This window comes from Mucilaginibacter sp. OK098 (genome assembly GCF_900142915.1).
Lineage (GTDB): Bacteria > Bacteroidota > Bacteroidia > Sphingobacteriales > Sphingobacteriaceae > Mucilaginibacter.
Genome location: NZ_FRCM01000001.1, coordinates 1 through 230,686 on the forward strand (window position 1 = coordinate 1; position 230,686 = coordinate 230,686).

At 41.6% G+C, this 230,686-nt stretch carries 166 protein-coding genes, 2 tRNA genes, 1 other RNA gene and 1 pseudogene (1 of these 170 cut by a window edge); 93 read left to right on the forward strand and 77 right to left on the reverse strand.

The genetic code is table 11. The annotated features are described in order from the left end of the window. Nucleotides 1–60: 60 nt before the first annotated feature. From BUE31_RS00005 to BUE31_RS00040, 8 genes are all read left to right on the forward strand, one after another. Nucleotides 61–9,288: a non-ribosomal peptide synthetase/type I polyketide synthase gene (locus tag BUE31_RS00005; RefSeq protein WP_234997717.1), complete on the forward strand. Its 9,228-nt coding sequence runs from the start codon at nt 61–63 to the stop codon at nt 9,286–9,288. A gap of 24 nt (nt 9,289–9,312) precedes the next feature. Next, the gene (locus BUE31_RS00010) at nt 9,313–13,254 is read left to right on the forward strand and encodes a non-ribosomal peptide synthetase (protein WP_073399066.1); all 3,942 of its coding nucleotides are present in this window, start codon (nt 9,313–9,315) and stop codon (nt 13,252–13,254) included. 2 nt (nt 13,255–13,256) lie between these two features. Next, nucleotides 13,257–25,265 carry a non-ribosomal peptide synthetase gene (locus tag BUE31_RS00015; protein ID WP_073399068.1) on the forward strand — a complete coding sequence of 4,003 codons (12,009 nt, stop codon included), beginning with the start codon at nt 13,257–13,259 and terminating at the stop codon, nt 25,263–25,265. A 15-nt stretch (nt 25,266–25,280) separates the two neighbouring features. Beyond that, nucleotides 25,281–30,674: a non-ribosomal peptide synthetase gene (locus BUE31_RS00020; protein WP_073399070.1), complete on the forward strand. Its 5,394-nt coding sequence runs from the start codon at nt 25,281–25,283 to the stop codon at nt 30,672–30,674. Between the two features lie 135 nt (nt 30,675–30,809). Continuing rightward, nucleotides 30,810–32,084 (forward strand): serine hydrolase domain-containing protein, encoded by a 1,275-nt coding sequence (locus BUE31_RS00025; RefSeq protein WP_073399071.1) that lies wholly within the window; start codon nt 30,810–30,812, stop codon nt 32,082–32,084. Nucleotides 32,085–32,175: 91 nt separating this feature from the next. Further along, nucleotides 32,176–33,786 carry an MBL fold metallo-hydrolase gene (locus BUE31_RS00030; protein ID WP_073399073.1) on the forward strand — a complete coding sequence of 537 codons (1,611 nt, stop codon included), beginning with the start codon at nt 32,176–32,178 and terminating at the stop codon, nt 33,784–33,786. 16 nt (nt 33,787–33,802) lie between these two features. Next, nucleotides 33,803–34,588, forward strand: a complete 786-nt coding sequence (locus tag BUE31_RS00035; RefSeq protein WP_073399076.1) for a helix-turn-helix domain-containing protein — start codon at nt 33,803–33,805, stop codon at nt 34,586–34,588. Beyond that, on the forward strand, nt 34,589–35,344 hold the full coding sequence (locus BUE31_RS00040; protein ID WP_073399078.1) for a thioesterase II family protein: 756 nt from the start codon (nt 34,589–34,591) through the stop codon (nt 35,342–35,344). Nucleotides 35,345–35,456: 112 nt separating this feature from the next. Here the strand turns inward: BUE31_RS00040 and BUE31_RS00045 are convergent, their stop codons facing one another. After that, entirely contained in the window at nt 35,457–36,035 is a 579-nt protein-coding gene (locus BUE31_RS00045) for a YcjF family protein (protein ID WP_073399080.1), read from the reverse strand. Between the two features lie 153 nt (nt 36,036–36,188). Then, nucleotides 36,189–36,380, reverse strand: a complete 192-nt coding sequence (locus BUE31_RS00050; RefSeq protein ID WP_073399082.1) for a hypothetical protein — start codon at nt 36,378–36,380, stop codon at nt 36,189–36,191. Nucleotides 36,381–36,666: 286 nt separating this feature from the next. On the opposite strand from BUE31_RS00050, the gene BUE31_RS00055 reads away from it, so the two are divergent. Together BUE31_RS00055 and BUE31_RS00060 are read left to right on the forward strand one after the other, a co-directional pair. Next, nucleotides 36,667–38,241, forward strand: coding sequence for a cyclic peptide export ABC transporter (locus tag BUE31_RS00055; RefSeq protein WP_159440610.1), 1,575 nt, complete (start codon nt 36,667–36,669; stop codon nt 38,239–38,241). A 9-nt stretch (nt 38,242–38,250) separates the two neighbouring features. Next, on the forward strand, nt 38,251–39,066 hold the full coding sequence (locus BUE31_RS00060) for a prohibitin family protein (RefSeq protein WP_073399085.1): 816 nt from the start codon (nt 38,251–38,253) through the stop codon (nt 39,064–39,066). Between the two features lie 268 nt (nt 39,067–39,334). On the opposite strand, the gene BUE31_RS00065 is transcribed toward BUE31_RS00060, so the two are convergent. The 3 genes and pseudogenes from BUE31_RS00065 to BUE31_RS00075 form a co-directional block, all read right to left on the reverse strand. Continuing rightward, nucleotides 39,335–40,138, reverse strand: coding sequence for a transporter substrate-binding domain-containing protein (locus tag BUE31_RS00065; protein ID WP_200801841.1), 804 nt, complete (start codon nt 40,136–40,138; stop codon nt 39,335–39,337). A 426-nt stretch (nt 40,139–40,564) separates the two neighbouring features. Next, a pseudogene (locus BUE31_RS31375) lies at nt 40,565–40,999 on the reverse strand (PIN domain-containing protein). Then, nucleotides 40,996–41,199, reverse strand: coding sequence for a hypothetical protein (locus tag BUE31_RS00075; RefSeq protein WP_073399089.1), 204 nt, complete (start codon nt 41,197–41,199; stop codon nt 40,996–40,998). Before BUE31_RS00075 ends, BUE31_RS31375 begins: the two are co-directional and overlap by 4 nt. A 95-nt stretch (nt 41,200–41,294) precedes the next feature. Here BUE31_RS00075 and BUE31_RS00080 point away from each other — a divergent pair, with 95 nt between their 5' ends. Continuing rightward, a complete protein-coding gene (locus tag BUE31_RS00080) occupies nt 41,295–41,675 on the forward strand; it encodes a hypothetical protein (RefSeq protein WP_073399091.1) in 381 nt (126 codons plus the stop codon). Between the two features lie 102 nt (nt 41,676–41,777). On the opposite strand, the gene BUE31_RS00085 is transcribed toward BUE31_RS00080, so the two are convergent. After that, nucleotides 41,778–42,404: a MarR family winged helix-turn-helix transcriptional regulator gene (locus BUE31_RS00085; protein ID WP_143166996.1), complete on the reverse strand. Its 627-nt coding sequence runs from the start codon at nt 42,402–42,404 to the stop codon at nt 41,778–41,780. A gap of 218 nt (nt 42,405–42,622) precedes the next feature. Between BUE31_RS00085 and BUE31_RS00090 the strand changes: the two genes are divergently transcribed. From BUE31_RS00090 to BUE31_RS00150, 12 genes are all read left to right on the forward strand, one after another. Further along, nucleotides 42,623–43,159 (forward strand): RNA polymerase sigma-70 factor, encoded by a 537-nt coding sequence (locus tag BUE31_RS00090; RefSeq protein ID WP_073399095.1) that lies wholly within the window; start codon nt 42,623–42,625, stop codon nt 43,157–43,159. Nucleotides 43,160–43,277: 118 nt separating this feature from the next. Next, a complete protein-coding gene (locus BUE31_RS00095) occupies nt 43,278–44,378 on the forward strand; it encodes a FecR family protein (protein ID WP_073399097.1) in 1,101 nt (366 codons plus the stop codon). 173 nt (nt 44,379–44,551) lie between these two features. Further along, the gene (locus tag BUE31_RS00100; RefSeq protein ID WP_083619156.1) at nt 44,552–47,920 is read left to right on the forward strand and encodes a TonB-dependent receptor; all 3,369 of its coding nucleotides are present in this window, start codon (nt 44,552–44,554) and stop codon (nt 47,918–47,920) included. A gap of 4 nt (nt 47,921–47,924) precedes the next feature. After that, nucleotides 47,925–49,400 carry a RagB/SusD family nutrient uptake outer membrane protein gene (locus BUE31_RS00105; RefSeq protein ID WP_073399101.1) on the forward strand — a complete coding sequence of 492 codons (1,476 nt, stop codon included), beginning with the start codon at nt 47,925–47,927 and terminating at the stop codon, nt 49,398–49,400. Between the two features lie 238 nt (nt 49,401–49,638). Continuing rightward, the gene (locus tag BUE31_RS00110; RefSeq protein WP_073399103.1) at nt 49,639–51,834 is read left to right on the forward strand and encodes an alpha-N-acetylglucosaminidase; all 2,196 of its coding nucleotides are present in this window, start codon (nt 49,639–49,641) and stop codon (nt 51,832–51,834) included. 10 nt (nt 51,835–51,844) lie between these two features. Then, complete coding sequence (locus BUE31_RS00115; RefSeq protein WP_073399105.1) at nt 51,845–54,805, forward strand: beta-galactosidase; 2,961 nt, start codon at nt 51,845–51,847, stop codon at nt 54,803–54,805. A 19-nt stretch (nt 54,806–54,824) separates the two neighbouring features. Next, entirely contained in the window at nt 54,825–55,952 is a 1,128-nt protein-coding gene (locus BUE31_RS00120) for an acyltransferase family protein (RefSeq protein WP_073399107.1), read from the forward strand. A 63-nt stretch (nt 55,953–56,015) separates the two neighbouring features. Further along, nucleotides 56,016–59,270: a GH92 family glycosyl hydrolase gene (locus BUE31_RS00125; RefSeq protein WP_073399109.1), complete on the forward strand. Its 3,255-nt coding sequence runs from the start codon at nt 56,016–56,018 to the stop codon at nt 59,268–59,270. A gap of 136 nt (nt 59,271–59,406) precedes the next feature. Further along, entirely contained in the window at nt 59,407–61,575 is a 2,169-nt protein-coding gene (locus tag BUE31_RS00130) for a DUF5703 domain-containing protein (RefSeq protein WP_073399111.1), read from the forward strand. A 10-nt stretch (nt 61,576–61,585) separates the two neighbouring features. After that, nucleotides 61,586–62,965 (forward strand): GDSL-type esterase/lipase family protein, encoded by a 1,380-nt coding sequence (locus BUE31_RS00135; RefSeq protein ID WP_083619159.1) that lies wholly within the window; start codon nt 61,586–61,588, stop codon nt 62,963–62,965. Between the two features lie 204 nt (nt 62,966–63,169). Next, nucleotides 63,170–64,027 carry a helix-turn-helix domain-containing protein gene (locus BUE31_RS00140; protein WP_073399112.1) on the forward strand — a complete coding sequence of 286 codons (858 nt, stop codon included), beginning with the start codon at nt 63,170–63,172 and terminating at the stop codon, nt 64,025–64,027. A 256-nt stretch (nt 64,028–64,283) separates the two neighbouring features. Then, nucleotides 64,284–64,859: a hypothetical protein gene (locus BUE31_RS00150; protein WP_073399116.1), complete on the forward strand. Its 576-nt coding sequence runs from the start codon at nt 64,284–64,286 to the stop codon at nt 64,857–64,859. 115 nt (nt 64,860–64,974) lie between these two features. On the opposite strand, the gene BUE31_RS00155 is transcribed toward BUE31_RS00150, so the two are convergent. The 8 genes from BUE31_RS00155 to pyrE form a co-directional block, all read right to left on the reverse strand. Then, a complete protein-coding gene (locus BUE31_RS00155) occupies nt 64,975–65,661 on the reverse strand; it encodes a DNA alkylation repair protein (RefSeq protein WP_083619162.1) in 687 nt (228 codons plus the stop codon). A 48-nt stretch (nt 65,662–65,709) separates the two neighbouring features. Next, nucleotides 65,710–66,900 (reverse strand): winged helix-turn-helix domain-containing protein, encoded by a 1,191-nt coding sequence (locus tag BUE31_RS00160; protein WP_073399119.1) that lies wholly within the window; start codon nt 66,898–66,900, stop codon nt 65,710–65,712. Between the two features lie 334 nt (nt 66,901–67,234). Then, a complete protein-coding gene (locus BUE31_RS00165; protein ID WP_073399121.1) occupies nt 67,235–68,053 on the reverse strand; it encodes a helix-turn-helix domain-containing protein in 819 nt (272 codons plus the stop codon). After that, complete coding sequence (locus BUE31_RS00170) at nt 68,054–69,097, reverse strand: aldo/keto reductase (protein WP_234997719.1); 1,044 nt, start codon at nt 69,095–69,097, stop codon at nt 68,054–68,056. 297 nt (nt 69,098–69,394) lie between these two features. After that, nucleotides 69,395–69,467: transfer RNA gene (locus tag BUE31_RS00180), tRNA-Lys, on the reverse strand. A gap of 170 nt (nt 69,468–69,637) precedes the next feature. Further along, on the reverse strand, nt 69,638–71,266 hold the full coding sequence (locus BUE31_RS00185) for an ABC-F family ATP-binding cassette domain-containing protein (protein ID WP_073399123.1): 1,629 nt from the start codon (nt 71,264–71,266) through the stop codon (nt 69,638–69,640). Nucleotides 71,267–71,648: 382 nt separating this feature from the next. Continuing rightward, nucleotides 71,649–72,050, reverse strand: a complete 402-nt coding sequence (locus BUE31_RS00190) for an SRPBCC family protein (protein WP_073399124.1) — start codon at nt 72,048–72,050, stop codon at nt 71,649–71,651. A gap of 159 nt (nt 72,051–72,209) precedes the next feature. Further along, nucleotides 72,210–72,854, reverse strand: a complete 645-nt coding sequence (gene pyrE / locus BUE31_RS00195) for an orotate phosphoribosyltransferase (protein WP_073399126.1) — start codon at nt 72,852–72,854, stop codon at nt 72,210–72,212. On the opposite strand from pyrE, the gene BUE31_RS00200 reads away from it, so the two are divergent. Beyond that, nucleotides 72,853–73,479 carry an NUDIX hydrolase gene (locus BUE31_RS00200; RefSeq protein ID WP_073399128.1) on the forward strand — a complete coding sequence of 209 codons (627 nt, stop codon included), beginning with the start codon at nt 72,853–72,855 and terminating at the stop codon, nt 73,477–73,479. The two genes, pyrE and BUE31_RS00200, sit on opposite strands and share 2 nt — an antisense overlap. A 111-nt stretch (nt 73,480–73,590) precedes the next feature. Here BUE31_RS00200 and coaD read toward each other — a convergent pair whose 3' ends face one another. Beyond that, the gene (gene coaD / locus BUE31_RS00205; RefSeq protein ID WP_073399129.1) at nt 73,591–74,052 is read right to left on the reverse strand and encodes a pantetheine-phosphate adenylyltransferase; all 462 of its coding nucleotides are present in this window, start codon (nt 74,050–74,052) and stop codon (nt 73,591–73,593) included. Between the two features lie 188 nt (nt 74,053–74,240). Between coaD and BUE31_RS00210 the strand changes: the two genes are divergently transcribed. From BUE31_RS00210 to BUE31_RS00225, 4 genes are read left to right on the forward strand one after another with little or no spacing between them, the layout of a single operon-like run. Then, nucleotides 74,241–75,146: a decaprenyl-phosphate phosphoribosyltransferase gene (locus tag BUE31_RS00210; protein WP_073399130.1), complete on the forward strand. Its 906-nt coding sequence runs from the start codon at nt 74,241–74,243 to the stop codon at nt 75,144–75,146. Then, a complete protein-coding gene (locus tag BUE31_RS00215) occupies nt 75,143–76,477 on the forward strand; it encodes an FAD-binding oxidoreductase (RefSeq protein WP_073399131.1) in 1,335 nt (444 codons plus the stop codon). Before BUE31_RS00210 ends, BUE31_RS00215 begins: the two co-directional genes overlap by 4 nt. A 6-nt stretch (nt 76,478–76,483) precedes the next feature. Next, nucleotides 76,484–77,209, forward strand: a complete 726-nt coding sequence (locus BUE31_RS00220; protein WP_073399132.1) for an SDR family oxidoreductase — start codon at nt 76,484–76,486, stop codon at nt 77,207–77,209. Continuing rightward, the gene (locus BUE31_RS00225) at nt 77,206–77,799 is read left to right on the forward strand and encodes an HAD-IB family hydrolase (protein ID WP_073399133.1); all 594 of its coding nucleotides are present in this window, start codon (nt 77,206–77,208) and stop codon (nt 77,797–77,799) included. The genes BUE31_RS00220 and BUE31_RS00225 overlap by 4 nt, the downstream gene beginning before the upstream one ends. Before the next feature lie 66 nt (nt 77,800–77,865). On the opposite strand, the gene BUE31_RS00230 is transcribed toward BUE31_RS00225, so the two are convergent. From BUE31_RS00230 to BUE31_RS00245, 4 genes are all read right to left on the reverse strand, one after another. Next, the gene (locus tag BUE31_RS00230) at nt 77,866–79,542 is read right to left on the reverse strand and encodes a hypothetical protein (protein ID WP_073399134.1); all 1,677 of its coding nucleotides are present in this window, start codon (nt 79,540–79,542) and stop codon (nt 77,866–77,868) included. Nucleotides 79,543–79,610: 68 nt separating this feature from the next. After that, on the reverse strand, nt 79,611–80,144 hold the full coding sequence (gene rsmD / locus BUE31_RS00235) for a 16S rRNA (guanine(966)-N(2))-methyltransferase RsmD (protein ID WP_073399135.1): 534 nt from the start codon (nt 80,142–80,144) through the stop codon (nt 79,611–79,613). Further along, a complete protein-coding gene (locus BUE31_RS00240; RefSeq protein ID WP_073399136.1) occupies nt 80,120–80,929 on the reverse strand; it encodes a DUF3822 family protein in 810 nt (269 codons plus the stop codon). Before BUE31_RS00240 ends, rsmD begins: the two co-directional genes overlap by 25 nt. A gap of 92 nt (nt 80,930–81,021) precedes the next feature. After that, nucleotides 81,022–82,248, reverse strand: coding sequence for an acyltransferase family protein (locus tag BUE31_RS00245; RefSeq protein ID WP_073399137.1), 1,227 nt, complete (start codon nt 82,246–82,248; stop codon nt 81,022–81,024). A gap of 238 nt (nt 82,249–82,486) precedes the next feature. Here BUE31_RS00245 and BUE31_RS00250 point away from each other — a divergent pair, with 238 nt between their 5' ends. The 3 genes from BUE31_RS00250 to BUE31_RS00260 all read left to right on the forward strand — a co-directional run bounded on the left by BUE31_RS00250 (nt 82,487) and on the right by BUE31_RS00260 (nt 85,676). Beyond that, nucleotides 82,487–83,908 carry an ATP-dependent DNA helicase gene (locus tag BUE31_RS00250; RefSeq protein WP_073399147.1) on the forward strand — a complete coding sequence of 474 codons (1,422 nt, stop codon included), beginning with the start codon at nt 82,487–82,489 and terminating at the stop codon, nt 83,906–83,908. Nucleotides 83,909–84,056: 148 nt separating this feature from the next. After that, nucleotides 84,057–84,953, forward strand: coding sequence for a cation diffusion facilitator family transporter (locus tag BUE31_RS00255; RefSeq protein ID WP_073399149.1), 897 nt, complete (start codon nt 84,057–84,059; stop codon nt 84,951–84,953). Between the two features lie 153 nt (nt 84,954–85,106). Next, the gene (locus tag BUE31_RS00260) at nt 85,107–85,676 is read left to right on the forward strand and encodes an NADPH-dependent FMN reductase (RefSeq protein ID WP_073399151.1); all 570 of its coding nucleotides are present in this window, start codon (nt 85,107–85,109) and stop codon (nt 85,674–85,676) included. A 137-nt stretch (nt 85,677–85,813) separates the two neighbouring features. Here the strand turns inward: BUE31_RS00260 and BUE31_RS00265 are convergent, their stop codons facing one another. Beyond that, nucleotides 85,814–88,624 carry a S9 family peptidase gene (locus tag BUE31_RS00265; protein WP_073399153.1) on the reverse strand — a complete coding sequence of 937 codons (2,811 nt, stop codon included), beginning with the start codon at nt 88,622–88,624 and terminating at the stop codon, nt 85,814–85,816. Between the two features lie 298 nt (nt 88,625–88,922). Then, nucleotides 88,923–89,645, reverse strand: coding sequence for a DUF4397 domain-containing protein (locus BUE31_RS00270; protein ID WP_073399156.1), 723 nt, complete (start codon nt 89,643–89,645; stop codon nt 88,923–88,925). 233 nt (nt 89,646–89,878) lie between these two features. Between BUE31_RS00270 and BUE31_RS00275 the strand changes: the two genes are divergently transcribed. Further along, nucleotides 89,879–90,424: a YciE/YciF ferroxidase family protein gene (locus BUE31_RS00275; RefSeq protein ID WP_073399158.1), complete on the forward strand. Its 546-nt coding sequence runs from the start codon at nt 89,879–89,881 to the stop codon at nt 90,422–90,424. A 77-nt stretch (nt 90,425–90,501) separates the two neighbouring features. Here BUE31_RS00275 and BUE31_RS00280 read toward each other — a convergent pair whose 3' ends face one another. The 4 genes from BUE31_RS00280 to BUE31_RS00295 all read right to left on the reverse strand — a co-directional run bounded on the left by BUE31_RS00280 (nt 90,502) and on the right by BUE31_RS00295 (nt 93,628). Then, on the reverse strand, nt 90,502–92,061 hold the full coding sequence (locus BUE31_RS00280; protein WP_073399160.1) for a M20/M25/M40 family metallo-hydrolase: 1,560 nt from the start codon (nt 92,059–92,061) through the stop codon (nt 90,502–90,504). Nucleotides 92,062–92,194: 133 nt separating this feature from the next. Further along, nucleotides 92,195–92,800, reverse strand: coding sequence for a DUF2238 domain-containing protein (locus tag BUE31_RS00285; protein ID WP_073399162.1), 606 nt, complete (start codon nt 92,798–92,800; stop codon nt 92,195–92,197). 142 nt (nt 92,801–92,942) lie between these two features. After that, complete coding sequence (locus tag BUE31_RS00290) at nt 92,943–93,140, reverse strand: hypothetical protein (protein ID WP_073399164.1); 198 nt, start codon at nt 93,138–93,140, stop codon at nt 92,943–92,945. Nucleotides 93,141–93,229: 89 nt separating this feature from the next. Next, nucleotides 93,230–93,628: a hypothetical protein gene (locus BUE31_RS00295; RefSeq protein WP_073399166.1), complete on the reverse strand. Its 399-nt coding sequence runs from the start codon at nt 93,626–93,628 to the stop codon at nt 93,230–93,232. Nucleotides 93,629–93,752: 124 nt separating this feature from the next. Between BUE31_RS00295 and BUE31_RS00300 the strand changes: the two genes are divergently transcribed. Then, a complete protein-coding gene (locus BUE31_RS00300) occupies nt 93,753–95,468 on the forward strand; it encodes an IlvD/Edd family dehydratase (protein ID WP_073399168.1) in 1,716 nt (571 codons plus the stop codon). Between the two features lie 106 nt (nt 95,469–95,574). Then, complete coding sequence (locus BUE31_RS00305) at nt 95,575–96,342, forward strand: SDR family NAD(P)-dependent oxidoreductase (protein ID WP_073399170.1); 768 nt, start codon at nt 95,575–95,577, stop codon at nt 96,340–96,342. A gap of 233 nt (nt 96,343–96,575) precedes the next feature. Here the strand turns inward: BUE31_RS00305 and BUE31_RS00310 are convergent, their stop codons facing one another. From BUE31_RS00310 to BUE31_RS00325, 4 genes are all read right to left on the reverse strand, one after another. After that, nucleotides 96,576–97,433 carry a sigma-70 family RNA polymerase sigma factor gene (locus tag BUE31_RS00310; protein ID WP_073399172.1) on the reverse strand — a complete coding sequence of 286 codons (858 nt, stop codon included), beginning with the start codon at nt 97,431–97,433 and terminating at the stop codon, nt 96,576–96,578. 150 nt (nt 97,434–97,583) lie between these two features. After that, a complete protein-coding gene (locus BUE31_RS00315) occupies nt 97,584–97,775 on the reverse strand; it encodes a cold-shock protein (protein ID WP_073399174.1) in 192 nt (63 codons plus the stop codon). 132 nt (nt 97,776–97,907) lie between these two features. Next, complete coding sequence (locus tag BUE31_RS00320) at nt 97,908–98,612, reverse strand: DUF92 domain-containing protein (RefSeq protein ID WP_073399176.1); 705 nt, start codon at nt 98,610–98,612, stop codon at nt 97,908–97,910. A gap of 49 nt (nt 98,613–98,661) precedes the next feature. Further along, the gene (locus BUE31_RS00325) at nt 98,662–99,456 is read right to left on the reverse strand and encodes an SDR family oxidoreductase (protein WP_073399178.1); all 795 of its coding nucleotides are present in this window, start codon (nt 99,454–99,456) and stop codon (nt 98,662–98,664) included. 194 nt (nt 99,457–99,650) lie between these two features. On the opposite strand from BUE31_RS00325, the gene BUE31_RS00330 reads away from it, so the two are divergent. From BUE31_RS00330 to BUE31_RS00345, 4 genes are all read left to right on the forward strand, one after another. Next, on the forward strand, nt 99,651–100,058 hold the full coding sequence (locus tag BUE31_RS00330) for a Dabb family protein (RefSeq protein WP_073399180.1): 408 nt from the start codon (nt 99,651–99,653) through the stop codon (nt 100,056–100,058). A 191-nt stretch (nt 100,059–100,249) separates the two neighbouring features. Next, nucleotides 100,250–101,803: an MFS transporter gene (locus BUE31_RS00335; RefSeq protein ID WP_073399182.1), complete on the forward strand. Its 1,554-nt coding sequence runs from the start codon at nt 100,250–100,252 to the stop codon at nt 101,801–101,803. 272 nt (nt 101,804–102,075) lie between these two features. Further along, nucleotides 102,076–104,529, forward strand: a complete 2,454-nt coding sequence (locus BUE31_RS00340) for an outer membrane beta-barrel family protein (protein WP_143166997.1) — start codon at nt 102,076–102,078, stop codon at nt 104,527–104,529. Between the two features lie 251 nt (nt 104,530–104,780). Beyond that, the gene (locus BUE31_RS00345) at nt 104,781–105,233 is read left to right on the forward strand and encodes a hypothetical protein (protein ID WP_143166998.1); all 453 of its coding nucleotides are present in this window, start codon (nt 104,781–104,783) and stop codon (nt 105,231–105,233) included. A gap of 35 nt (nt 105,234–105,268) precedes the next feature. Here the strand turns inward: BUE31_RS00345 and BUE31_RS00350 are convergent, their stop codons facing one another. From BUE31_RS00350 to BUE31_RS00370, 5 genes are all read right to left on the reverse strand, one after another. Next, nucleotides 105,269–106,828, reverse strand: coding sequence for a DUF6965 family protein (locus BUE31_RS00350; RefSeq protein WP_073399187.1), 1,560 nt, complete (start codon nt 106,826–106,828; stop codon nt 105,269–105,271). A 215-nt stretch (nt 106,829–107,043) separates the two neighbouring features. Then, nucleotides 107,044–108,150, reverse strand: a complete 1,107-nt coding sequence (locus tag BUE31_RS00355) for an AAA family ATPase (protein ID WP_073399188.1) — start codon at nt 108,148–108,150, stop codon at nt 107,044–107,046. 489 nt (nt 108,151–108,639) lie between these two features. After that, a complete protein-coding gene (gene cls / locus BUE31_RS00360) occupies nt 108,640–110,085 on the reverse strand; it encodes a cardiolipin synthase (RefSeq protein ID WP_073399190.1) in 1,446 nt (481 codons plus the stop codon). 163 nt (nt 110,086–110,248) lie between these two features. Continuing rightward, nucleotides 110,249–111,049: a peptidoglycan recognition protein family protein gene (locus tag BUE31_RS00365; protein WP_073399192.1), complete on the reverse strand. Its 801-nt coding sequence runs from the start codon at nt 111,047–111,049 to the stop codon at nt 110,249–110,251. 1 nt (nt 111,050) lies between these two features. Continuing rightward, the gene (locus BUE31_RS00370; protein WP_073399194.1) at nt 111,051–112,238 is read right to left on the reverse strand and encodes a hypothetical protein; all 1,188 of its coding nucleotides are present in this window, start codon (nt 112,236–112,238) and stop codon (nt 111,051–111,053) included. A 426-nt stretch (nt 112,239–112,664) separates the two neighbouring features. On the opposite strand from BUE31_RS00370, the gene BUE31_RS00375 reads away from it, so the two are divergent. Then, a complete protein-coding gene (locus BUE31_RS00375; protein WP_073399196.1) occupies nt 112,665–113,009 on the forward strand; it encodes an RNA recognition motif domain-containing protein in 345 nt (114 codons plus the stop codon). Here the strand turns inward: BUE31_RS00375 and BUE31_RS00380 are convergent. Beyond that, nucleotides 113,006–113,272, reverse strand: coding sequence for a CHC2 zinc finger domain-containing protein (locus BUE31_RS00380; protein WP_073399198.1), 267 nt, complete (start codon nt 113,270–113,272; stop codon nt 113,006–113,008). The genes BUE31_RS00375 and BUE31_RS00380 overlap by 4 nt on opposite strands. A 318-nt stretch (nt 113,273–113,590) precedes the next feature. Between BUE31_RS00380 and BUE31_RS00390 the strand changes: the two genes are divergently transcribed. The 7 genes from BUE31_RS00390 (at nt 113,591) to BUE31_RS00420 (ending at nt 124,327) form a co-directional block, all read left to right on the forward strand. Next, a complete protein-coding gene (locus BUE31_RS00390) occupies nt 113,591–114,055 on the forward strand; it encodes a hypothetical protein (protein ID WP_143166999.1) in 465 nt (154 codons plus the stop codon). 328 nt (nt 114,056–114,383) lie between these two features. Beyond that, nucleotides 114,384–117,347 carry a ligand-binding sensor domain-containing protein gene (locus BUE31_RS00395; protein ID WP_073399204.1) on the forward strand — a complete coding sequence of 988 codons (2,964 nt, stop codon included), beginning with the start codon at nt 114,384–114,386 and terminating at the stop codon, nt 117,345–117,347. A 5-nt stretch (nt 117,348–117,352) separates the two neighbouring features. After that, a complete protein-coding gene (locus tag BUE31_RS00400) occupies nt 117,353–117,979 on the forward strand; it encodes a response regulator transcription factor (RefSeq protein ID WP_073399206.1) in 627 nt (208 codons plus the stop codon). 323 nt (nt 117,980–118,302) lie between these two features. Continuing rightward, the gene (locus BUE31_RS00405; RefSeq protein WP_073399208.1) at nt 118,303–118,665 is read left to right on the forward strand and encodes a VOC family protein; all 363 of its coding nucleotides are present in this window, start codon (nt 118,303–118,305) and stop codon (nt 118,663–118,665) included. Nucleotides 118,666–118,687: 22 nt separating this feature from the next. Then, nucleotides 118,688–119,551, forward strand: coding sequence for a helix-turn-helix domain-containing protein (locus tag BUE31_RS00410; protein WP_073399210.1), 864 nt, complete (start codon nt 118,688–118,690; stop codon nt 119,549–119,551). Between the two features lie 307 nt (nt 119,552–119,858). Further along, complete coding sequence (locus BUE31_RS00415; protein ID WP_073399212.1) at nt 119,859–122,885, forward strand: SusC/RagA family TonB-linked outer membrane protein; 3,027 nt, start codon at nt 119,859–119,861, stop codon at nt 122,883–122,885. A gap of 11 nt (nt 122,886–122,896) precedes the next feature. Next, a complete protein-coding gene (locus tag BUE31_RS00420; protein ID WP_073399213.1) occupies nt 122,897–124,327 on the forward strand; it encodes a RagB/SusD family nutrient uptake outer membrane protein in 1,431 nt (476 codons plus the stop codon). Between the two features lie 306 nt (nt 124,328–124,633). On the opposite strand, the gene BUE31_RS00425 is transcribed toward BUE31_RS00420, so the two are convergent. Continuing rightward, nucleotides 124,634–124,822: a hypothetical protein gene (locus BUE31_RS00425; protein ID WP_073399214.1), complete on the reverse strand. Its 189-nt coding sequence runs from the start codon at nt 124,820–124,822 to the stop codon at nt 124,634–124,636. Between the two features lie 82 nt (nt 124,823–124,904). Further along, the gene (locus BUE31_RS00430; RefSeq protein ID WP_073399216.1) at nt 124,905–127,286 is read right to left on the reverse strand and encodes an ABC transporter permease; all 2,382 of its coding nucleotides are present in this window, start codon (nt 127,284–127,286) and stop codon (nt 124,905–124,907) included. 658 nt (nt 127,287–127,944) lie between these two features. Here BUE31_RS00430 and BUE31_RS00440 point away from each other — a divergent pair. The 10 genes from BUE31_RS00440 to BUE31_RS00485 all read left to right on the forward strand — a co-directional run bounded on the left by BUE31_RS00440 (nt 127,945) and on the right by BUE31_RS00485 (nt 145,998). Next, complete coding sequence (locus BUE31_RS00440; protein ID WP_073399220.1) at nt 127,945–129,420, forward strand: alpha/beta hydrolase-fold protein; 1,476 nt, start codon at nt 127,945–127,947, stop codon at nt 129,418–129,420. 278 nt (nt 129,421–129,698) lie between these two features. Then, the gene (locus BUE31_RS00445) at nt 129,699–130,292 is read left to right on the forward strand and encodes a 2OG-Fe(II) oxygenase (RefSeq protein WP_073399222.1); all 594 of its coding nucleotides are present in this window, start codon (nt 129,699–129,701) and stop codon (nt 130,290–130,292) included. A 356-nt stretch (nt 130,293–130,648) separates the two neighbouring features. Next, nucleotides 130,649–133,774 carry a SusC/RagA family TonB-linked outer membrane protein gene (locus BUE31_RS00450; protein WP_073399224.1) on the forward strand — a complete coding sequence of 1,042 codons (3,126 nt, stop codon included), beginning with the start codon at nt 130,649–130,651 and terminating at the stop codon, nt 133,772–133,774. Between the two features lie 12 nt (nt 133,775–133,786). Beyond that, a complete protein-coding gene (locus tag BUE31_RS00455; RefSeq protein ID WP_073399226.1) occupies nt 133,787–135,436 on the forward strand; it encodes a RagB/SusD family nutrient uptake outer membrane protein in 1,650 nt (549 codons plus the stop codon). A gap of 70 nt (nt 135,437–135,506) precedes the next feature. Then, entirely contained in the window at nt 135,507–136,517 is a 1,011-nt protein-coding gene (locus BUE31_RS00460; protein WP_073399228.1) for a GntR family transcriptional regulator, read from the forward strand. 9 nt (nt 136,518–136,526) lie between these two features. Beyond that, a complete protein-coding gene (locus tag BUE31_RS00465) occupies nt 136,527–138,125 on the forward strand; it encodes a solute:sodium symporter family transporter (protein WP_073399230.1) in 1,599 nt (532 codons plus the stop codon). Nucleotides 138,126–138,249: 124 nt separating this feature from the next. Beyond that, nucleotides 138,250–139,716: a glucosidase family protein gene (locus tag BUE31_RS00470; protein WP_073399232.1), complete on the forward strand. Its 1,467-nt coding sequence runs from the start codon at nt 138,250–138,252 to the stop codon at nt 139,714–139,716. A gap of 29 nt (nt 139,717–139,745) precedes the next feature. Further along, the gene (locus tag BUE31_RS00475; protein WP_083619168.1) at nt 139,746–141,803 is read left to right on the forward strand and encodes a hypothetical protein; all 2,058 of its coding nucleotides are present in this window, start codon (nt 139,746–139,748) and stop codon (nt 141,801–141,803) included. Between the two features lie 26 nt (nt 141,804–141,829). Continuing rightward, complete coding sequence (locus tag BUE31_RS00480; RefSeq protein WP_159440612.1) at nt 141,830–143,674, forward strand: right-handed parallel beta-helix repeat-containing protein; 1,845 nt, start codon at nt 141,830–141,832, stop codon at nt 143,672–143,674. Nucleotides 143,675–143,721: 47 nt separating this feature from the next. Further along, on the forward strand, nt 143,722–145,998 hold the full coding sequence (locus tag BUE31_RS00485; RefSeq protein WP_073399238.1) for a GH92 family glycosyl hydrolase: 2,277 nt from the start codon (nt 143,722–143,724) through the stop codon (nt 145,996–145,998). A 133-nt stretch (nt 145,999–146,131) separates the two neighbouring features. Here BUE31_RS00485 and BUE31_RS00490 read toward each other — a convergent pair whose 3' ends face one another. Then, nucleotides 146,132–147,163, reverse strand: coding sequence for a LacI family DNA-binding transcriptional regulator (locus BUE31_RS00490; RefSeq protein ID WP_083619171.1), 1,032 nt, complete (start codon nt 147,161–147,163; stop codon nt 146,132–146,134). Nucleotides 147,164–147,418: 255 nt separating this feature from the next. On the opposite strand from BUE31_RS00490, the gene BUE31_RS00495 reads away from it, so the two are divergent. Beyond that, entirely contained in the window at nt 147,419–148,300 is an 882-nt protein-coding gene (locus BUE31_RS00495; protein ID WP_073399240.1) for an inositol oxygenase family protein, read from the forward strand. A 486-nt stretch (nt 148,301–148,786) separates the two neighbouring features. Here the strand turns inward: BUE31_RS00495 and BUE31_RS30885 are convergent, their stop codons facing one another. Beyond that, a complete protein-coding gene (locus BUE31_RS30885; protein ID WP_159440613.1) occupies nt 148,787–148,954 on the reverse strand; it encodes a hypothetical protein in 168 nt (55 codons plus the stop codon). A 14-nt stretch (nt 148,955–148,968) separates the two neighbouring features. On the opposite strand from BUE31_RS30885, the gene BUE31_RS00500 reads away from it, so the two are divergent. From BUE31_RS00500 to BUE31_RS00520, 5 genes are all read left to right on the forward strand, one after another. Beyond that, entirely contained in the window at nt 148,969–152,109 is a 3,141-nt protein-coding gene (locus BUE31_RS00500; protein WP_073399242.1) for a SusC/RagA family TonB-linked outer membrane protein, read from the forward strand. Nucleotides 152,110–152,123: 14 nt separating this feature from the next. After that, the gene (locus BUE31_RS00505) at nt 152,124–153,935 is read left to right on the forward strand and encodes a RagB/SusD family nutrient uptake outer membrane protein (RefSeq protein ID WP_073399244.1); all 1,812 of its coding nucleotides are present in this window, start codon (nt 152,124–152,126) and stop codon (nt 153,933–153,935) included. A 16-nt stretch (nt 153,936–153,951) separates the two neighbouring features. After that, complete coding sequence (locus BUE31_RS00510) at nt 153,952–154,656, forward strand: DUF3823 domain-containing protein (protein WP_073399246.1); 705 nt, start codon at nt 153,952–153,954, stop codon at nt 154,654–154,656. 369 nt (nt 154,657–155,025) lie between these two features. Continuing rightward, the gene (locus tag BUE31_RS00515) at nt 155,026–155,976 is read left to right on the forward strand and encodes a family 43 glycosylhydrolase (protein ID WP_143167000.1); all 951 of its coding nucleotides are present in this window, start codon (nt 155,026–155,028) and stop codon (nt 155,974–155,976) included. Nucleotides 155,977–156,009: 33 nt separating this feature from the next. Continuing rightward, nucleotides 156,010–157,281: a glycoside hydrolase family 99 protein gene (locus BUE31_RS00520; RefSeq protein WP_073399250.1), complete on the forward strand. Its 1,272-nt coding sequence runs from the start codon at nt 156,010–156,012 to the stop codon at nt 157,279–157,281. A 217-nt stretch (nt 157,282–157,498) separates the two neighbouring features. Here BUE31_RS00520 and BUE31_RS00525 read toward each other — a convergent pair whose 3' ends face one another. The 4 genes from BUE31_RS00525 to BUE31_RS00540 form a co-directional block, all read right to left on the reverse strand. After that, the gene (locus BUE31_RS00525) at nt 157,499–159,772 is read right to left on the reverse strand and encodes a glycoside hydrolase family 3 N-terminal domain-containing protein (protein ID WP_083619174.1); all 2,274 of its coding nucleotides are present in this window, start codon (nt 159,770–159,772) and stop codon (nt 157,499–157,501) included. A gap of 90 nt (nt 159,773–159,862) precedes the next feature. Then, complete coding sequence (locus tag BUE31_RS00530; protein ID WP_073399251.1) at nt 159,863–161,128, reverse strand: glycoside hydrolase family 99 protein; 1,266 nt, start codon at nt 161,126–161,128, stop codon at nt 159,863–159,865. 26 nt (nt 161,129–161,154) lie between these two features. Then, a complete protein-coding gene (locus BUE31_RS00535; protein WP_234997720.1) occupies nt 161,155–163,449 on the reverse strand; it encodes a GH92 family glycosyl hydrolase in 2,295 nt (764 codons plus the stop codon). A gap of 102 nt (nt 163,450–163,551) precedes the next feature. Next, complete coding sequence (locus tag BUE31_RS00540) at nt 163,552–166,101, reverse strand: hypothetical protein (RefSeq protein WP_073399253.1); 2,550 nt, start codon at nt 166,099–166,101, stop codon at nt 163,552–163,554. A 183-nt stretch (nt 166,102–166,284) separates the two neighbouring features. Here BUE31_RS00540 and BUE31_RS00545 point away from each other — a divergent pair, with 183 nt between their 5' ends. Then, on the forward strand, nt 166,285–166,683 hold the full coding sequence (locus BUE31_RS00545) for a YybH family protein (RefSeq protein WP_073399255.1): 399 nt from the start codon (nt 166,285–166,287) through the stop codon (nt 166,681–166,683). A gap of 190 nt (nt 166,684–166,873) precedes the next feature. Here the strand turns inward: BUE31_RS00545 and BUE31_RS00550 are convergent, their stop codons facing one another. Continuing rightward, nucleotides 166,874–167,692 (reverse strand): cyclase family protein, encoded by an 819-nt coding sequence (locus BUE31_RS00550; RefSeq protein ID WP_083619177.1) that lies wholly within the window; start codon nt 167,690–167,692, stop codon nt 166,874–166,876. Between the two features lie 183 nt (nt 167,693–167,875). After that, nucleotides 167,876–168,241: a winged helix-turn-helix transcriptional regulator gene (locus tag BUE31_RS00555; protein ID WP_073399257.1), complete on the reverse strand. Its 366-nt coding sequence runs from the start codon at nt 168,239–168,241 to the stop codon at nt 167,876–167,878. A gap of 332 nt (nt 168,242–168,573) precedes the next feature. Here BUE31_RS00555 and BUE31_RS00560 point away from each other — a divergent pair, with 332 nt between their 5' ends. Together BUE31_RS00560 and BUE31_RS00565 are read left to right on the forward strand one after the other, a co-directional pair. Further along, nucleotides 168,574–168,879: a putative quinol monooxygenase gene (locus tag BUE31_RS00560; RefSeq protein WP_073399259.1), complete on the forward strand. Its 306-nt coding sequence runs from the start codon at nt 168,574–168,576 to the stop codon at nt 168,877–168,879. A 32-nt stretch (nt 168,880–168,911) separates the two neighbouring features. Next, nucleotides 168,912–169,388, forward strand: a complete 477-nt coding sequence (locus tag BUE31_RS00565; protein ID WP_073401528.1) for a group II truncated hemoglobin — start codon at nt 168,912–168,914, stop codon at nt 169,386–169,388. 39 nt (nt 169,389–169,427) lie between these two features. Here the strand turns inward: BUE31_RS00565 and BUE31_RS00570 are convergent, their stop codons facing one another. Then, the gene (locus BUE31_RS00570) at nt 169,428–169,778 is read right to left on the reverse strand and encodes a DUF7009 family protein (protein ID WP_073399260.1); all 351 of its coding nucleotides are present in this window, start codon (nt 169,776–169,778) and stop codon (nt 169,428–169,430) included. Between the two features lie 12 nt (nt 169,779–169,790). Next, the gene (cobA, locus tag BUE31_RS00575; protein ID WP_073399262.1) at nt 169,791–170,519 is read right to left on the reverse strand and encodes a uroporphyrinogen-III C-methyltransferase; all 729 of its coding nucleotides are present in this window, start codon (nt 170,517–170,519) and stop codon (nt 169,791–169,793) included. 278 nt (nt 170,520–170,797) lie between these two features. On the opposite strand from cobA, the gene nirB reads away from it, so the two are divergent. Both nirB and nirD read left to right on the forward strand, forming a co-directional pair. Beyond that, complete coding sequence (gene nirB / locus BUE31_RS00580; protein ID WP_073399264.1) at nt 170,798–173,290, forward strand: nitrite reductase large subunit NirB; 2,493 nt, start codon at nt 170,798–170,800, stop codon at nt 173,288–173,290. Between the two features lie 16 nt (nt 173,291–173,306). Beyond that, entirely contained in the window at nt 173,307–173,663 is a 357-nt protein-coding gene (gene nirD, locus BUE31_RS00585) for a nitrite reductase small subunit NirD (RefSeq protein WP_073399266.1), read from the forward strand. Nucleotides 173,664–173,751: 88 nt separating this feature from the next. Here nirD and BUE31_RS00590 read toward each other — a convergent pair whose 3' ends face one another. Beyond that, entirely contained in the window at nt 173,752–174,444 is a 693-nt protein-coding gene (locus BUE31_RS00590; protein ID WP_073399268.1) for a Crp/Fnr family transcriptional regulator, read from the reverse strand. 460 nt (nt 174,445–174,904) lie between these two features. On the opposite strand from BUE31_RS00590, the gene BUE31_RS00595 reads away from it, so the two are divergent. The 5 genes from BUE31_RS00595 to BUE31_RS00615 are packed head-to-tail and all read left to right on the forward strand — an operon-like array spanning nt 174,905 to nt 183,383. Beyond that, a complete protein-coding gene (locus BUE31_RS00595; protein WP_083619180.1) occupies nt 174,905–176,446 on the forward strand; it encodes an alginate export family protein in 1,542 nt (513 codons plus the stop codon). Between the two features lie 29 nt (nt 176,447–176,475). Continuing rightward, nucleotides 176,476–177,768: an MFS transporter gene (locus BUE31_RS00600; protein ID WP_073399270.1), complete on the forward strand. Its 1,293-nt coding sequence runs from the start codon at nt 176,476–176,478 to the stop codon at nt 177,766–177,768. Between the two features lie 16 nt (nt 177,769–177,784). Further along, on the forward strand, nt 177,785–181,309 hold the full coding sequence (locus BUE31_RS00605) for a nitrate reductase (protein ID WP_073399272.1): 3,525 nt from the start codon (nt 177,785–177,787) through the stop codon (nt 181,307–181,309). 3 nt (nt 181,310–181,312) lie between these two features. Continuing rightward, nucleotides 181,313–182,770 carry a rubredoxin gene (locus BUE31_RS00610; RefSeq protein ID WP_073399274.1) on the forward strand — a complete coding sequence of 486 codons (1,458 nt, stop codon included), beginning with the start codon at nt 181,313–181,315 and terminating at the stop codon, nt 182,768–182,770. A 22-nt stretch (nt 182,771–182,792) separates the two neighbouring features. Next, complete coding sequence (locus BUE31_RS00615) at nt 182,793–183,383, forward strand: DUF4202 domain-containing protein (protein ID WP_073399277.1); 591 nt, start codon at nt 182,793–182,795, stop codon at nt 183,381–183,383. Between the two features lie 162 nt (nt 183,384–183,545). Here the strand turns inward: BUE31_RS00615 and BUE31_RS00620 are convergent, their stop codons facing one another. The 3 genes from BUE31_RS00620 to BUE31_RS30890 all read right to left on the reverse strand — a co-directional run bounded on the left by BUE31_RS00620 (nt 183,546) and on the right by BUE31_RS30890 (nt 188,524). Beyond that, entirely contained in the window at nt 183,546–184,985 is a 1,440-nt protein-coding gene (locus BUE31_RS00620) for a SusD/RagB family nutrient-binding outer membrane lipoprotein (protein WP_073399279.1), read from the reverse strand. A gap of 4 nt (nt 184,986–184,989) precedes the next feature. Then, nucleotides 184,990–188,169: a SusC/RagA family TonB-linked outer membrane protein gene (locus tag BUE31_RS00625; RefSeq protein ID WP_073399281.1), complete on the reverse strand. Its 3,180-nt coding sequence runs from the start codon at nt 188,167–188,169 to the stop codon at nt 184,990–184,992. A gap of 187 nt (nt 188,170–188,356) precedes the next feature. Next, nucleotides 188,357–188,524: a hypothetical protein gene (locus BUE31_RS30890; RefSeq protein WP_159440614.1), complete on the reverse strand. Its 168-nt coding sequence runs from the start codon at nt 188,522–188,524 to the stop codon at nt 188,357–188,359. 842 nt (nt 188,525–189,366) lie between these two features. On the opposite strand from BUE31_RS30890, the gene BUE31_RS00640 reads away from it, so the two are divergent. Next, nucleotides 189,367–190,041, forward strand: coding sequence for a CGNR zinc finger domain-containing protein (locus tag BUE31_RS00640; RefSeq protein ID WP_073399287.1), 675 nt, complete (start codon nt 189,367–189,369; stop codon nt 190,039–190,041). A gap of 194 nt (nt 190,042–190,235) precedes the next feature. Here BUE31_RS00640 and BUE31_RS00645 read toward each other — a convergent pair whose 3' ends face one another. The 10 genes from BUE31_RS00645 to BUE31_RS00685 all read right to left on the reverse strand — a co-directional run bounded on the left by BUE31_RS00645 (nt 190,236) and on the right by BUE31_RS00685 (nt 198,376). Continuing rightward, nucleotides 190,236–191,138, reverse strand: coding sequence for a PIG-L family deacetylase (locus tag BUE31_RS00645; protein WP_073399289.1), 903 nt, complete (start codon nt 191,136–191,138; stop codon nt 190,236–190,238). A gap of 26 nt (nt 191,139–191,164) precedes the next feature. Next, nucleotides 191,165–191,236, reverse strand: a tRNA-Cys gene (locus BUE31_RS00650). An 8-nt stretch (nt 191,237–191,244) separates the two neighbouring features. Then, the gene (locus BUE31_RS00655; RefSeq protein WP_073399291.1) at nt 191,245–191,805 is read right to left on the reverse strand and encodes a peroxiredoxin family protein; all 561 of its coding nucleotides are present in this window, start codon (nt 191,803–191,805) and stop codon (nt 191,245–191,247) included. 29 nt (nt 191,806–191,834) lie between these two features. Then, on the reverse strand, nt 191,835–192,935 hold the full coding sequence (locus BUE31_RS00660; RefSeq protein WP_073399293.1) for a cysteine desulfurase family protein: 1,101 nt from the start codon (nt 192,933–192,935) through the stop codon (nt 191,835–191,837). Nucleotides 192,936–193,105: 170 nt separating this feature from the next. Beyond that, nucleotides 193,106–194,065, reverse strand: coding sequence for a quinone oxidoreductase family protein (locus tag BUE31_RS00665; RefSeq protein ID WP_073399295.1), 960 nt, complete (start codon nt 194,063–194,065; stop codon nt 193,106–193,108). A gap of 83 nt (nt 194,066–194,148) precedes the next feature. Continuing rightward, nucleotides 194,149–194,301, reverse strand: a complete 153-nt coding sequence (locus BUE31_RS30895) for a hypothetical protein (protein WP_159440615.1) — start codon at nt 194,299–194,301, stop codon at nt 194,149–194,151. Continuing rightward, nucleotides 194,298–195,116, reverse strand: coding sequence for a serine O-acetyltransferase (locus BUE31_RS00670; RefSeq protein ID WP_073399297.1), 819 nt, complete (start codon nt 195,114–195,116; stop codon nt 194,298–194,300). Before BUE31_RS00670 ends, BUE31_RS30895 begins: the two co-directional genes overlap by 4 nt. Further along, nucleotides 195,117–196,922 (reverse strand): family 2A encapsulin nanocompartment cargo protein cysteine desulfurase, encoded by a 1,806-nt coding sequence (locus BUE31_RS00675; RefSeq protein ID WP_073399299.1) that lies wholly within the window; start codon nt 196,920–196,922, stop codon nt 195,117–195,119. Next, the gene (locus tag BUE31_RS00680) at nt 196,906–197,826 is read right to left on the reverse strand and encodes a family 2A encapsulin nanocompartment shell protein (protein WP_073399301.1); all 921 of its coding nucleotides are present in this window, start codon (nt 197,824–197,826) and stop codon (nt 196,906–196,908) included. Before BUE31_RS00680 ends, BUE31_RS00675 begins: the two co-directional genes overlap by 17 nt. A 121-nt stretch (nt 197,827–197,947) precedes the next feature. After that, the gene (locus BUE31_RS00685; protein WP_073399303.1) at nt 197,948–198,376 is read right to left on the reverse strand and encodes a hypothetical protein; all 429 of its coding nucleotides are present in this window, start codon (nt 198,374–198,376) and stop codon (nt 197,948–197,950) included. 337 nt (nt 198,377–198,713) lie between these two features. Between BUE31_RS00685 and BUE31_RS00690 the strand changes: the two genes are divergently transcribed. Then, nucleotides 198,714–199,100: a DUF1398 domain-containing protein gene (locus BUE31_RS00690; RefSeq protein ID WP_073401532.1), complete on the forward strand. Its 387-nt coding sequence runs from the start codon at nt 198,714–198,716 to the stop codon at nt 199,098–199,100. Between the two features lie 199 nt (nt 199,101–199,299). Here the strand turns inward: BUE31_RS00690 and BUE31_RS00695 are convergent, their stop codons facing one another. Further along, a complete protein-coding gene (locus BUE31_RS00695) occupies nt 199,300–200,733 on the reverse strand; it encodes a hypothetical protein (protein WP_073399305.1) in 1,434 nt (477 codons plus the stop codon). A gap of 119 nt (nt 200,734–200,852) precedes the next feature. On the opposite strand from BUE31_RS00695, the gene BUE31_RS00700 reads away from it, so the two are divergent. Beyond that, nucleotides 200,853–202,841 carry a phosphatidylinositol-specific phospholipase C domain-containing protein gene (locus tag BUE31_RS00700; protein WP_073399307.1) on the forward strand — a complete coding sequence of 663 codons (1,989 nt, stop codon included), beginning with the start codon at nt 200,853–200,855 and terminating at the stop codon, nt 202,839–202,841. A gap of 89 nt (nt 202,842–202,930) precedes the next feature. Further along, entirely contained in the window at nt 202,931–203,197 is a 267-nt protein-coding gene (locus BUE31_RS00705) for a hypothetical protein (protein ID WP_073399309.1), read from the forward strand. Between the two features lie 227 nt (nt 203,198–203,424). Here BUE31_RS00705 and BUE31_RS00710 read toward each other — a convergent pair whose 3' ends face one another. After that, nucleotides 203,425–204,195 (reverse strand): helix-turn-helix transcriptional regulator, encoded by a 771-nt coding sequence (locus tag BUE31_RS00710; RefSeq protein WP_073399311.1) that lies wholly within the window; start codon nt 204,193–204,195, stop codon nt 203,425–203,427. Nucleotides 204,196–204,365: 170 nt separating this feature from the next. Here BUE31_RS00710 and BUE31_RS00715 point away from each other — a divergent pair, with 170 nt between their 5' ends. From BUE31_RS00715 to BUE31_RS00725, 3 genes are all read left to right on the forward strand, one after another. After that, complete coding sequence (locus tag BUE31_RS00715; RefSeq protein ID WP_083619186.1) at nt 204,366–204,848, forward strand: YybH family protein; 483 nt, start codon at nt 204,366–204,368, stop codon at nt 204,846–204,848. A gap of 121 nt (nt 204,849–204,969) precedes the next feature. Further along, nucleotides 204,970–205,320, forward strand: coding sequence for a SnoaL-like domain-containing protein (locus tag BUE31_RS00720; RefSeq protein WP_073399313.1), 351 nt, complete (start codon nt 204,970–204,972; stop codon nt 205,318–205,320). A gap of 40 nt (nt 205,321–205,360) precedes the next feature. Further along, nucleotides 205,361–205,855: an acyl-CoA thioesterase gene (locus BUE31_RS00725; RefSeq protein ID WP_073399315.1), complete on the forward strand. Its 495-nt coding sequence runs from the start codon at nt 205,361–205,363 to the stop codon at nt 205,853–205,855. 16 nt (nt 205,856–205,871) lie between these two features. On the opposite strand, the gene BUE31_RS00730 is transcribed toward BUE31_RS00725, so the two are convergent. Further along, nucleotides 205,872–206,225: a winged helix-turn-helix transcriptional regulator gene (locus BUE31_RS00730; RefSeq protein ID WP_073399317.1), complete on the reverse strand. Its 354-nt coding sequence runs from the start codon at nt 206,223–206,225 to the stop codon at nt 205,872–205,874. A 107-nt stretch (nt 206,226–206,332) separates the two neighbouring features. Between BUE31_RS00730 and BUE31_RS00735 the strand changes: the two genes are divergently transcribed. The 3 genes from BUE31_RS00735 (at nt 206,333) to BUE31_RS00745 (ending at nt 208,723) form a co-directional block, all read left to right on the forward strand. Beyond that, entirely contained in the window at nt 206,333–207,217 is an 885-nt protein-coding gene (locus BUE31_RS00735; protein WP_073399319.1) for a PhzF family phenazine biosynthesis protein, read from the forward strand. A gap of 150 nt (nt 207,218–207,367) precedes the next feature. Beyond that, a complete protein-coding gene (locus tag BUE31_RS00740) occupies nt 207,368–208,258 on the forward strand; it encodes an amidohydrolase family protein (RefSeq protein WP_073399321.1) in 891 nt (296 codons plus the stop codon). A 45-nt stretch (nt 208,259–208,303) separates the two neighbouring features. Beyond that, nucleotides 208,304–208,723 (forward strand): DUF6196 family protein, encoded by a 420-nt coding sequence (locus BUE31_RS00745; protein ID WP_073399323.1) that lies wholly within the window; start codon nt 208,304–208,306, stop codon nt 208,721–208,723. 38 nt (nt 208,724–208,761) lie between these two features. Here BUE31_RS00745 and BUE31_RS00750 read toward each other — a convergent pair whose 3' ends face one another. The 4 genes from BUE31_RS00750 to BUE31_RS00765 are packed head-to-tail and all read right to left on the reverse strand — an operon-like array spanning nt 208,762 to nt 211,467. Continuing rightward, nucleotides 208,762–209,544 carry an alpha/beta hydrolase gene (locus BUE31_RS00750; RefSeq protein WP_083619189.1) on the reverse strand — a complete coding sequence of 261 codons (783 nt, stop codon included), beginning with the start codon at nt 209,542–209,544 and terminating at the stop codon, nt 208,762–208,764. An 18-nt stretch (nt 209,545–209,562) separates the two neighbouring features. Next, nucleotides 209,563–209,964, reverse strand: coding sequence for a DUF1634 domain-containing protein (locus BUE31_RS00755; RefSeq protein WP_073399325.1), 402 nt, complete (start codon nt 209,962–209,964; stop codon nt 209,563–209,565). A 13-nt stretch (nt 209,965–209,977) separates the two neighbouring features. Then, on the reverse strand, nt 209,978–210,811 hold the full coding sequence (locus tag BUE31_RS00760) for a sulfite exporter TauE/SafE family protein (protein WP_073399327.1): 834 nt from the start codon (nt 210,809–210,811) through the stop codon (nt 209,978–209,980). A 5-nt stretch (nt 210,812–210,816) separates the two neighbouring features. Continuing rightward, nucleotides 210,817–211,467, reverse strand: a complete 651-nt coding sequence (locus BUE31_RS00765) for a FadR/GntR family transcriptional regulator (RefSeq protein ID WP_073399329.1) — start codon at nt 211,465–211,467, stop codon at nt 210,817–210,819. 641 nt (nt 211,468–212,108) lie between these two features. On the opposite strand from BUE31_RS00765, the gene BUE31_RS00770 reads away from it, so the two are divergent. Continuing rightward, entirely contained in the window at nt 212,109–212,504 is a 396-nt protein-coding gene (locus BUE31_RS00770; protein WP_073399331.1) for a RidA family protein, read from the forward strand. A gap of 452 nt (nt 212,505–212,956) precedes the next feature. Here BUE31_RS00770 and BUE31_RS00775 read toward each other — a convergent pair whose 3' ends face one another. Next, entirely contained in the window at nt 212,957–213,841 is an 885-nt protein-coding gene (locus BUE31_RS00775) for an NADPH-dependent F420 reductase (protein ID WP_083619192.1), read from the reverse strand. Here BUE31_RS00775 and BUE31_RS00780 point away from each other — a divergent pair. The 5 genes from BUE31_RS00780 to BUE31_RS00805 all read left to right on the forward strand — a co-directional run bounded on the left by BUE31_RS00780 (nt 213,821) and on the right by BUE31_RS00805 (nt 217,620). After that, nucleotides 213,821–214,171, forward strand: coding sequence for a winged helix-turn-helix transcriptional regulator (locus tag BUE31_RS00780; RefSeq protein WP_073399334.1), 351 nt, complete (start codon nt 213,821–213,823; stop codon nt 214,169–214,171). The two genes, BUE31_RS00775 and BUE31_RS00780, sit on opposite strands and share 21 nt — an antisense overlap. Nucleotides 214,172–214,290: 119 nt before the next feature. Next, nucleotides 214,291–215,109, forward strand: coding sequence for an SDR family NAD(P)-dependent oxidoreductase (locus tag BUE31_RS00785; protein ID WP_073399336.1), 819 nt, complete (start codon nt 214,291–214,293; stop codon nt 215,107–215,109). A gap of 234 nt (nt 215,110–215,343) precedes the next feature. After that, a complete protein-coding gene (locus tag BUE31_RS00790; RefSeq protein ID WP_234997721.1) occupies nt 215,344–216,066 on the forward strand; it encodes a helix-turn-helix domain-containing protein in 723 nt (240 codons plus the stop codon). A 101-nt stretch (nt 216,067–216,167) separates the two neighbouring features. Further along, on the forward strand, nt 216,168–216,584 hold the full coding sequence (locus BUE31_RS00795) for an OsmC family peroxiredoxin (RefSeq protein ID WP_073399340.1): 417 nt from the start codon (nt 216,168–216,170) through the stop codon (nt 216,582–216,584). A gap of 463 nt (nt 216,585–217,047) precedes the next feature. Beyond that, nucleotides 217,048–217,620: a hypothetical protein gene (locus tag BUE31_RS00805; protein WP_073399344.1), complete on the forward strand. Its 573-nt coding sequence runs from the start codon at nt 217,048–217,050 to the stop codon at nt 217,618–217,620. A gap of 430 nt (nt 217,621–218,050) precedes the next feature. Here the strand turns inward: BUE31_RS00805 and BUE31_RS00810 are convergent, their stop codons facing one another. The 3 genes from BUE31_RS00810 to BUE31_RS00820 form a co-directional block, all read right to left on the reverse strand. Next, nucleotides 218,051–219,484, reverse strand: coding sequence for a carboxylesterase family protein (locus BUE31_RS00810; RefSeq protein WP_073399346.1), 1,434 nt, complete (start codon nt 219,482–219,484; stop codon nt 218,051–218,053). A 144-nt stretch (nt 219,485–219,628) separates the two neighbouring features. Continuing rightward, nucleotides 219,629–219,970, reverse strand: coding sequence for an MmcQ/YjbR family DNA-binding protein (locus BUE31_RS00815; RefSeq protein ID WP_073399348.1), 342 nt, complete (start codon nt 219,968–219,970; stop codon nt 219,629–219,631). Nucleotides 219,971–220,141: 171 nt separating this feature from the next. Next, nucleotides 220,142–220,612 (reverse strand): DUF4440 domain-containing protein, encoded by a 471-nt coding sequence (locus BUE31_RS00820; protein ID WP_073399350.1) that lies wholly within the window; start codon nt 220,610–220,612, stop codon nt 220,142–220,144. Between the two features lie 139 nt (nt 220,613–220,751). Between BUE31_RS00820 and BUE31_RS00825 the strand changes: the two genes are divergently transcribed. Beyond that, nucleotides 220,752–221,621, forward strand: a complete 870-nt coding sequence (locus BUE31_RS00825) for a helix-turn-helix domain-containing protein (protein WP_073399352.1) — start codon at nt 220,752–220,754, stop codon at nt 221,619–221,621. 157 nt (nt 221,622–221,778) lie between these two features. Continuing rightward, nucleotides 221,779–222,159, forward strand: a complete 381-nt coding sequence (locus BUE31_RS00830) for an MmcQ/YjbR family DNA-binding protein (RefSeq protein WP_073401538.1) — start codon at nt 221,779–221,781, stop codon at nt 222,157–222,159. A gap of 387 nt (nt 222,160–222,546) precedes the next feature. Here BUE31_RS00830 and BUE31_RS30900 read toward each other — a convergent pair whose 3' ends face one another. From BUE31_RS30900 to BUE31_RS00845, 4 genes are all read right to left on the reverse strand, one after another. Then, nucleotides 222,547–222,693 (reverse strand): hypothetical protein, encoded by a 147-nt coding sequence (locus BUE31_RS30900; protein ID WP_159440616.1) that lies wholly within the window; start codon nt 222,691–222,693, stop codon nt 222,547–222,549. Between the two features lie 40 nt (nt 222,694–222,733). Continuing rightward, nucleotides 222,734–223,102, reverse strand: a transfer-messenger RNA (tmRNA) gene (ssrA, locus tag BUE31_RS00835). Nucleotides 223,103–223,228: 126 nt separating this feature from the next. Continuing rightward, the gene (locus tag BUE31_RS00840) at nt 223,229–224,455 is read right to left on the reverse strand and encodes a pyridoxal phosphate-dependent aminotransferase (protein WP_073399354.1); all 1,227 of its coding nucleotides are present in this window, start codon (nt 224,453–224,455) and stop codon (nt 223,229–223,231) included. 376 nt (nt 224,456–224,831) lie between these two features. Then, nucleotides 224,832–225,230: a DUF1573 domain-containing protein gene (locus BUE31_RS00845; RefSeq protein ID WP_073399356.1), complete on the reverse strand. Its 399-nt coding sequence runs from the start codon at nt 225,228–225,230 to the stop codon at nt 224,832–224,834. A 136-nt stretch (nt 225,231–225,366) separates the two neighbouring features. On the opposite strand from BUE31_RS00845, the gene BUE31_RS00850 reads away from it, so the two are divergent. The 3 genes from BUE31_RS00850 (at nt 225,367) to BUE31_RS00860 (ending at nt 229,545) form a co-directional block, all read left to right on the forward strand. Further along, on the forward strand, nt 225,367–227,799 hold the full coding sequence (locus tag BUE31_RS00850; RefSeq protein WP_073399358.1) for an alpha-ketoacid dehydrogenase subunit alpha/beta: 2,433 nt from the start codon (nt 225,367–225,369) through the stop codon (nt 227,797–227,799). A gap of 156 nt (nt 227,800–227,955) precedes the next feature. Then, nucleotides 227,956–228,534, forward strand: a complete 579-nt coding sequence (locus BUE31_RS00855) for a nitroreductase family protein (protein ID WP_073399359.1) — start codon at nt 227,956–227,958, stop codon at nt 228,532–228,534. A 225-nt stretch (nt 228,535–228,759) separates the two neighbouring features. Then, on the forward strand, nt 228,760–229,545 hold the full coding sequence (locus BUE31_RS00860) for a murein L,D-transpeptidase catalytic domain family protein (protein ID WP_073399361.1): 786 nt from the start codon (nt 228,760–228,762) through the stop codon (nt 229,543–229,545). A 146-nt stretch (nt 229,546–229,691) separates the two neighbouring features. Here the strand turns inward: BUE31_RS00860 and BUE31_RS00865 are convergent, their stop codons facing one another. Beyond that, nucleotides 229,692–230,686: the 3' portion of a L,D-transpeptidase family protein gene (locus tag BUE31_RS00865; protein WP_073399363.1), read on the reverse strand. It continues 568 nt past the right edge of the window; only the last 995 of its 1,563 coding nucleotides appear in the window; its start codon lies off the right edge, out of view; it ends in the stop codon at nt 229,692–229,694.

Genomic DNA, 230,686 nt, shown 5'->3' on the forward strand with positions numbered 1-230,686 from the left:
AATGCGTTAAAAGACCACCTGCTGGAAGAACTGGGCTGGGTAAAAGAAGCGGAAGAAAAAGTGATACCGGCACAGGCAAACCATGACCATGAGCCGATAGCGGTGATCGGGATGGGCTGCAGGTTCCCGGGAGCGAAGGACCCGGAAGCGTTTTGGGAGCTGTTAAGGGATGGGGTGGATGCGATCAGGGAAGTACCGCGTGAACGCTGGGATGTGGAGCATTATTATGACCCCGACCCGGACAAGCCGGGCAAGATCTACACCCGCCACGGTGGCTTTATTGACAATGTAGACCAGTTTGACTCCAAATTCTTTGGCATTGCACCCAACGAGGCGGATTATATCGATCCTCAGCAGCGTTTATTGCTGGAGGTAAGCTGGGAAGCGCTTGAAAATGCAGGGATCCAGCCTGATCATTTAAATAATACGCCAACAGGGATCTTTGTAGGCATAGGACAAAATGATTATGGCCAGTTTCACCTGGAAAATTCACGAACAAATGATATTAATACTTACACGGGTACCGGTAATAGTTATAGTTTTGCGGCAGGGCGTATTTCCTATTTTCTTGGTACACAGGGGCCGTCCATCAGTATCGACACAGCCTGCTCTTCATCACTGGTAACAGTAAATATGGCTTGCCAAAGCCTTAGGAACGGCGAAAGCAATTTGGCGCTGGCTGGGGGGGTACAGCTTATGCTTACCCCGCAATCAAGCATTTTCTTAAGTAAAAGCAAAGCATTGTCGCCTGATGGTAAGTGCAAAACTTTTTCTGATGATGCTAATGGTTATGTGAGAGGGGAAGGCTGCGGTATGGTAGTTTTAAAAAGACTATCGGACGCCATCAGGGATAACGACCGGATACTAGCAGTAGTGCGTGGCGTTGCAATTAACCACGATGGGCGAAGCAGCGGGCTAACGGTGCCTAACGGTCAATCGCAGGAAACGTTGATAAAAAAGGCAATGGAGATTGCAGCGGTTAACCCGGGTGAGATTTCGTATGTGGAAGCACATGGCACAGGTACATCACTTGGCGACCCTATTGAAATGGGAGCTATTGCCCGCACACTGGCCGCAAACCGTGGAGATAACGAGCCGCTGTTAGTAGGCAGCGTTAAAACAAATATCGGGCACCTGGAGCAGGCTGCAGGCATAGCAAGCCTTATAAAGGTAATGCTTGCTATGAAGCACAAACAGATCCCCGCCCATCTGAATTTTTCAGCTCCCAGCAGTCACATCGAATGGTCTGAAATTCAGGTGAAGATCCCGGTTAACTTAACAAATTGGTCGCCAAAAAGCGGACGTCGCATAGCTTCAGTCAGCTCTTTTGGTTTAAGCGGCACTAACGCACATATTATACTTGAAGAACCCCCTCTTCAGATAACGGAACATCCGGTTGTCGAAAAACCTGTTCAACTTTTTGCGTTATCAGCAAAAAACAATGAGACATTAAATAACCTGGCAGCCAATTACATTCATTTCTTCAAAAATAATGATGACGCTGATTTTTCTGATATCTGCTACACGGTAAATACCGGACGGGCAAAAATGCCTCATCGTTTGGCATTTTCTGCCGAAAATAAAACAGAGGCAATAAATAAATTACAGCTATTTATTGAAGGGGATACTAAAAAAGGCATTGCTTCAGGTAAGCTTCTTAATCCTGCAAATACTACAACCGCTTTTCTTTTCTCCGGGCAGGGTTCTCAATACCCGGCTATGGGCAGGGAACTGTTTAACGCGCATCTGGTATTTAAAGAAAACCTGTTGAAATGTGAAACCGTTTTAAATGATTATTTAGACATTCCGCTGTTGGAGATCATTTTTCCTGCCAATGGAGATGAAGAGCTTATTCATCAAACCCGGTATGCTCAACCAGCCATTTTTGCGTTTGAATATGCCCTGGCAAAACTATGGATGTCTTTAGGGATAAAGCCGGCCTATATTATGGGGCACAGCCTCGGCGAGCTTACTGCCGCATGTATTGCCGGGGTATTTACTTTGGAAGACGGGCTTAAACTGGTTGCTAAAAGGGCACAGTTGATGCAGGGTATTTCCATAGCGGGTGGAATGATGTCGTTATTGACATCTGTTGAAAAGGCTAAACATGTTATAGACCGCTATAAGAATGATTTAACAATAGCCGCATTTAATGGGCCGGAGCATTTTGTGCTTTCGGGAAGTGTAAAAGCGCTAAAGGATGCAGATGCGGAGTTGGACAGCGAAGGCATCCCTCATGTTATGCTGAATGTATCACACGCCTTTCATTCTTCGCATATGGACGTGATACTGGATGAGTTCCGTAAAACAGTGGCCGACGTACAATTCAACGAGCCGAATATTCCTTTGGTGTCAAATATTACCGGGAAGATTGCAGGAAAAGAGATAGCCGGACCTGAATACTGGGTTTCGCAAATAATTTCACCGGTTTGTTTTTTACAGGGCATAAAGGAACTGGAGGTAAAAGATTGCGCACTCTTTTTAGAAATAGGCCCTGATGCCTCATTGCTTACGATGGCAAAAAGCTGCCTGGCATCACCTGAGAAAATAAAATTCATGTCATCAGCAAGGTATAAAGCCCATGCCTGGAGGCTCCTGACCGATAACCTTGCCGAATTATTTGTTGCAGGCTTCCCGTTAGACCTTAAAGAATTTGATGCACCTTATAAACCACATCTTGTTGGTGCGCCACTCTACCCATTCCAGCGTCGCAGGCATTGGAACGGGCCATTGCCAACGGAACCTGTTGCAGGGCCGCCAACCCATGTTTTAACATCACAATCAATCATCATCCGGGACGCCGCTCCTGGTATTAAAATGAGTGAAATGAAAGTTTCTGAAACAGACACACAACCCGATAGAAATGCCATAATAAGGATTCTATCAGATATGGTAAACAAATTTTCAGGCCTTGATGCCGGCGAGGATGATCTGACTATCAGTTTTATGGAACTGGGGCTGGATTCGCTGATCCTCGTAAAAATGATTGACGCCATTAAGGATAAATTCGGGATAAAGCTATCAATGAAACAGTTTTTTGACGAGCTATCCAGTATTGACGCCCTTGCCAATTACTTAAGTGCAGCCGGTATCAGTATTGAACAGCCTACAGATCTGGCTTTACCTGCCCCCGTTATTATCGAAACTTTAGGGAGCAACGCGTTAAGTTCAGATCTTTTAAAGAAACTGGAAGAGCTTTCAAAACGCATTGAAAGCCTTGAAGCATCACCCGCAAAGGTGTTAAATAAAAGTACGGTTGCTCCGGAACCCGGCAAGCCATCAGGTAAGCTGAATTTTAAGGCTGTAAAACTACATGAGGATGTACCCTTTACAACGGTGCAATCAAACTTTATAGTATCGTTTGTACAGCGTTATAACAAACGTACTGCGCTATCTAAAGCTTATGCTCAAAAGCACAGGCATGTACTGGCAGACTGGATAAACTCAATTGATTTCAGGTTATCTCTTAAAGAATTTTTATACCCTATAGTTTCAGAATGGTCTTCAGGTTCCAAATTCAGGGATATTGATGGAAATAATTATGTAGATATAGGCCTGGGGTATGGTGTTAATTTTTTTGGTAACAGCCCTGGGTTTATTAAAGAGGCCATACAGGCCCAATTGATTGAAGGCATGGAGCTGGCCACACAAAGTGATATTGCCGGGGAAGTAGCACAATTAATACATGAGCTAACCGGGGTTGAGCGCGTAGTGTTCAGCAATACCGGAACAGAGGCGGTTATGGCGGCCATGCGCATAGCCCGTACAAAAACAGGCAAAAAGAAAATAGCCATTTTCACAGGCTCTTATCATGGCACCTTTGACGGTGTATTGGCGCAGATGGAATCAAGGGGCGATGAATATTTTGCATCTCCTATAGGCCCGGGTATTCCGCAGGGCTATGCCGATGATGTTTTGGTGCTTACTTTGGGCGCCGAAGAATCTTTTAATATTATTGAAAAATATGCGCATGAGATAGCCGCGGTAATGGTTGAGCCTGTTCAGAGCAGAAGGCCAGGGTTTCAGCCTGTTGAATTTCTTAAAAAACTGAGGGATGTAACCCAAAAGAATGGGATTGCACTCATTTTTGACGAGATTATTACTGGTTTCAGAATTCACCCCGGAGGTGCACAGGCGCATTTTGGAATTTATGCTGATATAGTAACTTATGGTAAAATTCCAGGCGGTGGTATGCCGATAGGTATTGTTGCAGGTAAAAAAGAATATATAGATACAATTGATGGTGGCTGGTGGCAATATGGAGATGACTCATATCCACCTGTTGAGATGACGTTTTTTGGCGGTACTTTTTGCAAGCACCCGCTTACAATGGCTGCAGCAAAGGCTTCGTTGCTAAAAATGAAACACGAAGGCCCCGCATTGCAGGAAAGGGTTAACAAGCTAACAGTATATTTTGCGAAAGTATTAAATAGCTTTTTTGAAGAGATATCCGTACCAGTAAAAATTGTCCATTTCGGGTCGTTATTCCGCTTTGAATCATTTGGAAAATACAGCCTTGTTTTTCAGCCAATTGAAATGAGCCTTCTTTTTTACCTGATGATGGAAAAAGGGGTTTACACCTGGGAAAGAAGGGTTTGCTTTTTCTCCACAGAACATACTTATGAGGATGCAGACAAAATTATAGAAGTTGTAAAAGCGTGTGTTCAGGAATTGCTTAATAATGGTTTTTTTGCCGAAAGGGAAATAATTGCAGCCTTACCGGTTAAAACACCGGCGTCATTTGCAGCCCCGGTTACATTCAGCTTAACAGATGCACAAAAACAGTTATGGCTGCTTGCAGAGCTTGATGATGCCGGCTCGCAAGCTTATAATGTATCGACCACGCTGCAATTAAAAGGGAAATTGAATAAACAATTGCTTCAAAACGCATTGGATAAGGTAATAGCCCGGCATGAAGGATTAAGAACATATATTAGCCCTGACGGTGAACACCAGGTTGTTTTACAAAAACTGCCCTATACGATTGTTTACACCGAAGCGCATGGAACGGATAATAAAGGAAAACAGGAATATGCTGATAAATGGATAGAGGAAGGTAGCCTGGTTAAATTTGAACTCGGAAAAGGCCCCTTGTTCAGGATCCAGGTGTTGCAACTGTCTGATGATGAATATCTGCTGCAGTTTATTGCCCATCATATCATATTAGATGGCTGGTCGTTTGGTGTGGTTTTGTTTGATCTTGGTGCTTTCTATAATGAATCCGCTTCAGGCAGGCAGGCACAATTACCCGAAGCATTATCTTTCAGGGAATACGCTGGTATGCTCGACAAATCACTTGCTGACCCGGCAATGGATGCAATGAAGGTTTACTGGAATAAAAAGCTTTCGGGGAAGACAACACCCCTGCAGTTGCCTGCCGATTTCCAGCGGCCTGCAAATAAAAATTATAAAGCAGCAAGGTGTACACGAAAATTCCCCCAGTCATTCAATATAAAATTAAAAGATTTTTCAAGGCAAAATGACTGTACGCCATTTATGCTGATGATATCGGCCTATGCCGCATTTCTACATCGCTGCTGCGATACAGATGAGTTGATAATAGGCATGCCGGTAAGCGGCCGCAATTTTGAAAATGATAAAAATGTAGCAGGTTATTGCGCAAACCTATTACCATTTTTAAGCCGTTATGCCGATGACGGCTCTTTTATTGCTTTCCTTAAAAATTCAAAGAAAGAGCTTATTGAATGTTTTGAAAACCAGGCGTATCCTTTTGCGAAAATTTTGGACGATCTAAACCAGAAGGGAAACCGCCTTCAATCGCAACTGGTAAATGTTACGTTTAATTTAAACCCGGTTAATGAACTGCCATCATTTGCAGCATTACAGGTTAACTGGATACAAACACCGTTAAGCTTTGCACCATTCGACCTGTTTTTTGACATTACAGTACTGCCCGACGAAATGGTGCTTGATTGTGACTACAATACCGGCCTTTTCCTTCCTGAAACTATTTCGGGTCTGCTCGAAAATTTTGAAACATTTTTAACAGGGGTGCTGACTGATCCGGGTACACCGGTTGGTTTGCTTCCGTTAATGCCACTGCAAAGCCGCAAGGTTATTATTGAAGAATGGAACAATACAAGTAAATATTTTCCCGCCGGTGAAACTGTTAACGGGTTGATAGATAAGCAGGTTATTGCTAACGGATCAGCCATCGCTTTAATTGACGGATCAAAAAAAATATCATATACTGACCTTGATAAAGCAGCTGGGAATGTGGCTGCATCCCTTTTAGAAAACGGCTTAAAAGCAGGTGAAACGGTAGGGATTTACATGGATCGTTCTGCTAATTGGGTAGTAGCTATTTGGGGAATACTGAAAGCTGGAGGTGTGTATGTGCCATTGGAAATTAGTCTGCCCGAAATACGCCTCAAATTTATTGCTGAAGACGCTGATATAAAATGGACATTGACTGATACCCTGAGTTGGGACAAGGCAACAAAGCTCAAACTTAACGCATTGGCCATAGACAGGATAAAGACGCCCCCCAAAGCTGAACTAAATACTGATTTCCCAGAAAATGACCCGGACAGAAACTGTTACATTATTTATACATCCGGCTCAACCGGTACACCCAAGGGCTGTGCAATAACCCATCGTAACCTGGTAAATTATTTATTATGGGCAAAGGGATATTACTTTACACAAGATAAGCCCGTAAGCTCAGCGCTATTCACCTCGCTTTCCTTTGACTTTACTGCAACACCAATATTCTGCTGTCTTACTTCAGGTGGCCAGCTGGAAGTTTTCCCCGAAGAAAAAGAAGCTGCGGAGGTAATGGAAGCTTGTTTTAAGGGGGACAAAAAATATGACTTTCTGAAACTTACGCCATCCTATCTCGGTTTGATTGAGGGTATTGTTCATGGGCAGGAAAATATAGGCTGTATCATTCTTGGCGGCGAGGCTGTATTTCCGGTGCACTTCGAAATATTGAAAAGGCTGTTGCCAAAGGCAAAGGTTTATAACGAATATGGACCTACGGAAGCAACTATTGGTTGTATTGTAAAGGAATTGAATGAACATGATCCTTTTATACTGATAGGCAAGCCAATTCATAATATGCAGGTTTATATTATTGATAAAAATGAGCAGCTTTTACCTGTTGGAGTTCCCGGCGAAATTTGCCTGGCAGGCGCGGGCTTGTCAACAGGATATCTTAACAGGAAAGAACTAACAAGCCAGAAATTTGTGGCAGATCCTTTCAATCGCGGGCAGGTGATGTACAAAACGGGTGATACTGGCCGCTGGCTGCATACAGGTGAAATTGAGTACCTGGGCAGAATTGACGAACAGGTAAAAATAAGGGGCTTCCGCATCGAACCCGGGGAATGTACCGATGTGCTTATCACTCATAACCATATAAAAAAGGCTGTTGTAGTAGCAACTAAGGTTAATGATGCAGAATATGAGCTAACAGCTTATTTTGTTCCCAAAAATGAAGATACAATTCCTGCGGCAACAGAACTGCAAGGCTTTATGGCATTAAAACTGCCATATTATATGGTTCCTGCCAGGTTTGTTAAAATTGATGAAATTCCGCTTACCACCAATGGCAAGGTAGATAAAGTAAGCCTGCCGGTTTGGATGGACAATCATCAACCCCAAATTGACTTTATTGCTCCCCATACCTATTCCCAAAAAACTGTTGCTAAAATTTGGTCAGACATATTGGGTGTAAACAGCCCGGGGTTGCTTGACGATTTTTTTGCATCAGGAGGGCATAGCCTCAAGGCAGCCAAAATGGTAGCCGCTATTTTAGGAGAAACAGGCATTAAAATACCAATCAAAACAATTTTCAATGCAAAAACGCTTGGCGAACTTGCTAATATAGTTGAACATACCGAAGCAGAGGGCTATGAACCTATTCCGCAATTACCGGCTGCTAATGATTACCAGCTTTCTCATCCCCAAAAACGGATCTGGATAGCCAACCAGCTTTCTGAAGACCCGGGAATTTTTAATATGACAGGTTTTTATGAAATAACAGGCGATCTGGATGTTAAAGCTTTTTCTAATGCCCTTGAATTAATTGTGGAGCGCCACGATATTTTACGGACTGTTTTTACCTCGTTTTCTGCCGAACCTAAACAAAGAGTGCTAAGCACGAATGAATATGGTTTCAAAATGAAAACGGCTGATCTTTCCGGGGAGGCGAATGCTTCTGAAAAGGCTATGGAGCTGTTGCGGGAAGAAAATAAGCTCCCTTTCAACCTGGAAAAAGGCCCTTTGCTTCGTTCATTGCTTTGTAAGGCAGGTGATGAAAAATATTATTTTTCAATAAGCCTCCATCACATTTTATTGGATGGTTGGTCTACAGGTTTGTTCATTGGTGAGCTTTCAGAAAATTACGCCCTGCTAATCGCCGGAAAATCAATCTCTCGGGAGCCACTAAAGGTGCAATACCGGGATTTTGCTGCCTGGCACAGCAATCATATTGCCTCAAAGCAAACAGATGCATCCAAAACTTACTGGCAGCAGCAATTTTCAAAGATCCCGCCAAGGCTGAACCTGCCGGTTGACAGGCCGCGGCATGATTATTTAACCTACGATGGCAAGCAATTGTCCATGACGATTGAACCTGAACTGCACAGCAAATTAAACGCTGTGGCAAGGGAGCGCGGGGTAACGCTTTATGTAATTGTATTATCGGCTATTTATGTAACGCTGTTTCCCTATGCAAATGGGGAAGATATTTTATTAGGTGTTGAAACAGCTGAGAGACGCCATCCCGACCTGCAAAAAATGCTTGGCTTTTTCCTGAATACCGTTGTGCTGAGAGCCGGGTTTAATAAAGAAGATGATTTGCTTAAAGTAATAAGTGAAGTAAATAAGGTGGTAAATGATGGGTTGGCACACCAGGATTACCCTTTTGATTTATTGCTGCACGAGCTAAAGATACCAAGAGAGCAAAACCGGACACCATTGTTTGATGTGCAGGTGGATTATGTACCTAATATGTATGACAATAATTACGATGATGGCATTATGACTGGGCAAGGATTAGAAATGAAATACATAGTACCTGAAGTAAGGGTTACCCAGTATGATATTTCCTTCCTGATTACTGATAAAGTGGATTTTCTTAAAGTAGATGTTGTTTATAATAACCATTTGTTTAGTGAACACACAATAGCAACTATAGCAGCTAACTATAAAGAAATTTTGACAGCTATAGCAAAAGATCAAACACTAACCGTTGGCAGTGTTATGCCGGAAAATAAAAAAGAGAGTCGGTCAAAAAAAATAAGCCTTAAACTGAATTTTTAAAATTTAACAGCATACGTTAAACTAATGAGCAATTTAAATACACCCGGAACCAATTACAGTGAAGCAGCAATTTTCTGGAAAGGCCAGTTTGCCGCGTTGGGTACCAATGAAATAAATATGGGGGAAACCAATTTTCTTCCGGATGAGAGAAGTGGTTTTTTAACCTTGGAACTTACCTTAAGTGATGATTTCAGGAATAGGTTGGCCACTATAACAGATGACCCGCTAACCACTTTTGGTATTATTACTTCAATGTTCGCCTTATTATTTAGCCGCTATCAGTCATCGTCATCGGCAATTTTCATGGTGCCATGTTTGAAAAATGAAAGCACTGATGACCGATTGTTTCCATTACTATTGCAAAGGGAAGAGGGTGATACCTTAAAAAGCTATCTAAACAGGTCGTTACAATTGATAGAGGATTGTTTCAATTATGCTGATTATCCGTTTGAAGTATTGGCAAAAGAACAATTGGGATGGGAAAAAACCGATGTAAGTGATATATTGATCTTTACCGACCTTCATTCACTTTCCGGGGATAAGCACAGGTTTGGAATAAATATACATGTCGACCCTGTAACTTGCAGGATAAGGTTTGAATATAATCCTCAGATCTTTCCTGCCTACAGGGCCAGGCTGGTACAGGGCCACCTGGACCAAATTGAAAAAGCTTTCGGCGATTTTAATACCCCAATAGAGGGAATCGGGCTGTTAACAGCAGATGAAATAAAATATTTGGGCAGCCTAAATCCGCCGGTAAATGAAACAAGCAATCAAACTTTTATTGACCTTTTTAACGAAAGCGTAAAAAAATACCCCAACCAGATTGCCCTGCGCTTTGAAGGAAACACGCTTACTTATAAAGAACTGGATCTAAAAAGCTCAAAGCTTGCAGCATATTTTAAGCGGGAGCTGGGAACACAAGCAGGTTCAACTATAGCATTGCTTGCAGAAAGATCAGAGCTGACGATAATAGGAATATTAGGCATCCTTAAATCGGGCGCAGTTTATGTACCGGTGGATCCGGCTTATCCTAAAGAGAGGATTGAATACCTGTTAACAGCTTCTGGTGCAGAAACGCTGGTAACAACTTCATCCTATTTATTCGATATTCCGTTTTTTGCGGGGAATATCTTTGCAATAGACCTCCAATTGGACGAGCTCCCGGAAGTTGTTGCCGGTTTTAATGTTTCCATCGATGCACAGTCGCTTGCATATATCATTTTTACCTCGGGATCAACAGGCAGACCAAAAGGTGTTGAAATAAGCCATGCAAATGTTTTTAATTATTTAAACTGGGCAAAAGATTACTATTTCCGCCATAACCCTGACGGCGGAAGTTTTGCTTTATTTACACCTGTATCTTTCGATCTCACCATCACCTCTATTTTTGTTCCGTTAATACGGGGAAAACATATCGAGATTTTTGGCGACAGAGACACCGGAGAGATCTTAGCAGAAATATTTGATGAAAATGGCGGGGTCGATACTGTTAAACTAACGCCGTCGCATATTTCTTTATTGGCCCAACTACCTGCAGGTAATAACAATGTACGCACCTTAATTGCAGGCGGCGAAGCTTTGCGGGATGACCATATTGTAATAATTAAAAACAAATGGCCAGGCATTTTAATTTTTAACGAATACGGGCCAACAGAAGCCACGGTGGGCTGTACAGTAACAGAAGTAAGTACCGGTAATATTACTATTGGCCACCCAATTGCCAATGTATCAATTTATATACTTGATCACAACCGGAGGCTTTTACCTGCTGGTGCTGTTGGTGAAATTTATATTGGTGGGGTTTGCCTTGCCAGGGGCTATCGGGGGCAAGCGGAGCAAACCCGTTCAGTATTTGTGGATTCGCCGTTTACAAGTGGAGAACGGATATATCGTACCGGCGACCTTGGCCAATGGTTGGAAAACGGGAACCTGAAATATATGGGTCGTAAAGATAACCAGGTTAAAATAAGGGGTTATCGTATAGAAACCGGGGAGATAGAAAGCACCTTACTTGAAATTAAAGGAATTAAGGATGCAGCAGTAGTGCCTTGTTTTAATAACGCCACAAGCACAAGTCTTACCGCGTTTTATACGGTTACCGGCGAAGATGCGCCAAAATATGAAGAAATTGAGCACATACTTGCCCAAAAGCTGCCGCTTTACATGAGGCCTTCATTGATTATATGCCTCGAAAAGCTGCCGCTTACCCCAAATTTTAAAATTGACAGGAAAAAGCTGGCTGAAATGGAGACTGGTGCAATCAATGAAAACTATACAGCTCCGGTTTCAGGGACAGAACAAATCCTGGTCAATATTTTTGCGGAGGTTTTGGGCCGTGAAAAAGTTGGCATAGATGATAATTTTTTCGCCATAGGCGGTGATTCAATAATAGGCATACAGATTGTTTCGCGGGCAAACAGGGCAGGCATAATGATAACCCTGAAACAGTTATTCAAACAGCTTACGATTGCAGGGTTAGCAGCCGTAGCAGAAAAAGCCGCGCCTGTAGTTGCCGAACAGGGTCCTGTTTACGGGGATATTGAAATTATCCCAGTTCATAAATGGTTTTTTGACCAGTGGCAAAACAAAATCTCACATTATAACCAGTCTGTTATATTAAAAGTAGGTACAGGTTTCGATCCTGCCTGCATGGCTCCGGCTTTGATGAAAATTATGGAACATCATGATATGCTCAGGATGCGGGTAAGGCTGAAGGATGGTAGCTATGAAGAGTACATTCCGCAAACTGTCGCTATTGATCCGAATTTCAGCATTAAAGAATTTGCCGGCGCCTACGGGACTAATCTGCAAAATCAATTACTGGAAGATATGGCTTCATTGCAGGCAGGGATGGATATTTTTGACGGACCCATTTTAGCAGCAAGATATTATAAACTGGAGGATGAAAAGGAATCGCTGTTATTTTTAGCCGCGCACCATCTGATAATTGATGGGGTTTCATGGCGGATTTTGCTGGAAGACCTGTCTGCAGTTTACACGCAGTTAAAATTAGGGCAGGCTGTTCACCTTCCGGAAAAAACGGATTCATTTAAAAATTTTGCGACTAAGGCATTACAATACTCTTTCACCAACAAGCTGGTAAATGAATTGTCTTTTTGGGCAAATGAAAACAGGATGGAAGCAGCAACCGAGCTACCTGTAGATCTGAATGGCGACAAAGAAAAAAACACCGTGAAAAATGCACTCACGCACACGGTAAAACTTGATGAGGAAACTACAAAGGCCTTAATATCAGCTGCCCATACAGCTTACAATACCAACGTAAACGATCTGCTGCTTGCAGCGCTGGTTAGCGCTTTTGGTAACTATACCTCGCAGCGCAGTTTATTAATAGCAATGGAAGGACATGGAAGGGAAGATGTTTTTGAAAATATTGACGTCAGCAGAACAATAGGCTGGTTCACTTCAATTTATCCTATTTTACTTGAACTCGATGATACAAACGGCCCTTCATCGGTCATAACTTCATTGAAAGAGCAATTAAGGCAAATTCCTGATAATGGAATAGGTTACGGATTATTAAAATATGGCAATACAGAGGATTATATTAAAACAGCTTTATCATATTTGCCAAAACCGGAAGTTATCTTTAATTATTTAGGCCAGTCTGCACAGGCGCTGCCTGACGACTTAGGGTGGAAAATATCGCCCCTGCAAACAGGCAGCGATCAGGACGGCGATGCTGCCCGCAATTATTTAATAGAAATTAATGCTATAGTTATAGATGACAGCCTGGTTGTTGACTGGACATACTGCCCTCAGTTGCATAATGAGGATACCATTAAAAAACTTGCCCATGACTACCTGGAAGCATTAAAGGAATTGATAACACATTGCCTTGAAGCAGGTTCAGGTGGGTACACACCATCAGATTTCCCGGAAGCGAATCTTGAACAGGACCAGCTTGACCAACTTATTTCTCAATTTAAATTTTCAAACTAGCGATGAATAAAAATACCATAGAAGATATTTATGCGCTTTCGCCCATGCAGGAAGGGATGTTGTTTCACCTATTAGCCCATCCTGACTCTGAGGCTTATTTTGAGCAGGTAAGCTGCGATTTGGAAGGCAGCCTTAATTTACCGGCATTTAAACAGGCCTGGCAGGAAACTGTTAATCAGTACCCGGTATTTCGTACTTCTTTTCATTGGGACGGGCTTGATAAACCAGTACAAGTGGTGCATAAAACTGCCGAACTGCCGTGGGAAATATTGGATTGGGGTGGGTTTGAAGGAGAGCAGGTAAATACAAAGTTTGAGCAATTGCTTCGTGATGACCGCAGGAAGGGCTTTAATCATGAACAGGCGCCCCTGATGCGCTGCGTGTTGGTTAATACAGCAAACAATTTATGGAAATTTATTTGGAGCCATCATCACATGCTGATGGATGGATGGTGTACAGGGATCATACTTAGTGAATTATTTACAAGGTACCAGGCTATTGTAAATGGGAAACCTGTGCATTTCCCGACTAAGCCGCCATTTAAAAATTATATCTCGTGGCTTGGTAAGCAGGATATGAAAAAGGCAAAAGATTTTTGGGACAGCGGGTTGGCAGGTTTTGATACACCAACACTGTTGGGCATAGGTGATGCGGTTTTAACCGATAAAAATCATGGCGGCCACGGCTATGCCGAATATGCATACAATTTTTCACCTCAGCTTTCAAATAAACTTTTTGAGTGGACGAAGCAAATCGGTATCACAACAAATGTTCTGATCCAGGGAGTATGGTCAATATTACTTAGTAAATATAGCGGAGAAAATGAAGTTGTTTTTGGGGCAACAGTTTCCGGCAGGCCACCTGAATTGCAAAATGTTGAGTCGATAGTCGGGTTATTTATTAACTCGTTGCCTGTAAGGGTCAACATCAGCTCCGGTATTGACATAATTAGATGGCTCAAAGATTTACAGGTGGAAAGTAATGAGAGAAATGAATTTACATATACCCCACTTGTAGATATTAAAAAATCTTCGGGAATATCAGGGGATATGCCACTATTCAGAAGCTTGCTTGTTTTTGAAAATTATCCCTTCGATGCTACTAATCAACAGGGTTTGTATGGGCTGGAAATTAAAAATGTAAAATCATTTGAGGAAACCAATTATCCGCTCACATTGATGATAATTCCCCGCGATGGCCTTTTGAAATTTCAGTTGAATTATTTTAAAGACTGTTTCGGGCTAAAAGAAATAGAAAGGTTATTCTGTCAACTCGAAATAGCTGTAAACTTCATTCTCGATAACCCTTCGGAATCTCCGGCAAAGGTTTCTTTATTGAGCTCCGCCGAAAGGGAAAATGTACTTGTAAAATTCAATGATACATCCGCCCCTTTACCATCAGGACAAACAATACTAGATCTGATAAACGAAAATGTCATTAAATCGCCCCATAATGTAGCTGTTTATTCGGAAACCGGGTCAATTTCTTACGCCGAGTTAAACAACCGCGCCGACGCAATAAAAAATACTTTGCTTTTTTATGGTGTAAAAAGAGGGGATAAGGTTGCCATATTGCAGGAAAGAAACACGAACTTAATTGTTTCAATATTGGCTATTATGAAAGCTGGTGCAGCTTTTTTGCCAATTGATGTTTCGTTGCCTCACAACCGGATCCATTCATTAATAAGCGAAGCAGACGTTAAGGTATTGATTTCTGCCAACGCTGATCTGTTTCCGAAAAATAGCAATGAACAGCTGACAATTATTCATCCCGACTTTGCACACAATACTGTTGCAGGTAACAGGGTAAACGATGGCCCGCAACCGGATGACACTGCTTACGTGATTTATACGTCAGGCTCAACTGGGAAACCAAAAGGGGTTGAAATAAGCCATTTAAGCCTGCTTAATTATATTATATGGGCTAACGATTATTATTTTACTAATAATCCGCATGGTGGTGATTTTCCATTGTTCACTTCTCCGGCTTTTGACCTCACGCTTTCAAGTATTTTTATTCCGTTATCAAAGGGGAAAACAATTAGTGTATACGGGGATAAGGAAGTGGGTATAATTATGGAGGAAATTTTTGGCCCGCAGGGAACGCTGGACTCCGTTAAACTTACGCCTTCGCACATTACATTATTAAAAGACATTCCGGAAGGAAATGATAAGCTGCTTACATTGATAACTGGCGGTGAAGCATTGAAGGAAGAGCATGTAAAAATAATAAACGATAAATGGCCGGGAATAACTATTTACAATGAATACGGCCCAACCGAAGCAACAATAGGTTGTACGGCCACTGCTATTTCTGCAGGCAATATAAATGCGGGTAAACCTGTTGCTAATACGTCCATTTATATTCTTGATAAAGCATTGATGCCGGTACCCATAGGCATAAAAGGAGGTATATATATCGGAGGCGCCTGTTTGGCCAAAGGATATTTGGGGCAACCCGAACAAACCGTTCTGAAGTTTATAAATTCTCCGTTTGCAAACGGAGAAATAATTTACCAAACAGGAGACACCGGGTGCTGGCTGGAAGATGGTAATATTCAGTATTTCGGACGGGAAGACGACCAGGTAAAAATAAGGGGCTACCGTATTGAACCCGGGGAAATTGAAAATCAGTTAGTCAAATATCCTGGGGTAATTCATGCTGCTGTAATACCCGTAAAAAACCATTCAGGCGAATACAGTCTTGTTGCGTTCATTGAGGTGACGGCACCGGATGTTTTTGAGCTGGAAAGCTTAAAAGAAACGTTGGCAAAACAGCTCCCTGCTTATATGTTGCCGGTGCAGTACCGGGTAATTGACAGCTTTCCGCTTACCCCAAATGGAAAAACCAATAAAAAAGCCTTATTAAATAATTTTGATGCGGGGCCGCAATTAAAAACCACCTATCATGCACCCACTAACCCAATTGAAGAAATAATTACTGCCATATGGGAAGAAATACTTAAAATAGAAAAGCCTGGAATATTCGACAATTTTTTTGAGGCAGGCGGGCATTCGCTTAATGCAACTCAGATCACTTCCCGTATCCGTAGTATTTTTAAAGTTGACCTGGGGGTTAAGGATATAATGGAAAACCAGACCATTGAACATTTGGTAGTTTTGATAGCAAAACTAAAGCTCAAAGGTTCAGGTGAAGGTATGCAGCCGGTTATTCATGTCACCAGGGAAGAAGGGGCACAATTGTCTTTTGCACAGCAAAGACTTTGGTTTTTAGACAGGCTGGAAGGCGCATCGGCTACCTACAATATCCCGGAAGCTATAAAAATTGAAGGCAAACTTGATATAAATATTCTTCAAAATGTATTTACTGAAATTATCAGCAGGCATGATATTTTGAGGACTAACTTTCATGATGTTGATGGAAAAGCATACCAATTGGTAAAAGAGCTTCAACCGTTTAATATCTCCATAGTTGCATCTGAAACTAATGGGCCTGAGGTTTTAGAAAAACTGATAGCTGATGAAGCAATAAAGCCATTTGACCTTGAACGCGACGCATTAATACGGGCAATCTTATTTACCATAGCAGACGACAGCTATGTTTTATCTGTAACGATGCATCACATTGTTTCTGATGGATGGTCATCGGGCATATTTATCAGGGAACTTGTTTCACTGTATGAAGCATTTATTTTAGACAAGCCGTCTCCACTTGCTGCTCTTACTGTTCAGTACTCGGATTTTGCTTACTGGCAAAGATCGCTTAAAAATAAAGGTGTGTTTGGTGAGCAGTTAGCCTACTGGAAAAACAAGTTATCAGGCGCACCATTTATACTCGACCTTCCAACCGATAAGCCAAGGCCATCTGTACGTACTGAAAATGGGGATACCTACAGGTTTAGCCTTTCGCCGCAATTATCTGATAAACTAAAAAGCTTAAGTAAAAAATCAGGGGCAACCTTGTTTATGACGCTTCTTTCAGCTTATTCAATATTATTATCAAGGTATAGCAGGCAACGTAAAATATTAATAGGGTCATCAATTGCAAACCGTAACAGGCTGGAAACAGAAGCATTGATAGGTTTCTTTATTAATGTGGTAGTTTACCGGGTAGACCTTGAAAATACAGACACCTTTCTTTCTTTAATTGACCAGGTAAGACAGCTTGCATTTGAAGCTTACGCCCACCAGGACGTGCCCTTTGATCAACTTATAGACGAAATTCAGCCTGAAAGAGACCTGAGCCACAGCCCTGTTTTCCAGGTTGCATTTGATATGCAGAATATGCCTATGCCGGCCCTTGAGATCTCCGGACTAAAAATATCACCGATGGAGGTCAAAAGGTCAATTGCCAAATATGACCTGTCGCTTTCGATGGAAGAAACTGCCGATGGTTTAGTTGGCGGAATGGAATATAATACCGATTTGTTTCATCATTCAACTATAGCGCAGATGGTTCGGCATTTTCAGGTGCTTTTGGAAGGCATAGTTGAGAACCCTAAACAAAACTTAAGGCAGTTATCGTTAATCAGTAAAGATGAGTTCAGGAAAATAGTATTTGAGTGGAACAACACAGATATGTCATTACCTGAAGATAAAACCGTATTAGCTGTTGTTAAAGGAGTTGCTAATGAAAACCCGGATAAGATTGCTTTTGAGTACGATGGCTTATTACTTACCTATGGTGAGTTAGAAATAGAATCGGAGAATTTTGCCCGCAGGCTTTTAGCTATGAATTTAGTTAGCGGAGACAGGGTTGGGGTTATTGCAACCCGTTCAATCCGTACCTTATCGGCGATTCTTGGGGTAATGAAGGCCGGTGGAGTTTATATACCTGTAGATCCTGAATACCCGCGTGAAAGGATCAGTTATATGCTTAAGGATTCAGGTGCGGCTTTGCTCATAGGGGAAGGCAATATCATACAAGAATTTGATCTTCCATTTATAGACACTAAAGAGGCGGAAGTGTTTGCTCAACCAGTTGGTATAACAACAAATTTGCTTACACACATTAAACCCGGGGCCCTGGCTTACATAATATATACATCAGGTTCAACAGGCAACCCGAAAGGGGTTATGATAAGGCACAGGGGTTTGTTAAACCTCTCGTTAGAGCAAATCAAAGCTTTCAGGGTAAATAAACAAAGCAGAACCCTGCAATTTGCGTCGCTTAGTTTCGATGCGTCTATTTCAGAAATGTTTGTGTCGCTTTGCGCTGGTTCAACGCTGGTAATGGCGCCAAAAGCTAAAATGTTACCGGGCCCGGATCTTATTTCGCTGTTAGAAGCTGCGGCTATTACCCATGTTACTTTGCCCCCTTCCATTCTTGAAGTGCTTCCTTATACAGAATTACCTGTATTAAGCACGCTGGTAGTAGCCGGGGAAGCATGCCCCCGGAAGACGGCTGAAACATGGGGTAAGAACAGGTATTTTATTAACGCTTACGGCCCTACAGAATACACGGTTTGTTCAACATTAACACCTTACACTCCCGGTGAAGGCCCGCTGCATATAGGACGGCCAATTGGCAATACGGTAGCTTATATACTTGATGAAGATTTTGTCCCGCTACCGCCCGGGATCCCGGGTGAACTGTTTATAGGCGGTGTGGGCGTGGCTGCCGGATACGTAAACCTTCCTGAACTTACCGCCGCGCGCTTTATTACTGATCCGTTCTCCAAAAAGCAGGGTTCCCAAATGTACAGGACCGGCGACCTGGCAAAATTTTTACCGGATGGCAATATTTGTTTTCTCGGGCGTATAGACAGGCAGCTGAAGTTGAGAGGGTTCAGGATAGAGCCCGAAGAAATTGAAACAGTGCTCAAACAACATCCTTCGGTTTCGCAGTCGGTTATTCAGGTGCAAAATGACGAAAGCGGGCATCAAAGACTTAACGCTTTTGTAACGCTGAAAGATGTATTGCAACCTGATAATAGCCCGCAGCACGAATGGTCTGCCGGGCCGATGGAGCTTTGGCCGTCAGTAGCCGAATTTTATGTTTATGATGAATTCCTTTACTACGCCATGACACATGACGAACGACGGAACGATGCCTACAAAAAAGCAATTATTGCAGAAGTTCCCGGTAAAATAGTGGTTGAAATAGGTACAGGTAAAGACGCCATACTCTCCCGGTTTTGCGCAGAGGCCGGCGCCGCTAAGATTTATGCAATTGAACTGAACGAAAATACGGCAAAGCTTGCAAAAGAAGCTGTAGAACGTGCAGGTTATGCAGACAGGATAACCATTATACACGGCGATGCATCAAAGGTGATTTTACCTGAGCTTGCAGATGTTTGTGTTTCTGAAATTGTTGGCGCAATAGGAGGTTCTGAAGGCTCGGCAGTTATTATTAATAACAGCAGGAGGTTGTTAAAAGAAGGTGGAAAAATGATCCCCGAGCGCAGTAATACCATGATGGCCGCCGTATCGCTTCCTGACGTTATTAATGAGAACCCGGGTTTTAATAAAGTGCCTGGGCATTACACCAAAGAAATATTCGACCAGGTAGGATATCCTTTCGATCTTCGCTTGTGTATAAAGAAATTCCCTAATGATCACTTGTTGTCTTCAAAGGATATTTTTGAAGACCTGGATTACACAAAACCTATTGATCCCGAAACAAGCCATACTTTCCGTTTTGAAATACTCAAAAAAGGGAGAATGGACGGGATACTGGTTTGGCTTAACCTGCACACTACAACAGGTGTAATAATTGATATTCTTGAACATGAATATTGCTGGCTTCCTGTATTTCTTCCGATTTTTTGCCCCGGTGCAGAGGTTGAAGCAGGAGATTATATTACAGGAATTTGTACCCGTACGCTGTGCGAAAACGGGCTTAATCCTGATTTTTTACTCGAAGGGACACTGGTAAGAATGAATGGTATTGAAATAAATTTCTCCTACAATTCATGGCATTATAAACAGGTTTATAAAGAAAATCCATTTTACCAAAAGCTTTTCGCCAATAATAAATTTGGCTTACTGCCCCCTTCTGTAAATGAAGATTTGCCGGGGCTTGAAGCATTTTTGCAGGATAAGCTGCCTGCTTACCTGTTACCTAATTCAATTATTGTTTTAGATGAGATCCCGTTAACAATTAACGGAAAAATTGATCAGCAGGCATTAAAAGAATATACAAAAGCCAGCAAAAGGGTTTTAAACGAATACACAGCACCACATACCGAAAAGGAGAAAATACTTGCCCTTATATGGCAGAATGTATTGGGTATTGAAAATGTTGGCATCCATCATAACTTTTTTAAACTTGGAGGCGATTCCATCCTGAGTATCCAAATAGTTTCGAGGGCACGGTCTGCCGGTTTGGAATTTACCCCGCGCGACCTTTTTGAAAACCAAACCATAGCCCAGCTTGCGACAGTTGCACGTATAAAAACAAAAACCACAGCTGAACAGGGCCTTGTAGTTGGTAATATGCCTTTGTCGCCAATTCAGTCATGGTTTTTTGAGCAGGATTTTATTCATCCTCATCATTTTAACCAGGCTGTTTTATTGGAGACGAATGAGCAGCAGCAACCGGAAATTATCAGGCAGGCAATTACAAAATTGGTTTTGCACCATGATGCCTTACGGATGCGCTTTTGCAAACAGGAAATAAATGGCGAATGGACACAGGAAATGATGCCTGAAATTAAGGATGATATTTTTAACTTTTACAACCTGGATCTTGTCCCCATTGAAGAAAAAGAGACCAAATTTCTAGAGACAGCAAACAGCATTCAATCCGGATTAAACATTTATGATGGGGTAGTATTTAAGGCTGTATTTTTCAGAATGGGTGATGATATTCCTTCAAGACTACTGCTCGTAGCTCACCATTTAGTAATTGACGGGGTTTCGTGGCGCATTTTACTGGAAGATTTTCTCCATTTAACCCATGAACAGGCATCAGCAAAATTACCTGAGAAATCACATTCTTTCAAAAAATGGATAAATGCATTGTCTGCCTATTCCAAAACGGGGCTTTCGGCAAGTGAAATTGCTTACTGGAAAAAAATAAGCAAAATGCCGGTGTCATTGATTCCTTTAGATCACCAGCAGCCAATAAATGTTTCCTCCGTAATGTCTCCAGGTATAACTACGGTTTATTTGAACGGGGATAAAACAGATGCGCTGCTTAAAAAGGTACCTGCTGCCTACCGCACACAAGTACAGGAAGTTTTGCTTGCTGCATTTATTTTATCTCTTAATCAATGGAGCGGAAACAGGACGGCAATTATTGAACTTGAAGGCCATGGAAGGGAAGATTTGTTTGAAGAAATCGATATTTCGCGAACTGTAGGTTGGTTTACGGCTGCCTATCCTGCTGTTTTTAGTCTTCCTGAAAATTGCGAGCCGGGAGAAACCCTGCAGGTAATTAAGGAACAATACAGGGAAATTCCAGGTAAAGGAATTGGTTATGGGTTGTTAAAATATTTATCGGATGATAAGGGGGATTTCGGGATGCTGCATGCCCCCGAAATTGTTTTCAACTATCTTGGCCAGGGCGATTCCGTAATTACCGGGAACAATAATTGGAAGTTCTCTGACGCTGATTGTGGTTTTGAGCAAAGCCCCGGAAACCACCGCACCCATTTACTGGGAGTAAACTTAATTGTACTTAACGGGCAACTTAAAATAGGCATAGGTTACGATAAAAACAAACATCGGGAAAGTACCATAAGCAAACTGGCAGGTTATTTTATTTCAAATCTAAACATACTTATAGATCATTGCCTTCAACCCGGGACCGGTGGCTTTTCCCCGGCAGATTTCCCATTGTCAAACCTGGGCAAATCGGGCATGAACACGCTTGCTGCCCAAATAAAGGATGCCGGCTATCCGTTAGTACAGGTTGCCGATATTTATAAACTATCGCCCTTACAGCCAGGTTTGCTTTTCCAGTCCCTGCTAAACCCTTCGTCTGTTTCTTACAGGGAGCAGCTAAGTGTTATATTGAAGGGCAAGCTGAACCCGGCATTATTTAAAAAGGCCTGGCAACTTGTAATTGATAAGTATGATATTTTGCGTACGGCATTTTTTTGGGAAGGGATTGATACTCCCGTTCAGGTTGTTTTAAGCGAAACCAAACTTACATGGAATGAAGACACATGGAATTGTGAAAACGATGCTGAAGGCAAAGTAGCTATCGAGCAATTTCTTGAAGATGATCTCAATCAGTCATTTTCGTTTTCAAAGGCGCCGCTTATGCGGTTAACATTAGCTAATATACATGATGACCAATGGTTTTTTTGTTGGACACATCACCATATCCTGATGGACGGCTGGTGCCTGCCAATTATCATCAGGGAGGTATTTGACAATTATGAAGCCCTAATTGCTGATAGAGACCTGCAGGTTGTTCCGGTAACGCCTTATGCTAATTTTATAAAATGGCTTGGCAAACAGGATGAGGGAGCAGCAAAAGAATGGTGGGCTAATTATTTAACAGGATTTCATCATCCAACTCCATTAGGTATTGATCAGCATCAGTCTTCGGGTCGAGCCGGTAAAATGCAGGATTGTGCGACAGAACTGGGGGCTGAATTGGAAAATCGCCTGAAACAGTTTGCACAAAATACAGGCGTTACCTTAAATATTCTTATTCACGCTGCATGGTCATTGTTATTAAGCAAATATGCAGGTACTGATGATGTGGTATTTGGTGCTGTTGTTTCGGGCAGGCCACCTGAACTGGAAGGGGTTGAAAAAATGGTTGGCTTGTTCATCAACTCGGTACCGGTACGGATCAGTGTAAATAATGACAGCAAGTTAGACGAATGGTTACAGAATATTCAGTTAAAACAGCTGGAACGGGATAATTATTCTTATACCTCGCTTACCAAAATACGTGAATATTCAGGAATGGACGGTAACCAGCAGTTATTTGAATCGCTAATCATATTTGAAAATTATCCTGTTGATAAATCGGTTGATGATGGGATTAAAGGATTAACTATCAGTTCGGCAAAGTTTTCTGAACAAACACACTATCCGGTTACGTTAATGGTAGTTCCGGGAGAGGGCCTTAGTTTCCGGATCAGCTATGATTCTTCAAAGTTTGAAAAAGAAACTATTAACAGGGTACTGCGTCATCTGTTAAATATCTTAAATGGTTTTTCTGCAGATGCCGATCAAACTTTAGGAGAAATATCGCTTATAGGTGAAGAGGAAACAGCGTTTGTTTTAAATACTTTTAACGCACAAGCTCCGGTTGTAAGCCATGTAAAACTTGTTTTGGAAGAGTTTAACAAACAGGTTCTCGTCCACCCGGAAGCTACAGCGTTACTTTTTGAAGGGGAAAACTATAGTTATGGCGAAATAAACCTTCGCGCTAATCAACTGGCTAACTTGTTATTGAATTGCGGACTAAAGCCCGGTGGCCTTGCCGCCTTGTGTTTAGACCGTTCTCCGGAAATGATAATCAGCCTGCTTGCCATACTTAAAACAGGCGCGGCTTACTTGCCTTTAGATCCCAAATTCCCTGTGGACAGATTGCATTATATGCTTGACAATTCAGGAGCTGCCATGCTGCTTACTGAAGAGAAATACAAAAATATGTGGCAGGGAGAAAAAGTACAAATGCTGGTGATAGAAGAAATTAAGCCTGTCCTTACAAAAGAAAAAGCTGATGAACCGAACATCACCATCAAACCCAACGACCTAGCCTATATTATTTATACTTCGGGCTCAACTGGTAAACCAAAAGGGGTACAGATAAGCCATGGCGCATTGGGGAATTTCCTGGCATCAATGAAGATACAGCCCGGTATTAGTTCGCAAGATATACTGCTTGCGGTAACAACCATATCTTTTGATATTGCCGGGCTCGAAATATTTCTCCCTTTAACAAGTGGTGCAACGGTGGCATTACTTTCTGAAGAGGTTTCTGCCGATCCGGAAAAGCTAACGGGCTGTATGAACCAGGTTAAACCTACCATAATGCAGGCTACCCCCGCAACCTGGCAAATGCTCCTGAATAACGGCTGGAACGGTTCGGGCATTTTAAAAGTATTATGCGGGGGCGAGGCTTTGCCTAATGAACTGGCTGCTGAACTGGTGAGATGTAATAAGTCATTGTGGAATATGTACGGGCCAACCGAAACTACCATTTGGTCGGCCGTGTTGAATATTGATCCGCAGCAACATCTTTCATCCAATGGTTACGCTTTAATTGGCGGACCAATCGCCAATACGGCTTTCTATATACTTGACGAGGCCCGCAAGCCTGTACCGGCAGGTGTAGCAGGCGAATTGTATATAGGTGGTGATGGTGTAGCAAAAGGCTATTTAGGATTGCCCGAATTAACGGAAGAAAAATTTATTCCAGACCCATTTTCAAAACAGCAGGAAAGCCGTATTTACAGAACCGGCGACCTTGCTAAATGGGCAAGCGACGGAAAAATATCCTTTTTAGGCCGCATAGACCAGCAAGTTAAAATACGCGGTTTCAGGATCGAAACGGGGGAAGTGGAATCGGTAATTAAAGAAATAGCAGGGATTAACGATGCTGTAGTAACGGCGGGAAAGGATCATCTGGATAATGATTGCCTGTTAGCATTTATAATAGCGGAAAATGGCGAAAGTATTTCTGCGGCAGCAATAAGGGAAGTTTTGCTGACCCGGTTGCCTGTGTATATGATCCCGTCGGCATTTATCGCGCTTGATAAGTTTCCGCTTACCCCAAATGGAAAAACTGACCGCAAAGCGCTGAAAAACAATTATAAAGGACAGGTTTTAATAGCGGATGAAAATTATGTAGCCCCGGTTAATCAACTGCAGGAAAAAATTCATGAAATATGGGCCGAAGTGCTTGGCATACCGCAAATAAGTATTAAAGATAACTTTTTTATGCTCGGAGGGCACTCACTTTTGGCAACACAATGCATATCAAGGGTGAGGACCGGGTTTGAATTGGAGGTTCCGCTAAAAATGCTGTTTGATCATCCGGATATTGAAAGTTTTGCCATAGCCATGCAACAATTTATCAGCGAGGCTGAGCAAGCGCAAACAGTATCAGACGATGACAATGAAGTGTTTGAATTTTAAAAACATTAATAGATAATGAATAAGGCAGCAGATTTAATTGTTGATTTAGAAAAACGAGGCATAAAGCTTTGGGAGGAAGAAGGTTTGTTAAAACTATCAGCCCCGAAGGGAACGTTGCCTGTTGAAATTCGCACGGAAATAAGCAAAGCCAAAGACCAGATCCTTGAGATTATCAAGGCAGCTTCTAATAAGCCTGTGCATGTTTTGTCGGCTGGCCAACGATCAAATACCAATCTTCCGCTTTCATTTTCACAACGCCGTTTGTGGTATCTTAATCAACTGGAGGGCAAAGATGGTATTACGTATAACATGCCTGCCGCATTACTGCTTAAAGGCACGTTGAACGAAAAGTTATTTGTAGAAAGTCTTAACCTCATTATAAAACGGCACGAAGTGCTCCGCACCTCGTTTATCAAGGTAGGGGACGACGTTTTTCAGCACATCCTGCCTCAGCTTATCCTTGGGGAAGAGCTTACAGACATTCAACAGCTTGAAAACGAATCGCAGGAAGCAGCGTTGAAGAAAATAATGGATGATGAGGCTCGTAAGCCATTTGATATTGCATCCGATCCGCTGATCCGCTACAAACTGATCAGGCTTAGTAAAGAAAAATGGGCCTTCCTGCTTACGCTTCATCATATTATATCCGATGGTTGGTCGATTGATGTTTTTATCAAAGAGCTAGCAGCTATCTATTCGGCCTATGTTAATAACAGCAGGCCGGAAATGCCTGCGCTCCCAATTCAGTTTGCTGATTTTGCCTTATGGCAAAAAAAATGGCTCTCGGGGGCAACACTCAACAGGCTACTGACTTTTTGGAAAAACCAGCTTGATGGTATTCCTACACTAATCTCCTTGCAAACCGACAGGCCGCGTCCTGCTGTGCAATCTTTTAACGGAGCCCTGGAAAAATATTCATTCGGGGCCGAAACAGCTAATAGTGTAAAGGACTTGTGCCGGCAATATAATGTAACGCCTTTTATGGCGCTCATTAGTGTTTATGCTGTTTTATTATCCCGTTGGTCGGGCCAGGATGATATTGTTATTGGCAGTGTTATAGCCAACCGCAACCGGAAAGAAATTGAAAACCTGATTGGCTTTTTTGTAAACTCACTTGTATTCAGGATAAAGATAGCCCCCGGGCTTACGTTTGTTGAATTACTAAGCGAAGTACGACAGCTTTCCCTGGATGCATTTGATCACCAGGATCTTCCTTTTGAAAAATTGGTAGAAGAAATAAAACCGGAAAGAGCGCTAAGTCATAGCCCATTGTTCCAGGTAGCTTTTGCATTACAAAACACCGGAAATGAAAGCCTTGATTTACCGGGACTGGAAATCAGTGATCTGAATACCCATAGTGGCACATCCAAGTATGATATTACTTTTTTTGCAGGAGAATCGGCTAACGGAATTGCAGGAGCTGTAGAATATAATTCTGATATTTTCGACAAGGGCACTATCCTTCGTTTTATCAATCAGTATCACAGTTTATTAACCGGGGTTATACAATTTCCGCAAAGAAGGATAGCAGATATCAGCATTTTAGATGCTTACGAAAAGCAGCTGATTCTAAATGAATTCAGCGGTTTTGTTACTGATGATATTACCGGTGAAACCATATTAAATATTTTTGAAAGATGTGCAGCATTAACCCCTAATGCAACAGCTTTACGCTGTGAAGGTGAAAACATAAGCTATCGGCAACTGGATGAGCGCGCTAACAGGCTTGCTAATTTTTTAATACAAAAAGGGTTTGCCATAAATGAAAAAGTGGGGGTAATGGCTGGTAGGTCTGTAGTTCAGATCACCGGGCTACTGGCTGTTCTTAAAGTTGGCGGATGCTATGTGCCGCTTGATCCCGACTACCCTGAGGAACGTCTGAACTTTATTATTAAAGATTCGGGAATTAATATAGTCATCACACATTCCAGGTTTGCCGGGATCGGTTTAAGTAAGGAACTCCAGGTTATTACCTCAGATACAGAAGCTATAGGTATTGACGCTTGCAGCTCTATAAAACCGGACATTAAGATCAGCCCGGATGCCGCTGCTTATATGATCTATACATCAGGATCAACCGGTTTGCCTAAAGGGGTAATACTGCCTCATAGCGGGTTGTTGAACATGGTGGAGCAGCAGATCAGTGTTTTCAAGGTAACAGCCCGGAGCCGGGTTTTACAATTTGCCTCGCCTGGTTTCGATGCTTCTATAAGCGAGTATTTTATGGCGCTGGCATGTGGTGCATGCCTGGTAATGACGGGTAAAGACAACCTGGTGCCAATGCCACAGTTTAATATGCTGCTGACAGACGAAGGTATTACACATGTTACACTCATCCCCAGTTTTTTGGCTATGTTGCCTTATGAACCACTGCCGCAACTAACTGGTTTAATAGTGGCCGGTGAGGCCTGCAGCATTGAGCTGATGAAAAAATGGGCGGTTGGAAGAGATTTCTTTAATGCTTATGGCCCAACTGAATCTACAGTTTGTACTTCTATCGCAATTTGCAATCCAAATAATGAGCAGATTACTATAGGGCGGCCAATTGGTAATATTTTAGTTTACATCCTGGATGACAATGGCAATATTAGCCCTGTCGGGATCCCCGGGGAATTATATATAGGCGGCCGGGGATTAGCAATTGGTTATCATAACAGGCCTGAACTAAATAATGATAAATTTAAGCTGCTTAACATTAATAATGGATTGCCTGTGCGATTATATCGTTCGGGCGACAGGGCAAGATTTCTTCCAAATGGAGAGATTGAGTTTTTAGGCAGAATAGACGAGCAGGTAAAAATAAGAGGCTTCCGCATAGAACCCGGTGAAATAGAAGCAGTGCTCCGTTCACATCCATTGATAAAAGATGCAGCTGTGGTAATAAATGAAGATAGCAATGGAGAGAAAAGACTTTTTACCTATGTATGCGCTAAAGACAGCTGGGAAAGTGAAATAAATAAAAACAGCAATGGCGGATTACTGGAAGAGCAGGTAAACCATTGGCGCGAGATTTTCGACGACTCTTACAGCGATAATATACCCAAACCTGCCGATGCTACATTTAATATTTCAGGATGGAACAGCAGTTATACAGGATTGCCTATTCCAGAAGATGAAATGCGGCAATGGGTAGACGATACGGTTGAATGCATTAAAGCTTACAAACCCCAAAATGTACTCGAAATTGGCTGTGGTTCTGGTCTGCTATTATTTCAGATAGCTCCCAATTGTGAATATTATCTTGGCACCGACTTTTCTGCCAATGCAATTGATCAGCTTAAGCCTGTATTAAAGCAAAATGATTTTAATAATGTTGAATTGCAGCAATGTGATGCAATAGCTATAAAATCCGTTACCGAACGGAGGTTTGACATGATAATTCTGAATTCGGTTGTTCAGTATTTTCCGGATCAGGAGTATTTATTGCAGGTGTTAAAAAATGGGCTGGACCTGTTAAAGCCCGGTGGTCATTTCTTTATAGGTGATGTACGGAACGAACAACTTATTGAGGCATTCCGCACATCTGTTGAATTGTTTAAAAGTAGTAAAGACGCTGACGCTGTGCAGATGCTGCAAAAGATTACGCTGAACGTACAGCAGGAAGAAGAGCTGTTGGTGAATCCGCAGTTTTTTGATGTATTGCCCGCTCATGTCCCCGGTATAAGCGGCGTAAAAACTTTATGGAAAAAGGGACGCTATAACAATGAGCTGAATAAGTTCAGGTATGATGTGGTCCTTGAAAAAGAAGGAAACATTAAAGCAATAATTACAGAAAAAATTGATTGGAACATTGAGAAGCCGGCCCCTTACCAACTATTACCCATGCTTGCCGGAACGCCATTAATACTTGAAGGCGTTAAAAACAGCCGCGTTCACAGGGAGTTAAAAGCGCTTGAGATTTTACACTCGGTTGGAAAGAACAAACCTGAAACCTCGTTTTTCGACCTGTTGGATACCGCGGAAACGCATAGTTTATACCCGGAAGATTTTTATGAGCTGCGGTCGGATATTCCATACAAAATTGAAGTTTGCTGTTCCACCTCAAATAAAGAAACCTTTGACGTTTATTTTATTCCTGGTAATGATGGCATTCCTCCTTTTTATTCATCAGGGCAAAAGAATAAAAATAGTCAGCCATTAAGCGCTTATACCAATCACCCGTTGAGGGGGAAATTCCTGCAAAAATTAGTACCTGTTCTTAAGGACTTTTTGGCCAGGAGCCTGCCCGAGTATATGGTGCCTTCATTTTTCGAATTAAAGGAATCATTACCGCTTACGCCTAACGGGAAGACAGACAGGGCCTTGCTTACAAAAAATGCTGCCAATATAATGGTGAGGGGCGCTTCAAATTATGTTGCCCCGGGTAATAAGGATGAACAGGAGCTAATGCTGATCTGGCAATCATTACTAAATGTTAGCCCGGTGGGTATTTATGACAACTTTTTTGATATTGGGGGACATTCCTTATTAGCCGTTCAATTGATAAATCGCATTAATACAGCTTACAGTTGTGAAATGACCCTGGTTGACCTGTTTGGCAATCCTGACATTGCTTCCCAGGCTGCTTTTTTAAACGGAAAAGCAAGTAATGGTAACGGTACAATACTGGTTAAATTTAGTGAAGGCAATACACAGTCACCATTGTTTTTTGTGCCGGGTGCGGGTGGGAGTGCACTTCAGTTAAGTGAACTCGGCAGAGGCTTTGAAGGGCAAAGGCCGTTTTATGCACTATCGCTTAACGAACTGCCGGAGGATATAGGGTTAAATACGGTAGACGCCATTGCACGACAAAACCTCCGGGAAATAAAAAAATTACAAATGTCGGGGCCTTATTACCTGGGTGGGCATTCTTTTGGTGGATTGGTGGCTTATGAAATGGCTTTCCAGCTTGAATCAGCCGGCGAAGAGGTGAGCTTTCTCGGGATTTTGGATTGTTTGGCCCCGTTGACTGATCAACAGGTTATTGGGGAAGACTGGGACGATGCCCGGTGGCTGCTTGAATTTGCAGCTTTGAACGGGATATCACCAGCAATAAGCCGGGATTTTTTTGAACAACTTTCGGAAGATGAAAGACTGGATCATTTAAAGTCATTACTTGAAAAAGCAAATATCATCGAAGAAAGTAAAAGCCATGGTAAGATCAGAAACCTTGTAAAAATTCTTAAAGGCACCCTGGGAGCGATATATGAACCAAAAGGGCTAAAGCTTAAAACCGCTGTTCATCTTTTCAGAGCATCGGTTTCAGAAAACAGCACAGGGGGTGCGCGGCAGGCCTGTTACACAGGCGGATGGGAAAAGCTTTCAGACCGGGTTAATGTTATTACTACGGATGGTGATCATTTTTCGATGCTAAAGTCGCCGGATGTAAAAGGCCTGACAAACAGTATTAAACACCTTATAGGCAATTAACAAGTTAGTATTTACATAAAAATTAAAGCAATCATGAACATCAAACCACGAAAAGGCTATCCATAATAAGCTTAAACATCATATTTGATTATTTAAGTAAAATAAATTTTAACTAATCCTAAACCATAAAAAATCATGAAAATTAAACCAGACAAACCATTATCATTTAAAAGGCTGTTGCTGATAGCCTCAATGTGTATGATGCTGATGCCGGGATTTTTGCAGGCACAGACCCCCAAAAAAGCAAAAGTACCTGTACGCACAACTTATAAAATAATTGATTCAATAATTGAGCACTATGTTAAACAAGGTAACTTTAGCGGTGTAGTAACGCTTGCCGAAAAAAACAAAACAACTTATAACAAGGCCTACGGCCTGGCAAACATGGAGTTAAATGTAAAAAATGACACCTCCACCCGGTTTGAAATAGGCTCAATGAGCAAGCAGTTTTGCGCAGCCCTTGTTCTTATTGCCGAATCAGAAGGAAAAATAGCGCTGGATAGTCCTTTATATAAATACCTGCCTTATACAAAGTCAGCATCTTCTGGTTTTGGCTTTGTAACTATTCACCAGTTGCTTTCAATGAGGTCGGCGATCCCATCTTATGATAATTTCCCCAATTTTATCACCACTGTGGCCCGTAAAAACTTCAGGTCGCATGAGGAGTTTATCATGGATCAATGCGGATATCCGCTTCAGACTACTCCTGGTACTGCTTTTAGTTACTCTGATGGTAATTACTATATTCTTGGGGAAATTTTGGAGATTCTGTACGGATCTGCCTATGCAAAGATTTTGGATGACAAAATATTTAAGCCTTTGAAGATGGACGACAGCGGGTTTTTAAAATTGAGCGGGGATCCCAATGGCGGCGATATCGTTAAAAATCTGAATGAGGGTTACCAACCTATAACCAATACTTATGACCCTGTTACCGGGCTCCCGATCGCTTCACACTACCAGCACGGCTCGTGGACAAACATGAGCGATATCGCCTTTTCATCAGGCGCTATTTATATGACAGGAGCTGATTTTATTAAATGGACCGTGGCGCTGAATAATAACACGCTTTTTCCTGCAAAATATAGAGAGCAAATGTTCACCTCTTATTCTGATAAAGGGGTTCTTGAAGGATATTATCCAACAAAACCTGGCTGCCCGCCAACTGGTTATGGCTTTGCTATGGTAATTGTGCACAGGCCAGCACTGCCGGGCACAACAAAACCGTTGAAAATATTTACGCATGGCGGCCTTACCCCGGGCTATTCATCGGTTGGGGCAATGGTTGATGGGCATGAAATTTCAATTTTTATCACCTCAAATATAAACTCAGACGCACCGCTGTTTATGTGCTGGCAAATTATGAATACCCTGCTTGGCGTTCCGCCAAATTACGGAGGTATTCCATAAATAACGGCGTAAATTAATTAAATGCTCATTACACAGCATCAGCAGGAGAAAAGGATAGCTTTTCCTGCTGATCTGTTAAAAAATATATAAAATGAAATCCCAGGAATTATATCTCCGGTCGAACGTGATTGCACAACCCTTGTTCCAGGGCTGGTATGCGTGGGCTTATTTAATTGCCCCTGCTACTGCTGCAATGAATATTGAAGGGCGGCATGTTAAAATAATGCAATCATACATACAGGCGCCAATGATCCATGCTGCCGCATGTAAAGACCCTAAAATGACAGGCGGCCCGTTTATGGATTATGGCGGAAAACGCCTTGATGAAGTAAAAGCGCTGCTCGGATCAACCCTTGAAGAACAGGGGTATATGGTAGCACTTTCTAAGGCAATAAAGGAACTTACCCGGATGCTGAAACAGGAAGCAAAAGGCTATTCTATTGAATCATTGTATGAAAAGGTTCCGGATATTCTCCGTGGCTATGTGGAACTTTTTTATGATCTTTCAAATGCTCCTGGTTTCAGGTTTATCGAGCCGCTGCTTTATCATAGCAAATATTACAATGAAGCCTTTCAATCACTTTCATTGTCATTAATTGATAGTGACCATCGCCCGTTTGTGCTGAGTACGCCGGTGCTTAATGATGCTGATAAAATAAGCATCAACCTGCCTTTCAGGGATAAAGCGCTGGATGAGTTTTTTATGATGAACAGGATCCCAAGGTCTTTTGAAGATATCTGCGGTATGTTAGATATTGTGCCTGAGCAGCAAGAACTGTTTCGGTCGTTTTTTACTGAAGAAGAGCCTGAGCCATATGAAAAATATACAGGCGAAGGTGCAAGGTTAAGATATTTTGGCCATGCCTGCCTGTTGCTGGAAACGGCAGACTTATCCATCCTGGCCGACCCGGTGATAAGCTATGGCTATGATGCCGAGGTGTCGAGGTATACTTATAATGATTTGCCAGATGTGATTGATTATGTGCTGATCACCCATAACCACCAGGATCATGTACTGCTCGAATCGTTGTTGAAACTCAGGCACCGGATAAGGCATATTGTAATCCCCGGCGGGGGAGGAGGTTCATTGCAGGATCCAAGCCTTAGCCTTATCCTTGAAAATATAGGGTTTACAAATGTTATTGAATTAAAGGAAATGCAGACCCTTAAAATGAAGGGGCTTAACATTACCGGGATCCCATTCCTTGGCGAGCATTGCGACCTTGATGTGCGTACCAAATTGGCCCACCTGGTTGAAATAAATAATAAGAAAATACTTTTTGCAGCTGATTCATGTAACATCGAACCTAACATGTACAGGCTGATACATGAAATAACAGGTGACATTGACGTGCTGTTTTTAGGCATGGAATGCGATGGTGCTCCAATGACCTGGCTTTATGGGCCGCTGCTTTCAGAAGATCTTCCGCGCGATAAAGACCACTCCAGGCGTTTGGCGGGTTCCAATTACCAGCGGGGCGTTGATATTATGAACAGGTTTAATTTTAGCGAAGTATATGTTTATGCGATGGGCATGGAGCCCTGGCTAAAATATATTATGGCTTATGAATATACCGATGAATCAAATCCCATTATTGCCTCTAATGAATTATTGAATACCTGTAAAAGCAGGGGGATAAGAGCCGAAAGGCTTTTCGGGGAAAAAGAGATACTCTACAAAACGAAACCGGTTTTAGTTTGATTTTAAATATGAATATATGTTTGGAGAAGTATTCTTAAAAAACAATATTGAAAATATATTCAACGCATTTGGTATTTGCGATGATATTTTTAAACCCGCACTTACGGTTAATGACCTTTGTATTTCCTATCGTACAATTAATAATTGGGAGTCAAATGGCCTGATGCTAACAGGGAGAAAGAACAGCCGCGACTGGCATAAATTTTCGTTTGTCGACTTTATATGGCTAAATATAGTTTTTGAATTGAGGCAGCTTGGCTTCCCTCTTAAAAAAATTCAAAAGCTAAAAGCCTTTTTAAATGAAAATATTGACGATGAAAGCATATTTGCTATAAAACGGCTTGAAGCAAGGGTGTTTTTAACAAACACAAATCTTAACAGGCTGGTATTGCTGCTTGCCGAAATATTGTATAATAAAAATCACATTGCATTATTGTGCAATAAAGCAGGCGGTTTTTATATCTATAATGAGCAGCAGGTAAAAGCGGATAATTCAGATATTGATCTTAGCAAGTTCCTTTTCAGTAATTTCGTATCGGTATCATTAACTGATATTATTATTAAATATTTAATTAATGTGAAGCTTGAAATAATTGAGAGTTCAAGAATTATTGACGGATCATTTTTAATTATACTAACCAGGCTGCGGAACAAGGAATTAAACCGGCTGACTTTTCAGTTAAACGAAAGTGAAAATATACAGATCCATAAGCAATTGTTTAAAAACTACGATGAGTTTGTAAACGCTACAATCAGGCTGATTTTAACTTTAAGGTTTGAGGATTTTATTTTTGATGATTAAATGAATAACAAAAAGATCCTACTATTGGCGCTTCCCTTTGCCGGGGGTAATAGTTATAGTTTTAATTTTTTAAAGACGCTGCTGCCGGGGAACATCCATTTGGAAACTTTGGAATATCCCGGAAGGGGTAAAAGGTCAAAAACTACATTGATAAACCAAATGGATGTTTTAATTGATGACCTGCTGTCTCAATACAGGGCGATAATTAATGAGGTTGATCCGGGTAAAGTGGTTGTTTACGGCCATAGCATTGGCTCAGTTATTGGCCTTGCCCTTGTCCATGCTTTAAATAGGGACGAGGATCTATTAAAGCCTGAAATGGCAATATTTTCGGGACACGGCGGTCCGCAGCTAACCCCAAAAAGGATGCTTTCATCTTTGCCTTCCCGGGAATTGATCGCTTATTTTGAAAGCATAGGGAGCCTGCAAAAAGAAATTGTGAACGACGATGAATTAATGGATTATATATTGCCCATTTTGCGAAACGACCTTGTTTTATATGAAAATTACACATCGGTTTATGCAAATAAATTGACCATTCCGCTGGCTGTTATTAATGGCAAACAGGATAATATACTGCAAAAGGATATAGATGGCTGGCAGTTTGAAACCACGGCTCAAATTGAGTTTTACCAAATGGAAGGGCATCATTTTTTTATGAGTCAGTTCTCTGCAGCCTTTTCAGGATTAATTATTAACCTGCTTACAGGTTCAACCGCAAAAGTATTTTCCGGCATATATGAACGCCAGGCATGATCCTTTATGTGATAAGTGGTTCCTGCTTGTTGTTTTACCAAATAAAAAATGGCTGCCTTTTTTAAAAAAGCAACCATTCATTTATAATTGGTCAGTTAATAGCAACCGTGCCTTATTCTTTTGATTTTGTGGTGCCCAGATCTTTAGCTTCCTTTATTTCTTTGGCAACCTCTTTAACTTCTTTTGAATCAGAGTTTTTTGCTACTTCGGATACTACAGTATGGCCTTTTTTAACCAGCGCTATGTAATGATCTTTTACAGCAACCGGATCAAAATCAAGGATGGTACCGCCTGATTCAAAGTGAAGAATAAACACCTGGCCTAAAGCATAAGTAGTAGCTGCTGCAAAACCCGGAAGCACAATCAGGCTTGCAATGCCGCCAACAAATGGGATAGCGCGAACGATGTTCATTCCAATGCCAAGTCCAAGTGATGTTGAAGCATAGCCACCAACAAGGGCGCCGATAACTGATTTGCCCCAGTTTGCTGAAAATTCTTGTTTGTAGATATCGCCTATCTTATTCAACATTGCCAGCTGAATTGCGCTAATAGCGGCAGTATCAATAATAGGTAAGGGGATAATGCCGGCTGCGCCTGTCCACATCATGTAGTTTCTTACTACTGCTTCTGATGCTATTTGCTGCAGACTGTCGCCATGCTCCAATTCTGTTTTAAGGGTTGTTAAATTCATATTCGTGATTGTTTTTTTGGTTCAAACAAATATAAATCCGTAGCAAACCTTAACCAAGCGAAAACGAATGTAATTAATAGTATTATACCAATATGTATGGTTTAACAGGCAATGAAAAGAGTGGGATTGAAATATTGTGATACAGTGGTTTAGCTAGTCGAATTTAGCTTCAAAAGGGTTCTTCTTTGGCTTATCCTTAAGCAGGAACAGGAAAAGAAGTGTAAGTATTGGGGAAAAAAGAATACTGAGAAAAAAAACACCCCAAAAACCTATCCTGGTACGAATCCCAAAAAGCCCGGTAATGGCTGCAAGTATTAAATACGGAATTACAAATTCAAGTATCATAACTAAATTTTTTTATAAAAATAATCTTATTTTCAATATTATGCTAAAAATTTAAAAGTATAATTTACTTAATTATTAAGAAATCCCGAAAAAAATTTAGCCATAAAGTGTAAAATAGTAGGTGTGTTTATGATGTAGTTTTTATATCTTGCATCCTGTATTTCCTAAACATAGAAACTGATTTATCACAGAAATCCATACCTGTTAAAAACACATGAATGTAAGTCTTCTAATTGATTTTATTAAAAAGGAATCCCGGGATAATTCGTATAAAAACATTCTGGCAATGACCCTTATATCCGGGTTATCAAATGCTTTGTTGCTGGCTGTAATAAATTATTCAACGTCCAAAATTGTTCATGGAGACTTTAACTATAAATTTATTTTAATTTTCATTCTCATCTTTTTAATTTTTATAATAACAAAAAACAGGGCATTAAAACTAACCGCTGTTCTGGTTGAAACAATAGTGTTCAGAGTAAGGGAACGTATTGTAAAGTATTTGATGAATACCGAACTGCTTGAATTTGAAACCCTGGGCCGGGCTGAAATTTATACCCGCCTTACAAAAGATACCAATGAGATCAGTAATTCGGCTACTTCTATCGCCAATGGAGTTCAAGCGGGTGTATTGGTGTTTTTTGCTATTATTTACCTGGGCTTTATAAATATAACAGCATTTGTAATTACTATTATTATGCTGGGTTTAGCCATTTCTAATTATTTTTTTAGCAGTAACAAAATACAAAAGGAAATAGGCGAAGCGGTGACCTTAGAAACTGTTTATTTTGAGAAAATTAATGAGGTAACCGGTGGTTTTAAGGAAATTAAAATCCATCAGCAAAAGAAATTTGATCTTTTTTTGGGTCGGATCCAGGTTATAGCAAAGAAGCTGAAGGATAAGAAAATTATTACTTCGTCAAAAATGTCGTTCTATTTTGTTTTTGCACAGGCCTTTTTCTACATTTTGTTGGGTACTATGGTTTTTGTTATCCCCGTTTTAGACCAGGCGGTATTAACCGATGTTGCAAAAATAACGGCTACTATCCTGTTTATTATCATGCCCCTTGGTGATGCTGTAGGAACTTTTGAAGTACTCAATAAAGCAACGGTTGCTGTAAACAATCTTACAAATCTTGAAAAACGCTTAAAAGAAAATACTTTTGGCGTTCTTGAAGACCCCGAGCTGGGCGGCATATTTGAGAATTTTGAAAAACTTAAATTTAACGATCTGCACTTTGGTTATCGTGATAAAAGCGGGAAAGACCAGTTTAGCATCGGCCCAATCAATTTTGAGGTAAAAAGAGGTGAAATTATTTTCATTATTGGTGGTAATGGTAGCGGTAAGTCAACACTTGTTAAGCTGTTAACGGGCTTGTACATGCCAGATGCCGGTGAAATACTTGTTGATGAGGTAGATGTAATCCATGAAAATATTCAGGAGTACAGGGAATTGTTTAGTGTTATTTTTTCCGACTTTTTCCTTTTTTCAGAAATGTACGGAATAAAAAACCTCGAAAACTCAAAAGTGCTTAAATTGCTGAAGCAAATGCAGCTGTCTGAAAAAACAGGATTTAAAGATGGTGCTTTTACCAATACAAACCTTTCAACCGGTCAGCGGAAAAGATTGGCTATGATTTCAGTAATTTTAGAAAACAAGAATGTTCTTGTTTTTGATGAATGGGCTGCCGATCAGGACCCTGAGTTCAGAAAGTATTTTTATAACGAATTAATTTACGATTTTCAAAAATTAGGTAAAACTATAATAGCCATAACCCATGATGATCATTATTTCAATAAGGCGGATAAGATCTACAAAATGGATTATGGTACGTTCAGGGAATATAAGTCAGACCATTAATTTAAAACCGTGAGTCAAAGAAAAATAAATATTTTAATTACACTGCTTGCTTCGCTGTTATTGCTGGTGATTTTTTTAGATCGCTTTATAATGGTGAACGGGCCTGCAACATCTTCAATTGTGTTCAGGCCATTTTCCGGAGGTGTAGACATGCACAATGTGTATGGCGAGGGCATATTTTTTACTGCCCCATGGAACAATGTTTACAGGTTTAATACCAGGGAGCAGATGGTTGAAGATACCATGCACATAATGGTTCTGAACGGTGTTACCGTTACTATGCGGGTTAATTACAGGTACAGGCCTATTGTTGACAGCTTGCCTGTTATTTTCAGACAATACGGGATTAATTATGATAAAGTATTTATAGACCCCCAGATAGTTTCAAGTACTAGCGAGGTGATTTCGCACTTTACGCCCGAACAGGTGTATTCTTTAAGAATTGATTCTATCAGGCAGGTTGCTTTAGGAATTGCAAGGGGCAAGCTTCACCAGGGTAATATCTTCCTGGGCGACCTGGTAATATCAAATATTAAGCTGCCGCCAAAAGTTGTTGACGCCATTGAATACAAATTGCGGCAGGAGCAATTGGCAATTGCCTATAATTACAAAATTATTATTGCCCAAAAGGAGAAGCAAATTAAAATAATAGATGCTGAGGCTACAAAAAGTTCACAGGCGCTTGTTAACCCGGGGTTAACACCGGGCTACTTGCAATTGAGGCAGATTGAAGCACTGCAAAACCTCTCTTTGTCTCCTAATGCTAAAACCATTGTTGTTCCGCGGGGTAATTCCACTCCAATTATTTTAAACAACGGACAATAAAAGCGATAAGTTCAGGCTGATCTGATTTTATTCGCCGAATGGGATTTTTTTAATAAGCGGAAAGTGCTAATTGTCCCGGCAGAACAACCATTTTGAGGGCCTCTAGATCAATTTCAACATATTCTGAATAGCCAAATTGTGATACATTATTAAATTTAACCATGATAAATATTTTTGAGGTTAGGTAAAGTGTAAAAAATGCATGAGCCGGTATAAATCACAGTTATTGCTAAGTTTGATTTTATACTGGCTTTTCTTAATGGATCTATTATTTTGTGCCCTTGCCCGCTACTACGCTGTCAATCTCGGTTTGAGTGATTCCGTATTTCGCCATTCGTGTACGGTGATCGGCCGAGCCCAGGTACTCGTGAAGTTGTGCATTCACAGCCTGTAGAAGCCCATGATTGCTCTTGCTAAATGAGAAGGCGCCGACAGGTGCTTTTCCATCTTTGCTATTCGTGAAAGGGATTGCTTCCAGTTCCGGGTTAGCATTTGCAGTGACATGGTTTCCAACCGCTGTGGCTGCGAACGCATCAATCTTTCCGGTCAGCAATGCGGCAGCAGCCTCTGGTTGGCTATTAAACAGCACGATTTGGCTATCGCTCACGCCTGCCGACTTTGCAGCATTGAACTGCACTTGGCCGGGAATAAGCCCAAGCATCGCATCGCCATGCATCACCACCGATTCATAGTTCATCAGCGCCTTCGGATTGCCATGATGCACGACGAATCCATCGCCAAGCGACCATACCGGCACGCTGAAAGCTACATCCCTTGCACGTTCAGGTGTAACGAAAATGGGCACGTTCATATCCCAACGTCCAGCCTGGACACCTGGTAAAAGCTCCTCGAACGTAGTAAACTGATATTCGATGGACGTTACGCCAATTGCCCGCAGTACTACTTCGGCCAATTCGATGTCCGCACCCTTTACGAGATGGTTTTCGTCAGTCCAATAGAAAGGTGGTTCCTCGATATATGCGATTCGCACTTTCATGTCTTTATTCCAGAACGTTAAAGGTGAATGTTCTGAGATTGATGAAGAACCAGGTCCTGAAATTTCTGTTTCCATTTGGCTTGTCGTTATCTTGTATGCTTGTTGTATTTATAAGGTGTCTTTCACAATGACCGCGAATTACTTATCAGCATTCCATGTGAATTAACTTTGTAAAGTTACGAGTATAAATAAGGCTATAACAGATACAGATTTTGAAAATTTAAGCATAATAGATTGGAAAGAAATAGGTAGCAGCCTTTTAAGGTCGTCCATCAGGGTTACCCAACGAGGTTCGAACTCAAAAAGTGACTCTATCGTGCAGAAACGCAATGTCCAAAAAAGTATAAAAGCAAAACCGCCTTTAATTGCATTAGAAGCGGTTTTAAATTTTCAGTGACCGATAATGTATAGCCGTCGAACTCCTTTATTGAAGATTGTAAGGAAAATTGCAGCTTTGAAAGAGAAAAAATAAAAAGTAATAGTTCTATAGTGATAGAACCTTTATTTAATGAGTTTCTTCAAATCGGCAGTCGTAACGATTATATTTACTCCTTTTTTAGCTAACCCTTTGGAGAGTACTTTATCGCCTGTCCATAATTTGGCACTAAGTTCTATCCCAAGCGCTATAAATGGAGTATCGTCTTCATCAATATCTTTTGTCAAGGCAAATGCCTGAAACCATGATTGCTCACTGATCGACTCTTCTGAAACAAAATTTATAGTTGATAAAACCAATTTTTAGATATCGGATAATGTCTTCGAGTCAAGCTTAGAATAAGTTGATATTTTGGAAGCGTATCTTTTTAATTCTTCCTTAAGAAGCTCAGGTGCAAAGAATGTAAACTCATCCTGTATATCCATCAAAATTTCCCCAATTGTAGAATGGGGATTTAACAGCGTACTAAATACAATGTTAGTATCAACTATTAAATTCACTTGATAAATTTCGCTTTATTTTCGGCCCACCAACGCTTTTTCGATTCATCTGCCAATTTATTGGCTTGTTCCTCTGTGCCCTCACTTTTTCTGATAGCTTCCTTATATTTAAGGTAATTCACAATTCGTTGAAATCCGGTTGTGTCAATATCGGCAGGTAAGCGGAATATAATTTCGTTATTTGTTTTCTCAATCACCATATAACAAAAATACTAAAATTATTATTAACAAAAACTTTCGTTCTATCACACTGTTTAATTAATTCCCTTGGATTACTTATCCCTGGAAATGATCTATGGCGGCAAAATACATCATTAGTAAAAGAAGTAAATTTTCACTGATTAGTATTGAAATAGCAACAATTTCTATTTTTTCTTCTTATTGGTTGTGTAAAAGATTTAATTGGGATTGGATTATTGGTGTTGCTGTTTTTTTAGGCAGCAACCTGTTAATTGGATGGCTCTTTTTTCAACTGCGACTGTTTCGCTATATCTTATCAATTTTATTCTCTTTCTTTTGGGGTTTCTTAGCTTATACTTTTTCAACGGAAATAACTAAATCAACAGCCAGTCCATGGGTAGCACTAGGAGTGGTTTTTCTGATAAGCCTGGCACTACACAGAAGTTATTTTGATTTTGAAAAAAATGCCAGACGGATTGAGTATAAAGATTCATGAAATTGCTTTTTTAGAAAAATGAAGAATTTAAGAAAGTAAAGCCGGTAGGCGGAAACCAACGTTGAGGAAGTTTTTAGTTTTACTCTAAAAAAGAACCACTGCTTAAGTCACGTTCTCCCTGTATATTTCTTCGAAGGGTTTGTTTTTTTGCTTTTGGTACATTCCCGAAAAGCGTTTATCTATAGGTGTCAACAACTGGATGCATAGTTGTTTATCATTGTCAGTAAGATCGTGAACTATCATTTGCGCTACTTTTAACACCAGGTCTTTTGCTTTCTGAAGGATTTCTATTCCTTTTGGTGTTACCTCGAGCCTTTTAACCCTTTTATCTTCCTTGTCATCGTATTCGGTAACAAGACCTCTCTTTTTCATCCTGATCAGCATGTTTGTGCCACTTGATAGTTCGATGATGTTGTTGTAAATGGCTGTCGATTTAATAGGGTTTCCCATATTATATATAGTAACCAGGATCCCAAATTCTTCGATCTGATCCAGCCCAGAACCTTCAAGAGCCTTGTTTGAATAAGCGATATGAAATTTGCCAATTCTTCTGAGCAGTATAACAAGCCTGCCGTTAAGGTCCGGTATAAGTTTGTCTTCCGGCTCAGCCCGTTTTTTATGTTCAGCAGGTATAGCCAGGCGGTGGCGGAAAAAGTCTTCTAATGAGCAATCCGGATATTGTTCTTCGAAAGCTCCCCATTGTTTAACCAACTCTACAGTATTGTTCATTTGATTGCTGCCATTTGGGAGTAAATTTAAATAAAAAGTGGATAATCTGTTTTTTATTGCCAAACGATATAAGTTGATATTATAAATATTGCCTGCCCGGTTTGCATCACGCAAAGGCACATATTTTAATTTGTAATAATTTCTTTACACTAAGTGTGCTATATTGCAGCATATTTCACCGGAAGCTCCCTGATAATTATTAAGAAATACACTGAACTGTGATTACCCATGAACTTATTCATCGAATTCAGTTTAATGACGATGAATCTGCGTTCAATGAGCTATATAAACACTATGTAGTTAAATTGTACCAGTTTACATATTCGTTTTTAGACGACCGGGAAGCAGGAGAGGAAATTGTAAACGATGTTTTCCTGAAGATTTGGGTAGGGCGCAAAAAGCTTGATTCGGTAAGGAATTTACAGGTTTATTTATACGTCGCGGTAAAAAATGCATGCTTAAATCACCTGCGAAGCATTTCATCAAAAAAGATCAGGGAGTTAAAAGTAACAGAAGCATATTATTTCCATTTATCTGTTGATCCTGCCCAGCTTCTAATCAGTAAAGAGTTGCAAAGCGAGGTTTTAAAAGCTGTTAATGAATTACCGCCAAGGTGCAGGCTGATCTTTAAAATGGTAAAGGAAGATGATCTATCATGCAACGAAGTAGCAACCATCCTTGGCCTTTCAAATAAAACAGTATTTGCCCAGCTTACCATCGCCCTTAAAAAGCTTGACCAGGCGCTTCGTACGTAAGTGATTGGGCCAAATATTTGCAGCATCAGGGAACTGTTTTAAATATTTCATTTTTTTTTCAAATCCTTTTAAGAAAATCTTCACTTAGCTGTGTCCTTACGGCAGAATACCAATTATTATGGGAAAATCCAGGTTTATTGAGCTTATGGCTAAGAGTATTGGCAAAACGGCCACTGAAAAAGAGTTGGAAGAGCTTGAAGTATTTCTTGACCGTTTTCCTGAATATAGAAAAATGCAAAAGGTTACCGATGCGTTAAAGAGTGATTTAAAACAGCCGGATCCCACCACAAAACAAAAAGATCTTAGCGAAAGGATTGAAGAGCTTTGGTATAAGATCAAAAATTCGGACGAAAGCCCGGTTACCTTCACCGAAAAAAATAACGTACGATCAATAATTTATTGGCGATGGGCCGCTGCCGCTATATTGATATTTGCTGTAGGCGGTGTGTTGTTTTATACCAACAGGCAGCAGCCGGTTAATCAGCTGGCAAAAGTAATGGTTCATCATATTTATGTGCCCTATGGAAAAACTACCGGGATAGTATTGCCGGATGGTACTAAAGTAAAGTTGAATGCAGGCAGTACATTTTCTTATCCGGAAGTATTTTCAAAGACTACCCGGGAAGTAAACCTTGAAGGCGAAGGTTTTTTTGAAGTGACCAAAAATGCTAAAAAGCCGTTTTTAGTACATACAAGTACACTTACTGTAAAAGTACTCGGTACGGTATTTAATGTGAAAGCTTATCATAATGACAAAAATATTGAAACAACCCTGTTAACCGGCAGGGTACAGGTTGAATTAAAAGATAAACCAGAGAAAAGCATAATACTGCTGCCAAATGAAAAGCTTATTGTCGACAATAATTTATCAGGTACACCAAATGCAGCTACTGCAAATACCCGGGAAGCCAAGATAGAATACCAGGTTACAGCGTTACCGCAGGTTAAAGCAGGAGATATTAAAGAAACGGCCTGGCTTGATAACAGGATAATATTTACCAATGAGAGTTTTGAAGAGGTAGCTAAACAAATTGAACGGAGATATAATGTGCAAATGGTGTTTGAAGAACCATCACTTAAAAACGAACAAATAAGCGGCGTATTGGAAAATGAATCGTTAGAACAGGCGCTGCAAATTATACAAATGACAACGCCATTTAAATTCAGGATAGATGGACGGGCTATTTACTTAGCGCATACTGGAAAAGCAATCAATTAATTTATTCACTCAAACTTATATTATTATGAAAAAAACTTACTTACCAGATTCCTGAAGTGCTGCATAAACAAGGGAAGAGGTGGTACTCTTCCCCTTAAAAATCGGGACAAAATAACAGGAGTAAAAGTTTTCAGACAGCTTACTCCATTCCTTAATTTTCAAAAACAAATGTAATGAAAAAACTAATAAAGGCATTTGCGTTTATATATGCACAACCATGCTTTAAATTCATTTTGCTAATGAAAGCAGCATTTTTAATAACACTGGTTACCTGCCTGCAGGTTTCAGCAAGTGTTTACTCTCAGCAAAAATTCTCGCTCGATGTTAAGCAAAGCGACGTAAGTAACATACTTACCAAAATTCAGAAACAAAGCGATTATCGTTTCTTTTATAATTACGCCAGTATCAAAAAGCTGGGCAAGGTAAATTTGCAGATAAAAGACGCTACTATTAATCAAATTTTAGATGCTATTATAGAGAATAAGCTTCCCTATAAAATAGCAGACGATCATGTGGTTATTATATTTAACCAGGATGATATTAACGCGCAGATTACGGTAAAAGGAAAAGTTGTTGATAAAAACGGCGAACCGCTTATTGGTGTAAGTGTAAAGTTACAGGGCACTAATTTGGGTGTAACTACCAACGTTAACGGCGAGTTTTCAATTGCCGCACCTGAAAACGGTGTTTTAGAATTAACCTACATAGGTTACGAGAAGAAAATTGTTCAAATTGATGGCAAAGCAAGTTTAGCCATTACCATGACTTCTTTACCTTCTTCACTCACCGAGGTTGTAATTGTAGGTTACGGAACAAGTAAAAAAGTTGATGTAACGGGTTCTGTAGCCAGTATTAAAGGTGCTGATATTCAAAACCTGCCGGTAGCATCTGCCGCCCAGGCTTTGGATGGCCGTGCAAGTGGTGTTAGCATTGTGCGTAACGATGGTTCGCCGGGAGCCGCGCCAAGTATCAGGATCCGTGGTACAGGTACCATCAATGATGCCAACCCGCTTGTGGTGATTGATGGAGTACCTACCACCAATGCCGATGCTTTAAGCGATATCAACCCCAACGATATCGCATCAATCGACATTTTAAAGGATGCCTCTTCTGGTGCTATTTACGGTACCCGGGCTGCTAATGGGGTGGTTTTGGTAACTACTAAAAAAGGTACTTATAATCAAAAACTTTCAACATCGGTTAATTTTTACAGCGGTTTATCTAACTCAACAAAATATATCGATCTGCTTACCGCGCCTGATCTGTACAAACTGAAAAGAGAGCGCTATACCAACGATGGCGTAGCTATTGATACACCATGGACTAATACTTATTATGCAACCCAAAGAACAGACTGGCAGCGCGCCATTATGGGTACAGGTCATGTAACCAATGGCGACGTTACCATACAAGGGGGAAACGATGCATCCAACTATTATTTTTCACAGTCGATTTATAACGAGGATGGCATCATCGACAAAACCAATTTTAAGCGTTACAGCACCCGGGTTAATTCGGAGCATAAAATAACCTCGTGGTTAAAGCTGGGCGAAAATATTCAATTAACTTATGGCAATCAGAATGGGTTTAACAATAATGATTCTCAGACGGGGCTCATATTTTCGGCGCTCCGTTTTAACCCGGCTATACCGTTGGTAAACCCTGATGGTACTTTTGGCACATCAAAAGCTTTTGGTAATCAGTTAGGCGATATTAACAGCCCTTATGCTACTATACAGGAAACCGATAAGTACACTAAAAAGTATAGGGCGCTTGCCAACGCCTTTGCAGAGATTTCATTTTTAAAAGAACTGAAACTGCGCGTTAACTACGCGTTTGACGGCTCGTTAATACGTAATTATAACTTTAATGTTGCCGACGTTAACCAGGCCAGACAAAATACAACATCTACCTTAACACAAAGTGAAGAGGAAATATCGTCACAACTGCTGGAATCTTTTCTTACTTATGATAAGGTATTTGGCAAAAGCCACATGACCTTTACAGGCGGTTATTCTTACCAGAATTTTAAAGATTATGGCTTTACCGCGAAAAGGATTGGCTATGATGATACAGATCCTGATCAAAGGGTACTTAATCAGGGTACCATCCAGCTTAACTCAAATATAATACCGCAACCAACATCTCTTCAGTCGGGTTTCGCCAGGCTGTTCTATGATTATGATAGCAGATTTTTGGCTACTGTAACTTTCCGTGCAGATGGATCTTCAAAATTTGCCCCTGGTAAACAATGGGGTTATTTCCCGGCCTTTTCAATAGGCTGGAGGCTTTCGAACGAGCAATTTATTAAAAATATAACCTGGATAAATAACCTTAAATTAACAGGAGGCTACGGTGAACTCGGGAATCAAAACGTCGATCCATATCAATACCTAAGCTTAATTAAGATTAACAATACTTATGAAAACAATGGCTATGCTTTTGGTGGCACAGGTGTAAGCGGTGCCGCGGTAAGCAGCATTGCCAATCCTGATATAACCTGGGAGCGTACTGCGATGACCAATATAAGTCTTGATGCGGGTTTCCTAAATAACAAGTTAAATACAACTTTGACCTATTTTAATAAGGATACTAAAAAGATGCTTGTTCCTTCATCAGAAGTATCTACCGTGGGGAGTGTAACAATTCCTGATAAAAATATAGCCAACATGAATAATCACGGTATTGAAGTGGAGGTAAATTACCAGGGTGGCGACAAAGTGAAGTATACAATTGGTGCAAATGCCTCATTTATCAAAAATAAAGTGACCAAACTTTACGGCGCGGGTGCATATATTGGTTCGGTTGTTTACGGACGCTCAAGTCAGGATATTTCGAGAACTTATGAAGGGCAGCCGATAGCTTCATTTTATGGATTTAAAACCAATGGATTATACCAAACCCAGGCCGAAATTGACAACGATCCGGCCCTTAAGAACGATTCAAGGAAGGAAAGCATTAAGCCGGGCGATGTTCGTTTCCTTGATATAAATGGTGATGGTTTAATTGATGATAACGACCGTACCAACCTGGGTAACCCTAATCCAAACGTTACTGCAGGTATACAAGGTAGCTTGTCATATAAAGGCTTTGATTTGTCTGTAAACTTTACAGGTGTATTTGGCGTAAGCTTATATAATGCCGACAGGATGCAGGGTATCGACCCAACTTACCCATTTAACCTATATGCCGAAGATTTGGGCCGCTGGACAGGTGCGGGAACAAGCAACACCATTCCAAGAATGTCGCTTGACCGTGCGAATGACAACTACCGCACCTCCGATCTGTTTGTGGAAAGCGGTAATTATTTCAGCCTTAAAAATGCCACTTTAGGCTATACTTTGCCGTTAGCATGGTCTAAAAAAGCGGCATTAAAAAGTGTAAGGCTGTATGCTTCTGGTCAAAATGTCTTTATCATAACCAAATACAAAGGCTATACGCCGGAATTGGGTTATACAGATGGCAATAAGCAAAGAGGGGTTGATGTGGCCCAATACCCATCAGTAAGGACAATTACATTCGGTTTAACTGTTAAACTATAAAATCATGAAATCGAACAAAATATTATATATAGCATTAGTACTGGCTTTATTTAACAGCAGCTGTAAAAAAGCACTCAATTTAAAGCAGCAGGGGGTTTATACTTCTGATAATTATTTCAGGAACGAAGTTGACGCGGTTAATGCCGTTAACGGAATATACAGCCTTTTAGAAGAAGAAGATTACATAGGCCACGCCGAAGCAACCTTCGATACTCCTTCTGACGATTATTGGCGCTCTGGTGATCATGGTGAGGATGAAGGCATAGAAAACTTAACCTATGATGCATCAAACCCGGCTATCAGATACCCTTATAAATGGAGGTACGAAGAGATCAACCGCTCTACCAATTGTATCATCAACATCCCTAAGATCACTGCTATTTCTGCGGATGTTAAAAGCCGCAGCATGGGCGAGGCCTATTTTTTAAGGGCCTTTGGTTACTGGCGCATGATGATCATTCATGGCGATGCGCCAATCATTACCGATGAAGATTATGCTAAACAATTATTTAACGTACCTAAATCGCCGATTGAGGATGTTCGTAAACAAATAGAAAGCGATTTACTGAAAGCTGTTGATTTGCTGCCCGAAAGCTATGGACCTGCCGACCGCGGCCGTGTAAGCAAAGGAACAGCACTCGGTTTTTTAACCAAGCTTTATATGTATTGGGAAAAACTCCCCGAGGCAATTGCAACAGGCCAAAAGGTAATCTCAAATTCACATTATGCGCTGGCTGCCAATTACCAGGATAACTTTACCCGCGCCAATGAGACCAGTACAGAGTTATTATTCTCTATCCAGGCAGTACAGAATGTTGTTCAGAACGATTTTACGGTTTATTACATTCCAAGGCCATGGGGCGGGTATGGTTTTAGCCAGCCTTTACAGGGTTTGTCAAATGAATTTGAAGCTAATGATCCGCGTAAGGCCGCTACTTTATTAAGCGTTGGCGATAAGGTAGATCTTGGTGATGGCAACGGATTGACTACTTTTACAGCCGATCTGTCGGCAACTGGTTTTGCTTTTAAAAAGTATGCTGTATTTAACACAGCTGCAGCCGGTGGCGGTGTAGACCATACCTTCGCAGTTCCATTAATGCGGTCGGCTGATATTTACCTGCTGGTTGCAGAGGCCCTGATCCGCACCCAGGGTGCCGGTGCAGGTGATGCATTGATAAACCAGGTAAGGCGCCGTGCTTCAACTTTATTGCCGCCGGTTTCGGGTGCAGGGATGACACAATTGATCCATGAACGCCGCGTTGAGCTGGCCGGAGAGGGTGAGCGCCACCAGGACCTGATGCGCTGGGATAAAGCTAAAATTGTTGACATTGCAGCAATATACAACCTGTCGGTTTCAAAGGCGCCCATTGATCAGTCAAAAACGGTAACATTTATCAGGCCTAAAAATTATTATTTCCCTTTACCACAGGTAGAAATTGATAAGAGTAAGGGAGTTTTGGTGCAAAATCCAAACTTTTAAAAAACAATGATTTAAATTGCCGGTAGCCGCCATATCACTATTAATAAATAGATTTATGCTGGCTACCGGCTTTTATCATTAAGTTAAAATTATACTAAAGCCCCCTCTAAATCTCCCCCGGTAGGGGAGACTTTAGCTTCGCTCTTTTTTAAAGCCCTCCCTTCTGGGGAAGGTTGGGTGGGGCTACGAGGCTTGGTCCGTGGCGAATTAAAGTTCATAATTAAAGGATTAGATATAGATGAGAAATTGCTTGTTAATTTTTATTATTAGTGTATTTGGTTTAAACACGTATGCCCAGGTTGATCAAAAAGCTTCCCATGATTTTATTGAAAGGGTTATTCCGGGTCGGTCGGCCTCTTTCATTGTGGAAGCCATAAGCCAGGATAATGGTAAGGATGCATTTGAACTTAATAGTCGCGATGGTAAAATAATTTTACGCGGCAGCAATGGCTTATCTGTGGCGGCAGCCCTAAATTATTACCTTAAGCATTACTGCTTTTGCGATATCGGATGGAATGGCACCAATTTAAAACTGCCTGCAAGTTTGCCCTTGGTTTCAACCAAGGTACACAAATCTACCCCATACCAATATCGGTATTACCTCAACTATTGCACGTTTAATTATTCAATGGCCTGGTGGAACTGGGAGCGGTGGCAGAAGGAAATTGACTGGATGGCGTTGAACGGGATTAACACGCCGCTTGCCATTACTGGCGAAGAAGCTGTTTGGCAGGATGTATATAAAAGTATGGGCTTTACCGATAAGGAACTGGCTGCATTTTTTAGTGGTCCGGCCTATTTCTCGTGGTTTTGGATGGGGAATATTGATGCATGGGGCGGCCCGTTACCGCAGCACTGGATGGATAGCCATAAAGCATTGCAAAAAAAGATATTGGAGCGTGAGCGCTCATTCGGGATGAAACCCGTATTGTCATCATTTACCGGGCATGTGCCGCCGTCATTTAAAGACAGGTTTCCGAAGGCAAAAGTTAAAAAGACCAACTGGGACGCCGGATTTCCTGATGTATATATTCTTGATCCGGATGATGAAATGTTTGAAACCATTGGTAAGAAGTATATCGAAGCGCAAACTAAAGAATTTGGAACAGATCACCTTTATTCTGCCGATACATTTAATGAAAATGTGCCTCCAACCAATGATTCAACCTACCTGGATGGGATGAGTAAAAAAGTGTTCAGGTCGATGACTGTTGCTGACCCTAAGGCGGTTTGGGTTATGCAGGGCTGGATGTTTCACTACAACAATAAATTCTGGCAGCCCCAGCAGATCAAAGCTTTGCTGAATGCTATTCCAAATGATCAAATGATTATTCTTGATTTGTACAGCGATGCTCACCCGGTTTGGAACCGTACCGATGCTTATTACGGCAAGCCCTGGATCTGGAATATGCTGCAAAACTTTGGCGGTAACATCAGCCTGTTCGGGCGGATGCGCCATGTGGCTGCCGACCCTGCTATTGCCCTTCATGACCCGGAATCGAAAAATATGATGGGAATTGGCCTTGCACCGGAAGGGATAGAACAAAACCCCGCATTATTTGAATTGATGCTGGAAAATGTTTGGAGAAACACGCCCATTGACGCGGATGAATGGGTGAAAGATTATGCCCGCAGGCGCTATGGTCAAAAGGATGCCCGTGCAAATGAGGCCTGGCATATTTTATTAAATACCGTGTACAGCGGCGGCCTTACAGAGGGCGGTCCCGAATCAATTATTGTGGCAAGGCCAACAATGCTGCCAACTATTGACCGGGTATTAACCAAACTAAACTACAACCCTAAAGAACTGATAAAAGCCTGGAGTTTACTGATAGCAGCAGCCGACAGCCTGAAAGAAAGTGACGGTTTTCAGTATGATCTTGTTGATGTAACCCGGCAGGTGCTTGCCAATTATGCAACACCATTACAACAAAAAATGGTTGCAGCTTACAAAAGCGGCGATAAAGAAGGCTTTAAAAAATACAGCGCCGCATTTTTACAGCTGATGGATGATCTGGATGCCTTGCTGAGTACCCGTAAAGATTTTTTATTGGGCAAATGGATCAACGAAGCCAGGGCAAATGGCACCACTGATGAAGAGAAAAATCTTTACGAATTTAATGCGAGGGATTTGGTGACCTTATGGGGCGATAAAGAAAGCGGACTCCGGGAATACTCTAACCGCCAATGGGCAGGGCTGATAAAGGGCTATTATAAACCACGCTGGGAGTTGTATTTTTCACAGCTGGAAAAAGCAATGGCTTCCAATACACAGTTTGATGATAAGGCATTTGACAAACAGGTGAAAGACTGGGAATGGCAATGGGTAAATAAACATGACAATGCCTACCCGGATGTTATTAAAGGCAATGCCGTTGAACAGGCTAAACTGTTATTTGCAAAATATAACAGCATTATCCAACAAGGCTATTAATCCGCAATAGATGATGATCAAGAAAGGATACTTGTTTTTAACGGTGCTGGTTTTATTGGCTTGTAATGTGGCGCTATATGGGCAGTCGAGCAATGACCATATTTTCCCGGCATCGGCAACTGCCAATCCTTATATTGATTTTGACAGCAAAGGATTTTTGGTTAATGGTAAACGTACTTTCCTGGTATCTGCCGGTTTGGAATATGCGCGTGTACCGCATCAGCTTTGGTACGACAGACTTTTGCGTTTAAAACGTGCAGGTTTTAATTGCGTGGAGATTTATACGATGTGGAATTTCCATGAGCCGCAGGAAGGAAAATTTGATTTCAGCGGCGATCATGACCTGGGCGCATTTTTAGTACAGGTAAAAAAACTTGGCATGTACGCCATAGTAAGAGTCGGCCCTTATTATTGCGCTGAATGGGACAATGGCGGCTATCCCATATGGCTCAAATTTAAAAAAGGCCTGCGGGTTCGGGAAGACAATAAAGTATTTGAGCAATATGTAGACCGCTTTTTTGATAAGCTGCTGCCAATAGTATTCAATAACCAAATTAACAAGGGCGGCCCGGTTATAATGGTGCAGTTAGAAAACGAACATCCGAACGGTTGGGGCACTGTTATGCCCGACAACTACTTTAAGCGTTTGCAAAGCAAGGCATTGAGCTTAGGGCTGCAGGTTCCCTACTTTTTTAGCGGCCTGCACCATTCAAGTGACCCTGCCGGAGACGGTGAACTGGACGATCCTAACCGCCCCAATCCCTGGTTTTCAACCGAGTTTTGGAGCGTATGGTATTCTCAATATGGTTCAAAACCTTCTGATGCTGCGGCGTACGACCGGCGCACCTGGAAAATAATAGCTCATGGCGGCAATGGCTATAATTACTATATGGCGCATGGCGGATCGAACTTTGGATATACCAATAACGATGAAGATGCGGCATCGTATGATTATGGCGCTGCGGTTGGCCAGGCCGGTGATCTTCGGCCGCTTTATTATACTTTTAAGTGTGCAGCTTATTTTTCGCGCACTTTTGAGGAAATCCTTGAAAATAGTACAGATGCAACCGGTTCATTTAAAAATATTACGGCTGATTCTGGCATAAAAGTAACTGCACGTTCGGGTAAAGCCGGCGATCTTGTTTTTTTGGATAACCCAGGGGCTACTACTCTAAAAGCAAATCTTAAGATAAACGATCTCAATTCAAACATCAAGATCAGCATTGGGCCCGGTGAAATTTATCCGCTGGTGCATAACTTTTATCTCAATAAAGATGTAAACATTGATTGGGCATTTACACGCATCTATGGCATTGTTAAGCAAGGTAATACCACTACAATTTTGGTTGAAGCGGAACCGGGTGAACCCATTTCTTTACATTTTTTGGTAGCTGGTAAAGCCACTATCGCACAAAGTTCATCTGCCATTAAAATAACCGGGAACAAAGTTGATGTTAACGGCACAATGAATGGGAGTGGAGTACCTGCGGAATATTCCTTTACAACAGGCAAACAAAAGATCCGCGTATTAGCCATGAACAGATCAGCCTCGGATAAAACATGGGCGGTGGAAACACCTTCATCAGATCTGATCATCAGCGGGATATCTTATTTAGGAAACGTTGAACTTAAGAATGGAAAGGTACTTGCTGATGCTGAATATCCATTAACATCAAAAAAAGATGGCCCAGCCAGGGTCTATTTTGAGAAAAGTTCCGCATTGCTGCTGAATGAGAATCAAAGAGCCGTAAATGCAAAAGCAGTCGTGAAATTATCACCCCGGGAAATTAAAAATGCCGCCGTTGCAGCCGCAGTTGGTTATGACGATAAAAAATGGTTTAAAAGTACATCGCCATTACAAATGGGGGCAGATGGTGATTTATCGCCTTATGCCTGGTACCGCACAAAGCTTAGCGTACCAACAACCGGAAAATACACCATGCAGGTTGATGGCGGCGATAACGGAACTGCTTTTATAGACGGAAAACGCGCCGCTAAATGGAAGATTCGCGACGGTGAAGTCTCTTTTGATATTAAAAAAGGCGAACACACCCTTGCCATCTTTACTGCCCATGATGGCCGTGATAAGCTTGCAGCCTACCTGGGGCCTATTGATGAGGTAGACAAAAAGGGCTTATCAGGCAATGCGACGCTGAAAAATGGCGGACCTTTTATTAGCACTTTAACTAACTGGTATTTTATAAAAGCAACAAAGGTTGACGAGATAAAACAGGGGCCGCCGGTTTTTGACACCGCTCAATGGAAAAAATATACCATCGGCGCTGATGCCTTTGGTCAAAAAGAGGGTTTTGGCTGGTTCCAAACCACTATCCCCGCACAAAGGGAAGGCCTTACGAAACTAATATTGAATTTCAGGAGTGTTGACGAAAATGCCACTGTATTTATTAACGGGAAACAGCTTAGCCATCATGAAGGGTGGAATACACCCTTTACCGTTGAAGTTAATGATCCGGTTACCCTTAAAAAACCGATGACGCTTACGGTATTTATAGAAAATTACTCTAATGAAGGTGGGATTGATCTGCCGGTAAAAATAAACAGTATTGGTGACGGAGTTTTATTAACAGGCTGGAAAATGCGCGGTGGGCCGGGTAATCCGAATGAAGCTACGGGATGGGCTAAACTAGCCAAAAATGGTTCACCTGATGGACCGCAGTTTTATCGCTCGCAGTTTACTGTTCCGGCAATTAAGGGGCAGCACCTGATCTGGCGGGTACACACCAACGGGCTCAGTCATGGTTCTGTATGGGTTAACGGGTATAACCTGGGCCGCTATCCCGAAAAGATCGGTAACGACATCGGTATGTATATTCCCGAATGCTGGTTAAAACCGGGCATCAATAAGCTGGTAATTTATGACGAGGATGGTAAACGGCCGGATAATGTGCGTATCCTATCAGAACAGGCTGCCGGGAGGGTAACTTACAAACTTAAAGGTAACATTAATTAAAAATTAGAATTTTAGCTATATGGCATTAACCAATAACAGGTTTATAACCCTTGATATTTTTAGAGGGATGACCATTTGTTTTATGATCATTGTAAATGCGCCGGGTTCGGGCGCTGTTCAGTGGGCGCCGCTTGATCATGCTGCCTGGTTTGGTTTTACACCTACCGATTTGGTTTTTCCGTCTTTTCTTTTTGCTGTGGGCAATGCATTAAGTTTTTCAAAAAATAAGTTCCAAAGCAACAGTGAGTTTTTAGGTAAGATCTTCAAGCGCACAGCTATAATTTTTTTATTGGGATACCTGATGTATTGGTTCCCGTTTTTTCACCGGGAAAATGGAAGCTGGGTATTTAACCAGCTTGGTCATACTCGGATTATGGGCGTATTGCAGCGGATTGCGCTTTGTTATTTTTTCGGGGCGATAATTGTTCATTATTGCTCTAAAAAAGCAGCGGTTATTATTTCGGTGTGCCTTTTAATAGGTTACTGGGCATTTTTACTGCTGTTTGGCGAGACCGGTAAAGAATATACCATGCTGGGTAATGCCGGTACGCGCCTGGATATTTTAATTTTAGGGAATGACCACTTGTACCATGATAAGGGTGGCCCGATAGCTTTTGATCCGGAAGGATTGTTAAGTACCCTAACGGGGATAGTAAATGTTATTGGCGGTTACCTGGCGGGAGCATACATTCAGCGGAAGGGAAGAAACTACGAATCTGTAGCCAAATTATTGATGTTCGGTGTGTTGCTTATTTGCGGGGCTTTGTTTTGGGCGCAGTTTTTCCCGATTGCCAAAAAGTTGTGGACAAGCTCATTCGTATTGCTTACCATAGGGATTGATCTGTTATTATTAGGGATACTGGTGTATGCCATCGAACTAAAAAACATAAAATGGGGAACAAACTTCTTACTGGTATTTGGCCGTAATTCATTGGCTATTTATCTGCTGTCGGAATTGTTGTTAACCTGTCTGCAGCTGATCTGGGTAAAACCAGGCCTGAGCTTTTACGACTGGATCAACAATGTTTTTTACCAGCAAATATTCCCGGGAGCATTGGGCACACTTGTTTTTGCAATATGTTATATGCTGCTTTGCTGGTTTGTAGGCTACCTGATGGATAAAAGAAAGATCTACATCAAAATATAATTAAAGCCGCCAGCGGATTTTGTAAGGCTGAATGCTTTTTGTTAATTTATTAATGAATTTGATTTGAAAACTCCCTTTAAGTTTGCCTTTGTTGCTGTTTTAGCATTGCTATTTTGCGGTGGCGTTTCGGCACAACGCACAAACCACCTGCAATATGTAAACCCGTTTATTGGTACGGACAAAAGCAATGTAGCAACCAAATGGGGCAGCGAGGGCGGTACTTATCCCGGAGCGGTAGCGCCATCCGGATTTATACAGTTAAGCCCCGAAACAAGGTTTGCAAAAGGCTATAATTACGAAGACAGCGCTATTTATTATTTTAGTTGTTTCAGGCACATGAGTGGCTTTCCCGAAGGTTCATCGGGGCATTTTTATGTAATGCCGGTTAATACCGGCGCAGGGTTTGAGGCTCGGAAGTACAGTCGGAAATTTTCGCACGCGAACGAAACCGCAGTTCCCGGGTATTATAAAGTGGTTTTTGATGATGACCATACTATTGCCGAAGCAACAACAACAGCAAGGGCTGGGTTATTCCGTTTCACATTTGCCGCTGGCTCAAGGCCTGAGATCTTCATTGGCGATGCAATGGAAATCAAAGCAGTATCCCCCAAAGTATTGCAAGCCTCAAATGGTAATACCGTTATCAATTTTACCCAAGCTTATACAAATAAAAAGCAGGTTAATGACGGCTGGATCTTCACTTTTGCATCGGCCACAAAAGGTGAAAAAGTTATCGGGCTTAAGTTGAGCGCATCCCCAGTTGGATATGCAAGCGCTCAAAACAATATTGATAAGGAAATCGGTGCCTGGACCTTCGAACAGATCCGTAAACATACAAGTGAAGAATGGATTAAGAAACTGGCTGTTATTGATGTAACTGACGGCAACGAACAAAACAAGACTGTTTTTTACACAGCGCTTTATCATTCGTTGTTGATCCCCTGGATTATAGACGATGCCGATGGCAAATACAGGGGCGCCGACGGTGAAATTCACCAGAAAACAGGCGCGTATCAATACGGAGCTTTTTCTCCATGGGATACCTTCCGTTCCCTGCATCCTTTGCTTACCCTGCTTTACCCTGATAAGGAAAAAGATGTGATTTTATCCATGCTTGAGATCTATAAGCAAACCGGCCACCTGCCAACCGAATCAATGACAGGTAACCACGCCATCCCTATTATTGTAGATAGTTATCTGAAAGGTATTACGGGCTTTGATAAACATTTGGTTTATACAGCCATGAAGAAGAGTGTTTTGGAACCGCCATTTATCCAGCCGGATATGGAGGTTTATAATCAAAAAGATTATATTCCGTTTACCCGCTCAGAATCCGTTACCCGTACAGTAGAGTACGCTTATGATGATTGGGCATTATCGCAATTTGCCAAAGATATTATGGGTAATCATAAAGATTACCAGCTTTTAGTAAAACGGGGCAATAATTACCGCAACCTATTGAACAATGACGAACTGCTGTTCTTACCCCGAAATAACGAAGCGTTTAAACTCCGGCCAGGGATGTCAGGCTATAAGGAGGGCGATAAGTGGGTGTATTCTTACTTTGTGCCACAAAACACAAAGGATTTAATCAATCTTACAGGGGGTAACCGGCAATTTGCAAACAGGCTAGACTCGACACTGGAAAATGAGGTTATCCTTTTTGATAACGAAACCGTATTTCATTTACCTTACCTTTTTAACCAGGCTGGCAAACCGGCGTTAACGCAAAAATGGGTGAGGCAAATTATGCTGAACCGCTTTAGCGCCAGTCCCGGTGGCTTGCCCGGTAATGACGACCTGGGCTCAACCTCCAGTTGGTATGTTTTTAGCGCTATGGGTATTTATCCCGTTTGCCCGGGCCGCCCGGTTTATGCTATTGGCGCACCGTTATTTAGTAAGGTAGTACTGCATTTACCAAATGGTAAGGCGTTTAGTATAAGCAACAAGAATCCATCATTATCAAATAATTATGTACAGTCATTAACAGTCAATGGCCATTCATGGCAACAACTGATCATTCCTCATTCCGTATTAACAGGTGGCGGAGAAATGTCATTTAATATGGGAAGCCGGGAAAGTAATTGGCCGACTGACAAAGACCCAGTAATATTATCAGAAACAAAGAAAAGCCCCGGGTTTAAGATCCTGAATTACTTTGCGTCAAAAAGTGCGGTTGTTCCGGATGAATCTCTTACCATACATTTTCGTATTGCCAATATGGGCACTACGGGAGTTAAAATTGTGACGCTGCTGGTAAACGGAAAACCATACATTAGCAAAAACTGCCTGGTGCCTTCGGGAACCGTTAAAAATGATTCGTTGGTTTGCCGCCTTTATCCGGTAGGTAAAACGGAGATCAAGCTAGAGGGACAGGATCCAATTGCGATTAATGTACTAATGCCGGAAAAACTATCCGACCGTTTATTTAAAATTACCGGTCTGTCGGTCCGCTCCATGATAAAGATCAATGAGCAGCAACAGTTAGCTTATACTATCCAAAATATTGGCGGGATTAAACGGAGTTTTAATATCCCTGTAACAAAAAACGACACCTTTCTCTTTACCGATACAGTGGTACTTGAGCCAGGTGAAAAAAAGCCGGTTAAACATATGTTCGTGGCTACATCAAAAGGGTTTCAAAAGATCTCGGCAGCTGATCAAATGGTAAGCTACAAGGTATATAAGGATAATACGGAATCACTTTTGCTTGATCTTTCCCCGATAAATTATTCAACGGATAATTTGGTAAAAGATAAATCGGGGTATCAAAACGACGGTCATCTGCTGATCACCGAAAAGCATAAAACCGGCGGAAGACTGGAATTTGATGAATATACTTTTGTTGAAGTTAATAACGCCCCCAACCTGGATAATATGGACGAAACCATCACCATGATGGGCTGGATCTATCCCACAGGGAATGAACAGGGGCTGGTAGACCTGATAACTAAAGGCGATAGCCATGTTTTACAGGTAACCGATCATAAAACACTTACCTTTTTTGCAGGCGGATGGGGCAGAGGAGACTGTACTGTTAATTTGCCCGCAGGCTGGAACAATAACTGGCATCATATAGCAGGCGTGTGTACCGGAAAAACACTAAGTTTATATATTGATGGCGTATTAGCCGGCCGTACAGTAATGGAAATCACAGCAAACCTGTCTGTGAGCAATAAATGGACATTAGGCCGCAATGAAGAGTTTCCGTCAGAAAGGATTTATCATGGCTATATGGATAAGGTGAAAGTATTTAAGGCTCCTTTAACACCCGAAGAAATACAGGCAATTGTTGTTGCCGAGCATGGGGATTTTTGAGCCTAAAGAACTCTCATTTTTAAGTTAATGCTTTTTTAATCTTTTATTAAGGCGGGAGAATTTATTTGCAACATCAATTAACCAATAAACCAGTATGCAGGAATGCATGGCCGGATAGTCGCCGGCATAAATCAAAATGAGTAAAAAAGGAATACAGTTAGCGGCAGCTATTTTATTGTATATGATGCTGCCTTATGCAGGCTTTGCAAAGCCGGTAAATGGATTAAAAGGCCAGGCGCCAGTTGATACCCTGCTTGATGCTTATAATGTTAGTTGGAATTCTCCCGGCCCGGGGTCGGCACAATCCATGCCTTTGGGTAATGGCGATATTGGCCTGAACGTTTGGGTGGAGAAAAATGGCGATCTTGTGTTCTACATCAGTAAAACTGATGCATGGGGTGGCGAGCTTGATGCCCCGAAAGACCCGTGGATGAAACAGGGCGGGGTGCTAATGAAATTGGGGGCTGTAAGAATCTCGGTAAATCCTAATCCATTGGCTAATAGTTCTGTTTTCAAACAAATACTTAAACTTAAAACAGGTGAAATACTGGTCCAGGAAGGGGAGGGCAGTTCGGCAGTGAGCTTTCTTGTTTGGGTTGATGCAAATCAGCCGGTGATCCGGATCGAAACTAAAAGCGCCGGTCTTTCAACTGTGAGCGTAAAGCTTGAAAATTGGCGCGCAGGCTTAACCGATACTATTTTAAATGATCAAAATGGCCGCATTGCCTGGTATCATCATAACTCACCGGCAACTGATCCGCATTTGGCTAACCTAACTTTTGGCGCTGTTATAAAAGGCAATGGATTGATTAATAAAGATAAGGTGACATTGCAATCGGCAAAAGCAATTACATCACAGTTGATCTCTATCTACCCTTTAACATCGGTTTCGGGCAGTGGTGCTCATTGGCTTTCCAAACTGGAACTGCAGATAGGTAAAATTGAAAAGCTAAAGCTGGAACAAACACGCCTGAAGCACCGGCAATGGTGGCAGCAATTCTGGCAGCGCAGCTGGGTTTTTCTGCATGGCGATGAGCAGGCTCAACTGGTTACTCAAGGTTATGTTTTGCAACGCTTTGTTACGGCATGCGCGGGCAGGGGTGTTTATCCTATAAAATTCAACGGGTCTATTTTTGTGGTGGATAACCCTGCAAAAAACGAAAACGCAGATTTCAGGGCATGGGGCGGACAATATTGGTTCCAGAATACAAGGCCGATGTACTGGCCCAGGCTTATGGCCGGAGACTTCGATATAATGCTGCCATTATTCAAAATGTATGCAGCTATTTTACCCGCTAATAAGGCGCAGGTTAAACAATATTATCATCACGAGGGCGCCTATTTTGCAGAGACAGCGCCTTTTTGGGGAGGGCTCAATTTTATGGGGCCTGATGTTAAAGCCAATTATACCAACCACTACTTTACGCCCATATTGGAGTTAAGCATGATGATGCTTGATTATTATGAATATACCGGCGATAAAGCATTTGCCAGGGAAACTTTATTACCTGTTGCTACTGCCGGGCTGCAGTTTTTTGACCAGCATTTTGGCCGCGACGCTTCAGGTAAACTTTTGCTTGATCCGGATAATTCTATTGAAATGTTTTGGAAGGTGCATGACCCCGCACCCGATATTGCCGGTTTGCATGCCGTGCTTAGCCGGATGATGAAATTACCCGCAGGATTGGTAGATGAAAAAACACTTTTGAAATGGCGAATGCTTTATGATGACCTGCCTCCTTTGCCAACCACAAGCGAAAATGGTAAAACTTTGCTTTTGCCTTATACCGGGCCTCAAACTGCAAAGGCATTCAATAGTGAAAATCCTGAATTATATGCAATATACCCTTTCAGGCTTTATGGTTTAGGTAAGCCGGATCTGGATGTAGCTATAAATACGTTTAATGCCCGTAAACAGCGTGCGAAAGGCTGCTGGGTGCAGGACCCTATCCAGGCTGCTATGATAGGCGATGCCGACGTAGCTAAAGAATATGTAAGCTTTGCGCTTACCCGTAAAGATCCCCATTTTAAATTCCCGGCTTTTTGGGATAAGGGTAATGATTATAGCCCCGATGAAGATAACGGTGGTAACGGTGAAAATGGCCTGCAGCAAATGCTGATGCGGGTTGACGGGAAAAAGATAATGCTTTTGCCTGCCTGGCCTGCCGGTTGGGATGCTGATTTTAAGCTTAACGCCCCGTATAACACTACTGTAGAAGGTAAAGTTGAAAAAGGTAAGCTTATTAACCTGAAAGTGACGCCTGCCAGCCGGTTGGCTGATGTTGTGGATCTGACTAAAAAATAATTTAAGCCCGATGAAGCTCATTTTAAAAATATTCTTAGGCTTACTCATTTCTATCCCTGTGAAAGCCATAACCAGGATAACCTGTATTGGGGCAAGCATAACCTACGGGGCAACGCTTAAAGACCCTGCAACGCAATCATACCCGGCACAGTTGCAGAAGTTATTGGGTGCTGGTTACACGGTGAGTAATTTTGGTGTGGGCAGCGCTACCATGTTACGCAAGGGGGATTTGTCTTATTGGAACACGCAAGCGTGGCAGCAAGCATTAAAAAGCCGCCCTGATGTTGTATTTATTGACCTGGGCGGCAATGACAGTAAGCTTATAAACCGGGTTTATTTAAATGAATATGAGCACGATTATCATGATATGATCCGGTCTCTTGCACAGCTGCCCTCACATCCGCGGATTGTGCTGTTGTTGCCTATCCCTGCATTTGTAGCAGACACCAACCAGATAAATGACAAATTTATTGTTAACAACATTATCCCCCAAATAAGGCAGGTAGCTTATGACGAGCATCTGGAAGTGATTGATCTGCACTCTCTTTTCGTTAATCATGAACAGTTGATGCCGGATAAGATCCATCCTGATCTGCAGGGAACTGCAATAACCGCCAAAAGGCTGTTTGATCTTATTGTTCAGCCCCAGGATCTTAGTTTTGATATTTTCCATAAAATAAAAGAGACATATAAAACAAGCAACTTTTACGGATACCCGTGTGCTGAATTTACATTTGATAACAGGGATAGTAAAGTGGTAAAGCCTAAATGGTCTGCAAAAGGCCATCCGTGGGTATGGCGGGCACGTTTCTGGGGACACGAACCCCAAACGGACATCGCCCTGCTTGAGCGTGGTTTCCATATTGTTTATTGCGATGTTGCCGAATTGCTTGGTAACGATGAAGCGATAGGATACTGGAATGATTTTTATAAAATGCTAAATAAAGCCGGTTTGAATAAAAAAGCAGTGCTTGAAGGCATGAGTCGCGGAGGGATCTATATTTATAATTGGACAGCTATAAACCCGGGGAAGGTGGCCTGTGTTTATGCTGATAATGCTTTGCTTGACCTGCGTTACTGGCCTGATACGGCCATACTTAAAAAGGATTATCATTTAGTCTACGCCGGGCAAATAGCCGCATTAAAAGCAAGTCCGATAGATAAAGTATCCCAGATAGTAAAAGGTAATTATCCCATGCTGCACCTCTCGGCAGATGATGATGAGGCGGTTGATCCTTCAAAAAATACGCTTTTGTTCGAACAAAAGATAAAAGCGCTTAATGGATCTATAACTGTGCTGCACAAGCCTGGTTTTAAGCATCATCCTCATAGCTTGCCAAACCCGACACCTATAGTTGAGTTTATTTTACAGGCAACGGGGTTCCGATAACGGAAAGGCAGAGATTTATTTTTCCAGATGACTGACACAGAGTGAATTATTTCGGAATTTTTATTAAACTTGTATTATCGGCACCCCAAAATTGTCAATGCCTTGGAAATGGCAATTAGATGGACGTAACAGTATCATTGTTCGCAATTAGTAAACAGATGATGCCCTTGTTAAAGTGTTTATAAATAAAAGTAATTCCTTAAAATGGAGTACAAAGTATTTACGCCACCCTTGCAATTAAAGGACTTAGTGCAATGTTTTTGGACACTGGAAAGTACCCACGACGAAGTTACGCCCAAAGACTATTTTTTGATGGCGGACAGCTGTCCTGAGATCATTTTTCAATACAATGAAGGCTTTCGGACTTATTCCGCACAGAGTGCCCGCATCCGCTTTCAGCATTCCATTCATGACAGGTTCACGGTAGGGAAGAAGGTAGGTTTCTTTGGGGTACGATTATATCCACATGCGGTAAGTCAATTATTAAGGATGCCGGCAAGCGAGGTGGTAAACGATGTTTTTGATTTTTCGGATTTATTCAGGGAGCAAGGGACAGACCTGGCCGACCAGGTATATAGTTCGGTAAATACGCTTGAGCGGATTACCCGGGTTTCAGATTTTCTTTCAAAAAGAGCAGCAGTGAACCAGGTGGACACCATCAAATATTTTGTTGACCAGGTAATCAAAAGCACAGGTCAGGTTGATATTTCAAGCATGCAACGGGAATCCGGTCTTTCAGTAAAACAATTTGAAAGAAGATTTAAAGCCGTCGCCGGTTTCCCCCCAAAATACTTTGCGCGGATAGCACGTTTCCAGGGAATAAAAGATAGATACAGCTCAAGCCAGTTTCAATCAATGACCAGCCTTGCCTACTCCTGCAACTATTATGACCAGTCGCACTTTAACCGGGAATTCAAAGAATTTTCGGGGGTGCAACCGCTTCAATATTTTAAATTACCAGGCCAGGAAAATACTGAACTCCTTAAGCCGGGCAAAAATTCTTCCAACGCAATTGAGCAGCGCCAGTTTAATGGATATCTGCCTTGTGGTTGGTTTGTTTAGCCCAATGCTATTATTTAAAAGCCAACTCAGCCACAAACAATTCCTTTCTGCTACCTCCCGGGGTTCTCTTTATTGGGAAGCCGCAACCTGCCTTTTGTAAATTTATTGGCCAAAAAGCGGCCGGCAAGATAAAGGGCGTTATGATGACGATTTTGTACAATTTTCAAAATAATTTAAAAAATACCTTGCGTACTTAAATTCAAATAAAGCAAATCAAGATTAAGTACAACACAAGTGAAATTTAATTATTAAATCCATGAAAGAAAAATCAATCTTTTCGCTATGCATTACAATCGCTATGCTAATGGGCGCCATACTAATTTTTCAGCCTTATTTCGGGTTTGCCCAGCAATCCACGACACCACATAATGGCCAGCATGATTTCGACTTCAATTTTGGCAAGTGGAGAACGCATATCCAAAGCTTGCAACACCCGCTGAGCGGTTCAACTACCTGGGCGAAACTGGAAGGAACGGTTGTTGTGAGGAAAGTATGGGATGGACGCGCCAGCCTGGAAGAAATTGAAGCGGATGGTCCTGCAGGTCATTTTGAAGGCACCACACTGTTCTTATACAATCCAAAATCTCACCAGTGGAGCCAAACTTTTGCCAACAGCGATGCAGGAAGCCTGGAAATTCCCGCAATAGGCGAATTTAAAAATGGGCGCGGCGAATTTTACAGTCAGGAGGTTTATCATGGCAGGGCTGTTTTAGTTAGGGGGATATGGTCTGAGATAAAAACTGATACGCACAGATTTGAGCAAGCCTATTCGAACGACGGTGGTAAAACATGGGAAACAAACTTTATTGCAAACCTTGAGCGATATAAATAAAGGGGATTATATAAAAAGAGAAAGTAGTAAGTTTTTGTTTGATTTTAAAGTACCCCCAAAAGTACAGGTGTGGGACTCTTTTATTGCAGGCGTGAAGAAAATTATAGCGGTAATTCTAACTTACCCGTCTGAGAACTTTGAGTTCACTACGGGTTGTAGCATCCATTTTCTCCATGGCGATAGTAAAGGCAATGCTGCTTATTAATTTTATATGTGCTTTTAACCAGGGAAGTGTTTCGTCCGGGTACACGGTATGCAATTCGCGTAGCGACCATCCAACGCCTTTCTGCACATAATATTCTTTGTCACCTAACAATGGACTGATAAGTTGTTCAATTTTATTGAATGTTAAAAAAAGCTTCTTGGTACGGCTGTAATATAAAAGAGATACTACTGATTGCCTGCGCTTCCATAAATCCTGGTCTGTATTCCATGTTTTGAGCTGCTCGTAAACGGTGATTGCTTCCACTTCCAGGATCTTGGTGTAAATTTTAGCTAATGCATCACAAAGCCCCCAGTCATTCACCTGATCCTGCCAGCAGACTATGACTGGCCACATTTCCTGCAACTCACTATCTTTTTTTAGATGACGCTCTAAAAAGAAAAAAGCATGCAGTTTTATCCAGAAGTCATTCTTAGTACGCCACAACTCATCCCAAACCGCCATCTGCTCTGCAAACGGCCATGTCGAAAATGAATATACCCGTCTCGATTCCCGCCGGTGCAGTGGAACATTTCCCTGCACGCTATTGAGATGGGTTAGCACCTCCTTTAATTGAATAGGATAATTAGATGTTACCATTTGATTGCGAAGCTATTAATTTCGCTGTCTATATTGGAAAAACTGTCATTAGAAATATCGGCTAATAGCGTTCAGGTAGGCTTCCTGGTTTGATCTTTTAAAGACAATATTCCGGCATTGGTTGAATTTAGCAAATGCCTTTAGCGCCTCAGCAATTTCCCTTGTCATAGTTTCGCTAATCTCTACTGCCTCAAAATGAAAGTTATGGACTATGAGCTCCTTTTTCTTCCGGTCAGCCTTGGCATCCATCCGTGCAACGAAAGTATCACCTACCAGTACCGGCAGAGAAAAATAACCGTATTTCCGTTTTGCAGCCGGTACAAAACATTCAATCTGGTAATCAAAGTCGAAAAAGTCCCTTAACCGGTGCCGGAACACATTTAGAATATCGAAGGGCGAAAGGATAAAGGCCTCGCCCGACAATCCGATCTCCGTTTCCTGGTCATGCAGCATATAAAGTGGTGCGTTTTTCTGTCCTTCGATCATAACTGTTCGCACTTCGCCTTCCGTTACCATTTTCGCCAGTTCCTGCTTAACCAAATGCCCTTTCGCGAAACGGGCGCGCCAGGCCATTTCTTTCAGGTATGCGATTCCCAATGCACCCAAAGTTCGCCGGATCACAAAACGGGCAAATTCTTCGGCAGTCGGCACCGCCATATCCGCATCCACGGGGACCAGGTTCTCCGGCAAATCATATACTTTGTGAAAACCTTTGGTGCGAGTGATCATCAACTTACCTTCAAAATACAACCGTTCGAGTGCTACCTTGGCCGGCCGCCAGTCCCACCAGCCGGAGCTTGCCTCCAGCCGGTCATTCTCAAAGTCGCCTACCATTAATGGGCCTTCTCGTTCTACCCGGTCAAGCACCTGCTTCATGATCCGGATCTCGGCCGGTGTAAGGGGTTTTCTGTTTATGACAAAACTTTCTTTGATGGGCAACGAAAAGCGGAAGTCGTGCATTGGGAGATAGCCCGCATCGGAAGTGAAAAACTCAAAGATGCGGCCATCCGTTGTAAGTTCTGCCAGCCAGTCCGGCTTATAGTCTGGTACCCGCGCGGCCATAACATGGTGATGCGCCCGCTCCACCACGTAATTCGTATCCAACTGTACAAAGCCCAGGTGATCTATCAGCCGGTAAACCGCCTCGCAGCCTGTTCCGAACTGAGACCGTTTGGCCAGCCCGGCAGCGTGCAGAATGATCTTTCGGGCTTGTGGCTTTGAAAATATCAGTGGTTCCATCAATGCAAAATAGAAAAATATTTTGGGTAATGCAGGTGTGCCTTTCTTATCGTGTTAAAGCCGATTTTGGTCAAAAAGGAAAAGCGTCATTTTTGACGCTTTTCCTTTTTGAGTGACGGTCCGACCGCAATTCTCGAACTTTTTCCTTGAGGATTTGAAAAAAATAGCTTCGTTATAGAAGACACTGCTGGTTTTGGCACGTCAGCATTAATTCAATAGCGCGCCTCAACGTCGGAGGCCATCTCAGGTATCACTTACATTCAAAAGTCACTGGACGAAGCGCTTCTTTGAGCACCAGCGGTAAGCAACAAAATCCCATCAAGGGCATCACCGTTTAAGGCTGAGTAATTAATGTACCGGGCGTTTGGCCGAACTTTTTCTTGAAGGCGTGCGAGAAATGGGAGAGGCTTTCAAAACCGAGGTCAAGATAGATGGCCGAGGGCTTCTGGTGTTTGCTTTCGATGAGGTGCCGGGCTTCGGTCAGGCGTCTTTCCTGCAGCCAGTGCCGCGGGGCCATATCAAAGGTTTTCTGGAAATCACGTTTAAAGCCGGCCAGGCTTCGACCGGTCAGCTGCGCGAATTTTTCGACCGGGACGTTGAATTGATAGTTGCTGAGCATGAACTTTTCCAGGTCGATCTTATGCGGTTCCGAAAAGTCGAACAAAAAGCTCCGCAGCGCGGGCATAGCGTTCATCAATAGCTTGACGCCTTCCTTTATTTTTAAGATACCCATTTCCTCCGTTAATGCCGCGGATACGCTGCGGGCATAAGGCACAATGGATTGGAAATAACCCTGCAGGTAATCATTGGGGGGGATAAGGATGTTAGGCGGGCCGATATATTTCTGCCCGCCCTGTAGCTTTTCTTCCAGCGCGATTTTACGCAAAAGGTCTTCCTGCAGGGATATAATAATGGTTTCATAGTTACCCCCTGGCAGCGGTGTCTTGGTCAGTGTACCCAGCTGGTTTTTGCCGATCAGCAGCATTTCACCGGCGTTCATCGAAACTTGCTGGCTGCTGGTTTCTAACCTAAACTGACCGGAAACCTGTAAGACAAGGGTATGATGGTTCCAAAAGCAAACTTTCTCCTTCCGCTCGGCGGATAGGTAAGCGTAGAAGATCACGCCCGGAAGTATTTCGGCTGGATTGGTCATTTAGCGTTGTAAATAGGTGCCGCCTAATATGGTGCCCGATGCAAATGTAGTGTTTAACTTTTCCATTTCGCCCGCGCTGAACGTCATCTCCATCGCAGCCATATTTTCGGACAACCTTGACCTTTTACTCATGCTCACCAAAGGCATGATATGATCGCCCTGCGCATTGACCCAAGAAATAGCTAATTGCGTTGGCGTTACTCCTTTTTCAGCAGCAAGAGCTTTTAATACTTCAACTTTCTCTAAGTTTTTGATCAGGTTATCGCCTTGAAAGCGCGAGAAGTGGCTATGATAGTCGTTCGCTGCCAGCGGCGCCTTCATCTCACCTGTCAGTAAACCCTCCGCTGTATTGGCAAAAGCCACTACACCAATACCCAGCTCCTTAGCCGTTGGCAACAACTCACCTTCAATCTGTCGGTCAGCCAGCGAATAACCAATCTCCAGTGCGCTTACCGGATAAACACTGTTAGCGGTACGCAATTGCTTCGACGTTATTTCTGAAACACCAAGATACCTCACTTTGCCTTCTTTGATCAAATCCGCCACTGTACCAATAATATCTTCCACCGGCACACTGCCATCCATCCGGCTGGGCTGGTATAGATCGATCGTCTCAATACCCAAACGCGTCAGCGAATAATTAATAAAGTTCCTGATCGAGATCGGCCGCAGATCCATACCGAGCCATTGCCCGTTATGAAAGATCGCGCCAAACTTCACACTGATAAAGGCGTCGTTCCGGCGACCCTTAACTGCCTTGCCAACCAATAACTCATTATGACCAGCACCATAAAAGTCACCCGTATTCAAAAAGTTGATCCCGTTATCCAAAGCCGCGTGGATCGTAGCGATACTTTCTGTTTCATCCGGCGTCGGCCCGCCCCAAATTGAAGACATCCGCATACATCCCAGCCCCAGCTTGGAAACCAGCGGACCGTTTGTGCCTAAATTGATTTGCTCTATGTTTTTCATAACACAAAGATCGGCAGAAATGATCATGCCAAATATCGCAGGCAGCTCAATTTTCTTGCGCGTATGGCTCAAGCTGCGAGTTGTCAGAAAAATTCTAAATTTAAGCTTCTAAAATATCAAACCTCATATAATGTCGCAAATATCTATCAATATGATAGTAATTTAGGGGCTGTAAACCTTAACGAGAAATCGAACTATAAAAAAATAGCTTGATTGCATTCCTGACACACTTTTAAACCGTTACCAATTAACGGTTCAGGAATTTCTTTGCTAAAATCGAACTACAAAAAGTCTGATTGTAATTATCTGTTTAACAGATTTTTATTAGCATAAAAAAAGGAGGCAACACTAAGATGTTGTCTCCTTAAGTGACCTGGGAGAGGATCGAACTCTCGACCCACTGATTAAGAGTCAGTTGCTCTACCGGCTGAGCTACCAAGTCAATTTATTTTTTTCCGGGCTGCAAATAAACGGTTTTTTTTTGAAGTCCGGAAGTCTGAAAGACGGAAAGTCCGAAAGAAATGGAAAATAGTGATTAGAGAGCGGAGATTAGAGATCAGTTAATATTTTTTTCCTAACCTCTGCTCTCTAGCCTCTAATCTCTAACACCAACTACGCCAACGCGTAGAGCTCATCTCTTTGTTTCTGTACTACATCGCTGTTGATGTATTCATCGTAGGTCATCAGCTTATCAATAGTGCCGCCTGGGGTTAGTTCAATAATGCGGGTGGCAACGGTTTCTACCAGCTCATGGTCACGCGAGGTGAACAGGATAGTGCCGCGGAAGTCCTTCATGCCGTTATTTAGTGCAGTTATTGATTCCAGGTCGAGGTGGTTGGTTGGTTCATCAAACATCAGCAGGTTGGCAGATTGCAACATCATACGGCTAAACATGCAGCGCATTTTTTCACCGCCTGACAGTACATTGCTTTTCTTCAACACTTCCTCGCCAGAGAACAGCATGCGGCCTAAAAAGCCGCGGATAAACTGGTCATCCTTTTCACCGGGTGAATACTCGCGCAGCCAGTCGATCAAGTTATCATTTTTACCTTTAAAATATTCGGCATTGTCAATTGGGATATCGGCAGGGTTTATGGTTACACCCCATTTAAATTCGCCTTTATAATCCTTATCTCTGCCTGTTAGTATGTTATAGAAAGCAGTGGTAGCCAAGCTGTTTTGTGAGAGAATAGCTATTTTGTCGCCTTTGTTTACCATCAGGCGGATGTCGTTAAATAGCACTTCGCCGTTTAATGATTTACTTAGGTTCTCTATCTGCAGAATCTGGTCACCGGCTTCACGACCCTGATTATTGAATATAATTCCCGGGTATTTACGGTTTGATGGCTGGATCTCGTCAATGTTAATTTTATCCAGCGCTTTTTTCCTGCTGGTTGCCTGTTTTGATTTGGAGGCGTTTGCGCTAAACCTGCGGATAAATTCCTGCAGCTCTTTTACCCGGTCTTCGGTCTTTTTGTTTTGATCCGAACGCTGTTTTAAAGCCAGTTGACTTGATTCGTACCAAAAGGTATAGTTACCGGTATAGATGGTCATCTTGGCAAAATCAATATCAACAACGTGGGTACAAACGGTATCTAAAAAGTGCCTGTCGTGCGATACTACCAATACAATTGCCTCGTATCCTGCTAAGAAGTCTTCCAGCCAGCTTACGGTATGGATGTCCAGGTCATTGGTAGGCTCATCAAGCAATAATATATCGGGTTTACCAAAAAGCGCCTGTGCTAACAATACACGTACTTTTTGGGTATTATCCAAATCTTTAACCAATTGGTAATGAAATTCTTCTTTAATACCAAGGTTACTGAGTAGGGTAGCGGCATTGCTTTCGGCATTCCATCCATCCATTTCAGCAAAAAGATTTTCAAGCTCACCGGCACGTTCGCCATCCGCATCGGTAAAATCTTCTTTCAGGTAAATAGCGTCCTTTTCTTTCATTATGGCATACATTTCTTTATGCCCCATCATTACGGTTTCAATAACCGTAAATTCATCAAATGCATAATGGTTTTGGCTCAACACCGCCATCCGTTCGCCGGGTGTAAAACTTACTGCACCGCTTGAAGGATCAATCTCGCCCGACAGGATCTTTAAAAATGTAGATTTACCTGCACCGTTGGCCCCAATAATGCCGTAACAATTGCCTTGTGTAAACTTAAGATTTACATCTTCAAATAATGTACGCTTGCCATAGCGTAGTGATAAATTAGATACCGTGATCATTCCTGCTCCTTTAATTTGCTGCAAAAGTACGGTAATTACCCAAACTTATTAACATTGCTTTACTTTATCGTTATTTAAATTACGCCTCAATTGTAACAAATTGGTTGTATTAACCGTTAAATAGACGTTTTATGGAATATTTTGTTAAGTAGCACGTGTGGAAATTATGTTAATAAATTAATTAAATTATTTTCGCACAGTCTTTGAAATTAAATATTACGTAATTATATTGTACTGGTTTTTAATCCCTAATTAATTAACTAATATGGTAATTGTAGTAACATTATTGTTGGTTATCAATGTACTCACGGTAATACTTCATTTACGGGCCAAGAAAGAATATTAATTCTTGTAATCGTAAGTAGAATAAGTATAGTGTACATTAACTAAACAGAAAAACTAAACTATTGGTTTCGTGTTCGGCAAGTTTTTTTAACTGGCCGGACACGGCCATTTTCATCATCATATTCAGATCGGCCATTATTGTAAATGCTACCTCAGTTTGATCGGTAGCAAACTGTGTAAGTTCCCATTTTAACTCCAAATTAAAAGGAGGTTTTTCTGCCGGAACAATTTTTATTTCTTTATCTTCAATCCTGCTTTCAACCCTCAGGCTAAGATTTATCATGTTTTTTATGCTGAAGCTGGCTTCATCATAGGTTGATTTCCAATTCTGGATATCTTCAGCAGGCATTAATTTCTGGTGATTGTTCAAATCGGCCAAAAAATCAAATACTTTATTTATAGGTTGCTGTATAGTTGCTTTACTTTCAAAGGTTGTCATTTCAGTTGGCAGGTATTGATTTTAGTCCGAAAGTCGGAAAGTCCGAAAGAAAAGATTTATAATTTATTGTTTATTAAAATAGCCAGCTGTCAGTTGGCAGTTTTTAGTTAGCAGTAGAAATTTGCTACATCAAAGTGCTAACTGCTACTGCCAACTTCTTCATTTCCCCCAAACAGAAGGGTCTTCACGCCATTTTTTTAATACATCCACATCGCTGTCTGATATGTATTGATTTTCACCGGCATATTTTATCAAGGCCCCATAGTTTGATAATGTATAGAAAGGGCAGTTTGCCTGTTTAAAATTATCTGTGGCTACATCAAATCCGTAGCTGAATATGGCTGCAAGTCCTGCCACGTCATATCCTGCATCGCGTAAGGCTTCAACGGCTTGTAAACTGCTTTTTCCGGTTGATATCAGGTCTTCAATAACTACCACTCTTTTGCCTGTTAATGACAGATCGCCTTCAATAAGGCTGCCAGTGCCATGATCTTTAGGTTTTGAACGTACATATATAAAAGGGAGGCCAAGGTCCTGTGCTACAAGCGCGCCTTGTGGTATACCTGCTGTGGCCACACCGGCTATACAGCCAACCGAACCGAATTTTTCTTGTATTAATGAGGTTAATTGCTGCCTGATGTAGGTGCGGATAGTAGGATGGGACAACGTAATGCGGTTGTCGCAATAAATTGGCGATTTCCATCCGCTTGCCCATGTAAAAGGGTTGGCAGGTTGTAATTTAATTGCTTTAATTTGCAGCAGGAATTCAGCAACTTGCTGCTCTATTTCACTTTTATTAAACATGGCCCAAAAATACAGAATTTATATTAACGAAAAAGTGATTCTGCTAACAGAATCAGAACCTAAAAAGACGCAAAATTACAAGCAGATTGATGCAGATGCTTTTGAGCTGAAAATACTTTATACCTGGGTTTTAAATCACCGGAGTAAGTTTTTTTATGTGCTTTGTGATGATGCAAAGGCTTTTTTAAAAACTGTTGCTAAAAGTGTTTTGCTGATTAAAGCTGCCGGCGGCCTGGTTAAAAATGAATATGACGAGTATTTATTTATTTACCGGAACGATAAATGGGACCTGCCAAAAGGAAAAATAGAGAAGCAGGAAGGAACCAAAGAAGCTGCCGTGCGCGAAGTAGAAGAGGAGTGTGGCATAAAGGTAAGCAAGCTTGAAGAAAGGATCTGTAAAACCTATCATTCATACATATATAAAGGCGATGTTGTGTTGAAGAAAACGTATTGGTTTAATATGCGCTGCAAGGGGCAGAATAATTTGAAACCGCAAAAAGAAGAAGGAATAACAGACGTTCGCTGGTTTAAAAAAGGGGATATAAGCCCGATAGTTGAAAATACTTTTCCATCAATTATGGATGTGCTGGTGAAAGAGAAGCTTGTAGAGGGGATTAAAGGTTGAGAGAAGAGAATCAAGAATCAAGAGGTCAGGAATCAAGAAGAGAGACACGAAAGCAAGAATCAGGATAAGTATCTAAAAATATTGATTCTTGACCTCTTGATTCTTGACTCTCTATAAATACGCCAAAGCTTCCTTCGGTATAAACTGGCTTACATCTCCATTATAGCGCATAATTTCGCGTACTATGCTTGAGCTGATGGATGAATAGCCTGGTTTGCTCACAATAAAAATGCTTTCAATTTCCGGATCGAGGGAGTGGTTCATTTGGGCTATTGCTTTTTCGTACTCAAAATCTGATACAGTACGGATGCCGCGGATCATGTAGGCAGCGCCAATACTTTTACAGAAATTTACAGTCAGGCCCTCATAAGCTACAATGTGGATCCTGTCGTCGGTTTGGAATACCGACCGCAGCATTTGTTCCCTTTTTTCAACGCTTAATAATCCAGCCTTTGTGCTGTTAACGCCAATACCTATATAAACCTTATCAAAAAGGCTTACCGAGCGTTTTACAATATCAACGTGGGCCTTGGTAACCGGATCAAATGATCCGGGAAAAAGAGCGATCTTCATTATAGCGGGTGTTTATAAAACAAATTTATAAATCATTATTCAATATCATCAATTAATTGTCGGCAGGTTTGTTAATTGATAAAGTTAATTCAAATGCGGGTGTTTATTTCAGTAAATTAGACAGCCTAAATACGTCACATTTGCAACTCTTAGGTGCTTAGGTTCGTAATAAGCTTAATTAATTGCTGATGAAATATTATATAAAGCTCTTACGTCCTAAAGATTGGGCTAAAAATGTTTTTCTTTTTATCCCTTCCTTTTTTGCGAAGCATATTTTTACTTCTTCAAAAATTGAATTGCTTTTAGCCGGATTTGCTGCATTTTGCTGCATAGCGAGCAGTATTTATATAATTAATGATTACCGCGATATTGAAGACGACCGCAAACACCCGGTTAAATGTAAACGCCCGCTTGCATCAGGTAAGGTTAAGCCCTCGCATGCAATAATTATATGCGGGTTCCTCATTATAGCAGGATGTGCCTTTGCCTATGTGGCTAATCCCGGGTTACAGCTCCTATTGGTGCTGGGGGTATACTTTTTTATGAATCTTGCCTATTCATTCGGTTTAAAAAACATAGCCATTTTGGATATGCTGATCCTGGCAGCCGGCTTTGTGTTCAGGGTTAAGGGCGGGGCTATTATTACACATACAGATAGTTCCGACTGGCTAATTATCATGACCTTTCTTTTAGCCTTGTTTATGGCAATTGGTAAACGACGTGATGATATTCTTTTAAGGGAATCATCAGGTACCGAAATGCGTAAATCAGTAAGCGGTTATAACCTTGAATTTTTAAACACCATGCTGGGGCTTTTCAGCGCCATAATTATTGTAGCTTATATAAGCTATGCGGTTTCGCCAAAAACAATTACCAGGCTGGGCACATACAGATTATATTATTCAAGTATTTTTGTAATAGCTGGCATAATGCGATATATGCAAGTAGTTTTTGTAAAGCAAAAATCAGGCTCACCAACTGATATACTCTATAAAGACCGTTTTATACAGATAACTATTTTTTTATGGATAGTTAGTGTTTATATACTTTTATATTTACCGAACTCTCCAATTTTCAACGCTGTATTGAAATGAAAAAGTGGCTGTCGGGTTGGGGTAATTACCCGGTTATAGAAAGTAAGGAAGACAGCTTTGTTTTTACAGACCAGCTTGCGCCTTTAATTGAGGATGAGCTGCCATTTATTCCGCGTGGTAATGGTCGTAGCTATGGCGACTCCTCACTTGGCGAAAGAACTATTTCGACATTAAAATACGATAAGATCCTTTCTTTTGACACCGTTAATGGTGTTTTTGAATGCCAGCCAGGGATTACTTTAAGCCAGGTATTAGAAGTAATTGTGCCACAGGGATGGTTTTTGCCGGTTACCCCGGGTACTAAATTAATTACCATAGGTGGTGCTGTGGGCAGTAATGTGCATGGGAAAAATCATCGTAAGGAAGGCTCTTTCTCAAAGTATATTATTGATATGGATGTGAGGCTTGCATCAAACGCGGTTGTTACCTGCACTGCCAGTGAAAATGCCGATCTGTTTGAAGCTACCTGCGGAGGCATGGGCTTAACAGGGGTTGTAACCCGCGTAAAATTCAGGCTTAAAAAAATTAATACTTCTTACATAAAGCAAAAGCAAATTAAGGCCGAAAATCTTGATGAGCTGCTTTTACTTTTTGAAAAATACCAGGACTTTAGCTATACAGTTGCCTGGATTGACTGCCTTAAAAAAGGTGAACAGTTTGGCCGTAGTATTTTAACAGTTGGTGAGCATGCCACTTTAAACGAGCTTAATGACGAACAAAAGAAGAACCCGTTTCAGCTCCCTGCAAAAAAGATGCTGAATTTTCCATTCAACCTGCCATCATGGGTATTAAATACATTTACTGTAAGGGCTTTTAATTTTTTATACTATACTAAGAACTTTAAAAAAGAGATTGACTCAGTTGTTTTGTACGACTCTTTTTTTTATCCGCTTGATGCTATAAATAACTGGAACAGAATGTATGGAAAAAATGGTTTTGTGCAGTACCAGTTTGTGTTGCCGCTTGAAGCTAAGCAGGGCCTGGTAGAAATACTCAACCGGATAAGCGACAAGGGCATGGGATCATTTCTTACCGTGCTTAAAGCGCTTGGCAAACAGGAAAGCATGATCTCGTTTTGCAGGGAAGGCTATACGCTTGCGCTTGATTTCCCCCTGAGAAGTGGCGTGCTTGAGTTTTTGGACGAGTTGGACGAAATAGTGCTAAAATATGGCGGAAGGATTTATATAACCAAAGACGCCCGCATGAAACCGGGGATGCTGGCTAATTACCCTGAGCTGGAAAAATTTAAAAGCATTGTAAAAAAATATAACCCGGATGGAAAGATCAGGTCTGCCCAGTCTGACCGTTTATTACTAACAGATATAAAATAATTATACATGGAAACCGTACTTATACTTGGCGCAACATCTGATATCGGCATCGCGATAGCAAAAAAATTTGCAGCCGGTGGTTACAATATACAATTGGCTGCCCGTACCCCGGCACAGCTTGAACCGCTTAAATCTGATATAGAGATCCGCTACAAGGTTAATTGCGGCTTATATGCTTTTGATGCGCTTCAATATAATACCCATGCTGCTTTCTTCGCCGGTTTAAAACCCGATGTAACTATCACCATATTCGGTACTATGTATGAAGAGGAAGATGCCTTTAATGACTGGGCGCTTGCTGAGGGGATGATAAATACCAATTATACAGGCGCGGTATCAATCCTTAATATTGCAGCCAAACATTATATCGGGCAGCAAAAAGGCTCAATAATTGGGATCAGCTCGGTAGCTGGCGACAGGGGCAGGGCCAGCAAGCTAATTTATGGGAGCTCAAAAGCTGCATTTACCGCTTATCTGGCCGGATTAAGAAATAAATGTTTTAAAGATAATGTGCATGTGATGACAGTTAAGCCCGGCTTTGTTTATACCCGGATGACCGAAAACATACCATTGCCCAAACCGCTTACATCAACACCGGAAGAAGTTGCTGATATTGTTTATAGCGGCTTTACAAAAAAGAAAAATACCATTTATGTAAAATGGTTTTGGCGATACATAATGCTCATCATTAAAAACATTCCTGAGTTTCAATTTAAAAAAATGAAACTGTGAAGAAAATAGCTTTTTTTGATTTCGACGGCACTATCACCACAAAAGATACCTTGCTTGAAGTGATTAAGCACCAAAAAGGCAAGGCTGGTTTTTATGCCGGTTTTTTGCTGAATGCGCCTTTTCTTGTTGCGCTTAAAATGAAGCTGGTATCAAACCAGGCCGCAAAAGAGCGGATGCTTAGCCATTTTTTTAAGGGGATGGACCTTAAATCCTTTCAGCTTGGCTGCGATCAATTTATTGATAATGCATTACCTGCAATGATCCGTCCTGGCGCCTTAGAAGAGATAAAACGGCTAAAAGATGAAGGGTTTGAGGTTGTTGTGGTATCAGCCTCACCTGTAAACTGGATAAAAAAATGGAGCGATGCAAATGGCCTGGGCTTAATAGCCACCAAACTGCAAGCAGCTAATGGGGCGCTCACCGGTTATATTGATGGCATTAATAATAATGCGGAGGAAAAAGCCGTAAGGATAAGGGCTGAGTTCAATCTGCCGGAATATGATGAGATCTATTGCTACGGCGATTCAAGCGGTGATAAGGCAATGCTTGCGCTTGGTACAAAAGCATTCTTTAAACCTTTCAGAAAATAACAAAACATAAAATATTGTAGAGACGCGATGCTTCACGTCTTGCGCCAGACAGGTTACCAATATGCGTTATAGATTTTGTGCCATAATATCCGCCTTACGGATCTCAAATGACATCAGCGTATAGGAACCATTTTTAAAGATCACCTTATCCGTAGCAAAAGCAGGGGTTTTATACTTTGCATAGTCCTGGTTTGTTAATAAAATCAGGCTCACTTTATAATCATTAAATAACTTTGCAGCATCATCCGGTGCGCCTAAGCTCAGGTATGTTAGCATTTTATTCCTATCACTTTCGCGTTGTATGTAGCTGATATAAGGATTGGAGAAAAAGGTTTCAACGGATACCATTTTTATACCTGTGGGCATCACCGGGAAAAGCGATAATCCGTGCTCACATAAAAGAACATTATCAAGCGGGATGTTTTTTATGATAAAATTGTATACGTCTATCTTATCCTTTTCATTTCCTTTTTGGATGGCTTGTTCCCTTAAATCAACAAAATCTGCCCGTTTACTATAAATGGGGTAGTAAAAAAGAGCATATAGTAATACGCATATAATAACCAGACTATTTGAAAAGTTAACTGTGAGATTTTTTTTCTTTAAACTGTTTATCCATTGCACTAATTTGGATAACAGGAATACAAACCCAAATCCAAAGAAAACAGACTGCAAAGCTTTCAGGTAAAAGAAATAGTGAAATGCAGGTATGGTATCCGGAAGTTTAATATGTAAAATATGGTTTGCTGTAGGTACTGCCGATTCATAAACATACATAACAAGGCAGATGAAAAACCAGTTCCAAACTATTTTGCGAAGAGTTGGGTTCTCGAATTTTTTATAAAACCATACCAGGCCAATAACTGAAATTGGTAAGGAAAAGGTAATATTTAACTTAAGCAATGTTAACGTTTCCTTTCGTGCAAAGATGCCTGGGGCACATTCCAAAATTTCGCGGTTGATAAAGTGGAAATGATATTTACCGTAAACATAATAAAGAAAGGGAAATGCGAATATGATAAATGGGATTATGGTCACAAGCCCTTGCAGAAAGAATTTGCCAATGGCAGGATACTCCTTCGCTATTAAAGCTTTAATAACCCTTTGCCCCTGGATAGAGATCATTATTAAAATAATAATAAAAACTGGCGCCGAATGGCCAAGAAAGGTTAAGCCGATGGAGGCGCCTAACATTATAAACCAAAATAGCTTTTGTTCGGCAAATGCCTTGTAGCAAAAGAATATGCTTATGTAAAATAAAAACTGTGAAAAAGTATCAGAAATAAGCCATGGTGAATAAGTAGCCCCGCCCCAGCATGGTAAATTACCATTTACCAAAAATAAAAATGAGAGCAAAGCCGCCAGGCCAACTCTAAAATCAAAAAGTTTTACGGCCATAAAGAAAAATGCGATAGGGCTAAGCAGGTTTATAAATGCCCCGGCACGTGCAACAACAATGTTTATGGGAATACTTGTGAGTTTTACAATTAACGTTTCGAACAAAAAAAGCATTGGATTATACCACATGTACTGACCCGCTATATTGGGATCCTGGCCATAATTGCCGTTAAGCGTACTATGAATATACGCTATGTCACGGTCAAAATCGGGCTCGCTTGCCCAGTGAAGGTCATGTACTGTTCTGTAACACTGCACAAAGGCAGCCAGTATCATAACAATACAGGCTAGTAAATATTTAGTGTTATCCTTTAACTGCATGTTTCCAGGTCCGGGTTTAATCATCAGGGGGTATGATTTTAAAGTAAATTAGTAAAGCCTTTTATACTCCTAATTTTGCTTTTAAGTTACATTTAATTGTTGAAAAACGAAAATGATGAATGACCATATTTTCGTTGCTCGCTAAACGCTGGATGATTGCTCAAATTTTGCATGGACTGGTGCTCAACAATCAGTAAGCCACCAGGTAGCAGCAGGTTTTTATCAAATATGATCTTCGGGATCTCGGGGATCATGTTCATGTCGTAAGGCGGATCAGCAAATATCAGGTCGAACTGCTCCGTTTCCAGCTGCAGGTATTTAAAAACATCATCCTTAAATGCTTTAATACTGGTTAAGCCATGCTGGCGGGCAGCATCTTTAAGGTAATGTACACAATGAATACTGCGGTCGACAGATATTACCTGCTCAGCCCCCCTTGAGGCAAACTCCATAGAGATGTTGCCGGTACCGCTAAACAGATCGAGTACCTTAATACCTTCAAATTCAATTTTGTTTTGCAGGATATTGAACAGAGCTTCTTTGGCCATATCGGTAGTGGGGCGTACCGGTAAGTTTTTTGGCGGATTAAGCCGTAACCCTTTTAAACTGCCTCCGATGATCCGCATAGTGATAAAGCGGCAAGAGCCAGGAATTTATGTGAAGCCATTTGACCGGGTAATTCCAGCACCTTTAGCTCGTTCAATTCAATTTTTGGGAAAAAGTAGGCCAGCCTGCTCAGGTTTTTATCGCCTGCAGCAACGTCACCACTTACAAAAAGGGTGATAAATTGGGGTTTTAAACTAAGCTCGTCGGCTACAAAAGATGTAAAGTAAGCCAGCTCATCTTCATTTTTAAAGTCGAATGTATTATAAAAGCGCAGTGTATTTAACGCAAAGTATAGGAATTGTACCTTGTCCTTACTAATCTCGAGATATAAATTATTGTTTGGCGGGCTGCTTTTGGCTATAGCTTTTATCCATCCTTTGGCGGTATAAACCGTATTTTGCAAACCAAATTTCTCTACAGCGGAAACCAGGTTTTCATTCGTTTTATAAATGATGGCGTTTACGTCATCAAGTGTTTGAGCAAAAACCTTTTCATTATCTTTCACATCCAAAAAACGGGCAAAGCCTGAAACCTGCTCTTCCCTGAATAAGCTATTTGGGACAAGGGTTAGCCCGGAAGCAGGCATACCAATAATGATTTTTTTATAAGTGGCCGATAACAGATCGTTTAATGCCCTGGGCTGGGTAAGCTCCTGCAGATCGCAGTTTTGGGCCGAAACCAGTAAGTGGGTGTCATTAACAACCGCATAACTAAATGAAGTAGCCTCAAGCTGTAATAATAAAGTATAACTGTAAGCCTGGTACAGGTTAAAGTTATTATCGGTATAGTTGTTATTGTCGCTCATGCAGATAAGCAAAAGTAACTATTTTTTGTTATTTGCTATCTGTATTATTAATAAGGATGTTGTTTTCGCTAAATATACCAATAACTTGCTTTTTAAGTGTTGCTTACCGCATGAACGGACACTGTGGGCAGGCGTAAATCATGCCCCTTAGCCAGCGTGTCCGGTTGTTTAGGTTTCTTAAAGTACTTCATTACAACAGGCTGAAACCAGCTTTCGAGGCCGTAAGCAATTATTAAAATAATAGGTAAACTAACAAGCGCATAAATCAACACATTATGAATTAATTTCGAAAAAATAAAGAGGATAGTGTAATGGCTAATGTATAATGAATAGGAATATTTACCCATAATAGCACCTGATTTACTTATAAAATTTATCAGCCTGTCTTTTATTTTTAATACATCAATAAGGTAGCCAACCCCCATATAAACATAAGGGAAGGTACTGTACACTATAGCATTTTTTAAAGGCATATAACGTATTGTAAGTGCAGCGATAACAAAAATGGTATGCGGTATTATTAAGTAGATCATTTTTGTTTTTTTGCCTGCCGGAGGTAATTGTAAGCAATACCTGAAAAAAGGAATGGCAAATATGGAAAAGATGAAATACTTTAAAGGATCGTAGAAATTGGGAGAAAATTGCATCCTCGAAATTAAAGGCAGGATGCCAAGCCCGAAAAGGACTGTATATTTCTCGGCATAAAAATAATCGCGGTATTGGTAAATGTAATAACCTACTATCCATACTGATGAAAATGCGAATACGGCTATAATATGGGTTAAAACATCCCGCTCAAGCCTGAAAAAATAAAGCGGTATGGAGATAAGGGAAAGTATAAACCAATAAAGTATGGCCTTTTTTTGATAGCGGCCAATGGTAAATGCAAACAGAACATAAAAGGCCACTTCAAATGAGAGCGACCATACGGGAAGGTTACTCTGAATACTCGGTACAACATAGCCCATATAATCTTTCATGGTACTTACCATAAAAAAGTTACCTATAATGGTTTTTAAGGACGGGAAAGCTGTATTTGTAACATAAAGCGCTACAAACGCTAACAGCATACCTACAATAAATTGCGGATAGATCCGGATAAACCTGTTGCTTAGAAATGCTTTAGTTGACTTTGGCTTTTTACTTTCGGAAAGATTAATTACAAGGCCCGAAAGCATAAAAAACATTATTAATGCATCAGTACCCCAATAGGCCGTAAGCCTGGTTGGATGACCTGTAGGGGCCAGGAAAGCCATATGCCATCCCAGGATAAATACGGTTGAAATTCCTCTCAGGAATTCGAGATAAATTTTTTTCATACGGACAGGTTATCGGGTATTTGAAAATCATTCATTAGTGCTTTTACGAAAAGACAGCGGAATAGTTACGTTGATTTTAAGCCGGTTAGTTCCATAAGCACGCTTTATTTTTCAACTGTAAGCCTCATAATTGTGTTTTATTCTGCCCAATTCTTCATGGCACCACTCATTAATTAATTCATAAATTTGCCTTCTTAACTTATTCAACTCAATCCAACTTAGTTAACTCAATCAACCTGTGTCAGACCATATCCAAAAAGCATTTCCTCACGAAGCCACACCTCAACAGCTGGAACTGTTTGGCAAGCTGCATGAGTTTTTGCTGAGCGATAATGGCGACGAGTGTTTTATATTGAAAGGGTATGCAGGTACGGGTAAAACTACCATAGTAAGCGCATTGGTAAAGGCCTTGCGCAGCTATAATTTTAAGTATGTTTTGCTGGCTCCAACCGGGCGTGCGGCAAAGGTTATTACAGCATATTCCGGGCGAAAGGCTTTTACTATCCATAAAAAGATCTACCGTAAAAAATCAGCAGTCAATGTTGATGAAGGATTTTTGATAGGAGATAACCTGGCTGAAAATACCTTGTTTATTGTTGATGAAGCTTCCATGATCTCGGATGATATTGGTATTGGCAACAAATCATCATTACTTTACGATCTTATAAACTATACCTACAATACTAAAAACTGTAAGTTGATGCTGGTTGGCGATACGGCCCAGCTACCACCTGTGGGGTCGGATGATAGTCCGGCGTTAAACCCTAAGTTGGTGAAGGACAGATTTGGGCTTGATATTTTTACTTACGAGCTTACGGATGTGCTGCGCCAGCAAAAAGATTCGGGCATTTTGTTCAATGTTACCCGTGTGCGTGATATTATCCGCAGGGGGAAAGAGAAAATGCCCCAGATAATTACCAAAGGTTATAAGGATGTTTATCGCATGGGCGGCGATATGCTGGAGGAAGGCCTTAACTATGCATATAACAAGTATGGTAACGATAATACGCTGATAATTTGCCGCTCGAACAAAAATGCCAATGCCTATAATAAGCAAATCAGGAACCGCATTTTATATCGCGAGGAAGAGTTAACCGGGGGCGACCAGGTAATGGTGGTAAAGAATAACTATTTCTGGATGCAGGAAAAGGAGGAAAGCAGCACCGGTTTTATTGCCAATGGCGATATTGCCCGGATAAAAAAAGTACGAAGATTTGAAGATATGTACGGTTTCCGCTTCGCTGATGTGCAACTGGAGTTTATTGATTATGCCGAAGACCCGGTGATTGATTGTAAGATAATGCTGGATACGCTTTACTCCGAAGCCCCTGCGTTGCTGCCCGATGATCAGAAGCGCTTTTACCTGGAGGTGATGAAAGATTATGACCATATCCCAAACAAGCGTGCCAAATGGAACGAGTTGAAGCTTAATCCCTATTATAACGCCCTGCAAATAAAGTTTGCCTATGCCATTACCTGTCATAAAGCCCAGGGCGGTCAATGGGACGCCGTGTTTATTGACCAGGGTTACCTTACAGAAGAAATGGTAAATACCGATTTTCTCCGCTGGTTTTATACCGCCTGTACCCGGGCGGTAACCGAATTGTACCTGGTGAACTTTAATAAACAGTTTTTTGTAAAGGGAGAGGAGGGGGATTAGTCATTAGTCATTAGTCATTAGTCATTAGTCGTTAGTCATTTGGCATTGGTTTGGGGATTAATACAGGTGATTGATATAGACGGTTTGGGTTAAACTAATATTCAGGCTTCGCCAACTAATTGCCTAAAACCTTGTTGTAATCACAAGGATGAAATCAAACGTATTTATTTACATCTCTTTAGCTGTTGATCTGCTTATTGCGGCGTCAAAATTTACTGCGGCGGCGTTTACAGGCAGCTCATCCATGATCTCGGAGGGAATTCATTCGGTAATTGATGCCGTGAGCCAGGTTTTGTTGATTTGGGGGATAAAAAACAGTGCCCGCAAAGCTGATCTGAGCCGCCCGTTTGGATATGGGAAAGAGCTGTATTTCTGGTCGTTCATCGTTTCGCTCATGATCTTTGTTTTAGGCGGATGTGTTTCCGTTTACCAGGGCATAGTGAGGATTCAGCACCCAGTGCTTGACGGTAATGAGGCCTGGGATTATAGTGTTTTAGGCATAGCATTCATATTTACATCCATATCATTGTATTGGGCCTTTAAGGCTTTTAACAAGCAACGCGGCAATGTTTCCTTTTGGAAGGCGGTAAAACAAACCAAAGATCCTTCAGTAATAATTGTGCTTTTGGGAGATGTAGGTGATATATTAGGTTTGATAGTAGCTTTTTTAGGCGTGTTTTTAAGCCATTTGTACAATAATCCTTACTATGACAGCATAGCATCCGTGCTGATAGGTATTATATTGATCGCCATATCAGGTGTATTGGTACGTGAAAGTAAAAGCCTTTTACTGGGCGAGTCTACCAGTCGCAAAACGCTTAAAAAAGTAATCCAGCTTGCACAAGCCGATGAAGCTGTAATAAAAGTGAAAAAACATTTCAGCACCTATATGTCGCCCGAAGAAGTGTTATTGCAGCTAAACACTGTTTTTAAAGATAACCTGACCACCCTACAGATCACAGATGCTATTGAACGTATCACCAAAACCATCCAAAAAGATTTCCCACGGATAAAACAGATCTTTATTGAACCTGTGAAGGGGTAGAGCGTTGGTTGTTAGTCATTCCCGGTTTTGTTGGTGTTATCTCTATAGGATAGGTGTTCAGAATGGCAAAACGTGGGGTTGATACAAAATTTACTTTAGCAGGATAATAGATGTTTAAACATGTAATATATTTGCGCTTATAAAAGAAAAAGAATGTATAAGCTTAAAATAATATCCTCAACAGTAAGGCCGGGTCGTAAGGGGCCGATAGTTGCCGGCTGGGTAACTGAAGTGGCAAAAAGTCATGGCTTTGAAGTGGAGCTGCTTGACCTGGGTGAAATTAACCTGCCAGTAATGAACGAGGCCATTCATCCCATTATGCGCCAGTACGAACATGCGCATACCAAACAATGGAGCGCAAAAATTGAAGAAGCCGATGCCTTTATTTTTGTTACCGCCGAATATGATTACAGCTACCCTGCATCATTAAAAAATGCGCTGGAATACCTGGTACATGAATGGGCCTATAAACCTGCCGGAATTGTGAGCTATAGCGCAGGGCCATTTGCCGGTGTAAGAGCCGTTATGAGCCTTAAATCAGACTTGTTATCATTAAAAACAGTATCACTTGGCGAAATGGTAAACATCCCGATGCTGCACCAGTTCATTAATGAGGAAAACCAATTTGTGGCCGATGAAAAGTTAAATACAGCAGCAAGCCTAATGTTTAAACAATTAGCCCGCTGGACAAAAGGCCTAAAGACAATTAAAGAAGATAAATAATGGGTTTATGGATATTAAACTTACGAAGTTTAACTCGAAGTTTTATGTTTTTAAAGGCCTCGTTGAGGGCTTTGCCGTTTCAAAACTTCGTAAGTTTTTCTTTCTTTTCGGCTATGAACCATCAACTATGAGCTTTCTCACTTCTCCAGCTCAAACCCCCAGTCTTTCCCTTTATCTATAGCTGGTACACCTTTATCAAGCCAGACAGGCATAGGTGCGCCTTTTAAAAAGTGATCGAAAAATTGTTGCTCGCGGATAGAGATATCCTTGCGGTTTTGCCTTTGAACAAGGTTATGCGCTTCGCCATTATATTGTAGCAGCCAAACTGGTTTGCCAAGCCTGCGTAAGGCAGTAAACATCTCGATCCCCTGGTACCACGGCACGGCCCCGTCAGCATCGTTAGACATGATCATTACAGGGGTTTTTACTTTTGGCAACTGGAACAACGGTGAGTTTTCTATGTAAAGCTCCGGCTTTTCCCAAAGGGTAGCGCCAATGCGGCTTTGTGTTTTTTCGTACTGGAACTGCCGGTTAACACCGGTTTCCCAGCGGATGCCGCCGTAAGCCGAGGTCATATTGGCAACCGGCGCACCGGCCCATGCTGCAGCATACATATTGGTTTGGGTAATTAAATAGGCCACCTGGTAGCCACCCCAGCTTTGTCCCTGGATGCCTATGTGCGCAGCATCAACCCATGCATTCTTTTTCAAAGCTTCAACCCCCGAGTTAACAAACTCAACCGCTGATGCCCCGGGGTGCCCGGTCTGATAGCTGATATCCGGTGCAAATACTAAATAACCATTACTTACAAAGAACGAGATAGGCAATCTCGACGGTGTAGGAGCAGGAGGAATATAATTGTAAAGCCCATCCGACAGCTTTTCATAAAAATAAACAATCATCGGATATTTTTTTGTAGGGTCGAAATCTTCCGGTTTGTATAATATGCCTTTGGAATGATAGCCTTTGGGGGTGGTCCATTCAACCAACTCGGCAGTGCCCCAGTTGTATTGAGACTGCTGCGGATTGGTGGCGCTTAAGCGGGTTTCTTTCTTTAGGTCGGATGATACATACACATCTGGCGATTGCCGGTAACTGTATTTGGTGTAGATAAAATCGGCTGCATTTTTTGCTTTTTGCAGTCCGCTGTATCCATTAGCCGCCATGATGACCTTTTCGGGTGCTGCATCACTGCCCAGCTCTTTTTTATAATACCCCCATTGCTTGTTGCCTTCGTTTTGAACAATTAACCAAAGCATTGTTTTGGCAGGGATAAATTTTTGTTCGGGATCTGTATAATTGTAACGGAAGATGATCTTATTCTTTCTGCCAATACCTTTTGTTAAATTAAGCGCATTACCGGTAGCGGGGTCAATGCTCCAGATATCGTAACGGTCATAGATCAATACGTTTTTATCATGCTGCTCCCATGCCGAAATACCATAGGGCGACGGATCATCAGGAACATCATTCTCCTCTTCGCCCATTTTAACGCCGGTACTGGCTGTCAAATTTATTTTTTTACCGGTTGCAATTGAATAGCTGTGCCAGTTTTGGTCTTTTACATCAAACCAAACAACATACTTACCATCCGGCGAAATGCTGTATCGCGCCTTTAACCGGTCATTTATACGCACCCTGCCGCCAGTTCGGGTATTTATTAAATAAGCTTCCTGGCCTGATCCGCCTTCCCACTGGCTTTGTACCCGTGCACCCGTATCTGTTAAACCTAAAACAAAGCCAGCGTCGGTATTATCAGGCACTAAAATATCCCGCATATCTATATCGCCCAACTGGGTAAGCTTTTTATCGCCCGAAACCGGTCTTATAACAGCAAGGTAACCACGCCTTAATTCGCGCTGCAAATTTTTTAATTGCTGGGGTTGTAAATAATCGTCTTTATAATTCCAGATGTCCAGCTTTGCTACCTCAAAATCAACTATGGTGGTATCAATTGGTTTTGGAATAGGCGCGGTGCTAAAAAACAGGCTGCCGCCGCTTTTGCTAAAATATACCTTACCATCACCGCTTACCGCCCATTTATCTGGCATGCTCAATGAGTTAGGCGCCGCAATGGCTTCGGCGCTATCTTTCAGGCTATTGTAATAATAAAGCTTAAAAGGTTTTACGAGCGCCTTCTCCGCATTTTTTTCTGCTGTAAAGGCAAGTTGTTTACCTGCGTCATCAAAAACAAGGCTGCGGTAATTTCCCCTGCCTGTACTTACCATTTTTAAAGTATCCTTATCAATATCATAAACATAGAGTCCCGATTTTACACGTTTTGATTTTTTTGGAGCTGTAACCGCAAAGGCCAGCAGCTTACCATTTTTTGTAAGCTGGTACTCGGTAACATATTGAAATGAACGGGTTTTACCGGTAAGCAATTGTTTTACAGAAAGCTCGGCACCTTCGCGGGTAGGTGGGGCTATTGTGCTGGCAATTGCTTTTTTTGAAGTATCGGCAGCTGCCGGTTTCTTTAACGTATCGGCAGGAGACAGGTAGGCAACTACAGGCGCTTTTTCAGCTATTTTGAATGATCTGATAGCCGGTATTTTTTCTACATTGTTTTCACCAAGTGTAATTATACCTAATGTATCTTTAGGAAACTCGGCAGGCTTTTTCTTTTTGATCTTAGCCTGGCGAATGTCCTTAAAAAATGGCTTGATCAGCATTACCGCATATTTTGAATCGGCGGTAATGCGGGCGGTATCAGCTCTTTGTACCCGGAATTTACTGCTGTTTTTCGCATCGGTTATTACAAGCTGAGCATCGCCTTCCTGCGGCTTTATTACGTATATTATCCATTTGCCATTATTGCTGATATGCTCATTATCAATACTTTGCCAGCCATCATAAACAGTATGATCAAGCGGCTTTTTTTTGACACTTTGAGCCGATACATTATAAACAACGAATAAAATAAATGCGGACAGTAAAAGTTTCTTCATAGCTTGTTGGTAAAGGAAGATGCAAAAACAAAGATGCAAGAATCAAGAGGTCAAGAATCAAGAAAGACATAAGAATCGAGATCCATCAGATAAATTTTCTTTTTCTCTATCTTGATTCCTGACTCTTGACTTCTTGCTTCTCTTCTAGATTCTTGCATCTTAAACACTTAAATATGCTAAAATTATAGCTGTTAAGTTTATTTGACGCGAAAAAGTTACAGTAGAAAGAGTAAATCATGGTAAAAAAGAAACCCGCCACCAGGGCGGGTTTCGACCAAATAAATAATTAATCCCTAAATTAATTATAAGAAGGATGAGCATTGGTAATTAAATCGGCAGTCAGTTTTGTTGCATCTGTTGCAGCAGCAAGGCCGCGTAAATAAACAGTGTACACAAAACCGCTATTTAAGGTAACATTGCTTAATGATGCCAGCACGGTAGATGTTCCGGCTTTCCTGATCTCAAATGAATAGGACTTTCCTATAATTGGTTTAAAAGTTGAGAATCCCTTAAAGCTTTTGTTTGCCACAAACACATCACCATCTTTTACAGCAAAATCAACAGCGGTAGCATCAGGGCTTAAATTTACAAAGCGTAAAGCGGCATTACCTGAGGCAGGCTGCGCAATTGTATCTTTAAGCAATAAAAATTGCGGGGTGCTTGGCAGGTTAACCAGGCATAATGTATAAGCCACGTTTTGTTTTAGCGTTGCGGTATCGCTAAGAACGGTTGTTCCTACTCCATTTTTGCTAAACAGAAATGTTCTTTGGCCGGCATAAGCCTGGAAATAATCAAGAAAGCCTCCGTAATTTATTGCACTTGCATTAACCCTGTTGCCATTAATTGAAAAATCCAAAGCCGGCTGCCCGGGAGAATCCTGGACAACAGACAATAACGCTACCGGTGGAGTCGGCGTGTTAGAGCTGCTGCCTTTTAAGCATGACGACAGCACAAAAGATAGCATGCAAACGGCACTGATCCCTGCTACTAATTTTTTTGAAAGGGTTTTAAAGTTTTTCATAATCTATATTCCTCTATAATTTATAATGAACATTACGGATGAAAAATAGATAGCGCTACACAGTTACTTAAAAAAAGTTAAAATATTTTAAATGGCTTTCATTCAGAGTTAATATAGTTATTTGTTTTTGTGATATTATGTTTTTAATAGAAAAATTATATATTAAAAGTTAAAACAAGGGGAAATGTTTTTGGTTATTTTATTACACAAATAACCATTTAAAACTAAATAACATGGAAACTAACACACCGAACAGAGGGCGTGCCGGTTTAACCGGCAAAATGGAAGACTCAGAATTTCATAAATTCTTTGTTGATGAATTGAAAGACATTTACTGGGCCGAAAAACACCTGGTAAAAGCTTTACCAAAAATGCAGAAGGCAGCAACCAGTAGTGATCTTGCTGCAGCATTTAAAAAACATACCGGCGAAACCCAAACGCACATTGACAGGCTTGAACAGGTGTTTGCACTGCTGGATGAAAAAGCAGTAGCAAAAAAATGCGATGCGATGGAAGGTCTGCTGGCTGAAGCAGCCGGTATATTAGAGGATACTGAAAAGGGTACGCATACTCGGGACGCAGGTTTGATACTTGCCGCGCAAAAAGTTGAGCATTACGAAATAGCCACTTACGGCTCACTAAGGACTTTTGCAGAAACAATGGGACACACCGATGTTGCCGAACTGTTGCAGCAAACTCTTAATAATGAAAAGGCCACAGATGTAGCTTTAACCCAGGCTGCCGAAAGCATAGTGAATGAAGCCGCCGCAGCTGAATAGAAAATCCAATTAAATAAAGAAGCCGCCCCCTGTTAATCTATGAGGCGGCTTCTTTGTATTATGATGATATTTAAATCCTATAATCCGTCGAATACAAATGTTCCTTTTTCTAAAGGTTTGCGTGGTAACAGATCAGTGCGGTTGCTGGCCTGGTAAACAAACGACGCTACTATAATAGCAGCTTGTTTCAGGTCTTCAATTTTCAGGTGATCGTAATTATCCATATTGCTGTGGTGAGTACGGGTTTCATAATCAATAGGGTCCTGGATAAACTGGAAACCCGGGATACCTGCCCAGTCGAACGAAAGATGATCTGTTGAGCCTGTGTTTTTAAGTGTTACCGTGCTTGCGCCAAGGTCGGCAAATGGTTTAAACCATTCTTCAAATATTGGTTTTATGGCAGTGTTATCCTGTGCAAAAATACCGCGGATCTTGCCGGTCCCATTATCAAGGTTAAAATAGGCCGATACTTTAGCCTGCTCTGGTTTTAAAGCAAGGTCAACTCCCCTGAAATGGTTTTTAACATAACCGTATGATCCTAAAAGGCCCTGCTCTTCGCCGCCCCATAAAGCTATGCGGATGGTGCGTTTTGGTTTTAAGCCCAGCGAATCAAGCAGGCGTACAGCTTCAAGCATTACAATACAGCCGGCTCCGTTATCGGTTGCCCCGGTTGATGATGCCCATGCGTCCATATGGCCGCCAAGCATTACCAGCTGTGCTTTTAGTTTAGGATCGGTTCCCGGTATTTCGCCAACAACGTTGTAGCCTTTTATGTCCGAGTCGTTAAATTTAGCCTTTACATTTAAGTTTAGCTCAACCTTTTGGCCCGATGCGATCAGCCTTTTTATCCGCTGCGCATCTTCAGAAGCTATTGCTACTTTAACCACACTTTCGCTAGTGTTGGTTTTATATCCCATAAGCCCTTGTACAAACACGGTTCCGTTCCTGTTTTCACCGCCTGAGGTTATAATTGCCAACGCTCCTGATTTTTGGATTAATTGAGGTACCCTGTTAATGATGTTAAAATATTTAAGGTAACCCTCTAATACTTCCCTGCTCAGCATATAGGTATCTTTCATGTTAGCCAGTGCGGTATCTGCCAAACGCTCTGCCGATGGTTTAAAATCGGGCTCATAGGCGGGTGCACCTGCTACCACCAAAACAAATTTTCCTTTAAAATCGGCTGAGTGCTTAATTATGTAAGCCGTATCCATAGCGTTTGCCTGTGGTAATATAACAACCTCGCCGCGGATCTCGCCTTTGGTATTGCCGCTCCATGGTTCAGGGTATGCGGTAATTGACTGCGAGTATGGCGCCTTTAACGAGATGCTGAAATCTTCAATTTCCCATCCTTTACCAAAATCGCCCCATGGCTCCATTGCTGTATTTGCCATTCCCCATTTTTTCATGGTTTCAACGGCCCACATGCCTGCTCTTTTATAGCCGGGAGAATTGGTTAAACGCGGTCCTGAAACGTCGGTAATATAATGAGCGATGGTAGGAATGTGTGAATTTGTCATTTCAGCTTTCCTGATCTTACTGAATGCTGCGGTATCAACAACTTCCTGTTGCGCATAAAGACTTACGCTGGCCAGCATCAGCGCAGCAAAGATTGGTTTAAAGTAAAAGTGCTTCATTTTTTTGTTTTATGATAATTGGGTCAGTTAATTACAGTTAAAACTAGGAGTTTGTCCTTATAACTACAACTTTATTTGGGCAGTTAACTTTAGAACAGACTTAATACTAAATGTTACAACAGGATTATGAATTTTAGTTAGCCTGGAGTTTTTTGATATTTCCATCCTGTAGTTTATAGAAAAAGGAAACCATGCAAATTGCACCGATTGTTGCAAAAAGCATATCTGATTGTGTATCCCAAACATCGCCCTGGGTGCCTAAAAACGAATCGCCGGATGAGCCTGAAGCAACCGAAACAAACCATTCTAAAAATTCATAGCACATGCTGATGCTCATACAAACTACTATCGTCAAAAACGGGATCCATGTTTTCTTTTGAATGATATTTTGACGGATATAAATTTCACGCACTATCATTGCGGGAACAAATCCCTGTGCAAAATGGCCAAGCTTATCATAGTTATTACGGCTTTGATGAAAAACTTCCTTAACCCAATCAAACAACGGGACCATTGCATAAGTATAGTGTCCGCCTACAAATAATATGCAGCAATGGATCAAAATCATGCAGTAAGTTAAATAGGTAAACCTGAACCGTTTGAAGGTTACAAGCAAAACTATAAAACCGATGATTGCCGGAAAAACCTCCAGGATCCAGGTAAAATAATCATGCGGGTTAATTGCTGAGCCTATCAATGCGGCGAAGAAAAGAATGATAAGGATATAGTATTTTTTCATTTACTAATATGTGGATTAAAACTGAAGATATAAATTTGATTTTCTCAGCGCTGCTTTGCGCATCCCTCCGTGAACTCCGGGGTAAAAAACTAACCACAGAGTACACGGAAAGAAACATATAGAGGCACAGAGTTTTGATGTTTTAAAATTTTAGATTTTCCTGCCCGGTATTTTCTGTATTTCCTTTTTCACTTTGTTCTGTTACCAATTCTATATCTGCAAATAATTTCCTGTCTTTACTTAATATTGGGGCTACCCCGAATATGCCGATACCTGCAACTGCAAGTATCATAAAAAGGACCAGGGCGCAAAGCCTCACTACCTTTTTTAGATATTTCATATGCTTATTGTTAAAAATAATTGATGGTGCCGAATGCGCTTCAGCAGCTTAATAAATGGATTTTACCGCAAGGCGGTTAAAAAGAAGGATTACACTAAAGCGATAGCAGGATCGTCGCTTGTGTTTTGCGGGATGGTTTTATGCTGATAAAAAAAGAAGGTTTGCAGGCTGAGGATGTTGAGTGCACGATAATAAGTTAGTTGCACATTTGCTTTCCCGTTGTGAATCTCACTCAAATTTATTGAGGATATACTGAAAAAAGAAAGTGTATTGAGTTTGTTTTTTGTGTGTACTAAGGCTCTTTTATAAGCAATGCTTTTTACAGCCCGGCCTGGGGCGCTTTGCAGCAAAGTTGTTTGCGTGGCATTGGGCTTTACCTGGGTTTGAACAACTAATCCCGAAAAAGTAAAAAAACTCAGCAGCAAAACGGCAGCAAAAAGCCATTTTGAAAATAAGTTTTGATAATTATGGGTCCGGATATTTTTCATTCCGGGAATAAAGATACGAAGACTTAAATAAAAATCGGAATTTTAAAAACCTCGTACCCTTGATGTCTTGTCTATTCTACAATTAAAAATATAACTTTGAGATTCATAAACCGCAAAATCAACAATGAGTGAAAAAAAGCTGAGAAGCAGCGACTGGTTTGGCAGAACGGGTAAGGACGGCTTTATCTATCGTTCGTGGATGAAGAACCAGGGAATCCCGGCACATGAGTTTAAGGGGAAACCTGTTATTGGCATCTGTAATACATGGTCGGAGTTAACGCCCTGTAATGCTCATTTCAGGGAACTGGCAGAATCTGTTAAGCATGGCATTTATGAGGCGGGTGGTTTCCCAGTTGAGTTCCCGGTTATGTCGCTTGGTGAAACGCTTATTAAACCAACCGCTATGCTTTACCGCAATTTGGTGAGTATGGATGTGGAGGAGTCAATAAGGGCTAATCCGCTTGACGGCGTGGTGCTGCTCTGCGGATGTGATAAAACCACGCCATCGCTTATTATGGGCGCGTGCAGCGTAAATATTCCAACTATTGTTGTTTCGGGTGGGGCCATGCTTACCGGCAAATACCAGGGAAGGGACATCGGCACATCTGACGTTTGGCGATTTTCGGAAGCGCAGCGGTCTGGAAGGATGTCGGAAGCGGAAATGAATGTTGCCGAGGCTTGCATGTCGCGCAGCAGGGGGCATTGTGCCGTAATGGGGACTGCCTCAACAATGGCGGTAATGACAGAAGCTTTAGGGCTTTCGCTGCCAGAAAATGCAGCTATCCCTGCAGCTGACTCGCGCAGGAAGGTATTAGCGCATTTGTCAGGGATGCGGATAGTGGATATGGTTAAGGAAGATTTGAAGCTATCGGACATCCTTACCTTGCAGGCATTTGAAAATGCGATACTAACCAATGCAGCCATTGGCGGCTCAACCAATTTTATTATTCATTTACTGGCTATTGCAGGCCGGATAGGCATTAACCTCACCATTGACGATTTTGATACAGCGGCTAAAGGCATCCCATTACTTGCCAATTTGCAGCCATCCGGTAAATATTTTATGGAGGATCTTTATTATGCTGGGGGAATTCCCGCTGTAATGAAAGAACTGGATAGTTTTTTAAACCGGGAAACTATTGCGGTAAGCGGTAAGCCAATAGCCGAAAATTACCAAAACAGCGAATGTTTTAACCGGGATGTGATAGCCACGGTAAAAGAACCATTTAACCCCGCTGCAGGCATCACCGTTTTAAAAGGGAACTTGTGCGAAAATGGGGCAGTAATAAAGCCATCCGCAGCAAACACTACATTGATGCAACACACGGGTAAAGCCATTGTGTTTGAAAATATTGAAGATTACAAAGCAAGGATAGATGATCCCTTGCTTGATGTTGATGAGAACAGTGTACTGGTATTAAAAAACGTAGGGCCAAAAGGTTATCCGGGCATGCCTGAAGTGGGCAATATGGCTATCCCCAAAAAGCTGCTTGAAAAGGGTGTAACTGATATGGTACGCATCTCTGACGGGCGGATGAGCGGCACAGGCTTTGGCACTGTGGTTCTGCATGTTTCGCCGGAGGCAGCCGCGGGTGGTACCATTGCTATTGTGCGGGATGGCGACTTAATCAGTCTTGATGTGTTTAATAAAACTTTACATATTGGACTTTCAGATGCGGAAATTGCCGAAAGGAAGAAGCAACTGCAACCTGCTCAGCCATTAGCAAACCGGGGTTATACCTGGCTGTACCAGCAAAATGTTGAACAGGCACATTTAGGAGCTGATTTTGGCTTTTTAAAAGGCGGCAGCGGCAGCGAGGTTTTGAGGGATTCGCACTGAGGGGAGAAAGAGTCAAGAAGTTAAGAGTCAGGAATCAAGATAAGGGGGTTGAAGATTAATATTGCTGTTAGTGGTTCTTTCTTCTGATCAATACATACTATTCACAATGACAAACAAAAAATTTGCAGACCAGGTAGCAATTGTAACAGGGGCAGGGCAGGGGATAGGTTTCGAGATTGCCCGGCAGCTTGCTTTGGAAGGTACTTCGGTTATCCTTAATGATATTGACGAGGAATTAGCTAATACTGCGTCCGCAGAAATTAAAAAACAGGGCGGCATTTGTCATGCTGTTGCCGGTGATGTTTCAAATGTTGAATTCATCCAGCATTTGGTTGATGAAGCAGTTGACAAATTCGGGAAGCTTACCGTCGCGATAGCAAATGCAGGCATCACCACTTTCGGTGAGTTTTTGGATTATCAGCCGGAATCACTAAAACAAGTAATGGATTTAAACCTGTATGGCACGTTCTTTTTAACGCAAAAGGCAGCTCTCCAAATAAAAAAGCAGGGATCGGGCGGCAGCATATTGCTGATGTCGTCGGTAACCGGTCACCAGGCGCATAAAAACCTGGCAGCCTATGGAATGACAAAGGCCGGGCTTGAAATGCTGGCCAAGAGTTTGGTGGTTGAGCTGTCAGACTACAATATTACCATTAACACCATTGCTCCCGGGGCTACTTTAACAGAAAGAACATTGATGGATAAGGAGTATATGGAAACCTGGTCGAGAATTACACCTTTGGGTAAACCGGCTACGGTTGGAGATATAGCCAATGCTGCGCTGTTTTTCGTATCTCCGGCTTCCAGGCATATAACCGGACAAAGTTTGGTTGTTGACGGAGGATGGACGGCTACGAGCCCGTCGCCGTATTGATATGATTTGCAGGGCGCACTATCGCAGCAGGGCGTTGCCTTTCGCTGGCAATTAGACCCTTTCCTATTAAATTTATAACAAATACCCAAGCCCTGAAGGGGCGACATCCATTAGCGCAGGGCAAGCGCCCTGTGTGGCGGTACCCAATAAAAAAGCCTGCGATGACACAGGCTTTGCGTTTGTTTCTATGAAATTTTTTAGATGCACCGGTTTTTGACCGGTGCTATAATTGCCTACAAATATGATTGCAATGCACCACTGCGTGATGATTGTTTGATCCGTTGTAGTGCCTTATCTTTTATTTGGCGAACCCTTTCGCGAGTAAGGATAAATTTCTCACCTATCTCTTCAAGCGTATGGGTATGGTTGTTTCCTAAACCGTAAAATAATACCAATACCTCCCTGTCGCGCTCGCCTAATTTTGAAAGGGAACGGTTAAGCTCGGTAGCCAGCGAATCATGGATCAACATACTATCAGTTGTTGGTTCGTTATTCTGCATAACATCCAGCAAAGTACCTTCTTCGCCTTGTTGAAAAGGGGCATCAATCGATACCTGTCGGCCTGAATTTCTTAATGAATCGGCAATTTTTTCAACCGTTGTTTCAAGGCTTTCTGCCAGTTCTTCAGGTGTCGGGTCGCGTTCAAATTCCTGCTCAAGCTGTGATTGTACTTTTCTTATTTTGCTTAAAGTGCCAATTTGATTCAGCGGCAAACGTACGGAGCGTGACTGATCAGAGATCGCAGAAATTATTGACTGCCTGATCCACCAAACGGCGTATGATATAAATTTAAACCCTTTAGTTTCATCAAAGCGTTTTGCAGCTTTAATAAGGCCAAGGTTACCTTCATTTATCAGATCGCCAAGGGTAATGCCCTGGTTTTGATATTGTTTAGCAACAGATACAACAAAACGTAAATTTGCTTTTGTTAAACGCTCTAAAGCGGCCTGGTCACCATCCCTGATCTTTTGTGCCAGGATAACTTCTTCCTGTGCAGTAATCAGATCTACTTTACCAATTTCTGTTAAATATTTATCAAGCGATTGGGTTTCGCGGTTAGTAATGGACTGAGTTATCTTAAGCTGTCTCATTTAATAATAGTTATGCCTCAAAGAAAGCCAGGCATTGGGTGATATGTTAAATCTTTCCGTTTGGAGAAGATAAGCTGTTGATTAACAGCGAGGAAAATAAAAAGCATTTTCCGTTTTAGGGAAAATGCTTCACGATTAATTATTATAGTTTTAAGCTACTTTTACTTTTACCGCGTTAGGGCCTTTTTTGCCTTCTTCTACTTCGTACTGAACTGTGTCATTCTCGCGAATGCGGTCGATCAGGCCTGATGAGTGTACAAACACTTCTTTGCCACCGTTACTTGGGGTGATGAATCCAAAACCCTTTTCTTCATTAAAAAATTTTACTGTTCCTTCTTGCATTATATTGATTTTAAATAGTTACAAAGATAGCTATATTTATTCACTTAACATGCATAGTATTAGGTTGTTTTATTTTAATGACTTTTAATTGATTTATTACACCGTTTATAGGTAAAAAACAACGTTTTTAAATTAAAAAAGCAGCAAACACACCAGGGCGCCGGTAAGGGTGTTCAAAAAATTCACTAAATTATTGCCAATTAAATGCTTACGTTCCACCGTTGCGCCCAATATTGAATCGGCCAGGTTGCCAATAATTCCTGCCAGGATAATCCATAATAATTCACTATTCCAACCATGACCAATGGAATAAACTCCCGCAATTATTGCCGCCCCTGCTGCACCTGTCAGTGTGCCTTCCACGCTAATTACACCATCCAACCCTGGCTGATCTTTTTTAAATGTGATGATATTATAAAACCTGCGGCCCAGCAATGTACCAAGCTCTGATGATAACGTATCGGCTGTGGCTGCGGCAATGCTCCCGGCCATCATCAACTGCAATATGGGTGTTAGCCCGGGTTTACACCATGCAATTGCACCAAGTACGGCTGCAACGCCACCGTTTGCCAATACCTGCCCAGCGGTGCGGCGGCCTTTGTTTTCATCGGCTGCACCAAGCGCCTGTTTCTTTTTTAAGCCAATGCTTGTAGCGCCTGATCCTAAAATAAAAAATAGGGCAAGCATGATAATGCCTGTATAGCCACCGCCCTTAAAAACTAATAAACCAACTATACCACCAAGTAAAGCAGCCTTAACGGTTAACTTATGAGTGATGATGCTAAGCGCCACACCGGCAAACAGGAAGAAATAAACCAGGTAATTATAAAGGATCATACATAAGGCGATACCCAATATATCGCTTTCCTAAAGTATGAAATTCTTATTATATGGAAACGGCAATTCCGTTGTTACGATCAAGTGATTTTTCGGCAATCTTACTCATCTGGTTAAAAATAAATGAGGGCGCCAAACGGCTTAATAATGCCAGCAAAGATGCTATCCCCGGAAAAATTTGATATTTATCCTTTTTCATTCCTTTTATGGCGGCAGTAACCAGTTTACCGGGCTCCATTAACATTTTAGGGTCAACATCATCTAGAAATTTATCATTTAAGGGCGTTTTTGCTCCGGGCGCTACCAGTTCAAACACCTTAATTCCATCCTTCTTTAGCTGAACCCGTAAAGATCGTGTGTATGATTGCAGGCCTGATTTGGTTGCTCCATATATGGGCGCCAGCGGAAATGGGACAAAGGCTATCCCCGATGTTACATTCATAATTGCGGCGTTGTTTTTGGTTTGCAAATGTGGTAGAAATTGCTGTACCATCCTTACAGGGCCCGACAGGTTTATTTCAATTTCGTGGGTGATGTTATTTAAGTCGAGGGATTTGTCATGAAGATCGAGCTTTCGCATTTCACCTGCATTGTTTACCAGGATATTCAGCTCTGGAAACCGGTTGACCACCTGGTTATATAAGTTCATTATTGCTTCGGGATCACTCACATCACTTTTAAAAGTATGAATTTGGGGCAGCTTCAATTTGGTTTCATCAAGCTTAGCCTGGTCGCGCCCGGTAATTATGACCGTATTGCCCAGCGCCATCAATTGGGTGGCAAACTCAAGACCTAAGCCACTTGTTCCGCCGGTTATTAAAATTGTGTTATTATTGAGTTCCATCTTTGTTTAAATTTTGTTGAACAAAGATCAGGGGCAGAGTTGTTTACAGTTTGCGAACATCAATCCATTGTTTGCGAAATTCAAACCTGTTTCGGCAGGATTAAAGGCCTGCAATTGGAAATCATGTTTTCGCACTAAAAAATCCAGCCAAAAAAGAGAATATTTATTTAACTTAACGCTTTATTGCATTAATTATGAAACCAACCAACAGGCGAAAATTTATAGCAACTTCGGCGGCGCTTGCCGCGGGTACGGCGGCATCTGCAATCCCTTTGAAAGGGGCGGGTAATAAATACCCGGTTATTCATCATGTGTTTTTCTGGCTCAAGAACCCGGCATCTAAAGAAGACCGGGATAAGCTGGTAGCGGGTGTAAAAACCTTATCAAAGATTGAAACCGTGCGCGAATTGCGCGTGGGCATTGTTGCATCTACCGAAAAACGGGATGTAGTTGATAACAGCTGGGCTGTATCTGAGCTGATGTTTTTTAGTGATCTTGCCGGGCAGGCAACCTATCAAACCCACCCTGTACACCTGGAGTTTATAAAAAATTGCAGTCACCTGTGGGAAAAGGTTATTGTGTATGATGCGGTGGATGCGTGAGGGGTAGAGCCAAGAATCAAGATAACAAGAGTCAAGAGAAGAGAAATAAGATTTTAGAGTCAGGAATTAAGATAACAAGAATCATGAGGGAAGAATGAAAAGATAGATAAGTAGCTGATTGAAAATATCTTAACAAGTTGTTTTTTAATCTTGACTCTTGACCTCTTGATTCTTGACTCTTTTTTAACACTATGTCTACAGTAGCGCTTCGCAGTTCCGCAGGTAAATGGATCATGGTTTCGGCCATTTTGGCGTCGTCAATGGCGTTTATTGATGGTACGGCCCTAAACGTGGTTTTACCGGCATTGCAAAATAGCCTGCAGGCCAGCGGGGCCGACCTGTTCTGGATCCTGAACGCTTACCTGCTGATGCTGGCTGCATTAATACTCATTGGTGGTTCATTGGGGGATAAGCTAGGCCGTAAAAAGATCTTTATGGCCGGGATTTTTATTTTTATCTGCGGATCAGCACTTTGCGGGATTTCGCCCGGGGTAACCTGGTTAATTATATTCAGGATAATCCAGGGCATTGGCGGTGCGTTGATGATCCCCGGCAGCCTGTCGCTTATTTCTTCATCTATCGATGTAAAAGAAAGGGGTAAGGCTATTGGTACCTGGTCGGCATTTACAACGGTGGTGACTATGGGTGGCCCTGTTTTGGGCGGCGCTTTGGCCGATGCCGGTTTATGGCGGTATATCTTTTTTATCAACGTGCCGATAGGCATAGCTGCTTTGGTAATGTTATGGCTTAAAGTAAATGAAACCAAAGATGAAGACGGCGACCATGCTATTGACTTCCCCGGAGCCATTGCCATTGCGCTGGGACTGGCACTGGTTACCTTTGGCTTTTTACGCATTCCTGCAGTAGGCCTGGATAACTGGCAGGTTTACCTCTCTTTAGCTGTGGGTGTGTTATTGCTGATAGCTTTTGTAGTTATCGAAAAGAAAAGTAAACACCCCATGATGCCTTTACAGCTGTTTGCAAACGCAACCTTTACAGGGGCCAACCTGCTTACCTTCTTTTTATATGCCGGGCTTGGAGCGGGGATGCTGTTCATGTCGCTAAACATGGTGCAGGTGCAGGGCTATAGCCAGCTGCAAAGCGGGTTAACGTTTCTGCCTTTTACGGTTATGATGATCTCCCTGGCGCGTTTTGCCGGCGGGCTCGCTGATAAATATGGTCCGCGGCTGTTGCTTATTTGCGGACCGGCAGCAGCAGGAACGGGTTTGCTGATCCTGTCTTTTATTAAACAAACTAACGGCCCGGCAGATTACTGGACAACTTTTTTTCCGGGAGTGATAGTTTTTGGTTTGGGGGTGTCGTTCACTGTTGCGCCTTTAACAACTGCGGTAATGGGTTCGGTAAGCGATCATTTTTCGGGAACTGCATCAGGGGTAAATAATGCCGTATCGAGGATAGCCGGGGTTTTTGCCAATGCCATATTTGGCGCACTTGCCGTATTGTTTTTTGCAGGTGCTTTGCAAACGCAGCTAAACCATGTAACACTGAATACAGCTGAAAAGCAACAGGTAATTGCCCAGGCTGCAAACCTTGGGAATGCAAAAGTACCGGAAGGGATCAGTACTGATAAAGAGGCAATTGAAAAAGCCTATCACGAAAGCTTTATAAATGCCTACGCTAAAATTATGCGGACATCGGCAGCGCTTGGGTTTTTAGGGGCCTTGATGGGGATGGTGTTTATTCGGGGAGTCCGAAAGTCGGAAAGTCCGGAAGTCCGGAAGTAAGTAAGGTTTTTTTCTTCCCTCTTTACCGTTTACGGAAGAGAGGGAGGTCCAGCGAAGCGTTGACCGGGTGAGTAAATATGCGCGCGATATTCACGCCCATGCTGCCCCGCAACTATATCTGCGTAAACGCATGGCGCAGAGTTGACTCACCCCAACGTTGCTTCGCTCGCCCTCTGTGGACAGAGGGAATAAAATTGCTTCAAAAAGGTGATCACCACCTATTTACAATCACCAATAGTTATATATATTGCTGTTTTTAAACTGACCTCAATTTGCAAAACGTTTACTTAATTCCATTTATAAAAAAAACGGCCTGCATGGGTGTGTTGTTGCTGTTTTGTGCAGGAGTTTATTGTCAGCCTAAAACAGAGAACGCCCATAACTTTTCACTTGTAGTAGTAAACGAAAAGCTGCAGCCTGCTGATGGCGCAACGGTTAAGCTATTGAAAGATAATAAACTGCTAAAAACTGTTGTAACCAATGCAAGCGGAATGGCAAGTTTTGTAAGCATTCAAAGGGGTTCCTATACCTTTTTAGTAAGCAGCACAGGTTATAAACCACAAACCAGCCGGGTTTATCATTTTCCTGCCGATGTAATTACTGATACTATAAAACTGCAACCGTCAACCACTAATTTGCAGCAGGTAGATGTTACAGCGCATGCCCCCGTTATAGAAATGAAACAGGGAAAAATGGTGGTTAATGTTGACGCATCAGTTACCAACGCGGGCTCAACCGTGTTGGAGGTGCTGGAGAAATCGCCGGGGGTTACGGTGGACAGGAACGGTGGCATCTCCCTACAAGGGAAGGCAGGTGTACTGGTAACCATTGACGATAAACCCACCTACCTGTCGGGTGCGGACCTGAACAATTTACTAAGTAGCATGAGCTCATCGCAGGTATCGCAGATTGAGTTGATAGCCAATCCAACAGCCAAATATGATGCAAGCGGCAATGCGGGCATTATCAACATAAAAACAAAAAAGAACAGGCAGAAAGGCTTTAACGGCTCGTTTACCACTTCGGTGGGACAGGGCGTTTATCCAAAAAATAATAACAGCCTGGTGCTCAACTACCGCATCGGGAAGATCAACACCTTTTTTAATTACAACTTTAACTATGTTGAATACCTGACTAATCTGTATGCGCTCAGGAAATATTATGATGATAACGGGGCTGTAACCGCCATGTTGCGGCAGCCCTCTTTTTTTAGCGGTAAGTTTTTTAATAACACCATTAAAACCGGGCTCGATTATTACATCAGCCCAAAAACTACCATAGGCATTGTGCTAAGCGGTACCAGTATTCACCGTTATGGCAACAATCTTGCTACAGCCACCTGGTTAGATCCGGCAGGTACGGTTGATTCGGCTATAGCTACCGGGAACAAAAACGATAATAAGTTTAAAAACGGTGCGATAAATTTAAATTTAAGGCATACGCTCTCTGCATCACAGGATCTCGCTGTTGACCTTGACTACCTGCATTACAGCCTCAATACTAAGCAGGATTTTAATAATGAGTTGCTTACGCCCGGCGGCTACCAGGATGAATCGCGCGGAAATATCCCTACCACCATAAAGATAGCTTCGGGCAAGGTAGATTATACGCTGAAGCTTGGTGAAAACGGTACCCTGCAATCGGGCGTAAAATCGTCATACAGCAATACGGATAACCTGGCGGCCTATCAGAACTTTGAAGGGGGACAATGGGTTGATGACAATACCAAAAGCAACCATTTTTTGTATAAGGAAAATATTAATGCCTTGTACTCATCTATCGAAAAGAAATATGGTAAATTAACCTTACAGGGCGGGGTTAGGTATGAATATACCAGCTATAAAGCAAACCAGCTGGGTAATGCAGTTCAGAAAGATTCGGCCTTTTCACGTAATTATGGCGAGTTTTTCCCGAGCGGTTACGTTAGCTACCAGGCAGATTCGTCACATAGCTTTACGCTTACCGCAGGCAGGCGGATTGACAGGCCCGTGTTTCAAAACCTTAACCCGTTTTACTTTATCATTAACAAATACACCTATGAGACCGGTAACCCCTACCTTTTGCCTCAGTTTAGCTGGAACTTTGAGTTGAGTCACCAATATAAAAACCTGCTCACCACCAGCGTATCATACAGTAACATACAAAACTATTTTTCGCAGCTGTTTTTGAATGATGCGGCTAAAGGCATCTTGCTATATACGCAGGGGAATGTGGGGCATACCTATAATATCGGGGTGTCGCAAGCGGTTTCGGTATCGCCGTTAAACTGGTGGAGCCTTACGGCGCAGGCTACCTTTAACCACAAACAGCTGCGCGGCTTTAACGGCAATAATTACACCAGCGAAATTAATCAGCTTAACATCAGCGCAAATAACCAGTTTACCATAGCCAAAACCTATACTGCCGAGATCTCCGGCTTTTATACTACCCGGGCACGGAACGATGTGCAGGAATTGTTGTACCCAACCGGGCAGCTTTCGGCAGGCATAGCAAGGCCGGTGTTGAAAAAGAAAGGAACTTTGAAATTTAGCTTACGCGATATTTTATATACCAATGCAATGGAGGGCTTTACATCCTTCCCAAACGCTACCGAATACTTTAAAATTAAACGGGATAGCAGGGTGTTTACGCTCACCTTTACCTACCGATTTGGTAAAACCTACAAAACGGTAAAACGTACAGATGGCAGCGCAAGCGAGGAAATGGAAAGGGTAGGGAATGGGTGAGGCTTAGTCTTGAGTTCTAAGTCAGGAAAAGACAAAATTTTACGTCCCCGCAGGGTCTCGCATCGCGGACCCTGCGCCCGCATGCAAGGTGAACGTGCGACTTTACACGCCAATATTACACTTTGCAAGCCACAAAAACACCTGGAAAAGAGCCTAAAAAGAATAAAAAATATCCATAGATTTAAGCCACTTATTTAAAGATATTTTTATTTGTTTGATCTTTTACAATGTGGAGAGACCCTTACCTAAAAATGCTCAATAAACTGTATAAAGAGGGAATAAATAACCCCGTCGATATTACCGATTATAAGAGCCAAATTGCCAAATTAAACCCTAATTATAGAAAAAGAGATGCTAAACAACGAGGTGAAATTCTATTAAAGAGAATGCAAGAAAATGGCCATATATCGTATTATCTCAAAGATGATGACAACGGCCAAAGAAGAGTATTAGCTGAAATACTGCCATTTGGGCACGACTTTATGGAACAAAAAAAATCTCGTGTAGGTTCACTTTCTGTTGGACGGTTCGCTGTAGCAGTGACTATTATTTCTGTATTATTGACTGCATATTTTACTTATAAATCTAATAATTTAGAAAAGCGTATAACAGAGTTAGAACAGAAAGTAAACACATTACAACAATCAATATCAAATTTAAATAACCTTCCCTCTCAATATAAAAAAAAGAAAGATAATCGGTAAATTCAAACCAAATAATAGAAAGCCGTTTTTTAATGTTATCCCAATTCATATGTAGATCCCCCCTGCAAAATAGTATACGGTGAGTTCGCCTCATTTCCCACTACCACCCCTTCCAAATACGCCTTCAACCACCTCAACCTTTCCAGGTATACTCTGAACCAATCCTTATCATGATAACGTTTTACAACTACCAGGTGACTATCGATAAATAAACGCACATCCCTGATAACCGAACACTTGTTTATGCGGATAGGGCCTTTGGGCAGTTCAATGCCGGTAAAATAGGCTTCCAGTTCATCTATCTCTTTATTTTGTATTGGCTGGGGTTTAGGGATATTAAGCTGCCAGAACATATCACCTGCTTTACAATTAAAGGTATGCGCTATTGCCTTTACAATATTCTGCGGTTCATTAAATGAAAACTCAGGTGTTGGTTGTACGTCGGGGGGAAGTTGGCACTGAGCAGTAGGCAGTGGGCAGTCGCTACCTTCCTGCTTTTCGCTTTCAGCTTTTACCTTTTCGCTTTCAGCTTTCACGCTTTCAGCTTTCGCCCTAAATTCCTGCCAATCAAACTTTAATAAATAGTCGGCTACATCCTGGCCTTGTTCCCGTTCCTGGTTGTTTGCCACGGTTTCGAGCAGGGCAGAGGTTTTAAAGTTGAGCTTAATGCTGCGGGCTTTTTGCTCCCATTTATCAAAACAATTCAGATCGGGGAAAAGGGTTACGTTTCTACCCTTTAACACCCCGCATTTATCAGCATTTAAATTACTTAAACTACCCGCTGCCAGCCAGATAAACTGCGGCCAGTAAACGCTGGCAATTATTGCCGATTTTTCGCTTTCAACAATAGCCACAGGCGCCAGGAGGGCTTCTTTAAGTAAATGCTCACCGAACAGGCATTGTTTTAGATGGAAGTCCGAAAGTCCGGGAGACCGAAAGTCCGAAAGATGATTTGTTTTTTGAGAAGGGGAGCCGTTGTGCCTGTCAGCGTTTATTGCAGCTTCTTCCGGACTTTTCCGACTTTCGGACTTGCGCAGCAACGCGTGCACCCAATTTATATGATTATACGGCTCTTTAATCCGCTTGCCATTAGCGCCATACAACATTATTTTACCGGTGCGGATGTTGCCCTGCTCATCAACCTGCCAGAACACCGTTGAGCCCCGCCAGTGTTTTGATGTGCCAATTAAATATTTACTGATCAGGCTGCCGGTAACATCCTCCCCAAATAACTTTATCAGCCAGTTGGTGAAATTATTTTGATGATAATTACTGAGGGAGCGCGCAAACAGTTCATGGTTTATAGTTGATGGTTCATAGCCATTTTTAGTAGGTATCAACCTTGCCCTGTCCAATTGCTTCTCATCTCCGGCCATCAACCATGAACCATTATCTATGAACCCCTTTCCCAACCATTCCTTTGGCTTAAAATGATATCCGCACTTGTCTTCCCTGCTGCAACGGCCCACATGGCCGGCAATATGGTTGTTGGTTTGGGTATCAATATAGCGGCTAAAGGTTCGTTTACTATTGCATTCAGGGCAGGTATAACGGCTTGCCGGTCCGTGGTAGGGTTCAAGGGTATAGCGGTGCATGGGGTTGGAGCTTAGAGAAAGGTGTTCGGAAGATATTAATTTGTCATCCTGAACGCAGTGAAGGATCTTCTACGCGGGATATGAACGCAGGACAAGTATGGCGGCGACTTATCAGTTGGATAAGATCCTTCACTGCGTTCAGGATGACAAAGGGGTAATTTATCATAGGGTTTAGCAACAAATAACAACATTAGCAACACTTGTTGTTAGTGTTGCTATTTGTTGCTATCCATGTTTTTAACTATGCGGGCAACTTTAATTGTAAAGCTTCTGAATTTACTTTCATCGGTACACAATTTTTTGGCTATAGCATAAACAGTTATCCCCGGTTCGGCGGCAAGCAGTTGGGTAATATTATCTTCAAGCTCGCTTTTATCAGCCTTTACTTTTACTTTCAGATGTTCGTTTTCAGTACCAAAGCCCATAAACTCAAACAGTACAAAGTTATAAGGCTGATGTAACCTGCATTCAACCACGTTATTACTATCATATAACATTTCGCTGCTGCGCGATTTTATTTGCTTAAGGTACCTGGCCTTACTGTCAACCTGGCTCTCACCAATGGTAAAAATACTATCCGTAAGGTTTGATAAATGTTTACTACCCTGCAAATGGTTACGCGTAATGGGCTGCGACAGGTCGCGCTTTGGCGTATGTGCCAGTATCATTATCGAGAGCTTGTATTTCTTTTTCAGCTCAATCAAACCCTTCATTAGCGGCAGGGCATCCTTTGCCTGTTCAGTCTCTGTTTTAAGGTAGGTTATATTATCAATAATAATAATCTTAATACCGGTTTCAATAATATCCTTTTCAAGCTCATCATTTAAATAATCTTCAAAAGTATCAAAACCCTGTTTTTTATAATCAGTACTATCAGCGTCTATTTCAGCACGGATCAGGTCTTTATTAAATATATAATGATTTTTATAGTCAATTGAATAGCGTCCTTCAAACTGCTTATCACTCAGCTCAAAATCATAATATAATACTGGCTGCTTTGCGGCTTCAAACTTAAAGCCTGCAATAGGGAGGCCCAGGCTTATGCTGTTGGCTATCTGCACGGCCAGTAATGATTTGCCTACGCCGTTCTCGGCAAACAGTATGCACAGCTCGCCCTCAAACCAAAACGCATCAAAAAGCATTTTAGGGATGGGCCGGCCTTTTGCATCCTCAATCCATTGTTGCGCAGGTTGTTTTTTAAACAAACGGTTGTGGCGTACAGGTGTTGGCATAGCTATCATATCATTTACATGTTGGGTTGCTACAGCAGGAGTAATGGAGCCGATGCCCCTTTTCTCGAGGTTAAATTCAGGTTTTAGCATGTTTTTGGGGAGTTTGAAAGTTGTAAGGTTTGAATGTTGAAAGGTTGATTAATGGATTTTGTTATGCCGGTTGGCATAGTTTGTTTTTGTGGGATAGGATTATCCGCAGGTGGGGATGTGTTTGTGATCATTATATTTTATTGATGATTGTTTATCGAACCATACTTACGGTGAGTGCCGGGATGGTTGTTAATTGAGGTACAATAATACAGAATAATTCTGTATTATCAAAGAAAATAAAGAATTATTTATTGGCGATGATTAGCAACATTTAACAACATTGACAACAAGTGTTGCTATTGTTGCTAAATGTTGCTATTTATTGAATTATTAACAACGATACATATTTGCCTCATCAGGGCATTTTTTAAAATGATAAGGGGTATTACATTTTGCAATCCACAACGGAGGGTCCGCGATGCGAGACTCTGCTGGGACGAGAAATTTTAAGATGTGTTGATTTGAAGATGAGAACCGGACTCACTTTTTTTACAAAAGCGGAGACAACAGCCGCACCAATTTTTCGGGAAGCTGTTTAAACAGGGTGCGTTTTGCCCATGTTTTTGGGTTTAGCTTAACTGCATCTTTAATATCATTATAAAAAGCATCGCGCAGTTGCCCGGCTATTTGGGTATCATAAATCATACTGTTTACCTCGAAATTAAGCTCAAAGCTGCGGTGATCCATATTGGCAGAACCAACTATAGCCAGTTTACCGTCGGCAACCATTGTTTTGGCGTGTACAAAGCCCTTTTTATATAAATAGATCTCTGCACCAGCATCAAGCATTTCGCCGTAATATGACCGTGCCGCAGCGTTAACTAATGCAGAATCTGACTTGTAAGGCACGAGCAGCTTTATTTTAACCCCGCTTAAGGCAGCTACACTCAGGGCATCCAGGATGCTTTCGCCCGGTATAAAATATGGAGAGGTGATCAACAGCTCATCACTGGCCATCCCTATAGCTTCAATCAGGGAAAACATAATGGTCGGATTATCAGAATCAGGGCCACTGGCGGCTATCTGTATTATGGCATGCCCCTTTTTGCTTTTGGCGGAACAAAAGAATTCTTCTTCGATCTTCAGTTCCTGGTCGGCACAAAAATTCCAGTCGCAAATAAACAGGTATTGCATGTAGTACACACCGGGCCCGTTTATGCGTACATGCGTATCGCGCCAAAAAAGCTGTTTTTTATTTATTCCGTTAATGTATCTGTCGCTAAAGTTTATCCCGCCAATAAAACCGGTGCAGCCATCAATAACAATTATTTTGCGGTGATTACGGTAATTTGTGCGGTTAGACAGGGCAATAAAAAGGATCTTATAAAAAGGATAGGCCTCAACCCCGCCCGCTAACAATTCAGGTACTATATTTTTGCGGATAGAGCGGCTGCCAAAATCATCATAAATAAAACGAACCTTGACCCCCTCAGCCACTTTTTGAATTAAGATGTCTTTTACCTGGTTACCTATATCATCATTCTCAAAAATATAGTATTCCATATGGATGTGATGTTTGGCAGCCTTTAACGCCAGTATCACTTCGGGGAATTTTTGCTCGCCATTTAACAGAAGTGTAACCTCGTTATCACCGGTTAGCGGGCTGTTATCGTTCAATAACATCCGGGCTAATTTTTTATGGCTTTTAACCTCTTCTGCCCCTGTTTCCCATGTTTTTTCAGACTCATGAACTATTTTGTTCCTAATCTCGGCCAACAGTTTATTATCATTAATTATTTTTTTACTGTAGAGCTTATTTTTCCGGTAATTGGCGCCAACGGCAAAGTAAATAATTATGCCAACTACGGGCACCAAAATGGTAATCAGCAGATAAGCAAATGTTTTACTGGTTGAGCGGATATCATACAAAATACGCAGGCATACAAATATTACCAAAAAAACATAGCCTGCGCTTGCTAACCAATACCAATGCATATTATTTGTTTAAGATTTGGGTCGTCTATTTTACTGACCGGTAATTGCTGTAATATACAATTTAACAGGGGTTTTGTTATATCCGGCAAGCCGTATTTCCAAACGCAACAAAACCCGGCCAAAGCCAGGTTCTATCAACATATATCAGTGAAAATAGGGCAAATTAAGGATCGATCATCAGCCATGTTTTGGGGCCAATAATGCCATCGGGCACTGCACCATGCTGAGATTGAAATGCGCGGACAGCAGCTTCAGTACCGGGGCCGAAGTCTCCGTCGGCGGTTAGGCCCAGTTTGGTTTGTACAATTTTAACCAGCGCAGGGTCATTTGGTAAACCCCTGCGAAGTGTAGCGCGTGCCGGTTGAGTGGGTGTTGCAGGGGCAACCACAGGGATCAGCACGGGTGCAGGGGCTGCGCCATTCAATATATCGGTTACCGCTGCGCGGAAGACGTTCATATCAAAATCGGGGTCGGATTTTCGGCCCGCCGGCAATGCATATTCTTTATGCCCGGCGCAAAAATCGGCGCTCTTGCCAATATGGCTCAGTATAGCTGCTACACCACGGTGGTAGGCATCCATCTGTACCGGTGGCCATGGCGAATCATCACGCCCGCCTGTGTTTTCGGCCTCAATGCCAATGAAATTGCTGTTTCCGCTGGTAACGCCGCGCCACAAACCTGCACCGGCATGATAGCATTTGCCGGCGGCTACAATGTAATAGGTTCCATCCCTGCCCAGCCCCAATTGCGACAGTGGCCCGGGAAGGTCTGGCCTCCCTGTTATTAAGGTATTAAGCGTGGGCATATTGCCGCTGTTTTTACCAGGTGTTGCCGTGTGGTGGCAAAGTACACCTAATATATTCCCCATATCGCCATGGCCACGGGTTTCCCAGCCTGGTGATTTTGCTACTTTTAAACCGGCGTTTACTAAAACATCCGGTAGCCATGTTAATGAAAAAGCCATATTATATCATTCCTCCTTTTGATTCCGGCAGATCTGGATCTCCCGTTAAGTCTGTTGTTGTTACACCGCATCCGTCTGGTTCAGTATCGCCGGGTGCCGGCGGATCTGGTGGCGGCGGCGGGTTTTGATCTGCCGCTCCGTCAGTAACCCCGCCATTTCCTCCCGTTGGCGGCGGTGTAGTGTTTATAGTAATTACCTGTGGTGTTTGCGAATCTTTTGGAGCCCCTTCACCGCTCTTTTCATTCGGCTTAATTGTTGACCTTACTACCATAACTTTGTTCAGCATATCAAACCAAAAGGGCGCGCCCAGGGTAGCCGCAAATGCGGTAATCAGCCAGCCTAAGAGCGGGCCCATAAAAGTATTCCAAAAACTATTTGGAGCGCCAGGGTCCATTTTGGCAGATGTGAGGCAATCATTATCCCAGCCTATTGGCAGGTTTTGTGCATCAAGCTGGGTTTGTGCAGCCTGGTAACCTATATTCTTGCTGGTATCTTTTGCGGCAGATTCTGCGCTTGCAACCAGCATTTTGCGCTGCGTATCGTTTTTTGCAAGATATTTAACAACCTTAATGGTATTTACATTCAGCGTTATGGTTACCACAAGGGCTATCCATAAAATAACCCACTGGGTTGAGCGCTTGTACCAGCCCGAAACCCTGTCCATGCCGCTGTTATACCAGTCCTCAATATTGGCCTGGGCTTTATTCAGGTCGCCCTTTGCAGTATCAATAGCGTAAAGCAATACCCGTCTTATTTCGGGGTTTTGCATTTCGGTTACATTTTTCCTTACCGAAGCAAGTGTTATTACCGGTGTTCCTGTGGTGGCGTCTGTAGCATTGGTGCTAACACCCTGGGCAGCAATATCCATTAATGCCGCAGCAAAAGTTTTTGATGGGATATAGGAGGGCAGGTTGCTGCCCTTTGCCAGCAGGTCAGGACTTTTGTTTTGTTTACCGGCAGTATAACCACCATTAAAAAGCCCGTAAATTAAAGGATGCTCGTAAAGCGCTTTGGCAAGGCCGGTGCCATTTGTATCATGTAAAAGCTGGCGGATGCCCTGTTCAAGATAGGCGGCACGGGTTTTAAGCTTAGCCTCTATTCCTTCGCGGATGGCGGTACAAATAGTGCTCACCAGGATAAATACAAATATTATCCCTATTGCGATCTCTAAAATGTTTGATCCGAACATGTTGATTGTGGTTAAGTGTTTTAGGCCGATTTATAGCTTAGTTATTATTAATTTAAATGACAGTTATCATTCAAAAAAATAAATTATTATAACTATAAGTTATGTTTGCAGGCATTTTATGAAGTGATGTCAGGTTTGTGTTTATTACCAATAAATATCTGATAAAATATATTGGCTTACAAGCTTTTAGTAAAATTTATTTATTATCATTAAATATGCAGCAGCAAATAGTAATGGTATTTATTAAAACTTATTTAAGGGATATTGATACATGAATGGCAAATATTTCGTTAGTTAGAGCCCGGAATTATAAACCGTGGTTGTGTTGTTTAATTTGCATTTTATTATTCCTTACCGAAGTGAATTATTGGAGCATTGATTAATCAGCCAGATACTTATATTTGCACACTTACTGTTTAATTATATATGATCAAAATATTTGTGGGTGGCTTCCCGCTTGATTTTACAGAACTTGACATCGCGATGCTTGTTGGGTTACATGGCGACATCAGTACTATTAAAATTGTACGGGATAAAAAGACGAGGATTTGCAAAGGTTATGCATTTGTAGAGATGATGAGCAAAGACGGCGCCGAAAAGGCTGTTGAAGCGCTTGACGGCATTGAAGTTGGCGGCAGGCAATTAAATGTAAAAATAAGGGAAGAAAAACCTGTTGCAGCACCCAGAAATTATTCTTCAAATACGAGGTCATCTTCATTTTCATCAGGCAGCAGCTTTGAAAAAAAGAAACGCCCAAGAAGGCCAATTTAAACGCCGAACTCTAAAGCCAGGCTTTTTACCGCTTCATCATAGCTTTTGCTTTCAATAGCCATTACAAATTCTATCGGCCCGCCTTCTTTGCCGCAGCCAAAGCATTTAAAGATGTTTTTGGCCGGCGATACCATAAAGGAATCAGAGCTATCTGCATGAAACGGGCAGTTAGCCTTTAAAATACGCCTGCCTGTTTCAAGTTTTAAATGTTTTGATACGATCCGGGTTAAATCAGTTTGGGTTTGTATAAATTCTGGCGACATAATATAGTACGACAAACATACACAACCATCAGTAGGGCGCAAACCAAAGCCGTTGAATGTTGAAAATTTTAATGATGTTAGGAAATTAAAATATAAATCCTCTTTTTAATCCCGTTAAGTTAAAAAAATCATTAAAAATCCAGGACACCTCGCAAGAAATACCGATTAATGAAATGATTTCGGCATTCAAATCCTTTATCCCATAATAACAAATTCCCGCTAAGTCATTCAATATTGGTGCTAACGGCATATCCAATGATTGGTTTCGCATATTTCGCTTTTGCTTTGCTCAATACATTTGATAAAAAAAACAGCAAAATGAGAAGCAAATTTTTTAAGGTTTTAATAATAGGTTTATTATTAGCCTTTACAGGTAAAACATATGCCGGTACCGGTCCGGCCGATTATAACAAAACCATCCGCGATTTTATCGACAGCCATATGAACTCCAATTATAAAAAACTGGATGCGGTAATGGGCGAGGATGCCACCTTTAAGATTCCCCGTGGCGAAGTTGTGTTAATCCAATCAAAAGCAAAACTTGTTGCGCAAATGCAGCAAATAGCAAATGTTACGCAAAATTGTGATGCAAAATACGAAGTGCTTGCAAAAAGCGACGCCCTGGTTATTGCCCGCGTTGATTTTAACTACGAAAACACTATACAACATAACTTTTTAATATTGGAAAAGAACATAGATAAAGAGTGGAAAATAACCCAGGTGTGTAAGGTTTTTGATGATAAAGAAGTAACTGAACCTCAAAAAGTAATAGCCAGGAATTAGAGACAAGAAGTTAAGAATCAAGATGCAAGAAGTTAAGAATCAAGAGACAAGAAGTCAAGAATCAAGATGCAAGAAGTCAAGAATCAAGAGACAAGAATCAAGAGTCAGGACGTCAAGGATCAAGATATGAGTTTATATCGACAGAAGCTTATACATCAAAATTGACTGGCCTCAATTATTTTCATCTTGATTCCTGGCTCTTGACTTCTTGCTTTTAACTGGTCTTTAATTAATCACCCCATTGGGGTGATTTTTTATTACATTAGTATTAGCTTAATTTGTATACATGGTTATCAATTAAGCTGCGAACCACACTTATGTACCTGTTTTGAATAGATCAACACATTCTGTACACCTCCCATTAATTTTTGTTTGGGTATTTTGCATTATACTTATTTGTGGTAATAAGGCAACGGCGCAGAAGTATGCATTTGCGCATTATGATATTGAGGATGGGCTTATTCAATCGCAGGTAAACAGGCTGTACCAGGATAATACCCACCGCTTATGGATAGCTACGCTCGGTGGTGTTAGCCGTTTTGATGGCCACGATTATTATAACATCTCAAAAACAACAGGCCTGCCCAACAATTTTGTATATGAAATTTACGGCGATAAAAAAGGAACGGTTTGGCTGGGCACCAACATGGGCTTGTCATCAATAAAAGATCAAAAAGTATATAACTACCCCATACCTGCTGATGTAAAAAAAACTTGGGTGACACATATTGCCGAAGAACAGAGCGGTGTGATATGGATGGTAATGGGCAACCATTTGTACAAAGCCATTAATAACAGGATGCATAGGGTACAAATGCCTGACAGTCTTAACTATTCGGTTAGCTGTATTGTTGCAGATAAAACCGGGAGCTTATATGTATCATTTATAGATAAAGGAATTTATAAGCTGGAAAACGGCAAGTGGGTATTGTACGCGCCATTTACAGGAGAGATAAGATCAGCTTACGTATTTAAAATGCAATTTGATAGGTTTGATAGTAAAAAACTGTACCTGCTTGCACCAAGGGGTTTATTTATAGCAATTGATAAACAGGTAAGCCGGTATCAAAATAAAGATGTTGATGCCAATGCAGGCCCGTTGATGAGCTTTGTGCAGGATTATGATGATAACCTATGGTTAGGAACGCAACGTGGCGCTTATTTTGTAAGCAAACAAAAAACCATTCATTTTACCGGGGGTAATGGCTTAACCAATAATGCGGTATCTGATATTTACTGTGATAACGACCATAATGTATGGTTAGGAACAAATGGGAGCGGGATGTTCAGGTATGAAGGCGCGGGCCACGTAATTTATGATGAGTCGCAGGGGATAAATGTAAACCAGGTGGTAATGAGCATGGCTCACGATAAAAGCAACAATATTTTATTAGGCACCGCGGGCGGTGGTATTATGAAATACAGCAAAGGCGTATTGAGTAAACTATGGCAACCGTCAATGGGGCCTGGCATATCAATTATTCAAAGTCTTTTTATTGATAAAGATAAAAATGTTTGGATAGGGGCAGATCATGGTGGTATCTGGAAATATGACGGTACAAGCTTTAAGCTGATAAGCGGAACTGAAACCCGGTCGATCAATTTTATAACGGTTGATAGCGATAATACCATGTGGATAGCAACCCCGCAGGGATGTTATTATTATGAAAACAATGAAATGACCTATCTGCAGGGATTAACATCTTTTACCTCTGCAATTATTCCGTGTGGAAAAGATTCAATACTGATAGGAAGCCAGGAGGGCGTAAAACTTGTTGTAAATAAGAAAATTGTGCCCGGGTTTAAGCTGGGCAGGTTAAACGCATCGGCCATTCTTTGCATTATGCAGTATAAGGATAAGATTTTAATTGGTACAGACGACAGGGGCTTGTTTATATGGGACAAACACAATAAGCTCCAAAATTATGCTGTAAAGGATGGGTTTAAAGCCAACAGCATATATAGCCTTGTTACAGATAACAACGGCGTTATATGGGTTGGCACAGGGCGCGGTATAAACCGGCTGACCATTAAGCCGGGCAGTATGGAATGCAAAGTTCAGCAAGCCGGGACCTCAAAAGACCTTGTAGTAGAGGCTAACCAGAATGCAGCCCTTTACGATGATGGGAAAGTGTTTTTTGGCACAACCAAAGGCATAATTGTATTTAACACCAACATTGAACCATTACCTGAAAAATCGCCGCATGTGTTGATACAGGGGGTGAAATTATTTTTGGATGGTAACAAAGGCACACAATCAATAGACGAAGATCCGGGTGCCAATATAAAACTATCTGCATCGCAAAATCATTTGGTTATATCCTTCCAGGGCGTTTATTTGAAAAACCCGGATGAGGTAACTTATCAGTATAAGTTAACCGGTTTGGACGACCAGTTTTGCTGGCCGGTAAAAAGCAATACGGTCGACTATCCATCCCTGCCACCGGGTAAATATACCTTTGAGGTAAAAGCGCTTAGCCCCGAAGAGAAGATCTCATCAAAAACAGCTGTTCTTAAATTTGAAATAGTGCCGCCTTTTTATCAAAAGACAATATTCCGTGTGCTGGGGCTGGTCTTTTTAGTTTTATTGGGATTTGTGATCCAGTACTTTTTGCATCAGCACCAAATAAGCAAAAAACAAGCCCTTGAAACCCTGAAACGCGAAGAAAAGCAAAAGCTAAGGCAGCAAACCGCAGAAGATTTTCATGATGACCTGGGGAATAAATTAACCCGGATTACCGTACTGTCTGACGTGTTGAGCACCAAGCTAGATAAGGATAAGATTGATCAGAAAAACCTGGTAGAGCAGATCAGGCAAAATGCCACCGCTTTGTATAATGGAACTAAGGATATACTTTGGGCGCTTGACCCTAAAAGCGACAATTTATACGAAACGCTGATGCATGTAAAAGAAACAGGTATTGAAATGTTCCAGGATGTAAATATTGATTTTAATTTTGACGGGATTACCGAGAGCTTTAACGTGGTGAAACTTCCGATGGAGTATAGCCGTAACATTACCATGATATTTAAGGAGCTTTTAACCAACGTGCTGAAACATGCTGACGCACAGAATGTTGAGGTGAGCCTTGAACAACCTGATAAAGCCCGGCTTATCATCAGGATTACAGACGATGGTAACGGTTATGATGAAAACAAAGCAAAACGCGGGCACGGCCTTGTAAATATAAGATCGAGAGCTAGCCGTATAGGCGCGCAATTTAAAATAGGCAGCACAGGCGAAAAAGGTACAACTGCCGAATTGCAGGTTAAACTGAATGCTAAAATGTAAATGCTATGAACCGTAACATACAGGTAACTATAATTGAGGATGACGATACTATCCGCAATGGGTATTCATTTTTAATAGGGAATACAGAAGGATATGAAGTGGTATCATCCTATTGCTCTTATGAATCGGCTGCGCTGAAAATTGCAAATGATAAGCCGGATGTGATATTGCTTGATATTGAAATGCCGGGTACAAATGGTATTGATGCTATCCCCAAACTGAAAAAGCTTTTGCCGCATGTTTACATATTGATATTAACGGTTTATGAATCAGAAAAATTAATATTTGAGGCGCTGGCAAATGGCGCGGCAGGTTATCTTACCAAAAATACACCCTCGGCAAAAATAATTGAATCAATAAAAGAGGTTAAAGAGGGTGGTGGGCCAATGAGCATCAATATAGCCAAAATGGTGATCAAATCGTTCCAAAAAAACCAGGAATCGCCATTATCAAAACGGGAAACCCAGATCCTGGAACAGGTCTGCAACGGTAAAAGCCGCAGCCAGATAGCAAAAGAACTATTTATTGACCTCGAAACCGTGCGAAGCCATATTAAAAATATCTATGTTAAGCTTGACGTAAATTCAAGGGCCGACGCTATAAAAACCGCCCGGGAGAATAAGCTTATTTAGGAAAGAAGCAAGAGTCAAGAAGTCAAGAATCAAGAAGTCAGGAGCCAGGAATCAAGAGGTTTTTTTCTACTTTTTTATTTTTCTTGAATCTTGACTTCTTGATTCCTGACTCTATTTCCATTTCTTGACTCTTGACTTCTTGCTTCTATTATCCCCAACGCTATTCTTCAAAATTCCCCCTAATAGGGTGATACCATCCCCTTTTTATAGCATTAACTTTGAATCGTACTATAACTGATCTCTCCTAAGTATATTAACCCTATAGACATTGCTGTTTATAAAGGCGTTGCACAATCAACCATACTTTAACACCTAAATTAAACATGAATATTAAATATATACCGATTTATACCGATGACGTTGAAAAACAACTGCTTTTTTTTACCGAAAAGTTAGGACTTGAGATCTACGGATGTAAAAATATCTTATTCGGCCAGGAATGTACCATTATAAAAACCAGGAATCCGGGTGTGTTTATATTGGTACTTAAACAGGCACAAAGTAATACTAAAACTCCCCCTATAATTTTAAATACTGATGATTGTTTAAATGACTATCACAGCCTGAAGACTGCCGGAATTGACTTTTATAACGAACCGGAGTATTCGCCAATTGGCTTGGGGGCCGAATTCTCAGACCCATCGGGTAACCGTTATTTATTAATTGAAGAACGTATTTATAGTTAACCCTAATTAAATTTAACCTGCTATGGAATACCTGAAAATATTAAAAAACAATAACGTAATATACAGTGGCACAAGGAGCCACAAACTTACCCAGCAGTCCAATACTGATTTTAGTATAAAGTTTGTGTTCTCGGGCAATGAAAATTACAGCATCGGGCGGCGAAATCTATCCATTTACCCCGACTCCTTTTTAATATTAAACAAGGGAACCAATTACACAAGCGCTGTTGATTGTGCGTTACCTGTGCACTCGTTTTCAATAAGCTTTGATGAAAAGTTTATGGATGATTTTAAAAATTGCTGGCAGCTAAAAGACGATACCCAGCTTAAACCAAATTATAACAACAAGCAGGAAAGTGAATTTAGTGAAACTATATATCCGTTTAAGGGCGATCTGTTTTTTAATATTAAACATCTGAAATATCACCTTGATCACGGTGTACAGGACGAAATGCTTATTAATGAGTATTTGCACCATTGCCTGATCAGCTATTTTAAATTATATAACGAAGAGATCTTTCAAAAAGCGGAGCGTCTTAATTTTTTAAACCGGAGCACTAAAATTGAAATATTGCGCAGGTTAAACCTGGCGAAAGAGTATTTATATACCAATTATAACAAAAACATTAGTCTTGATGATTTGGCTGAATATTCGTGTTTATCTGTTAATCATCTTTTACGCACATTTAAACAAGCATTTTATTTAACACCGCACCAGTTTTTGGTGCAATTACGCCTGCAACGGGCACGGGTACTGTTAAAAAATACTGATTACCCTGTTAACGAGGTAGTAAGCCTGATAGGATTTGAATGCCCCAGTTCATTCATCAGGCTATTCAGAGAACATTTTCAAACAACTCCTCTTAAATACAGGCAAAGTGCCTGATTGAGGGGGTATTGTAAGGGCGACCGGTAGTTTCACAGCTGCCGGTTTTTTTATGCCCTGGTGTGTCAAAATTATCATAATGGTGATTGCTGCACATATGAGGGTGATTGCCGCACACCAGCCCGAAACCATTATGGTTAATATTACAATTAGGCACTTACCGGCCCCGGTAATGTTGCTATTTATTAATTATTAACAGGCTACATTATGATGAAAAGTGCACCCACATAGCAAAATGCCAATGCTTTGAAAAAATACATTCAGCTTACATATTCACAGTAAGCCATTACACATCAATAAAAATAATATGAAAAAAAAATTACTTAGCATATGCTTGCTGTTATTAGCAGGGGTTTCCTTAGCAATAGCACAAAGCAAAAAAATCACTGGTAAGGTTACCGGTGACGATGGATTGCCGCTGCCGGCAGTATCCGTAAGGTTAGAGGCAACTAACCAGGGCGTATTAACAAATAACAATGGCGATTATGAAATTACAGCCAGCGCCGGGCAGGTGCTTTCATTCTCATATATTGGATACACAACTTTTAAATTAACCATTAGCGATGGCAGTTTATATAACGTGAAATTACTGGCCGATACCCACCTGCTTACCGAAGTTGTTGTAAAGGACAGCTATGGTTCACTTGCTAAAAAAGGGTATACAGGAGCCGCATCTGTTGTTAACGGGCGGCAAAACGAGAACAAGCCCTTCAGCTCGCCTATGGAATCGTTACAGGGTGAAGTTGCAGGCTTAAATATCACATCAAACTCGGGCCAGCCAGGCGCTGACGTACAGGTTCGTTTAAGGGGCGTAGGCTCAATTGGAGCAGGCTCAAACCCGCTTTATGTAATTGACGGAGCCATAATAAACTCAGGCGATCTGTCGTCCCTTACTACCTCAACAAACGTGCTTGCCGGTATAAACCAGGATGATATTGATAACATCACTGTGTTGAAAGATGCAGCCGCAACGGCTATTTACGGTTCGCGGGGCTCAAACGGCGTAATTGTAATAAATACCAAAAAAGGTAAGAATGGCAAAACCCAGGTACGTTTTGACACAGAGATAGGACGGACAAACAACCTGCCGCTACCTGAGGACGGTAAGCCGTTAACAGGGCCGCAGTTTAAAGAGTTGTTTATTGAAGGTTTAAGAAATTATGGGTATGGTGATGCTGCAATTGCTTCCGTATCAAAAAGCTATGGGTTGAACGGGCGCTATAATAACTGGTATGACCTGGTTACACGTAACGGCAGCCAGCAGCAATACAATTTGTCTGTATCCGGCGGAAGCGATAATACCCGTGTTTTTGCGTCTGGTGGCTATTTTAAACAGGATGCCACTACAATAGGTTCAAAACTTAAAAGGATAAATGGCTTGCTGAACATTGATCATAACATCAGTAAACGTGTTACGCTTAACCTGAACATAAATGCATCAAACATCATTCAAAATACACCAACTAATGGCGGAGCGTATGCAAACCCTATTTTAGCAGCCTATTTTTTGCGTCCGTTCCAACTGGCCCGGAATGACGATGGCTCTATCAATTCAAAAAGTTCGGGTGCAACAAATTTCTCCAGTACGTTTAACCCGTTATGGCTGGTAGGCAATGATAAAAACCAGGCTAATATTACCAGGATCTTAAGTACCGGCTCGGTAAAATGGAACATTTGGGATGAGCTTAATTTTACCTCATTTGCCAGTATTGATTATGACGCTTTAGAAGAAAATGTATATAATAACCCGATACAGGGCGATGGCGTATCAAGCGGCGGCAGCGCATATGATAACTATACACGTTATTTTAATTTCATCACCCGCAACCAGCTCGACTATAAGTACAAAATTGGCGGCAGCGAAGATTTTACAATCAGTGCAACGGTAGGTTATGAAGCACAGAAAAACCAGGCTTACTTTTTGGTAACCAATGCAAATGGTTTCCCGGTTAGTCAGCCCACCCTTATTACCTCTATTAATGCTTCGGTTCCTATCCAGGCACAGGCCAGCTTTGGTAACTATACTTTTGATGCTATTTATTCAAGGGCCAGCATAAACTTTAAAAACAAGTATGTGCTTAGTGCAACTTACAGGCGGGACGGTTCATCAGTATTTGGCAGCAGTAGCCGCTATGGCGATTTTTACTCAATAGGCGGTACCTGGAATTTGGATGAAGAAGATTTTTTCAGAAAACAGAGCATCTTTTCATCAACCAAGCTTCGCAGTTCGTACGGTACTACCGGTAACGCAAACTTTGGTAACAATAATTATTATTTTACCCAAACAACGGCCGCGTATGGCGCAAATTATGGCGGCGCGAACGGCCAGAACTTTAATAATATAGGTAATCCGAATTTAACCTGGGAGTCGGCCCACAAATTTGATGTCGGTGTTGATTTTGGGTTTTTTAACGATCGTTTAAGCTTTGATGTTGATTATTACCACAACAATATTAATAAACTGATCCAGGCTGTTCCAATCTCATTAACTACCGGCTTCCCTACAATTACGTCAAATGTTGGCGCTATGGTTAACAAAGGGTTTGAATTTGAAATTAAAGGCGTACCCGTTAAAACGAAGGATTTTACCTGGAACACCAGCTTTAACATCGCCCTGAATAAAAATACAGTTACCCAACTATCTGATAATTCTCCATATATCAGTGGTGTGTTCAGGGTAAATGAAGGCCGGGACTTTTATACCTATTACATGCGCCAGTATGCCGGGGTTGACCCTGCTAACGGTGACGCACTATGGTATACCGATGCTTCGAAAAAAGCTACCACCAACAATTATAGTGACGCAGCCCGTGTAGCAGCTAAACAGGCAGACCCGAAAGGATTTGGAGGTTTTAACAACACTTTTACCTATAAAGGCATCACGTTATCTGCAGATGTATATTACAATTTCGGCAACTATGTTTTTGATAGTTTCGCTTATTACCTGGCCGATGGTACTTATTTGCCTAATAACAGGTACCAGTATGTTTATACCCGCAGGTGGACTACCCCGGGCCAGATAACTGATGTTCCGAAAGTTGTGCTGGGCGGTACAAATGATGGCGAATCGTCAGATATATCATCCAGGTTTTTATATAAAGGTGATTATATCCGCCTGAAAAACCTTACAGTTGGTTATGATTTTAAAAACATTGATTACTTGAAGAAGGCAGGAATAACCAGGCTGTACCTGTACGGACGGGGAACCAACTTATTTACTAAAACCTATGATAAGCATTTACCATTTGACCCTGAAGTAGGTGTAACAGGTATAAGCAACCTGGAAGTTCCGCAGGTTAGAACATTCACAATAGGTTTAAATGTTGGACTATAAAAAATAAGAAAATGAAAAAATTATATATCTGTTTGTCACTCGCGGCTATAACTGCGCTGGCATCCTGCAAAAAAGAATTCCTGAACCAAAGTCCGCCGGCGGCTATCCCAATAAGCGGAGCTATAAAAACGCCTACTGATTTAAATGAAGCTGTAAATGGTATGTATGCCGCCATGAGCCGTACCAACTTCTTCGGGCGTGATATCCCAATATTGGGCGATTTGCTGGCTGATAATATTTACATCAGTTATAACAACTCGGGCCGGTACCAGTCCGAAAATAATTATACGTTTACTGCCACTAACGGCGAGGCTAATGATATTTATTCGCAAGGATATTATTCCATATTACAGGCTAACCGCATTATTGCCGCAAATGTGGCTTCAAACGACGATGTGAAACAGCTTAAAGGCGAAGCTTACGCGGCAAGAGCTCTTTGTTACCTTGAGCTGGTTAACTTTTTCGCCAAACCATATACTGTGGATCCGAATGCGGATGGAGTGCCAATTATAACAGCGCCAACAAGCCCGGCAACAGCGTTTACAAAACCTGCAAGGGCAAAGGTATCTGAGGTGTATAATAAAATAATAAGCGATTTGGACAGCGCTTTTATGCTTATGCCCGAAGCCGGAACATCATTACATAAAACCAATTCTTATTACATAGCCAAGCATGCGGTTAAAGCTATTGAAGCCCGGGTATATTTGTACAAAGGCGATTATGTTAATGCAAAAACAGCCGCGCTTGACGTTGTTAATAACGGTGGATATACGCTAACAACTGCCGATAACCTTGTTGCATACTGGGCAAATCCAAGCGGCGTATCAAACGGTATGGAAACTATATTTGAGCTGGCCTTAACAACTGCTAATAATAACAATTTTGATGGTTTAGATTATTTTTATTCGCAGGATGGTTATGGAGATGCACTGGTTACGAAGGACCTTTATAGTAAATATGCCGTAACGGATGCGCGTAAAGGATTAATATATGAAGGTGATCACCTGGGCGACCCCGCATTGGTAAACAATAAGTATAGTAATGTTACTAACCCGAGCGATAAGGATGATATTAAGATTATCCGTTACGCAGAAGTATTGCTTACCCTTGCTGAAAGTTATGCCCACACTGGTGATAATGCCAATGCTTTAATTTATTTGAATCAGTTAGCAAAACAACGCGATCCGGCATTTACAGGGTACGCTTCAACCGGTGCACAACTGATAACTGATATACTTAATGAAAGAAGAAAAGAGCTTGCCTTTGAGGGCTTGAGGTACTTTGATTTTACCAGGTTAAACCTGCCAATTGATCGCCCTCAGCAGGATGATTCAGCACCATCACTTGAAAATATCCCCGTTGGGTTTAACAAACGGATCTTGCCAATTCCGCAGGCCGAAATTGATGCCAATTCAAATACAAAACAAAACCCCGGCTATTAAAATTGATAGTGAAAAAATGAAGCAGGCTGATTATCAGCCTGCTTTTGTTGTTTTTATAATGGATGTTTATATTACTTTTTATAGGGTGATTTTCACATGTTTAGCTAAGCGCCAATAGTTTATGTTTGCAATACCACCAGATAGTTTGTCGTTAAACATTTGGTCAGTTAATAGTTAATAAAAAAAGTCAGCCACGCGAGGTGGGTGACTTTTTTCGTGTATATATAACAATGAATAGTATTGATCCGGCGAATATGAAAGGTGCTGTGACCAATGATTAATTACCAATGGCTAACCAGCAATTAACTAGGCTTTTGGCGATTTTTTAACACAGGTGGCCCTGGCAATTTTATTTTGATTGCAGCAGCATTTTTTAACAGTAATTGTTTTATGGTCGGCATGGTAAAAAAGATCATACTTTGCCAGCTGACTACACTCCAAAAGCGAACTGGCAAGCAAGCCACCGGTTACTGTGATAAATATTAAAGCTTTCATGTTTGGGTTGATTTAGTTTATATGACGATAATTATTGAAAATAATTACAATAAATGAATAAATAGTGATTTTCGCATATTATTTACTCTGTTTTTAAGCTCTTTATCGGGTTAGCAAGCGCTGCTTTTACCGATTGGAAGCTTACCGTAAATAAAGTGATTGCTATAGCGCCCAAACCGGTTAATACAAAGATCCAGCCGGAGATTGTAGACCTGTAATCAAAGTGCAGCAACCAGTTGTGCATCAGGTACCAGGCAACCGGGGTTGAGATCAATATTGAAATGGTAACCAGCCTGATGAAATCAGTGGATAACATGCTCCAAAGATTAAATACCGAAGCGCCTAACACTTTGCGCACACCAATTTCCTTTACCCGCTGTTCAGCCATAAATGATGCCATCCCAAATAAGCCAAGGCAGCTGATCAGGATAGCCAGGCTGGCAAAAAATGCAGCCAGCTTACCCACACGCTGTTCATTACCAAATTTTTTGGCATAAATCTGGTCAACAAAATTGTATTCAAACGGTTGCTCGGGATTAAAGCGCTTAAATATTGGCTCAATAGTTTCCACAGCTTTATTTGCGCTTATTTTAGGGTTTATTTTAAGCAATACTGTGCTCCCCGGGCCCTTGTTAAGAAAAAATACTGATGGCTTTACCTGTCCATATGGCGAATCGACAATAATATCCTTTATTACACCCACTATTTTGAATTGGTTTCCGTAATATTTTATATAGTCATTCACAGGGTTTTTAAGCCCCATAAATTTCACCGCAGCTTCATTAATCACCACTGCTGATGAGTCGGATATGAATTCCCTGGAAAAATCGCGGCCACCTTTAAATTGCCAGCCGGCTGTTTTGCCATATTCAGGTGATACTGCCGCTTGCTGAAAATCCACACTAAGGTTAGGGTCCTTATCTTTCCATTCAATAGCGCTTGTGCTGCCTGCCGATGAAGTAGGGGCAACATCGCCTTCGGCCATAGAAACTACAGCACCTGTTTTAAATAGCTCGTCTTTTACCGCTTCATAATTTTTATGGATATCCTGTGTCCCAATTGGAACAGATACCAAACCGTCGCGGCTATAACCCACAGGCCTGTCCTCGGCAAACTTTATCTGGCGGAAAACCACTACAGTACCAACAATAAGCGTGATTGATACTGTAAACTGAACCACAACCAGTACTTTGCGCGGGATGGCGGCAAATCGCCCAACTTTGAATGAACCCTTTAATACTTTAACAGGCTGGAAAGAAGAAAGGTAAAACGCCGGATAACTACCTGCTATTAACCCTGTAAGCAAGCTAAAGCCAATACTCAGCACCCAGAATAATGGCGAACCCCAAAGAATGCTCATTTGTTTATCGGCCACTTCATTGAAAAATGGTAAGCTTAATTGTACAAATAGTACTGCCAGCAAAAAAGCAATAGCCACACATAAAAGGGATTCACTAAAGAACTGGTAGATCAGTTGTCCTCTCAGCGAACCTATTGCCTTGCGAATGCCCACCTCTTTAGCGCGTTTCTCTGACCGTGCGGTGCTTAAGTTCATGAAATTAATACAAGCCAGCAACAGTACAAATAACCCTATAATACCAAACATCCAAACATACTGGATGCGGCCGCCAACGTTTTTTCCACCTTTAAACTCATCATATAAATGCCATTTGTTCATTGGTTGTAAAAAAAGGGCGGGCTTCTTTTTGGCAAGCATCGCATTTACTTTATGCAGCTTTACATCCCTTATTTTTAGTGATGTAACGGCCATGTCGGCATTGTCGGCCATTTGTACGTATAAGGTACAAAAATTAGGTCGCCAAGGCTCGTTCATTGATTTTATATCATTGGCATTATAAAACATTTCCCACGACCCGATAAAGCCAAGATCGGCAAAGGTTGAGTTTCGGGGCAGATCCTGGTAAACGCCTGCTACTTTTGCCAGGATCTGGTTATCTATTTTTAATGTTTTATTTATAGGATCGGCATCACCAAAATAGGCTTTAGCTGTTGATGCAGAGATCAGGATAGATGTAGGGTCCTTCAAGCCGCTTTTAGCGCCTTTCAGCATCTCAAGGCTTAGCATTTCAGGGCCCTGCGTTTCCATAAAGCCACCGTTGCGGGTGATTTTTTTATTGTCAAGAGCTAATAAATGATTGCCCATACCTACCGCCATTACCACATATTTAAAATCACTGCCATAGCTTTTTCGCAGTTCAGCAGCCAGGGGGTAGGGTACCTGTTCCCAGGTTTGTACCTCGCCGTTATTGGTAACGTTTTGTTTTACCTGGGCAATGTGATCGTAATTTTGAAAAGATTTATCAAAAGACAACTCATCCCAGATCCAAAGACCGATCAGTATAGCCACAGCCATACCAACTGATAATCCTGCAATGTTAATAAAGGAGTGTACTTTGTTTTTAATAAGGTTACGCCAGGCAGTTTTGAGGTAGTTTTTGATCATGGTATTACGCGTTTGAGAATTAACGCTGCTAAAATTTCATGCCATGTTTGTAACGCGCTGATAATAATTATTTTATATGTTTTTTTATTGAATAGGATGTATCGTTTTCGTACGGTAGATTGTTCGGTTTTGGGTGGGAGAGGAGGTTATAAAGCTGTTTTGAAAAAGAGCCGACTTTTATATTGAACCCGGTCGTTAATATGCCAACTTCATACCTGGGAAACCAGGTTTGAACGTAGCATAAGCCGGTTAAAACAACAACAGCGCTTGAAACTGATCTTAAATCAATTTCTTAAAACGACATTGGCCCATGACCGCTGCCAAACGGAAACTTATTAACCCTGCCATGTGAATGATCACAATAAGAGTGATCCCGATATAATTTCTGAAATAGAATAATTGTATGAGCCGGTGATTCTGGTTTACTAGCTTCAGTCTTATCAGGCTGATTAACTATAGTAGTTTTCTTCTTCATGATAACATCCTCTGAATAAATAGGTTTAGAAAATTGGTTATACTAAGTTAAGCACAAAATCACGCATTTCAAATAACTATTTTAATTAAAATTATGTGACTCTATTAAAAAAGTTTAATGAAAATTTTGCCGCCGGCATTTGTGTTGATTTCTATGATATATTTGTAAAAACCAAACACCACAATGAAAAAATTTCTATTTAGCATTTTACTTGTCTCTTCAGTTGTTTTTAATGGATTTGCACAACAGTTTGAGGTGGCCTACGCTTCATCATCTAATCAAACATTTACCGGGTACGTTGTCCTTTACTTATCCAAAGAAAATAAGATTCCTAAAAGCAGTATGGTAGGGTTTGGGTCAGATCCTTGTTTTTCTGTTTATGTAAAGAATGTAAAGCCCGGTGCTACGGTTAAAATAGATGATAAAGCAGCCGGTTTTCCAGCTCTTTTATCGGACATTGAGCGCGGCCAATATTATGCACAAGTAGTGTGGGATAAAAACATGGGTGGCCGCACAATAGCCGAAAGTCCCGGAAATTTTTACAACGATCCTGTAAAGATCGATATAAATAAAAACACTAAAACAAGTTATTACCTTTATGCTGATAAAGTGGTTGCAGAGCTTCCCGCTTTTAAAGAAACTGAATTTGTGAAAGAATTAAAGGCTCCCTCGGCGCTTCTTAGCAAATCCCAGGGTAAGCCGGTAACAGTTGATGCGGCAGTTATCCTTCCCAAAGAATATAATACAGAGCCCGACCGGAAATTCCCGGTCCTTTTCAAAGTTTCAGGTTATGGTGGCGACTATCATCGTTACTCAGGATATGCTATGCCAAGCACTCCTATTGATAGTGTGCCGGTAATAGTGGTTTATCTTGATGGTAATTGCCCTTTAGGACATAGTGTTTATGCAAACAGTGATAATAATGGCCCATGGGGCGATGCTTTAACTACCGAGTTCATTCCCTTATTGGAAAAACAATTCAGGTGTAATGGCGCAAAGTTATTAACCGGGCACAGCAGCGGAGGGTGGACGGTAGCTTGGCTGCAAACGCATTATCCAAAGGTTTTTGATGGATGCTGGTCGAGCTCACCTGACCCTGTTGATTTCAGGAGCTTTCAAAAAATTAATATGTATGCCGACAAAAATATGTTTTATGGTAAAGACAGTACTTTAAACCTGGTTGCAACAGTTGCCGGCTTTTTCCCATGGGCTACCATGAAAAATGTTTACCTGGCCGAGCAAGTAATCTATCGCGGTGAGCAAATGCACTCTTTTAACGCTGTTTTTAGCAAAAAAGGGGCCGATGGATTGCCATTGAGCATTTGCAATAGCGCCACCGGTGCCATTGATACCGCTGTTTTTTCTAACTGGAAAAAGTATGATATCTCTTTATATTTAAGAAGTAATTGGGAGCAAATAAAACCTGACCTGGAAGGCAAGCTCCGGATCTCGGTAGGTAAACAGGATAATTTCCTTTTGAACTATGCTGTTGTAATGCTGGAAGCGGAAATGAAAAAATTAAACTCAACGTTTCAGTTTGCTTATTATCCCGGGGATCATTTTACCTTATCAACGCCTGAATATGTAAAAGATGGCAATCACTTTTTAAAGCAGAAGTATATGGAATGGCAGGCAAAATCAAATAAGAACGGTAAATAGTCAGGACAAACGCATTAAAATAACTCATTTTTCTTATGGTCCGCTAATCAAATTTGCAGGAGGCTCCGATGGAGCCTTTCAAACTTTTAGCAATTGTCTATAAACAGTCTGCTCCTCCGGAGCTTATTAATTGATTTTTCACTCCGGAGGAGTATCCTGTTTGTAGAAAATCGTAATATTCCTGTTTTGGCTCCATCGGAGCCTCCTTTTAATGCGTTTGCCCTGAGTAAATAGTTATAAATCGCGAATGGCTAAAGTTTAATGCTACCTTCACCGGATTGGAACTTATATTTAATGAACTGATAGATAGTTACCTGGCCGGCCAGGTGGGTATTGCAAAGGATTTTTTAAATAGTACGCTCGCCGCTCATTTAACCCAAAATCTGCATGATCTTTATTGTGGCAGGCAACTGCTATCAGCAGGAACGGGGAATGATCAAATTATAAACCATGACAAGCTGTTAAGAAGCGATAAGATCTATTGGTTGGACAAGATTCATAATGATCCTCATGAAAATGACTTTTTTAACCTTGTTGATCTTTTTGTAGCCTATTTAAACAGTACCTGTTATGCAGGCATTACTGGCTATGAGTTTCATTATGCACTTTATGAAAAAGGAAGTTTTTACGGGAGGCATCTTGATCATTTTAAACATAATGGAAACAGGGCTTTTTCAATGATAATGTACTTAAATAAAGACTGGGTAAGAGCCGATGGCGGCGAACTGCGGATCTATCACCCCGGTAAACTCCAGGATATCGAACCGATAGATGGTAAAAGTGTCTTTTTTAAAAGTGCTGACCTGGAGCACGAGGTGTTACTAACAAACAAACCACGGATGAGCATCACCGGCTGGTTAAAAACAAATTAGTACAAAGTCAGTCTTAAGGCGCAAGTCTTAAATCAAATTTTGATTTTTTCTCACTCAGAACTCAATACCTTTCGACTCAAGACCAAGTTGCTTAGGCAATAAACCGTTCGCGGTTGAAGCGATTTGCAAAAAAACATCCTTCTTTTCTTCACACAGATATTTGTACACCTTATCACCAGGTTGAGTTTCTTACCAGCATTGTATGATCAGTAAACTGGTTATCCCCAAATTGTTAGCAAGTCAGGTAAATTATTTTTATAAAAATAATTTGCATGTATCGAATTTGTTACTACCTTTATTTTAAGAATAGAACAGAATAGAATAGATATTACAAACCAATTTAATTAAACCCAATTATGAAAAAAAAAGTACCACCTAAAAAATTAGGCCTGTTTGCTTTATGCTGTATTTTGATGCTGTGTTACCAGCAGGCTTTCCCCCAAAAGATCAAAAATGTTACGGGCCATGTTACAGATGAGCATGGTTTGGCATTAGCGGGCGTAGGCATTTTGCTTCAGGGCACCTCAACAGGCACAACTACTGATCAAAATGGACTCTATAAAATTAATGTCCCTGAAAGTAATGCAACCCTTATATTCACCTACATAGGGTATATAAAAAAGATCGTTCATGTTTCTGGCCAATGGAATGGAGATGTGGCAATGGAGATTGACAGGAAATCAGGAGATTTGGGAGAAGTTGTTGTTATTGGCTACGGAACCAGGAAAAAAGCAAACCTTACCGGTGCCGTTAGTACCATTAAAGGTGCTGAGCTTGAAAAATCGCCGGTTGCGAATGTTTCTAACACGCTTGCGGGTGCTATTTCGGGGCTTATTGTAAATACACCCAGCGGTGAACCCGGTGCTGATGACGCCACTATTTTGGTTAGGGGTAAAGGCACCCTTGGTAATACCAGCCCATTGATTGTAATTGACGGAATCCCCGACCGTGGTTTTAACCGGATCGATCCGGCTGATATCGAATCTTTTACAGTGCTCAAAGATGCTACCGGAGCTATTTATGGAGCAAGAGCTGCCAATGGTGTAATTTTAATAACTACCAAGAGAGGTACTGCAGGAAGACCGACATTATCCTTTACCTCAAATTACTCCCTTACCCAGCCTACAAAGGTTCCTAAAATGTTAAGTTCATGGGAATTTGCACAATCTGCTAACGAATATAGTCAATTAGTAGGGCAGCAACCGCAGTATACGGCTGACGACATCCTAAAATATAAGGATGGCTCAGATCCCCTGGGGCATCCAAATACCAACTGGTGGGATGCGGTAATGAAAACATGGACACCGCAAACGAATAATATACTGTCGTTAAAAGGCGGTTCCGATAAAATTAAATATTACATCTCGGGGCAGCATCTTTATCAAAACAGCATGTATCAGGGTGGAACAGACTATTATAAAAACGACAACGCCCGCGCAAATATTGACATTTCAGCCACGGACAATTTTAAAATAGGTGTTGATGTAATGTACAGGGATGAGTATAAAAATGGTGAAGCTCCGGGCTATGATGCAAACGGAATCTTCAGTCAGCTTTGGGCTGCATACCCATACCTGGTTCCGGTATATCCCAACGGAAAGGTAGGTGTTGGCATTGGCGGAGGGCCACAAAACAGTATGGTATATGTTCTGAACGGCGGTTTAGGCTTTACCCACAATAATTATGATTTTTTACAGACCAAAACATCATTTAACTGGGCCTTACCAAAAGTTACACCGGGCTTACACCTGGATGGCTATTTTGCCTATGACGTAAATTCAACCCAGTATAAAGGATTTAATGCAACACCGCCTCCAGCCTACAGCTATAATACAGCTACAAGTGGCTATACGGAAGTTACTTCCACTATTCCGCCGAATTTAAGTATTGGCAACAGTCAAACTACCAGCAGGCTGATCAATCTTAAGCTTGGATACGAACATAAATTTCAAAAAAACGCAATAGAAGCATTTGTTGCCTATGAGCAGCAACAACAAACTTATACCGAGCTGGACGCTTACCGAACAGGATTTTTAAGCAATAGCGTTACCGAGTTATTTGCAGGCAGTACAGTAGGCGAAACCAATAATTCTGTTACCACACAGTTTGCGCGCCAGAACTTTATCAGCAGGCTGTCTTATAATTACGACAATAAGTATTTATTAGATTATAACATGCGTTATGATGGCTCACCGAATTTCCCGGCCGGAAAACGTTTTGGTTTTTTCCCTTCATTATCGGGAGCCTGGCGGGTTTCGCAGGAGAGTTTCTTCCATTCATCTGTTATTGATGATCTGAAGCTGCGGGCATCATGGGGAAAAACAGGTAATGATGCGGTTAACGCCTTCCAGTATATCCAAACCTATGGTTTGCAGGCCGGCCAGATCTCTCAATATTTGGGAGCCGGGTATTATTACGGACCAAATGCCACACAGGTACCGGGTTTTTTATTAGGCCCAACCCCTAATCCAAATATCACCTGGGAAGTGGCTACAACAACAAACATTGGTATAGACGCGCAATTGTTTCATGCATTATCTGTAAGTATAGATGTTTTTCATTCTTCGCGAAACAACATTCTTGTAGCGCCGGGTGCGGCAGTACCAGGTTATACCGGCCTTACTTTACCGGATGTAAATTCAGGCAAGGTTAATAGCAAAGGCCTGGAACTTGATCTGTCTTACAGCAAGAGAGTGAACAAGGATCTTTCCTTTAATATCAGCGGGAACTTGACGTATGCGGTTAATAAGGTTATCTATGGTGCAGAACCCGCCAACGTTCCGGCTTATCAGAAAGTAACGGGTTATCCTACTGATTCCTATCTTCTTTACCAGGCAGACGGCATTTTTCAAAACACTGCTGAGTTGAATGCCTATCCTCACCCAACAGGTACAGGAGTAGGCGACATCAGGTATAAAGATGTGAACGGCGACGGTGTGATCAATGACTTGGACAAGGTTAGGAATACCTTATCAAGCACCCCCCAGATCCTATACGGCACCACAATTGGCGGCCGGTACAAAAACTTTGACATTACTATTTTTTGGCAGGGACAGGCAAGAGCCCAGGCCCTTTTAATGCCCGACGGCTTAAATATGGCTGAAGAGTTTTTTACGGGTCGCTGGCAAAAAGAGGGTGACAATACCTATCCAAGAACCTTTAATGGCCCCACAGAAAGAACTTATGGCTCAAATGCCTATCCGTCAACTTTTTGGTTGCGCAGCGCTGCCTTCATGCGTTTGAAGAACGTGGAGATCGGGTATAATTTTTCAAAGGACCTGCTAAGCAAGATCAAGGTGCAGGCAGCCAGGGTATTTATAAGCGGAAACAACCTGTTTACCATTGATAAATTTGGTCCGTCCTTTGACCCGGAAAGCGCTTCAAACATTAGCTCTTTACTAAACCCGGGCTCTTCTTTAAATTATGGCAGGTATTATCCGCAGCAAAGAGTGATAAACCTTGGCGTAAATGTTACATTTTAAATGATTACGGCGATGAAAAAAAAATATATAATTTTAGGTGTGATGCTGCTACTTTTTACGGGAATCTCCTGTAAAAAAGTGTTAGACCTGCAGCCAACCGGCTCCTTTTCTACCAATAATGTGTGGACGGATCCCGCTCTTATCCAGGTGTTTGTTAACCAGATCTATAAAGAATCGGTATTTGCCTTTAAGGATGGGGGCTTTGGATGGGGCTCGCAGACAGATGAGTTATACAGTAATTTTAACTGGTGTCATGAAAATACCTATGTATTAGGCCAGGCTACTCCTGATAACCAGGGCAGCTCTTTTCCGCTGAACTATAGTTCTACACTTAATTACTGGACAACGTTATACAGCACCATCCAGAAAACAAATCAATTTTTTCAAAATGTTGGCATGGCAGATACCGTGGGCCATGGTTCACAGATCAATAACATGAAAGGAGAGGTTCATTTTTTAAGGGCTTTGTGCTATTTTGAACTACTAAAACGCTTCGGCGGGGTGCCTTTAATTACCAAGGTATACACCGTTAATGATAAAACTTTTAACGAGTCGAGAGCTACATGGGACCAGACCAGGGATTTTATCCTCAATGAAATATCCGCTGCTGTTGCTATACTGCCCAAAACTTATTCAAGCGTTGATTACGGTAAGGCCACTATGGGGGCGGCACTCGCGCTCAAGTCACGTTTGCTGCTTTATGCCGCAAGCCCTACTTATAATACAACAAATGATGCAGCCCGCTGGCAGGCAGCTGCTGATGCTGCAAAAGCGGTGATTGACCTTAATATTTATTCTCTTCATGGGAGTGCTTCCACTTATAACACCATTTTTACCGATTTCTTTAACAGCGAGGTTATCTTTTCACGGGTATTCAGCGCTACCGTTCAGGAAGACCGGTATAATACGCTTTATCGTGATCTAAGTCCAAATGGTTATAATGGATATAGCGCCTATAACGTATTGGAACAAATGGTAGAAGACTTTGACATGGCCGATGGCACTCCTTTTAGCTGGAGCAATAGTGGCACAAACCCTTACCTGAACAGGGATCCGCGTTTTTATTCCGATATTCTTTATAACGGTTCACCTTTCCAGGGCCGTTCAGCACAATTTTACGAGGGGGGGCTTGATTCAAAAGAGAGTTCCTTATCACCATGGAATGCTTCGAAAACAGGCTATACGATCCGAAAAATGGTTGACGAGAGTTATAATTTCAATATTCAGCCATACAGTTCCTGTCAATGGGTAGCGTTCAGGCTGGGTGAAATTTATCTTAATTATGCCGAAGCAGAAGCTGCACTGGGTAATAATGCGGAGGCACTAACCTACCTGAATAAAATCAGGGAAAGAGCCGGAATGCCTGATGTTACCGGATCGGGAACAGCATTGATGAACCTGGTGCGTCATGAAAGAAGGATAGAGCTGTGTTTTGAAGGGCATCGCTATTTTGATCTGCGCAGATGGGGAATGGCTGACATTGGTTCAAAAGACGCTTTGGGCATTACTATCACACCAACATCTCCTGCAAATACCTCGTTTACTTACCAGGTTATTACTATGCAAAAAAGAGTATGGGTGTCCAGTTTTTACTATTATCCGATTCCCCGTAAGGAGATTCAGATCAATCCTTCATTAAAACAAAACCCCGGTTACAATTAAATATATTAAAATGGAGTAAAAAGGCAGCATAATGGCTGCCTTTTTTTAATTTGGCTAAAATTAAGATTTAATGGATAGAATTTTTGAGGAAATAAGAAAGCTGGCAGAAATACCTTCTTATTCAAAGCATGACAGATTTGTGCAGGGCATGATCAATGCCATTGACGAAAAGATAGTTGGGCAGGATGAAATGCTTCCTTCTGTAAATAAATTGATTAAAGAACTTGGTTTTTCAAGAGAAACGATTGTTAAGGGTTACAAAGATCTGATCAGCCGCGGCATTGTCGAAGCAAAAAACCGGTTGGGATATTTTGTTGGTAACGGCAACACCGGGCAAACTTTGAATGTAGCTCTTTTAATGTATAACCTTGATACATTTGAAGAACAGTTTTACCGGAATTTCAGGCATGAATTGGGCCAAAACGTCCAGCTTACCACTTATTTTCATCACGGTAATATTGAGATCTTTGAAACTATCCTTTTGCAGATAAAGGGTAAATACGGGATGTATGTGGTAGCGCCAATTCCGCACCCAAGGACAAAAGAATTGCTGGAAACTATCCCCCGCAATAAATTCCTGATGTTTGACCGTTATGAACACCTGGATGGTGAATTTAACCACATTACTCAAGAGTTTGGGCAGGCTTCCTATGCCATTTTTTCAAAGCTGGCTCCAAAAATAAAGCAGTACGATGAGTTTGTGTTTTATCATTCCCAAGGTTCTTTAGATCCTGAGGAGATTGTAGAATCATTTAAAAAGTTCCTTAAGGATTTTAATATCAATGGCCGCATTGAGGAAGAATATATAACCGGTTCTGTTGAAAAAGGGAAAGTATATTTTACGCTGGATAACTTTGCTTTATGGCAAATAATGCGCGATTGCAAGGCCAAAAAGTTAAAGCCGGGTAAAGATCTTGGGGTGCTGTCGCATAATGATGAACCGGCTAAAGAAATAATCGGGATTACCACCTTTTCTTCCGATTTCTCGCAAATGGGGAAAATAGCCGGGGAAGCTGTTTTATCAAAAGAAAAAATACAACTCACTGTTCCTATGATCTTATTTGACAGGCATACACTTTAGGCATTCGTCATGAATTCCACAATGATAGTTGGCTTTCTTTTTTTTATCGCGATCATCGCTTTTACATCGTGGTATAAATCAAAGCAAAGTAAGGTCAGCACTTTAAACGGGCTGTTTCTTGCCAACAGGAGTCTTGGCTTTTTGCTGGTAGGCGGGGGGCTGTTGTTTACCAATATCAATACCGCTTCAATTATTGGAGAAAACGAGTTAGCCTATACCAATAACATGACAGTTATGGCATGGGGGATAACCTCGGTGCTGGCTATGCTACTGGTTTCAGAGTTTATAATGCCTTTTTACCTCAGGCTAGGAATAGCCACAACACCCGATTTTCTTACAGCCAGGTATGGGCAGGGGATGGGAAAAATAGTATCTCTTATATTTTTGATCAGCTACATTGTTAATTTGCTTCCTTCAGTACTATATGGCGGGGCAATAGCTTTTAATGGATTGTTCCATTTTTCGGATGCCTGGAAAATGGATTACTGGACAACCATCTGGATCCTGGTATGGATAATGGGTACAATTGGCGGACTGTATTCCATACTTGGCGGACTAAAAGCAATCACCATATTGGATATTTTGCTTGGTGCGGGTTTCTTTTCCGTGGGGCTTCTGTTGCCGGTTTTTGGCTTAAAGTATTTAGGGCATGGCAGCTTTCTCCGGGGTCTACATATATTTTTAAGCACACACAAAGAACACCTGAACAGTATTGGCTCATCTGCGGACGCTATCCCGTTTGGTACATTGTTCACCGGTATGCTATTGGTAAACCTTTATTACTGGGGCACCGAGCAATATATAGTGCAACAGGTGCTTGCTTCAAAAGATCTTAAAACTTCACAGAAAGGTATAGCTGTTGCATGCTTCGGAAAGCTTATTTCTCCTTTGCTTTTAAATATCCCCGGGCTTATTGCAGTACACTTATTTACCAAAATGCACAATACGGCGGAGGTATTTCCACGGCTTGACAGCCTTGTATCTCCTCCTTTTATTGCGGGCTTTATTGCTGCAGTAGTTTTTGTGGCAGCTTTAACAACTTTTAATGCAGGCCTTAACAGCTCAAGTACTTTGTTTGTGCTGAATATTTATAAACCGTGGCTTGAAAAACGGTCACAGGTTATTTCGGAAAAGACACTTGTAGGAACAGCTAAAAAATTCGAAATTATTGTTTGCTTAGCAGCTATGTTTATTGCCCCTTTTATCATTTTTGTAAAAAACGGCTTTTACACCTATATCCAAACGGTTAATGGATTTTTTAACGTGCCTATTTTTACTATCATGTTTATGGGTTTCATCACCAAAAAAGTTCCGGCAATAGCTGCAAAAATTGGACTGGCCTTTTTTATCCTGTGCTATGGTTTAACACAACTGGTTTTTGATCTTCACATTCATTTTCTTCATATCCTGGCCATTTTGTTTGTGTTAACCTGTGGTATTATGTTAGTTATCGGCAGGTTATACCCAATGGATGTCCCGTACACTATTCGGCTGAATAATTTGGTTGATATAAAACCATGGAAAAACCGGCATATTTATACCGGGATCTTATTATTACTAATGATCTTAATGTTTATTTTGTTGTCTCCCCTTGTACTGGCAAAATAAATTTGCATGGATAATAGAAAATTTATAATTTTATAGAATAGAACAGAATAGACCCTGTGCTATTAAAAAGCTTTTTCTGTTTCAACCAATTAATTCATTGAATCTAAATTATAAAAAATAAAATATGCACATCATTGGTTTGCTTAAATACAAAGCGGGTTTAATTTTATTTTTACTTTTCATCTGTTCTTTCACCAATGTTATTGCACAGGAAAAGGGCGTTACGTTTACCTCGTCAGACAAAGCTGTAGAACAAGCATTCAGTTGGGCAAAAGAAATGGCGCTGCATTATAAAGGTAAAGCAGGCGACCCAGTTGGTTCATGGTACGAATCTGCGCTTCCACCCAGGGATGCATTTTGTATGAGAGATGTATCCCACCAAAGTATAGGTGCAGAAATATTAGGCTTGAGCAAGGAGAATAATAATATGTTTAACCTGTTTGCAAGTAATATTTCCGCCTCAAAAAACTGGTGCTCTTATTGGGAAATTAATAAATATGCAAAACCTGCACCCGAAGATTACAGGAACGATAAAGAATTCTGGTACAATTTACCGGCTAACTTTGATGTGTTGTGCGCTACCTGGCGTCTGTATTTGTGGACGGGCGACAGTCGTTATATTAATGACCCTGCTTTTGTTAATTTCCGGGAAAGATCAGTAAAAGATTATATAGACAGCTGGGTGCTTTCGGCTGATTCCATGTTAACAAGGCCGGCGCATCCTAATGCGCCAATTCCTTTTAATGAAAGTGATTCCTTTCATCGTTGCCGCGGATTACCATCCTACTCCGAAGGGGTGCCTAATTTGAAAACCGGAGCTGACCTTGTGGCTGCGCTATACAGAGGCCTGCTCACCTATTCCGCTATCCTGTCAGAAAAAGGACAAAAAAAGAAAGCTGCTTTGTATGCCCAAAGGGCAGAGCAATACCGCCAGCGCCTGGAGGCTGATTGGTGGGACGGGAAAGATGCACTGTATTATACTTATTATGGTAACGATAATAAATTCGGCAAGGACGAGGGGGAAGCTTTTTTGCTTTGGTTTGATGCTTTAAAAGATAGCACTCGGGTAAAAAAGACCATCGCACATATTGCTTCAAAAACCTGGAATATGGAGACTACTTCTTACCTGCCATTCCTGTTTTATAAGAATGGTTATTGGGATAAGGCGAGAAACTATATTCTATATCTTTCAGATCCGTCTACTGCGAGAAGAGAATATCCTGAAGTTTCTTTTGGGGTAATTGAAGGAATAGTTCAGGGTTTAATGGGCATTACACCTGATGCTTCAAGCGGAACGATTAACACCGTTTATAAATCAAACGGGCCTGGCAATGCCACAATTAATCATTTACCACTTCTGCATACCACCATTGATCTGGCTCATTTAAGCAAACAGCAATCAGTTATGACCAATACCGGCGCACAATCATTTAAATGGACGGCGATGTTCTATGGCACTTATAAACGGGCCTATGCAAATGGAAATTTGATTTCGGTAAAAAAAGGAACAGATCCACAACAAAAGAAGATCGCTATTGTGGAAACAACTGTGAAGCCCGGTCAGAAAGTAAATATAAGAGTTGAGTATTAATGCTACCGAAAGCCCTATCTGTTACATTTATGAAAGCCTGTAAAAACAAAGTCCTTTTAATTTTATTTATTTTATCTACCCAATTTTCACTCCGGGCGCAGCAAATAGCATTACCCAAACAAACGGACAGGTGGTCCATAGAAAAAGATGGAAGTATTACCTGGAATATTGGCGACAGGTTGCCGCATGCCGATCATATCGAAATGTCGGGCGAAAAAGTTTCTTTATGGATAGCCTATTCCGTTGATAGTTCAGGGATGTCAAAAATTAGCCGGACGGTGGTTTTCCCAACATTCAGGATGCTACCAGATGATACCAGGAGCCACATTGCCTACACTTTTAACGACAATGAATTACCGCGAATTTATATTAACAATCGCTTGCTTAGAACCGATGTTGCAAAAAACGGGGAGGGTAATGATCTGGCATTCCGGGTTAAAAGCATCAATCAGCATGGCATAATGCGGATGATGGCCGAAGCAGGGAATCCCGCACAAATAAAAATTGAGCGCAGCCTGTTTCCATCAGTTGATAAGCCTTTGGCTATTGAAACATTCAAGTTTACAAATATCACTAATAAACCGGTTACCGTTTCGATGGAAAATTTGAAACGTGAAGTAACTACAGATACAGCAAAGAGCAAGACGGCTCCTCATACTGTTATTATGAAATCCGTTAATGATGGCAGCCGGACCTTACAACCCGGCGAATCAACAGCTTTTTCAATTTGTTATTTAGCCACTGACCACCCGTCGTCCTTAGCGCATATTTACCCGGATGAGGAACAACAAGCAAGGGCAAACCGGGTAGCCGAGATTTTAGCGCCCTTACAATTGGAAACGCCGGATACCATTTTAAATACTGAATTCGCCTTTGCCAAAATACGTGCAACCGAGAGCATTTATAAAACAAAAAGCGGATACATGCACGGGCCGGGTGGTTTGTCTTATTATGCAGCCATCTGGGCCAATGACCAGGCGGAATATGTTAGCCCGTATTTTGCTTTTTCGGGCGATAGGATAGGAAATCTGTCGGCCATGAATTGTTACAGACTGTTTGCCCGTTATATGAACCCGGAATACAAGCCTATCCCAAGTTCAATTGTAGCGGAGGGTGATGCGACCTGGAATGGTGCCGGAGACAGGGGCGACCAGGCAATGATTGCCTACGGCGCTTCAAGATATGCACTTGCCAATGGTAATGCTGATTCGGCAAAAGCCCTATGGCCGTTAATAACCTGGTGCCTTGAATACAGCCACAGGCACATTAACCTGCAAGGGGTTGTAACATCGGATGCAGACGAACTGGAAGGCAGGTTTCCCGCAGGAAAGGCTAATCTTTCTACAAATTGCTTATATTATGACGCATTGATCTCTGCCGCCTTGCTTGGCAAACAACTCCATGTTCCCGGCAAGCAAACTGATAGTTATACCAAAGAGGCAAACCAACTTAAGATCAATATAGAAAAGTATTTTGGGGCTACGATAGGTGGTTATAAAACCTATAGATATTATGAAACAAACTCCGTGCTGCGGGCATGGATCTGCATGCCCTTAGCCACGGGGATTTTTGACCGGAGTAAAGGTACTATTGATGCCCTATTCTCGCCGCAACTATGGACAGCCGACGGCCTGGCTACACAGGAAGGCAAAGACACCTTTTGGGATCGTTCGACTTTGTATGCCCTTCGTGGGGTGCTGCAAGCAGGTGCTACTGAAACTGCAATGAACTTCCTGCAATATTATTCCCGCCGCAGGTTGCTGGGCGAACACGTGCCTTATCCCGTAGAGGCATATCCCGAAGGGAACCAAAGACATCTTTCTGCAGAAAGTGGGTTATATTGCCGCATTTTTACCGAAGGACTGTTTGGGATGCGGCCTACAGGGTTTAATAGTTTTGATTGCACACCCAGGCTGCCAAATAACTGGAACCGGATGGAATTAAATAATATTCATTCATTCGGGACTATATTTGATCTGAAAATTTCCCGGCAGGCAAATGGGAAAATATTGGTTAGTGTTTTAAATGGAAAAAATCAGCATACTTATACCCTTACAAACGGGGAGACAGTTCATGTTCAATTATAATGATTTCCCGGATCAGGACTTATCCTATGAATAGAAAGATTTATTACTTTTTTTTATTGCTTATACTGCTATCTGGCAGTTCAAGCATACTGTATGCTCAACAGCCTTCCTTATATCCCTCATTTAATAGTCGTAAGCTTTCCCCCGGTAAAACCACTTATTACATTGATCCTGTAAAAGGTAACGATCAAAACAACGGCACAGCTATTAAAACCCCCTGGCGAACCTTTAACAGGGCTAATCAACTAATATTTTCAGCCGGCGACAAGTTAATGATCATAGCGCCAGGTTCGTTTCATCAATCACTGGTAATTATGGCTAATGGAATTAAAGCATCACTCGTTACCATAAGCTTTGCACCGGGCAGGTATGATTTTTATCCCGACAGATCTTTTAAAACCCGTTTTAATATTTCCAATACCAATGATACTCCGCTTTCCTTAAAAGCCATCGCCTTATATGTTGTTAATTCAAAATATGTTAAGTTAAATGCTCCGGGAGCTAAGATTGTTTTAAGAGGTAAGATGATAGAAACCTGTGTTGATAAATGTGAAAATATCAGTATCAATGGCATCAGTTTCGACTACGAGCGACCGACGGTGTCAGAATTAAAGGTGGTGAATGTGAACGATCATTATGCTGATCTGCAAATTCACCCGGATTCAAAATATAGCATTAAAGATAGTGTGCTTACGTGGGAAGGGGAAGGCTGGCGCCATCAGCCGGGATGGTACTGGCAGGTGTTTAATCTCAAAACGGGAGATCTTTCCCGGCAAAGCATGGAGCTGGGTAAGGTTAAATTCGAGAATAAAGACGGGATGCTGAGAGCTTGGTTTGCACAAAACCCCGGATTTAAAACCGGTTTAATTTACCAGAACCGTGATGTGGTAAGGGATTGCGCCGGGATCTTTATGCAGCGAAGCAAAAATATCTCGCTGAAAAATATCCGCATCTATTTTATGCATGGAATGGGGGTGGTGAGCCAATTCTGCGAAAACATCAGCATGGATTCCGTTGTTGTTAAACCCGATGAAAAGTCCGGCAGAACCTGTTCTGCATGGGCAGATATTCTGCATTTTTCGGGCTGCAGGGGATTGATCAATATAAATAATTGTTTTCTGTCTGCTTCTAATGACGACGCTGTAAATGTGCATGGTACACATTTGAAAATTGTAGAAAAACTATCCCCAACTCAAATTAAAGTGCGGTTTATGCACAACCAAACTTATGGTTTTGACGCGTTTAAAGCTGGTGATAGCATTGATTTTATCCACGCTGAAAGTCTGTTGGCCTTTGGAAATAATAAAATCATATCTGCAAAAAAGTTAAATGATAAAGAATTTCTTTTAACGCTTCAAAAATCGGTTTCATCAAATATTCTTGATAATGATGTTGTGGAAAACATCACCTGGACACCTAGGGTATGGATTCACAACACTATGATAACCAGGATTCCTACGAGGGGTATTTTAGTTACTACTCGCCGTAAGGTTGTTATTGAAAACTGCACTTTTCAGCGTACCTGTATGACAGGCGTGTTGATAGAAGATGACGCAGAAAGCTGGTACGAATCGGGCATGGTAAGGGATCTGACCATTCGGAAAAATAATTTTGTTGAATGTGGTGAGCCCGTTATTAGTATCCATCCTGAAAATAAAATAGCTGAAAGCCCTGTTCACAAAAATATCTCCATCATTAATAATATGTTTACGTTGAAAGATTCAAAAGTCTTCGGAGCACAAAGTGCGTCGAATATCATATTTTCGGGGAATGAAATTAAAGCAAGGGTAGTTACAGATCTAAACAAGTTGATTGAATTAAAGAATTGCCAAAACGTTAAGACATCAGATAATACGATCTTGCTAAAATAGCAGCCTTATTGGCTGCTCAATATTTATTGATAAACATAATTATTAACATGAAACTTAAACTAAGTATTTCCCTGGTTACTTTATTAGCCGCGCTTTATTCCGGCGCTTTCGCCCAATCAAAAAGCGAAAAAAATACAAAAGATGAAGTTGAATATGTTAACCCGCTGATCGGCACAGCTATTACCGGATTTGCCAAAGGTTTAGACGGTGGCGGCACCATGCCTTGTGTAAATGTACCCTTTGCCATGACTAATTTTGTTGCACAAACCGGTGAGAATAAAATGAGCCGGATGTGCTACCAGTACGAGGATAAAACCGTTATTGGCTTCACGGCCACCCACCAGCCAACCGTTTGGATGGGCGATTATGGCTATGTTTCCATAATGCCGCAAACAGGCAAACTAAAGGTTTTACCTGAAGAACGCATATTAACTTATGATCATAAGGATGAAATTTCCAAACCTTATTATTACTCTGTTAAGCTAAATGCCGGAAATAACACAAAAATTAAAGCAGAAATTGCCGGTGCCAATACCTGCGGGATGTTCCGGTTTACTTTTCCCGAAGCCAACCAGGCTCACCTGATTATCCAGGGGATAAATTTAAACCCGCTGCTGGCAGATTCGGCAAATGACTACACTTCAAGGATAAAAAACTTAAGGGGTTATGTTCATATTGATACCATCCATAATGAAATAACCGGGTATAATCCCGACAGGCAATCCGCCCAGCTTGGCCCGGAACTTAAAAACTTTAAGGGCTATTTTGTGATCAGGTTCAGTAAAAAGATAAGTGCCTATGGTACCTGGGATAAGCAAATTGTCAATAAAGGAAGCAAAAATCAGTATGGTACACGCATGGGTGCCTATATTTCATTCAGTACAAAAGCTAATGAAGAAATTAAAGTTATCGTAGCCACTTCATTTATTAGCCTGGAACAGGCAAAAGCCAACCTTCAAAAGGAAATTACCGGCTGGGATTTTGAGAAAGTGGTAAAAGCAACCCGCAGCCAATGGCAGCAACAGCTAAAAGTGATAGGCGTAAGCGGGGTAACAGATGAACAAAAAACTATTTTTTATACAGCGTTGTATCACACACTGTTATTTCCCCGGCAGTTTTCTGAATACGGAAAATATTACAGCGCATTTGACGATAAAATACATAATGGAACGTCCTATAATGATTATTCTATCTGGGATACTTTTAGGGCGCTGCATCCCTTGCTGATTCTTACCCAGCCGCAAAGGGTAAATGGCATGGTACAGTCACTGCTGCAGATGTACAAAGAGGGCGGCTGGATGCCCATGTGGCCTAACCCAACTTATACGAATATAATGATCAGCACGCATGCTGATGCGGTGGTTGCAGATGCTTATGTAAAGGGCTTTCACGGGTTCGATCTTAACCTGGCATACCAGGCGGTTCATAAAGATGCCTTTACGCCACCCGATGGAGATACCAAAAAAAGCTGGGGCGATCGTGACAGGTGGACAAGCTTTGAGGCCAGGGGCGGCCTTACCAATTATCATAAACTTGGGTATGTAGCGGTTGATAAAACCAAAGAGTCGGTATCGCGCACAATTGAATACTCCATTGACGATTACTGCGTTGCCCAAATGGCAAAAGGAATGGGTAAGACAGGCGATTACCAAAAAACAATTGCCTGGAGCAAAAATTATAAAAACGTGTATAATAAGTCAACCGGTTTTATGGCTCCCCGTAATTCTGACGGCAAATGGGCATCAAACCCTAATGTTGGCTTTACCGAAGGAACAAAATGGACCTATACCTTTGGCGCTATGCATGATGTATCGGGAATGATCAGCCTTATGGGCGGCAAGGAGAAATTTGCTGAAAAGCTTACGGAGAACTTTGAAGGCGGACATTACCGCGCGGATAACGAGCCCGGTCACCATTACCTTTACCTGTTTAATTATTGCGGGATGCCCTGGAAAACCCAGGAACTTGTTAGGCAGCATAGCTCTTCAGAAAACTTCAGGAATGCGCCGGTTGGTATAAATGGCAATGACGATTGCGGACAAACCTCTGCCTGGTACATTTTTAATACCATGGGTTTTTACCCGGTAAGCCCCGCATCAGGATTTTATAGTATAGGCGCTCCCCAGTTTTCGAATATGGTACTAAATCTTGCAAACGGAAAAAAACTTTACATCAATGCAGTGGGCCTGTCTGAAAAAAATAAATATGTGGCAGAGGTAACGTTCAATGGCAAAGTGCTGAAAGATCATTTAATTTCGCACAAGCAGATCATCAATGGTGGTGTACTTGCTTTCAAAATGACCGGGAGTCCTCAAAAAATATAAATCATTACAATCACAAACCAGTGTAGAGACGTAATACTTTGTGTCTCCCGCATGTAAATTCAACCTGGCGTATTCGCTCTGTATGGTCTCAGACGCAAAGTATTGCGTCTCTACAATTCCTTCTGAAAATCCATCAATTTTTGGTTGATTCCCGCATGACAAGCCTGGATGGTAACACAAAGTGTTCTTCTTCCAGCTTGATATAATTATGCGATAAATATTCAAAAAGCAACCCAATGGCTTTTTGTCCCATTTCATACGCCGGCTGTAAAATGGTAGTAAGGGGCGGATCTAAAACCGGGGCAGTGATCTGGTTGGTAAAACATACAATCTTTATATCCTGCGGGATGCGGAGTTTCATTTGATAACATGCCAGGTAGGCTGACGTTGCCAGGTGCTCAACCGTTAACAAAAGGCCATCCGGCCGCGCCGATACCAGGTGCTCCCTGATCAGGGTAATATTTTCATCAGTATACTTATTTGTACAGTAAACTATATCAGGGCTGCCGGTAACAACAGCCTTGTCCAGCAACGCTTTCCTATAGCCTTCCTCCCGTGAAGAAAAGATAGAAACATATCCCTGTACCGTTATCAGCGAGACCTTTTTGCATCCCTGCTCAACCAGGTGGCTTGTGGCGAGGTAAGCGCTGTTAAAGTCGTCAGTTGTAACACTGGCGGCAGGAAGCTGGGCGCAATCACGGTCAAAAAAAACGATGGGAATGCCTGCCTGTTGCAGCTTGCTGATATGTGCAGTGTCACTGGTATTGCTGGCAACTGATATAAGCACACCATCTACCCGCCCGCTTGTAAATTCATTCAGAATACTTACTTCGCGTTCATAACTATCATGTGTAAGGTAGATCAGGAAGTGATATTTCTCCCTGCCTGCAATACTTTCAATCCCATTAATTACCTGGCTAAAAAAACTGTCTGCTATTTCAGGGATCACTATGGCAATCGTATTGCTGAGGTGTTTTCGCAGGCTGCTTGCATGCGGGTTAGCAACATAATTTAACCGGTTGGCGGCCTCTTTAACCCTGGCTTTGGTTTGTTCGCTTATATCATAACTGTCCCTTAATGCCTTGGAGATGGTAGCGGTCGACAGGTTCAGCGCTTTAGCCAGCGCTTTCATATTGATCTTTTTACCGCCTGTATTGTCTTCCATCTTTTTTATAATAATTCAGGTATTTGGAAATTTTAAAACTCACCCCGTGATAAAGTTAAGAGGTTTTAAACTGGTGAAGCAATATAGAAAAAAACGCGTCTGAATAATTTACTGATTTGCCCTTAAAATCATGTTATTTACTTAAACGTTTAAGTAAATAAATCCGGCTGTTTTATAAAAAGTAACTTTTTAAATCAGGAAATTTGATAGAAAGCCTTAAGAGTTATTACCAATTAATCCTTAATCAAAATCATCATGAGCAAGACCTTAAATACACCGGAGCAAAATCCGCTGGCATCTATTGACGAATGGGAGGATGACCTGTTAGTTCGCTATCCCGACGCAGAAGCAATAGCAGCCGGGCGGGATACAGCAGCCTATCGTAACTATGAAGCTACACTTAAAGATACCGTAAGAGAATTTTATCGTTTACAGCATATCAACCAAACTTATGATTTTGTTCTGCAAAAAAAGGAGCAATATTTAAAGTTTGATAAAAAGGAAATGTCGATATGGGATGCGTTTGATTTTTTAAACCAGCTGATTGACGATTCCGACCCTGATACCGACCTTGATCAGTTTCAACACCTATTGCAGGCCTCGGAAGCTATCCGATTGGATGGACGGCCCGACTGGATGGTGCTTACCGGCTTATTCCACGACCTGGGAAAAGTGCTTTGCCTTTTTGGCGAACCGCAATGGGCAGTAGTAGGCGATAGCTACCCTGTTGGATGCGCTTTCTCTGACAAAATTGTTTTCTCTGAATATTTTGCAGATAACAAAGATCATCACGATCCGCGATACAATACCAAATATGGTGTTTATGAGCCTAATTGCGGTTTAGAAAACGTACATATGACCTGGGGACATGACGAGTATATTTATCACCTGATGAAGCCTTATCTGCCCGAAGAGGCGCTTTACATGCTCCGTTACCATTCATTTTATCCGCAGCATAGGGAAAACGCTTACAGCCACCTGATGACACCACATGATCATCGCCTGTTTAAGGCGGTAGCGCAGTTCAATCCATATGATCTTTATTCAAAAAGCCCGGTAATACCTGATTGGAACAAACTCCGTCCTTATTATGAGGATCTGGTTGCCAAATATTTGCCGGCTACTTTAAAATTTTAAAACTATAAGGAAGATCAGCTAAAAGACTTTTTAATTTTTTCATTTGACCCGCGCCGATGTTCCATTTGGCCGGGGGCACTCAAGGGCAGCTGAAATAGCTGCCTTTTTTCTTTCAATTATACTCTCCGCACACAAATTCGTTTTGTAATACTTTGGCTTTTTAATAAAGCGCAGGCCGAAACTGGTTTTCATTGTCTTTAACGATTAAAAAGTAAAGTAAAATTGGCATTGAAGATCCTTCGTTGCTTGTTGTTCATGTCCTGCCAATCAATTAGTTAGTTATTATCCGGTAAATTATAATTTTTGAAGAAGTTTATTTATCAGGGGGTATTCGCCAGGTAAATCTACTTATTAATAATAATGTGCAATCGATTGTATAATAATCTGCAATCGATTGCAAAAAAGTTATGGTTTTAGCCTTTTCGGGGGAAAAATTAATGAATTAGTTGTCTTTTATTAATTGTCTGCTCTTGATTTGTAATCAAATTATAAACCAGGTACAGACCGTTTTTGCCGTCCATTGGTAACGGTTGATGTACTGAAATTAACTAAGTAAAACCATGCATCATTATCAAACCTATCCACCGTAGGTATGCCGTCGCATACACCTACTATTACCTTAACCAGGTAGCCAAACAAATTAACCTTAATCATTAAAGAGAAGCAGTATGAAAAAACTTAAATACTTATTTATAATATTTTTTCTTTTCCCGCTTAGTTTATTAGCCCAGCAAACTAACATTGGCGGAAAAGTAATTGATTTTACCGATGGGACTACACTTCCGGGGGTAAGTGTAAAGATCAAAAATACAACCATTGGTACCGTTACAGATAAAGACGGAAAATTCCAGATCAGTGCCCCGGGTCCCGGTGCATATATACAATTATCATATCTTGGGTATGTAACCCAGGAAATACAGGTTAGAGACCTGAAAGATGGTATAATTGCACTAAAAACCACCAACAAGAGCCTTGAAGAGGTTGTAGTTGTAGGTTATGGAACGCAGAAAAGAGGAAACTTAACCTCAGCGGTTTCAACTGTTAATAACAAGGAACTTACCGTTACCAAAAACGAAAACGTTTATAACATGTTAACCGGTAAAATACCGGGCCTTGTTATACAGCAGCGAAGCAGCGAGCCGGGTGGTTTTGACGACAAAATTGACTTACGCGGTTTTGGCCAGCCCCTGATAGTTATTGATGGTGTTCCTGACGGAGACCTTTCACGCCTGGATCCAAATGAAATTGAAAATATTTCGGTTATAAAAGATGCTTCGGCAGCGGTTTACGGGGTTCGCGCGGCTAATGGGGTAATAATAGTTACCACCAAAAAAGGCGGCAAGAACAAAGACGGAAAATTCAATTTCAGCTACACGGTAAATAATGCCTGGCAGCAGTTCCTGAACCTGCCAAATAGTGTTGACGCCCTTGATTACATGATGCTTAAAAATGAGCAGCGGAAACGTGATTTTAACAGTAATTATTTTACGCAATCAGCCCCTGCATTTTCGGCGGCAGATATGAAGCCATACCAGGATGGTACACTTAAAACTTCAAACTGGAGCGACGCGGTTTTTAAAAAGACAGCCTCAGAAATTCAGCATAACTTAAGCATGAATGGCGGAAGCGATAAGGTTGATTACTTTTTTAATTTTGGTTATCAGAAACAGGATGGCGTTTACAAAAGCGGCGATTTAAATTATGATAAATATAATTTCCGTTCAAATGTTACCGTAAGGATAACTGACCGCCTTAGAGCACAGGCTTTGATATCAGGCAATACTGATACCAAGAACCAGCCAAGTGCGCCATTGTGGACAATATTTAAGTACACCTGGAACCAATTACCAACCGACCAGATCTACGCTAATAATAATCCTGATTATTTGCATGTTGAACCTGATAATGCTAATCCGGTAGGGATAACCAACTCTAAGTACGGTGGTTTTGGAGTAATTGGAAATAAAAACTTCCAGGGCCAGTTGAGTTTGGAATATGATATTCCGGGTATAAGCGGTTTACAGGCTAAAGGTATGTTTAACTATGGCTATGGTATGAATGATAACCGGTATGTAACAAACAGCTACAACCTTTATAATTATGACACTCAAAACCAGGTTTATATCCCTACGCTGATTAATTCTCCGTCAAATACAACACGCCAGTTTTTGGAAAGAACAAAAACATTGGCACAGCTATCATTAAGCTACAACAAATCATTTGGCGGGCATAATATAAGCGCCTTATTGCTCTATGAAGAAAGCGATCAGAATGCCGACAATTTTAGCGGATACAAAGAATTGTCATTACCGGTAGATTATCTTTTTGCAGGTAATTCACTCAACCAGGCTGTTGGCCAGAATAACGGTTTTAATAACCTTGGTGAAATTGTAACCAAAGGTATAATTGGAAAGGTTAATTATGATTATAAAGGTAAGTATTTGGCCGGTTTCAGTTTTCGCAGAGATGGGTCAAGTAAGTTTAATCCAAATGTTAGTCAATGGGGTTTTTTCCCTGCGGCATCATTGGGATGGCGCCTTAGTGAAGAATCATTTGTTAAAAGTTTGATCTCACCCGATATTTTGAACAACCTTAAGTTACGGAGCACTTATGGCAAAACCGGAGATGATGGCGCTACCCAGTTTCAATATCTTTCAGGCTATAGTTACCCGTCGGGAGGGTACTTGTTTAATGGCAGCCAGGTAAATGGCGTTTCAGCATTGCCTTACGCTAATCCTAACCTTACGTGGACAACGTCAAAAACGTTGGATGTTGGTTTGGATGTTGATATGTGGAGAGGCCTTTTAGGCGTATCTGCCGACTATTATGTAAGAAACCGGACTGGTTTGCCTGCAACAAGGAGCACTGCAATTCCCGGAACGGTGGGGATAAATTTACCGCAGGAAAACTTAAACAGCGACCGCACAAAAGGTGTTGAGTTTGTACTTACGCATCGCAACCGCATTGGCCAGGTTGGTTATAACATCAGCGCCCAAATTTCATCAAACAGAACGATGAATGTTAATGTGCAGCAAACCCTGGCAGGAAACTCTTACGAAAACTGGAAAAACTCACAGTCAAACCGGTACACCAATATCTGGTGGGGAAAAACGTACGGAGGCCAGTTTCAAAATTACAACCAGATCTACAATTATAAAATTAACACCGGCGGCGGTAACAATAACGTAATACCAGGCGATTATTACTACCAGGACTGGAACGGTGATGGTGTAATTGACAGTAAGGATGAGCACCCTATCGCCACAAAAAATTTACCGCGAATAAATTACGGTGTAACAGTTGGTGTTAACTATAAAGGTTTTGACATGAGTATGCTATTGCAGGGTGCAACAGGGGTATATGTACAATATGCCGAGCAATTAGCCGAGCCATTAATGTATGGCCGCAGCGCACTTACCCAATTTTTAAGCAGGTGGCATACCGCTGATCCTACGGCTGATGTTTTTGATCCTAATACAGTTTTTGTACCGGGCAATTATCCTGCAATGGGTTCGCCTATTGCCGAAGGAACAAAAGCTATCCAGAATGCCAGCTACTTAAGGATCAAAACACTTGAGTTGGGTTATACCATCCGTAAAAATTTACTAAAAAAATTGGGTATAGCCAGTTGCAGGGTTTATGTGAACAGTTATAACCTGGCAACCTTTACCGGCCTAAAGGGTGCTGACCCTGAACACCCTGGTATAGAATATAATGCTGATGGAACGCAGAATTTTGACGCTTTCCTGGGCGGTTATAAATACCCAGAGAACAGGACATTCAACATTGGTGCTAATATTACCTTTTAAAATATAAATGTGATATGAAAAGATTTAAATATATAATAACAATAACAGCAGGGCTTATTTTAGCTTCCTGCCATAAATTAGCGGTTACTCCTTTAAACATACTTAGTGATAACGCTGTATTTAGCAGTGCAACAGGTGTAACTGCATATTTTGCAAATATTTATTCATCATTACCAATTGAGGATTTTAAGTATGAGCAAAACAATGGTTTTAACCAGGACTGGCAAAATTTTTACCACCCGGGAGCGCTTTGCGGAGAGCTGGTTGGTCCTTACGGAAGCACTTATGATGGCGCCGGGGGCTTTGGCTACTGGCCTTATGATAAGATCCGCACGGTAAATGTATTGATTGAAACTTTACCCAAGTACGCTTCAAGCTTTACCGATGTTCAAAAAAACCAATGGTTGGGCGAGGCTTATTTTTGCAGGGCTTATTTTTATTTTGCTTTGGCTAAACGCTATGGCGGAATCCCCATCATTAAAACAGTTCAGTCTTATCCCGCACCCATTAATGAGCTGCAGGTACACCGCGACAAAGAAGTTGACGTATGGAAATTTATTGAAGATGACCTTGATAAGGCGTACCAGATGATGCCTGAAACAAGTGTGCGCGGCCGGGCTAACCGATACGTAGCTGCCGCACTTGAATCAAGAGCTATGCTTTATGCTGCTACAATTGCCAAATACGGATCCACAAATTTTGTTGCCGGTGATGCAAGGTCCGCAGGTTTTGTAGGTATTGCCGCTTCAGAGGCTAATGCATTTTTCCAAAAGGCTATTGATGCAGCCAAACTGCTTGAGGGTAAATACAGCCTTTACCAGAAAAGTGCAGATAAAGTAAAAAACTATACTGATGCGTTTTTGGATCATGATAGCCCTGAAAATATCTTTGTTAAAGATTATTCATTACCAAGTAATACAGCCCACAGCTGGGACGCCACAATGTCGCCCCGTTATATGACTGCTGACGGTCTTTCGCGCGCATATCCTACCATGGAGTTTGTTGAGCGTTTTACCAGTCTTTTAATTACTAATGCCGACGGCACCCCAAAACGTTTTACCAATACCGGCGACTTGATGACCGGCCTTGAGCCGCGTTTGCTGGCCACTGTATATTTTCCGGGAGCAACCTTAAGGGGTCTTACATTTGATACCCAAAGGGGCCTTTACGAGCACTTTACAGGCACAGCCGCTGCTGAATTATCCTCAAATCCGCCTAATCAGCAATTCCGGCACCTTTCCGGCAGTACCGATGCCTTGTTTAATGGCAAACGGATAATTGGCTTTACTGGTGTAAGTACAGATGGAGACGATAAAACACGCACCGGTTTTTATGTAAGAAAGTATATTGATTATAACAAAGCACAGGCTGATTGCGGTTTATATAAAAGCACTACAAGCTGGATTGATATGCGTTATGCCGAAGTATTATTAAACCGTGCCGAAGCCGATGTTGAATTAGGTAATACCAGCGATGCGCTTACCACTATCAACCAGATCAGAGCACGCGGAGGCGCCACTTTAGCTACTCCGGGCGATATTACCGTTAATTACGTACGGAACGAACGCTGTATGGAGCTTGCTTTCGAGAAACAGTACTGGTGGGATATCCGCCGCTGGAGAATTGCTGACCAGATATTGGATAACACCCGGTATCATGCCCTGCTTCCTTTCCTTGTTCTTGACGAGGGTAAATATATATTTCTTAGAGACAATGAACCTTTCCAAAGGTCGTACACTTTTGAGAAGAAATATTATTATGAGCCGTTACCGGGTGGCGAGTTAAATAAAAATCCAAACCTATATCCAAACAACCCCAATTATTAATTAAAAACAATATATCATGAAGAAAATAATAAACGGATTGTTAATCGCTTTGATTTTAGTTGCCGGTTTTTCCTGCACAAAGGTTGACAATTTGCCTGGCCCCAATGCGGGTTTTAAAGGAAGAATAATTGATAAAACAACATCGGCAAACCTGATTACCGAAACATCGGGAATGCAGATAAAGCTCGAAGAATTGAGCTACAGCGCCACGCCCGACCCGCAATACATTCCAAGTAAACAGGATGGGACTTTTGAGGACGATAAATTGTTTAAAGGACATTACCGCGTTACTCCTTACGGTGGGGCATTTTGGCCTGTTGACGGGGTGGAGCTTGATATCAACGGAACTACTTCGCATGATTTTGAAGTTACACCTTATTTGGCCATCAAAAACCTAACCAATAGTTTATCAGGAACTACGCTTACTTTAACATTTAATATGGTAGCCCCGATACCCGATGGTTTACCCCAGATTATTGATGTGAAGCCTTTTGTAAACGATACACAGTTTGTTGGCAGCGGCGCCAATATCAATAACTATAGTGATGTTAACAGAATAACGCTCAACAGTAATTATAGCGACGTAGTTGGTAAAACATATACATTAACTATCCCCAGCCTTAAATCAGGGAGAACATTTTATGCAAGGGTGGGTGTAAGAGTTAACGATAGTTTTAAACAGTATAACTACTCTGATATAATTGAAGTAAAAGTTCCCTGATTAAATTGATGCTTAAACTTAACGTGAGTTCGATATAAAGGTTGGTAGTATAGTGTTTGATTATCAGTTAGTTACATTTATATAACCATCGAAACAAAGCGAAATGTGCTGATAATCAGCATGTTTCACTTTGTTCCATGTGTTCCGCTTGCAAAAATGGAACGCTTTGCCGGCGGTGGATTCACAAACTTGCGCTTCGCATCAACGCTATTGGAGAGGGGTTTGGGGTGAGTGACCGTTTGCTTATGTCGAACTCACGTTAAACTTAAGGAGAGGGGCTGCATCTTCTTAAGTTTATGTATTAACCATCTTTCTCATCTAATCTGCCTGTAAAACAAATTTAATAATGTATTAATCATCCATAAAATTATGATGACATTTAAAAGAATATTTACCTACTTATTGCTGTTCATAACGGGATCTGTCTTCTCTGCAAAAAACAGCTTTGCACAAACAAATCCCTTTATTACCGATATGTACACTGCTGACCCATCAGCACATGTATGGGCCGATGGCCGGTTGTATGTGTATGCATCGCATGATATTGCTCCGGCGCGTGGCTGCGACCTGATGGATCAATACCACGTTTTCTCTACCGACGATATGGTGCACTGGAAAGACCATGGCGAAATACTGCGCGCCAGCCAGGTTGCATGGGGCCGACCCGAAGGCGGCTTTATGTGGGCTCCGGATTGCGCTTATAAAAATGGCACCTATTATTTTTATTTCCCCCACCCAAGCGATACCAAATGGAATGACAGCTGGAAAATAGGGGTGGCCACCAGTAAAAGCCCTGCAAGCGGCTTTAAAGTGCAGGGATATATTAAAGGCCTTGAATCAATGATCGATCCCTGTGTGTTTGTTGACGATGACGGGCAGGCCTATTTTTATTATGGTGGCGGCGGTACTTGTAAAGGTGGCAGGCTTAAGGATAATATGACGGAGATTGACGGCGAAATGAAAAACATGGAAGGGCTTAAAGATTTTCATGAGGCAAGCTGGGTACACAAAAGAAACGGTGTGTATTACCTTTCTTATTCAGATAATCATGACGTGGCAGGCAAGCACAACCAAATGCAATATGCTACCAGCAAAAACCCGCTGGGCCCATGGACGTACCAGGGCGTATTTATGGACCCTACAGATAGCTTCACCAACCATGGTTCAATTGTGCAGTTTAAAGGGCAATGGTACTCTTTTTATCATACCAGCGAGCTCTCACACCAGGATTGGCTCAGGTCTGTCTGTGTAGATAAGCTTTATTACAATGCTGATGGCACTATCCAAAAGGTTGTTCAAACAAGTGGCATTAAAAAGTAGGTTTTTATTTAATAAATATTAACAGCTAAAATCATGAAAAAACTCAATGCGATATTTTTGATTGCCCTATTTGCACTAACAAACAGCTGTTCAAAAAGTGGTGCAGGCAATTCAACGACCCCTGTTGTTGATAAGCCCAAAACGCCCATTGATATAACCCCTTCACCTGTTGGTGATGTTGTAGGAAAAATAACAGTAGGCTACCAGGGCTGGTTTGCTGCCACTGGTGATGGTTCACCTATTAATGCCTGGTGGCACTGGACACAAGATTGGTCAACGGCGCCATCACCAGGTAATCTTGGTGTAAAATCATGGCCTGACGTGCGCGATTATACAAGCACCTATCAAACAGCTTTCGCCAACCTGAATAATGGAAGCCCGGCAAAGCTGTTTTCTTCATTTACTGACCAAACAGTTGATACCCATTTTTTGTGGATGCAGCAAAACGGAATAGACGCTGCCGCTTTGCAGCGCTTTAACCCAAGCGGGCAGGAGGGCCCTGTACGCGATGCCATAACGGTCAAAGTGAAAACAGCTGCCGAGGTTCACGGGGTTAAATTTTATATTATGTATGATGTAAGCGGCTGGACCAATATGCAATCAGAGATCAAGACCGACTGGACTAACAAAATGTCGGCATATACCGCATCATCTGCCTATGCCAAACAAAATGGCAAGCCGGTGGTGTGTATCTGGGGATTTGGATTTAGCGACGATAACCATCCATGGCCGGCATCGGTTTGTTTGGACGTGATCAATTGGTTTAAAAGTAAGGGCTGTTATATTATTGGCGGTGTCCCTACACACTGGCGCAAAGAAGAAAGCGATTCAAGGCCCAATTTCCTGGCTACCTATAATGCCTTTGATATGCTATCGCCATGGATGATTGGCCGGATTGGCAATGCAAACGATTCAGACAATTTTTATACTACCATTAACCAACCCGATCAGGCCTATTGCAATGCTAATGGAATTGATTACCAACCCTGTGTTTTACCAGGCGACCTGCAGGAGCACCAAAGAGCGCACGGCGATTTTATGTGGGGGCAGTTTTACAACATGAAAAGGACCGGAGCACAAGGTATTTACATCTCGATGTTTGATGAATATAACGAGGGTAACCAAATTGCCAAAACAGCTGAGACCTCATCTTTTATACCGGCAGGGTCAACATTTGTTACGCTTGATGAAGATGGTACAGCTTGCTCGGCAGATTATTACCTGAGATTAACCGGTGATGGCGGTAAAATGTTTAAGGGAACAATTGCCTTAACAACAGTACGCCCAACGGCACCAAAACCATAAGTTGATTTCTGAAATATATTAAAGCAACAAAGCCCGGGATGACAGATCCCGGGCTTTGTTGCTTTACCATTAACACTAACCTGTTTATTAAAATAAATATGCCCGGCTCTCACCCCGGGCACAATTGTTACGTAATCTGTAACATCAACTAAATCCCGGATCAAATTCAATTACTCCGGAAGATCTTATGTTTGAACAATGATTCTACACATCGGTTTTATCTTACATAAAAGCTGCCTCTTTGCCTGATATCTTCTGATGAACTGCCCACCATAACTCTAAACTCACCCGGCTCAACAACCTGTTTCATCTGCCGGTTCCAGATCATCAGTTCTTCATGGTTCAGTTTAAACTGCACTTTACCGCTTTCACCCGGTTTTAAGCTGATACGACTAAATCCCTTCAATGATTTTACAGGTGTGGTAACACTGGCAACAATATCCCGGATATACAGTTGCACCACCTCTGTACCCTCAACCTTACCTGTATTTTTTACAGTAACGCTGATGTTGGCCGAACCATTAAGGGGTAAATGCGCGGGTGTAATAGTTAAGTTCGAATACTCAAAGCTGGTATAGCTCAACCCATGTCCAAACGGGAACAGGGCCGAAGTATCCTGGTCAACATAAACGTGCCTTGAGGTAGGCTTATGATTATAATAATAAGGCAATTGCCCAACCGAACGTGGAAAAGTCATAGGTAGTTTTCCCGAGGGATTAATCTTGCCCAGCAATACATCAGCTATAGCCAGGCCGCCGGTTTCGCCTAAAAACCACGACTCAACAATGGCGGGGATCTTTTTAGCTACCCAGTTTATACATAATGGCCGGCCATTAAAAAGCACTACGGCAACGGGCTTGCCTGTTTTTTGAATAGCCTCAATAAGCCGGGTTTGTTTTTGATTAAGCTCCAGGTTTGACCTGTCCTTACCTTCTCCTACCTCGCCTATATCCTCGCCAAGTACCACTATCGCCACATCTGATTGATTTACCAGGTTAACTGCTTTTTGCAGGCTCCCGTTTTGCTTTTCGGCTGATGTATCTGCAGAATAACCGGCTTCATATTCTACTTTCATATCATTACCTGCTTTTTGCATTAGTGCATCAACAATGGCTACGCCCTTGCCATCTTTATTGGCATAGCCACCAAGGTAAGTACTGGCAGCCAGCGGGCCAATAACGGCTACTGAATGTACGTTAGCACTAAGCGGTAAAAGCGAGTGGTCGTTTTTTAACAGGCTGATGCTCTCTTGTGCGGCTTTTAAAGCCACCTGGCGGTTTGCATCAGTATGATATACCTTTTTAAGCAATGACTGATCGATGTAGGGGTGATCAAATAAACCAAGCATAAATTTAATTCTTAATACGTCTGATACCGCCCTGTTAAGCTCGCTTACTGCCAGTTGTTTGCTTTTTAAGGCTTTGATAATAGCATCCGAAAACTCAGCATGGGGAAAATCATAAAATTGCATATCGAGCCCGGCGGTAAGTGTTTGTGCAAGTGCATCGGCAGGGCTGGCCGCTATATGGTGACTTGTTAACGACATCTTGATCGCTCCCAAATCAGACAATACAAAGCCTTTAAATCCCCACTCTTTGCGTAATACATCTTTAAGTAACCACTTATTATCAACACAGGGAATGCCATCAAGCTCGCTGTAGGCAGCCATCATGCCTAATGCGCCCCCTTCTTTAACGGCTTTTTCAAAAACATATAAAAATGATGAACGCGCCTCGCGCTCACCCATATTTACGGGGGCTGTATTACTGCCCGCTTCGGGGATCCCATGAACGGCAAAATGTTTAGGTTCGGCAAGTACGGCATCAGGGTTGCTCAGCTTACTTCCCTGCAACCCTTTTACCATGGCAACACCGTTGGCGGCGGCCAGGTAAGGGTCTTCGCCATAAGTTTCTTCTACTCTTCCCCACCTGGGGTCGCGCGGCAGGCAAAGCACAGGGCCCAATACCATAGCAACACCATGCGCCCGCATTTCGGTGGCTATTATGCGCCCGGCTTTGCGCACCAGTGCGGTATCCCAGGCGCCGGCCAATGCAATAGGCACCGGGAAAGTGGTGCTGCCCAGTCCTTCATAGCCATGAAGGCCCTCTTCAATAAACAAAACCGGGATGCCCAGCCGCGTGTGTTCTACCGCATAGCGCTGTATTTGGTTAGTAACATCGGCAGTTAAGGGATAAAGATCATGCACCGAACCAATACCTTCCGTACCAATACTTATCCTGGCGCTGTCTGAATACGATGCAGCTTCATGTCCCTGCATATTGGCCACTTCATGGCCCCAATACATATCCAACTGTCTTATTTTTTCGGTGGTGGTCATGCGGCTTAATAAATCAGTCACTCTTTTTTCAACAGGCAAAGCGGCGTTCTGATAAGGATATTTAATGGGTGCTTTCGGCTTATTAAATGAGCAAAAGGCCATTATTAAAAGAATCATCGGTATAAAGGCGTTCTTTTTCTTCAAAAAATTCATAGTATTATAAGGGTTAAATGGCTTTATGTGTTACAGGTTCAGTCGCATTTAAAGTAAACAGACCGGTTAAAATAAATAGTGCGGGCTTCATTATTTGTTGTGATTAATAGCGGCTGGTATATTTACCTGCAATGGTATTTGTTTCCTTAGCATTTTACCGGCGTACCCGGTTAAATACAAATAATAATCATTGGGAATCTCCTCCTCAATAGTTACAAAATTGCTGAGCCCTACCGGAGGGTTCTTTGAGGTTTTAAGTATGGCAGTTCCTTCATCAACCTCATCAAACATGGCTACATACAGCATAGTGGCGCCGCTCTTTATAGCGCCATACAGCTGTTTCCAGTAAAATTGCCCTTTGTTACGCGGAATTTGATTTTGCGGGCTCCGCGGGTTCATGTTATGCCAGCTAAACCCTGGGAAAACGGTTGGCACATAATCAACCTTGTTTGTTTTACACCAGGCAATATCACCAACTATGCGGCTTTGAAACTGCGGATACGAGGTTTCATTAAACCGGCCCACAAACCAGGGGTGTATAATATCAACCTTACGCAAAATATCATGCAGATGCGGGTCTTTTTCAGTATCATTCCCAAAGTCGCGCCAATAGGTGGGTACCCCCAGCAAAATTGAACAGCCGCCATACACCGGGTCGTTCTTTAAAAAATCAATTATTCTTTCTATTTCCGGCAAACCGTATCGCCTCCCGTCCGAAAAGCCCACGCCCCATACAGCAACCAGCGGTTTACCGTTATGATACAGATAGGTCTGCTTGTTGCCTTGCCGGGTTAACTTTAAACTGTCAACCAGGTGCTTAAAATCATTGATCACCAAAGTATCGCCACCTGCCCTCATCCCCGACAAGTCATACATCAGCGCCAATGCCCTGTGATATTTTTGCGATGATCTTAATGCGTTACCTAACACCACATCATTATGGTTGCGGCCCGGGCCTTTTTGTACATCAGCTATAAAACGCTGTACAAATACACCGTCAATGCCATATTGCTGCATCCACCTAAAGTGCGTATCGGTTGATGATGCGTCATGCGAGCTGTACACATAAGCATCACTGCCATCGGCATGTTTAAAGGTGGTTTTATAGGTCTTTGCATATTCACTTACATCAGGCCACAGGTCAATATTAGTGCTGCCCGGCTCAAATTTTCCATGCGAGTTATAATGATTCCAGCCGCGGCCTGTACCATCACCAGGTGCATTGAACCAGCCCTGGTAACCCGCCATAACCAGGCCTTTATAGCTTTTAAATGCAGATGTTTTACTATGTAGCAACTGGCTGTAACCTACCGCGCATAGCAATAGCAACAGCGCGGTTAATAGTTGTTTTCTCATTCCGATAAAATTTTAATGCTGATAAATTAAATACCCCAGTTTTTATTTGGTTTTGGCCCCATTTGCAGTTCAAGCAAGCCACCCGAAATGAGCTGTTCATGCGTAAACCAGGGTTTATTTAATACTTTGCCATTAAATTTGGCGCTTTGGATATATTTATTGATCACAGAGCAGCTATTGGCCACCAGCTTAAACTGCTTGCCATTAGGCAGGTTTACAGTTACCTTGCTAAATACAGGGCTGCCAATAGTATAAACTGGTTTGCCAGGTGTAATAGGGTAAAAGCCCATTGAAGAGAACACCACAAAAGCCGACATGCCCCCGCCATCTTCATCACCGGGGATGCCAAATATGTTATCCTTATACCATACATCAAGCAAAAAGCGAACGCGTTTTTGCGTTTTCCATGGTGCACCGGTGTAATTGTACAGGTAGGGGATATGGAAACTTGGTTCGTTACCCATAGAGTATTGCCCAACCAGGCCTGTTGCATCAGGAAATTTAGCCCAGAATTCATATTTGCTGCGGCCCAGGTCTTCGCGGAACAAACGATCGAGCTTGGCCTCAAAATCGCTGCTTCCGCCCATTAAATTGATCAGTCCGTTAATATCATGCTGCACCTGCCACAGGTAGGTCCATCCGTTATTTTCATCATAGTAATCCCGGCCACCCATGCCACCATCAAATTTGGGGTCAATATTGATCCAGTTGCCAGCCGAATCTTTTGGGATGAACATTTTTACATCGTTATTCCACAAGTTTTTATAATTGGATGCCCGTTTGCCAAATAGCTCCTGGTCGTTTGGCTTCTTTAATTCCTGAGCAAGCTGGCCAACTGCCCAATCATCATAACTGCCGCCAAGCGTTACAGCAACAGCTTGTCTTTTCTCAAATGAGTGCACCAGGCTCACCGTTTCCTTTTCGCCTTTGGCAAGAGCGGGGAAATAACCTTTGGTGTGATAAAAATCATCCAGCGTACACTTGGGGCCATTTTCCCAGGGTAGCATGGTGGCTTCGCTGGCATTTTTAACAACTCCCTCGTAAGCTTTTTCCACATCAAAACCACGGATCCCTTTGCGGTAATCATCCAAAAACATAATGGTGGAATGAAAACCGTTCATGCACGGATTATCGCCAAATAAAACCGGGAACGTAGGCATCCAGCCGCTCTGCTGGTACATGTTTACATAGGAGTTTAACATGTCAGCCTCCATAGCCGGGTTCAAAATTGCCCTTAACGGATGCAGTGCCAGGTAAGTGTCCCAAACCCAGTCATCCACATAAAATGGCCGGGTGGTGGCATGTATTTTCTTATCATAACCACTGTAATAATGCCCGTCTTCAGTAATGTTTACCATGCGTTCATTACAGCGGTATAGCGCGGTATAAAAAGAGCGTTTTTGCGCTTCGGTACCACCTTCTACCTGGATCTGGTTAACCACTTTAGCCCATGCGCTTTTACCTGCCTGCGCTAAACCGGCGAATTTTGTACCAGTAAATTCCTCTTTAAAATTGGTTTGGGCCTGTTGCACACTTATATAGGATATGGCATATTTAAATTCAATAGTGTCTGGTGTCCCGCCCGAAAAGCTGATCCATGATTTGGCGCCATTGCTTTCAACAGCAGCTTCCTTCGTTAATTGCCCATCCTTAACTACCCCGGCATTACCTTTGGCATTAAACAAACCGTACACATAAATTTTAATATCGCCATGATAGGTTTCCATGCCGGTAACCTCGTTGCCGTTGCTAAATTTCCATGAAGCATTGCCATGGTTGTACACGTTGAAAAGGATGCTTTTCGTTGGGGTGTTTGCCGGGAATGCAAAACGGTACATGCCCACCTTTTTGCCCGGTGCAAACTCAACCGTAATATCCTTATCTATTAAATAAGTTGAATAATACCAGGGCCTGGTAATTTCAAGGTCATGATCATAGGGCATTCGCTGATCCCATGATGCTATGGTTAATGGCTGATCATCCGGCTTTATAGAAAAAACCTCGCCAAGCCTGTGCGATACCATGTTGAGCGGGAAGCTCGAGATTTGATCATCAATGTAGCTGCTTCTTAAAGGATACATCCTTATCATTTGATTGGGCAAATGCATAGTTGGCCTTGTAGGTTCCAACAGTTGCCCTACATTGCCTATCCGCGGATCAATGTATTTGAGGTTGCCATCCCGGTTTGTTTGCGCGTTGGTTTTAGTGATACAGGCAATACAATACAAAGCCAGTAGAAGTGCCGGCTTTAGTACCCGGGAAAGCTTAAATAGCCGGTTAAAGCAATTGCAGCTTAACGGCATTGTTGAGTTATTGGACATTGGTTTATAATAAAGATTATAAAACCCAAATTTGTTGTCAGCACTTAATTAATCATTAAAAATTGATTAATTAAAATACCATTATTGCCTTAAACCGATTTATTATTCAATAATCGAATGAAAATCGCGTTCAAAGGCTTCACCATAGATCACCCTATACTCTTTGTTGAAGTTTTCAAAAGTGTTTTTTGCCAGCGAATGTTTACCTAAAAAGGATAAGGCTTTACACTTTAATATCATGGCCTCTTCGTTAACCGGGTCAAAGTAAAAAATATCATTGGCCAGTTTTATTAAAAACTCCGGATCGTCTGCAATTTTAACAGAGTCTGCAAATTGTATATAGGAATCGGTTATTTCGTTTGATACCTCTGATTTAAATGCGTCAAGCCATTCATATTCAATGTTTGATAAAAAATTACCTCTTTGTGTAATATCCGTAAGCTGTAATATTTTTTGCTTGCTTAACTTACTTTTGTTTGATACAATGCACAGGTAATTATGATAATCAACCATGATTTCATTATAGTCGATTTCAATTTTCCAGAACCCGGTATCTTTTGATAAGTGGCAGTGCCCCATTTTATCAAGCAGTGATTTAAGCTTTGTTAAACTTACCGAGCGGTTATTACGGGCGCTTTTTTCTGATTTATCAAACCAAAGCATTTCAATTAGCTTTTCTGAACTCACCCCTCTGCCTAATTTAACCGAATAAAGCAAAATAACCAGGAACAGCTCCTTTAACAATGGCGTAAAATACTTGGTGATCTCGGTGCCTTCGGGGGTAAAAAGCTGCAGGTCGCCAAATAAAAATATAGCGTTCTTATTGCGGTTTAGCCTGTTTTCAGTTTCAGCTATTTGGGGATCATGTTCAGCATAATGATTAATTGCAGCATCGGCTCCAACTTTTTTGTGATAGTGATGGATCGCATTTTTTTTGCGATAGATAATGACTCCAGCTATGCCCAAGCCAACTATAAGTACCCCGCTTATCCATAAAATATAATTAATGCTTTCATCACTGATCACACTGCTATCCAGCGGCTCCGGGGGATTTAAAAGCGAGTATATTTTAATTTTTGTTTGTTCATTCTCCTTAAAAAGAGTAACCGCTAAGAATTTATTGCTGGCAGGGCAGTAATATACATCGGCATACGAATGTACATCATGAAATAAGTAGGGGATAGTGTCGCCAACCGTTTGGTAAGCAGGTTTATCTAACGAGCCACGGATCAGTTGCAGGTTGGAGTTATACTTATGCTGCGGAAAAATAAGGCCGTAATACGTTCTTTCCTTTTCATTTATTATTAAGGAGTTGGCAAATACAAAGTCCTCTCTTTTAGGGTCAATAGTAAATAGTTTTTTAAAAGCTTTATCCTTGACTGTAAAGCGCATCATATCGTACAAATTCCTTGGGTTTACAATCTGCTGCCCCGAGGCGCTCCCATAGCCACCCATTACATAAGCCGTATCGCCAGTTGCATTTGTACCTAAACCGGCCATATAACGCGGGGTAAATTTATCGCCATTAGTTTTTATATCCTGCCACGTCCTGGTGTTCACATTGTATCGTTTTACACTATCTTTATAAACCAATTGTCCGTAACCGCCAATGGTATATATAGATGTATCTGCTTTACAGAAAAATTTATTTAAATGCCCTGAATTAGTAGCCAGGGGCATAGTTTTAAAGCTCTTATCCCACTTTTTATTTTTAATACTATAAGTAGCTGTTATTTTTTGGTCAATAAAAAGATAATATAGCTTATCATTATTAAAAAGGGTTTGGTCACCGGGGATCAATTGCTGTTTGCCTGTAAGGTATGCGTCATTTTTTAACTGTGGTGCTTTACTTACTGAATAAGATAGTAATGAATCGGCAGTAATAATATAAACAGTTTCAGTAGCCGGGTCAAAGGCCAGGCTTGCAGTTCCGGCAATAGTAAGCTCCTTTTCCATTTGCCAGTTACGATGGCGCGCTTTTATCCATAACGGATTGGTAACCGATCCGTTATTCTGATCAATAATTTCATGTGCCACATCTCCGTGCCACTCACTAAGTGGCCACCAGGATAACAGCTTGTTGTTTTGCAGCACCTTTACATCCTTCAGTTTAAATGGCGGCAGATCTGTAGTTTGATATCTATTATAGGCATTTGCTCCAAAAAGCATATGGTAGCTGGAGTTTTGTATTAAATGTACGCCGGTTTCGCTGTAGGATGCCTTACCTGAAAATACGGTAAGCCTGTCATTTTTAAAGTCTATCAATATCCGGAGCTTGCTCCAATCGCTATAGAGAAGTTTGTCGTCAATATTAAATGAAATTTTGGAGAGCTTTTCACCAATAATGATCTTGAAGTGTTTAACATTAGCCTGGTTATCATATACCAGGTCGATATTCTGCTTATCGTCACCAATCAGTCTTAGTATATAGCCGAAGTATATTTGCTGGTTGGGTATAAATGAAAGGTCAAATGTAAACTCCAGGTTATCTTTTGGAGCAATATCCTTAATACCAAGATCTAACGTTGTACGCTTATCCTGTACTACCTCATGACTATAAAAACCGAGCCCGTATGATTGTGCATAAGCAGGTGGTATAAATAGTATATTTAAAAAAATAACTGCAAATATTCCCGATAAAAAAAATCTCATGTTGATCAGTACAAGATAAGTATTAGAACTTAAGTACCTGCGCTGTAATTTTATAATTTAGGTCAAAAAAACATACCTGTGTTTAGATGACGGCAATGGCTAAATTACAATAAAAACACTTTAAATTCAAAGATTATGTGATTATATGAGAATAATTAGCAGCACAGGAAAACAATATATAATATGGACAACGCAAACAATAATGAAACACTGATCAGGCAACTTGTTGAGAACTGGGCCAAGGCAGTCCGCAATAAAGATCTTGACACTATACTTGCTCACCATGCAGACGGCATAGTAATGTTTGACGTACCCGAACCTTTTCAATCAGTGGGGATTGACGCTTACCGCGATACCTGGGATTTGTTTTTTAAGTACACAGAACCTGGTGTGTTTGACATTCAACAATTAAAAATAGTTGCTGATGAAAATGTTGCTTTCTGCATTGCAACAATGAAATGTTCAGACAAAAGCAGTAGTGCCGACTTTGTACCACTGGATTTTAGATTAACAATAGGATTGGAAAAAATAAATAATCAATGGACAATCGTTCATGAACATCATTCAATTCCTTCAAAATAAAAACTAATAAGAACATTGTAACGAGGATCCCATCATGCCGGGAAAAGCCTGAACTCTTTTTTTAGTGGAGTCGGGAGCTCTATGATTTGGTTGATTTCTTCGTGAAAAATGTGCGTTTTTAACGCTTAATAAATTACATAGGTTAAATTGATAAAATACATAGAATTGTATATCTGCCATCAAAACAAAGTTACCATACTGCAAATATCCTCGCTATTCCCCCGGTTGCCCCGCCTACTTTTGGTGCGCCGACAATAAGGATGGCTCCTGTTACGGGTACTTTTTCTAAGTTCGCCACATTTTCCACCGCCCATTTTCCGTAAGAAAAAAGCATTTTATGGGTAGTATAATTATTGTCCATACCAGGATCGAACGATATCGCGTCAGCGCCTATACCTGCTATAGCCCTGTTTTTGGCAAGAAACTGTACAGCAGCTACTGAAAAGCCTGGAAAATGTTTATTACCGCTACTGTCTATGCCCATATAAACAGGCGTTTTTACATATTTACCCCAACCCGAAAGCATCATGACGCAACTATGGGGCTGTATCCGGCCATTCACTTCTTCAAACTTTTCGATATCGCTAACCGTAAGTTCTGCATCTCTATTCTTTGCAGTCTTTGTCCTGATATCGATCACTATCATTGGCACAATAAGGTCTTCCGGCCTTATTTGGTCTACCGAAATGCCGTTTGGCTGAAAGTGATTAGGCGCGTCTATGTGTGTGCCTAAATGTTCATGAATAATCCATGTATTAGCGTTCACACCATTTTTTTTCAGCGTGGCCATCGGTTTTAACCGGAAAGGAAAAGTTAGTTTGTGAACAGGTATATAAGGAAAATCCTTTGTTAATGTATAAGTAAGATCCTCCAAATGGCCGTAGGATAATACTTTATTTTGATAAGACTGTTCTTTTTTCTTTTTACAGCCCCCAATAAATGCGAAACAAAAAATTATGAGCGCCAAAGCCGAACCTATATTTCCAGCACCGATTATCACTATTTTCATAAAATTCAATAAATTACTGTAATAAGCCGGGCGTCAAGTAGATGCCCGGCCATCAAATGTAATTCATCACAAACCTAAGGTCAATAACTAACCAAAAAGTAGGCTGCTATTAAATTTGGTGTTTAAGATCACCGATAATTAAAAAATGAACTATAAGCTGCTTAATAAGTTTTTTATCGAGACTTACTTATAAAGATGCTGGTCTTTAATATAATCTATATTATTTTCCATCAAGTAATCAATTCCCCACTTGCTGATAAATTCATACAGTGGGCCTAGCGATTGTCCTCTTTCTGTAAGGAAATATTCTACACGGTTTGGTTTTATTGAAAGCTGGTTTTTGGCTATTAATTTATCTCTTTCCAGTTCCTTCAATTGCTGTGAAAGCATTTTTTCAGAAATACCAGGAAGATTAGTTCTAAAGTCTTTATAACTTTTTTTAGTAAAATAGTACAGATGGAACAAGATCAGCAATTTCCATTTACCGCCTATCAATCCCAATGTCACATCTACAGGGCATGTATATATTTTTTCGTTTAATGCTATCATAACCAATCACCGTATAACGCTTCAGTTAATTTAAAGATAAAGGTGTTCCATATCCCGTTAAATTTCCTGCCAAAATTTAATCTTGTCAGCTTGTAGCAGTATAAAAGCGTTCCATATGATTTTGAAATGCCACTTTGCCATGCGCAAATAGCTCCCTCAGACAATTCTTCATAAAGCGTAATCACCTACTTTTTAGTTAGTTATTGACTTTGCATTATTCATAGAATACTTTTGAGCTTTCCCAAATTAAAAAACATAATGAGTATGAATCTTAATTTCTTCATGCAAACCAGATCCTGTGGGATGGATCTGACTGCACAAAACTATTAAATATGACCATAGAATATATCAGGTACAAAATACCTTCAGAAACAAGAGCAGCCTTTATCAATAGTTATCTCAAGGCCGGTGAGTCGCTAAGGGCATCGGACTACTGTTTGGGTTATGAACTTACACACGGAGAGGAAGAGCCCGAAAATTTTATACTTCGCATCAAGTGGACTTCATCTGAAGACCATATTAACAAATTCCGCAAGAGCGATGTTTTTAAAACTTTTTACCAGGATGTTGCGCCGTATTTCGGCAACATACAGGAAATGAAACACTACGATCTTACCGAAGTGTATTGGAAGAAATGATCCAATGCTTATATAGTAATAAAAACATAATTATGAACGACAATAAACCTATCCCCCCGCTTTATGAATGGGCCGGCGGAATGCCTGTATTTGTGGAATTATTCGCTAAATTTTATGATAAGGTATTAAGCGACGATATATTGGGACCTGTGTTTAAGCACATGTCACCGCTGCACAGGCTGCACGTCGCTCATTTTGTGGCCGAAGTGCTGGGTGGTCCGAAATTGTACAGCGAGCGTGAGGGCAGCCATTTCGAAATGATCCGCCATCACCTGTCCAAACATCTTACCCAGCAGCACCGCCAGCGCTGGGTGGAGCTGCTACTGCAAACTGCCGACAAGCTGAAACTCCCTGACGATCCCGAGTTTCGCTCGGCATTCCTGGCCTACCTGGAATGGGGAACGCGTATAGCGGTTATTAATTCAAACCTGGACAGCATCAACGAATCACCCGATCTGCCTATGCCAAAATGGGGGTGGGGAGTACCTGGCGGACCTTTTCAAGGATAGGGTGCGATTAATTCCACAGGGGGCAAAGATCAAATATTATTAACAATAGTTCAGCGGATTGGGATAATTGTCACTTTGGTCTTCTACTGTATTATCCAGGCACTGAAAATCTTTCTCTATCAATAGGAATAAACCATTGTCTGTGTGGTTAAATCCAACTTTGTCGGTGAATGCCCATTCCCTGATCATGGCATCCGGCATCAGCAGCGTAATTTTGTTGTTTATAAATGTAGCCGAAAGATGGTCATCAAAACTCCGCTGTAAAGCATATGATAATACATTGCTGCCAAAGTTTGTTGTTTCTTCAATATAGCCATTCTGTGAAAAGTCATATACATCTCCTTTGGTTAATCTGTATCGTATTGAATTTCCTTTTATGCGTATTTTCATGATTTAATCGTTTTAATTAATTATCCCGGTTACTTCACCTATAATAATAATTGCCGGGTAGGTTAGCTGCTTGCTTTCGGCTATCGCAGAAAGGTCTTTAACCATCCCTCTTGCCGATTTTTGTTTGGGTAATGAAGCATGCTGTATAATTGCAGCTGGAATATTTCCTTTACCTGCTGCTATGTATGTTTCGGCAATTTCATCCAGTTTCTTCATCCCCATATAAATAACTACTGTTGCGTTGCTTTGGATAGCCAGCTCAAGATCTGCAGATAGCCTGCCATCTTTCTTTGTGCCGGTTACCATCCAAACACTTTCACTTATGGATCGATGAGTAAGCGGGATATCTTCAAACCCCGATGCCTGCATACTTGTAATACCGGGGATAAAATGTGTTTTAATCCCATTTGCGCGCGCATATATTATTTCCTCAAAGCCCCTGCCGAATATAAATGGGTCCCCGCCTTTCAATCGGATCACTTTTCCTTTTGTAAAAGCAAAATGTTTTATCATTTCATGGATCTCTTCCTGGGGAGTGTTTTTGCCATAAGGCTGTTTGCCAACATATATTTTTTCACAAGTATCAGGCGCCAGGTCTAAAAGCTCCTTATTGGCCAAATTATCATATAATATAACATCAGCCTGCTGCAAAAGCTTATATCCTTTAACAGTTATTAGCTCAGGATCACCGGGACCTGCCCCCAAAACAAATAATTCAGGATTTATGCTGATATTTTTCATTGATTTCTAATTATTTGCGTAAATTTTACTGTTTTATTCCTTAATTATTCATGCAAAATTCAAATTTCGCAATTATTGAATCAAAAATATAAAAATTACATGACTAAAATCATATAAAAATCAATTTTAATCAACAATAAATGATAATAAATATGATTTAATTAATAATTTTTTTGTTTTTTGATTTTATTTTTGTAAAATTGCTATTGTAAACGCATTCAAGGTCGCAATTTGGTGTGTTTATCGTTTTTAAGCTTTAACAATCTAATAAAATCAATATGCACAAGCCAACAATTGTTGTAGTTGGGAACGGCATGGTAGGCTATAAGTTTTGTGAAAAACTGGTAGCCAAAACATCAGCGTTCAGGATCATTGTATTTGGCGAGGAATCTCGCGCTGCTTATGACCGTGTTCACCTCAGTGAATATTTCAACGGAAAATCTGCAGCCGATCTTTCTCTTTCAACCGAAGCGTGGTATGCTGAGCATGATATAGTTTTACACCTTGGCAATCCCGTACAGGAAATAAACCGGTCGACAAAAACCGTACATGCATTGCTTGGCGATACTTTTGAATATGACTACCTGGTATTGGCAACAGGCTCATCTGCTTTTGTGCCTGATATACCGGGAGTAGAAAAAGAGGGCGTATTTGTTTACCGCACAATTGACGATTTAGAGCTTATCAAAGCTTACGCACCTAACGTAAAAAAAGGCGCCGTGATGGGCGGCGGCCTGTTAGGGCTTGAGGCAGCCAAGGCCTTAATTGATTTGGGGATTGACGAAACACATGTAATTGAATTCGCTCCCCGCCTTATGCCAAGGCAAATTGATTCTGCAGGCAGTGCTATGCTGCAATCAAAATTAACAGATCTGGGCTTAAATATCCACCTGAATAAAAGCACCGCTTATATTGGCGGCTCGCACAAAATAGATGCACTACATTTTAACGACGAAAGCGCGCTTGCTGTTGACATGCTGGTAATATCAGCAGGAATAAGGCCTCGCGATGAGCTGGCAAAACTGGCAGGCTTGCACACCGGCACCCGCGGCGGCATTTTAGTGAATGAAAAAATGCAAACCAGCGATGAAAATATTTTTGCGATAGGTGAATGCGCCTTGTATGAAAATATGATCTATGGCCTGGTTGCCCCTGGTTACGAAATGGCTGACATTGTGGTTAACCAGCTAACGGGCGGCAGTAAGTTGTTTTATGGTTACGATATGAGCACCAAGCTAAAACTGATTGGTGTTGATGTGGCAAGTTTTGGCGATGCCTTTATTACCGAGCCGGATTGTCGCACCATAGTTTTTGAGGATACCCATAAAGGTATTTACAAACGGATCAACCTCAGCACCGATGGTAAATACTTATTGGGCGGCATTTTAATCGGCGATGCTGATGCCTACAATATGTTATTGCAAACCGTTAATAATAAAATGATCCTTCCGCCTAACCCGGAGGACCTTATATTGGGATCAAGGGGTGATGGAGAAGCTACAGGCGCAGGCGTAATGAGCCTGCCTGATGATGCGCTGATCTGCTCTTGCGAGGCCGTTACCAAATCAGCCATATGCGGAGCTGTCAACGATGGCGCTACTACTGTTGATAGTATAAAAAAATGCACTAAAGCCGGCACAGGTTGCGGCGGATGTATTCCACTGGTAAAAGACCTGGTAGCAGGCACCCTAAAAGCCAATGGCGTATATATTAAAAATGTAATATGCGAACATTTCGATTACTCCCGCCAGGAGTTGTTTGACCTGGTTAAGATAGGGCAAATAAAAAATTACGATGTTGTGCTTGATCATTTTGGCAAAGGCGATGGCTGCGAAACCTGCAAGCCGGTAGTGGCAAGTATCTTGTCGAGTCTGTGGAACGAGGTAATTGTGAAACAGGATACAATACAGGATAGTAACGACAGGTTTTTGGCCAATATTCAAAAGGGAGGCACGTACTCCGTTGTGCCAAGAATTCCGGGCGGTGAAATTACTCCCGATAAATTAATTGTAATTGGCACCGTAGCTAAAAAATATAATTTATATACCAAAATAACCGGCGGGCAGCGGATTGATCTGTTTGGCGCTCACGTAAATGACCTGCCTGCAATTTGGGAAGAATTAATTGATGCCGGCTTTGAAAGTGGCCATGCTTATGGCAAAGCTTTACGTACCGTTAAAAGTTGCGTGGGTAGCACCTGGTGCCGTTTCGGCCTGCATGACAGTGTTTCATTTGCAATTGAAATTGAGGATAGATATAAAGGTATTAGGTCTCCGCATAAATTAAAGGGCGGCGTTAGCGGTTGCGTTAGGGAATGTGCTGAAGCACAGTCAAAAGATTTTGGAGTTATAGCCACTGAAAAAGGCTGGAATCTTTATATATGCGGCAACGGCGGCTCAAAACCGCAGCATGCCCAATTACTGGCTACCGATATTGATAAAGAAACGCTGGTAAAATACCTGGACAGGTTCCTGATGTTTTATATTAAAACGGCTGATCCGCTTACCCGTACCGCAACCTGGTTAAATAAAATGGATGGCGGGATGAGTTATTTAAAAAACGTAATTATAAATGACAGTCTGGGGATAGCGCCAAGCCTTGAAGAGGAGATGCAGCAATTGGTTGACACTTACCATTGTGAGTGGAAGGAAGCTATTTCAAACCCAGATATGCGCAAACGTTTCTCGCATTTTATAAACGCGCCCGAAGAAAAAGACCCGAGCGTTCAGTTTGATACAATGCGCAGCCAGGTAAAAGCAAAGGATTGGTAATAATTAAACATACAACATGGAAACGTTAACAGAAATAAATTGGATATTGGCATGCTATACAGATGATGTTCCTGAAAATGGCGGAGCCTGCATAAAACATGGTGACGAACAGATAGCTATATATAATTTTACGCGGAGGCAGGAGTGGTATGCAACCCAAAACCTATGCCCGCACAAGCAGCAAATGGCTTTATCAAGAGGCATGATCGGGAGTGCAGGCGAACATTGTGAGCCCAAGGTGGCCTGTCCGTTTCACAAAAAAACATTTTCGCTGCTTACCGGCGAATGCCTGAGCGATGATGATAATTGCCAAATAAAAACTTACCCCATAAAAGTTGATGCCGGAAAAGTTTTTATAGGAATAGCTTGTTGAGGAAAGAATCAAGATAATAAGAGTCAAGAATCAAGAGCGAAGAAAAACCAACTGCTTCTTTCTATCTTGACTCCTGATTCTTGCCTCCTTAAAGAGCTTCATCGTTTGTAAGCTGCCTTAATCTTTGCTTATCGGTAACTTTTATGTTTTTATTCTGCAGGGAAATAATATGTTCATTGGTTAGCTCATTGATTACCCTAAAAACAGTTTCATAAGTGGCTCCTGTAAACGAAGCAAGATCCTGCCTGGATAGTTTTACATTAATAAAGCCATCATAGGTTAAGCCAAATTGGGTTTCAAGCAACATCAAAGCTTGAGCTACGCGCCCTTTAACTGACATGTGCGCCAGGTTGCGCATTTTGTTTTCTGATTCCTGCAGATCCTTTGCAAAAAACATCATCAGCTTATAGGCGAAATCGTGATTAACTTTTAAGGTGCTTTCAAAAAAGTCCATATCAAAATAACAAACTATTCCTTCCTCTATCGCAGTTGCCGATACCGGGTAAATTGATTCGCCCATGCCTCTATGCCCAAAAATTGCCCCGTTATTGGCAAATCGTAAAATGATCTCCTTGTCGCTACCCCATTTTTTGTGCACTTTAACATTCCCGTTCAGAACAAAATAGATGCCCTTTACCGGATCGCCCTCTTTAAAGATAACCTCGTTTTTTTTAACGTGAAAATTACTTTTATGCGAAACGATTGCATTTTTCCACTCCGGCAAGCAGTTTTTGCACAAAAAACAACTGTCTGCGTTGCACTTTATTAAATTTTTCTTCATTAAAGGGTAGTGTTTACACTAATTAACAATCAAACTTAACAATAAATCCCAATTCAATTAAAAATTATAAGTTTTACCATTAATAAAACATGTTAATTGGTTATAAAACAAGTTTTTATTAAAATATCTAAATTTTTATTAGGTATCGTAATCATTATTTGTATTCAGTATTAAAATAAGCTGATTTTTCGTTGTAAAATTTCTATTTTTTGATCTGTTTTTACCTTGTATATTACTTAAATCATAAAAATGACTCATTTTGAAATAAAAAATTGCACTTAAAAACGATTTTGGTTATATTTATCGAAGTAAAGTAAAGAAATAATCACTAAAATATAAAAAGGATCGCTTATGAATAAACTCAGACATTAAAAAAAAATAAAAAAGCCCTGCCGGGAGGTCGCATTCCCAGACAGGGTTAAACAGTTTTATCGCTTTAACAACTAAAAAACCATTTCAAATGTACAAAATTGTATCAAATCAATATACAATTACTCTAATTGTATTATTTACATCATTTATTTTATCGTTTTCGGCCTCTGCGCAGCTTTCTTTATCGGGCCAGCTTCGCACAAGAGGCGAATTACGTGATGGCTACGGAACCTTAGAACCGACTTTAAATAAAAACGCAGCATTTATCTCCCAGCGTACCCGGCTTACTTTCCATTATAACAGCAGCAAGCTTATTTTTCATACCTCATTACAGGATGTAAGGCTCTGGGGCCAGGATGCTTCAACCATTAGCAGCACCGATGGCAACAAACTGGAACTACATGAGGCCTGGGCCGAAATTATTTTATCAAATAAAAAGGATACCGCATTTAAACATTCGCCCTTTGACTATTTTGGAATTAAAGTAGGAAGGCAGGAACTTGTTTATGATGATGAACGGCTGCTCGGCAATTCAGACTGGATTCAGCAAGGCCGCCGTCATGATGCCATTGTTTTAAAAATGGTTGAAAATGGCTGGAAAGTTGACCTCGGTGCAGCCTTTAATCAAAATAGCGATGCTATTAATTATAACGGCACTTATTACACCCCTGCCAATGTGCCGGCTACTATAAAAGACAACAATGGCAATTTGGCCAATACGCCCGCAGGCTTTATTCCGCTGGTTAACAGCGCCGGTTTAAGCGCTAAAAACGGAAGTCCGGTATTTGCAAATTCACCCGGCACAAACGCACTTACCCAGAATTACAAAGCGCTTGAATATCTACACGTTGAAAAGCAATTTGAAACCACAAAAATATCGGCCCTGTTTTTAACCGACCAGTTTGGAAAATACAAGCTTGATTCAGTTAAAAATGTATCCGGAACTGATATTGGCTATATATATGGCCAGCATTTTAACCAAAGCGGTGTAAATACACGTTACACTACAGGCTTGTTAATAAACCCCGTATTTGGAAGTAATAACGAATGGGGACTAAACGGAGAATTTTATTACCAGGGCGGCCGCGACAGGAACGGACTTGCATTAAGCGCTTACACTTCAACAATTTCCCTGTTATATAACTTTCACAATTTGAATTTGACAGGCGGCTGGGACTATTTATCAGGTAATAATTCCTTTTCAACCTCAACAACCAATCATCGTTTCGACCCGCTGTATGGAACGCCCCACAAGTTTTGGGGATATATGGATTATTTCTACGCAGTTAGCGGATCGCCAACCGGTGGCTTGAGCAACCCTTTTATAAAGGTTAAGTACACTACAACTAACAAAAGGTTTTTTGTTCAGCTAGATAATCATTACTTCCTGCTTGCAAACAATCAAAAGGATCTTAGTGGTGCACCGGTAAGCAAATACCTGGGGACAGAATTTGATCTTACAACCGATTATAAGCTCAATAAAGTTACATCGGTTGATCTTGGCTTGTCGTACATGTCAGCTACCAGCAGCATGCAATATGCTAAAAACATCACACCCGGCACTGCAAAGCTAAGTCCGTTTTGGGCCTATCTGCAGATAAATATTAAACCAGAATTTCTTAATAAATAATAGATCACCGTATTTAAAATTTAAAGATCATGGAAAATCAACTAACGAAACTCAACATATTTTCATTTAAGGGCGTGCAAATGCGCACCTTTCATATTACCTGGCTCATGTTCTTTGTCTGCTTTTTTGGCTGGTTTGGCCTTGCGCCGTTAATGCCAACCATAAGAGCCGAGCTGCATTTAACAAAAGCGCAGGTTGGTAACACTATTATTGCATCTGTTACTGCAACCATTATTGCCCGCTTGCTGATAGGCAAGCTTTGCGATGCCTGGGGGCCGCGTAAAACCGCTATCCGCTTGTTGCTGATTGGTTCTATCCCTGTTTTTTTTGTAGGGCTGGCGCATGACTATACCACCTTTATTTTATTCAGACTGGCTATTGGTATAATAGGCGCTTCGTTTGTAATTACACAATTTCACACCTCAATGATGTTTGCTCCTAATATTAAAGGCACCGCAAACGCCGTAACCGGTGGCTGGGGGAACCTGGGTGGTGGTGTAACCAATATGGTAATGCCCTTAATATTTGCAGCAATTGTAGGCTTTGGCTATACAAAAGCCGATGCCTGGCGATATGCCATGATAGTGCCGGGAGTAATGATGCTGATTATTGCATTTTTATATTATAAATATACAAAAGACACCCCCAATGGCAATTATGATGAAATAGGGCATAACGCAGCCGACAAAAAAACAGATTGGAGTGTACTTGCTGACTGGCGCGTGTGGGCTTTAACCATAGGTTATGCCATGTGCTTTGGTATGGAGCTAACTTTTGATAACGTAGCATCGCTGCACTTTGTTGATAATTTTCACCTCAGCCAAAGCCAGGCTGGTTTTTGGGCCGGCATCTTCGGTTTTATGAATTTATTTGCCAGGGCGCTGGGCGGTATTGTGTCTGACAAGGTCGGCAGAAAATTCGGCATGCGCGGAAAAGGTTTGCTGCTTGCAGGTGTTTTACTGCTTGAAGGTTTAGGGCTTATCCTGTTTGCACAGGCAGGCTCATTAATGGTGGCTATAATTACCATGCTTTCGTTTGCGCTGTTCCTGAAAATGTCAAACGGAGCTACTTACGGGATAGTTCCTTTTATAAACAGTAAAAATGTAGGTATGGTAAGCGGCATTGTTGGCGCAGGAGGTAATCTTGGCGGAATGATCTTTGGCTTCCTGTTTAAGTCGCAATCTATAACCTACGTACAGGCCTTTACCTATATCGGTTTTATAGTGATAGCAGTTTCTGTAATCATATTTATTACAAAGTTTAGTAAACCTGCCCATGTAAGCGAAAGTGTTACAGCCGATTCGGCATTAGCAGGAGTATAATCAAAAAAACATCTAAATGCCGGTAAAAAAGCAAAACATAAACACCACAACCTCCACCTGCTGTTACTGCGGGGTAGGCTGTGGTGTGCTTGTGCATAAGAGCAATAATGGCAATGTTTTGGTTGAAGGTAATAAAGAGCATCCTGTAAATAAAGGGATGCTTTGCAGTAAAGGCCTTAACCTGCACTATACGGTTAATGATAAAAGCGACAGGCTGCTTTATCCTCAAATGCGGTACAATAAAAGCATGCCCATGGAGCGCGTTAGCTGGGATGATGCGCTTGACCGAACCGCTGCCGTTTTCAAAACCTTTATTAATAAATACGGGCCCGATTCTGTAGCATTTTATGCATCGGGCCAGTGTTTAACTGAGGAATATTATGTGATAAATAAGCTCATGAAAGGGTTTATCGGCAGTAATAATATCGACACCAACTCCCGTTTATGCATGAGCAGCGCTGTTGCTGCGTATAAAATGGCCCTTGGTGAAGATAGCGTGCCGCTTTGCTATGACGATATTGAGCTGGCCGATTGCTTTTATGTAACCGGGGCAAACCCGGCATGGTGCCATCCCATTTTATGGCGAAGGGTTGAAGCCTATAAAGCGGCTAATCCATCAGTTAAACTAATTGTTGTTGACCCAAGAGTAACTGATACTTGCAGCATTGCCGATCTGCACCTCCAGATTAACCCGGGAACAGATATAATCTTAAATCACGCTATTGGCAGGGTGCTGATAGAAAACGGAGATATCGACATTGATTTCATCACTAACCATGCCGAAGGCTTTGAGCAATACAGTGCAATGGTGTTTCAAAAAAGCGTTGCTAAAGCTGCACAGTTATGCGGGGTAAAAGAAGCTAACATCCGCCTTGCTGCAAAATATATTGCTGATGCAAAGGGCTTTATTTCTATGTGGACCATGGGGCTTAACCAAAGCTCGGTTGGTGTAAATAAAAACCTTAGCCTAATCAATCTGAACCTGATAACCGGGCATATTGGCAAAGCAGGCTCGGGACCGCTTTCTTTAACGGGGCAGCCCAATGCAATGGGCGGCCGCGAAGTTGGCGGCTTAGCCAATTTATTACCTGCTCACCGCAATTTGGATAATCCCCTTCACAGGGAAGAGGTACAAAAGTTTTGGGGTGGTGGAGTGATCCAGCCAAAGCCCGGTCTAACGGCCACAGAAATGTTCGAGGCGCTGAACGATGGCCGGTTAAAAGCCATCTGGATCCTTTGTACTAATCCGCTAACCAGCCTGCCCAATGTAAGACTGGCTGAAGAAGCATTAAAGAAAGCCAAATTTGTTGTGGTACAAGAGATCAGCTGCAAACCCGAAACGCTGGCTTATGCTGATGTAATATTGCCGGCAGCTGCATGGGCGGAAAAAGAGGGAACAATGACCAACTCTGAACGCCGTATTAGCTACCTGAATAAAATAATTGATCCACCCGGCGAAGCTTTGCCCGACGCAGAGATCATTTGCCGTTTTGCCAAAAAAATGGGCTATAAGGGGTTTGATTTTAAAAATGCCGCAGCCATTTATGCAGAACATGCGAAGCTTACGGCTAAAACCAACATTGATATCAGCGCGCTTAGCTATGAGATATTAAAAGAACATGGAACAGTGCAATGGCCCTTTAAAAAGAAAGGCCCTGAAAAAGGATCACCAAGGTTATTTACGGATAAGCGCTTTTATACCGCTACAAAAAAAGCCATAATTCATCCTGTTGATGATGCATTTACAAGTGAAATGCCCGATGATAATTTCCCATTCATCCTTACCACCGGCCGTATTCGCGATCAATGGCATACCATGAGCAAAACCGGGAAGGTGAATAAACTAAATCAGCATTACCCGCAATCGTTTATTGAAATTCATCCGCATGATGCCGGTCTGCTTCAAATAAATGAAGATGATGTTGTTAGTGTAACATCCAGGCGGGGCGAGGTAAGGGTAAAGGCCAAAATATCAACCCAAATAAAGCAGGGCGTTGTTTTTTTACCGATGCACTGGGGCAAAATACTGGGCAATGACCTGCACAGGGTTAACAATTTAACATCAGATAAGGTCGATCCGATTTCAAAAGAGCCTGATTTTAAATTCTGTGCTGTTAATGTGGTTAAATATAAAAAGCCATTTCAGCGGATTGTTGTAATTGGGGCGGGTGCGGGTGCCTATGGTTTTGTAAAATCATACCGCGCGCTTAACCCTGATGACGAGATCACTATTTTTAGTAAAGAGAATTTTCCTTTTTATAACCGGGTTATGCTGCCTGATTATATCAGCGGCGAGCAACAATGGGAACAGCTGGTAAAAATGAAGGATGAGGACGAACCGGGTTATAACATCAGTTTGTTAAGAGGGGTAAGTATTGAAAAAATTGACCGTGCCAACAAGCAGGTAACAGATTCAAGGGGAATAAGAACCAATTATGATGTATTACTGATGGCAACCGGAAGCCGGTCTGCTATCCCTAAAAATGTCCCTAATTTACCGGGTATATTTTCAATGCGTACCAAAACCGATGCTGATAATTTCAAAAAACACCTTCCTGCTAACGGGCATGTTGTAATTGTGGGTGGTGGATTGCTTGGTTTGGAAATGGCAGCCTCGCTTAGGGAAATGGGCATAAAGATCACTATCATTCAGCGTACTTCAAGATTTTTGAACCGTCAGCTGGATGCGCTGGGCAGCCAGTTGCTGCATGAAGAAATGGTTGACCAGGGCTGTGATATTTATTATGATGATGAAGTACAGCTGTATTACGGGCGGTCGAAATTAACCGGCATAGGCTTAAAGAGCGGCCGCAAAATTAATTGCGATGCCATGATCCTTGCCATTGGCACAACCCCCAACCTGGAGATTGCCAAAGATTGCGGGCTTGACTGTCGCAGAGGTGTTACCGTAAATGAGCGGATGCTAACCAGCGACCCGGATATTTATGCCATTGGCGAAATAGCTGAGTTTAATGGCATTATGTACGGCATAACTGCAGCTGCGGAACAACAAGCCGAAGTGGTTGCCGGCTTTATGAATGGCGATATTGCCAGTTATTATAAGGGCAGCTTGTTTATGAACATCATTAAAATTCATGGTTTTGACCTGTGCAGCATCGGGATGCCGGAATGCCCTGATGATAAGGCTTATGAAGAAGTTGTTTTTATTGATAAGGCCAAAAGATTTTATAAAAAGTGCATTATTCACCAGGACAGGCTGGTAGGCGCGATACTAATTGGCGATAAAGGTGAATTTCTTGAATACAGGGATCTGATTGCCAATAAAACAGAACTAAGTGAAAAAAGGCTGCAATTATTACGCAGCGGTAAAAAAACAGACCCGGTATTGGGTAAACTGGTTTGCAGCTGCAACAATGTAGGTAGCGAAAATATCCGGAATAAAATAGCGGAAGGCTGCAATACCATGAAGGATTTGTGCAACGTTACCGGCGCAGGTACAGGTTGTGGTTCATGCCGGCCAGAAGTGAAGCGCCTGCTTGATGAAGCCCTGATGGTTGCACTAGCGGGGAAAGGAAATTAGGATATGGCAGATAGTAAAAATCATTTGATTAAGATCAACCTGCCCGGCGGCTTTGCATCGGCGGGCGATCTGTATGAAATATTGCTGATAGCAGAAAATGCCGGGGCCTCGCAGATCCGTTTTGGCAACCGCCAGCAATTATATTTCACTATAAATAATGATAGCCTTGAAGACCTGGAAACAGAAATGCTGAGGGCCGAAATAAATTACGAAACAGATAATGATCTGCATCCAAACATTGTAAGTTCATACGTTGCCGATACCATATTTAACCAGGAGGGCTGGCTTAGGGAAGGTGTTTATAAGGATATTTTAGACTTGTTTGATTATCAACCCCGCTTAAAAATAAACCTGGTTGATAACCAGCAAACATTTATCCCTTTTTTTAGCGGGAATATTAATTTTATTGCGGCTGATACTAATAATTACTGGTTTATATACATCCGTTTTCCTAAAACAGGTAAACAATATTGCAGTCCGTATTTAATATATTCTGATGATATCCCGCTAATAGCTAAAGCTGCAGAACGGATCATACTTGATAATAAACATTTGTTTTACGACCAGGATGCAGCAAATGAGCATTTGTTTTTTAAAATGCTCTTCAATCAAACTAAGGCAACGATTCAGCCCGTAACGGAGGCCTTAAAATTGCCCGGTTTTTATTTGCCTTACTATGAGGGATTCAATAAATACAATAACAAATATTGGCTTGGGATCTATCGCAGGAATGAACTTTTTTTAATTGATTTTTTAAAGGATGTATGTTTGCTTTGCCTTAAAACCCGGGTTGGGCAATTATACAGTACGCCCTGGAAATCAATTATAATTAAAGGAATTGACCCGGCTGTAAGGAATGAATGGGGAATTATTTTAAGCAAGTATCACCTTAATGTCCGGCATGCGGCAAACGAGCTAAACTGGCAGATAGAAGATATTTGCGGGGAAGGCCTGGAGTTAAAAAAGGAACTGGTGCGTGAATTTGAAGATGCCGATCTACGCACTTACCAGCTTTGTTTTGCTATTAAAACACAGCCTAAAACAGGCTTGTCGGGTTCAATAATTATAAAAAAGGATAAAGATGGTTTGTTTGATATTTTGCACACACAGGATTTTAACCCCAACTCAAAAAACTATATAACTTATAAAAAATGTGTTAACAAAAAAGACCTGGGGAGCCAGCTAATTAGTTTATGCCATATATACCATAACTCTTTGTTTAACGAGAATGAATTCCCAATCTTAGACGCAGGAAATATAAAGGAATTACCCAAGAAGCAGGATCTGATTTATGAGTGCAAAAATTGTAAAACACAGTATGATAAAAGTTATGGCGATGCAATAAACGGAATAGCCGCTGGAACTAACTTTTTGGAGATTGGTGATAATTACTGTTGCCCGGTATGTGACTCAGGAAAAGAGGATTTTATACCAATTGAAAAAACTATGTTAGCTTTATAAATAATTAACTTATTTTCAACCAATGAGTAGATTAGACAAGGCATTTGATCTTTTTGATGCTTATAATAAGCAAGATCCCCGGAATTTTACATGGGAAGGAATGAGTGAGCCGCAGGAATATTTTTTTGCCATTAAATTATATGAATGGGTTTTAAAACTGGATCCTGATGCTGATGAAGAGTTATTATTAGCATCCCGAAGTCAGCATATCGGAAGATGGGAAATTCCTCGCGAGGATTACCCGGAAGGACGTGAGCCTTATCTTAAATGGCGTAAAGATCTCGCCCTGCACCATGCTGCCATTGTCGGGCGCTTAATGAAAGAAGCCGGTTATGGCGATGAAACGGTAGATCGCGTTAAGCAAATCATCCTGAAGCAACGAATTAAGGTTGATCCTGATGTTCAGACCATGGAGAATGCACTTTGCCTGGTGTTCCTGCAATTACAATACGAAGAGTTTCGCAAAAAATATGAGCGTGAGCCAGAGAAAATAATAAACATTCTTCGCAAGTCATTATTAAAAATGGATGAGAACGGGCACCGGCTTGCACTGACATTACCTTATTCAACAAACGGATTTGAGTTGATCAATAAAGCATTAAACAGGTTGTAGTTAATGGTGTGGTCGTATCAATGGCTACATTTGAAATTCTCTCATCCCAGCAAATCCTCCCGTCCCAGCAGGGTCTCTCATAGAGGACCCTGCTGGGACGGGAGGAAGATTTTTTTGGCATGGGATAATTTTCTACTGGATACCTAGCAGGCAGGTGCAGGATTAATTCACATCAAACCAAAGCTTTGTTGTAAGCAGGTCAGTTCCCTGGTCGGCTATCGCGGCTTTGTAATTTGTTCCGTTTAACGATTGCTCAGTACCTGGGTAGATAAAACGAACCGGGATCTTGCCGTTAAGCGTACCGGCTACCGCAGGTTGTAGTTGCGGATAGTCGAGCCTGCGCCATTCGGCAAAGGCCTCGAGGCCCTGTCCAAACAGGGCGATCCATTTCTGTTCGCCAATTGATTTTTTGAAGTTAGCAGCATCATATTTTACAGCAGGTAATGCCGTATAAGTATCAACAGCGGTGCCCTGGATGCCATATTGATTAAGTGAGGCTGTTACAGCCTGGTTATACAGGCTTGCAGCATCCTCAGCGGTAAGGCCGCGTGCGGCAGCCTCAGCCCTGTCAAACAAAACCTCGGCATAGCTTATTATAACAGCAGGTGCGTGTGGCGCTAAAAAGTAAGCTCCCGGCCGTGATGTTTTTGTAAAACCGAGGCTGCTGGCGTCTCCAACCAGTAAGCCGTTAGGGATCCCTACATAAGTTTGCGGCGTTGCGTCCTGGGTTTTACTTGCGTACACAGGTAAGCGAGGATCATTAAGAGAAACTAATTTATCAACTATGGTTTTGCTGATCCGGTAATCATCGCGGGTGTCAAAAAGATTGCTTACAGGGTTTTGGTTTGGCGAATCCAAATATACCAGCTGGGCAATTTCAGCATTTGAGCTGATGTATGCGCCGCCTTCGCTTTGGATATCAGCCAAAACTTGTTTGGCTTTAACGGCATCGCGGTCTGCAATTCGCAGGGTTATGCGCAGGCGCAATGAGTTGGCAAACTTTTTCCAAAGCGCAATATTATTGCCATAAATAACATCGCCCGCAATGGCCTTTCCTGCCGGATCAAGCGCTGCCTGTGCTGTCTTCAAATCATCAAGCAGGGCGTAATAAACATCCTTTTGGGTATCATAGGCAGGGGTAAGGTACTGATCAATATTAGTAGCCTGCTTGTATGGAATATCGCCATAGGCATCAGTTAATAAAGTAAATACCCATGAGCGCAGCACCAGGGCAACGCCTTTGTAATTACTGTTTGATTGCGCATCTCCAAGTTTAATTATCTGGTTAAGGTTTACAATACTTTTTGAATAGCCAACTGTCCATAATTCCTGGAAGGCACTGTTCGAATAGATATACCTGTCGGGATCTGTATACTGAATTTTGGCCCAGTATTGCACAAACAACAGGCTCGACTCCATGGTATTGGCAACACCCCAGTAAGTATCCGCCGTAGCCTTTGTGGCTGCGGTAAGCAAGTAATTGGGCTGTGCGTTTTGTGATGCGTTAGGGTTCTGATTGATTTTTACCAGGTCTTTTTTGCACGAGGATACTAATAGTAAGAGTGCGCCTGATAATAATATAGTTATATATTTTAGTTTCATGATTTTAAAATTTAAGGTTGATGTTAAACCCGATATTGCGAACGGTTGGTAAAGTAAGGTCTTCCAAGCCTTGTCCGTTGCCATTGTTAAAGGCCGTTTCAGGGTCGATGTTTGGTGCGTTTTTATGGATGATCCATAAGTTACGACCAACAACCGATATAGTAGCCGATTGTAAACCGGTACCTTTTACCCATTTAGATGGTAAGGTGTATCCCAGCTTAACTTCGCGCAGCTTTATGTACGAGGCATCGTAAACAAAAGCTTCGTCAACGTTTGTAAAGCCTTTATAGTAGGATTGCGCAGGTAATATGGTTGTGTTTTTTGAACCATCGGCCTTTACTCCGTTAAAAATAACGCCATCATGGTAAACAGTTACCCCATCAGGTGCGGTACCGTTAACCTGTACAGCAGTGGCAGAAGTGTTGTTACCCGGGTAATAATAGCTTAAACCACCATTTGCCGCGCCACGACCCGGTAAGGTTGATGCCAATACGCCGGTATAAGTCCCGGTGCGGTTTGTGTTTGAATAAATTGATCCGCCAATGCGGGCATCAACCAGGAAACTCAGGTTAATCCCTTTATAAGAAAAACTATTGTTGATGCTTCCAAGCCATTTAGGCGTAAACTTGCCCAGGTATTGTTTGGTAGGGTTAATAACCGGCGTACCATTGGCGCCAACAATAATTTGTCCGGCCGCGTTGCGCTGATAAGCGTTGCCAAACAGCGTTCCGTAAGGCTGGCCTATTGCTGCCAAAACCTGTACAGTACGGTCGCTGCCAAGAACATAGCTTTGCAGCCTTCCTTCGGCATCAAGCGAAATTACTTTACTGCGATTGAGCGAGTAATTGGTTGTGATATCCCATGTAAAGCCATTTGCCTTTATTGGGGTTACGCCTAATTGAACCTCGAGCCCTTTGTTATTAATGCGGCCGCCGTTTATCAGTTTTTGGCTATAGCCGGTTGTCGGGCTTACATCCACGCTCAAGATCTGGTTAACGCTGTTGGTATTGTAAGCGCTTACATCAATATGCAACCTGTCCTGGAAAAAGCCGAGCTCAAAACCAGCTTCGGCAGACGTTGTGGTTTCGGGTTTTAAGTTAGGGTTTAAATCAATACTGGCGGCACTTTGCTGCGGGTTGGCGCCAAAAGGAGCTGTAAAATTATATGTGTTAAGAAGCTGATACGGCAGCGCTGCTTTCCCCACTTTCGACCATCCGCCCCGAAGCTTTGCATAGGTTAACAGATCGCTTTTTATTCCAAGCGCCTCTGAAAGCACAAGGCTACCGTTTACCGAGGGGTAAAAATAGGAAAGGTTAGCCGCAGGCAAGGTAGATGACCAGTCGTTACGGCCGGTTAAGTTAATAAATGCGTAATTTTTGTACCCTACCTGTGCTGAAGCAAAATAGCTGTAGGTTTTGTATTTACCATAGCTGTTTGATGACACCAGCGGATCGCGTGAGTTACTTAAAGTATATAAACCCGCTACCGCCAGTTTTGGCGCCACCTGGTCATTTTCCTCATTCAAAATGGTGCTGATGTTGCCACCGCCTAACAGATCTAAACTGAAATCATTGTTCAGTTTTTTGGTGTATTGCAGCCTGCCTTCGGTATTGGTTTCATTTACGGTGTAAGCATCTTCTTCGTACGAGCCAAACGGAGTTCCGTTGGTGCCGTAAGCCACTTTGATCTTGCGCTTATCGTTATAATAATCAGTACCGGTGCGGAAGTTGGCGCTTAAACCATCAATAATTTTGTAGTTTAACTCCACACTGCCTATAATGCGGTTTTTATGCTGCCCAACTGTATTTTCATAAGCCAGCCAGTATGGGTTACTGTAATAGCTGTTGTTCCAGTTAAAGGTATTGCCATTGGCATCTTTATAATTTTTAAGCTGGCTCACATCAACCTGGCGGCCAAACCAGGTGAACTGCAACATGGTGCTTGTCGCCCTTTTGCCGCCGGCGCCCGGCAGGTTATCGGCATCGTCTTTTATGTAATTAGCTATAGTGGTTACGGTTAGCTTTGGACTAAGCCTGAAGGTGGAGTTTAAGGAAAACGAGTTTCTGCCCTGCGATGTATTCGGGATAATCCCCGTTTGGTGCAGGTTATTGTATGACAGGCGATAGTCGGACTTGTCCGAGGTGCCTGACAACGACACACTGTTATTTAAGGTAACACCGGTTTTAAAGAAATCACGCACGTTATTTGGGTGCGCCACAAATGGTACAGGCTTTCCGTTAGAATTAAATTGTGGGATCAATGAGCCATCCAGGGCCGGTCCCCAGCTTTCATCAACGCCATCGTTTACGCCGCCGCCTTTACCATCAACATAGCTGAACTTACCATTGGAGCCCTGTCCATATTGATTTTGATATTTAGGCAGGAGCTGCACGGTTGAAAAACTTGTGTTTGAGTTGATGTTAATCCCCAAACCCTTAGCGCCTTTACCGGTTTTTGTTTTGATAAGGATAACGCCTGCTGCCGCCCTGTAACCATATAACGCTGCTGCATTGGGGCCTTTAAGCACGCTTAAAGATTCAATATCTTCCGGGTTCAGATCGGCTATCGCGTTAGCAAAATCCCTTGATCCATTTGTACCTAAAAACTGGGAATTATCAACAATGGTACCGTCAACAACAAACAGCGGCTGGTTATTACCCGCTATAGAGGTTTCGCCCCGTATAATGATGCGTGCTGAACCCATGTCGCCCTGGCTGTTGGTAACTTGCACACCTGCAATTTTGCCTGCCAGTGCGTTTACCAGGTTTGTTTCCTTGGCTTCCGAGATATCTTTTGACTTTAGTCCCTGCACCGAATAACCCAATGATTTTTTGTCTTTGGAGATGTTTAACGCCGTTATCACTACTTCATTAAGTGAATTGGCCGCATCTTTTAACACGATCTGCAAATCTGTTTCATTTTGCTTTACCGGGATTTCCTGTGTGATATAACCTATATAAGTTACCCTCAGCACATCATTCACATTAGCGGCTATGGTGAATTTTCCATCGGTATTTGTGATTGCGCCGGTTGTGGTTCCTTTAATAGCTATACTTACGCCGGGTAAGGGCAAGCCGTCTGATTTTGCGGTTACCAACCCGCTTATTTTAACGGTTTGCGCAGCAACCGTTTGGACGAGAATAAAAGGCAATACTATTGCCAATAGTTTGTAAATTTTAAACATGATAATAAAGTGAAATAATTTTTAATACTCATACAGGTATTAAAGCAGGGGGGTATACCATTTTTTGGATATAACATATCCATTGCCGGCAGGCTTAGTAACTGTAAAGAATTGATTGTTGAAAAAGGTTAACCGGCAAGTTGTAAGCTGCAGACTATAACGCGATGAATAACCTTAAAAAAGAAAATTAACAGCAACAATGCATGTTATACATGGAAGTAAAAATGCGATTGGCGCCTGCTTCAATAACTGAAACAGATTGTGAAGCGGCACAGGTTTGTTTACAAGACAACGCTTTAACAGGCAGACTGGTAAACGGGAGTGAAGAAGTAAAAAGTAAATGTTTAGTATTCATGGTAATAAATTTTTATCCTGCATTTTATTGCAGGAAGAATGCACTTAAAACTAACTTAATAAGAACATCAGCCTTGATATTAGTTGCTGTGTGATCATATTTAAGTATGATTTCGGATGCAAATATATAAATAATTATATAATGTCTATGGAATTAGTAGAATTAATTATTGGATGAGATTAAGAAGGGAATAAGCGAAAGGGTACTATAATAAATGCAAACATAATGCTAATTATATTAGTTTTTTTCTTATATTTGTTAAGCGCTAAATTATATTTTTGGTATGCCTTCTGACCGGTTTTTACTTAACAGACACGTCATTGCGAGGAACGAAGCAAACTCTGCACAGGACAGTCAACCAACCGAGAAGCCGATGTGACCTTGTAGCCGCCGTTAGGTTGCCACATGGTTTTATACTCCGGCGCATGCATGGTTCAGAGATTGCTTCATGCCTGGCTGCGAGCAGTCAGTTTCGCAATGACGTAAAGTGATATTCATCCGCACATTTTGCATGTATACACAGGCTATTTTTAAAAAGGCCCCAACAACTAATTTTTATAAAATATAAATCCCCATCGTTTTTGAAGCCCAAAATGAGCTTTTTGGGAGCTGCGTTCTTTAAAAAACTTCGTTTCCATGCAATAATGGCCATTTTTATGCCATTCTGCCTAGAATGACCTAAACCGCTTTTGCCCGTTTTTTGCCTTTTTTAGACACAACCTAAATGCTTTTAGCCCGTTTTTAGGGTGTTTTCAAACACGACCTAAACCCGTTTTGCCCGTTTTTAGGGTGTTTTCAGACACGACCTAAACCTTCTTTTTTCATAGACAAACCTGAAAATTATGTATAAATCACTAAAAGACCGGTATAAACCGGAGCGGTCATGGCCCGCTAATTCTGCCGATCCATTTCCATTTGAGGGCGACATCCCGGTGTTGCAATTTATTAATACCTACCGCAACCGCGGCGGCATTCACCGCAAAGATTACCTGGAAAATTATGAGGATTTTTTAACCTGGTGCAATGAATTTAATATAGTAGACCTGGAAGATTACAACACCCTGAACTTTGAGGCTTATTGTAACCCGCATAACGCAAACCCCGTTTGGCAGCGGACCATTAGGCTTCGAGAAACAATTTATGAGTTCATCAACAGCACCCTGCGCGACAAGCAGATCCACGAAGATGCGGTAACTTATTTTAATGAAATACTTAGTGAGGCCAACGCCCACCTCCGTTTTGAACTGAATGGCAATAGCTTACAGGTGATGTGGTTTAATACGCACGAAGAGCTGGCCGTTCCGCTTTGGATACTTGTTAAACAGGCAACGGTGCTGTTGCAGTCGGCCAAATTCAGGGACATTAAGAAATGTCATTGCGGGAAATTTTACCTGGACACCACCAAAAACAAAAGCAGGCGCTGGTGCAATCCGCTGGTATGCGGAAACGCTGTGCGATCAAGGGAATATAAGGAGCGGAAGATGAAATTGGTTGTTGAGATTGAGGGGGGATGTTAAACTTAGGGGTGAGGGAATTTGGCTTGGGATATATTTTGCCCTTGTTGGTGTTGTCACCAACAAGATGGATGAGGCCGTGATGCATACCTTGCGGAAGAATGCATTGGCGGGCTATGTTCACCTCACAAACATCACGGGTTGTTGGTGACAACACCAACAACGGCGGCTGAAAGTGCTTCCAATAGTCTCCACCTTCAATAAACCTTTGACAAATACGGCACCTGCCTCAACAACTTAAACAAATTTTCACATTTGGAAACCCCGTCCATACCGTTGATCTTAAAATACCAAAATTCTTCCAGGTCGCCGTCATTCATGGTCATTTGGGTGAAGCCCTGGCTTTTGTGTTCGGCAATTTCCCAGTTGGCTATTACTTTATAGTTTACCCGGTTTTTATAGCTGAAACTTGCGGTTCGGTCAACTTTAAATAATGGGGTATCTGTTATGGTTTGGGTTTGCGGGTAGCTTGTATACTGGTTAAACTTAAATGTGGTATCAACTTTGTTTTGCGTTATCGCTCCTAAAACTACAGGTCTTTCAGCAAGGGGCAGGGCGGCTATTGTGTTTAAGGCTAAAATGGCTGCTGCTTTATGCTCACCATGGGTACCGGGTTCGGGTAAAAGCGTAAATACAAAATCGTAATGTTTTTTCTTTAAAAGTTGGGTTAAATGCCTTTTAACCAGCGTTGTGTTCCAGGTGGAATCTAAGGGGCCTTTTTCATCCAGGCCGTAATGTGTATCTGGTTGATCCTGGAAATAGTATTGGGAAACACCGAGAATTTTGCCTGCGTTCATCAACTCTTTTTTCCTGATGCGGGGGAGGTTTATCCGGCCAGCTTTTTCATCAGTCAGGTTTACACCATAGTACTGCTCGGCAAGTGTGCAGTATTTAAAACCGGCTTCCCCATTTGTAATTACAAAAAGATCAACTGTGCCATGCTGTTCTTTCACAATTTTATACAGCGTAACTGAGAAAGTACTTTCATCATCAGGATGGGCAATAACCACCAATACGCGCGGACCCACACCGGTGCTCTGCGCTTTTAAGCAAGTCCCAGGTAGTAAGAAGATGAGAATAAGAAAGATTAAACCGCGCATTAAAATCAATTTTGCATTTAAATGAGAGGCGTGAGAGCGGATTCGAACCGCCGTAAAGAGTTTTGCAGACTCCCGCCTAACCACTCGGCCACTCCGCCTTTTACAATTAGTTTGTGGAGGCTGCTGGTCCGTCTGCCAGCGACTTTATTACTTTCAGCATTTGGCCAAACTCCTGTTTATCATACAGCCGGGTGAGGTAAACAATTTTGCCTGCAGGGTCAATAACCACGTTACGCGTAACCCCGCTTTTTTTATTGGCAAACCTGCCAAAAATATCCGCACCCGGATCCAGCGCTAGGGGATAAGTAAGCTGCATATCATCATGAAACTTCTGTACTTTGGCCAAAGGTTCATCCCGGTCAACGCCAATCAAAACAACATTTTTGTTTTGATACGCTTTCCATACATCACTTTCCAGGTGCGGCATTTCTTCCCGGCAAACGCTGCACCAGCTTGCGGTGAATTGCAGGATAACTATTTTACCCCGCAGCGCTTTAAGCGAGGTCTTATTACCGTTATTTAGCACCAGCTCAAAATCATCGGGGGCCTGGTCGCCTACTTTTACAATATATCCCCTGTCTTCATCTTTTTGCGATGACTGCGCCTTTGAAGCGCTTAATAAAAAAAACTGCAGGAGGGCTAATGCCCCATATTTAATTATTTTCATATGTAATTGTTTTTATCTTTTAGATTCACCTATGCAGCTACTGTTTGATAAACAGCTGCTATAATTTCTGCTACGTGGTCTATCTCCTGCAGGGTATTAAACTTGCTGAATGAAAAACGAATGTTATCCACATTGTTTTCAATCCCCAACGCTTTTAATACATGTGATGATGAACTGTTTCCGCCTGATACTGCCACTTGGTTATCATCAAGGTATTGCAAAAGGTTCCGGTTAATGTTTGCAGGAGGTAGGTTAATACTTAATATAGTAGATATACTTTTTGTTGAATTTTCGGAATCTCCGTTAAATGTTAATGATGGCAGACGTTCAGATAATTGTTCGATCAACCTGTTCTTTAAACCCTGGATATATTTGCCCTGTGCCTCAATTTCGCTGTAAGCAATAGCCAGGGCTTTGTCAAGACCAATAATTCCGGGGATATTGTCAGTTCCCGAGCCATGAAGGGTAGGGGTAAGTCTGGTTCCCCTACGGCAATACAAAAAGCCAATGCCTTTAGGGCCGTGGAACTTGTGGGCCGATGCTGCAAGGAAGTTAACTTTTAGCTTGCTGAGATCATGATGATAACGGCCAACAGTTTGCACTGCATCTGAATGAAAAAGCGCCTTGTATTTTTCACAAAGCAAGCCAATTCTTTCTATATCGTTCAAATTCCCGACCTCGTTATTAGCGTGCATAACTGATACCAGGTTGCGGGTGTTGGTACGGAGCAAATATTCAAGATGAGTCAAATCAAGGTTTCCGCGCTCATCGTGCCTGATGTAGCTGATCCGGATATCGTGTTTCCGTTGCAGCGCGTTTAAGGTTTTAAGCACGGAGGCATGTTCAAACGGAGTAGTAATAATATGATCAATAACTGCGCAGTTTACCGCAGAAATAATGGCTATATTATTGGCTTCCGTACCGCCTGAAGTAAAAATGATCTCTTCGGGCAGGGCGTTTAACAGCTTTGCGATATTTGCCCTGCTGGTTTCTATGGCTGCTTTTGCATCCCGGCCATATCCGTGATGAGTGGATGGGATGCCATACTGATCCAGTAAATAAGGAGTCATGGCATTATACACTTCTTTGTCAAGCGGTGTGCTTGCAGCATTGTCAAGGTAGATCTTCATCGTGTTCCGTCGTTAAATCATTTTGATCTGGTACCAAACCGGAAAAATGAATATTTTCATCTTTCCGGTGTCAGTAAAACCTATATAATCAAGTAAACGGAACAAATGTATATAAAATCTATAGATTTTATATACATTAAATTAAAAAAGTAATTTTGTATTTAATTTAGCTATGGTACGAAGATTATCTTACCGGTACTTTGTCTGCTTTCCAGGAGTTCGTGTGCTTGCCTGCCGTCAGAAAGTTTGAAGATTGTTGGTTGTTGAATTGTAAGATCTTTATTGTTGATCCATTGAAATAGCTGGTTTGCTCTTTTTATTCTTTCCTCTTTCGAAATAAGATAATTCCACAAGTCGCCGCCTGTTAATGTCTTCGAGGTGTCCATTAGCATTCTTGGATCTACAAAATCCGGATCTCCGCCGGCCATACCAAAAAACACCACTTGTCCGCATTTTTTTGTCACCGAGAAGCTTTCAGTTAAAGTACTGCCAATGCTGTCATATACAACGTCAACACCGTCCGGGTAAAGTGATAATACTTCTTTTTTCCAATCATTGTTATAAAGAAACACGTTATCAATCCCATATTTCATTGCAACGGCAGCCTTGTTATCAGATGATGTTAATCCTAATACTTTAGCACCTAATAATTTGCTGATCTGTGTTAATAAAAGCCCAACACCCCCTGCGCAGGCATGAATAAGAACAGTTTCACCTGGTTTTGTTTTGTGGCTATCTGTGGCAAGGTAATGTGCGGTGAGCCCTTGTAATAAAACAGCGGCAGCTATTTCAAAGCTAATGGTGCCGGGTAAAGGAATAGCATGACTAACAGGTACAGCTACCATTTCTGCATTTGAAAACGGGACATCGGCAAAACCTATTCTGTCGCCGGGTTTAAATTCTGCATTATTATTGGCATCTATTACAACACCAGCACCTTCATAACCGGCAATATAAGGGGGATTGCCTTTCAGGTGATAATTGCCTTTTCGCCGGTAAATGTCAGCATAGTTTAATCCTATGGCTTTCATTTCAACCAAAATTTCATCGCTCCTCAGTTCAGGTGCGGGTATGTCCAGGTATTCAAGTACATCTGAACCGCCAAATGCCGAAAATGTTAATGCTTTCATCAGGCGGTTAATATAGCACTCTTATTTTACAGGCATCAAATAAATTACCAGGTAATTTTTGCACAGCTGTACCTGATCCTTTATCATTCATAAAAGCCCTCATTATTAAACCTTGTATAATTGTAAAAGCTATCCTGGTATAGTGGCCATTCATCGGCATTTGACGTAGTGGTTGTATGCACTGTTTTAAACAGCCATGATAAACTAAACCAATTCCTGATCCTTTTCCAAATCATGCCTGTTCTTCTTTTACCTCTATCCTTAGCTGGTGTGTATTAAAAACGTTTGAATAGGGGGCAACGCTTTTGGTTAAAAATACACTGCCCCCAATAATGCTGTCATGACCTATAACAGTCCGTCCGCCAAGAATGGTACTGCGGGCGTATATGATCACATTGTCCTCCACAGTAGGATGTCTTTTAATATCTGAAAGAACTTTGCTCACTTGCGATGCCCCTAAGGTTACGCCTTGATAAATACACACATTTTTACCAATAATACTTGTTGCGCCAATAACAATACCGGTACCGTGATCGATAAAAAAAGGTACGCCAATTTGTGCATTGGGATGAATATCAACCCCCGTTTTACCGTGCGCATGTTCGCTAAGGATGCGGGGCAAAATGGGTACTGATAATTGCGACAAGCGGTTAGCAATTCGATAAACTGCAGTTGCATAAAAGCCCGGGTATGAAACTATTACTTCATGAATACTGATGGCAGCCGGATCTTCTTCATAAATTTTGGTTGCATCAAGTCTTAAGTTCTGGTATATTTCTTCCAGCGAGGCATAAAACTTGTAGATAACTTCATCTATATTTATGTTGGATGGATCAAGATAGCTCAGCAAAATATTCTCCAGGTCAATCTGGTTCTTTTTAAGCTGACCTTCATAAATAGACTGCTTATTTAAACGGTTGTTTGGAAACAGGAATTCAAAAAGGTCAGATAGCCAGTCAACAGCCTGCCTGAAGGAAGGGGTTGCTTCCCATTCGGCTTTGTGAACCTGGTAAAGGTTCTCTATAAACGAATTTATCTGGTTGGTTTCCATTTATCTTTTCAGGCGATGAAGTGTATCAATCAATAAATCTACCTCGGCGCAGGTATTATAAAATGCCAGCGATGGCCTTACCGTACTTTCCAGTCCGAAACGGCGAAGGATGGGTTGTGCACAATGATGGCCTGATCTTACAGCAATTCCCTGTTTATTTAATTCAGCGCCAACTTCTTCTGTTTTATAGCCATCAAGTACAAATGAGAGCACGCTTGCTTTATCGGGGGCTGTACCTATTAACCGCAATCCCGACACTTCTTTCAAAAGCTCCGTAGCGTATACAAGCAGGTAATGCTCATATTGTGAAATGGCCTGCATCCCTAAGCGGGTTACATAATCAATGGCGGCGCCTAAGCCAACGGCATCGGCAATATTCCCTGTTCCGGCTTCAAACCTGCCTGGTGCATTATGATATTTTGTTTCCTCAAAGGTTACATCCAGTATCATATTACCGCCTCCTTGCCAGGGCTGGGTTTCGTTTAGCAGGTCTTCCTTACCATAAAGTGCACCAATACCTGTTGGCGCAAACACTTTGTGGCCTGAAAAAACAAACCAATCCGCATCAAGCGCCTGTACATCAACAGGCATATGCGAAACAGACTGTGCACCGTCAACCAATACTTTTGCGCCGGCTAAATGACCAAGCTTAACAATTTGGGCGGCAGGGGTAACCGTACCCAATGCATTTGATACCTGGGTAAAGGCAACCAGTTTGGTTTTAGGGCCAAGTAATTTGATATACTCATCTATTATAAGCTGCCCGTCGTCATCAACCGGGATCACTTTGATTTTGAGATTTTTCTTAGCGGCCAGCTGCTGCCAGGGAACAATGTTGGCGTGATGCTCCAGGTGACTGACAATAATTTCGTCGCCTGCCTGCAAATTTTGCTCGCCCCAGCTTTTGGCAACCAGGTTAATGGCCTCGGTGGCACCCCTTACAAAAATGATTTCGTTTGTTGATGCTGCATTCAAAAATTGTTGCACCTTTTTACGGGCGCCTTCATAAGCATCCGTTGCCCGTGCTGCCAGCTCATGTGCCGCACGGTGAATGTTCGAATTCTCATGCTCATAAAAATAGCTGATCCGGTCTATCACCTGTTTGGGCTTTTGCGTGGTGGCTGCATTATCCAGCCAAACCAAAGGTTTTCCGTTTACCGTTTCGCCCAGGATTGGAAAATCGCGCCTGATGATATTTACATCAAATGGAGCTGTAATAATTCCGCTCGCTCCTTTAGGTCTCTCTGCTGAAAATGCCGCCGGAACCTTTTTTAGAAAATAATAAGAAGGTTCAGGAACCTGTGCATAGGGTTTAAACGGAATTTGCGGTACATGCGGAAAAGCGGTGATTTGATTTAATACCGCCTGTAAATCTTTTTCAAACGATTGCTCCTGCTGATAAGGCAGCTGCTTAAAATTATCTGCAAACAGTTCAGTGCCTGAAAGGCTGAAGCCTGTTAAATTTTCTTTAGAAGATGGCTTTGCGGTATTCAATGCCGGGTCGTCAAAGCTGGTTTGCGGATCTTTTAAGTCGATCACGTTTCCCTGCGTAATTGCAGAAGGAGAAGCGCCAACTCCAGATACCGGACTTGACTGCGGATGACCACCTGACAAGTTTATCGGCAGGCCACTAGCTCCCGGTACAGCGTCCCACTGCTCAATTGATGGATGATAATCGGTGTACGGTGCAGGCGAAGCAGCCGGATTTACCGGGGCTTCCCCGGGAGCAGCCTTAAAAAACTGGTTGGCCAGCTTTTCAAGTTCCCCTATGTCTAACAAGCTTTCGGGCTTAGTATTTGTACTCATAATAATTACCTAAATCCACATCTTCTAAAACTGCAATTGCATCATCAACTAAAACAGCCAGTGAGCAGTATAGCGATACGAGGTAGGAGGCAATAGCCTTGTTATTGATCCCCATAAAGCGTACTGACAGGCCTGGTGATTGCTCGCCCGGTAAGCCCGGCTGAAACAGCCCTACAACTCCCTGACGGCTTTCGCCCGTTCTCAGCAAAATGATTTTTGATTTATTATTTTCTATAGGTAGTTTATCCGAAGGAATAAGCGGAATTCCCCGCCACGTTATAAACTGCGACCCAAACAACGATACAGTTGGCGGCGGAACACCCCTGCGGGTACATTCGCGGCCAAAGGCAGCAATTGCTAAAGGGTGCAGCAGGAAAAAACCCGGTTCTTTCCAAACTTTTGTGATTAGCTCATCCAGGTCATCCGGAGTTGGGGGGCCGAGTCTTGTTTTTATCTTTTGACCGGCTGCAACGCTATGCAGCAAACCGTATTCCTCATTATTGATCAGCTCGCTTTCCTGCCGCTCTTTAACAATTTCAATAGTTAAGCGCAACTGCTCGCTGATCTGGTTATAAGGCTTACTGTAAAGATCAGATACGCGGGTGTGCACGTCAAGCACTGTGTTAACAGCGCTCAGGTTATACTCGCGCGGATCTTCTACATAGTCAACAAAGGTGGAAGGCAGCTCACGCTCGTCCCTTGAAGAGCAGTCAACCTCTACGTTTTCTGCATCTTTAACTTTATTCAGCCTGTAAACACCCGATTCAACCGGTACCCAGTTTAGCAGTTGGGGGAGCCAGCGCGGTGTAATACGTGATAATTGAGGGACCGTACGCGTAGCGATGGCCAATTGCCTGGCGGCTGCGTCGCCTAGGGCTGTCTGTTTTGTTTTTGGATCTGCCATTTTTGATGATCGGGAATTATGAATGTTTAATAGTTTTTACAATAATATATAATTCCTATAGAATTACTATACTATTTTTAAATTTTCTTATAAATACCAACTAAACAGCATAATTAATCCATCAATTTGGCAAGGCAAGCGGCTCAACTAGTACATCCCAATGGGCAATTAGCAGCTCAAAACGGTGCTGCTCTGCTTTTTGATAACTTTCCAGGTCGGGGAATAATTGTTTTTTAAATGGATCTACAATGCTGTAATCCAATGCCAGGTGTTCATCTTTAAAGGTTATGGTTACCTTAAAATCCCACCGGCTGTCTTCACTGCTGTGAATCACCGGGCTTTCAGCTTTAATGCTGATGATATCACCTTTTTCCTGAAGCTTTTTTAAAAGAGGGTAGTGGTTCTTTTTCCATAGTGAGATAAACTCATCGGCATAACCCCATTTAACCTTATAGTAACTTTCAATTGTAAGCGGTTTTGAGGTTGATTGGGCAAAAAGGATACTGCTAACAAGAAGGTTAACAAATAAAAAGAGTATTAATTTTTTCATGTTGTTTTAAATTTAAAGTCACCTGGAATGTAACCGCTGCAAAAAGAAACACTAAAATAGTTAAAGGTTTTCAGACCGCGGAATTGGAGGCGCTTATTATCGCATTGCTTACCCTAGTCGCTTTTTTCATCAACACAGCGGTAAAATCTGGCGTTTTGATATTCTCAAGGACGGCATCCCGGAAAAAAATGAAGTTCAAAAGCCAGTCGGATGACAATCGAACATTTAATACCTGGTTTGACAGCCTTAAAATGGGCAAGCATCATTTAAGACCCAATATTTTGTTTGATATTTTTTGTTATTTAAGTTTGCTCTGAACAAAAAATATACCATGGTTATGTTTACTATCGAACAGATAAATGATGTACACGAAAAGTTGGGTACAATGAAGGACTTTTTAAGCTATATAACAGCGCTTAAGTTGCTGGGTGTTGAAAAGTACGACTCGTATTTGACTGACGGGCATTCTCAATACTTCGGAGCAGGGGGATACCGTATTGAATCAGAGCCTGTTCATGAAAAATTGCTCATTGCGGACAATGGTGACAAAGAAAGCTTTCTCCGGCATCTCTCTTTACACGAAGAAAGAAAAACTAATTATATGACAATGTCCCGCGGCCTGGCGGAAAGCGGCATAGAAAAGTGGACGGTAGATACTAATGCCGTAACCATCTCTTACTATGACAAAAAGGGGAATCGGCTGTTGGCAGAATCAATTGTTTAAAATTCAGGTAAATATAATATCGGCACCGTAAGAGTTCGGACCTCTTTGGCAACGTAACTGATTCTGAGTTTTGCAATTTTGGACTGTTGGCAAATGGTGTTAAAGATTATTATTTCGGTTTCTTTAGAATTGGCCGTTCAGGATTAAACTTTCATTGAATGAAAATAGATTGCGTAAATTATTAATATTAGCTTTTAGCCTATAAATTATGAATATATGACAGCATTAAACCTACTGAAAAATGTGAAGCATTGGTGTTTATTGGATTACCAGCTAAAACATTGCTCTCGTTTGGGTTATCAAAGTTGATATACTGCGGATATTTATTAGTAGTACCGTATGATAGTAACAACCCGGTACGGAAGTTGAATTTCCGTTTCTTGATGTTGGCACCTACCTGGCAATGATAAATATTATAATAGGCTGTATTGGAGGTATAACCGTTATCATCTTTATACAAACCATTATTGGCATAATTAAAGTCGGTATGTAATGATAAAAAGCCGGTTACATCAGGCTGTAGTAAATAACTTACCCCTATCCCAAAATTCAACACGGATTTCCGTACATCCTTAAATTTAAGCGACGAGGAAGAAAAGTTATCTAAAGGTAGATCTCCCCTTATAAAGTTTTGGTCACGCGGCGTTATCAAGTTATATTCATTCACTTTGTTAAAATACTCGGCAGCAAAATAAATTTGTCCGTCTTTTAAATCATAGGCATAGCCAAAACCTATGCTCAGGGGCATTTTATAGGTAGCCTTAAGCTTTATCTGCCTGGAATTGGCTAAAAGGTTAAGTGTATCGCTGCCAAGCCTTAAATTATTGACTACATTATCGCTCAGTATGCTTGCGCTACCAGCTACGTGCAACAGCGGCGAGGATATAGTGAGCCCCAGGTGGCTCCTATCGTCGTCATATGACAAACCCGCCTTAAACCTTATCCCTGCATGAAAGTAAGATGCCAGGTATGACTCTTCTACATTGGTAATTGGTGGCAGGCCTGAATTACTGCTGTTATTAAACAAAGCCCTTGAGCTGAAATCAGAATTGAAGCTTTGCTTACGCAGCTGCCCCTCTGCCGAGATACCTACTGCAAAATGGTCTGATGCTTTAAATCCACCGCTGATAATGCCAGAGGTTTCATTTATACTATTAAGCCTTTTATATTGCCCAAGGAAAGATTCATTACCCGGACTATAGGAGTCATCAAGCACATTGAACCTGGCATCGCGCTGCTGTGTGGCCTGGTAGCTCATTACCGGATTGTGGGTAAGTGCATAACCAACTGTAAAGGGATGTTTGCCTTTTAATGATATAGTTGCAGATATCATTTGCGGAATGATACTAGCCGTTGTTGATTTAAGATCAAGCCCGGTGCCGGCCCCGTTCTTTATTTTGATATTACCGTACTGGTAAACCGATCCGCTAATTGATGCCGTACTTTTATTACTGTAAGCCAGCAAGGCCGGGTTAAGGAACATCACCCCGCTATCGCGGTTAAAAGCGATCACTGCTCCTGGAGTTAAGAAACCGCCAGGGTTATAGCTTGATGACCAATAGTTTGCATCTTGTGCTTTTACGCCTTGCAGGAGTAACACAAGAAATAAAAAAGTGATAATAATTTTTAGCATAGGTTAGTTTTTTAACATAAAAATATTATAAATTCACGATAAAGAAAAAATATTATCCAACAATTTATAATATTAGGGGCTATTTAATATGTCTTACTGCCTATCTAAACCTGTTTTTTATGAAGCTTTTAATTATTAGTGCAACACTCATTTTATTTCTGATTTTATCAGGATCAAAAGAACTGCGGGCTCAAAGCCTGAGCTTTAGTCAGCCTGTTGATTTTTTACCGGCCGCCCGTACCGATAAGGCTATTGATATTACTAATTTTAAAGGTGGCTATTTTGTTACCTGGAAAGATGCCGGTGCTACCGGAAATATTCACGTGTGCTATTTGGGCAAACAGTACGATACCAGGTTTTCACAAAATGAAACAACGGCAGGTACAGAAAAAAGTGCTTTCGCACCGGTTTTAAGGGTAGTCAATAGTCATATATATGCCTTATGGCTGGGTATTGATGGTTCATTAAAATACATCATTAATAACAGCGATACCACCTTTAATACCCAGACCATAAATACTGTTGGCTTTGAAAACTCTCCTAAGCTAAAATCTGGCGTTACGGCAACAACCATTAACGGCCGCCTAATGATAGCATCACATGCTGATAATAAAAATGAAATGGTGGTAGCCGTAATTGATGCTGATAACAATGGCCTGCTTAAACCTGCCGTTCTGCAAACTATTCCGAATAAAAAAAGTGATGTATACCCCTTTATAGTTACCCTATCCAATAACACGGTTAGGATCTGCTATAAAGATTATAATGACCAGGGTATTTATTATACTGATCTTAATACCGATACCAAAATATGGACAAATCAACTCCCTGTTTACAAGTCAAAATCAAAGGTCTCGCCGGCTGTGTACCATGCATTTAATACTAACCGCCTTTTTTATATATGGAAAGGAAGTAAAAAAGACAACCGCATTTATTATACTACTGATGATGAGCAAAACAGACCAGCTGATGAACATATTTTACCCGACTATTTTAAAACGGCCTATCCGGTGTCTATTTGTAATGTGGATACCAAAAAGTTTATCATGGCTTTTACAGGCGAGGATCAAAAGCTTTACTTAAGCTATTTTACCAACTATAACCCTGCCCGTTGGATGGAGGATACGTTATTTCCGGCTAAAGGAAGTTTGACGCTAAAAGATATCGTGATCCCCGGATCGCACGATGCAGGTATGTCGATATTAAACGGCACAGGTGGCACACAGGGTAGTTCCATCAATCCCTGCAATACGCTTACACAAACACAAAACATTGGCAAACAGCTTAATGCCGGCATCAGGATGTTCGATCTGCGGGTTGGCTCTTTTAAAAACGGCATTTACACAAAACACAGCTCATCAGACTGTATGGCCGATGCCGTTGGCGGTGGATATGGTGAACGTTTTAAGGATATCCTCGATTCTGTTAAAGCATTTTTAGACCGTAATAAAAAAGAATTCATCATTTTAACATTCAGCCATTTTTGCCCAAAAGAGGCATCAGCTAAAAATGTAGCCGATTCAATTTTTCGTGCGCTTGGTAAAGAATATATTTACAATAATCAGTCAAAAAGTATTGACCGTATCAAACTTAACGAACTGGCAGGTAAGGTAATAGTGACCTTTGAGCAATATGCCAATCCCGACAAGCTCATCGATTCCAACTCAATGGCCGATAAAGGAAAAACATTCCTCAATATCCGAAGAGCTTATGCAGCCACCAATCAGATCAATAAATTATTGAATGCAGAAGAGTCGTTTTTTACATCAATGCAAAGCGGCGTAAACAAAAATGACCTGATACGGCTCGACTGGCAACTTACCCAAAGCAGTGATGAAGCCGGCTTGGTATGTAACGATTTTCAGGATGAAAAGGTGAGTCCTATAATTAACGGAATGATGCTGCTTACTAATGTGATCAAAAAAAACCAAAGCATAACAGACCTTGCCATGTCTGGCAATAAGTACCTGCCCGCAAAAGTTAATGAATGGATAAATACAGGTGTCATCAACAAAAACAACAAACCCAATATTTTATATATTGATGTTGCCGGCGCATGGGTAACTGATTATTGTATTGAGCTGAACCGGATACCTGTTTATAATTAGACCTGCTCAAGTTTATTATTTCTTTGTAATGGAGTATTATAAAAAACATATATTGAATTATTATCTTAGTAATACATTAAACTTAACTTATGAAAACGATTAAATTGTTCGCTTTTTTAGCATTTATGCTTGCAGCTTCCCTTAATGTTTTTTCGCAAGACAAAACGGGGCAGGTTTATTTAATCCGCTCTACAGGATATACCGGTTCTGCGATAAATTATAGATTGTATATTGATGATCAGTTAGTTTGTAAGTTGAAAAATAAATCTTTCTCTGTTCATGATATAGGTATTGGCCAGCATACTGTCAGTGTTGCTAGCGGAGGAATATCAAACGGAAAAAATCAGCACCATTAACTATAACGGTGGTTGAAGGTAAAGCAAACTATGTCAGCATCGTTAGTACTCAAAGCGGTTATGTAAACAAAATAACCTGCCAGGAAATTACCCAAAATTCAGCTGATCCTCTTTTGGCAAAAACCACCCAAAATAAAAATTGCTTACCGGCGAAATAAAGTAAGGTTGTTAGGTTAACCTAAACCGTACGTTCGATTCACGTTTTAAACAACGTTTGTGGCTATTTATTACTGGGCAGGGGGGAGTTGCGCCATTTTTCCGGTCAGTTCGGATGGATTTAAACCACTGTATTTTTTGATTTCCCGTGTTAAGTGAGAGTGATCGTAGTATCCCATATCAGTAGCAATCCTCAATAGGTTATTTCCCGATGTATCCCGCTGTAGTTTTTTCGCAGCATGCTGAAAACGGATGATGCTGATAAATTCTTTAGGAGGTATGCCGATATTCTTACTAAAAATTCTTTCGAGGGTTCTGATGGTTACATGGTGCGTTTGCGCGACATTGTCAACAGAAATCAAGCCTTGAAACTTTTCGATGGTCTGCGTGATCGGAATTATCGTTTCATACTTTCGATTTTTAAGCCTGCCCGAAAAAAACTGGTCTAACCTGGTCACTACCTGTCTGTCCAGCTCTGCAAGTGCATAAAGCTCTTTATCCGGGAATTCAATTATTTCATCAACAATTTCATCAAGTGGTAAGTTATAGAAAACAGAAAATCCGGACGGCTTAAAACGAATACCCAGGAAGCGGCTATTAGGTACGCTATTCAGCAAATTCGACGCGGTCATTGTGCCGCCCAGGTAAATGTTCCCGGGGTAAAGAATGGTGTAATTATTTACAACAGGTTTCGATTCACCAAGGTTAATGAAAATCTCTGTGCAGCCATCTGCAAAGATACGACGGGTGACCGGCTGATAAAGAGCACCTGTTTCCAGGGTATAATAAGCATCAATATAGGGTGCTAACTGCAGCCCGGGTTTATATTCGGCGTACTTCATGAAATTTCAAAATTGTCGTTTTTATACAAAGTCATTTTTGAAAAGGGTGGTTACTTTGAATAAAAGTAAGAATACAAAAATCAAAACATCGTATGGTGAAAGTCATTTAAATATCAAATATGATTTAGCATCAAATATCATTTATCAATAACCCAACTAACCAGAAAAAAATGAAAAAGTTATCCATCAATTTATGCTGCATTATTTTATCAATGATTGTTTCTTTTGCCGTTAGTGCAAAAGCCCCTGAAATAAATAAACCAGATACAGCCGCAATAAAAGCCGCCCTGCACCAGGTTAATTTATCCTATGGCCAGGCTTTTATTAAAGGCGATTCCTCCTTATTTATGAATTGCTATACACCTGATGCCTGCCTGCTCCCGGTCAACTCACCGGCGCTTTGCGGTGTACAGGGTCAACTGGGGTTTTACCGGTTCGCATATAGGGCAGGCGTGCGTAATATCGTATTTACAACATTGAATCTTTACGGCGCTACTGACCTGTATGTGACTGAGGAAGGTAATTTTGAAATGTTCGGAGCGAATAATGTTGCACTGGGAAAGGGGAAATACCTGGTTGTCTGGAAAAAAACAGCAGACGGTTGGAGAATGTACCGTGACATGTTTAACAGCAACAGTGCTCCAAAAAAATAACTTCAGATTTGATCTGCACCTATTTTTAATTTGTCGTATCTGTACAAAACACAGTCAGGCAGCACCGCTAGTTTTATTGAATTATCCGTAGTTAAATTCTTTTATAAAATCCTCTAAGTTTATGACAGCAACATCCATTTCTCAAACGCTCATCACGCTATTACGCAATCAGGAGTTCCTGAAGGCTTATCAAGACCTTTTTAGCGAAGATGCAGAAAGCATTGACCCGATCAATCCGACCCCGGGGCCCATAAAAGGCCTGGCAAAACTAATCGAATTGGAAAAACAGTTCCTTGCAAAAGCAAAGATCCGGGCCATTACAATTTCTGAGGCTATCCACTCAGAAGCTTATTTTAGCATCAGGCTATTCATGCAATTTGATATTAATGGAAAAGAAAGCAGTATTAATGAATTGTGCGTATATAAAGTTAACGCAGGCAAAATTATTAGTCAGCAGTTCTTTATATCATAAATATCAAACATAGTAATCCATTAATTCATCCTTATTGTTAATGCAAAAAATATTACAGTCAACCGTCAAAGTCCGCTTCCAGGACTGTGACCCATTTAATCATTTATACAACACCCGTTATTTGGATTATTTTCTTAATGCCAGGGAAGACCAATTATTGGAAGCGTATAATTTAGATGCTTTCGGCGGCACTGCCGATACCGGGTTAGTTTGGGTAATATCCAGTAATCAAATTTGCTATCTTAAATCCGTTTTCAGGGGAGAGGTAATAATCATTGATTCCCAATTGATAGAAGTAAAGCCCAGATCGCTTACCGTTGAAATGCGCATGTGGGACGAAAATAAAGTGAGTTTGAAATCAATGCTTTGGACAAAGTTTACTTATTTCAATATTAAAACTCAAAAACCGGCTTTGCATTCAGACGAGTTAACCAGTTTGTTTAATGAAATAATTGCTCCTGTAGGCCAAACTAATTTTGATGACCGGAAAACCGCGCTTATACAGGAACTTCGTTTATTAAATTCTATGGCATAGTTTGTTATAGCCCGGATTACTTGATTTGCTCCCTGTGATTTAAGCCCCATTCAACCAGGCTTTCCGTTACCGGGAAAACGCTAAGGCCGTATTTTGTAATTGCATAACTTACCGTTATGGGCCTTGTGTCTCTAACTGTTCGGGTTACCAGGAGATTGATCTCCAGTTCCTGTAGTTCTTTGGAAAGCATTTTGGCGGATATTCCTTCTATTTCCCGCTGGATTTTCTTAAAAGTGTTAATTTGATCTATATGGTTATTGAGGTGTCTCATAATCCTTAATTTCCATTTTCCACCTAAAATCTCCAGGCTGTCACGTATTGCCGCCAGTTCTTTTTCGCAAATGGCGTCTCTTTCATCAGTATTATCCATTCTTCAAATATAACATAGTTAACAAAAGGTAACTAGTTACCTTTTGTTAACCCATAAAGAAAATAAACTAATACAAGCTAATTTTGGCACAACTTAAAGCTAAGAAAATGAAACAATTGGATTATTATGTACTGGATGTGTTTACAGACAGTCGCTATAAAGGAAATCAACTTTCTGTTGTTTATATAGATCATGAACTTGATTTGGAACAATACCATAATATTTCAAGGGAATTCGGATACTCAGAAACCTCTTTCGTTTATTATGCTGAAGAGGAAGGCGTATTTAAGGTGCGATCGTTCACACCCGCTAAATTTGAAGTTACCGGCGCAGGGCATAACCTGTTAGGAGCCGTTTGCCTGGCGCTTTTAAAAAAGTGGGATATTTTTAAAAAGCAGGATGGTGCACAATGGGTAAAAATTGAGGATCTTAAAATTCCTTTAAAAATAACCGAAGAAAATGGCCTGCCGTACGTGGGGATGAAACAAAGGCCTGCCAGGGTAATTGGAAAAGTTCCAACGGAAATTATTGCGGAAGCAACGGGTTTGGAAATCGGGGATTTTGAACTGAACGGGTGGGCTATTAACATCGTTCAAACGGAGGTTGCACATCTTATGGTGCCCGTAAAAAGTTTATCGGCACTAAAAAATGCTATTTCAAATAAAGCGCTGTTAAAGAAAGCTTCAGAGCAATTTGGTTTTGAGGGATGTTATTTGTTTACTACAAATGATCCGGCAAGTGAGATCCTGGCGGAGTCCAGGTTTTTCAATCCAAGCGTTGGGATTGATGAAGACCCTGCGACAGGGACAGCAGCCGGCCCGCTTGCGGGCTATCTTGAACAGCTTGGCTATATCAACCAAAACCAGGATTACCGGATTTTGCAGGGTACCTATGTAAACCAACCGTCAACAATACGTGTAAACGTTGCGGCTGATGGTATTTGGGTCAGTGGTTCATCAGTCATTGTAATGGAAGGTAAATTGTTTCTGTAAATATTTTCAGATACACTTATTCTTTGGGATATTAGCCATGAACTATTTTATTGCATTTTATCTAAATCTACACCTTAATACAAATTGTACATCCATTTATATTAACAACGTAAATACTATTGCCAGCTGTTTGCCAAATTACAAATCACCATGAAAAGAAAATCCTTTTTTACACTTGCCTGTGCGCTGATCCTGAACGTATTCTTTGTAAATGCTCAATCTTCGGGGCAACATTATGCCGGAAAGATTATCGACATGCACGAGCACATTGCTTTAAATGACGGAGAACAGCATAATATGAGCGCCGAGCGTAATAATACCGTAAAGGATATCCTTGCAAATATTTCCAACGGGCACCTGGCGAAAGCAGCTATTATTACCATGGCGCAAAAAGGCCAAATGGATCAAACACGTTTAAGAAATGACAGTGTTATTCATTTAAGCCAGCTTTATAACTCGCTGATACCTATATGTTCGGTTCACCCCATGGATGGTGCGGAAGCGCTTGCAGAAATGGAAAGGGTGCAAAAACTTGGTGTGAAAATAATTAAGCTGCACCCCAACTCTCAACAGTTTGACGTGTCATCACCCGATGTGGCAGCCATAGCAAAAAAAGCAGGGGAGCTTAAAATGATCCTTTTATTTGATTCCTATAACCCGGTAGATGTGAACGAGGATGGCAAGTTAATTATGCTGGCAATTACCCACCCCGATGCAAGGTTTATTTTTGCTCATATGGGCATGGTCAATTTTCCTCAATTTATAACCCTGGTGGGATTAGATAAATATCCATGGTATAAAAAGAATATGTGGTTTGATCTTTCGGCCATAGCACCAATACTTGGCGATTCTCCATTCCGGGACCAACTGGTGTGGACAATTCGTAAAATTGGTGTGCAACAGTTCTTATTCGGCTCAGACTTTCCAATGTTTGATCCGCCGTCAACCATTAAAAGTATTTATAAAATGAAGTTTACCAAAAAAGAAGAGGCTCAAATATTTTATACCAATGCCTGTAACTTGTTGCAGATTCGCCCTTGAGGATAACAGCTTATTTAGTAATTAAGAATTTAAACACATCATCCAATGTATATCAGCGGGGAAACCGGTGAACAAACAGAACACAGGCTCAGGCACGTGATCAGGAATGCCCAGCTGAAAGTTTATGACGGATTATATTTCTTTAAAGAAATACCCATTAATAGTTTTGAGTTTGATCAAAATGCGTTAGCAATTGTCAGAGATCACCAGGTATGGAGCTACCTGGTACCGGTTGAATCTGATCTTTCAGAAAACTTTAAGGTGTTTAGTTTCCATTTTCAACCTGGGGCTGATAACAGCGGTTTCGTTGGTTGGCTGGCTTCTTTAATAAAGGCCCGCTTAGGTTCAGGCGTATTTGTTATATGCGGCCAAAACTCAAATTCCGGGGGGATATTTGATTATTGGGGCTGCCCGGCATTATTGACGCAGGAAATAATCGGCTTAATTAGCGAATTGAGGGGATAACCAAATCTAAGGGCTTTTCAGTGAAGGCATGTTATGAGTTATTTTGAAGTGCTGATAGCCGCTTCTATAATTAAGCGGGCAACCTCTTTTGGATGCGATTCAAAAACGGAATGGCTTGCGCCTGCTATTTCTATGGTATGGCTGCCGGCACGTTTGGCATACATTCTTTCCAGGTCCGGATTAATGATCCGGTCGGCCATTGCCACCATGTACCAGCTGGGTTTAGTCCTCCAGGCTGGGTTTTTAATTAGGGCGTGAAAAACCTCGTCGGCTGTAGGCATCTGCGCATTAGCCATAAACTGCGCCTGTTTTTCGGGCAGATCGGCAGCGAAATCAGCAGGAAACTGTGCAGGATCAATATAGTCGAAACCGTTAGCTGGTTTTTGCAGGGATTTGTAAGCCGAAGGAATGCGCTTGCCATTGTCTGCTTCTGATTCGCCTTTATCAGGGGCATGGGCGGCAATATAAACCAGCCCGACTACATGCGGATCATTTCCTGCTTCGGTAATTAAACCACCACCATAGCTGTGACCGACTAAAATGCAGGGGCCATCCTGAAGATCCAATACGCGTTTTACAGCTGCCAAATCAGCATCGAAAGAAGTCAAAGGCTGCTGTACGATACTCACATGATAACCTTTGTTTACCAGGATCTCGTAAACCGGTTTCCATCCCGACCCGTCTACAAATGCGCCGTGTACCAATACAATATTTTTAATAGGTGCAGCCTGTTGTGCACTGGCGGATGAAACCAATAATACGGCAAATGCTATGCTGCCTGCTATCATCGCCCGGGTGATTTTTTTTAATATATTTTTCATGATCTGTTAAATTTAATGTTAAACTTTTAAGCCGCCGAAGATGCTAAACATCATTACCGACAGTACAACTAATGTAATACCAACATAAAGCCGGTCTTTTTCTATGATAAAACCAATCAAAGAGAAAAATATCCTCAATATGGGGGTTGCAATCAGCACAACTACGCCAAGCTGGATAATTCCCCGGGCCTTTATGGCTGTCACACCATTCCAGATTTCCCTGCCGGTTTTCAGTCCTGCTTTTTCGCCTATAAAAAGCTGGTAATGAGGTAATGCCAGGCTCCCTGATTGCAGCAGATATAACAGTCCGCCGGTAAGTACAATCAGGCTTGACAGCAACACACCAAATCGGAGCTGAAGGCCAATAAACAGTTCTATATCATGGTCTGCCAGGTTTTGTTTTGAAAGAATCTTTTTCATAACGTTGATAGATTTAAAATTTGTGATTATATCCGTTGTAGATCATTTCTACTGCCACAAACGCTATAGCGGTACAAAAGATGTATTTTAATACCCGTGCATCCATTTTGGGCAAAAGTTTAGAGCCGGTAAATGCGCCGCACAATACACCCAGCACCACCGGAAATGCAATGCCTGCCTCCATATAGCCCCGTTGCAGGTAAACCACAGCGCTGGCCGCAGCCGTTACGCCGATCATAAAGTTGCTGGTGGTAGTGCTTACTTTAAAAGGGATGTGCATGGTAGAGTCCATGGCCAAAACTTTAAGCGCGCCCGAGCCTATGCCTAATAACCCCGAGAAAACACCGGCAATGGTCATAATAGAAAACCCTGCGCCCACATTTTTTAGCCGGTAGCTTACTTCACCGTTTGTTGTGGGGTAGCTATTGTTTAGTTTAAGTTTGTTTGCAAAATTGCTGCCAACCAATAGCGCTCCCTGGTTCTTTTTCCGGAGTGTCATCGCTGCCGAAAACAGGAGGATGCTCCCAAAAAGTATGGCTATGGTATTGGTTGGCGTATATACCGCAATTAGTGCGCCCACAACTGCACCAATGGTAGTCGCAATTTCCAGGAACATCCCTAGCCTGATATTGGTGATCCCTTCTTTAACATAAGCGCTGGCAGCGCCTGATGAGTTGGCAATAGAGGCCAGCAACGCCGCGCCGATGGCGTAACGGATATCTACGTGAAAAACAAGTGTTAATAACGGAATAATTACCACGCCGCCGCCTAACCCGGTGAGCGATCCAACCAGCCCGGCAAGATAGGCACCGGCCAGCAGCAACAATGTAAATGTTAGAATAGTCATAATATTTAGTAATTATTGTTTAAAATGTTGGTGATGATCTCACCCGCCTGTTTTTTCTTTCTTGCCTTTATAGCGTTAAAAAGATCCTCATGAAGATGGTGGCTCATCGCAAAATGACTGATGCCCCGCAGTTCGCGCTGCGAAAAAAATGAGCGGATAGTTTGGGTGAAACTTTGATAAAGGGTAGCCAGCACACTGTTTCCTGAAGCTTTTGCAATGGCCAAATGAAAAGCGATATCTGCGTTGGTACAAGCAGCGCCGTCTTCTGATAGTATAGCCTGTTTACGATTGGCCAATTGCTTTTCCATAGCAGCCAGGTCATCGGGGGTATGTGAGTCTGACGCCAGTCTTATTATCTCTACTTCCAGCAGTCTGCGAACTGCGTTGATCTCTTCAAAGCTGGCATTCTTCAGGCGCTGTTCCATAGGCTGCTGATCAACATCCTCATTGATATAAGTACCGTCGCCTTGCTTTACCTGTAAGACTCCGGCAATGGCCAGGCTTTTAATTGCTTCACGCACTGATGAACGCCCGACAGCGTATCTCATCATCAACTCAGGTTCAGCGGGTATTTTCGTACCTGCCTTGTATTTGTTGTCTTTAATATCCTGCCTGATTTTGGTTGCCACCTGGTCTGAAAGTTTTTCCCTTTTCATATTCCTGATTTAATGATGCAAACATACGATGTATATTTAAACATCTGATGTTTTAATTGAAAAAGCGATTAGTGTTTACACTGAAATGACATTCAAACCTCTTGCCGGATATGCGGCACGTTTGGACAGCCGGAGTACCTACGGACAGCAGGTTACACGCCGGCAAGCGTTCCATTTTTCACGCGGAACGGGGGTGGAACGCTGTGAAACATGCTGATTATCAGTGAATTTAAGTTTTGATAAAATTTAAGTATCTGATAATCAGGTGTTACAGGATTTGTGCTTTTTGGATGTGTTGCTGTAATTTATTTATAATCAGCGTGTTCCACTTTTTAAGTTGATTGAAATTAATGGTTTTGCATGTTTCTGAACAATGTGGCAGCACTTTATAAACAACATAGCCAGGCTCCAGGTTGGCTACTTAGCGCGCGGGGCACTGGTGGCCTTTTCGCACATCCGGCCCGTTATAGCGCAAGATGGGGGTTAGAATATTCTCTTTAGTAAAAAAGAGGCGAATTGTATCTGGAAAACTACAGAAAAGCATGCTGAAAAACCTTTTTTTTATAAAATTTGGAATTGTAATAAACCTGGAATAGTTTTGTTGGAGTGTTGGAATTTAACCATAACAGGAGACCAAATCAATGCCGCTCGAATGCATCAATCCCCAAGATCTGCCTACCCCGCAAACGTACAGCCAGGTCGTCGTTGCGACGGGAAGCAAGATGGTATTCGTCTCGGGCCAGGAGCCCGAAGACATAAATGGCAAGCTTGTTGGCCCTGGTGATCTTGCTACTCAGGCGCACCAGGTGTTTGGCAATCTCGGCCGGGCACTTGCTGCTGCCGGTGCGCGGCCTGCGCAGGTCACCAGGATCACAATCTACGTCGTCAATTACAACCGCGACGAATGCTTGCCGATTATTGAAAAGGCCCGGATAGCGCTGTTCGGAGATCACAAGCCAGCGGACGTGGTGCTCGGCGTAGCGACGCTGTCCCCCGGTTACCTGATCGAAGTTGACGCGATCGCGATCATTGATTGACCATACCACCGAGAGCTACACAATTGCATAATAATTGTCTACCTGTAGTCCGAAGTTTTCAAACTTCGGGCGACTATGCTTGTAGTTTGCAACTACAATACAAACAACAAAACCCGCCTATTAGCGGGTTTTGTTGTTCAGTGGAGCCGGAGGGATTTGTATTTCCCTTATATGGATCTGATATTCAATATTTTACAATGGCTTAATTTCTTACTCACCGAAACACTCATCATTTTTTTGAGCACAGATTAAATTGCAAATCTTATGAGATAAAGATAAGCTTTTTGTATACTTATTGCGGATATAAATTACGCTTTCAAGTAAGTTGTATGGGAATGGCCGATTGACATTTGAGTGTGGTCATCGTATTGGGTTAAACCATTATCTGTATCAAGGTCCTGTTGCAAATTTGTATGGTATTCGATAACCTGACGGTTATCCCCCCTTGTTGATTAATGCTCCTTAGGGTTTTTAGGAAACAATGAACGGTTAAGCGCCACGACTTCTTCATGTGTGGGAGGTGTTGAAAATTCCATAAATTTCCCAATAACATAGTCCCGCAGATGTGCAGCTTCTTGTTTTTCACCACCTGTAAGAGCTTGCATAAGTTCTGCCACAGTCAGTTCTGTACAATAAGCCGGTGTGCCTGGTTGATGCCTCCAGGAATCTGCCAGTGTACCTGCGTCCACAGTATCGAACCCCACATCATTGATCAAGGTGGATACTATTTCTTTGGCCTGTTGATCGTCGCCTGACACCGCCATCGCGATCCGGTCTTTGGTGCCTTCAGGCTTGCCACCATATTCAAGGCTATGCGCCAGTAAATTGTTAAAAGCTTTGATCACGGGTCTTCCCATGGTTTCCGAAACCCATACACTTTCGACTTTGCCATTCTTCAAGTCTTCGATCTCGCCATCCCGGAACGGATAATAGTTCGACGTATCAATCACGATCATCTTATCAGAAACTTTTGCGATAAGATCTGATAATTCCGGGACAGCTATTGTGGGAACGGATACGATAAGTACTTCAACATCCGTTATGATCTGGTCTTTGGTGGATGGCATAACGCCCAGCTCCCGAGCCCTTTCTTCCAATTTTTGCTGACCTCCTGAGCTGTAAACCTTTACCTCGTGACCGGTTGCAGCTAATTTCTTTGCGATGATGCCGCCGATTGCGCCGATACCTATAATTCCTATTTTCATTACGCTTGTTTTTAAATTCTCAATAAATTCTTTTGCAAAATTGGTGAATTTATACTTTCCTTTGTATAGTACTTTCCCAAAGGAAAGTGGAATAGTTTTAAATGAGGTTTTATGGCAACTAAAAAAGCACATTGTGATTGCATCGAAACGATAAAGCCCGTGAGGGATGCACTCGACGTGATCAATGGTAAATGGAAACTACCCATTATCATTTCTGTAGGTGTTGGAAACGATCGGTTCACCGATATACAGGAAAGTATCCCCGGTATTACACCCAAAGTTTTGGCAAAAGAACTGAAAGACCTGGAACAGCACCGTTTGATCATCAGGACCGTGATCGATGGCTATCCGGTGAAGATCACCTACCAATTGGCTCAATATGCTGATACGCTCACGCCCATCATTTATTCCCTGAAAGACTGGGGGTTGAATCACCGTAAAAAGGTCACGGGCCGGGAATAATGATTGGCTTAGTACATATTTGCATTTCGTAAAAACGTTTCATTATTGCCTACTTTTATATCAGAATAGCTGTATTAAATTGGCAGAACTTTGTCCTTATAAATATTAAAAATAAAATAATGGCAAAAATAATTTTTATAACTGGCGCATCCCGCGGATTCGGCAGGATTTGGGCAGAAGCGTTTTTACAACGTGGCGATAATGTAGTTGCGGCTGTTCGTAACCCTGAAACATTAACAGAACTTACAAAAGAATTTTCTGCAAATCTATTGGTACTAAAACTTGATGTTACTGATAAAAAAGCAAGTTTTGAAGCGATTGAAACTGCAAAAACTCACTTTGGCCGCATCGATGTATTAATAAACAATGCCGGCTACGGGCATATTGGAGCTGTAGAAGAGTTAAACGAACAAGATGTTAGGACGCAGTTTGAAACTAATGTACTGGGTTCATTATGGACTATACAAGCGGTTGTACCTATCATGCGTCAGCAAAAATCGGGGCATATTATTCAACTTTCAAGCGCTTTGGGCTTGAATACAGTATCATTAATGGGACTGTATAGTGCATCCAAGTTCGCTGTTGAAGGCCTTACTGAAACACTGGCTGGCGAAGTAAGTGGTTTTGGCATTAAAGTAACCATACTGGAACCAGGTGGTTTCTCCACAGATTTCTTCGGTACCAATTCCCTTGCATTAAGTGAATCGATACCGGCTTACGATGGCATACGAAAAGATTTTTATGAGCAAGCTAATGAACAAGATTCCGGTAAGCCTGAAGCAACAGCCAAAGCGCTACTTAGTCTGGTTGACTCGGAAAATCCGCCATTAAGATTGCTATTGGGTAAAACTGTTTACCCCTGGGTAAAATACACTTACGAAGAACGCCTGAAAACATGGGAATCATGGCAGGATGTTTCTGTCGCAGCACATGGTTAATAGAAGTAACATTAGCGGGATCCGGGTTTGCCGGATCCTGTTTTTATAATTGCGAACAATATGAAGCATTTCAAAAAAATCAGCGATTTGCATGAAGTTCTTGGTGTGAAGCCGCCTGAACACCCCCTTTTCAGTGTAGCTTACGGTGAAAGGGATACATGCACAAGCATAAGCGAACTTGAATTTTTTTCAGAATTTTACATCATTGGATTCAAAAAGCTAAAATCTGGGCAAATGTTTTACGGAAAAACCAAGTACGACCATGACCTTGGCTCCATGTCATTTATCAAACCGCAGCAGAAAGTTTCTTTCCAAAATATGGAATTAGAAGAGAAGGGGTTTCTGATCATCATCCATGAGGACTTTTTACCTGGAACGTCCCTCTACAATGAAATTAAAAAATACAGCTATTTTGACTACGAGGTGAATGAGGCACTACATCTTTCACCGGCAGAAGAAAATATTATCTGGAACCTGTATTTCAGCATAGAAAAGGAATATAACAACAATACGGATGAACATAGCAAAGCGATCATCATCAGTCATATTGATTCTATGCTCAAATATGCACAGCGGTTTTATAAAAGACAGTTTATTCACCGGACAGAATTAACCGGCGCGACGCTTACCAGGTTCAATGCACTACTCGCTGCAAATTTCGAAGAAAGAAAATTGAAAAATACCGGGCTGCCTTCTGTAGCCTCCCTGGCAGAAAAAATGCATATATCACCCCGCTATTTAACTGATCTGCTTAAAGAGGAAACGGGTAAAACAGCGTTAGAACTTATTCACCTTTTTTTGATCGGTGAGGCAAAAAATATGCTGACAGGGGGCGATATGAACATATCGGAGATTTCGTCGTCGCTTGGCTTTGAGAATCCAACTTATTTTTCGCGTCTGTTCAAAAAAGAGGTGGGGAGTACTCCCAATAAATTTAGGGACCGCTTATTGAATTAGGACGGTTAAATCTTGTTTAGGATCAGGTCAACTGTTAGCATCTTGTGGTAAATCTACTTAAGCCTGGTGCAACGGTTATTATCAAATGTAATATTTAAAAAATGAAGCGTACAGCAAAAGCATATTGGTCAGGGACTATAAATGAAGGGAAAGGTGAACTGACCACGCAAAGTGAAATCTTGAACAAAACAAACTTCAGTTTCAAATCCCGCGTCTCTGCAAACGAAAAAGGTACAAATCCTGAAGAATTGCTTGCGGCAGCACATGCAGGATGTTTTACCATGGCTGTTAGTTTTGCCCTGACGGAAAAAGGCCTAAACCCTACATCATTGGAAACGGCAGCCATTTTAACCATGGAAGGTTTTGCTATTACGGGAATTCATCTTGCGATTACCGGTTCTGTATCCGGCATAACTGCAGCCGAATTTGAATCCATTTCAAAAAATGCAGGGAAAAATTGTTTAATCTCTAAAGTGTTGAATATACCGATCAGTTCGGAAGCACATTTATTTTCTTAATTGACGGGAGGATACAAAACCCTAATGAACGGTTTCGCAATCAGTGCCAAAATCATGATGGGATTTTTTCTCGCCCTTGTTGGAGTTGTCACCATAGGTGTTCGGAAGATTACAGAAAGCCTCCTTTGTCATCCTGAACGCAGTGAAGGATCTTATCCAACTGATAAGTCGCCGCTATACTTATCCGAGTTTATGTCCCGCGTAGAAGATTCTTCGCTCTCGCTTGAATGACAAAATGCGAGATTAACAATCTTCCGAACACCTGTGGTGACAACACCAACAAAGGCGGAAATAAAAAAAAAGTATCGATCCAAAGAAGTACTTGCCTTTTCCCGACAGGAGGTTTCGACTACCAAACATAGTGTCAAGATTTTATTTACAAAGTTTACATTTTAATTTACGATACAAATTCTTTAGGCCAAAGGATGTCAGGGTAGATTTGCTGAATCAATTTTAATAAGATATGAAAAATAAAAGAAATGTTTTGTGGGGTCTGGCTATCATCATGGTTGGACTAATTTATTTTCCTGTACTGGCTCAGCAAAAAAATGGCACTCATCGCGTTAGCTTTTCTGGCGAATGGAGAGCCAAAGAGTCGATAGCTATGGGCGGAAATATTGTTTGCTGCTATAACTCGGGTGACCGTATGCTAGCTAAAACGATGAAAATAGCAGAGCAGGTAAATTTTCTAGCCGTAGAGGTGTCAAGTTCGTTTCTGGGTACAGCTCCTGTTACCAGCCAGGAGAAAATGGCCTTCGACGGTAAAGCAAGCGAAATTGATAATGGCCCGGGAAGAGGAAAAAAGTCTACCGTAAAGTTGTCAGCTGATGGGCAAACGATGACTGTGAACTCAATTGTACATCTGATGGTTGCCACTCCTTACCATGTAAATGTTCAGAAACAAACATTTGTTTACATAACAGAGGTTTGGAAGTTGAGCAATGATGGCCGGTCTATTTCTGTGCAGGCCAATGCAAAATCAAGCTTATTTGGCGCCGGGCGTTCCTGGAAGACGGTATTTGATAAAGTCGGTTAGTATTCAAAAACTTTTTTGAAAAAGCCAGACTTTGTTGGGGCTAATGGTTTTTTCTTTGAAATGAAGGGGTAGTTAGAGCACCTTGGATACATCCGGCCTTCAATCATAACTTGCTGATTTTGAGACAAAAAAGACTGATCTTTGTGGAGCAGCCTAATCAAAATTCTGGCGGAATCCCGTGTGGTGGAGCCGGAGGGATTTATACTGCCCTTTTATTGGTCTTATATTCAATATTTTATGTGGATATAAATTCTTACTCACCGAATTACTCACCACTTTTCAGATACAGATTAATTGCAAATCTTATGAAATAAAGATAAGCTTTTGAAGGAATTATCGCAAGTAGTAGTTACTATTTCAGAAGTTGTAAAGGTAACCAGCTTCCACCTCGCTTGAAGTGGTTAAGTCAAGACATTACGGCTACGTGCGCTCAGGTGCGTTCGATGCCCTCGAAGGTACACAGGACCTCAGCCGCGTGGGCGGTGGGGTTGTATGGTGAGTTGCCGATGCCGTGTGAGTTGGGTTCCGCTGTAACAGCGTTCCAAAGCCGGTCGTAGTTGCCTGTGGCGAAGTTAAGGAGGGCGTCGAGGACGAAGGTGTCCCGGGCGGCTTGCTCATCGCTTTGTCCGGGACGTTGCTGGCCGACGATGCCGTACATCTCGGTACCGTGTACCGCGTGTGCTCCCTCAACAGGGCCAACGCTGAGCAGGTAGGCACTGCCACCTGCCGCGGCGTGGGCGAGAGCTGCACGGGCGGCGGGTAGGGTAAAGAAGTAATCGGTGAAGAGCGCCCCGCGAACCTCAACCGGAGTGCGTCCATTGACATCGTAGGCGGCGACGATGCGCCGGGCACGGCTTCGGGGAATCCGCGATTTCGTTACTAGTTCGTTGACGAGGTTATCGATACTGCCCGGGTCGAACTTTTCGGTCGCGTTGATGACCCACCAGTCCGCTTCATTCGTCGCAGTGCTAAAGAGAATGTCGATGTCGCGGTGACGTCCAGATTCGAGGATGCGCAGCGGCGTGTCAGCGAGAACAGCCCCAGTCTGAGCGTGGTCGTTCACGATGCCAATAGTCGTGTTGTCGATGCCGTGTCGGTCGCCGATATCGCGCGGGCTGACCTTGATGAGAGTCTCGGCGAGGAGCTTTGCATCCAGGGTGAGCAGTTGTTCGGGATCGTCCGCAACGCCAAGTTCGTTCAAAAACTTGATCGCTAGTTCTTCGGCCCACCAGGCTGGAACTATCCGGGATGCGCCGCCGGAGAACGGAGCGAGACGCTGATAAAGGCCGTCGGCGGCCTGAGCAGCGAGGAGCCCGATCGTGGAGTATGCGCCTGCGCTGTGGCCGGTGACGGTGACGTTCTGAGGGTCGCCGCCGAAGCGGGCGATGTTCTCCTGTACCCATCTGAGCGCGGTGATGATGTCCTGCAGGCCGAGGTTGGTGGCGTCTGCGAACTCGCCGCCATACTGGGAGAGCGAGAGCCACCCAAATGGCCCGAGCCGATAATTCAGTGATACACCAATGGCGCGACCTGTAGCAGCGAGCCCCGAGAGGTTTGATGTGGTTTGTGTGTTCGAGCCGAGTTCGAAGCCACCGCCGAAGATGTAGACGATGACAGGGAGCAGTTTGTCTCCTGTGTCTTCAGGTGCCCAGACGTTGAGGTTCAGGCAGTCCTCGCTCAAGCCGTTATCGGCCTCGAGCCAGCTCGTGTCGCCGGCCTGGAGTGGCGCGGGACCCTTTTGGTCGTAAGGCAGGTCCGGGTTGAACTGCAGCAAAATGGGCCGGCGGAAGCGTTTTGCTGTAGCGTAAGGGATGCCCAGCCATGAGCAGATAGCTTGGGTAGCGGTAGTTTTTTTTCTACTCATAACATTTTAAATTTATACTAATCATTTTTCCATGGATTAGGGATAACGACTTACACATTAACAATGGTTTATATAAAATTGAATATTGTAAACCTTTTAACAATTATAAATAGCTATGTCCTTGATCATCTGTTTTCTGTCTTATTATGCTGATGTACCTGCTGCTACAAGTTTGTAAGATTTTTTTACAAGATCTTTTAACATTTCCTGGGAAATACTGCCATTTAAACCAACGCTGATCCAATGTTTTGGGCTCAGATTAAATGGTTTGCTGATATCCTTATGTTCTCTGAGTTCGTCAATAATTTCAGGATCACATTTTAAAGTGCAGTAATCGAATTTATCCAGGTCAAAAAGACAAAACATTTTCTCGCCCACATAAAATACAAGGATTGAACGTGAATTCTTGAAAAAGCCCTCAAACGGCATTCCTTCATGGGTATTAGGCAATGACAGACAGAACACTCTGAACTCTTCTACATTCATATAATATATTAGTCGATCTTGTGGCGAGATCGTATGAAAACCATACCACATCCTTATAGTTTTGGATGCCCCTAATGGACATCCCAAATAGCATTTTTATTACTTTATGAACTGGTGCCTAAAAATATCCCGGTACAATTTTAAAAGCTAATTCCTGTAAGACGTTTGCATTTAAACAATTTCTTTGCTTTTAAAAACACTGAAATCCATATCCATGGGACGTATTATTGACCATGTTGAATGGATCACATACCATTCACCGTCGCCCTCTTTCTGAAATACCTCAATGCAATTATAATCCACATCTACCAGGTTTGTTTGGGAAAAAAGCTGATAAGTTAATACTGCCATATCTTGCCCAAACTGCACTCTGGGGTCACGAACCTCGAAGTTTTCAGCCTTTAATTTTCCTTCAACCCTTTTTAATAGAGCGGCCATGTCTTCAAACTGCTCGATACGCTTCGGTTCCACCGCATCAAAATAGGTAAAGCTGCGTTTTGACCAGAGTCCTGCATAGCCCGATACATCGCCGTTAAACCACTTTTCAAGCGCCGATTTTTCCAGGCCTATGATATACTCTGCCATCTGTTTTTCGTCATCATTTCTATAATGCCAAATTTTCTTTGATCCTTCGTCTTTCATAATTACCTATGTTTTACGTGTGCACAAAGTTAGCCTACTTATTAACGGTCACCTATGAATTTAAAGGGAAAGAAATGTCACTTTTCAGGACAAGTTTCCACATTATCACTACTTTTATAGGATACTAAACAATTGATAAATGAAATCAATACATCAATATAATTTCTATCGGAAAAAATATGCTATAGATTTACTCATTGACGTGGTTGCAATCAAAGATTTCAAAAAGTTTATCGAAAAAAATCCAACCCACCGCTTATCTTATTTTGATTTGACATTTATTGTAGAAGGCAATGAGGAATTGGTTATTAACGATTCCAAAATGATAGTAAAGCGGGGCGATATTGTGTGTTCAATTCCAGGGCAAGTGTGGAGTTGGCAAGAAAATACTAAACTTGAGGGTTATGCATTAGTCTTTGAAGAGGACTTTCTCCTTTCCTTTTTTATGGATAGGTATTTTTTGAGAAATCTTAGTTATCTGCAAGTTCATCGTCCATCGCCATTATTAACTGCAAATGAAGAGCAATTTGAGATACTTCTGCAGCACTTAAATTCCCTAAGATCTGAAATATTAAAACTAGCTGACTGCAACACTGATATTTTAAGGGCTTTGTTATACCTTATTTTAAGCCTGTTGGGAAACTGCGAATTGAGAGCCTTGAATAATTCCGAACAAAAGCCGGTCATAATCATATACCGGTATATTGAATCGTTTACCAGTTTGGTGGATGCTAATTTTATGACAAAACGTGATCTTCCATTTTATGCTGATAAGTTATTTATCACGACCAACTACCTGAATAAAATAGCAAAAGAGGTTCTGGGATCAACAGCGAAAAAATACATATTAAATAAAACAATCCAAGAGTCTAAAAATTTACTCAACTACACTAGTTTATCTATTGCCGAAATCAGTGATAAACTCAATATAGAAACTCCGTCTTATTTCGTCCGTATGTTCCGCAAACATACCGGTATGACACCAAAAACATTTAGAAATAATTGTTAAATCTTGACGATCCGATACAGCTTCAATAGTCCGGAAAAGTGACGCTTTAATCCTTATTTATGTTTAAAGGAAGGAGGAATTTTCACATAATTTTACATTGAACGCATTGAAACATTTTTGTCGAACTATGACAAATTTCAAAGAAAAATATACGACAATGAATATCGAAGAATTTAGAGCATACTGTTTGTCACTTAAAGGGGCTCATGATAAGATGCCCTTTAACAAAGCAACTTCCGATTATGATAAAAACATATTGACTTTCAGCGTAATGGATAAATGGTTTTGCTTTGTTAATATCGAAGAGTTTGATTTTTGTGACCTGAAATGCGATCCAATAGAATCAAAACGACTTCAAGAAGAATACGAAGGGATCACTCCAGGCTATCATATGAATAAAGACCATTGGATAAGTGTTCATTTTAAAAAAGATGTTCCAAAAAGTAAAATTGAATCTTTAGTACAGGATTCGTATGATTTGGTTATAGCAGGGTTGACTAAAAAACAGCAGAAAGAGTTAGAAAAAAGTCCAAAATAACATGACAATATCTAATTTCTCGAAGGGTATTTGTCAGATTCTTCTGAGAGGTTAACTTTCATACCTTAAACTAACAAAATCATAGATTCAAATTATCTTTTACCTATTTGTTATATCGTTGTGTTCTATTTAATTATAGAAGTCAGGGACCTTTTTAATAGTAGCCATTGTTCGCTGTCATGCCCCAATATATATACGCTGGTTCGGCAACAGGAGGATCGCGTATGAATTTTTCTGGGAGCCCGGTATTTACCAGGATATTTTTACTATCTTCCGTCTGGATCAAATAACCCGGTACCGGTGATAGCTTTAAAATATCCGGCAAACAAACCGGCCTTACTCAAATAAGTATCACTTCATATTTCCGGTATAAAATATGATTCAGTATTACCGTGGTAATACCTCGCCAGACTCGGAAAAAGTACCAGTTGGTCCATTGGCATCCAGCAGGGCTAATGCTACGCCTGTTTTCGCACCGTCTTCCGCCCTGTCAAGCGTCATTTCGCTTGCCCGTAAATAATATTGAGCGTCCACGCTCAATAAAAAAGCCTTCAGAAACTAATCTGAAGGCCTTCAGTGGAGCCGGAGGGATTCGAACCCTCGTCCAAACATGGTATAAGGTAAGCTTTCTACATGCTTAGCTTCTGTTTAATTGTAGGGAAGGGGAAGGCCAGTTGCTTGCCTGTACCGTCTTCCTTAGGTGCTTTATCTCGCCCGCTATGCACACCTTAAGCAGGCCAGTTCCATCTGTCGATGCCCCTGATGCCGATCCGATGAAACGGAAAACCGGCGGGACAAAAGCTAGCTAAATTCTAAATTAAGCAGCTAAGGCGTAGTTATTTTCGCCATTTGTGATTTTGAGTGTTCTGATTAGAGCGCTAATTCACCCAACGCGCTGCATGCTTACTTACTTATCTCCATCCTGTCAATTCCGGTCGACCCCATTTTTTAGAGTTTGCAGTTGCCCGTGGGCAATTAGCAGTATTTTGATAAGGGTACAAAGATACACTATTGAGGTGAAAGGCAAAAGGATAAAGGTAAAAGGTATTTTCTTTTTGCCTTTCGCCTTTTACCTTTCCGCTTTTACCTCTTCCACGTCAACTGAACGTCCCGGATACACCTTCAACGCTTCATCCAGGCAGATCATTGCTTTTTCAATATCGTTGTTGTTCAAAACGTATGCCATTCTAACTTCGTTCAAGCCGGCGCCAGGGGTGCTGTAAAAGCCGGTTGCCGGGGCCATCATAACTGTTTGATTTTCATAGCTGAAACTTTCCAGCATCCACTGGCAAAATTTATCGGCATTGTCTATCGGTAGTTTTGCTACCACGTAAAATGCACCACCGGGATTGGGGCAATAAACGCCTTCCATTTTATTAAGGGCGTTTACTATGGTGTTGCGGCGGCCGGTATATTCTTTATTTACTTTTTCAAAATATTCATCAGGGGTATCAACAGCTGCTTCGCCGGCAATTTGCTCAACCATTCCTGCGCTAAGCCGTGCCTGTGCAAACTTTAAACCTGCAGCCAACACAGCTTTGTTTTTGGTGATCAGGCAGCCTAAACGCGCACCACAGGCGCTGTAACGCTTGCTCACGGTATCCATCACAATTACATTTTCTTCCAGGCCATCCAGGTGCATTGGCGATATAAATGATTGCCCGTCATAGCAAAACTCGCGGTAAGCCTCATCGCTGAATAAATACAGGTCGTACTTTAATGCCAACTCTTTTAATGCTTCCAGTTCCTCTTTAGAATATAGATATCCTGTCGGGTTATTAGGGTTACAGATAATAATAGCCTTGGTTTTATCAGTTATCAGCTTTTCAAACTCGCTGATAGGAGGCAGGGCAAAACCATTTTCAATATATGACAGAATGGGCTTAACCACAATATCACTCTGGCAGGCAAAGCCATTATAGTTGGCATAAAAAGGCTCAGGAATTATTACCTCATCACTCGGATCTAGGCAGGCCATCATGGCTATAGTAATAGCTTCCGATCCGCCTGTGGTAACAATTATATTTTCGGGCGTAATGTTATAGCCCAGTTTGTTATAATATTCAGTAAGCTTTTTGCGGTATGATAAAGTTCCTTCTGATGGTGTATAAGCCCAAACTTTAAAATCAATATTTTTAATGGCGTTAAGCATCCCTTCCGGTGTTTCAATATCCGGCTGGCCTATATTTAAATGATAAACTTTTTTACCTGCAAGCTTAGCCTTATCAGCAAAAGGCGTTAATTTACGAATAGGAGAGGCAGGCATTTGCTGCCCTTTGTGCGATATTTTTGGCATGGCACAAAATTAGTAAATTTAGTCCGAAAGTCGGGAAAGTCCGAAAGTCCGAAAGAAATAGTTTGAAGTTTTTGAAAAACAAAAAAGACGCGGATTATCTCGTCTTTTAAAATGTCTTTTTTTCAAGTCTCTCCGCTAACCAGCGGAGGAGATTTAGAGGGGGCTTTAGGAGAATGCCTTTAATTACTGCTCGCCGGTTTCGCAACCACCTCGCCAACAATTTTAGTCCGGAAAGTCCGGAAGTCCGAAAGAAATAGTTTGCTCAGGTAAATCTTTCTAAAACAAAAGAGACACGATTGCTCGTGTCTTTAAAAGTATCTTTTTTTCAAGTCTCCCCAACCGGGGGAGATTTAGAGGGGGCTCCAGGAGAATGCCTTTAATTACTACTTGCCGGCTTCGCAACTACTTCGCCCACAATATTTAAATTTTTCTGCGGGGTTTCAGCATTTGAAGTAACAACAATTACCTTATTAAACGGAGCGGCAACTGCAGCGTTATAAGTAATTTTTATATTGCCTTTTTCACCGCTTTTAACCGGTGTTTTGGTGTAATCAGCAATGGTACAGCCACATGTAGGCCTTACATCGGTTAAAATAAGTGGCTGCTTACCTACATTGGTAAATTCAAATACGGTAGTAACAGGCGTTCCTTGTGGTATTTTACCAAAGTCGTGTTTTTCCTCGTTGAATTTAAATACAGGTTTTTCACTATCTTGTGCCGATGCGGTGAAAGCGAAACCTAAAATTACTGCGAATACTAATAAAATCTTCTTCATAATGTTGATTTGATAAACACAAATATAAAAGGTTTAATGTAATAATAAAACTATTACTGAAACTGTATGTTTTATATGCAATAATGCCAAATACAGAATAGAATTTTATAATTTTACCCCCTAAACAAAATATTATATGCCCGAAACTGCAATTAACGCTACCGGCCTATTGAATACCGCAGAGCTCAGTTTTGAAGATTTTAAGAAAGTTGTGATCAATGATTACCGCATAGGCTACGAAAGCAGGCAGGCGAGTTTGATTGGTCGCAGGGAGGTGCTCACCGGTAAGGCTAAGTTTGGAATATTTGGCGACGGTAAAGAAGTTGCCCAGCTTGCTATGGCTAAAGCTTTTAAAAAGGGCGACTGGCGTGCAGGTTATTACCGCGATCAAACGTTTATGTTTGCGACGGGTATGAGCAATCTGAACGAATTTTTTGCCCAGCTTTATGCTTACCCCGAAATTGATAAGGACCCGGCATCAGCTGGCAGGCAAATGAATTGCCATTATGCTACGCGCTTTATAAATGAAGACGGCAGTTGGGTAAACCAGGCCGAAACCATGAACTGCTCGGCCGATATTTCAACAACTGGCGGTCATATGCCGCGTTTGTTGGGTTTGGCCTACGCCTCAAAGCTATACAGGCAAAATAACCAACTTGAATATTTGAACAAATTTTCGGTTAAAGGTAATGAAGTAGCTTTCGGAACAATAGGTAACGGATCTACATCCGAAGGCTTGTTTTTTGAGACTTTTAATGCCGCCGGTGTTTTACAGGTACCAATGGCTATTTCTGTTTGGGATGATGCCTACGCAATATCGGTTCCGGCTAAATTGCAAACCACTAAAGAAGATATATCTGAAATATTAAAAGGTTTTCAGCGCGAAAAGGGTACCAACGGCTACGAAATCTATAAAGTTAAGGGCTGGGACTATGTAGCGCTTTGCGAAACCTATGAGCGTGCTATTGCGCTGTGCCGTGCGGAGCATGTGCCGGTTTTGATCCACGTTATTGAAATGACGCAGCCGCAGGGCCACTCTACATCAGGATCGCATGAGCGTTATAAATCAAAGGAGCGCCTGGCCTGGGAAGAAGAACATGATTGCCTTTTGCAAATGCGTAAATGGATGGTTGCTTCGGCAATTGCTGCTGAAGCAGATATTGATGAAATTGAGGCAACTGCTAAAAAGTATGTACGGGAAGTACAAAAGCAAGTATGGAACGAGCTAAGCAACGAGATCCTTTCTGAGTTAAATGATGCGGCGCGATTAATTGAGAGGCTTGCCCAGGAAGTTCCCGAGCAGGATGAACTGCTGGGCGTAGTTGCTGAACTGCGTGATTGTGTTGATCCGGGTCGTAAAGATGTGGTTGCGGCTATCCGTAAATCGCTGCGCCTTACTGTAAAACATAATACTGCTCAAAAACAGGAGCTGATAAGCTGGCTTGCTGATGAAAATGTAAAAAACGAAAAACGTTATAGCTCTAAATTATTTACCGGAACGCAGTATTCACCTTTAAATGTTTCAAACGTACCGGTTAGGTATTTCGAAGATTCGAAAGCTATTGATGGCCGCGAGATCTTAAACGCTTGTTTTGATGCCAATTTTGAGCGTGATAAAAGCATTGTGGCTTTTGGCGAGGATGTAGGCGCAATTGGCGACGTAAACCAGGGATTTGCCGGCTTACAAAGTAAATACGGCGATCTGCGTTTAACAGACACTGGCATTCGTGAGGCTACAATCATAGGACAGGGGATGGGCCTGGCGATGCGTGGTTTAAAACCGATAGCCGAGATCCAGTATCTTGATTATCTTTTATATTCAATAAACGTTTTGAGCGATGACCTTGCAAGTTTAAGCTATCGCACCCGCGGTGGTCAAAAAGCGCCTTTAATTGTGCGTACCCGCGGGCACCGGTTGGAAGGTATTTGGCATTCAGGCTCTCCGCTGGGGCTGATCTTAAATTCAATGCGCGGCCTGCATATTTGCGTACCACGCGATATGACACAGGCTGCAGGTATGTACAATGTATTGCTAAGAGGCGATGAGCCGGCATTAGTAATTGAGTGTTTAAATGGCTACCGTTTAAAAGAGCGGTTGCCGGCCAATGTTGGCGAGTTCACTGTGCCCTTAGGGAAAGCTGAAATTTTGAATCAGGGTACTGACGTTACCGTTATATCCTACGGGTCAACTTTACGCATAGTTATGGAAGCTGTTAATGAGCTTGAGAAATTGGGGATCAGCATTGAAGTTATTGATCCGCAAACGCTATACCCTTTTGATACGGATAATGTTTGTGGTAACTCTTTAAAGAAAACCAGTAAGCTATTAATTGTAGATGAAGACCTGCCCGGCGCGGCTTCCGCTTATATTTTACAGCGGGTGATTGAAGATCAGAAAGGTTATTACTCGCTTGATGTTCAGCCAAAAACGCTTACCGGAAAAGAGCACAGGCCACCTTACGGATCAGACGGAGGCTACTTCAGTAAACCATCATTGGACGATATTATTGAAGCTGTTTATAGTTTAATGAACGAAACGGATCCGCATAAATATCCGGCCATTTATTAGTTAGTGAATTGGTGAGTTAGTGAATTAGTGATGGTTGAATATTTAATTACTGAGTTAGCTGTTTGTCATTAAATCTCATTTATAACCCCATTTTTTATAATAATCTTACTTTTGCGTCCTGGTCAAAATGACCAGGACGTTTTTATTTTACATCATATGGACACTACATTTTCAACGATAACAAATATTATAAAAAACCGCCGCAGTGTTAAGGCACAGGCAATGAATGGGAATAAGATCCCCAATGGACATATTGCCGCTATATTAGAATTGGCCAACTGGGCGCCTACACATGCTTATACCGAACCATGGCGGTTTATAGTTTATGAAAACCCTGCTGAGTTTTGCACGCAACATGCCGAGCTATACAAACAAAACAGCATGGGCGATAACTTTAACCCAACGGTTTATAATAACTTAATGCACCAGGGTGATAAAGTCTCGCACCTAATTGTAGCAGTAATGAAGAGGGGTGATTTAGCTAAGATCCCGCCTTTTGAAGAAATTGCCGCAGCATCATGCGCTATCCAAAATATGCTGCTGGGTGCAACTGCGTTAAATATTGCTTCGTTTTGGAGTACCGGTGGTATGGCGTTAAAACCAGTTTTGAAAGAGTTTTTAGGATTCGGCGAGGATGATCTGGTAATGGGAATCCTCTATTTTGGTTACGCCGATGAATACCCCGAAGGACAAAGGAATACTGGAATAGAAGAAAAAATAACCTGGGTTAAATAATAATTAATTAATTCTACAGTTTATTGTAAAGGTCTACCTTTATTAAATTTTTATATTAGAGTTTAATATTGATAGATGTAAATTATCTTAAAAGATATTTTTTTAATTATTAAAAGATAGTTTAATTTGCGATAAATTATAAATAGTGGCGAAAGAACAGAACCTAATTTTGTTTTTTACGTATAAACGGCCACTAATTGATTATTGATTTAACCCAAGTAAAGAATGAGAAAACCTCTAGGCGGATTTTTATGCATTTTATTGATCCTTGCACTTGCTACTATAAGCTGGAAACCGGCAGAAATTAATAAACATACCATCGATTTTAAAAAGGCTTTCTCCGCCAGGGAATTGCTCGAAAAGTACATCAGCAATATTTATGAGTCCGCACATTTACAGAGTTCAGGCTTGGAACTGGATGTTTTTGATAAAGCCGTAACCGGTTTTATGAACTTAAAAGCAACCAACAAATTGCCGCAAACCAGCTCAATTCTTACCGTTGTCGACCTTACCAAATCAAGCCACGCAAAGCGGATGTGGATAATTGACATGCTTAATAATGAATTACTTATAAATACATGGGTATCACACGGGCATGGCAGCGGTGACGATATGGCCACCAGCTTTTCAAACAGAATTGACTCGCATCAAAGCAGCCTGGGCTTTTATATTACTGATGATGTTTACTATGGAAAAAACGGCCGCTCCTTACGTTTAGATGGTATGGATGCAGGTTTTAACTCTAACGCCCGCGAGCGTGCTATCGTAGTGCATGGTGCCGATTATGTTGGCGAAAACGCAATAGATCAAATTGGTCGCCTTGGCCGCAGCTATGGCTGCCCCGCAGTTCCGCTTGATATGTCAGACAAGGTTATAGATATTATCAAAAATAAAACGGTTATGTTTATTAATGGTAACGATCATCGGTACAACTCAAAATTTCTGGATCAGGATCTGGCTGCAAGCTATGTTTTCCCTGGTACAAATAGTAGTGTATTAGCAAGTCTATAAGAGCACTAATTTTCACGAATTGTTTCGAATTTCACGAATTTGATTTGGAAAACCTGTCGCCTTTCTAAATTGTTTCATTTCTCTAATTAGACGATATAACTCGTGAAATTCGAATAAATTAGTGCAATTCGTGTTCAATGGCTCACTTAGTTTTTTGCTACTAATTGATTGGTTGGTTGCAGAAATTTTTGCAAATGATCATACAAAACGATATCCTGCCCATACACATCATTTCTGAACTGTAATTTGCCATCTTCATCAAGCCAGCAGGTAACATAAGTAATATAAACAGGAACTTTTTTAGGCAGGTAGATGCTTGTGGGGTTGGGGTTATCTGCTGCCATATCCTTAACTATCGTGTCATATTTGTCCCCTGTGCCAAATAAGTTTAATGCAAGGCCTTGCGGATCGCCTAAACGTACACAGCCATGGCTTACCGCGCGCATTTTCCAGTAAAAAGCGCTCTTTGCTGGCGTATCATGTAAATAAACGCTGCTTTTATTATTAAACAGGAATTTTATTTTACCTAAAGAGTTATCTGCCCCCGGTTTTTGTTTAAACTCATACGGTGAGTTTTGTTTGGTGATCTTCGTCCAGTCAATATCTTCCGGGTTCTCAACCAGCCTGTCGTTTTCATACACATCAATGTCCTTATTTGACAGGTAAAAACGATCTTTGGCAGCTTCAACCAAGATCTCTTTGTTAGCAATACTCCGTGGGATATTCCAAACAGGATTAACATCAACACTATGGATCAGGCTGTTAAGTAAGGGCGTTTCATGTTCATTAGGATTATCAATTTTACAGCTATCATTATAGGCAGCCAGCGTGTTGGCATTATCCATATTGCGGCCCTGCCCAACGCACACCTTCATTTTTAATACTGATTTACCGCTATCAATAACATTCAGAAAAAAATCAGGAATGTTTACAATAACATATTTGTCTTCAAATGGCTTGTTCCTCCATCTTAAACGTTCAAGGTTAACCAGTAAAATACGTTTAGTCTCCTCGCCTGATCTGCCTGGGGCTTCATATTTCTCGCTCAGAGCTTTTTGTAAAGCCAGGTATTGCGGGCTTTTTGGTTGAATACTATCAAGATAGGCTTGCATATTATCAACGTGAAAAACACGTAACATGC

Coding starts and splice junctions, on each gene's coding strand:
- BUE31_RS00530 (WP_073399251.1), bottom strand. CDS start 161,128: ATGAGAAAACAACTATTAACCGCGCTGTTGCTATTGCTATGCGCGGTA.
- BUE31_RS00100 (WP_083619156.1), top strand. CDS start 44,552: ATGAAAAAACTAATAAAGGCATTTGCGTTTATATATGCACAACCATGC.
- BUE31_RS00850 (WP_073399358.1), top strand. CDS start 225,367: ATGCCCGAAACTGCAATTAACGCTACCGGCCTATTGAATACCGCAGAG.
- BUE31_RS00610 (WP_073399274.1), top strand. CDS start 181,313: ATGGCAGATAGTAAAAATCATTTGATTAAGATCAACCTGCCCGGCGGC.
- BUE31_RS00710 (WP_073399311.1), bottom strand. CDS start 204,195: ATGAAGTACGCCGAATATAAACCCGGGCTGCAGTTAGCACCCTATATT.
- BUE31_RS30890 (WP_159440614.1), bottom strand. CDS start 188,524: ATGAATACTAAACATTTACTTTTTACTTCTTCACTCCCGTTTACCAGT.
- BUE31_RS00555 (WP_073399257.1), bottom strand. CDS start 168,241: ATGATAGCATTAAACGAAAAAATATATACATGCCCTGTAGATGTGACA.
- nirD (WP_073399266.1), top strand. CDS start 173,307: ATGGAAACGTTAACAGAAATAAATTGGATATTGGCATGCTATACAGAT.
- BUE31_RS00095 (WP_073399097.1), top strand. CDS start 43,278: ATGGGAAAATCCAGGTTTATTGAGCTTATGGCTAAGAGTATTGGCAAA.
- BUE31_RS00350 (WP_073399187.1), bottom strand. CDS start 106,828: ATGCACCGCTATACCCTTGAACCCTACCACGGACCGGCAAGCCGTTAT.
- cobA (WP_073399262.1), bottom strand. CDS start 170,519: ATGAAAAATATCAGCATAAATCCTGAATTATTTGTTTTGGGGGCAGGT.
- BUE31_RS00295 (WP_073399166.1), bottom strand. CDS start 93,628: ATGAAAAATATCCGGACCCATAATTATCAAAACTTATTTTCAAAATGG.
- BUE31_RS00460 (WP_073399228.1), top strand. CDS start 135,507: ATGGATAGAATTTTTGAGGAAATAAGAAAGCTGGCAGAAATACCTTCT.
- BUE31_RS00040 (WP_073399078.1), top strand. CDS start 34,589: ATGAATAACAAAAAGATCCTACTATTGGCGCTTCCCTTTGCCGGGGGT.
- BUE31_RS00640 (WP_073399287.1), top strand. CDS start 189,367: ATGTATAAATCACTAAAAGACCGGTATAAACCGGAGCGGTCATGGCCC.
- BUE31_RS00660 (WP_073399293.1), bottom strand. CDS start 192,935: ATGAAGATCTACCTTGACAATGCTGCAAGCACACCGCTTGACAAAGAA.
- BUE31_RS00525 (WP_083619174.1), bottom strand. CDS start 159,772: ATGAATTTTTTGAAGAAAAAGAACGCCTTTATACCGATGATTCTTTTA.
- BUE31_RS00415 (WP_073399212.1), top strand. CDS start 119,859: ATGAAAAAAAAATTACTTAGCATATGCTTGCTGTTATTAGCAGGGGTT.
- BUE31_RS00590 (WP_073399268.1), bottom strand. CDS start 174,444: ATGAAGAAAAATTTAATAAAGTGCAACGCAGACAGTTGTTTTTTGTGC.
- BUE31_RS00220 (WP_073399132.1), top strand. CDS start 76,484: ATGGAAACCGTACTTATACTTGGCGCAACATCTGATATCGGCATCGCG.
- BUE31_RS00840 (WP_073399354.1), bottom strand. CDS start 224,455: ATGCCAAAAATATCGCACAAAGGGCAGCAAATGCCTGCCTCTCCTATT.
- BUE31_RS00345 (WP_143166998.1), top strand. CDS start 104,781: ATGCTCAATAAACTGTATAAAGAGGGAATAAATAACCCCGTCGATATT.
- BUE31_RS00255 (WP_073399149.1), top strand. CDS start 84,057: ATGAAATCAAACGTATTTATTTACATCTCTTTAGCTGTTGATCTGCTT.
- BUE31_RS00570 (WP_073399260.1), bottom strand. CDS start 169,778: ATGAAAATACGCATAAAAGGAAATTCAATACGATACAGATTAACCAAA.
- BUE31_RS00745 (WP_073399323.1), top strand. CDS start 208,304: ATGTATATCAGCGGGGAAACCGGTGAACAAACAGAACACAGGCTCAGG.
- BUE31_RS00515 (WP_143167000.1), top strand. CDS start 155,026: ATGATGACATTTAAAAGAATATTTACCTACTTATTGCTGTTCATAACG.
- BUE31_RS00495 (WP_073399240.1), top strand. CDS start 147,419: ATGAGCAAGACCTTAAATACACCGGAGCAAAATCCGCTGGCATCTATT.
- BUE31_RS00490 (WP_083619171.1), bottom strand. CDS start 147,163: ATGGAAGACAATACAGGCGGTAAAAAGATCAATATGAAAGCGCTGGCT.
- BUE31_RS00565 (WP_073401528.1), top strand. CDS start 168,912: ATGAACGACAATAAACCTATCCCCCCGCTTTATGAATGGGCCGGCGGA.
- BUE31_RS00520 (WP_073399250.1), top strand. CDS start 156,010: ATGAAAAAACTCAATGCGATATTTTTGATTGCCCTATTTGCACTAACA.
- BUE31_RS00055 (WP_159440610.1), top strand. CDS start 36,667: ATGACCCTTATATCCGGGTTATCAAATGCTTTGTTGCTGGCTGTAATA.
- BUE31_RS00695 (WP_073399305.1), bottom strand. CDS start 200,733: ATGCTAAAAATTATTATCACTTTTTTATTTCTTGTGTTACTCCTGCAA.
- BUE31_RS00140 (WP_073399112.1), top strand. CDS start 63,170: ATGGAGTACAAAGTATTTACGCCACCCTTGCAATTAAAGGACTTAGTG.
- BUE31_RS00310 (WP_073399172.1), bottom strand. CDS start 97,433: ATGAGACAGCTTAAGATAACTCAGTCCATTACTAACCGCGAAACCCAA.
- BUE31_RS00185 (WP_073399123.1), bottom strand. CDS start 71,266: ATGATCACGGTATCTAATTTATCACTACGCTATGGCAAGCGTACATTA.
- BUE31_RS00050 (WP_073399082.1), bottom strand. CDS start 36,380: ATGATACTTGAATTTGTAATTCCGTATTTAATACTTGCAGCCATTACC.
- BUE31_RS00720 (WP_073399313.1), top strand. CDS start 204,970: ATGACAGCAACATCCATTTCTCAAACGCTCATCACGCTATTACGCAAT.
- BUE31_RS00790 (WP_234997721.1), top strand. CDS start 215,344: ATGTTTTACGGAAAAACCAAGTACGACCATGACCTTGGCTCCATGTCA.
- BUE31_RS00620 (WP_073399279.1), bottom strand. CDS start 184,985: ATGAAACTAAAATATATAACTATATTATTATCAGGCGCACTCTTACTA.
- BUE31_RS00465 (WP_073399230.1), top strand. CDS start 136,527: ATGAATTCCACAATGATAGTTGGCTTTCTTTTTTTTATCGCGATCATC.
- BUE31_RS00770 (WP_073399331.1), top strand. CDS start 212,109: ATGCCGCTCGAATGCATCAATCCCCAAGATCTGCCTACCCCGCAAACG.
- BUE31_RS00320 (WP_073399176.1), bottom strand. CDS start 98,612: ATGATCCTTTATAATTACCTGGTTTATTTCTTCCTGTTTGCCGGTGTG.
- BUE31_RS00755 (WP_073399325.1), bottom strand. CDS start 209,964: ATGAAAAAGATTCTTTCAAAACAAAACCTGGCAGACCATGATATAGAA.
- BUE31_RS00750 (WP_083619189.1), bottom strand. CDS start 209,544: ATGAAAAATATATTAAAAAAAATCACCCGGGCGATGATAGCAGGCAGC.
- BUE31_RS00645 (WP_073399289.1), bottom strand. CDS start 191,138: ATGCGCGGTTTAATCTTTCTTATTCTCATCTTCTTACTACCTGGGACT.
- BUE31_RS00370 (WP_073399194.1), bottom strand. CDS start 112,238: ATGTTCGGATCAAACATTTTAGAGATCGCAATAGGGATAATATTTGTA.
- BUE31_RS00115 (WP_073399105.1), top strand. CDS start 51,845: ATGATGATCAAGAAAGGATACTTGTTTTTAACGGTGCTGGTTTTATTG.
- BUE31_RS00200 (WP_073399128.1), top strand. CDS start 72,853: ATGGCCCAAAAATACAGAATTTATATTAACGAAAAAGTGATTCTGCTA.
- BUE31_RS00380 (WP_073399198.1), bottom strand. CDS start 113,272: ATGTCGCCAGAATTTATACAAACCCAAACTGATTTAACCCGGATCGTA.
- BUE31_RS00120 (WP_073399107.1), top strand. CDS start 54,825: ATGGCATTAACCAATAACAGGTTTATAACCCTTGATATTTTTAGAGGG.
- BUE31_RS00260 (WP_073399151.1), top strand. CDS start 85,107: ATGTATAAGCTTAAAATAATATCCTCAACAGTAAGGCCGGGTCGTAAG.
- BUE31_RS00805 (WP_073399344.1), top strand. CDS start 217,048: ATGAAAAATAAAAGAAATGTTTTGTGGGGTCTGGCTATCATCATGGTT.
- BUE31_RS00735 (WP_073399319.1), top strand. CDS start 206,333: ATGAAACAATTGGATTATTATGTACTGGATGTGTTTACAGACAGTCGC.
- BUE31_RS00405 (WP_073399208.1), top strand. CDS start 118,303: ATGAATATTAAATATATACCGATTTATACCGATGACGTTGAAAAACAA.
- BUE31_RS00760 (WP_073399327.1), bottom strand. CDS start 210,811: ATGACTATTCTAACATTTACATTGTTGCTGCTGGCCGGTGCCTATCTT.
- BUE31_RS00330 (WP_073399180.1), top strand. CDS start 99,651: ATGAAACCAACCAACAGGCGAAAATTTATAGCAACTTCGGCGGCGCTT.
- BUE31_RS00015 (WP_073399068.1), top strand. CDS start 13,257: ATGAATAAAAATACCATAGAAGATATTTATGCGCTTTCGCCCATGCAG.
- BUE31_RS00305 (WP_073399170.1), top strand. CDS start 95,575: ATGACAAACAAAAAATTTGCAGACCAGGTAGCAATTGTAACAGGGGCA.
- BUE31_RS00450 (WP_073399224.1), top strand. CDS start 130,649: ATGAAAAAAAAAGTACCACCTAAAAAATTAGGCCTGTTTGCTTTATGC.
- BUE31_RS00655 (WP_073399291.1), bottom strand. CDS start 191,805: ATGAAAATAATTAAATATGGGGCATTAGCCCTCCTGCAGTTTTTTTTA.
- BUE31_RS00355 (WP_073399188.1), bottom strand. CDS start 108,150: ATGCTAAAACCTGAATTTAACCTCGAGAAAAGGGGCATCGGCTCCATT.
- BUE31_RS00285 (WP_073399162.1), bottom strand. CDS start 92,800: ATGAAAAAATACTATATCCTTATCATTCTTTTCTTCGCCGCATTGATA.
- BUE31_RS00685 (WP_073399303.1), bottom strand. CDS start 198,376: ATGAAAAAATTAATACTCTTTTTATTTGTTAACCTTCTTGTTAGCAGT.
- BUE31_RS00595 (WP_083619180.1), top strand. CDS start 174,905: ATGTACAAAATTGTATCAAATCAATATACAATTACTCTAATTGTATTA.
- BUE31_RS00860 (WP_073399361.1), top strand. CDS start 228,760: ATGAGAAAACCTCTAGGCGGATTTTTATGCATTTTATTGATCCTTGCA.
- BUE31_RS00725 (WP_073399315.1), top strand. CDS start 205,361: ATGCAAAAAATATTACAGTCAACCGTCAAAGTCCGCTTCCAGGACTGT.
- BUE31_RS00210 (WP_073399130.1), top strand. CDS start 74,241: ATGAAATATTATATAAAGCTCTTACGTCCTAAAGATTGGGCTAAAAAT.
- BUE31_RS00810 (WP_073399346.1), bottom strand. CDS start 219,484: ATGAGTAGAAAAAAAACTACCGCTACCCAAGCTATCTGCTCATGGCTG.
- BUE31_RS00135 (WP_083619159.1), top strand. CDS start 61,586: ATGAAGCTCATTTTAAAAATATTCTTAGGCTTACTCATTTCTATCCCT.
- BUE31_RS00150 (WP_073399116.1), top strand. CDS start 64,284: ATGAAAGAAAAATCAATCTTTTCGCTATGCATTACAATCGCTATGCTA.
- BUE31_RS30895 (WP_159440615.1), bottom strand. CDS start 194,301: ATGATTTGGAAAAGGATCAGGAATTGGTTTAGTTTATCATGGCTGTTT.
- pyrE (WP_073399126.1), bottom strand. CDS start 72,854: ATGTTTAATAAAAGTGAAATAGAGCAGCAAGTTGCTGAATTCCTGCTG.
- BUE31_RS00075 (WP_073399089.1), bottom strand. CDS start 41,199: ATGGTGATTGAGAAAACAAATAACGAAATTATATTCCGCTTACCTGCC.
- BUE31_RS00130 (WP_073399111.1), top strand. CDS start 59,407: ATGAGTAAAAAAGGAATACAGTTAGCGGCAGCTATTTTATTGTATATG.
- BUE31_RS30885 (WP_159440613.1), bottom strand. CDS start 148,954: ATGATTAAGGTTAATTTGTTTGGCTACCTGGTTAAGGTAATAGTAGGT.
- BUE31_RS00045 (WP_073399080.1), bottom strand. CDS start 36,035: ATGAATTTAACAACCCTTAAAACAGAATTGGAGCATGGCGACAGTCTG.
- BUE31_RS00290 (WP_073399164.1), bottom strand. CDS start 93,140: ATGAAATATCTAAAAAAGGTAGTGAGGCTTTGCGCCCTGGTCCTTTTT.
- cls (WP_073399190.1), bottom strand. CDS start 110,085: ATGCATTGGTATTGGTTAGCAAGCGCAGGCTATGTTTTTTTGGTAATA.
- BUE31_RS00270 (WP_073399156.1), bottom strand. CDS start 89,645: ATGAAAAACTTTAAAACCCTTTCAAAAAAATTAGTAGCAGGGATCAGT.
- rsmD (WP_073399135.1), bottom strand. CDS start 80,144: ATGCGGATCATCGGAGGCAGTTTAAAAGGGTTACGGCTTAATCCGCCA.
- BUE31_RS00680 (WP_073399301.1), bottom strand. CDS start 197,826: ATGGCAGATCCAAAAACAAAACAGACAGCCCTAGGCGACGCAGCCGCC.
- BUE31_RS00265 (WP_073399153.1), bottom strand. CDS start 88,624: ATGAAGAAACTTTTACTGTCCGCATTTATTTTATTCGTTGTTTATAAT.
- BUE31_RS00765 (WP_073399329.1), bottom strand. CDS start 211,467: ATGAAAAGGGAAAAACTTTCAGACCAGGTGGCAACCAAAATCAGGCAG.
- BUE31_RS00375 (WP_073399196.1), top strand. CDS start 112,665: ATGATCAAAATATTTGTGGGTGGCTTCCCGCTTGATTTTACAGAACTT.
- BUE31_RS00105 (WP_073399101.1), top strand. CDS start 47,925: ATGAAATCGAACAAAATATTATATATAGCATTAGTACTGGCTTTATTT.
- BUE31_RS00160 (WP_073399119.1), bottom strand. CDS start 66,900: ATGGAACCACTGATATTTTCAAAGCCACAAGCCCGAAAGATCATTCTG.
- BUE31_RS00035 (WP_073399076.1), top strand. CDS start 33,803: ATGTTTGGAGAAGTATTCTTAAAAAACAATATTGAAAATATATTCAAC.
- BUE31_RS00475 (WP_083619168.1), top strand. CDS start 139,746: ATGAAAGCCTGTAAAAACAAAGTCCTTTTAATTTTATTTATTTTATCT.
- BUE31_RS00440 (WP_073399220.1), top strand. CDS start 127,945: ATGAAAAAATTTCTATTTAGCATTTTACTTGTCTCTTCAGTTGTTTTT.
- BUE31_RS00665 (WP_073399295.1), bottom strand. CDS start 194,065: ATGAAAGCATTAACATTTTCGGCATTTGGCGGTTCAGATGTACTTGAA.
- BUE31_RS00780 (WP_073399334.1), top strand. CDS start 213,821: ATGGCAACTAAAAAAGCACATTGTGATTGCATCGAAACGATAAAGCCC.
- BUE31_RS00845 (WP_073399356.1), bottom strand. CDS start 225,230: ATGAAGAAGATTTTATTAGTATTCGCAGTAATTTTAGGTTTCGCTTTC.
- BUE31_RS00730 (WP_073399317.1), bottom strand. CDS start 206,225: ATGGATAATACTGATGAAAGAGACGCCATTTGCGAAAAAGAACTGGCG.
- BUE31_RS00085 (WP_143166996.1), bottom strand. CDS start 42,404: ATGAACAATACTGTAGAGTTGGTTAAACAATGGGGAGCTTTCGAAGAA.
- BUE31_RS00815 (WP_073399348.1), bottom strand. CDS start 219,970: ATGAATGTAGAAGAGTTCAGAGTGTTCTGTCTGTCATTGCCTAATACC.
- BUE31_RS00605 (WP_073399272.1), top strand. CDS start 177,785: ATGCCGGTAAAAAAGCAAAACATAAACACCACAACCTCCACCTGCTGT.
- BUE31_RS00600 (WP_073399270.1), top strand. CDS start 176,476: ATGGAAAATCAACTAACGAAACTCAACATATTTTCATTTAAGGGCGTG.
- BUE31_RS00190 (WP_073399124.1), bottom strand. CDS start 72,050: ATGACAACCTTTGAAAGTAAAGCAACTATACAGCAACCTATAAATAAA.
- BUE31_RS00540 (WP_073399253.1), bottom strand. CDS start 166,101: ATGAGATTTTTTTTATCGGGAATATTTGCAGTTATTTTTTTAAATATA.
- BUE31_RS00500 (WP_073399242.1), top strand. CDS start 148,969: ATGAAAAAACTTAAATACTTATTTATAATATTTTTTCTTTTCCCGCTT.
- BUE31_RS00455 (WP_073399226.1), top strand. CDS start 133,787: ATGAAAAAAAAATATATAATTTTAGGTGTGATGCTGCTACTTTTTACG.
- BUE31_RS00300 (WP_073399168.1), top strand. CDS start 93,753: ATGAGTGAAAAAAAGCTGAGAAGCAGCGACTGGTTTGGCAGAACGGGT.
- BUE31_RS00670 (WP_073399297.1), bottom strand. CDS start 195,116: ATGGAAACCAACCAGATAAATTCGTTTATAGAGAACCTTTACCAGGTT.
- BUE31_RS00425 (WP_073399214.1), bottom strand. CDS start 124,822: ATGAAAGCTTTAATATTTATCACAGTAACCGGTGGCTTGCTTGCCAGT.
- BUE31_RS00025 (WP_073399071.1), top strand. CDS start 30,810: ATGAAAATTAAACCAGACAAACCATTATCATTTAAAAGGCTGTTGCTG.
- BUE31_RS00715 (WP_083619186.1), top strand. CDS start 204,366: ATGAAAAAGTTATCCATCAATTTATGCTGCATTATTTTATCAATGATT.
- BUE31_RS00740 (WP_073399321.1), top strand. CDS start 207,368: ATGAAAAGAAAATCCTTTTTTACACTTGCCTGTGCGCTGATCCTGAAC.
- BUE31_RS00065 (WP_200801841.1), bottom strand. CDS start 40,138: ATGGAAACAGAAATTTCAGGACCTGGTTCTTCATCAATCTCAGAACAT.
- BUE31_RS00365 (WP_073399192.1), bottom strand. CDS start 111,049: ATGGCTTTTTCATTAACATGGCTACCGGATGTTTTAGTAAACGCCGGT.
- BUE31_RS00020 (WP_073399070.1), top strand. CDS start 25,281: ATGAATAAGGCAGCAGATTTAATTGTTGATTTAGAAAAACGAGGCATA.
- BUE31_RS00155 (WP_083619162.1), bottom strand. CDS start 65,661: ATGGTAACATCTAATTATCCTATTCAATTAAAGGAGGTGCTAACCCAT.
- BUE31_RS00705 (WP_073399309.1), top strand. CDS start 202,931: ATGAAAACGATTAAATTGTTCGCTTTTTTAGCATTTATGCTTGCAGCT.
- BUE31_RS00795 (WP_073399340.1), top strand. CDS start 216,168: ATGAAGCGTACAGCAAAAGCATATTGGTCAGGGACTATAAATGAAGGG.
- coaD (WP_073399129.1), bottom strand. CDS start 74,052: ATGAAGATCGCTCTTTTTCCCGGATCATTTGATCCGGTTACCAAGGCC.
- BUE31_RS00430 (WP_073399216.1), bottom strand. CDS start 127,286: ATGATCAAAAACTACCTCAAAACTGCCTGGCGTAACCTTATTAAAAAC.
- BUE31_RS00535 (WP_234997720.1), bottom strand. CDS start 163,449: ATGTCCAATAACTCAACAATGCCGTTAAGCTGCAATTGCTTTAACCGG.
- BUE31_RS00830 (WP_073401538.1), top strand. CDS start 221,779: ATGAATATCGAAGAATTTAGAGCATACTGTTTGTCACTTAAAGGGGCT.
- BUE31_RS00420 (WP_073399213.1), top strand. CDS start 122,897: ATGAAAAAATTATATATCTGTTTGTCACTCGCGGCTATAACTGCGCTG.
- BUE31_RS00785 (WP_073399336.1), top strand. CDS start 214,291: ATGGCAAAAATAATTTTTATAACTGGCGCATCCCGCGGATTCGGCAGG.
- BUE31_RS00325 (WP_073399178.1), bottom strand. CDS start 99,456: ATGGAACTCAATAATAACACAATTTTAATAACCGGCGGAACAAGTGGC.
- BUE31_RS00615 (WP_073399277.1), top strand. CDS start 182,793: ATGAGTAGATTAGACAAGGCATTTGATCTTTTTGATGCTTATAATAAG.
- BUE31_RS00030 (WP_073399073.1), top strand. CDS start 32,176: ATGAAATCCCAGGAATTATATCTCCGGTCGAACGTGATTGCACAACCC.
- BUE31_RS00240 (WP_073399136.1), bottom strand. CDS start 80,929: ATGAGCGACAATAACAACTATACCGATAATAACTTTAACCTGTACCAG.
- nirB (WP_073399264.1), top strand. CDS start 170,798: ATGCACAAGCCAACAATTGTTGTAGTTGGGAACGGCATGGTAGGCTAT.
- BUE31_RS00625 (WP_073399281.1), bottom strand. CDS start 188,169: ATGTTTAAAATTTACAAACTATTGGCAATAGTATTGCCTTTTATTCTC.
- BUE31_RS00245 (WP_073399137.1), bottom strand. CDS start 82,248: ATGAAAAAAATTTATCTCGAATTCCTGAGAGGAATTTCAACCGTATTT.
- BUE31_RS00080 (WP_073399091.1), top strand. CDS start 41,295: ATGGCGGCAAAATACATCATTAGTAAAAGAAGTAAATTTTCACTGATT.
- BUE31_RS00550 (WP_083619177.1), bottom strand. CDS start 167,692: ATGAAAATAGTGATAATCGGTGCTGGAAATATAGGTTCGGCTTTGGCG.
- BUE31_RS00230 (WP_073399134.1), bottom strand. CDS start 79,542: ATGATTAAACCCGGACCTGGAAACATGCAGTTAAAGGATAACACTAAA.
- BUE31_RS00390 (WP_143166999.1), top strand. CDS start 113,591: ATGAGAAGCAAATTTTTTAAGGTTTTAATAATAGGTTTATTATTAGCC.
- BUE31_RS00675 (WP_073399299.1), bottom strand. CDS start 196,922: ATGAGTACAAATACTAAGCCCGAAAGCTTGTTAGACATAGGGGAACTT.
- BUE31_RS00010 (WP_073399066.1), top strand. CDS start 9,313: ATGAGCAATTTAAATACACCCGGAACCAATTACAGTGAAGCAGCAATT.
- BUE31_RS00820 (WP_073399350.1), bottom strand. CDS start 220,612: ATGAAAGACGAAGGATCAAAGAAAATTTGGCATTATAGAAATGATGAC.
- BUE31_RS00480 (WP_159440612.1), top strand. CDS start 141,830: ATGAATAGAAAGATTTATTACTTTTTTTTATTGCTTATACTGCTATCT.
- BUE31_RS00775 (WP_083619192.1), bottom strand. CDS start 213,841: ATGTGCTTTTTTAGTTGCCATAAAACCTCATTTAAAACTATTCCACTT.
- BUE31_RS00410 (WP_073399210.1), top strand. CDS start 118,688: ATGGAATACCTGAAAATATTAAAAAACAATAACGTAATATACAGTGGC.
- BUE31_RS00215 (WP_073399131.1), top strand. CDS start 75,143: ATGAAAAAGTGGCTGTCGGGTTGGGGTAATTACCCGGTTATAGAAAGT.
- BUE31_RS00510 (WP_073399246.1), top strand. CDS start 153,952: ATGAAGAAAATAATAAACGGATTGTTAATCGCTTTGATTTTAGTTGCC.
- BUE31_RS00470 (WP_073399232.1), top strand. CDS start 138,250: ATGCACATCATTGGTTTGCTTAAATACAAAGCGGGTTTAATTTTATTT.
- BUE31_RS00280 (WP_073399160.1), bottom strand. CDS start 92,061: ATGAAGCACTTTTACTTTAAACCAATCTTTGCTGCGCTGATGCTGGCC.
- BUE31_RS00315 (WP_073399174.1), bottom strand. CDS start 97,775: ATGCAAGAAGGAACAGTAAAATTTTTTAATGAAGAAAAGGGTTTTGGA.
- BUE31_RS00700 (WP_073399307.1), top strand. CDS start 200,853: ATGAAGCTTTTAATTATTAGTGCAACACTCATTTTATTTCTGATTTTA.
- BUE31_RS00275 (WP_073399158.1), top strand. CDS start 89,879: ATGGAAACTAACACACCGAACAGAGGGCGTGCCGGTTTAACCGGCAAA.
- BUE31_RS00485 (WP_073399238.1), top strand. CDS start 143,722: ATGAAACTTAAACTAAGTATTTCCCTGGTTACTTTATTAGCCGCGCTT.
- BUE31_RS00825 (WP_073399352.1), top strand. CDS start 220,752: ATGAAATCAATACATCAATATAATTTCTATCGGAAAAAATATGCTATA.
- BUE31_RS00165 (WP_073399121.1), bottom strand. CDS start 68,053: ATGACCAATCCAGCCGAAATACTTCCGGGCGTGATCTTCTACGCTTAC.
- BUE31_RS00335 (WP_073399182.1), top strand. CDS start 100,250: ATGTCTACAGTAGCGCTTCGCAGTTCCGCAGGTAAATGGATCATGGTT.
- BUE31_RS00505 (WP_073399244.1), top strand. CDS start 152,124: ATGAAAAGATTTAAATATATAATAACAATAACAGCAGGGCTTATTTTA.
- BUE31_RS00110 (WP_073399103.1), top strand. CDS start 49,639: ATGAGAAATTGCTTGTTAATTTTTATTATTAGTGTATTTGGTTTAAAC.
- BUE31_RS00545 (WP_073399255.1), top strand. CDS start 166,285: ATGGACAACGCAAACAATAATGAAACACTGATCAGGCAACTTGTTGAG.
- BUE31_RS00560 (WP_073399259.1), top strand. CDS start 168,574: ATGACCATAGAATATATCAGGTACAAAATACCTTCAGAAACAAGAGCA.
- BUE31_RS00855 (WP_073399359.1), top strand. CDS start 227,956: ATGGACACTACATTTTCAACGATAACAAATATTATAAAAAACCGCCGC.
- BUE31_RS00400 (WP_073399206.1), top strand. CDS start 117,353: ATGAACCGTAACATACAGGTAACTATAATTGAGGATGACGATACTATC.
- BUE31_RS00690 (WP_073401532.1), top strand. CDS start 198,714: ATGTTTACTATCGAACAGATAAATGATGTACACGAAAAGTTGGGTACA.